At 70.7% G+C, this 186,814-nt stretch carries 160 protein-coding genes (2 of these 160 running past the window's edge); 102 read left to right on the top strand and 58 right to left on the bottom strand.

Going from position 1 to position 186,814, the window contains the following annotated elements:
* Together zwf and edd are read right to left on the bottom strand one after the other, a co-directional pair.
* Positions 1–386: the 5' end (the start) of a glucose-6-phosphate dehydrogenase gene (zwf, locus tag ABMY26_RS06120; RefSeq protein WP_372394596.1), read on the bottom strand. It extends 1,135 nt beyond the left edge of the window; 386 of the gene's 1,521 nt are visible here — the first part of the coding sequence; its start codon is at positions 384–386; its stop codon lies off the left edge, out of view.
* A gap of 230 nt (positions 387–616) precedes the next feature.
* Entirely contained in the window at positions 617–2,479 is a 1,863-nt protein-coding gene (gene edd, locus ABMY26_RS06115; RefSeq protein WP_372394595.1) for a phosphogluconate dehydratase, read from the bottom strand.
* A gap of 221 nt (positions 2,480–2,700) precedes the next feature.
* Here edd and ABMY26_RS06110 point away from each other — a divergent pair, with 221 nt between their 5' ends.
* The 8 genes from ABMY26_RS06110 (at position 2,701) to pqqE (ending at position 8,856) form a co-directional block, all read left to right on the top strand.
* Positions 2,701–3,630 (top strand): SIS domain-containing protein, encoded by a 930-nt coding sequence (locus ABMY26_RS06110; protein WP_372394594.1) that lies wholly within the window; start codon positions 2,701–2,703, stop codon positions 3,628–3,630.
* Positions 3,631–4,049: 419 nt separating this feature from the next.
* Positions 4,050–4,697 carry a response regulator gene (locus tag ABMY26_RS06105; RefSeq protein WP_372394593.1) on the top strand — a complete coding sequence of 216 codons (648 nt, stop codon included), beginning with the start codon at positions 4,050–4,052 and terminating at the stop codon, positions 4,695–4,697.
* A gap of 14 nt (positions 4,698–4,711) precedes the next feature.
* Positions 4,712–5,290 carry a rhodanese-like domain-containing protein gene (locus ABMY26_RS06100; protein ID WP_372394592.1) on the top strand — a complete coding sequence of 193 codons (579 nt, stop codon included), beginning with the start codon at positions 4,712–4,714 and terminating at the stop codon, positions 5,288–5,290.
* Between the two features lie 170 nt (positions 5,291–5,460).
* On the top strand, positions 5,461–5,541 hold the full coding sequence (gene pqqA, locus ABMY26_RS06095) for a pyrroloquinoline quinone precursor peptide PqqA (protein ID WP_014249839.1): 81 nt from the start codon (positions 5,461–5,463) through the stop codon (positions 5,539–5,541).
* 160 nt (positions 5,542–5,701) lie between these two features.
* Positions 5,702–6,634: a pyrroloquinoline quinone biosynthesis protein PqqB gene (pqqB, locus tag ABMY26_RS06090; RefSeq protein ID WP_372394591.1), complete on the top strand. Its 933-nt coding sequence runs from the start codon at positions 5,702–5,704 to the stop codon at positions 6,632–6,634.
* A 2-nt stretch (positions 6,635–6,636) separates the two neighbouring features.
* Positions 6,637–7,434 carry a pyrroloquinoline-quinone synthase PqqC gene (gene pqqC / locus ABMY26_RS06085; RefSeq protein ID WP_372395107.1) on the top strand — a complete coding sequence of 266 codons (798 nt, stop codon included), beginning with the start codon at positions 6,637–6,639 and terminating at the stop codon, positions 7,432–7,434.
* On the top strand, positions 7,431–7,727 hold the full coding sequence (gene pqqD, locus ABMY26_RS06080) for a pyrroloquinoline quinone biosynthesis peptide chaperone PqqD (RefSeq protein ID WP_372394590.1): 297 nt from the start codon (positions 7,431–7,433) through the stop codon (positions 7,725–7,727). The genes pqqC and pqqD overlap by 4 nt, the downstream gene beginning before the upstream one ends.
* A 10-nt stretch (positions 7,728–7,737) precedes the next feature.
* Positions 7,738–8,856: a pyrroloquinoline quinone biosynthesis protein PqqE gene (pqqE, locus tag ABMY26_RS06075; protein WP_372394589.1), complete on the top strand. Its 1,119-nt coding sequence runs from the start codon at positions 7,738–7,740 to the stop codon at positions 8,854–8,856.
* 15 nt (positions 8,857–8,871) lie between these two features.
* On the opposite strand, the gene ABMY26_RS06070 is transcribed toward pqqE, so the two are convergent.
* Positions 8,872–9,294 (bottom strand): Lrp/AsnC family transcriptional regulator, encoded by a 423-nt coding sequence (locus tag ABMY26_RS06070; protein ID WP_372395106.1) that lies wholly within the window; start codon positions 9,292–9,294, stop codon positions 8,872–8,874.
* Between the two features lie 124 nt (positions 9,295–9,418).
* On the opposite strand from ABMY26_RS06070, the gene ABMY26_RS06065 reads away from it, so the two are divergent.
* Positions 9,419–9,979, top strand: coding sequence for a cysteine hydrolase family protein (locus ABMY26_RS06065; RefSeq protein WP_372394588.1), 561 nt, complete (start codon positions 9,419–9,421; stop codon positions 9,977–9,979).
* Between the two features lie 30 nt (positions 9,980–10,009).
* Here the strand turns inward: ABMY26_RS06065 and ABMY26_RS06060 are convergent, their stop codons facing one another.
* Entirely contained in the window at positions 10,010–10,183 is a 174-nt protein-coding gene (locus tag ABMY26_RS06060; protein ID WP_372394587.1) for a hypothetical protein, read from the bottom strand.
* Between the two features lie 206 nt (positions 10,184–10,389).
* Between ABMY26_RS06060 and ABMY26_RS06055 the strand changes: the two genes are divergently transcribed.
* From ABMY26_RS06055 to ABMY26_RS05955, 21 genes are all read left to right on the top strand, one after another.
* Complete coding sequence (locus ABMY26_RS06055) at positions 10,390–11,346, top strand: ABC transporter substrate-binding protein (RefSeq protein WP_372394586.1); 957 nt, start codon at positions 10,390–10,392, stop codon at positions 11,344–11,346.
* 9 nt (positions 11,347–11,355) lie between these two features.
* A complete protein-coding gene (locus ABMY26_RS06050; RefSeq protein ID WP_372394585.1) occupies positions 11,356–12,546 on the top strand; it encodes an ABC transporter permease in 1,191 nt (396 codons plus the stop codon).
* Positions 12,543–13,493 (top strand): ABC transporter ATP-binding protein, encoded by a 951-nt coding sequence (locus tag ABMY26_RS06045; protein WP_372394584.1) that lies wholly within the window; start codon positions 12,543–12,545, stop codon positions 13,491–13,493. The genes ABMY26_RS06050 and ABMY26_RS06045 overlap by 4 nt, the downstream gene beginning before the upstream one ends.
* Positions 13,490–14,254: an ABC transporter permease gene (locus tag ABMY26_RS06040; protein ID WP_372394583.1), complete on the top strand. Its 765-nt coding sequence runs from the start codon at positions 13,490–13,492 to the stop codon at positions 14,252–14,254. The genes ABMY26_RS06045 and ABMY26_RS06040 overlap by 4 nt, the downstream gene beginning before the upstream one ends.
* A gap of 261 nt (positions 14,255–14,515) precedes the next feature.
* Positions 14,516–15,478, top strand: a complete 963-nt coding sequence (locus ABMY26_RS06035; RefSeq protein ID WP_372394582.1) for a thiamine pyrophosphate-dependent dehydrogenase E1 component subunit alpha — start codon at positions 14,516–14,518, stop codon at positions 15,476–15,478.
* A gap of 15 nt (positions 15,479–15,493) precedes the next feature.
* The gene (locus ABMY26_RS06030) at positions 15,494–16,456 is read left to right on the top strand and encodes an alpha-ketoacid dehydrogenase subunit beta (protein ID WP_372394581.1); all 963 of its coding nucleotides are present in this window, start codon (positions 15,494–15,496) and stop codon (positions 16,454–16,456) included.
* A gap of 36 nt (positions 16,457–16,492) precedes the next feature.
* Entirely contained in the window at positions 16,493–17,017 is a 525-nt protein-coding gene (locus tag ABMY26_RS06025; protein WP_372394580.1) for a cytochrome c, read from the top strand.
* Between the two features lie 140 nt (positions 17,018–17,157).
* Complete coding sequence (locus ABMY26_RS06020) at positions 17,158–17,388, top strand: hypothetical protein (protein ID WP_372394579.1); 231 nt, start codon at positions 17,158–17,160, stop codon at positions 17,386–17,388.
* A 98-nt stretch (positions 17,389–17,486) separates the two neighbouring features.
* The gene (locus tag ABMY26_RS06015) at positions 17,487–19,610 is read left to right on the top strand and encodes a 3-hydroxyacyl-CoA dehydrogenase NAD-binding domain-containing protein (RefSeq protein WP_372394578.1); all 2,124 of its coding nucleotides are present in this window, start codon (positions 17,487–17,489) and stop codon (positions 19,608–19,610) included.
* Between the two features lie 161 nt (positions 19,611–19,771).
* Positions 19,772–20,293 (top strand): hypothetical protein, encoded by a 522-nt coding sequence (locus tag ABMY26_RS06010; protein WP_372394577.1) that lies wholly within the window; start codon positions 19,772–19,774, stop codon positions 20,291–20,293.
* 253 nt (positions 20,294–20,546) lie between these two features.
* Entirely contained in the window at positions 20,547–21,233 is a 687-nt protein-coding gene (locus tag ABMY26_RS06005; RefSeq protein WP_372394576.1) for a flagellar hook assembly protein FlgD, read from the top strand.
* Positions 21,234–21,283: 50 nt separating this feature from the next.
* Positions 21,284–22,579, top strand: coding sequence for a flagellar hook protein FlgE (gene flgE, locus ABMY26_RS06000; RefSeq protein WP_372394575.1), 1,296 nt, complete (start codon positions 21,284–21,286; stop codon positions 22,577–22,579).
* Positions 22,580–22,583: 4 nt separating this feature from the next.
* Positions 22,584–22,892 (top strand): hypothetical protein, encoded by a 309-nt coding sequence (locus ABMY26_RS05995; RefSeq protein ID WP_372394574.1) that lies wholly within the window; start codon positions 22,584–22,586, stop codon positions 22,890–22,892.
* A gap of 108 nt (positions 22,893–23,000) precedes the next feature.
* A complete protein-coding gene (locus ABMY26_RS05990; protein WP_372394573.1) occupies positions 23,001–23,570 on the top strand; it encodes a hypothetical protein in 570 nt (189 codons plus the stop codon).
* Between the two features lie 43 nt (positions 23,571–23,613).
* Positions 23,614–25,371: a flagellar hook-associated protein FlgK gene (gene flgK / locus ABMY26_RS05985; RefSeq protein ID WP_372394572.1), complete on the top strand. Its 1,758-nt coding sequence runs from the start codon at positions 23,614–23,616 to the stop codon at positions 25,369–25,371.
* Positions 25,372–25,382: 11 nt separating this feature from the next.
* The gene (locus ABMY26_RS05980; protein WP_372394571.1) at positions 25,383–26,288 is read left to right on the top strand and encodes a flagellin; all 906 of its coding nucleotides are present in this window, start codon (positions 25,383–25,385) and stop codon (positions 26,286–26,288) included.
* 166 nt (positions 26,289–26,454) lie between these two features.
* Entirely contained in the window at positions 26,455–27,279 is an 825-nt protein-coding gene (locus ABMY26_RS05975; RefSeq protein WP_372394570.1) for a flagellin, read from the top strand.
* A gap of 158 nt (positions 27,280–27,437) precedes the next feature.
* Complete coding sequence (gene fliD, locus ABMY26_RS05970; protein ID WP_372394569.1) at positions 27,438–29,129, top strand: flagellar filament capping protein FliD; 1,692 nt, start codon at positions 27,438–27,440, stop codon at positions 29,127–29,129.
* A 91-nt stretch (positions 29,130–29,220) separates the two neighbouring features.
* On the top strand, positions 29,221–29,700 hold the full coding sequence (gene fliS / locus ABMY26_RS05965; RefSeq protein ID WP_372394568.1) for a flagellar export chaperone FliS: 480 nt from the start codon (positions 29,221–29,223) through the stop codon (positions 29,698–29,700).
* A 64-nt stretch (positions 29,701–29,764) separates the two neighbouring features.
* Positions 29,765–30,385: an RNA polymerase sigma factor gene (locus ABMY26_RS05960; RefSeq protein ID WP_372394567.1), complete on the top strand. Its 621-nt coding sequence runs from the start codon at positions 29,765–29,767 to the stop codon at positions 30,383–30,385.
* The gene (locus ABMY26_RS05955) at positions 30,375–30,668 is read left to right on the top strand and encodes a hypothetical protein (protein WP_372394566.1); all 294 of its coding nucleotides are present in this window, start codon (positions 30,375–30,377) and stop codon (positions 30,666–30,668) included. The genes ABMY26_RS05960 and ABMY26_RS05955 overlap by 11 nt, the downstream gene beginning before the upstream one ends.
* Positions 30,669–30,726: 58 nt before the next feature.
* Here the strand turns inward: ABMY26_RS05955 and ABMY26_RS05950 are convergent, their stop codons facing one another.
* From ABMY26_RS05950 to ptsP, 5 genes are all read right to left on the bottom strand, one after another.
* A complete protein-coding gene (locus tag ABMY26_RS05950; protein WP_372394565.1) occupies positions 30,727–33,039 on the bottom strand; it encodes a tetratricopeptide repeat protein in 2,313 nt (770 codons plus the stop codon).
* Between the two features lie 166 nt (positions 33,040–33,205).
* A complete protein-coding gene (locus tag ABMY26_RS05945) occupies positions 33,206–33,523 on the bottom strand; it encodes a hypothetical protein (protein WP_372394564.1) in 318 nt (105 codons plus the stop codon).
* Between the two features lie 148 nt (positions 33,524–33,671).
* Positions 33,672–35,465 carry a fructose-specific PTS transporter subunit EIIC gene (locus ABMY26_RS05940; protein WP_372394563.1) on the bottom strand — a complete coding sequence of 598 codons (1,794 nt, stop codon included), beginning with the start codon at positions 35,463–35,465 and terminating at the stop codon, positions 33,672–33,674.
* A 90-nt stretch (positions 35,466–35,555) separates the two neighbouring features.
* Complete coding sequence (pfkB, locus tag ABMY26_RS05935) at positions 35,556–36,551, bottom strand: 1-phosphofructokinase (RefSeq protein WP_372394562.1); 996 nt, start codon at positions 36,549–36,551, stop codon at positions 35,556–35,558.
* A complete protein-coding gene (ptsP, locus tag ABMY26_RS05930) occupies positions 36,548–39,079 on the bottom strand; it encodes a phosphoenolpyruvate--protein phosphotransferase (RefSeq protein WP_372394561.1) in 2,532 nt (843 codons plus the stop codon). Before ptsP ends, pfkB begins: the two co-directional genes overlap by 4 nt.
* 277 nt (positions 39,080–39,356) lie before the next feature.
* Between ptsP and ABMY26_RS05925 the strand changes: the two genes are divergently transcribed.
* The 11 genes from ABMY26_RS05925 to ABMY26_RS05875 all read left to right on the top strand — a co-directional run bounded on the left by ABMY26_RS05925 (position 39,357) and on the right by ABMY26_RS05875 (position 56,856).
* On the top strand, positions 39,357–40,385 hold the full coding sequence (locus ABMY26_RS05925; protein ID WP_372394560.1) for a LacI family DNA-binding transcriptional regulator: 1,029 nt from the start codon (positions 39,357–39,359) through the stop codon (positions 40,383–40,385).
* A 633-nt stretch (positions 40,386–41,018) separates the two neighbouring features.
* Positions 41,019–42,386, top strand: a complete 1,368-nt coding sequence (locus ABMY26_RS05920; protein WP_372394559.1) for an oligosaccharide flippase family protein — start codon at positions 41,019–41,021, stop codon at positions 42,384–42,386.
* Positions 42,387–42,479: 93 nt separating this feature from the next.
* A complete protein-coding gene (locus ABMY26_RS05915) occupies positions 42,480–44,354 on the top strand; it encodes a glycosyltransferase (protein ID WP_372394558.1) in 1,875 nt (624 codons plus the stop codon).
* Positions 44,351–46,567 carry a hypothetical protein gene (locus ABMY26_RS05910; protein WP_372394557.1) on the top strand — a complete coding sequence of 739 codons (2,217 nt, stop codon included), beginning with the start codon at positions 44,351–44,353 and terminating at the stop codon, positions 46,565–46,567. Before ABMY26_RS05915 ends, ABMY26_RS05910 begins: the two co-directional genes overlap by 4 nt.
* A 70-nt stretch (positions 46,568–46,637) precedes the next feature.
* Complete coding sequence (locus ABMY26_RS05905; RefSeq protein WP_372394556.1) at positions 46,638–48,995, top strand: GumC family protein; 2,358 nt, start codon at positions 46,638–46,640, stop codon at positions 48,993–48,995.
* A 48-nt stretch (positions 48,996–49,043) separates the two neighbouring features.
* Positions 49,044–50,216 carry a glycosyltransferase gene (locus tag ABMY26_RS05900; protein WP_372394555.1) on the top strand — a complete coding sequence of 391 codons (1,173 nt, stop codon included), beginning with the start codon at positions 49,044–49,046 and terminating at the stop codon, positions 50,214–50,216.
* Positions 50,213–51,190 (top strand): glycosyltransferase family 2 protein, encoded by a 978-nt coding sequence (locus ABMY26_RS05895; protein WP_372394554.1) that lies wholly within the window; start codon positions 50,213–50,215, stop codon positions 51,188–51,190. The genes ABMY26_RS05900 and ABMY26_RS05895 overlap by 4 nt, the downstream gene beginning before the upstream one ends.
* Complete coding sequence (locus ABMY26_RS05890) at positions 51,187–52,716, top strand: O-antigen ligase family protein (protein WP_372394553.1); 1,530 nt, start codon at positions 51,187–51,189, stop codon at positions 52,714–52,716. Before ABMY26_RS05895 ends, ABMY26_RS05890 begins: the two co-directional genes overlap by 4 nt.
* Positions 52,701–53,888, top strand: a complete 1,188-nt coding sequence (locus ABMY26_RS05885; RefSeq protein ID WP_372394552.1) for a glycosyltransferase family 4 protein — start codon at positions 52,701–52,703, stop codon at positions 53,886–53,888. The genes ABMY26_RS05890 and ABMY26_RS05885 overlap by 16 nt, the downstream gene beginning before the upstream one ends.
* A complete protein-coding gene (locus ABMY26_RS05880; protein WP_372394551.1) occupies positions 53,885–55,150 on the top strand; it encodes a glycosyltransferase family 4 protein in 1,266 nt (421 codons plus the stop codon). Before ABMY26_RS05885 ends, ABMY26_RS05880 begins: the two co-directional genes overlap by 4 nt.
* Positions 55,147–56,856 carry a hypothetical protein gene (locus ABMY26_RS05875; protein ID WP_372394550.1) on the top strand — a complete coding sequence of 570 codons (1,710 nt, stop codon included), beginning with the start codon at positions 55,147–55,149 and terminating at the stop codon, positions 56,854–56,856. Before ABMY26_RS05880 ends, ABMY26_RS05875 begins: the two co-directional genes overlap by 4 nt.
* A 37-nt stretch (positions 56,857–56,893) precedes the next feature.
* Here the strand turns inward: ABMY26_RS05875 and ABMY26_RS05870 are convergent, their stop codons facing one another.
* On the bottom strand, positions 56,894–58,102 hold the full coding sequence (locus tag ABMY26_RS05870) for a glycosyltransferase family 4 protein (protein ID WP_372394549.1): 1,209 nt from the start codon (positions 58,100–58,102) through the stop codon (positions 56,894–56,896).
* A 342-nt stretch (positions 58,103–58,444) separates the two neighbouring features.
* Here ABMY26_RS05870 and ABMY26_RS05865 point away from each other — a divergent pair, with 342 nt between their 5' ends.
* From ABMY26_RS05865 to ABMY26_RS05850, 4 genes are all read left to right on the top strand, one after another.
* Positions 58,445–61,195, top strand: a complete 2,751-nt coding sequence (locus tag ABMY26_RS05865) for a carbohydrate-binding domain-containing protein (protein ID WP_372394548.1) — start codon at positions 58,445–58,447, stop codon at positions 61,193–61,195.
* Between the two features lie 730 nt (positions 61,196–61,925).
* Complete coding sequence (locus ABMY26_RS05860) at positions 61,926–62,720, top strand: LuxR C-terminal-related transcriptional regulator (RefSeq protein ID WP_372394547.1); 795 nt, start codon at positions 61,926–61,928, stop codon at positions 62,718–62,720.
* Positions 62,721–62,866: 146 nt separating this feature from the next.
* Positions 62,867–63,829: a DMT family transporter gene (locus ABMY26_RS05855; protein WP_372394546.1), complete on the top strand. Its 963-nt coding sequence runs from the start codon at positions 62,867–62,869 to the stop codon at positions 63,827–63,829.
* A gap of 109 nt (positions 63,830–63,938) precedes the next feature.
* Positions 63,939–65,774, top strand: a complete 1,836-nt coding sequence (locus ABMY26_RS05850) for an ABC transporter ATP-binding protein/permease (protein WP_372394545.1) — start codon at positions 63,939–63,941, stop codon at positions 65,772–65,774.
* 1 nt (position 65,775) lies between these two features.
* Here ABMY26_RS05850 and gcvA read toward each other — a convergent pair whose 3' ends face one another.
* Positions 65,776–66,693: a transcriptional regulator GcvA gene (gene gcvA, locus ABMY26_RS05845; protein WP_372394544.1), complete on the bottom strand. Its 918-nt coding sequence runs from the start codon at positions 66,691–66,693 to the stop codon at positions 65,776–65,778.
* Positions 66,694–66,806: 113 nt separating this feature from the next.
* On the opposite strand from gcvA, the gene ABMY26_RS05840 reads away from it, so the two are divergent.
* The 11 genes from ABMY26_RS05840 (at position 66,807) to ABMY26_RS05790 (ending at position 77,200) form a co-directional block, all read left to right on the top strand.
* The gene (locus ABMY26_RS05840) at positions 66,807–68,477 is read left to right on the top strand and encodes a thiamine pyrophosphate-binding protein (RefSeq protein WP_372394543.1); all 1,671 of its coding nucleotides are present in this window, start codon (positions 66,807–66,809) and stop codon (positions 68,475–68,477) included.
* 205 nt (positions 68,478–68,682) lie between these two features.
* Positions 68,683–70,176 (top strand): aldehyde dehydrogenase family protein, encoded by a 1,494-nt coding sequence (locus tag ABMY26_RS05835; RefSeq protein WP_372394542.1) that lies wholly within the window; start codon positions 68,683–68,685, stop codon positions 70,174–70,176.
* Positions 70,177–70,561: 385 nt separating this feature from the next.
* Positions 70,562–72,064 (top strand): F0F1 ATP synthase subunit beta, encoded by a 1,503-nt coding sequence (gene atpD / locus ABMY26_RS05830; RefSeq protein ID WP_372394541.1) that lies wholly within the window; start codon positions 70,562–70,564, stop codon positions 72,062–72,064.
* Entirely contained in the window at positions 72,061–72,525 is a 465-nt protein-coding gene (locus ABMY26_RS05825; protein ID WP_372394540.1) for a F0F1 ATP synthase subunit epsilon, read from the top strand. Before atpD ends, ABMY26_RS05825 begins: the two co-directional genes overlap by 4 nt.
* Positions 72,522–72,812, top strand: a complete 291-nt coding sequence (locus ABMY26_RS05820; RefSeq protein ID WP_372394539.1) for an AtpZ/AtpI family protein — start codon at positions 72,522–72,524, stop codon at positions 72,810–72,812. The genes ABMY26_RS05825 and ABMY26_RS05820 overlap by 4 nt, the downstream gene beginning before the upstream one ends.
* Before the next feature lie 4 nt (positions 72,813–72,816).
* Positions 72,817–73,116 carry an ATP synthase subunit I gene (locus tag ABMY26_RS05815; protein WP_372394538.1) on the top strand — a complete coding sequence of 100 codons (300 nt, stop codon included), beginning with the start codon at positions 72,817–72,819 and terminating at the stop codon, positions 73,114–73,116.
* Positions 73,113–73,787 (top strand): F0F1 ATP synthase subunit A, encoded by a 675-nt coding sequence (locus tag ABMY26_RS05810; RefSeq protein ID WP_372394537.1) that lies wholly within the window; start codon positions 73,113–73,115, stop codon positions 73,785–73,787. Before ABMY26_RS05815 ends, ABMY26_RS05810 begins: the two co-directional genes overlap by 4 nt.
* Positions 73,788–73,792: 5 nt before the next feature.
* Positions 73,793–74,032 carry a F0F1 ATP synthase subunit C gene (locus ABMY26_RS05805; protein WP_012977203.1) on the top strand — a complete coding sequence of 80 codons (240 nt, stop codon included), beginning with the start codon at positions 73,793–73,795 and terminating at the stop codon, positions 74,030–74,032.
* 27 nt (positions 74,033–74,059) lie between these two features.
* Positions 74,060–74,833: a hypothetical protein gene (locus ABMY26_RS05800; protein WP_372394536.1), complete on the top strand. Its 774-nt coding sequence runs from the start codon at positions 74,060–74,062 to the stop codon at positions 74,831–74,833.
* Positions 74,796–76,355: a F0F1 ATP synthase subunit alpha gene (locus ABMY26_RS05795; protein WP_372394535.1), complete on the top strand. Its 1,560-nt coding sequence runs from the start codon at positions 74,796–74,798 to the stop codon at positions 76,353–76,355. Before ABMY26_RS05800 ends, ABMY26_RS05795 begins: the two co-directional genes overlap by 38 nt.
* A complete protein-coding gene (locus tag ABMY26_RS05790) occupies positions 76,352–77,200 on the top strand; it encodes a FoF1 ATP synthase subunit gamma (RefSeq protein ID WP_372394534.1) in 849 nt (282 codons plus the stop codon). Before ABMY26_RS05795 ends, ABMY26_RS05790 begins: the two co-directional genes overlap by 4 nt.
* On the opposite strand, the gene xdhC is transcribed toward ABMY26_RS05790, so the two are convergent.
* From xdhC to lptF, 6 genes are all read right to left on the bottom strand, one after another.
* On the bottom strand, positions 77,140–78,009 hold the full coding sequence (xdhC, locus tag ABMY26_RS05785) for a xanthine dehydrogenase accessory protein XdhC (RefSeq protein ID WP_372394533.1): 870 nt from the start codon (positions 78,007–78,009) through the stop codon (positions 77,140–77,142). The genes ABMY26_RS05790 and xdhC overlap by 61 nt on opposite strands.
* Positions 78,006–80,543, bottom strand: a complete 2,538-nt coding sequence (gene xdhB / locus ABMY26_RS05780; protein WP_372394532.1) for a xanthine dehydrogenase molybdopterin binding subunit — start codon at positions 80,541–80,543, stop codon at positions 78,006–78,008. The genes xdhC and xdhB overlap by 4 nt, the downstream gene beginning before the upstream one ends.
* Complete coding sequence (gene xdhA / locus ABMY26_RS05775; protein WP_372394531.1) at positions 80,536–82,008, bottom strand: xanthine dehydrogenase small subunit; 1,473 nt, start codon at positions 82,006–82,008, stop codon at positions 80,536–80,538. Before xdhA ends, xdhB begins: the two co-directional genes overlap by 8 nt.
* A gap of 227 nt (positions 82,009–82,235) precedes the next feature.
* Positions 82,236–82,754 (bottom strand): flagellar biosynthesis regulator FlaF, encoded by a 519-nt coding sequence (locus ABMY26_RS05770; protein ID WP_372394530.1) that lies wholly within the window; start codon positions 82,752–82,754, stop codon positions 82,236–82,238.
* A 119-nt stretch (positions 82,755–82,873) separates the two neighbouring features.
* Positions 82,874–83,851 (bottom strand): glycosyltransferase family 9 protein, encoded by a 978-nt coding sequence (locus ABMY26_RS05765; protein WP_372394529.1) that lies wholly within the window; start codon positions 83,849–83,851, stop codon positions 82,874–82,876.
* 8 nt (positions 83,852–83,859) lie between these two features.
* Positions 83,860–85,041 carry an LPS export ABC transporter permease LptF gene (gene lptF / locus ABMY26_RS05760; RefSeq protein ID WP_372394528.1) on the bottom strand — a complete coding sequence of 394 codons (1,182 nt, stop codon included), beginning with the start codon at positions 85,039–85,041 and terminating at the stop codon, positions 83,860–83,862.
* A gap of 174 nt (positions 85,042–85,215) precedes the next feature.
* On the opposite strand from lptF, the gene ABMY26_RS05755 reads away from it, so the two are divergent.
* The 4 genes from ABMY26_RS05755 to ABMY26_RS05740 all read left to right on the top strand — a co-directional run bounded on the left by ABMY26_RS05755 (position 85,216) and on the right by ABMY26_RS05740 (position 90,523).
* Complete coding sequence (locus ABMY26_RS05755) at positions 85,216–87,396, top strand: tetratricopeptide repeat protein (protein WP_372394527.1); 2,181 nt, start codon at positions 85,216–85,218, stop codon at positions 87,394–87,396.
* Positions 87,397–87,573: 177 nt separating this feature from the next.
* Complete coding sequence (locus tag ABMY26_RS05750; RefSeq protein ID WP_372394526.1) at positions 87,574–87,807, top strand: hypothetical protein; 234 nt, start codon at positions 87,574–87,576, stop codon at positions 87,805–87,807.
* Between the two features lie 100 nt (positions 87,808–87,907).
* The gene (locus ABMY26_RS05745; RefSeq protein WP_372394525.1) at positions 87,908–89,278 is read left to right on the top strand and encodes a sorbosone dehydrogenase family protein; all 1,371 of its coding nucleotides are present in this window, start codon (positions 87,908–87,910) and stop codon (positions 89,276–89,278) included.
* A gap of 81 nt (positions 89,279–89,359) precedes the next feature.
* On the top strand, positions 89,360–90,523 hold the full coding sequence (locus ABMY26_RS05740) for a cysteine desulfurase family protein (RefSeq protein ID WP_372394524.1): 1,164 nt from the start codon (positions 89,360–89,362) through the stop codon (positions 90,521–90,523).
* Between the two features lie 24 nt (positions 90,524–90,547).
* Here the strand turns inward: ABMY26_RS05740 and ABMY26_RS05735 are convergent, their stop codons facing one another.
* The 17 genes from ABMY26_RS05735 to ABMY26_RS05655 form a co-directional block, all read right to left on the bottom strand.
* On the bottom strand, positions 90,548–91,306 hold the full coding sequence (locus tag ABMY26_RS05735) for a porin (RefSeq protein WP_372394523.1): 759 nt from the start codon (positions 91,304–91,306) through the stop codon (positions 90,548–90,550).
* A 213-nt stretch (positions 91,307–91,519) separates the two neighbouring features.
* Positions 91,520–92,281, bottom strand: a complete 762-nt coding sequence (locus ABMY26_RS05730) for a LamB/YcsF family protein (RefSeq protein WP_372394522.1) — start codon at positions 92,279–92,281, stop codon at positions 91,520–91,522.
* Between the two features lie 49 nt (positions 92,282–92,330).
* The gene (locus ABMY26_RS05725) at positions 92,331–93,905 is read right to left on the bottom strand and encodes a methyl-accepting chemotaxis protein (protein WP_372394521.1); all 1,575 of its coding nucleotides are present in this window, start codon (positions 93,903–93,905) and stop codon (positions 92,331–92,333) included.
* Positions 93,906–93,973: 68 nt separating this feature from the next.
* Positions 93,974–94,996, bottom strand: coding sequence for a biotin-dependent carboxyltransferase family protein (locus ABMY26_RS05720; RefSeq protein WP_372394520.1), 1,023 nt, complete (start codon positions 94,994–94,996; stop codon positions 93,974–93,976).
* Positions 94,993–95,796, bottom strand: coding sequence for a 5-oxoprolinase subunit PxpB (gene pxpB / locus ABMY26_RS05715; protein WP_372394519.1), 804 nt, complete (start codon positions 95,794–95,796; stop codon positions 94,993–94,995). The genes ABMY26_RS05720 and pxpB overlap by 4 nt, the downstream gene beginning before the upstream one ends.
* Before the next feature lie 43 nt (positions 95,797–95,839).
* On the bottom strand, positions 95,840–96,625 hold the full coding sequence (locus ABMY26_RS05710; protein ID WP_372394518.1) for a substrate-binding periplasmic protein: 786 nt from the start codon (positions 96,623–96,625) through the stop codon (positions 95,840–95,842).
* Between the two features lie 85 nt (positions 96,626–96,710).
* Complete coding sequence (locus ABMY26_RS05705; protein ID WP_372394517.1) at positions 96,711–97,499, bottom strand: putative hydro-lyase; 789 nt, start codon at positions 97,497–97,499, stop codon at positions 96,711–96,713.
* A gap of 167 nt (positions 97,500–97,666) precedes the next feature.
* Positions 97,667–98,371 (bottom strand): ABC transporter ATP-binding protein, encoded by a 705-nt coding sequence (locus ABMY26_RS05700; RefSeq protein WP_372395105.1) that lies wholly within the window; start codon positions 98,369–98,371, stop codon positions 97,667–97,669.
* Between the two features lie 67 nt (positions 98,372–98,438).
* Positions 98,439–99,158 (bottom strand): ABC transporter ATP-binding protein, encoded by a 720-nt coding sequence (locus tag ABMY26_RS05695; protein WP_372394516.1) that lies wholly within the window; start codon positions 99,156–99,158, stop codon positions 98,439–98,441.
* Positions 99,155–100,213 carry a branched-chain amino acid ABC transporter permease gene (locus ABMY26_RS05690; RefSeq protein ID WP_372394515.1) on the bottom strand — a complete coding sequence of 353 codons (1,059 nt, stop codon included), beginning with the start codon at positions 100,211–100,213 and terminating at the stop codon, positions 99,155–99,157. Before ABMY26_RS05690 ends, ABMY26_RS05695 begins: the two co-directional genes overlap by 4 nt.
* On the bottom strand, positions 100,213–101,079 hold the full coding sequence (locus ABMY26_RS05685; protein WP_372394514.1) for a branched-chain amino acid ABC transporter permease: 867 nt from the start codon (positions 101,077–101,079) through the stop codon (positions 100,213–100,215). Before ABMY26_RS05685 ends, ABMY26_RS05690 begins: the two co-directional genes overlap by 1 nt.
* A gap of 106 nt (positions 101,080–101,185) precedes the next feature.
* Positions 101,186–102,484 carry an ABC transporter substrate-binding protein gene (locus ABMY26_RS05680; RefSeq protein WP_372394513.1) on the bottom strand — a complete coding sequence of 433 codons (1,299 nt, stop codon included), beginning with the start codon at positions 102,482–102,484 and terminating at the stop codon, positions 101,186–101,188.
* 211 nt (positions 102,485–102,695) lie between these two features.
* Positions 102,696–103,610: a LysR family transcriptional regulator gene (locus tag ABMY26_RS05675; RefSeq protein WP_372394512.1), complete on the bottom strand. Its 915-nt coding sequence runs from the start codon at positions 103,608–103,610 to the stop codon at positions 102,696–102,698.
* A 69-nt stretch (positions 103,611–103,679) separates the two neighbouring features.
* Positions 103,680–104,249 (bottom strand): hypothetical protein, encoded by a 570-nt coding sequence (locus tag ABMY26_RS05670; protein ID WP_372394511.1) that lies wholly within the window; start codon positions 104,247–104,249, stop codon positions 103,680–103,682.
* Complete coding sequence (locus tag ABMY26_RS05665) at positions 104,246–104,932, bottom strand: ParA family protein (RefSeq protein WP_372394510.1); 687 nt, start codon at positions 104,930–104,932, stop codon at positions 104,246–104,248. Before ABMY26_RS05665 ends, ABMY26_RS05670 begins: the two co-directional genes overlap by 4 nt.
* 148 nt (positions 104,933–105,080) lie before the next feature.
* On the bottom strand, positions 105,081–105,743 hold the full coding sequence (locus tag ABMY26_RS05660; protein WP_372394509.1) for a hypothetical protein: 663 nt from the start codon (positions 105,741–105,743) through the stop codon (positions 105,081–105,083).
* On the bottom strand, positions 105,740–106,579 hold the full coding sequence (locus ABMY26_RS05655; protein WP_372394508.1) for a helix-turn-helix domain-containing protein: 840 nt from the start codon (positions 106,577–106,579) through the stop codon (positions 105,740–105,742). Before ABMY26_RS05655 ends, ABMY26_RS05660 begins: the two co-directional genes overlap by 4 nt.
* Positions 106,580–107,227: 648 nt before the next feature.
* Here ABMY26_RS05655 and ABMY26_RS05650 point away from each other — a divergent pair.
* Positions 107,228–108,490, top strand: a complete 1,263-nt coding sequence (locus tag ABMY26_RS05650; protein ID WP_372394507.1) for a plasmid replication protein — start codon at positions 107,228–107,230, stop codon at positions 108,488–108,490.
* A gap of 4 nt (positions 108,491–108,494) precedes the next feature.
* On the opposite strand, the gene ABMY26_RS05645 is transcribed toward ABMY26_RS05650, so the two are convergent.
* The 4 genes from ABMY26_RS05645 to ABMY26_RS05630 all read right to left on the bottom strand — a co-directional run bounded on the left by ABMY26_RS05645 (position 108,495) and on the right by ABMY26_RS05630 (position 112,944).
* Positions 108,495–109,118 carry a phosphatase PAP2 family protein gene (locus ABMY26_RS05645; RefSeq protein ID WP_372394506.1) on the bottom strand — a complete coding sequence of 208 codons (624 nt, stop codon included), beginning with the start codon at positions 109,116–109,118 and terminating at the stop codon, positions 108,495–108,497.
* Between the two features lie 105 nt (positions 109,119–109,223).
* On the bottom strand, positions 109,224–110,030 hold the full coding sequence (gene hutG / locus ABMY26_RS05640) for an N-formylglutamate deformylase (RefSeq protein ID WP_372394505.1): 807 nt from the start codon (positions 110,028–110,030) through the stop codon (positions 109,224–109,226).
* Entirely contained in the window at positions 110,027–111,565 is a 1,539-nt protein-coding gene (gene hutH / locus ABMY26_RS05635) for a histidine ammonia-lyase (protein ID WP_372394504.1), read from the bottom strand. The genes hutG and hutH overlap by 4 nt, the downstream gene beginning before the upstream one ends.
* Positions 111,566–111,579: 14 nt before the next feature.
* The gene (locus tag ABMY26_RS05630; RefSeq protein WP_372394503.1) at positions 111,580–112,944 is read right to left on the bottom strand and encodes a formimidoylglutamate deiminase; all 1,365 of its coding nucleotides are present in this window, start codon (positions 112,942–112,944) and stop codon (positions 111,580–111,582) included.
* Between the two features lie 97 nt (positions 112,945–113,041).
* Here ABMY26_RS05630 and hutI point away from each other — a divergent pair, with 97 nt between their 5' ends.
* The 3 genes from hutI (at position 113,042) to hutU (ending at position 116,932) form a co-directional block, all read left to right on the top strand.
* On the top strand, positions 113,042–114,316 hold the full coding sequence (gene hutI / locus ABMY26_RS05625; protein WP_372394502.1) for an imidazolonepropionase: 1,275 nt from the start codon (positions 113,042–113,044) through the stop codon (positions 114,314–114,316).
* A complete protein-coding gene (gene hutC / locus ABMY26_RS05620) occupies positions 114,313–115,053 on the top strand; it encodes a histidine utilization repressor (protein ID WP_372394501.1) in 741 nt (246 codons plus the stop codon). The genes hutI and hutC overlap by 4 nt, the downstream gene beginning before the upstream one ends.
* A 196-nt stretch (positions 115,054–115,249) precedes the next feature.
* Positions 115,250–116,932 carry a urocanate hydratase gene (gene hutU / locus ABMY26_RS05615; protein ID WP_372394500.1) on the top strand — a complete coding sequence of 561 codons (1,683 nt, stop codon included), beginning with the start codon at positions 115,250–115,252 and terminating at the stop codon, positions 116,930–116,932.
* Between the two features lie 55 nt (positions 116,933–116,987).
* Here the strand turns inward: hutU and ABMY26_RS05610 are convergent, their stop codons facing one another.
* Together ABMY26_RS05610 and ABMY26_RS05605 are read right to left on the bottom strand one after the other, a co-directional pair.
* Complete coding sequence (locus tag ABMY26_RS05610) at positions 116,988–118,616, bottom strand: GMC family oxidoreductase (RefSeq protein WP_372395104.1); 1,629 nt, start codon at positions 118,614–118,616, stop codon at positions 116,988–116,990.
* Positions 118,617–118,745: 129 nt separating this feature from the next.
* Positions 118,746–119,660 carry a LysR family transcriptional regulator gene (locus tag ABMY26_RS05605; RefSeq protein ID WP_372394499.1) on the bottom strand — a complete coding sequence of 305 codons (915 nt, stop codon included), beginning with the start codon at positions 119,658–119,660 and terminating at the stop codon, positions 118,746–118,748.
* A 123-nt stretch (positions 119,661–119,783) separates the two neighbouring features.
* Between ABMY26_RS05605 and ABMY26_RS05600 the strand changes: the two genes are divergently transcribed.
* Positions 119,784–120,440, top strand: a complete 657-nt coding sequence (locus ABMY26_RS05600; protein ID WP_372394498.1) for a DsbA family protein — start codon at positions 119,784–119,786, stop codon at positions 120,438–120,440.
* 53 nt (positions 120,441–120,493) lie between these two features.
* Positions 120,494–121,402, top strand: a complete 909-nt coding sequence (locus tag ABMY26_RS05595) for an MBL fold metallo-hydrolase (protein WP_372394497.1) — start codon at positions 120,494–120,496, stop codon at positions 121,400–121,402.
* A gap of 46 nt (positions 121,403–121,448) precedes the next feature.
* Here ABMY26_RS05595 and ABMY26_RS05590 read toward each other — a convergent pair whose 3' ends face one another.
* Both ABMY26_RS05590 and ABMY26_RS05585 read right to left on the bottom strand, forming a co-directional pair.
* Positions 121,449–122,333: a DMT family transporter gene (locus tag ABMY26_RS05590; protein ID WP_372394496.1), complete on the bottom strand. Its 885-nt coding sequence runs from the start codon at positions 122,331–122,333 to the stop codon at positions 121,449–121,451.
* A gap of 135 nt (positions 122,334–122,468) precedes the next feature.
* The gene (locus ABMY26_RS05585) at positions 122,469–124,982 is read right to left on the bottom strand and encodes a cation:proton antiporter (protein ID WP_372394495.1); all 2,514 of its coding nucleotides are present in this window, start codon (positions 124,980–124,982) and stop codon (positions 122,469–122,471) included.
* A gap of 300 nt (positions 124,983–125,282) precedes the next feature.
* Between ABMY26_RS05585 and ABMY26_RS05580 the strand changes: the two genes are divergently transcribed.
* Positions 125,283–125,846, top strand: a complete 564-nt coding sequence (locus tag ABMY26_RS05580; protein WP_372394494.1) for an OmpA family protein — start codon at positions 125,283–125,285, stop codon at positions 125,844–125,846.
* A gap of 38 nt (positions 125,847–125,884) precedes the next feature.
* On the opposite strand, the gene ABMY26_RS05575 is transcribed toward ABMY26_RS05580, so the two are convergent.
* The 3 genes from ABMY26_RS05575 to ABMY26_RS05565 all read right to left on the bottom strand — a co-directional run bounded on the left by ABMY26_RS05575 (position 125,885) and on the right by ABMY26_RS05565 (position 127,974).
* On the bottom strand, positions 125,885–126,799 hold the full coding sequence (locus ABMY26_RS05575; protein ID WP_372394493.1) for a LysR substrate-binding domain-containing protein: 915 nt from the start codon (positions 126,797–126,799) through the stop codon (positions 125,885–125,887).
* 74 nt (positions 126,800–126,873) lie between these two features.
* Entirely contained in the window at positions 126,874–127,464 is a 591-nt protein-coding gene (locus tag ABMY26_RS05570) for a hypothetical protein (RefSeq protein ID WP_372394492.1), read from the bottom strand.
* Entirely contained in the window at positions 127,465–127,974 is a 510-nt protein-coding gene (locus tag ABMY26_RS05565) for a DUF4365 domain-containing protein (protein ID WP_372394491.1), read from the bottom strand. It abuts the gene before it with no gap.
* A 230-nt stretch (positions 127,975–128,204) separates the two neighbouring features.
* Between ABMY26_RS05565 and clpB the strand changes: the two genes are divergently transcribed.
* A complete protein-coding gene (gene clpB, locus ABMY26_RS05560) occupies positions 128,205–130,886 on the top strand; it encodes an ATP-dependent chaperone ClpB (protein WP_372394490.1) in 2,682 nt (893 codons plus the stop codon).
* A 111-nt stretch (positions 130,887–130,997) separates the two neighbouring features.
* Here clpB and ABMY26_RS05555 read toward each other — a convergent pair whose 3' ends face one another.
* Positions 130,998–131,687, bottom strand: a complete 690-nt coding sequence (locus ABMY26_RS05555) for a hypothetical protein (RefSeq protein WP_372394489.1) — start codon at positions 131,685–131,687, stop codon at positions 130,998–131,000.
* Between the two features lie 215 nt (positions 131,688–131,902).
* Here ABMY26_RS05555 and ABMY26_RS05550 point away from each other — a divergent pair, with 215 nt between their 5' ends.
* The 4 genes from ABMY26_RS05550 to ABMY26_RS05535 are packed head-to-tail and all read left to right on the top strand — an operon-like array spanning position 131,903 to position 135,413.
* Complete coding sequence (locus tag ABMY26_RS05550) at positions 131,903–132,712, top strand: SDR family oxidoreductase (RefSeq protein WP_372394488.1); 810 nt, start codon at positions 131,903–131,905, stop codon at positions 132,710–132,712.
* Between the two features lie 34 nt (positions 132,713–132,746).
* The gene (gene pabB, locus ABMY26_RS05545; RefSeq protein ID WP_372394487.1) at positions 132,747–134,138 is read left to right on the top strand and encodes an aminodeoxychorismate synthase component I; all 1,392 of its coding nucleotides are present in this window, start codon (positions 132,747–132,749) and stop codon (positions 134,136–134,138) included.
* The gene (locus ABMY26_RS05540; protein WP_372394486.1) at positions 134,135–134,956 is read left to right on the top strand and encodes an aminotransferase class IV; all 822 of its coding nucleotides are present in this window, start codon (positions 134,135–134,137) and stop codon (positions 134,954–134,956) included. Before pabB ends, ABMY26_RS05540 begins: the two co-directional genes overlap by 4 nt.
* A gap of 13 nt (positions 134,957–134,969) precedes the next feature.
* Positions 134,970–135,413: a hypothetical protein gene (locus ABMY26_RS05535; protein WP_372394485.1), complete on the top strand. Its 444-nt coding sequence runs from the start codon at positions 134,970–134,972 to the stop codon at positions 135,411–135,413.
* Positions 135,414–135,419: 6 nt separating this feature from the next.
* Here ABMY26_RS05535 and ABMY26_RS05530 read toward each other — a convergent pair whose 3' ends face one another.
* On the bottom strand, positions 135,420–137,027 hold the full coding sequence (locus ABMY26_RS05530; RefSeq protein ID WP_372394484.1) for a caspase family protein: 1,608 nt from the start codon (positions 137,025–137,027) through the stop codon (positions 135,420–135,422).
* 247 nt (positions 137,028–137,274) lie between these two features.
* Here ABMY26_RS05530 and ABMY26_RS05525 point away from each other — a divergent pair, with 247 nt between their 5' ends.
* The 11 genes from ABMY26_RS05525 (at position 137,275) to ABMY26_RS05475 (ending at position 156,140) form a co-directional block, all read left to right on the top strand.
* Entirely contained in the window at positions 137,275–138,084 is an 810-nt protein-coding gene (locus ABMY26_RS05525) for a YMGG-like glycine zipper-containing protein (protein WP_372394483.1), read from the top strand.
* 94 nt (positions 138,085–138,178) lie between these two features.
* Positions 138,179–141,505 carry a caspase family protein gene (locus ABMY26_RS05520; protein WP_372394482.1) on the top strand — a complete coding sequence of 1,109 codons (3,327 nt, stop codon included), beginning with the start codon at positions 138,179–138,181 and terminating at the stop codon, positions 141,503–141,505.
* Between the two features lie 197 nt (positions 141,506–141,702).
* Entirely contained in the window at positions 141,703–143,067 is a 1,365-nt protein-coding gene (gene tssL, locus ABMY26_RS05515; protein ID WP_372394481.1) for a type VI secretion system protein TssL, long form, read from the top strand.
* Between the two features lie 106 nt (positions 143,068–143,173).
* Positions 143,174–146,683: a type VI secretion system membrane subunit TssM gene (tssM, locus tag ABMY26_RS05510; RefSeq protein WP_372394480.1), complete on the top strand. Its 3,510-nt coding sequence runs from the start codon at positions 143,174–143,176 to the stop codon at positions 146,681–146,683.
* Positions 146,665–147,327, top strand: a complete 663-nt coding sequence (gene tagF / locus ABMY26_RS05505; RefSeq protein ID WP_372394479.1) for a type VI secretion system-associated protein TagF — start codon at positions 146,665–146,667, stop codon at positions 147,325–147,327. The genes tssM and tagF overlap by 19 nt, the downstream gene beginning before the upstream one ends.
* Entirely contained in the window at positions 147,327–149,390 is a 2,064-nt protein-coding gene (locus tag ABMY26_RS05500; protein ID WP_372394478.1) for a type VI secretion system Vgr family protein, read from the top strand. Before tagF ends, ABMY26_RS05500 begins: the two co-directional genes overlap by 1 nt.
* On the top strand, positions 149,387–149,974 hold the full coding sequence (locus ABMY26_RS05495) for a DUF4123 domain-containing protein (RefSeq protein ID WP_372394477.1): 588 nt from the start codon (positions 149,387–149,389) through the stop codon (positions 149,972–149,974). The genes ABMY26_RS05500 and ABMY26_RS05495 overlap by 4 nt, the downstream gene beginning before the upstream one ends.
* A gap of 21 nt (positions 149,975–149,995) precedes the next feature.
* The gene (locus ABMY26_RS05490) at positions 149,996–150,286 is read left to right on the top strand and encodes a PAAR domain-containing protein (RefSeq protein ID WP_372394476.1); all 291 of its coding nucleotides are present in this window, start codon (positions 149,996–149,998) and stop codon (positions 150,284–150,286) included.
* A gap of 55 nt (positions 150,287–150,341) precedes the next feature.
* On the top strand, positions 150,342–151,958 hold the full coding sequence (gene tagH, locus ABMY26_RS05485; protein ID WP_372394475.1) for a type VI secretion system-associated FHA domain protein TagH: 1,617 nt from the start codon (positions 150,342–150,344) through the stop codon (positions 151,956–151,958).
* 67 nt (positions 151,959–152,025) lie between these two features.
* Positions 152,026–154,377 (top strand): serine/threonine-protein kinase, encoded by a 2,352-nt coding sequence (locus ABMY26_RS05480; RefSeq protein WP_372394474.1) that lies wholly within the window; start codon positions 152,026–152,028, stop codon positions 154,375–154,377.
* A gap of 8 nt (positions 154,378–154,385) precedes the next feature.
* Positions 154,386–156,140, top strand: coding sequence for an alpha/beta fold hydrolase (locus ABMY26_RS05475; protein WP_372394473.1), 1,755 nt, complete (start codon positions 154,386–154,388; stop codon positions 156,138–156,140).
* 22 nt (positions 156,141–156,162) lie between these two features.
* On the opposite strand, the gene ABMY26_RS05470 is transcribed toward ABMY26_RS05475, so the two are convergent.
* Entirely contained in the window at positions 156,163–156,561 is a 399-nt protein-coding gene (locus tag ABMY26_RS05470; RefSeq protein WP_372394472.1) for an SH3 domain-containing protein, read from the bottom strand.
* 338 nt (positions 156,562–156,899) lie between these two features.
* Between ABMY26_RS05470 and ABMY26_RS05465 the strand changes: the two genes are divergently transcribed.
* From ABMY26_RS05465 to ABMY26_RS05450, 4 genes are all read left to right on the top strand, one after another.
* Positions 156,900–158,684 (top strand): nidogen-like domain-containing protein, encoded by a 1,785-nt coding sequence (locus tag ABMY26_RS05465; protein ID WP_372394471.1) that lies wholly within the window; start codon positions 156,900–156,902, stop codon positions 158,682–158,684.
* A 16-nt stretch (positions 158,685–158,700) separates the two neighbouring features.
* Positions 158,701–159,549 carry an alpha/beta hydrolase gene (locus ABMY26_RS05460; protein ID WP_372394470.1) on the top strand — a complete coding sequence of 283 codons (849 nt, stop codon included), beginning with the start codon at positions 158,701–158,703 and terminating at the stop codon, positions 159,547–159,549.
* 76 nt (positions 159,550–159,625) lie between these two features.
* On the top strand, positions 159,626–162,058 hold the full coding sequence (locus ABMY26_RS05455) for a caspase family protein (RefSeq protein ID WP_372394469.1): 2,433 nt from the start codon (positions 159,626–159,628) through the stop codon (positions 162,056–162,058).
* A 163-nt stretch (positions 162,059–162,221) separates the two neighbouring features.
* Positions 162,222–162,614 (top strand): hypothetical protein, encoded by a 393-nt coding sequence (locus tag ABMY26_RS05450; protein WP_045586120.1) that lies wholly within the window; start codon positions 162,222–162,224, stop codon positions 162,612–162,614.
* A gap of 21 nt (positions 162,615–162,635) precedes the next feature.
* On the opposite strand, the gene ABMY26_RS05445 is transcribed toward ABMY26_RS05450, so the two are convergent.
* Positions 162,636–163,574, bottom strand: a complete 939-nt coding sequence (locus tag ABMY26_RS05445) for a LysR family transcriptional regulator (RefSeq protein ID WP_372394468.1) — start codon at positions 163,572–163,574, stop codon at positions 162,636–162,638.
* A 148-nt stretch (positions 163,575–163,722) separates the two neighbouring features.
* On the opposite strand from ABMY26_RS05445, the gene wrbA reads away from it, so the two are divergent.
* Both wrbA and ABMY26_RS05435 read left to right on the top strand, forming a co-directional pair.
* Positions 163,723–164,325, top strand: a complete 603-nt coding sequence (wrbA, locus tag ABMY26_RS05440; RefSeq protein ID WP_372394467.1) for an NAD(P)H:quinone oxidoreductase — start codon at positions 163,723–163,725, stop codon at positions 164,323–164,325.
* Positions 164,326–164,358: 33 nt separating this feature from the next.
* Positions 164,359–165,324: a glutathione S-transferase family protein gene (locus ABMY26_RS05435; RefSeq protein ID WP_372394466.1), complete on the top strand. Its 966-nt coding sequence runs from the start codon at positions 164,359–164,361 to the stop codon at positions 165,322–165,324.
* A 28-nt stretch (positions 165,325–165,352) separates the two neighbouring features.
* On the opposite strand, the gene ABMY26_RS05430 is transcribed toward ABMY26_RS05435, so the two are convergent.
* Positions 165,353–165,727 carry a hypothetical protein gene (locus tag ABMY26_RS05430; protein WP_372394465.1) on the bottom strand — a complete coding sequence of 125 codons (375 nt, stop codon included), beginning with the start codon at positions 165,725–165,727 and terminating at the stop codon, positions 165,353–165,355.
* Between the two features lie 287 nt (positions 165,728–166,014).
* Here ABMY26_RS05430 and ABMY26_RS05425 point away from each other — a divergent pair, with 287 nt between their 5' ends.
* Both ABMY26_RS05425 and ABMY26_RS05420 read left to right on the top strand, forming a co-directional pair.
* Positions 166,015–168,021 (top strand): PP2C family protein-serine/threonine phosphatase, encoded by a 2,007-nt coding sequence (locus ABMY26_RS05425; RefSeq protein ID WP_372394464.1) that lies wholly within the window; start codon positions 166,015–166,017, stop codon positions 168,019–168,021.
* A 156-nt stretch (positions 168,022–168,177) separates the two neighbouring features.
* Positions 168,178–168,504 (top strand): hypothetical protein, encoded by a 327-nt coding sequence (locus tag ABMY26_RS05420; RefSeq protein WP_372394463.1) that lies wholly within the window; start codon positions 168,178–168,180, stop codon positions 168,502–168,504.
* A 7-nt stretch (positions 168,505–168,511) separates the two neighbouring features.
* On the opposite strand, the gene ABMY26_RS05415 is transcribed toward ABMY26_RS05420, so the two are convergent.
* Positions 168,512–169,444 (bottom strand): NmrA family NAD(P)-binding protein, encoded by a 933-nt coding sequence (locus ABMY26_RS05415; RefSeq protein WP_372394462.1) that lies wholly within the window; start codon positions 169,442–169,444, stop codon positions 168,512–168,514.
* Between the two features lie 130 nt (positions 169,445–169,574).
* Between ABMY26_RS05415 and ABMY26_RS05410 the strand changes: the two genes are divergently transcribed.
* A complete protein-coding gene (locus tag ABMY26_RS05410; protein ID WP_372394461.1) occupies positions 169,575–170,393 on the top strand; it encodes a helix-turn-helix transcriptional regulator in 819 nt (272 codons plus the stop codon).
* On the opposite strand, the gene ABMY26_RS05405 is transcribed toward ABMY26_RS05410, so the two are convergent.
* The 3 genes from ABMY26_RS05405 to ABMY26_RS05395 all read right to left on the bottom strand — a co-directional run bounded on the left by ABMY26_RS05405 (position 170,363) and on the right by ABMY26_RS05395 (position 171,546).
* Positions 170,363–170,572 (bottom strand): hypothetical protein, encoded by a 210-nt coding sequence (locus tag ABMY26_RS05405; RefSeq protein ID WP_372394459.1) that lies wholly within the window; start codon positions 170,570–170,572, stop codon positions 170,363–170,365. The two genes, ABMY26_RS05410 and ABMY26_RS05405, sit on opposite strands and share 31 nt — an antisense overlap.
* Before the next feature lie 117 nt (positions 170,573–170,689).
* The gene (locus ABMY26_RS05400; protein ID WP_372394458.1) at positions 170,690–171,148 is read right to left on the bottom strand and encodes an N-acetyltransferase family protein; all 459 of its coding nucleotides are present in this window, start codon (positions 171,146–171,148) and stop codon (positions 170,690–170,692) included.
* Entirely contained in the window at positions 171,145–171,546 is a 402-nt protein-coding gene (locus ABMY26_RS05395) for a rhodanese-like domain-containing protein (protein WP_372394457.1), read from the bottom strand. The genes ABMY26_RS05400 and ABMY26_RS05395 overlap by 4 nt, the downstream gene beginning before the upstream one ends.
* 81 nt (positions 171,547–171,627) lie before the next feature.
* Here ABMY26_RS05395 and ftrA point away from each other — a divergent pair, with 81 nt between their 5' ends.
* Positions 171,628–172,617, top strand: coding sequence for a transcriptional regulator FtrA (ftrA, locus tag ABMY26_RS05390; RefSeq protein WP_372394456.1), 990 nt, complete (start codon positions 171,628–171,630; stop codon positions 172,615–172,617).
* Positions 172,618–172,790: 173 nt separating this feature from the next.
* On the top strand, positions 172,791–173,129 hold the full coding sequence (locus ABMY26_RS05385; protein ID WP_372395103.1) for an aminotransferase class IV: 339 nt from the start codon (positions 172,791–172,793) through the stop codon (positions 173,127–173,129).
* 208 nt (positions 173,130–173,337) lie between these two features.
* Here ABMY26_RS05385 and hemF read toward each other — a convergent pair whose 3' ends face one another.
* Positions 173,338–174,246: an oxygen-dependent coproporphyrinogen oxidase gene (gene hemF, locus ABMY26_RS05380; RefSeq protein WP_372394455.1), complete on the bottom strand. Its 909-nt coding sequence runs from the start codon at positions 174,244–174,246 to the stop codon at positions 173,338–173,340.
* Entirely contained in the window at positions 174,243–174,740 is a 498-nt protein-coding gene (locus ABMY26_RS05375; protein WP_372394454.1) for a tRNA (cytidine(34)-2'-O)-methyltransferase, read from the bottom strand. Before ABMY26_RS05375 ends, hemF begins: the two co-directional genes overlap by 4 nt.
* Positions 174,741–175,012: 272 nt before the next feature.
* On the opposite strand from ABMY26_RS05375, the gene petA reads away from it, so the two are divergent.
* The 4 genes from petA to ABMY26_RS05355 all read left to right on the top strand — a co-directional run bounded on the left by petA (position 175,013) and on the right by ABMY26_RS05355 (position 178,362).
* Positions 175,013–175,582, top strand: coding sequence for a ubiquinol-cytochrome c reductase iron-sulfur subunit (gene petA / locus ABMY26_RS05370; RefSeq protein ID WP_045586128.1), 570 nt, complete (start codon positions 175,013–175,015; stop codon positions 175,580–175,582).
* Between the two features lie 28 nt (positions 175,583–175,610).
* Positions 175,611–176,879, top strand: a complete 1,269-nt coding sequence (locus ABMY26_RS05365; protein WP_045586129.1) for a cytochrome b N-terminal domain-containing protein — start codon at positions 175,611–175,613, stop codon at positions 176,877–176,879.
* Positions 176,879–177,640, top strand: coding sequence for a cytochrome c1 (locus ABMY26_RS05360; protein WP_372394453.1), 762 nt, complete (start codon positions 176,879–176,881; stop codon positions 177,638–177,640). Before ABMY26_RS05365 ends, ABMY26_RS05360 begins: the two co-directional genes overlap by 1 nt.
* Positions 177,641–177,810: 170 nt before the next feature.
* Entirely contained in the window at positions 177,811–178,362 is a 552-nt protein-coding gene (locus ABMY26_RS05355) for a DUF924 family protein (protein WP_372394452.1), read from the top strand.
* A gap of 33 nt (positions 178,363–178,395) precedes the next feature.
* Here the strand turns inward: ABMY26_RS05355 and ABMY26_RS05350 are convergent, their stop codons facing one another.
* Positions 178,396–179,265 (bottom strand): response regulator, encoded by an 870-nt coding sequence (locus tag ABMY26_RS05350; protein WP_372394451.1) that lies wholly within the window; start codon positions 179,263–179,265, stop codon positions 178,396–178,398.
* Positions 179,266–179,485: 220 nt separating this feature from the next.
* On the opposite strand from ABMY26_RS05350, the gene ABMY26_RS05345 reads away from it, so the two are divergent.
* Positions 179,486–180,931, top strand: coding sequence for a diguanylate cyclase (locus ABMY26_RS05345; protein WP_372394450.1), 1,446 nt, complete (start codon positions 179,486–179,488; stop codon positions 180,929–180,931).
* On the opposite strand, the gene ABMY26_RS05340 is transcribed toward ABMY26_RS05345, so the two are convergent.
* Entirely contained in the window at positions 180,903–182,363 is a 1,461-nt protein-coding gene (locus ABMY26_RS05340; protein ID WP_372394449.1) for a short-chain fatty acyl-CoA regulator family protein, read from the bottom strand. The two genes, ABMY26_RS05345 and ABMY26_RS05340, sit on opposite strands and share 29 nt — an antisense overlap.
* A gap of 231 nt (positions 182,364–182,594) precedes the next feature.
* Here ABMY26_RS05340 and ABMY26_RS05335 point away from each other — a divergent pair, with 231 nt between their 5' ends.
* The 3 genes from ABMY26_RS05335 to scpA all read left to right on the top strand — a co-directional run.
* A complete protein-coding gene (locus ABMY26_RS05335) occupies positions 182,595–184,127 on the top strand; it encodes an acyl-CoA carboxylase subunit beta (RefSeq protein ID WP_372394448.1) in 1,533 nt (510 codons plus the stop codon).
* A gap of 11 nt (positions 184,128–184,138) precedes the next feature.
* Positions 184,139–186,154: an acetyl-CoA carboxylase biotin carboxylase subunit gene (locus ABMY26_RS05330; RefSeq protein WP_372394447.1), complete on the top strand. Its 2,016-nt coding sequence runs from the start codon at positions 184,139–184,141 to the stop codon at positions 186,152–186,154.
* A 226-nt stretch (positions 186,155–186,380) separates the two neighbouring features.
* Positions 186,381–186,814, top strand: partial view of a methylmalonyl-CoA mutase gene (scpA, locus tag ABMY26_RS05325; protein WP_372394446.1) — the 5' end (the start) only. Its footprint extends 1,720 nt past the window's final position; only the first 434 of its 2,154 coding nucleotides appear in the window; the start codon lies at positions 186,381–186,383; the stop codon falls past the right edge of the window.

Genomic DNA, 186,814 nt, shown 5'->3' with positions numbered 1-186,814 from the left:
GCGAGGTAGAAGATCCGCACCGCCGGCTCGCGGCCGGCCGGGGGATGGTCGAGACGCCCGGCCAGCTCGTCCCAGCCTTCGTCGCTGGTGGCGTTGACCGGGACATAGTCGAGCCGCTCGAGGAAACGGGCGACCAGCGCCGGATCGCGTTCGTCGGCGGGAACATGCTCGGCGATCGCCTGCTCGGCCTTGGCGCGATAGTCGCCCGGCGACAGCGGGCTGCGCGAGACGCCGATGATGCGGCTGCCGTCGGCGACCTGCCCCGCCTTGTCGCGCAGATAGAGCGCCGGCAGCAGCTTGCGCAGGGCGAGGTCTCCGGTGCCGCCGAACACCGTGTAGTCGAAGGGAGGCAGGGCGGGTGCGACGGCGGAGCGGGAGTGCGACATCGGTCCTCTCAACGTCGGTGGCGCGGGGAGCGGGAGCCGCCCGCACATGATGGTGCCATAGGGGTGGGCCGGCCACAATGCAGGCCGGCCCGGCTGAACGGCCTGCCGTTCAGGCCTAAGCAGGCTTTCCGAACTCCGCCCACGAATGGGCGGGCTCGGAAAACCTGCAAAACCATAGAGTCCGCAGGTTTCTCCCGGCCGGGCCTGTGGCCCGATCTGGAGAAACCTGCTTAGTTGCCCGGTGCCAGCAGCCCGAGCACCGAGGCGCCGCTCTCCGCCGGGCCGGCGGCCCCGCGGAACAGGGCGAACAGCTCGCGGCCGCAGCCGTGCGAAGCGTCCTCGCTGGGCGGCGGGGGGGCGCCGCGGCCGTCCCACTCGGCGGCATCGACCAGGGCGTCGAGGGTGCCGGCCTCGGCATCCAGCCGCAGGACGTCGCCGTCGCGCACCCGGCCGAGCGGGCCGCCGGTCTTCACCTCCGGCGTGACGTGGATGGCGGCGGGCACCTTGCCGGACGCGCCGGACATGCGGCCGTCGGTCACCAGCGCGACCTTGAAGCCCTTGTCCTGCAGCACGCCCAGCGGCGGGGTCAGCTTGTGCAGCTCCGGCATGCCGTTGGCGCCGGGGCCCTGGTAGCGGACGACGACGATCACGTCGCGGTCGAGCTCGCCGGCGCGGAAGGCGGCCTGCACCCCCTCCTGAGTGTCGAAGACGCGGGCCGGAGCCTGGATGAGCCGGTGTTCCGGCTTCACCGCCGAGGTCTTGATGACGCCGCGTCCGAGATTGCCGGTCAGCACCCGCAGACCGCCCTCGGCCGCGAAGGGGGCCGCGGTGGTGGCGACCACCGCCGGGTCGCCGCTCCGGTCGGTGGCCGAGCGGGTCCAGGCCAGCGCCCCACCTTCGTCAAGGGCGGGCATGGCGCGGTAGGGCTCCAGCCCGCCCTCGCCCAACACGGTGGCGACGTCGGTGTGCAGCAGCCCGGCATCGATCAGCTGGCCGATGACGAAGGGCATCCCGCCTGCCTGGTGGAAGCGGTTCACGTCGGCGCTGCCGTTGGGGTAGACGCGGGCCAGCAGCGGCACCACCGCCGACAGCTCGGAGAAATCCTCCCAGTTCAGCTCGATGCCGGCGGCGGCGGCGATGGCCGGGATGTGCAGGGTGTGGTTGGTCGAGCCGCCGGTGGCCAGCAGCCCGACGATGCCGTTGACCAGGGCGCGCTCGTCGACGATGCGGCCGATCGGCGTCCCGGCGCCGGGACCGGTCATCGCCACCACCCGCCTGGCCGCGGCGTCGGTCAGCGCGTCGCGCAGCGGCGTGTTAGGGTTGACGAAGCTGGCGCCCGGCAGATGCAGGCCCATGATCTCCATCAGCATCTGGTTGGTGTTGGCGGTGCCGTAGAAGGTGCAGGTGCCGGGCGCATGGTAGGACTGGGACTCGGCGTCCAGCAGCTCCTCCCGCCCGACCTTGCCCTGGGCATAGAGCTGGCGCGCCTTGGCCTTGTCGGCGTTGGACAGGCCGGACGGCATCGGGCCGGCGGGAACGAAGACCGTCGGCAGATGGCCGAAGGCGAGCGAACCGATCACCAGGCCGGGCACGATCTTGTCGCAAATGCCCAGGCACAGCACGCCGTCGAAGGTGGCGTGGGACAGCGCCACGCCGGTGGCCAGCGCGATGACGTCGCGGCTGAACAGCGACAGCTCCATCCCCTCATAGCCCTGGGTGACGCCGTCGCACATCGCCGGCACGCCGCCCGCGACCTGGGCGACGCCGCCGGCTGCGCGCACGGACTCGCGGATCAGCGCGGGATAGCGCTCGTAGGGCTGGTGGGCCGACAGCATGTCGTTGTAGGCGGTGACGATGCCGATCGACGGCTCCTTCTCGCCACGCAGGGCCGCCTTGTCGTTCGCCCCGCAGGCGGCGAAGGCATGGGCGAGGTTGGCGCAGCCGAGGCGATGGCGGCGCGGCTTGCCCCCGGCGCTCTCCAGCCGGGCGAGATAGGCGGCGCGGCGGTCGCGGCTGCGCTCCGCGATTCGTTCGGTCACGCGGGCGACAACGGAATTCAGGGGAGCGGAATTCGACGTGGCTGGCTTGCTCATGATCGCATCTCGACCGTTTGTGGGAGGCGATGATTTCCGGAACGGACCATACGCCAGGGGGAGCGGGCTGTGAAGAAAAATTTCTTCTTATATGCGGCATATCCATCGGATGTCTCGCCTTTTCCGGCGATTTTCTTCATGATGGCGGGTGTATCGTCCGAACCCCGCCCTTCCCGGCCTCTCCAGCGGGCCGATGCCTCACAGGGAAGTAACCTTACGTCATGGCCGCCCCTGTCGACACCGCCATCAACGCTGCCGCGCCCCCGCCTCCCCCAATGGACATCGTGGACGGGATCCGCCGCCTGCGCGGCGAGTTGAAACGGTCGGAGGGGCAGATCGCCGATCTGGTGCTGGCCGACCCGCGCCGGGTGCTGGAGCTGAACGTCACGTCGCTGGCCCAGGCGGCGGAGGTGAGCGAGGCGACGGTGGTGCGGTTCTGCCGCAGCATCGGCTGCACCGGCTTTCCCGACTTCAAGCTGCGGCTGGCGGAATCCCGGGCCCGCGATGCGGTGCGCGGCGAGGTGCGCGGCGGCACCCCCTATGTCAGCCAGGACGTCGCGCCGGACGACGATGTCGGCACGCTGGCACGAAAAATTTTTTCATCGAGCGCAGCCGCGCTGACCGCCGCCGCCGCCGGCCTTGACGATGCGGCGCTGGATCGGGCGATCGCGCTGCTGGCGACCGCCCCGCGGGTGCTGTGCGTCGGCACCGGGGGATCGAGCGCGCTGGCGCAGGACGCGGCGCACAAGCTGCTGCGCTTCGGCGCCGATGCCCAGCCCTGCGCCGACCCGGTGCTGGCGCGCATGCTGCTGGCCAATCTGGGGGCCGGCGCCGTGCTGCTGGCCTTGTCCAACACCGGACGCAGCGGCACGATCAACGAGCTGGCCGCTGCGGCACGGGCGCAGGGCATCGCCGTGGTGGCGATCACCGCGCCGCATTCGCCGCTGGCCGCGATGGCGAGCGTGGTCGTCGCCAGCCAGCCGGTGGAGGATACCGAGATGTACACGCCGATGGCGTCGCGGCTGGTGCATCTGACGCTGATCGACGTGCTGTCCACCGGCGTGGCGCTGCGGCTGGGCGACCCGGCGGTGCGGCAGCTGGCGAAGGTGAAGGCGGCGATCAATGCCGGGCGGCTGCCGCCGCTGGCCTGAGCGGCAGCCAGGACCAACCATCGGGGCCGGCCGCCAGGACAGGTTGCCGCAAACGCCATCCGACCATCGACCAGCGGGAACGGAATGGCGGAGCCGCCGCAACGGGCGGTTCTTGTACCATCGTCGAATAATTAAGCGCACGAACGATTGCTATTCTCGACCGCAATCCGGCCCCACAATCTTCGACGCTCCGCCCCACCATGTTGCCCCACGCCCCCGCAGCGCCGCTCCACGCGAAGACCCGCCGATGCGGGCAAGCCGGGCCATACCCGATGGCGGTGCGACATGTTCGCGCACAAAACAATTTGTCAATACGCGTTGTTGCTCCCCGCCAAGCCCGTCTGACACAATGGCGGGGGACGCCTTCCACCATCCAGCCTCGTCCGCTCCACTGGGCGCTCCACAGGGAATCGCAGGCCATGACCCGGATCCTGATCGCCGATGACCATCCGATGGTGCGCGACGCCTTGCGCAGCGCGGTGCTTTATTCCTGCCAGGCCACCGACGTGATGGAGGCGGACCGGCTCGACACCGTCATGCAGGCGCTGGAGGAGCGCGGCGACCTCGACCTCGTGCTGCTGGACGTCAACATGCCCGGCATGAACGGGTTAGGCGGCCTGCGCGCCCTGCGCCAGCGCTTTCCCGCGACCCCCGTCGTCGTCGTCTCCGCCCATGAGGAACGGCGATGGGTCCGCGAGGCGATGGAAAGCGGCGCCGCCGGCTTCATCCCGAAATCGACCCCGCGCGACGCCATCGCCGCGGCGCTGCGCCAGGTTCTGAACGGCGAGCTGTATGTTCCGCCCCAGACCGGCGACGAGGGGGCCGGAGCCGTGGAGGATGCCGAGACCGCGGAGATCGCGCGCCGCATCGCCACCCTGACGGCCCAGCAGCTGCGGGTGCTGGAGTTGCTGGGCACCGGCAAGCTGAACAAGGAAATCGCCTTCGACCTCAGCATCACCGAAACGACGGTGAAGGCCCATGTGTCGGCCATCCTGCAGAAGCTGAAGGTCTACAGCCGCACCCAGGCGGTGGTGATCGCCAACCGCGTGCTGGCCGACCGGCGGTGAGCGTCCGGAGCCGGATGGCAGGCGCGGTTCTCCTCGGCCTCCTCCTCACCGCCGCTGCCCTGGCCGCCCCCGCCCATGCCGCCCCCGCCCATGCCGCCGGCGTGCCGCAGCCGGACGGCTACCGCATGTCCGACTACCGATCCCCCACGCCGGACGGCGTCGCAGGGGGCGAGACCGCCGACACCCCGGCCGTGCAGGCGCTGCTGGCGCAGGGCCGCGCCGTTCCGGTCTTCGTCCAGCGGCTGGAGCGCAGCACGCTGCCCGGCGGCCCCTGGCTGCAATCCAAGGCGTACAGGCAAATCCCCGGCAGCGTCTGGCTGCCCAATGTCGGGATGGGTGCGCCCGACCCGGCGACCCTGGCCTGGTTCGAATCGCAGCTGGAACGTCTGACCGGCGGCGACCGGAACCGCGATCTCCTGTTCTATTGTTTGTCGGATTGCTGGCTGTCGTGGAACGCCGCCAAGCGTGCGGTGTTGTTTGGGTATGCCCGGGTCCATTGGTACCCGACCGGCATCGACGGCTGGATGGAAGCCGGTCTGCCGACCGAGGAGGCGCATCCGCTGCCACCGCCTGCGGTTTCGCCTGCGCCCTGAGCATATCCCCTGGGCCTACCCCCTGGGCCGCCCCGAACCCTTGGGGGTAGCCGCGAAAAAGGGGAACGGATTGCACCATCGTAGCATGGCGGAAGTCCGCTCCGGATCTGTATCCTTCATCCCGCCAACCATCATGGTCAGCAACAGTCAGCAAGCAGGAGTATCACGCGATGAAGACCTGGCGCAAACCGAAGACCACCGAGATCGCCGTCGGCACCGAGATCAACGCCTACGCCTGCGCCGGCCTCTGAGCCGGACACCGGCCGGCGACGGCCGGTTCGGGAAGCCGGGGCGGGACGGCGCAAGCCCCCGTCCCCGGCGCCCCCGCTCCGATAGCGCGGCTTTCCGGACCGCGGCAGGACGATTTCCGGAGATGACGCCCGAACGATACGCCCGAGCGAAACGGTGGCCATGAAGATTCTCGTTCTCGGTTCGGCGGCCGGCGGGGGGTTCCCGCAATGGAACTGCGCCTGCGAGGGCTGCCGCCGCGCCCGCTCCGGCGATCCCGCGGCCCGGCCGCGCACCCAGTCGTCGCTGGCGGTGACGGCGGACGGGGAACGCTGGCTGCTGCTGAACGCCTCGCCCGATCTCGGCGCCCAGCTGCTCGCCAGCCCGCCGCTGCATCCCCAAGTCGGCCTGCGCGGCAACCCGATCGCCGCGGCGCTGCTGACCAATGCCGACATCGATCATGTCGCCGGCCTGCTGAGCTTGCGCGAATCCCACCCCTTCGCCGTCTATGCCACCCCGCGCGTCCATGGCGTGCTGGCCGCCAACAGCGTCTTCAACGTGCTGAACCCCGAGCTGGTCGCCCGCCGGCCGATGGCGCTCGGCGAGCCGTTCCAGCCCGCCGGGGCCGACGGCCGCCCGCTGGGGCTGGAGGTGGAGGCCTTCGCCGTGCCCGGCAAGGTGGCGCTCTATCTGGAGGACGTGTCGGCCGGCCCCGGCTTCGGCTCCGTCGCCGAGGACACGGTGGCGCTGCGCATCCGGCCGACGGACGGCTCCAGTGAGGGCTTCTTCTATGTCCCCGGCTGCGCCGGCATGCCCGGCTGGCTGGCCGACCGGCTGCACGGCGCCCCGCTGGTGCTGTTCGACGGCACCACCTGGACCGACGACGAGATGATCCGCAGCGGCACCGGCACCAAGACGGCGGCACGCATGGGCCATATGCCGATGTCGGGGCCGGCGGGCAGCATCGCCGCCTTCGCGCCGCTGCAGGTCGCCCGCAAGATCTACATCCACATCAACAACACCAACCCCGCCCTGCTGGAGGATTCGCCCGAGCGGGCGGAGGCCGAGGCGGCCGGCTGGCGCATCGCCCATGACGGGCTGGAGCTGACAGTATGACCATGTCCCCGACCGCCGCGCCCCTCCCCCGCGAGATGTCCCGCGACGACTTCCGCGACGCGCTCCATGCCATCGGCGAGCGGCAGTATCACGACCTCCATCCCTTCCACCAGCTGCTGCACGGCGGCAAGCTGAAGAAGGGGCAGATCCAGGCCTGGGCGCTCAACCGCTTCTATTACCAGGTGTCGATCCCGCGCAAGGATCTGACCATCATGTCCCGCATGGACGACCCGGCGCTGCGCCGGGCCTGGCTGCAGCGGGTGCTCGACCATGACGGGCTGACCCAGGCCGGCGAGCTGGACGAGACCAAGGTCGGCGGCATCGAGCGCTGGCTGCGGCTGACCGACGGGCTCGGGCTCGACCGCGACTATGTGAAGTCGCTGGAGGGCATCCTGCCCGCCACCCGTTTCGCGGTGGATGCCTATGTCCATTTCGTCCACGACCATTCGCTGCTGGAGGCGGTGGCCTCGTCGCTGACCGAGCTGTTCGCCCCGTCGATCCACCGCGAGCGCATCGCCGGCTTCGAGCGCAACTACGCCTTCGCCAACGACAGCACGCTCTCCTATTTCCGCAAGCGGCTGGACGAGGCGCCGCGCGACGTGGAATTCGGGCTCGACTATGTGCTGACCAACGCCCGCACCGCCGAGCAGCAGCAGCAGTGCCTGCGCGCCCTGCGCTTCAAGACCGAGCTGCTGTGGGCCCAGCTCGACGCGCTGCACCATGCCTATGTCACCCCCAACCTGATCCCGCCCGGCGCCTTCGTGCCGGAGGACATGGACCCGACGCGGTACAGCCGGTGAACGCGATCCCGCCCCGCATCGGCGAAAGCGACCGGCTGCGGCTGGCGCCCGGCGTCATGCTGCGCAACGACCGCCGCCGCAGCCAATGGATGCTGATGGCGCCGGAACGGCTGCTGGTGCTGGACGAGATGGCGCTGGCGGTGGTGCGGGCCTGCGTGGGGCCGGAGGGTGCCGAGGTCGCCGCCGGCATCGACCGGCTGACGGCGGAATACGACGCGCCGCGCGCCGAGGTCGCCGCCGACGTGCTGGAGCTGCTGACCGACCTGCGCAACAAGGGCTATGTCGTCACATGAGGTGCGTCCCATGAGCTGCGCCCTGCCTGCCTTCGCCGCCGCGACCGATGCCGAACCGGCACCGCCCTTCGCCGTGCTGATGGAGCTGACGCACCGCTGCCCGCTGCGCTGTCCCTACTGCTCGAACCCGGTGGCGCTCGACCCCGCCAGCGCCGAGCTGGACACCGCGACCTGGAAGCGCGTGCTGGAGGAGGCGGCCGACGCCGGCGCGCTCCAGGTCCATTTCTCCGGCGGCGAGCCCTGCGTCCGCAAGGATCTGGAGGAGCTGGTCGCCCATGCGACCGAGGCCGGGCTCTACAGCAACCTGATCACCTCGGCCGTGCTGCTCGATGCGGCACGGCTGGAGCGGTTGCAGCGCGCCGGGCTCCAGCATGTGCAGATCAGCCTGCAGGATGCCGAGGCGGCGGGCGCCGACCGGGTCGGCGGCTTCAAGGGCGGCCATGCGAAGAAGCTGGAGGTCGCGCGGGCGGTGGTGCGGCAGGGGCTGGCGCTGACCATCAATGCCGTGCTGCACCGCCACAACATCGACCGGGTGAACGACGTCATCGACCTGGCGATGGATCTCGGCGCCGGGCGGATCGAGATCGCCAACGTCCAGTATTACGGCTGGGCGCTGGCCAACCGCGCGGCGCTGATGCCGTCGCGCGAGCAGCTACTGGCGATGGATGCCGCGGTGCGCCGCCGCCTGCCGGAGCTGGCCGGGCGGATCGTGGTGGATTACGTGGTGCCCGACTATTACGCCCGCCGGCCGAAAAGCTGCATGGGCGGCTGGGCGCGGCGCTTCATGAACGTCACGCCGCGCGGCCGCGTCCTGCCCTGCCATGCGGCGGAGACGATCCCGGGCATGGAGTTCGAGACCGTCCACGACCGCAGCCTGTCGGAGATCTGGCGCGACGGCCCGGCCTTCGCCCGCTACCGCGGCACCGCCTGGATGCCGGATCCCTGCCGCTCCTGCGAGCACAAGGAGGAGGATTGGGGCGGCTGCCGCTGCCAGGCGCTGGCGCTGGCCGGCAGCGCCGACGCCACCGACCCGGTGTGCGAGCTGTCCCCCGCCCATGCCGAGGTCGCGAGCGTGCGCGACCGCGACGCCGCCGCACTCGGCACCGGCTGGACCTATCGGGGGCTGTGACCCCACCTCATCCGGTCAGCCGAGATGACGGTCCAGCACCATCAGCGTCGTGACCTCCGCCACCTCCGGCAGCGCGACGATGGCGGCGCGGACCGCCTCGATGGCGCGGACGTCGGCGCCCTCCGCCCGGATCACCATGTCGATGGCGCCGGCCACCGAATGGAGCGAGACGATCCCGGGAATGCGCCGCAGCTTGGGGACGAGCTGGACGCAGGTCCGGCCCGGCTGGTGGCGCAGCAGGAAATGGGCGCAGGCGCCCGCCGGCCGGTCCTCTCCCTCGACGACGGTGAAGCCGCGGACGATACCCGCCCTCACCAGCCGGTCGAGCCGTTCCTGGGTCGCGCTGCGCGACAGGCCGATGTCGCGGGCCAGCGCCACCAGCGTCCGGCGCGCGTCCTTGCGCAGGGCAGCCAGAAGCAACCGGTCCTTATCGTCCATCACGCCGTCCATTCCCCTCTCCCCGAGCCGCCGGCGGAATGCCGGCCGCTCCGGCATCATGCCGGGCTGCAACCGGCAGCCATTCGGGGGAAGAGGACCATGGACGATTTGAATGGAGCTTCCAATGCGCCTTTTTCCCCAGGCAACGCTTCTGCTTGCCGTCGACATGCAGCGCGCCTTCGACGAGCCGCGCTGGCCGCGCCGCTGGAACCGCAACGCCGACCGCAACGGGCTGAGGCTGCTGGATGCCTGGCGGCGGACGGCGCGGCCCATCTTCCATGTGCATCATGATTCGGCCGAGCCCGCCTCCACCCTGCGCCCCGGCCAGCCGGGCCACCGCTTCCGCGAGGGCTTCGAGCCGCAGGACGGCGAAGGGACGGTGGGCAAGATCGTCAATTCCGCCTTCATCGGCACCGACCTCGACATCCGCCTGCGCCGCCTCGGCATCGAGGAACTGGTGGTGTTCGGCATTTCGACCGACATGTGCGTCTCGACCACCATCCGGACCGGCGCCAACATGGGCTGGCGGATCACGCTGGCCGCCGACGCCTGCGACTGCTTCGACCTGCCGGACGGACAGGGCGGCACGATCCCGGCCGAACAGATCCATGCCGCCCATGTGGCGACGCTGGGCTTCGAGTTCTGCGAGGCCGCGACCACCGACGGCATCGTCGCCCGGCTGTGACGATGCCCGCACCTGATGCCCGCCGGCCGGTCAGTCGTGGCCGGAGCCGCCCTTCCTGCCGCCGCCGTCCTGCTTGTTGACGGTGGCCCAGGCCCGGCTTTCGGCCTCGTCCGCGGAGAGGCCGCGCTTTTCGTAGCTCTCCTCGATATGCTCGGCCTTGCGCTTCTGCTTGTCGGTGTATTTGGACTTGTCGCCCTGGGACATCGTGGCCTCCCCTGTTGCACTCGCCTTGAAACGGCGGCGGCCGGCGCGATGTTCCCTGCCGAACCGCCAGGGAAATAGCCGGAAAGTCCTATCCGGGACCGGAGAGACGAAAAGCGCGGCTTGCCGCGGGCCGGGCGGTGACCCATCCTTTCCCCCAAGCTGGGCCGCATCGTCGCGGCCAAACCGTGCATCGGGGGGATTCCGGGGTGTTCACACTGTTCGACAAGGGCCGCGCCATGCTGGGCGCGGCGGCTCTGGCGCTGGCGCTGATGGCGGGACCGATGGCGGGACCGATGGCCGGAACGGCGCAGGCCGCCGATGCGGTCCGCGTCGGCTCCAAGCTGGATGCGGAAAGCGGGCTGCTCGGCACCATGATCCTGCAGATGCTGCAGGCCAACGGCATCCCGACGGAAAACAAGATCCAGCTCGGCCCGACCAAGATCGTGCGCGGCGCACTGCTGTCGGGCGAGATCGACATCTATCCCGAATACACCGGGAACGGCGCCTTCTTCTTCAACATCGACAGCGATCCGGTGTGGAAGAATGCCGGCGCCGGCTATGAGAAGGTCCGGCAGCTCGACCAGGAGAAGAACGGCATCGTCTGGCTGAAGCCGGCGCCGGCCAACAACACCTGGGCGCTGGCGGTGCGCCGCGACGTGGCCGACGCCAACAAACTGAAGACCATGGAGGATTTCGCCAAGTGGGTTTCCGGCGGCGGCAAGGCCAAGGTCGCGGCCTCGGCCGAGTTCGTGGAAAGCCCGGCGGCCCTGCCCTCCTTCCAGCAGACCTACGGCTTCACCCTGCGGCCGGAACAGATGCTGGTGCTGGCCGGCGGCGACACCGCCGCGACCATCCGTGCGGCGGCCGAAGCCACCTCGGGCGTCAACACCGCCATGGTCTACGGCACCGACGGCGCCATCGCGGCGCTCGACCTCGTCGTGCTGGCCGACACCAAGGGCGCCCAGATGGTCTATGAGCCGGCGCCGACCGCCCGCGCCGCGGTGCTGACGGCCAACCCGAAGATCGCCGACCTGCTGGGTCCGGTCTTCGCCAGCCTCGACGCCGCGACCCTGCGGACGCTCAACGCCAAAATCTCGGTGGACGGGCAGGACCAGAAGCAGGTCGCCACCGACTATCTGAAGTCCAAGGGCTTCCTGAAGTAAGCGGAAGACGTGAGCGCCCCCCACCGTTTCGCCCTGCACAACCGCGTCGCCCTGCTGATGGTGCTCGTCGCAGCGGTGGCTGCCGCGGCGTTGCCCTTCCTTGGCTTCGCGCCCAACCGGCTGCTGTCCGGACGGCCGGTTGGGCTGTGGGCGGCCGTGCAGGGGATCGACGGAGCGGCGGTCCTGCTGTCCGGGCTGATCCTGCTGGCGACGCCAGTCCTGCGCCCGACCCGCGCCGGGCTCGGCCTGACCGTCACGGCGGGCGCCCTGCTCGCCGTTTCCCTGCTCTGGCTGGCGGGGGAGCATGCGGCGCGGCTGGCGGACGGCGCGTCGGCGTCGGCCCGGACCTCCTTCGCCTCGGGCTTCTGGGTGATGGCGGCCGCCGGGCTGCTGGTCGCGATGGACGCCGCCCGCCGGATCCGCATGGGCGCGGTCGGCCGGCTGGCGGTGGGCGGAGCGGTCGCCGGGCTGGTCGCGCTTCAACTGGCGTCCGGCCATCTCGACGCCCTGTCGATCCTGAAGGAATACGCCAACCGGCGCGACGTGTTCGCCGACGCCGTGCTGCGCCATGCCATGCTGGTGGCGGCGGCGCTGGTGCCGACCCTGCTGGTCGGCGTGCCGCTGGGCGTCGCCGCCCACCGCGTCGCCGCCGTCGGGCGCGCGGTGTTCCCGGTTCTCAACGTGGTGCAGACGGTGCCGTCCATCGCATTGTTCGGACTGCTGATGGCGCCGCTGGCCGCGCTCGGCGCCCTGCTGCCGGGCTGGGGGATCGGCGGGGTCGGGCCGCTGCCGGCGGTGATCGCGCTGACGCTCTATTCGCTGCTGCCGATCGTCCGCAACACCGCGGTCGGGCTGGACGGCGTGCCGGCCCCGGTGCGCGAGGCGGCGCGCGGCATGGGGCTGACCCCGCGCCAGATCTTCCTGCGCGTCGACCTGCCGCTGGCCCTGCCGGTCTTCCTGTCCGGCCTGCGCATCACGGTGGTGCAGGCGGTGGGGCTGGCGGCGGTCGCGGCGCTGATCGGCGCCGGCGGGCTGGGGGCGATCATGTTCCAGGGGCTGTTCGCCAACGCGCTGGACCTCGTGCTGCTGGGAGCCGTTCCCGTCATCCTGCTGGCGGTGGCCGCCGACGCCCTGCTGTCCATCGGCATCGCCGCCGCCACCAGCCATATCGGCCTGCTGCCGGGAAGGACTGCGTCATGATCGAATTCGAGCGCGTCACCAAGCGCTTCGGCTCCTGGACCGCCGTCGAGTCCGTCTCCTTCACCGTGGCGGAGGGGGAGTTCCGGGTGCTGATCGGCCCCTCCGGCTCCGGCAAGTCGACGGTGCTGCGCATGATCAACCGGCTGATCCCGGCCGACGAGGGCGCCATCCGCATCGACGGCGAGGACATCGCCGCGCTGCAGCCGGAGGAGCTGCGCCGCCGCATGGGCTACGTCATCCAGTCGGTCGGGCTGTTCCCGCACTGGACGGTGGAGCGCAACATCGCCACCGTGCCCGCCCTGCTGGGCTGGCCGAAGGCGCGCATCCGCGACCGGGTGACCGACCTGCTGGAGCTGCTGAACCTCGACCCGCGCCGCTACCGCGGGGCCTACCCGCACCAGCTGTCCGGCGGGCAGCAGCAGCGCGTCGGCGTCGCCCGCGCGCTGGCGGCGGAGCCGCGCATCCTGCTGATGGACGAGCCGTTCAGCGCGCTCGACCCCATCACCCGCGCCAGCCTGCAGACCGAGCTGTCGGCGATCCACCGCCGCACCGGCACCACCGTCGTGTTCGTCACCCACGACATGGACGAGGCCTTGCGGCTGGGCGACAGCATCGCGGTGATGGACCATGGCCGGCTGGTCCAGTGCGCCCCCCCGCTCGACATCCTGACCCATCCGGCCAGCCAGCTGGTGCGCGATCTCGTCGGGCGCGAGGAATGGGGGCTGAAGCGGCTGGCGGTGGAGACGGCCGGCGACCGCGCCCGCCCGCAGGAAACCCTGGGCGGCGAACCGCTGGCGAGCGCCACCCCGCTGCACCGCGCCCTGTCGGAGATGGTGGCCCGCGGCACCGAACGGCTGCCGGTGGTGGACGGAGACGGCCGGCCGGCCGGGGTGCTGCACCTGTCCGACCTCGTCCGTCCCGGGCCCGGCCCCGGCGGGTACCCATGAGCGCGTCCATCCCCGGGACCATGGCCCCGCGCCAGCTTCTGACCGACCGGCTGATGCTCGGGCTGGCGCTGCTGGTGGCGCTGGTGCTGGGCATGCCGTCGCTGAAGCCGCTGTTCGCGACGCTCTATCCCGGCCTCGACCGCCCGCTCTACGAGGCCGAGAGCTTCGTCCGGCTGACGCTGGACCATATGGCGCTGGTCGGGCTGTCCAGCCTTGCCGCCGTGCTGCTGGGCGGTGGGGCCGGCATCGCCGTGACGCGGCCCTGGGGGCGGGAGTTCCGCGGCCTGCTGGAGACGGTCGCCACCATGGGCCAGACCTTCCCGCCGGTGGCGGTGCTGGCGCTGGCGGTGCCGGTGATGGGGTTCGGCCCGGAACCGGCGCTGATCGCGCTGACGCTCTACGCCCTGCTGCCGGTGGTGGAGAACACGCTGGCCGGGCTGGACGGCGTCTCCCCCGCCGTGCTGGACTCAGCCCGCGGCCTGGGCATGGGACCGCTGGAGATGCTGTTCCGGGTCGAGCTGCCGCTGGCCGCGCCGGTGATCCTGGCGGGGGTGCGCACCGCCGTCATCATCAATGTCGGCACCGCGGCCATCGCCTCCACCGTCGGGGCCAAGACCCTCGGCCTGCCGATCATCGTCGGGCTGAACGGCTCGAACCAGGCCTATGTCATCCAGGGCGCGCTGATCGTCGCCGCGCTCGCGGTGGTGATCGATGCCGGCTTCGACCGGCTGGCGCGGTGGCTGGCGCGCTGGTCGCAATGATGAAAAGACACGAACTATCGGATAATTATCCGGCAAGAGACGGTTAGTATTCTTTTTGCATTCCGGCACGAAATAGTCAGTACCGGAACCATGATTAGTATGCTTATGGTCGATTCCGAACACGAGGCCGTTCGGAACCGAGCATCGCCGCATGCCCCCTCCCCAGCCCTCCCCACCTTCGGAGGGAGAGGGGGCAGCAGGATGCCGCAAAGACTGAACCCAGCATCCGAGCGGTCCCCATTTTTCAGGGAGACCATCGCCATGACCAGCCTGCCGCCACCCCTGGATCCCGTCCAGGCCCTGGAACGCATGATGCTGATCCGCGCCTATGAAGAGACGCTGATCGACCTGCACGGACGCGGGCGCGCCGCCGGCACCTGCACCGCCGTCGGGCAGGAGGCGCCGGCCGTCGGCGTGGTGTCCGCCCTGACCGCCGACGACCTGATCCTGACCAACCACCGCAGCGCCGGCCACCTGCTGGCCCGCGGCGCCGATCCCGGCCGCATGCTGGCCGAGGTGATGGGCAAGCGCGACGGCTATTGCGGCGGCAAGAGCGGGTCGCTGCACATCTCGGCCAGGGATCTCGGCGTGGTGCTGACCTCCACCATCGTCGGCGGCGAGCTGGCGCTGGCGACCGGCGTCGGGCTGTCCCGCAGCATGCTGGGCAAGCCGGGCATCGTCGCCTGCTTCTTCGGCGACGGCGCGGCCTGCCAGGGGCGCTTCCAGGAATCGCTTAACCTCGCCGCGGTGTGGGCGCTGCCGATCCTCTATGTCTGCGAGAACAACCAGTGGCAGGCCTTCGTCCACCGCAAGGAGACGATGATGGCCGACGGCATCGCCGGTCAGGCGGCGGCGCTGGGGGTGGAGAGCGCGGCGGTCGACGGCAACGACCCGCTGGCGGTGTTCGACGCCGCCCGTTCGGCCGTCGACGCCATCCGCCGGACCGGCAAGCCCTTCCTGCTGGAGGCGATGACCTACCGCCTGCGCGGCCATTTCGAGCCGGACGACCAGTCCTATGTCGACGGCGCGGAACTGGCGCACTGGCGCGAGCGCGACCCGATCCTCCGCCTGCGCAGCCGGCTGGAGCGCGACGGCGGCCTGACCGCCGAAGGGACCGCAGCCATCGAGGGCCGTGTCCGCGCCGCCATGGAGGCCGCGGCGGCCTTCGCCGACGCCAGCCCCTATCCCGGCCCCGATGCGCTGACCAGCGACGTCTACGCCTGACCGGAGAAAGCCATCATGAGCACCATGACCGTCAACGACGCGATCTCCGCCGCGCTGGCCGAGGAGATGCGCCGCGATCCGACCGTGATGATCTTCGGCGAAGGCGTGGCGACCAAGCGCCGCGACCTGCTGGAGGAATTCGGGGCTGCGCGCGTCCGCAACACCCCGCTGGCCGAAGGGATCATCGCCGGCACCGCCGCCGGGGCCGCCGCGACCGGCCTGCGCCCGGTGGTGGACCTGCTGTTCGCGCCCTTCCTCTGCTATGCGATGGACGAGATCGTCAACAGCGCCGGCAAGCTGCGCTTCATCTCCGGCGGGCAGTTCAGCTTCCCCATGGTGGTGCTGGCGATGACCGGCGCCGGCTGGGGCGTCGGCGCCCAGCACAACCACAATATCGAGAGCTGGTTCGTCCACAGCCCCGGCCTGAAGATCGTCATGCCCTCCACCCCCGCCGACTTCAAGGGGCTGATGAAGGCGGCGATCCGCGACGACAACCCGGTCCTGGTCTTCGCCGACATCGCGCTCGGCTACAGCGCCGGCGAGGTGGCGGAGGAGGTGGACGCCATCCCGCTGGGCAAGGCGGCGGTGCGGCGCGAGGGCCGCGACGTGACGCTGGTGTCCTACGCCAAGACGGTGGGCACCTGCATGGCCGCCGCCGACGATCTCGCCGCAACCGGGATCGATGCCGAGGTGATCGACCTGCGCAGCCTGAAGCCGCTCGACGAGGACGCCATCCTGCGCTCCGTCGCCAAGACCGGCCGGCTGGTCGTGGTCCATGAGGCGAGCCGCCTGTGCGGCGTCGGCGCGGAGGTCGCGGCGCTGGTCGCCGAAAAGGCCTTCCCGTCCCTGCGGGCGCCCGTCCTGCGGCTGACCGGCCCGGATGCGCCGGCCCCGGCGAGCTTCCCGCTGGAAAGCGCCTTCGTGCCGCAGGCCGACGCGGTCGCCACGGCGGCACGGTCGCTGATGGGCAACGCCTGACCCCGACAAACAGCCATTCGTTCGGAGCACTCTTCCATGATCCGCCAGACCATCGCCGCCCTGCTTCTCTCCGCCGCCGTCTCCATCCCGGCGGCCATCCCGTCCGCCATGCCCGCCAGTGCGGACGGCACCGCCAAGGACGCGGTCGCCCGCGGCAAATATCTCGTCACCGTCATCAGCTGCGGCGACTGCCACACCCCCGGCCATCTGCTGGGCAAGCCCGACATGGCGCGCATGCTGGGCGGGTCCGACGTCGGCTTCGAGATCCCCGGCCTCGGCGTCTTCCACGGCTCCAACCTGACGCCGGACATGGAAACCGGGATCGGCGGCTGGACCGAGGAGCAGATCGTCACCGCCATCCGCACCGGCAAGCGGCCGGACGGGCGGATGCTGGCGCCGTCCATGCCCTGGATGTCCTTCGCCGCGCTCAGCGACGAGGACGCCCACGCGATCGCCAGCTACCTGAAGACGCTGCCCCCGGTCGCCAACAAGGTCCCCGGCCCCTTCGGCGCCACCGACAAGCCGACCGGCCTCGTCATGCGGATCTCTGCACCGCAGTGACGCCGCAATGACGCCGGGAAGGCGCCACCGGCCTCGGGGGGCATTCGGGCCACCCCGGGCAGCGGGATGAACCCCGGGGGCCGCGGCGCCGTTGTCCGGTGTGGCGCCACCCCCGGCGCCACACCGCCCGAGGCCCGACGATGCTGCAACTGAATCCGCCGCTTCCCCTGGAAACCCCCAAAGGGCCGGCGCTCGCCCATTTCGTCATCGACTATGGGCCGGAGCATGATCTGTGCTGGGTCTGCTTCCAGGACGAAACCGGCGAGTGCTGGACGTGGCGCAACCCGGACGTCCGCGCGCCGAAGAACATCACCATGGGCCGCCGCACCGACACGGCACGCCGAAAGGCCGACCTGAGGGTGGCGGAATAGCCCTGCCGCCCGCCGGACCCCCCTTCCTCCGGATCGTCTGCTAGAGTGGCCGCCCGCGGGCCGGCCGGCCCGGATTGCAGGCTTTTCGGAGACCATCGATGCCGTCGCCGTCCCAGAGCGAGGCGGTTCCCGCCGCACCCGTCCACTATGCGCGCCGGGGTCGCGTCGGTGTCATCACCGTCGACAACCCGCCGGTGAACGCGCTTGGCCATGGCGTGCGCAGCGGGCTGGCGGCGGCGCTGGCGGCAGGGCTCGACGATGCGGACGCCGACATGCTGCTGCTGGTCTGCGCCGGCCGCGGCTTCATGGCCGGGGCCGACATCCGGGAGTTCGGCAAGCCGTCGGCCCCGCCGACCCTGCCGGAACTGGTCGCCCGCTTCGATGCCGCAACCAAGCCGGTGATCGCCGTCCTCCACGGTAGCGCGCTCGGCGGCGGGCTGGAGCTGGCGCTGGCCTGTCATGTCCGCGTCGCGCTGACGGGGGCGAGGCTCGGCCTGCCGGAGGTCAAGCTGGGCCTGCTGCCCGGGGCCGGCGGGACGCAGCGGTTGCCGCGGCTGGTCGGTGCCGCCAAGGCGCTCGACCTGATCCTGTCGGGCGAGCCGGTCGGCGCGGAGGAGGCGCTGGCGCTCGGCCTCGTCGATGCGGTGGAAGAGCGCGGCTCGCCGCTGGAGGCCGGCCTGCGCGCCGCCGGGCGGCTGGCGGCGGAGAACCGGAGCCCGCTGCCGGTCAGCGCCCGGACCGACCGCCTCGCCGAGACCGATGCGGCCCTGTTCATCGAACGCCGGGCGGAGCTGGCAAGGCGCCTGCCGCATCTGGTCTCGCCCCATCGGATCGTCGATGCCGTCGAGGCCGCCGTCACCCTGCCCTTCGCCAACGGCATCGCGCGCGAACGGGCGCTGTTCCAGGACTGCATGGACTCGCCCCAGCGCGCCGGCCTGATCCACGCCTTCTTCGCGGAACGCGAGGTGGCGAAGGTGCCCGGCCTGCCCGCCGGCACGCCGGCACGCGACATCCGCGAGGCCGGTGTGGTCGGGGCCGGCACCATGGGCGGCGGCATCGCCATGTGCTTCGCCAATGCCGGCATCCCGGTGACGCTGCTGGACCTGTCGCAGGAGGCGCTGGACCGCGGCATCGCCACCATCCGCACCGCCTACGAGGCCAGCGCCGGCAAGGGCCGGCTGACCCTCGCGCAGGTCGGGGAGCGGATGGCGCTCATCCGCCCGGCCCTGTCCCACGACAGCCTCGCCGATGCCGATCTGGTGGTGGAAGCCGTGTTCGAGAGCCTGGAGGTCAAGCAGGCCGTCTTCCGCAAGCTGGATAGCGTCTGCAAGCCGGGCGCTATCCTCGCCACCAACAGCTCGACGCTGGACGTGGACGCCATCGCCGCGGCGACCGGCCGGCCGCAGGACGTGCTGGGCCTGCATTTCTTCAGCCCGGCCACGATCATGCGCCTGCTCGAGGTGGTCCGCGGCGCCCAAACCTCCGACACCGTGCTGGCCACGGCGATGGCGCTGGCCCGCCGGATCGGCAAGGTCGGGGTGGCGGTCGGCGTCTGCGACGGCTTCGTCGGCAACCGCATCCTGCGCCAGCGCGGACGCGAGGCGATGGCGCTGGTCGAGGCCGGGGCCAGTCCCGAACAGGTCGACCGCGTGCTGACCGGGTTCGGCTTCCCGCTCGGCCATTTCGCGATGACCGACCTCGCCGGCATCGATGTCGGCTGGCGCATCCGCGAGGAGCGCCGCAAGGCCGGCGACCCGGAGGCCGAGGCGCCCGACTGGCTGGATGTGCTGGCCGAACGCGGCCGCTACGGCCAGAAGACCGGGGCCGGCGTCTATCGCTACGAGCCCGGCAGCCGCAAGCCGCTCCCCGACCCGGAGCTGGCGGCGCTGATCGCCGCGGATCGCAGCCGCCGCGGCATCGCGCCGCGCCCTGTCGGCGACGACGAGGTGCGGGACCGCTGCCTCTATGTTATGGTGAACGAAGCGGCGAAGATCCTGGAAGAAGGCATCGCCGCCCGCCCGGTCGACATCGACGCCATCTGGCTGCACGGCTACGGCTTCCCGTCCTGGCGCGGCGGGCTGCTGTTCTGGGCCGAGCGCGAGGGCCTGGGCCGGATCGCTGCAGCGGTCCAGCGTTACCAGCGCGACATCGGCGGCCCGCAATGGTGTCCGTCGGCTTTGCTGCTGAAATGTGCCGCGGCCGGACGGCCGATCGGATGCTGAAACCGGAATGCGGGTTACAGCCCCGAAACTCGTTTCCTATACGGATTGTTAGGAATCTAGCCTATATTCTTCCGACAGAGCCGCCCCGCCGGCCCTGACCGGCCCCGAAGCCGGACGGGGGCGACAGGGGACGGAGCCGGGTCAAGGACAAGGGGAAGACCATGAAGGACATCACCGTCGCAGCCACCGACTGGGGTCTCCACGCCGTTGCCTGCACCGGCCTTCGCCACGCCGCCCCCACCGCATGGCTCGGCACTCTGCGCAACGCGCTGTCCGGTGCCGGTGCCGGTGCCGGCCGCAGCCTGTTCCTCGATCTGCGGGAGGTCGGCGGCTCCCCCCTGCCCGCCTCCCATCTCGGGGCGCTGGCGTCGGTCCTGGCCCTGGCCGGGTCCAGCGCGGTGCTGGTGTCGGACCTGCAACTCGGCCACGCGCTGTGCGATGCGGTCCGCCGCAGCGGCGGCGCGGCCGGGGAAACGGCGGGACTGCGCATCCTGCCGTCGGAAGGCCGCGACCGCGTCGCCATCGCCGCCGCCTACCAGTGGCTGCTGAACCGGCGCGAGCCGGCCGATGCCCTGCGGACCGGCGACCGCCCCGCGGTTATCTCCTTCCCCGCTCCCACCGGCCAAAGCGTCGCCGTTCCGGTCTCCTCCCCCGTTCAGGCCGGTTTGCGCCGCGCTTCGTAACCGCTTTCCTCCGCTGTCATCGTCGTCTCCACTGCCTCGTCGCCCCGGCCGGATCCCCCTCCAGCCGGGGCTTTTTATGTCCGCGCTTCTTTTCCGAAAAATCTGCGCCAGCTTTCGCCCGCCGTTCCGTGGATAGCCACAGAACGATTGGGGCGGCGCCTGCCTGCCGCCCATCCCAGAACGACACCGGCCTGAACCGCCGCGGGATCCCGTCCGGATTCCGCGAACGGGCCGCGATTGGGTGGAGAAGGCGATGCTGGTGGATTCGGTCAGTTCCACGTCCTCGACGACCACGACGTCCTCCTCGTCATCGAGCAGTTCGTCGTCGAGTGTGAGCGACAGTTACGAAACATTCCTGACATTGCTGCTGAAGCAGCTGGAAGTCCAGGATCCCACCAATCCGGTGGACACCACCACCTTCACCACCCAGATCGTCCAGCTCTCTTCGCTGGAACAGCAGATGTCGACCAACGACAAGCTGGACGAGCTGAACAGCACGGTGTCGGAGCTCTCCAGCTCCACGCTCGGCTCCGGCAGCAGCGCCATCAGCTACTACGGCAAGACCGTCGAGGCCGAAGGGGCCACCACCCCGCTGCAGGACGGCGAGGCGACCTGGGAATACGACATGGATACGGCCGCCTCCTCGGTGAAGCTGACCATCACCGATTCCAGCGGCAAAACCGTCTACAGCGACACCAGCTCCTCCACCGCCGCCGGCACCCATGAAGTGACCTGGGACGGCGTCGGCACCGACGGGCAGAGCTACAGCAGCGGCACCTACACGCTGAGCGTGACCGCGCTCGACGCCAGCGGCAAGGCCATCGACACCACCACGCGCTTCAAGGGCACGGTGACCTCGGTCGACAGCTCGTCCGGCACCGCGGTCCTCAGCGTCGGCGGCGTCAGCGTGTCGGCCGACGACGTCCTGTCGGTGTCCTGACCCTTCCCTCCCCCGCCTTATCCCCGGAATTCCAGACGACAGGTGCAGCGATGAGCATCACCAGCGCCATGTACAGCGCCACCTCCGGGCTGACCGCCCAGAGCAAGGCGCTCGCCAGCATCTCCAGCAACATCGCCAACACCAGCACCACCGGCTTCAAGGGCACGGTCACCGAGTTCACCTCCTACATCAACAAGACGACCACGGTCGACGAGCAGGTCGGCGGCGTCATCGCGTCGAACACCCGCAACATCAACAGCCAGGGCGAGATCCAGACCTCCAGCGTCACCACCAACCTGGCGGTGAACGGCGAGGGTTTCTTCGTGGTGTCGAACGAGACGGCGGACGGCGGAACCTACTTCACCCGCAACGGCTCCTTCAGCGCCGATTCCGACGGGTATCTGGTGAATTCGGAGGATTACTACCTCTATGGCTGGAAGCTGGCCGACGACGGCACGGTCGGCGCCAGCAACAAGACCTCGGTCGACAGCCTGGAGGCGATCAACCTCTCCAACATCAAGGGCACGCCCAAGGCGACCACGACGGAGAGTCTCGAAGCCAACCTGCCGTCCGATGCCGAGACCGGCGACGACTTCACCACCGACATCGAGATGTTCGACGCGCTGGGCAACAGCCATTCGGTGACGCTGACCTGGACCAAGACCGGCGACAACAGCTGGTCGCTCGATGCCGCAGACCCGGTCAGTTCGTCGGACAGCACCGCTACCACCGGCACGATCTCCGGCTTCCCGATCGAAATCACCTTCAACAGCGACGGATCGCTGGCCGGCGCCACCCAGAACGGCACGACGGTCGATCCGTCGGCGATCTCCTACTCGGTCAGCGGCTGGACCACCGGCGCCAGCGACAGCACCGTCTCGCTCGACCTCGGCACCGCCGACGGCACCGACGGACTGACGCAATACGCATCCGGCGAAAGCGATCCCGACATCGGCGACTGGACCGCGAACCAGAACGGCTACGAGCCGGGCACCCTGACCGGAACCACCATCGACGGCAGCGGCGTGGTGCGCGCCACCTTCGACAATGGCGAGACGCGGGCGATCTACCAGATCCCGATCGCCACCTTCGCCAACGCCGACGGGCTGGACAGCGAGAGCGGCACCACCTTCACCCAGACCTACGAATCCGGCAATTACCAGCTGCGCACCGCCGGCGACGGCAAGGCCGGCGACATCGAGGCCGGGTCGCTGGAAAGCTCCACCGTCGAGCTGACCGACGAGTTCAGCCGGATGATCGTCGCCCAGCAGGCCTATTCCGCCGCGTCCAAGGTGATGACGACGGCACAGGACATGCTGGACACGCTGATCTCGATGAAGCGGTGACGCCATGCGGCGCCATGCATCCCCACCATCCCCGCCGGCCACCCCGCCATCCGCTCCATCGCCGGCGGAGAACCAGTCCCTCGCCGCCGCCGACGCCCTGTTGCTGGACCACCGGCGGCTGGTCGCACAGGCCCGGTCGCTGCTGGCCCGGCCCAGCACGCGAAACGAAAGGCTGGCGCTGGCCGACGACCTGATTGCGCTGATCGACCGGCTCGGCGCGGAAAAACGCGCGTTCGCCCTGCGCATCAACCGCGGCCGGACCGCCAATGCGGCGGTCAGCGCCTATGGCCGCGCCATGGCGACCAAGCGGTAGGCCCGAAAGCCGCCGCGCCGCAAAAATCCGCGCCAGCTTTCCCTCCACCCGCCGTGAAACCTGGCATCCAAATCCCGGGCAAATCCCGGCAACCCCCGGAGCAACGCCATGGCGCTCAAGCAGACCCTGCGCAAGCCGGCCCCCCCAAAGCCGGCGCCGAAACCGGCCCCGAAAAAGGTGGGAACGCTGGTGGCGGCCGTGGCGACCGCCGATCCGGCCCCCCAATCGATCTTCCTGCGCGTCGATGCGGTCGAGGTGCTGGAAGGCTTCGTCGCCGACCTCGACCGCGCCGCGGCACGGGCGGAAACGGCGGTGCGCGAAGGCCGGCCGCGCGACGCGCTGCTGGCGGCGGGCGACATGCAGACGCTGCTGATGGCCTGGAAGGACCGGCTTGCCGACGCCCTGTCCCAGGTCCGCAGCAAGCGCGTCGCCCCCGGCGTGCGCAGCGCCGCCAAGGCCGCCGCCGAGCAGGTGCTGCCGACGCTGGCTGCCCGCATGCGGGTGATCGAGGCGCAGATCAAGGTCCACCGCGCCCGGCAGAGCGCCATCGGCGCCGCGCTGCGCGCCGCCTCCACCGCGCCGGCCGGCGTCTATGGCGTCGCCTGCGGCCCGGGTGCGCGCTATGGCGCACGGGTGGCGATGCGCACCACCGGCCATGCCGTCGGCCTGACGGTCTGAACGAACCACGGCCCAGCGAACCGCAGGAGGAAGGGGACGCGCCATGTCGCTTCGCGTTGCAAGTTCCATCGCCACGTCGGCGCTGCGCACGTCCGAGGTCGGGATCGCCGTCGCCTCCTCCAACGTCGCCAATGCCGGCACCGACGGCTACACCCGCAAGACCGCCTCCAACGTCACCCGCGACACCGGAACCAACGTCTCCAGCGTCGACGTCACCTCGGTATCCAGCAACGTCGACCGCTATCTGATGAAGACGCTGGTCGGGGCGCAGTCGGATCTCGGCTATGCCGAGACGCGCAGCACCTACCTCGACCAAATGCAGTCGGCCTTCGGCAGCGTCAGCGGCGACGACAGCACCGGCACCGACATCGGGTCGATGATCGACGCGCTGGCCGACACGCTGGGCACGCTCGCCACCTCGCCGGAAAGCGGCAGCGCCAAGGCCGCCACCGTCCAGGATCTGTCCGACCTGGCCGAGACGCTGCGCACCACCTCCTCGACCATCCAGTCGCTGCGCAACCAGGCCGACGACGAGATCGCCACCACCGTCGACAGCATCAACGAGACGCTGAACGGCATCGACGACCTCAACGACCGGATCGTCAAGGGCAAGGCGCTGGGCCAGAACGTCACCGACCTGGAGGACCAGCGCAACACCGCGCTGAAGAGCCTCGCCGAAGACATCGACGTCACCTATCAGGTCGACGACAGCGGGCTGATGCGCATCTCCACCGCGTCGGGCAAGTCGCTGCTCGACAGCTCGGTGCATGAGCTCTCCTACACGCCGGCCGCCTCGGTCAGCGCCGACACGGTCTACAGCGCCACCGGCACCAGCGGCTTCAACGGCATCATGCTGAACGGGGTCGACGTCACCGGCTCCTCGCTGGGCGGTTCGCTGGGCGCCCTGGTGCAGCTGCGCGACACCGACCTGCCGGCCCAGCAGGCGGGGCTGGACGAGCTGGCGACCTCGCTGATCGACACGCTGAACGCCATCCAGAACCAGGGCACCTCCTATCCGGCGCCGCAGACCCTGACCGGAACCGAGACGGTCTCCGCCAGCGACGCGCTGTCGGTGACCAGCGGCACGCTGCGCGTCGCCGTCACCGACAGCAGCGGCACCGCGGCCGAGGTGCTGGACATCGACCTGTCGACCATGTCGACGCTGCAGGACGTGGTCGACGCCATCAACACGATGAGCACCGCGTCCGCCTCGATCTCCGCCGACGGCAAGCTGGTGATCTCGGCCGACAGCTCCAGCAACGGCATCGCGCTGGGCGGCGACGCCAATGACGGGACGACCGGCAGCTTCTCCGACGCCTATGGCCTGAACGACCTGCTGACCGGCACCGGCGCATCCGACATCGACGTCGCGTCCCGCATCTCGGCGGACAGCAGCCTGCTCGCCACCGGCGCCCTGTCCTCGGCCGGCGGGCTGACCGCCGGCGACACCGTGCTGACCAGCGGCGAGGGCTCGATCGCCAGCGCGCTGTCCGCGGCCTTCTCGACCAGCCGCAGCTTCGATGCCGCAGGCGGCCTCAGCGCGCGCAGCACCACCTTCGCCGGCTATGCCGGCGCCGTGATCCAGGGGGCCGCCACGCTCTCCGACACGGCGGCGAGCACGCTGGAAAGCCAGGAAACCTACACCAGCAGCCTGGAAACGACCTTCTCGTCCCAGAGCGGCGTCAACGTCGACGAGGAGACCGCTGCGATCTCCACCCTGCAATCCGCCTACGAGGCCGCAGCCGCGGTCATGAAGGCGTTGCAGGAGATGTTCGACACGGCGCTCGACATGGTTCAGTAAAGGAGACCGCGATGGAACGGGTCGCGACCTACAACCATCAGAACACGCTCGTCCAGTACATGATGAAGGCCGAAGCCCAGGTGGCGGCCGAACAGGTCCGGTCGGCATCCGGCCTGAACTCCACCGATTACAAGGGCATCGCCACCGACAGCAGCCGGCTGGTCAACCTGGAAAGCCACTACCGCCGGCTGGAGCAGTACATCGACGAGGGCGAGGTCGTGAACGGCCGCATCCAGTCGATGTACGACGCGGTCGGCAGCATGACCGACCTGACCTCCCGACTCAGTTCGCTGATCACCGGGCTTCAGGGCGACAACGCCGCCGGGGTGGAAGGGGTGGTTGCGGAGGCCGGCCAGCTGATGGAGGAGCTTGCCGGGCTGATGAACACCCAGCAGGACGGCCGCTACCTGTTCGGCGGCGGACGCACCGACCGGACGGCGGTCGATCTCGACAGCTACACCGCCGCAACCTACCCGTCGAGCGCCGACACCGGCTATTACCAGGGCGATTCCACGGTCGCACATTTCCAGGCGGCCGACGATTTCGTGCTGTCCTACGGTGTCACCGCCGACGACCCGGCCTTCGAGAAGGCCCTGCGCGCCTTCAGCCTGATCGCCAACATGTCGACCGACCCGGTCGACGACGACCTGCTCGCCGAAGCGACCGGGCTGGCGTCGGACGCGACCGACGGCCTGACCATCGTCCAGGCCAAGCTGGGCGCCGCCAGCTCCTCGCTGGAGAACACCATCGACCGCCATGTCGACGAGCAGCTGGTGCTGCAGACCCAGGTGGACGACATCCGCAGCGTCGACCTCGCGGAATCGACGACCAAGCTGTCGCAGCTCCAGGCGTCGCTCGAGGCGACCATGAGCCTGATGAAGATCCTCGAAGAGAACAACCTGTCCAAATACCTGTGAACAAGTACCTGTAAGGGCTCGGCTTTTCTCCTCATCCGGCCGCCGGGCCGGCCATGCGCAAAAAAGCGCCAAGCCAATCGAAAAAGCCCGCCAGTTTTCGCCGCGTCCCCCGTGAGTCCCAGTGAGGGTCGCCGAAACGGCCCCGGTTCGATCAGGAGACCAGATCATGCCCGCCATCACGACCAACACGGCATCCAATTCGGCCCTTCGCTATCTCAACATCAATTCCGAGAACCAGTCGGATTCGGTGTCCAAGATCGCCAGCGGCTCGCGCATCACCAAGGCTTCGGACGACGCGGCGGGTCTTGCCGTCGGCACCTCGCTGCAATCGGACATCACCGTTCTGAACCAGGCGGCGACCAACGCCTCGCACGGGTCGTCGATCCTGCAGACCGCCGACGGCGGCATGTCCAGCATCTCCGACATCGTGCAGCGCATGCGCTCGCTGGCGACCCAGTCGCTGTCCGGCTCGGTCACCGACACCGAGCGCGACTATCTGGACGCCGAGTTCCAGCAGCTGCAGGACGAAATCGACGGCATCGCCTCCGGCACCCGCTTCAACGACGAATCGCTGCTCGACGGCACCGAGCAATGGGCGTCCGGCGTCGGCTTCCGCGTCGGCACGACGGCGACCGACAGCATCACCGTCACCATCGACGACGTGACCACGACCGGGCTCGGCATCAACGCGCTCGACGTCGGCACCTCGGCCACCGCCGCGGCCGCGCTGACCGCGCTCGACGCCGCGGTCACCACCCTGTCCGACGCCCGCGCCGACGTCGGCGCGCTGATCTCGCGCTTCGAGTTCCGCAGCGACATGATCAGCACCACCATCGAGAACACCGAGGCGGCGCAATCCGCCATCATGGACGTCGACGTCGCGGCACAGCAGTCGCAGCTCGCGTCGGAAAAGGTGCTGACACAGGCGGCGATCGCCGTCCTCTCCCAGGCGAACTCGATGCCTGAGAATCTGCTCTCCCTTCTCCGCTGACGGTTCGCCCGCCGCCGGTCCGGAGCGTTCCGCACAGCATCGCACATGCGCGGGGCGCCACCGGCCGGCGGCCGTTTCTCCGGCCGCGCATCTCTTCCGCAGCCTGCCGCCGCACCGGCGGCCGGCAACGGGGGAGCCTTGGGGGGATCACAGCCGCCATGACCACCGTCAGTTCCACCACATCGACCACCACGACCACGACGGCAGCGAGCTCCGGCTATACGGCGCTGACCTCCAGCGGTTCCGGCACCGGCATCGATTACTCGACGCTGATCGAGGCGAAGGTCAACGCGCGCCTGACCAAGGCGGACCGGATCGACGCCAAGATCACCACGAACGAGGCCAAGATCACCGCCTACACCGATCTGCAGGATCTGCTGCAGACGGTGAACGACTCGCTGGACGGCCTGCGCAACCGCACCACCTCGACCGGCGCGTCGAGCAACCTGTTCGGCCAGCGCACCGCCTATATCGGCGACGACGACGTGTTCAGCGCCACGGTGGACGACGATACGGAACTGGGCACCTACTCGGTGGTGGTCCAGCAGGTGGCCACCAAGCACAAGATCGCATCCGACAGCACCGGCAGCAAGACCGATGCGCTGGGCTATTCCGGCAGCTTCACGCTCCAGGCGGCCGACGGCACCGCGGTGTCGATCGACATGGACAGCGACGACAGCCTGACCGACCTGCGCGATGCCATCAACGCGCAGAAATCGACCAGCGGCGTCACCGCCAGCATCGTGCAGGTCAGCGACAGCAGCTATCAGCTGATCCTGACCGCCAACAACACGGGCGAGGAAATCAGCCTGACCGACGGCGGCGACGGGGTGCTGTCCTCGCTCGGCCTCACCGACAGCGCCGGAGCGGTCAAGAACGAGCTGGTCGCGGCGCAGGACGCCATCGTCGAGATCGACGGCGTCACCATCACCCGCAGCTCCAACACCATCACCGACGCGCTCGACGGCGTGACGCTGAACCTCTACAGCGCCAGCCCCGACACCGCGATCGCCATGGAGGTCTCGACCGACCTGTCGTCGATCAAGACGGCGATCACCGATTTCGTCGACGCCTACAACGCCTATCGCGACTTCGTGGTCTCGCAGCAGTCCACCACCTCGAGCGGCACGGCGAGCGACGACGCCACCCTGTTCGCCGACACCCTGCTGCGCCAGATCACCCAGTCGGTGTCGAGCGCGCTGAACACCTCGATCACCGCCGACGACGGCACCGTGCTGTCGATGGCCTCGCTCGGCATCACCTTCGACAGCTCCAACAATCTGGAGCTGGACGAGGACACGCTGAACAGCATCCTCACCAGCGACATCGACGCGGTGAAGCAGCTGCTCGGCCTCAACATGACGTCGTCGTCGAGCCAGATGTCGCTGCTGCGCTACGAAAGCAGCCAGTCGTCGCTGTCCTTCACGCTCGACATCGAGAGGGGCGAGGACGGGACGCTCAGTTCCGCATCGGTCGGCGGCGACAGCAGCCTGTTCACGGTCAGCGGCAACCGCATCATCGGCGCCGAGGGCACCGCCTATGCCGGCATCGTCCTGGTCTATACCGGCAGCAGCGGCAGCGTCGACGTCGATTTCTCGCAAGGGCTGGCCGACAAGCTGTTCAGCGCCATCGATTCGGCCGCCGACGATTACGACAGCGACCTCGCGACCGCGATCGACGACCTGGAGGCCCAGGACACCACGCTGCAAAGCCGGTCCGACGACATCCGTACCAAGGCGGAAACCTACCGCTCCACGCTGACCGCCTATTACGCCCGGCTGGAGGCCGCCGCCGAAACCGCGGCCCTGCTGCTGCAACAGCTGACCTACAGCGAGGACGACGACGACTGACCGGTCTCCGGAGCCGCCGTCCGCTCCCAACCCCAAAGCCCCGATCAGGCCCACCCAAGCAGGGCTCATCCCATAACGAGGATATGGCGCCATGCGCAACTCAGCATATTCGAAAGCCCTGAACGCCTATGCCGTCGCCAACAGCGCGGTGCCACCGCTGGTCGCCGTGGTGCGGCTTTACGAGCGGGCGATGACCCATCTGCACGTCGCCCGCGACGCCGCCGCGGCGCGCCGGTTCGAAGAGCACCATGCGGCCATCCAGCGTGCCGTCATGGTGTTCGCCGGCCTTGATTCCATTCTGATTTTCGACAAATATGAAGATGTCGCCCAGACGCTCAGGCAGTTCTACCGCCGCCTGATCGCCGAGGCCGGCGCCGCCGCCAGCCGGAAGGATCCGGTGGCGGCCTGCGAGTCCCTCATCCGCCAGACGTCCTTCATGCTGAAGGCCTGGCAGGCCATCGCCGCAGAACGCAGCGGGCCGTCCACTGCCGTCGGTGTTCCGGCCAAAGGGCCGCATGCATCCGTCGTCGGGAGAACGATGGATCATGCTCATGGCGGACTCTCGGCTTGATAAGCGGGGGCGGCCGGAGGATTGCGGGCAGGCAGGCCTTGCACAGGCCGGCCACGGACACGGCATGTCCGGCGACCTGACCCGCAATCCGGCCGCCGGTGTCTTCATCCCCATGGACGAGGAACCGGACGAGGCGCTGATGGCGCAAATCCGCTCCGGCAGCCAGGCGGCCTACCGCCGGCTGGTGCATCGCCACCTGAAGCGCACCTATGCGCTCGCCCGCCGCCTGACCGGCAACGAGGCGGAGGCGGAGGATGTCGTCCAGGATGCCTTCCTCCAGGTGTGGCAGCGCCGCGCCCAATGGAGCGACGACGGCGGTGCCCGTTTCACCACCTGGCTCTACCGGGTGGTGCTGAACCGCTGCATCGACCACAAGCGCCGGCCGGTCGGCCAGGATCTGGAAACCGTGGCGGAGCCGTCGGACGGCGCGCCCGACGCGGTCAGCACCATCCACCGCCGGCAGGTCGCAGCCCGGCTGGCCGACGCCCAGAACCGGCTGACGCCGCAGCAGCGCGCCGCCGTGACGCTGTTTTATTACGAAAATTTAAGCAACGCCGACATCGCGGCCGTTATGCAAATCAGCATCGGTGCGGTAGAGTCCCTATTGAAGCGCGCCCGCCAACAGCTCAGATTGCTGCTGCGCGCCAGTGCGCAGGCCGCCAGGGATTCATTCGATGACGGATGAGGAGTTTCGCGACCAGCTCGATCGTTACGGAGGCGACCTCGCCCTCTGGCCCGCCCCGGCTGCCCGGGACGCGCGGCGCCTGCTCGTTCGTTCGCTCAAGGCCCAGGCGATGCTGGACGAGACGGTCACGATGGAACTGGCGCTGGGGGAACTCGCGCCCGGCCGCGCCGCGGATCGTCCGCCGCCCGGCCTCGCCGACCGCATCTTCGCCGCCGCCTTCCACCTGCCGCCGTCCGGGCAGGGCTTCGACGAGGATGGCGATCAGCCGCCCCGGCTGATGTAGGTTCCCTCTCCCCCGGAACGCGGGGGAGGGCTGGGGAGGCGGCACTCGCCGCCGTTCCTCAAACGGCCCCCGCAACCCGCCGCAGCTCCGCCGCGATACGCTCCAGCGCATGGCCCAGCCCCTGCCCGGCCAGCGGCTGGAATATCCGCATCGACGGATACCAGGGACGTCCGCCGGTGCCGAGCTGGGTCCAGTCGCGGGCGCCGAAGCGCCAGACCGGCACGCCCAGCGCGCCGGCCAGCTCCGCCACCGAATTCGCCGGCGCAATGACGAGATCGAGCGCGGAGACCAGCGCCGCCGTCTCGGCGAAATCGTCGCGCAGGTCCAGCCCGTTCCAGCCATAGATCGGCTGGCCGAAGCGGCGCTCCGCCGCCAGGATCTCGGCACGGCAGTCGTCATACTGCAGATTGACGAAGGCGACGCCGGGAACCGCGAAGACCGGACCCCACTCGTCGAGAGGCAGATAGGCACCGCGGCGCTCGGCGGTCATCAGCTGGCTGCGCCAGCTGATGCCGACGCGGAGGTCGTCGCCGGCACCGTCCAGCCGCTCGCGCCAATCCGCCACGCGGTTGCCGTCGGCGAACAGCCAGCTGGAGCGGGCCGGGAAGGCCGACAGCCGCTCGCGCAGCAGGCGCGGCACCGATCCCGCCGCAATGTGATAGTCGCAGCCGATCGTCTCCAGCTCGGTCAGGCCGCAGGGCGGCTGCTCGGCGCGCACCATGGCCTTGGGAAAGGAGCGGGCGAACAGCGGCACCAGCCGGCGTTCGCATTCGACCACCACCGTCCCCGCCATCCTGATCAGGTCGGGATAGCAGGAGGCGAACAGGAACTCATCCCCCACCCCCTGCTCGCGCCAGACGAACAGGCGCTTGCCGTCCAGCGGCTCGCCCGTCCATTCGGGAATGGTGAAGCGGCGCTCCGGCCGGACGCGCCCGGCCTTGAAGCGGAAGGCGTAGTCGGCCCAGCCGTCGCTCAGCGCGCCGCGCTCCAGCGACAGCAGGCCGCGGTTGAAGCGGGCCAAGGCATGGTTGGGGGCGGATGCCACCGCACGCTCGAACCAACGCCCGGCATCGGCGCTGCCCTGGCGCTGTTCGGCCAGCCCCAGGGTGCAGAGCGGGTCGGCCAGCGACGGCGCCAGCGTCAGCGCCCGGCGGCAGGCCGCCGTGGCGTCCGCCGGCCGCTGGGCTCCGTTCAGCGCATAGGCCAGCACGGCATGCAGCGGCGCATGGCCGGGCATCAGCCGGATGGCGCGGTTCAGCCGCACCGTCGCGTCGGCGAACGCCTCGCGGTCGGACAGCTCGGCGCCGAGATTGCCGAGCGCGTCGGCAAAGCCGGGATTGAGCGCCAACGCGCGATGCCAGCAGGCTTCCGCCTCGTCGCGGCGGCCCTGCGCCTTGCAGGCGTTGCCCAGATTGTTCCAGGCCTCCGCCTGCCGGCGGTCGCGGGCGATGGCCCGGCGCTGGCAGGCTTCCGCCCGGTCGAAGCGGCCGAGCGCCGCTTCCGCCAGCCCCAGATTGACCAGCGCCGGCACATGGCCGGGATCGAGCGCCAAGGCCGCGCGGAACCGCTCCCGCGCCTCGCCGTGGCGGCCCAGCGCATGCAGCAGCAGGCCCAGATTGTTGCGGGTCTCGGCATGGTCGGGCTGGCGGCGCAAGGCCTCGACGTAAGCCGCCTCCGCTTCGGCCGCCTTGCCCAGGCTCTGCAGCGTGGCGCCGAGATTGGCCCAGACCGAACCGTTGCCGGCGCCCAGCCGCACCGCCTCGCGATAGGCGGCGGCCGCTTCGGCCGGGCGGCCCCAGCGGCGCAGGGCGTTGGCCAGCGCGATGCGGACCGCGGCATCGTCCGGCCGCATCCGCGCGGCCAGCCGGTAGCAGCCCAGCGCGGCGTCGGCATGGCGCAGATCCTCCAGCGCCCGGCCCATGCCGAGCCGGGGTTCGGCGAAGCCCGGCACCAGCCGTGCCGCCGCCCGGTAGCAGCGCAGGGCGACGGCGGGCCGCGCCTGCCGCCCGGCGATTGCCCCCAGCAGGCAGAGCGCGTCGGCATCGTCGGGGTTCAGCGTCAGGGCGCGGCGGGCGGCGGCCAGGGCGGCGGGGACCCGCCCCTCCTCCATCAGCGCCTGTCCCAGCGCCAGATGGTAGGAGCCGACCAGCGCGTTGGCACGCGCCGCGGTGTCGAACAGCCGGGTGGCGTCGGTCCGCCGCCCATCCTGGAAGACGATGTGGCCGAGCAGATGGGCGGCGTCGCCGTGCGCCGGGTCGATCCGCAGGATTTCGCGGTAGAACCGTTCCGCCCGCTCGGTCTGCCCGGCATTGTGGTGCTGGACCGCAAGACGCAGCAAGCTGTCGGTACGCCTGGTCGCGTTCCCGTCCATGGTCGTCGCCGTCCCGTCTGTGAACTTGTCCGCGGTGTCTGGACCGCGTCTGTTCGTTGGTACGGTGCTGCCGGGCGACTCCTGCGCGCTTCTGCTACTTTTCTTGCGGAACTTCGGTCAGTTCAATGCGCGGCTTCGACCGGTCCGACCCTGTCGGCCATGCCCCTCAAGCATGATGGCGCAGATAGGCCGCCGGGTCGCACTCCTGCCCCAGCGCCATGGCGCGGGCGCGGTGGATGTGCTGCATCAGGACGTCCCGGAACTCCTGCGCGGTCAGGTCGCTCCATTCCGGCGTCTCGCCGGCGAAGGTCATCTGGGCGGCGGTCGCCTCGAACAGGCGCAGCCATTCGTCAGCCTTGCCGGCCGGGTCGTCGGCCTTGCGGAACATCTCCGCCATCATCTTGGTCATCAGCGTGCCAAGCGCCAGCAGGTTCACATGCAGCAGCATGTTGCCCAGCATCACATCGGGCTTCTCGTCGAGCATGGGTCGGTCACTCCTGGCGATGTCGTGACCACTCACACGGACGGGCCGGCAAAAGCTGGCGCGGAATCCTCAAAAAAATTCCCCCTCTCCGCCGGGGCGGAAAGGGGGAAGTTCGGGAGGAGACGAAAATCCGGTTCCGCAGGACGGATCAGGCGTGCGCGCCGGCCCCCTGGGGCGCGGGCTTGGCCACCGCCACCGCGGCGGCCGGCTTCTTCAACAGGCGCAACGCCAGCGCCGTCACGACGGTTCCCACCACCAGCGCCACGACATAGCCCAGCAGATGCGTCACCGCGTTGGGGATGGGCAGGACGAAGATGCCGCCGTGCGGCACCTTCAGCTCGGCCCCGATCGCCATGGAGATGGCGCCGGTCAGCGCGCCGCCGATCATCAGCGCCGGAATGACGCGCAGCGGATCGCGGGCGGCGAAGGGGATGGCGCCCTCGGTGATGAAGGCGATGCCCAGCACGGCGGCGGCATTGCCGGCCTCGCGCTCCTCGTTGGTGAAGCGGTCGGCGAACAGCTTGGTGGCGAGCGCCAGCCCCAGCGGCGGCACCATGCCGGCGGCCATGGCTGCGGCCATCGGGGTGTAGACCTGACTGGCGATCAGGCCGGTGGAGAAGGCGTAGGCCGCCTTGTTGACCGGGCCGCCCATGTCGAAGGCCATCATCGCGCCGATCAGCAGGCCGAGCAGGATGGCGCTGCTGCCCTGCATGCCCTTCAGCCAGGCGCTCATCCAGGCGAGCGCCTCGGCGACCGGCGTGCCGACGACGTAGATCATCATCAGGCCGGTCAGCAGCGAGCCCAGCAGCGGCAGGATCAGCACCGGCTTCAGCCCTTCGAGGTTGCGGTGCAGCCTGATGTGCCGGTTGAGGAAGGCGGTGCCGTAGCCGGCGATGAAGCCGGCGACGATGCCGCCCAGGAAGCCGGCGCCGATGCTGCCGGCCAGCATGCCGCCGACCATGCCGGGCGCGATGCCGGGCCGGTCGGCGATGGAATAGGCGATGTAGCCGCCCAGCGCCGGCACCATCAGGGCGAAGGCGCCCTTGGCGCCGATCTGGAACAGGGCGTAGCCCAGCGTCCCGGCGTTGGCTTCCTCATAGACGTAGATGCCGCCCAGCGCGAAGGCCAGCGCGATCAGCAGGCCGCCCGTCACCACGAAGGGCAGCATGAAGGACACGCCGGTCATCAAATGCTTGTAGGGGCCGGTGCGCTGGGCCGAGCGCTCCGCCTTGCCGGCGGCGACCGCATCGGCCAGCGGCACCGCGCCGCCGCCTGGCTGCCCGCCGGCCCGCCCGCCGGAAGCGTCCTGGACCGTCGCATCGGCCAGCGCGCGGGTCACCAGCGCCTTGCCGTCGTTGATGGCGGGCTTGGTGCCGCTCATGAACACCCGCTTGCCGGCGAAGCGCGACAGGTCGACCTGGGTGTCGGCGGCGATCAGGACGATGTCGGCCTCGCGGATCTCGTCGTCGGTCAGCGTGTCGCGCGCGCCGACCGACCCCTGGGTCTCCACCCTGGCCTTGTGGCCAAGCGCGGTCGCCGCCTGCTGGATGCCCTCGGCCGCCATGAAGGTGTGGGCGATGCCGGTCGGGCAGGAGGTGATGGCGACGATCCTGCGCGGGCCGGCCGCTGCCGGCGCGGTGGCACCGCCCAGCGCACCCTCCAGCACGGCGCGCGCATCGCCCAGCACGGCGTCGAGCGGGGCGGCGGTGCGCTTCAGCGCGCCGAAGCGGCCGTCGTCGAAGTCGCCGCTCCCGACGAGGATCACCCCGTCGGCCGCCGGCACCGCCGCGGCGTCGAGCGGGGATTGGATGCCAAGGCTGGAGCGGATCTCCACCTGGATGCGGTGGCCGAGCGACGCGGCCGCCTTGCGCAAGGCTTCGGCCGCCAGCACGGCCTGGGTGGTGAGATCGCCCGCCGCGATCACTGCCAACAGGTTCGCCATGGTTTCCTCCTGGCGGGTCTGCGCCCGCCCCTGTCACTGTGTTGCTTGTCTTCCGATGCCCCGGTCGGATGCCCCGGTCGGATGCCCTGGTCAGGCAAGCGTGCTGAGCGTCACCTGGGCGGCCAGCGCCCGCACCGTCGCCGCGTCGGGCAGGTTCGGGCCGAACCGGCCGAGCTTGGCTGCGGCGAAGGCGACCGACAGCCGCGCCACCGTCTCAAGTCCGCCCCCCGGTTGCCCGTCGCCCTGTAGGAAGCCGGCGATCAGGCCGGCCACCATCGCGTCGCCCGCCCCGACCGTGCTCAGCGCCGCGACCGGCGGCAGCCGGCCATGCACGGCACCCTCATCGTCCCCTTCGCCACCGACGAACAGCGCGCCATCCGCCCCCAGCGAGACCACCACCACCGCGACGCCGCGCCGGTGCAGCCCGCGCGCCGCGTCCAGCAGGTCGGCGTCGGTCGGCAGCGGCCGGCCGGCCCAATCCTCCAGCTCGTGGCGGTTGGGCTTGATGCAGTATGGCAGCGCGCCGGTCGAGGCCAGCGCCGCCGCCAGCGGCGCCCCGCTGCTGTCCAGCACGACGCGGCAGCCGGCCGCCGTCAGCTCGGCGGTCAGCGTGGCATAGGCGTCGGCCGGCACCCCGTCGGGCAGGCTGCCGGCCAGCAGGACCGGCACCCCCGGCTCCGCCAGCCCGAGCACCGTCTCGCGCACCCGGGGCACCGCATCGGCATCGGCGCTCAGGCCGGGCAGGTTGATGTCGGTGGTGTCGTTGGCGGCGAGGTCGGCGATCTTGATGTTGACGCGCGTCTCGCCCGGCAGCCGCAGGAAGGCGTCGGCGATGCCCTTGGCGGCGAACAGCGCCTCGAACGGGGCGGCGTTGCCGGTGCCAAGCAGGCCGGTGGCGACGACCGGCGTGCCCCAGTCGGCGAGGCAGCTGGCGACGTTCACCCCCTTGCCGCCGGCATTGTGCCGCACCGCCCTGGCCCGGTGGACGCTGCCCGGCTTCAGCGCGTCGACCGTGATGGTCTGGTCGATGGCCGGGTTCAGCGTGACGGTGACGACGGGCCTGGTCCCGACCGCCCCGCCGGTCATGACGCACCCCCGTCCAGCGCCCGCACCTCGTCGGAGGATTCGCAGTCGACGGCGCGGAGCGCCAGCGCCCGCAGGCCGGCAAGGTCGCTGTCGCGCAGGCGGTCCTTGACGCCGGGGATGTCGCGCGGGGTCATCGACAGCTCGCGCACGCCCAGGCCGGCGAGCAGAGCCGCACCGAACGGGTCGCCGGCGATCCCGCCGCAGACGCCGACCCAGCGGCCATGCCTGGCCGCCCCGTCCACCGTCATGCGGATCAGGCGCAGCACCGACGGGTGCAGGCTGTCGGCCTCCGCCGCCAGCTCGGGATGCTGGCGGTCGACCGCCAGCGCGTACTGCGTCAGGTCGTTGGTGCCGATGGAGAAGAAATCGACATGGCGGGCCAGGACGTCGGCCTGGATGGCGGCGGCCGGCACCTCGACCATGATGCCGAGCGGCACCGCCGGGGCGTCCAGTTCCGCCCGGATTCGGTCGCAGGCGGCGCGCAGCGCCTCGATCTCGCGCAGCGTGGTGATCATCGGGAACATGATCGACAGCGCCCCCTCGCGGGCGTGTTTCGCGGCGCGGTAGAGGGCGCGCAGCTGCGGCTCCAGCAGTTCGGGCCGGCGCAGCAGCAGCCGGGCGCCGCGCACGCCGAGGAAGGGGTTCTCCTCGTGCGGCAGATGCAGGTGCGGCACCTGCTTGTCGCCGCCGATGTCGAGCGCGCGGACGATCAGCGGACGGCCGTCCAGCGCCTCCAGCATGGCGCGGTAGGTCTCGTACTGCTCGTCCTCGCCGGGGGCGTCGCCGCGCTCCAGGAACAGGAACTCGGTGCGCATCAGCCCGACGCCCTCCGCCCCCTGCGACAGGGCGACCGGCACCTGGTCCGGCCGGTTGACGTTGGCGCCGATCTCGACCGTATGGCCGTCGCGGGTGCGGGCGGGCAGGCCGCGCCGCTCCTCCTGCTGGGCCTTCTTGACGCGCTGCTCCTCGATCCAGCCATGGGCGGCGGTGAGGTCGCCTTCGGCCGGGTCGAGGTAGAGGCGGCCGGACTGGCCGTCGAGGATGGCAAGCGTGCCGTTCGCCAGCCCGGTCAGCGCCGCACCGCCGGCCACCATCGCCGGCAGCCCGAGCGTGCGCGCCAGGATCGCGGTGTGGGAGGTCGGGCCGCCCTGTGCCGTCGCCAGCCCGATCACCCGGCCCATGTCGAGCGCGGCGGTGTCGGACGGCGACAGATCGTCGGCGGCCAGGATGCAGGGGCCGTCCGGCAGGTCGCGGATCGAGCCGCCGCGCAGGTCGGGGTCGATGCGGGTCAGCACCCGGCGGCCGACGTCGCGCAGGTCGGAGGCGCGGCCGGCCAGCACCGGGTTCGGGTTGGCGGCCAGCGTCGCAGCGCTGCGTTCCACCGCCTCGTTCCACGACCAGCCGGGGCCATGCCCCTCGACCATCAGCTGGCAGGTCAGCGTGACCAGATCGGTGTCGTTCAGCAGTTCGGCCTGGGCGGTGAAGATGCCGGCCTCCGCCGGGCCGAGGCGGCGGGCGGTGTCGTCGGCCAGCGCCTTCAGCTGCTGGCGGGTCAGGGTCAGCGCCTCGTGCAGGCGGTTGCCGCCCTCCAGCAGCGGGACCGGTCGGTCGGGAACCGTCAGGTCGGCCTTGGGAAGGACATGCACCGGACCGATGGCGAGGCCGGGGCTGGCGCCGAGGCCGGCGACCACGGGCATGGCGCGCCCATCCGCCGCGGCGGGCGGCGTCCAGCCCTGCACCGCCGCCTTCGCCTTGCGCGCCGCCGCGGCGGCGTCCGCCTTCTCCCGGGCGCTGAGGCCGGTGATGGTGGCGCGCAGCCGGTTCAGCGCCGCCAGCGCGTCGGGACCGTCGGTGGACACGGTGACGCGGTCGCCGGGGCGGAGGCCGAGCTGCAGCAGCGCCACCAGCGTCTTGCCGTCGGCAGCCTCGCCGCCATGGCGGATGCGCACGCGGCCGGCGGCGGTGCGCGCGGTTTCGACCCAGGCGGCAGCCGGACGGGCATGCAGGCCGGTCGGGTAATCGACCACCCACTCGAAGCTCTCGGCGAGGTCGCCGGCGTCCGACGCGGGACCGGCGGCGGGGGAATCGTCCGACAGGGCGGCGACCAGCTCGGCCGGATCGGCGGTGCTGAACAGGGCGTTCAGCCGCGCCTCGTCCTGCATCAGGCGGGTCAGGCGGCGCAGGATGGCGATGTGCGCATCGGACTGGGCGGCGATGGCAACGACCAGCCGGGCGGTCTGCCCCTCGTTCCACAGCACGCCATCCGGCACTTGCAGGATGGCGATGCCGTTGCGGCGGACCAGATCGCGGTCGTCGACCATGCCGTGCGGGATGGCGACGCCATGGCCGAGGAAGGTGTTCGCCACCGTCTCCCGCCTGATCATGCTGTCGGCATAGGCCGGGTCGATGCAGCCCGCGGCGATCAGCAGCTGCGCCGCCTCACGGATCGCCGCCTCCTTGCCGGCCGGGCGGGCGCCCAGGCGGATCAGATCCGGGGGCAGGCTAAGGGGGTGCGTGTCGGGTGCCATGGCGACCGTCTCCTCCGCGTGTTTTTGTGTGACCTGTTGTGGATCAGTGAAAACGATTACAGTCGACCTGTCAACGCTTGTTGCGTTGCAACATAAGGCGTTTTCAGGGAAGAACGGCTTGTCTATGGCCGCAAAATGGGGGATGTTTCGGACAAGGCAATGGAAACGTTTTCATATTTCGCCACCCCTGGCCGGACCGGGGCGGGCATCGGTAAGATCGCCTCCCTCCATCGGGCTACCCCACCCAAACGCCCCCACCCAAACGAACGGTCTGCACATGAGCGTTTCCGGAAAGGCCGCCAGCATCAAGGACGTGGCCCAGGCTGCCGGCGTGTCGGTCGCCACCGTGTCGCGCGTGCTGAGCAGCGGCCCGGTCAGCGAGACGCTGCGCAAGCGGGTCGAGGATGCGGTGCGGGCCACCGGCTACCGCCCCAACCTGTCGGCACGGCGGCTGCGCTCGCAGCATTCGCAGACCATCGGGCTGGTGGTGTCGGACATCCGCAACCCCTTCTTCACCGCCGTCAGCCGCGCGGTGGAGGATGCGGCCTACCGCGCCGGCATGCGCGTCATCCTGTGCAACAGCGACGAGAATCCGGAGCGCGAGGAGTTGTACCTGCGCCTGATGCAGGAGGAGCGGATCACCGGCCTGATCTTCGCTCCGACCCGCGCAACGCTGGAGCGGCTGGACGGGCTGGACCTGGATTTCCCCGTGGTGCTGATCGACCGCAACGCACCGACCGGCCGCCACGACGCCGTGGTGCTCGACAACCCGCAGGCCGCCGCGATGCTGGTGGAGCATCTGCACGCCCAGGGCTACCGCCGCATCGCCGGGCTGTTCGGCAACACCAGCACCACCGGCCTGGAACGGCACGAGGGCTATCGCGCCGCCATGTCGGCCCGGGGGCTGGCGCCCGCCGCGCGCTTCCTCGCCCCTTACGCCGATGCAGCGGAGGAGGCGGTGGTGCGCTGGATGGCCGAACCCGACCGGCCGGAAGCCTTCGTCGTCTCCAACAGCCTGTTCCTGATGGGGGTGGTGAAGGCGGCGCGCCGGCTGGGGCTGCCGATCCCCGACGGGCTGGCAGTCGCCGGATTCGACAACGAGCCCTGGACCGAGCTGGTCGGCCCCGGCCTGACCGTGATCGAGCAGCCGGTGCAGGACATCGGCCATTCCGCCATGGCATTGCTGTTCGAACGGCTGGAGGCGCCGGACCGCCCCAGCCGCCGCCTGGTGCTGGGCGGCACCTGCATCGTACGCGGCTCCACCGCCGTCCGGACGGCCGGAGCCCGCATGGCCGGCACGCACTGACGCAACTTCGCCCGGTGGCATTTCGCCGGGTGGGTTTTCCAATGGGCATCGAAGGGGCACCCTGCCCGCCGCCACACCCCTGGGGGCGGAGTGCTGCGGCGCGCTTGCCACTCCAGCCGTGCGCCGCCCGCCGGACGGTGGGGTACTCCATCCGCTGTGAAATTGGTGTCCGGCACAATCGACACTCGAAAGATGCGCTAGAACTCCGGTAAAGCGCTATCGAGGGGTCGGAGAAAAATACCCTTGCAGTGTGTGGGAAGAACAGTTCCGAAAGCGGCGTTGACCGTTGCCGCGGTTCCCCACTACCGTTCGGTGTGCAAATGCGAAAGAACAAATCCAGCAAGACTGAATAACGGTATTCCCGGATGTTTGTTTCGTCGACGTAGATTTTGCACCGTCTCTGATTTTTGTTAGCCACACCCACAATCTTGCAAGGAGGTTTCCAGGGAGGTTCTGACTTGACCGACCTCCTTACTCGGCATGCGGGCAACGGATGAGATCAACCGCAAGTCGCCAAGCCCATCGCCGCAGCCTCGGGGGAGGGGCCGGCGCCCAATCCCGGACAAGAGCCTGACGCCGGCGGGATGACGCAGGACCGACGCATCTCGGGACACCAACGGGGGTGAAAGCGCAATGCACAAAGGTTCCACCGGCAGGCCCGCGGCGGCAGGCCCGGCCCGGCGCAGCTTCGCCCGGGACGGTGCCGCGACCATCCTCGTCACCGCCGCCACCATGGGGCTGGGGCTGCTCACCGGCATCCTGGTCGCCCGCAACCTGGGGCCGGACGGGCGGGGGGCGCTCGCGGCGATCCTCACCACCACCCAGCTGCTGGGCTGGCTGTTCGGCATGGGCTGCGGCAAGGCCGTGACCTATGCCCTGTCACGCGATCCGTCGGTGGGCGGGCGGCTGCTGACCAGCTGGGCGCTGATGCTGATGCCGGTCGCCGCCGCGGCGATCGGGGCCGGACTGCTGCTGCTGCCGACGCTGCTGGCCGCCCAGCCGGCGGAGACGCTGGAGCTGGCCCGGCTCTATCTGCCGATGATCGCGCTGGCGCTTCTGTCGGAACTGATGCTGGGGCTGCTGCTGGGCGACCAGGATTTCCGCGCCTTCAACGCGCTGAACTTCCTGCAGCCGGCCGGGGTCGCCGCCGCCTACGTGGCGCTTTGGGCCGCCGGCCATTTCACGGTGGAGACCGCGGTCGCCGCCCAGGCGGCGATGAGCACGCTGGTGCTGGTCGCCGCGACGGCGCTGCTGATCCGCCGCCATGGCATCGGCCGGCCCGACCTGGCGCTCGGCCGCCGCACCGCCTGGTACGCGCTGCGCACCCATGGCGACGTGGTGGGCGGCGTCGTCACCCAGCGGCTCGACCTGCTGATCATCCCGGCCTACCTGCCGGCGGCGCAGGTCGGGCTGTACGCGCTGGCCACCAGCCTGTCCTGGCTGATCGTCAGCCTGTCGGGGGCGCTCGCCACCGTCGTCATGCCCGCCGCCGCCCGCCGCGGCCGGTCGGGGCGCGTCCTGGTGCTGAACAGCCTGCAGGCGACCTTCGCCGTCGGCGGGCTGCTGGCCGGCGGGCTGTTCGTCTTCGCCGACGTCGCCATCCGGCTGGTCTACGGCCCGGCCTTCGCCGACAGCGTGCTGCCGCTGCGGCTGCTGCTGCCGGGCGCGGTGCTCTATGCCGCGGCATCGATCCTGCTGAACGGGCTCTATGCCGAGAACCGGCCCTTCACCGCCACCGTCGCCCATCTGCTGGGCATGGCGGTCACGCTGGCCGGCCTGCTGCTGTTCCTGCGCGACGGCGGGCTGGTCGCCGCGGCCCTGGTGTCCAGCGTCGCCTATGCGCTGGTCTTCGTCACCGCGGCGGCGCTCTACCGCCGTGCGACGGGCCTGCCCTGGCGGGTCTTCCTGCCCGATCCGGCGGTCGTCGCGGCAATGCCGCGGCGCCTGCTCAACAAGCCGCTCCCGGCCGCCGCCACCCCGGCCGGGCCATCGGGCGAATAGCCCGTTCAGACAGCCGGGCGAATAGCCCGTTCAGACAGCCGGGCGAATAGCCCGGAAAGCGACCCGAACCCACCGGCCCAGAGGAAACCCACGATGCGACTGTCGCTCTTGACGCCCGAATACCCACCCGGCGAAAAGCTCGGCGGTATCGCCACCCACACCCACACCATGGCACGCGCGCTGACGCGGCTGGGCCATGCGGTCCAGGTGGTGACCCCCTGGAAGGGGGGCGGGGCTGCCGCCGGCATCTCCGTCGAGGACGGCGTGACGGTGCAGCGCGTCGATCCCGGCCCGAGCATGCAGGCGGTGCTCGACCGCTTCCGCACCAACCGCCGGCTGGCCGAGGCCGTCCGCTCCTTCCGCCCCGACGTGGTCCACGCGGCCGAATTCGATGCCGACGCCTGGTGGCTGACCCGCTTCAGCACCATTCCGGTGGTGACGCGGCTGGCGACCCCGACCGGCATGGTGGCGGACACCAACGCGCAGCCCTGGGGGCCGCACACCCATCTGCTGAACGCGCTGGAGCGCGACCAGACCCGGCGCAGCGCCGCGATCTACGCCTCAACCCGCGCCATCGCCCAGCGGGTCGCCGATTACTGGCGCATCGCACCGGAACTGATCCAGGTGATCCCCAACAGCATCGACCTCGCCGCGGTCCGGGCCGCCGGCAGCGGCACGCCGCCGGTTCCCTTGCCGGACCGCTTCATCGTCTTCTTCGGCCGGCTGGAAGGGCGCAAGGGCATCGCCGCGCTCGGCCGCGCCATCCCCGACGTGCTGGCGGCAAACCCCGGCCTGCATCTGGTGATGGTCGGCGGCGAGGATCCGGCGAGCGCCGCCGTCATCGGCCAATTCCGCCGCGACGTGGCGCCGGTGGCCGGCCGTGTCCATTTCCTGGGCGCCCTGCCGCGCAACGACGCGCTGGCCGTCGTGGCCCGCGCCGAACTCGCCGTCGTCCCGTCGCTGTGGGAAAGCTTCGGCTTCGTCGTGGTGGAAGCGATGGCGCTGGGCGTCCCGGTGGTCGCCAGCGACTGCGGCGGCTTCCCCGAGATCGTCGAGCAGGGGCGGAGCGGCTGGCTGGTCCCGCCGGGGGAGGCGGCGCCGCTGCGCGACATGCTGATCGCCCGGCTGGCCGACCGCGCCGGGCTGGAGGCGGCATCCGCCGCCGGGCTGGAGCGTGCCCGGGACTTCGACGTCGACGGCGTCGCCGCCCGGGTGGCATCCCTGCTGGAGCAGGCCGGGGCCGAACGCAACCAGGCCGCCAGTTCCGGCATCTACAACAACGGCTACCGCCGCCATTTCCGCCCCGACCACCCGACCACGCCCTTCTACCGCATCTATGACGAGAAGCGGCGCGCGGTGGCGGCGGAGCTGGACCGGTCGCCGCGGCTGCGCATCCTCGACGTCGGCGGCGGCTACGGTCGCATCACCGGCCCCTTCGCCGACCGCCACGACGTGACGCTGGTCGACATCTCGCACGAGATGCTGCGCGAGGCGAAGGAGCGCTTTCCCGCGCTCACCGTGCAGCAGGCCGACGCCCGCAGGCTTCCCTTCCCCGACGACAGCTTCGACCTCGTCATCGCCATGGATCTGCTCTGCCACCTGCCCGACCTGGAGGCCGGCGTGCGCGAGCTGCGGCGGGTGGTCAGGCCCGGCGGCCGGATCGCCTGCGACACCACCAACGCCAACCCGCTCTGGGTGGTGGCATATCCCAGCTACTACCGCTGGCGGCCCGACCGGCTGCTGGCGACCATGCGCTGCCATGGCGTGCTGCCGGAATGGAAGGCGCTGGTCCGCCACCATTGGGCGCCGGAGATGCGCAAGGCCATCGCCGCCACCGGCCTGACCCTGCAGAAGACCGACCGCTTCGGTCCGCCGGGGGTGGCGAAATGGCACCTGTGGTGGTGCAGGCGCGGCGGCCCGGACGGACAGGCGCCGACAGGGCTGTCTCCGGAGGGATTCACGTCGTGACGAAGCCCCCCCTTCTCCTCTATCTCGCCCATGGCGGCGACCCGCACCGTGTCGCGGTCGCCCCGGTGCTGGCCGCCGCGGCGGAGCGTGCCGGCTGGACCTTCGACCTCTATTACGACGGGCGCCGCAGCGGCCGCCATTTCGGCGGCTGGGAAGAGGGCAACCGCACCGAGTCGACCGGCTCCGGCAGCCTGATGGCCGGCGGCCGGCACCTGGATCATGCGCTGTGGCTGACCACCTGCTACCGCGTCGTCGCGCTGGGCGACCCGGCCTCGCCGCTGTGGCCGGTGGTGGAATCCTCCGGCGAGTGCGCGCTGCGCAGCAACGACCCGGCAGCCCTTTACGAAACCGCCTTCCGCCTGCTCGCCCAGCCGGTCCCGGACGAGGTGGCGGTGCTGGACATGGCGCCGCAGACCCCGCTCGGCATCGTCGCCGCCCCCTTCCTCTACCCGCGCCTGATGGCGGAACCCTGCCTCGGCATCGAGGCCGGGGCAGATGCGGCCCTGCGGGAGCGGCTGGAGGCGCTGGGGGCCAAACGCTTCGTCGGGCTCTGCGTCGACCCGGTGCGCGCCCGCCGGTTTCCCGGCGGCCTCGACGCGGTCGAGGGCAAGGTGGCGGGAGAGAGCTATGCCAGCTTCAGCGCCGGCCTCGCCCGCCGTCATGCCGCCTGGGGACGCGGCACCCTGCTGGGCGACCCCGACCTGATCGCGGCGCAGCTGCCGCTGGCGGCGGCCAAGCGCCTGCTGCCGCTCTATGGCCGGCCGCAGACCGACGCGATCGAGCGTGCCGCCGACCTGATCCGCGCCGGGGCCGACCCGGTCTATGGCCGGCAGTTCGACGACCACGACTTCTTCGCGCTGGGCCGGCTGGGCCGCGGGTTGCAGATCGTCGATCCCGACCCGCCCTTCGCCAGCACCGCCGCGCTGCCGCTGCGCATTCCCGAGCCGCCGCGGCCCGTCGCCGACTTCGAGCCCGACGACGCCACGCTGCGCCGCTGGGCGGCGGAGGGGCGGGTGCTGACCACGCTGGTGCTGTGGTCGGGCATGATCCGCGAGCTGCACTGCATCCCGCGCATCCTCGATCTGGTGGCGGCGACCGGCCTGCGCTGCGGGCTGGTGGTCACCGTCGACAGCCTGACCCAGTCCAGCCCGGCCGACCTCGCCCTGCTGGCGGTGCCGGAGGAGCGCGGCGGCGTGCTGGGCCGGGTGGAGCTCCTGCTCGGCAGCACCGGCCGCGGCGTCTGCGCCGAAGGCGAGATGGATGACGGAGAGCTGGGGCGCCTGCTGACGGACGCACGGGCCGAGGTGGCGTCCATGCTGCCGCCCGGCCTGATGCCGCGCGGCTGGTGGCCGCTGGTGGACGCGCCGCTGGTCCCCGGCCGGACGCCGCGCCTGCATTGGGAGGAGGGCCGCCCGGTCCTGCGCATCTCCCCCCGTCCCCGCCCGGCGGAGACGCCCGCCGCCGGCGCCGCCGCGTCCGAAGACGCGCCATCGCACACTGCTTCTGCCCACACTGCTTCTGCCCACACTGCCCCGGCCCACGCTGCGCCGCCCGCTTCCCCCCCGGCGATGGACGCCCGGCGCCTGATCGGCAACGCGCTGCGCCGCTACCGGCTCGACCGCTTCTACGAGGCATGGCGCCCCTACGACAGCGCCCGTCCCGGCCCGATCCGGCCGGAGATCGCCGCCGCCGTGCGCGCGGCCGGTTTCGACTACATGTGGACCAAGACCGGCTTCGGCACCGCCGGACCGGCGCTGGTCGACGGCGGCTTCGTGGCCCTGCCCTTCACCGCCGGCGACTGGGACGGCTGGTCGCCCTTCTACACGCTGCGCAACACGGCCCAGGTCCGGGCGGCCGAACGCCGGCTGGCGCGCAGCGGCAAGCCCGGATGGCTGGCCTCCAACATCGACTCGATCCTGTGGATGCTGCCGGGCGAGGTCCTGGAAAAGGGCCGCGCGCTGTTCCAGGTCGCCCAGCTCGTCGCCGGCGGCGGCGGGACCGGGACGCTGGTCAACGTCACGCCGCACACCGTCGCCCGCTACGCCCGCATCCTGGCAGACGCGACGTCGGAGCGGAGCGCCGAGCCCGGGGCTGGTGCCGGAGCGCCGGACAACCCGCCACCGCCGGACAAGCCACCCGCCGGCCACGCCTCTTCAACCACCCCCACGGCCGCCCGCAACACGGCCGCCCGCAACACGGCCGAAGTCGGCTGAGCTCCGGCCGGACCCGCCTTTGCAGCACCGCCCCTTGCGCACCGCCTGTCGAGATGAAGGAGTTCAGCCCATGGAAGCACCGGAACACCGCCTGCCCCCCGGCGCGGCCGGCTTCGCCTCCGGTTCGGTGGCACCGCCGGTCGGATCGGGCGCCGACAAGGTCGACGTGAAGCGGCTGGCGCAGACGCTGTGGCGGCAGAAATGGCCGATCCTCGGCATCACCGCGCTGTTGTGGCTGCCGGCGGTGCTGCTGATCAACGCCATGACGCCGCTCTACAGCTCCTCGTCGGTCGTGGTGATCGACCCGCACCCAAACCGCGTCATCAACATCCCCTCGGTGTCCGAGCCGATGGGCATCTATCTCGACACCGTCAACACCGAGGTCGAGATCCTGCGCTCCCGCGATCTCGCCCGCCGTGTGGTGGAGACGCTGAACCTGGGACAGGAACCGGAATACATGGCGACCGACGCCAAGCCCGGCCTGCTGGCCCCGCTGATGGAGGAGGGCCGCGCCCTGCTGGCCGGGCTGGGATCCGCGTTGCCCGAACCGCTGGCCGGCCTGCTGACGCCGCCGCCCCGCCCGGCTTCGACCCTGGCCCCGCCCGGCGGCAGCGCCGGGGAGGTCGAGAGCGCCCGGCTGGTCGACGCCTTCCAGAAAAACCTGCGCATCAGCCCCGGCGTGCAGTCGCGGGCGATCCGCATCTCGGTCGAGGCCAGGGATCCGCAGCTGGCCGCCCGCGCCGCCAACACGGTCGCCCAGACCTACATCGCCATGCAGGTGGAGGCCAAGCGCAACGCCACCCTGCAGGCCAGCGACTGGCTGCAGAGCCGGCTGGACGAGCTGCGCCAGGACATGACCGCCACCGGCCGCGCCGCGGTCGAGGCGATGCGTTCGGAAACCGGCATGGTCAAGGGCCGCGACGCCCCCCTGGTGAACGAGGAGATGTCGGCGCTCAACGCCCAGCTGGCCGAGGCGCGCTCCGCCCACGCCAACGCCCAGGCCCGGCTGCGGCAATTGCAGACGGTGAGGCCCGGCAACCCGGAATCGCTGTCCGGCGCCGACATCGGCGGCGACCCGATCATCACCGGGCTGCGCCAGCGCCAGGCGGCGCTGAGCGCCCTGCTGGCCGAGCTGAACGCCCAGTACGGCGACCGCCACCCGGCGCTGACCCGCCCGTCGGCGGAGCTGCGCGAGCTGAACGCCACGCTGTCCACCGAGATCGACCGCGTGGTCCGCGGCCTGCGCGGCGAGGTGGAACAGCAGGTCGCCCGGATCCAGGACCTGACCCGGCGGCTGGAGGGGCTGCGCACCGACTCCTTCGACACGCTCCAGGGCGAGGTCCGGCTGCGCGAGCTGCAGCGGCAGGCCGACGCGTCGGACGACAACTACCGCCGCGCCGTCACCCGCCTGAAGGAGACCCAGGTGCTCCAGGCGCTGGAGATGACGCCGGACGTGCGCATCGTCTCGGCCGCCGCGGTGTCGGCCGGCCCGGTCGGGCCGGGCAAGACGGTGATGGCGGGGCTGGCCGCAATCGTCTGCGGCGCCATCGCCACCGGCATCGCCCTGGTGCGGACGATGAGCCAGCGCGGCGTCTACAGCTCCCACCAGGTGGAGGCGCTGCTGGGACTGCCGGCGGTCGGCATCGTTCCGCTGCTGGGCCGCGCCCGCCGCTCGGGAGGGGGAGCGGGCGGCCCGGACAAGAGCCGCAATCCCGCCCGCGACCCCTATGCCGGCACCGGCAGCGACTTCGCCGAGGCGGTCTGGCGGCTCTGCGCCCGGCTGCATCTGGTCCGCACCGGCGCCGAGCCGACGGCCGGCAAGGGCGGCGAGGTGATCATGCTGACCTCCTCCGTCGCCGGCGAGGGCAAGACGACGCTGGTGGTGGCGCTGGCCGCCTTCCTGGCCGATGCCGGCCGGCGGGTGGTGGTGATCGACTGCGACACCCGCCGCCCCACCGTCCACCGCCTGCTGGGCGACGGCCGCCCGCCAAAGGGGCTGACCGAACTGCTGGCCGGCGACGCCACGCTGGATCAGGTGCTGCATCTCGACGACCGGCGGCGGGTGGCGGTGATCGCCGCCGGCAGCCCGGTCGACCGGCCGCAGACCCTGCTCGGCTCCAAGGCGATGCTATCGCTGCTGGTCGAGCTGTCGGAACGCTACGACGTGGTGATCCTCGACACCCCGCCGGTGCTGTCGGTGTCGGACGCACTGATCCTGGCGCCGCTGGCCGACCGCGTCCTCTATGTCGTGCGCTGGGCGCGCACCGCCTCCAGCCTCGCCACCGCCGGCATCAAGCAGGTGCGGCAGGTCGGCGGCCGGATCGGCGGGGCGATCCTGTCGATGGTCAGCGCCCGCGAGCATGCCAGCCTGGAATATGGCGCCCGCCCGCCGGGCGGCCGCTCCTACCGCCTGCGCCGCATCGCCTGAGCGGCCCCCTGAACCATGCGAAGGCTGTCCCTTCCCGGAGGACCCACCATGAAAGTCGCGATCGTCCATTACTGGCTCGTCGGGATGCGCGGGGGAGAAAAGGTTCTGGAAGCCCTGTGCGAGCTGTATCCGGAGGCCGACGTCTTCACCCATGTCTACCGGCCGGAGCGCATCTCCCCGGTCATCCGCCGCCACCGGGTCACCACGACCTTCATCGACCGGCTGCCGATGGCGCACCGCATGTACCAGAAATACCTGCCGCTGATGCCGCTGGCGCTGGAGCAGCTCGACCTCAGCGCCTACGACCTCGTGATCAGCAGCGAATCCGGCCCGGCCAAGGGCGTGCTGACCCGGCCCGACGCGCTGCATGTCTGCTACTGCCACACGCCGATGCGCTATGTGTGGAGCGGCTATCACGACTACCTGTCCTCGGCCGGGCCGCTGGTGCGCCCGCTGATGCCCTACGCCATCCACCGGCTGCGGCAATGGGATCTGGCGACGGCGGCGCGGGTCGACCGCTTCATCGCCAATTCGGCGACGGTGGCGCAACGCATCTGGCGGGTCTACCGCCGCGACGCCACCGTCATCCACCCGCCGGTGGAGACGCTGCGCTTCGCCGCCGCCGAGCCGCCGCCGACGGCGGACGGGGACGGCCATTACCTGTTCGTCAGCCAGCTGGTCGCCTACAAGCGCGCCGACGTGGCGATCGAGGCCTTCAACCGCATGGGCCGCAGGCTGGTGGTGGTCGGCGAAGGCGAGGAGTACCGCCGGCTGAAGCAGATGGCCGGCCCGACGGTCGAGCTGCTCGGCCATTGCTCCGCCGACGAGCTGGACCGGCAGTATGCCGCCTGCCGCGCCCTGGTCTTCACCGCCAACGAGGATTTCGGCATCGTGCCGGTCGAGGCGATGGCCGCCGGCCGGCCGGTGCTGGCGCTGAACCGCGGCGGCGCCACCGAGACGGTGAAGGACGGGCTTTCCGGCCTGTTCTTCGACCAGCAGACACCCGAGGCGCTGATCGGGGCGGTCGAACGCTTCGAGGCGCAGGAACACCGCTTCGATCCCGCGGCGATCCAGGCCCACGCCGCCCGCTTCGACCGGACGGTGTTCAAGACACGGCTGCGCGAAACCATCGACAGCTGGATGCATGGCGAGGAGCCGTCGCTGGCGCCGGCCAGGGCCACCGTCACCGACGCCCGCGGGCGGGAGCTGGCCCCGGCATGAGCGAGCGCACGGCCATGGCACAGCCCGCCAACTCCCCGCTCCTGAGCGTCACCGTGATCGTGCCGACCTACCGCCGGCCGGACCGGCTGGCCGGCTGCCTCGACGGCCTGGTCCGGCAGACGCTGGCGCCGGTCCAGGTGATCGTCACGGTGCGCGACAGCGACCCGGCCTCGGCGGATGTGGCCCGGCGCTATGCCGGGGCACTGCCGATGCAGGTCGTCGGCATCGCGGTGCCCGGACAGGTCGCCGCCATCAACCGCGGCATGGACCATGCCCGCGGCGACATCGTCGCCATCACCGACGACGACGCCGTACCCCATCCCGACTGGGTGGAGCGGATCGAGGCGTGGTATCGCAGCGACCCGCGGATCGGCGGCGTCGGCGGCCGCGACCATGTCTACCACGACGGCGTGCCCGAGACGGGGACCGCGACGGTGGTCGGCCGGCTGCAATGGTTCGGCCGGGTCGTCGGCAACCACCATCTGGACATCGGCGCCGCACAGGACGTCGACGTTCTGAAGGGCGCCAACTGGAGCTTCCGCCGGACCGCCATCGACGGCCAGCGGCTGAACACGCGGCTGCGCGGCAGTGGCGCCCAGGTCCGCAACGAGGTGGATTTCTGCCTGCGGCTGTCGCGCCGGGGCTGGCGGCTGGTCTACGACCCGCTGGTCGCGGTCGACCATTTCCCGGCGGTCCGCTTCGACATCGACCAGCGCGGCGCCGGCCATTTCCACCCGCTCGCCCAGGAGAACGCCACCTTCAACGACACGCTGGCGCTGATGGCCCATTTCGGCCCGGCCAACCGCGTGGTCTTCGCTGCCTGGGCGCTGTCGGTCGGCACCTGCGAGTTCCCGGGCGCGGCACAATGGGCGCGGCTGGCCCTGCGCGGCGACCGCCATGCCGGGGCGAAGCTGCGCGCCACCCTGCGCGGCCGGCTGGCCGGGATGCGCGACTGGCGGGGGGCGCCGGCATGAGCCTCGCCACCGCGACACCCGAGCTCGGCGGCGCCGGGTATGGAGCAGCCGGCCATGCCACTTCCGGGCTGCCGTCCATCGCCAGGCTGGCGCCGACGCTGTTCTGGGTCCTGGTGGCGCTGCCGGTGCTGATGGGCAAGGCGGGGCTGCTGGAGATCGTCTTCCCGGTCGGCGCGCTCGCCACCGGCGCGCTGCTGGTGACGCGCGATCCCGCCCGCTTCGCCGCCTTCACCTGGTGGCTGTGGTTCCTGACGCCGGAGGTGCGGCGGCTGGTCGATTACCAGGCCGGTTGGAGCGTCATCAGCCCGGTCATGGTGACGCCCTTCGCCGTCGGCGCCATGACGTGGCTCGTGGTTGCCCAGTACCTGCCGATGCTGCGTTACCGCGCCTATTTCGGCTTCGTCCCGGTGATGGCCGGGCTGTTCTACGCCTATGTCAACGGCATCTCCCAGGCCGGCATGGCGGCGGCGACCTTCGCGCTGCTGAACTGGCTGGTCCCCGTCACGCTCGGCCTCTATGTCGCCCTGCACTGGCCGATCTACCCGCAGATCCGCGACGCCGTGCTGCGCGCCTTCGTGCTGGGGCTGACGCTGGTCGGCGGCTATGGGCTGATCCAGTATTTCGTCATGCCGCCGTGGGACGCACGCTGGCTGATCAATGTCGGCATGACCAACCAGGGCATGCCGCTGCCGATGCAGGTCCGCGTGTTCAGCACCCTGAACTCGTCCGGCCCGCTGGCCTTCCTGCTGGTGACCGGGCTGGCGGTGCTGCCGGCCGCGCGTGGCATCCTGGTGCCGGTCGCCGGGGCGCTGGCGCTCGGCTCGCTGATGCTCAGCCTGGTGCGCGCGGCCTGGCTCGCCGGGCTGTTCGTCTTCGTCTGGCTGCTGCTGACCATGCCGGGACGCCACCGGGTCCGGCTGGTCGCGGTGGGCATCGGTCTGGTGCTGTGCTCCCTGCCGCTGCTCAGCGTGCCGCTGGTCAACCAGGCCATCGTCTCGCGCTTCGACACGCTGAACTCGATGGAGAACGACCGCAGCTACCAGGAGCGGCAGGAGTTCTACGGCCGTTTCCTGATCCAGGCGCTGACCGAGGTGCGCGGCGCCGGGCTCGGCACCGTCGACACCGCGACCAAGCTGACCAACGAGGACGGCCAGCTGGGCGTCATGGCCTATTTCGACAGCGGCATCCTGCGCGTGCCCTACGAGCTGGGCTGGCCCGGCACGCTGGGCTACGTCGTCGGGATCGTCGCGCTGATGGTCGGGCTGCTGCGCCGCGGCGGCGCCCCGCCCGACCCCTTCGCCCGCTGTGCCGAGGCGGCGGCGCTGACGATCCTCGCCTGCATGGTGTTCGAGCACACGCTGGTCAAGGTCACGGGCGTCGGCTTCTGGTTCTTCCTGGGCATGGGCATGGCGGCGAAGAACCACGGCCTCGCCAGCCGGCTGGCGGCGCAGGCGCCGGCCCTGCTCGCCAACGATCTGGGCCCCAACGATCCGCGCCGGAAGGACGAGCAATGGACGGAAGCCTGATTTTCCCCGGATTCCTGCCGGAAGAGATGCGGGAGGCCAGCGTGCTCCAGCTCGGGCTGGGCTGGTTTCCCGAAACCCATGGCGGGGCCGAGAACGTCTTCTACCACCTCGCCCGCCATCTGCCGCGGCAGGGAATCGCGGTCGACGGGCTGGTGCTGGGCAGCATCCGGGCGACGCTGGACGGAGGCGCGCGCATCGACAGCTTCGCCCCGCCGACCGCCTCGCTGCCGCGGCGGCTGGCGGCGGCGCGGACGGCCGTCGCCGGGGCGCTGCGCCGTCAGGCGCCCGACCTCGTCGCCTCGCATTTCGCGCTGACCGCGGTGGCCGCGCTGCCCGCCCTGCGCAACCGGCCGCTGGTCGTCCATTTCCACGGGCCCTGGGCGCTGGAAAGCGCGGCGGAAGGGGCCGGCGCCCTGTCGGTCAGGCTGAAATTCCTGATCGAGCGGCTGGTCTACGACCGGGGATCCCGTTTCATCGTGCTCTCACGCTCCTTCGCCACCCTGCTGGCCGACCGCTACGGCGTGCCGCCGGAGCGCATCGACCGGGTGCCCGGCGGGGTCGAGGCCGACCGCTACGACCTGCCCGACAGCCGGCGCGACGCCCGCGCCCGGCTGGGCTGGCCGCAGGGACGGCCCGTCGTCCTGACCGTGCGCCGGCTGGTGAAGCGGATGGGGCTGGCCGCGCTGGTGGACTCCATGGCGGAGCTGCGCCGCCGGGTGCCCGACGCGCTGCTGGTGGTCGCCGGCCGCGGGCCGGAGGCCGCGGCGCTCCAGGACCGCATCGGCGCGCTGGGGTTGGAGGACCATGTGCGGCTGCTGGGATTCGTGCCCGACGCCAACCTGCCGCTGGCCTACCGCGCCGCCGACCTGTGCGTGATGCCGTCGCAGGCGCTGGAAGGCTTCGGCCTGACCGCGCTGGAATCGCTGGCGGCCGGCACGCCGGTCCTCGTCACGCCCATCGGCGGCCTGCCCGAGGTGGTGGAGGGGCTGGACGGCGACCTCGTGCTTGCCGGGACCGACGCCCGCGCCATCGGCATCGGCGTGGCGGAGGCGCTGACCGGTATCCGCCGCCTGCCCTCCGCCGACGCCTGCCGGTCGCTGGTGCGGACCCGCTTCGACTGGCCGGTCATCGCCGCCCGCACCGCCGCCGTCTATCGCGGCGCGCTTTCATGAGCACCATCGTCATCCTCTGCGACCACGCCCATCCCGGCGGCGGACTGGCCAAGGTCGCCATCGCCGGGGCGGTCGGGCTGGCGCGGCGCGGCCACCGGGTGCAGTTCTTCACCGCGGTGCCGCCCATCGATCCGGCCCTGCCGGCCGCTGGCATCGCCGTCCATTGCCTGGGGCAGCCCGACCTGAAGGGCAACGCCGACCGCGTCCAGGCGGCATTGCGCGGCCTGTGGAACCGCGAGGCGGCCCGCGCGCTGGAAACGCTGCTGGCGTCCTGCCCGGCCAACGACACGGCGATCCACATCCATGGCTGGGCCAAGGCGCTGTCGCCCAGCGTCTTCCCGGTATGCCGGCGGTCCGGCCTGCCGGTGCTGCTGACCCTGCACGACTATTTCCCGCTCTGCCCGAACGGCGCCTTCTTCGTCTTTCCCGAAGGCACCAACTGCCCGCACCGGGCGCTGTCGGCCGGCTGCCTCGCCACCGACTGCGACGCCCGCGCCCAGCATCACAAATGGTGGCGGGCGGCCCGCCATGCCGCGGGCGCGCTGTCGGGCGGCTTCACCGGCGGCATGGCGCTGCTGACGCTCAGCGGCCGCCAGCGCGCGGTCATCGCCCCCCATCTGGCGCCCGGCACCGTCACCCTGCCGGTTCCCAACCCGGTGGAGGTGGAGGATCGCGGCCCCGCCCCGGTCGCCGCCAACAGCCGCATCCTGTTCGTCGGCCGGCTGTCGCGCGAGAAGGGAGCCGCCCTGCTGGCGGAGGCGGCGGCGCTGGCCGGCTGCCCGGTCCGCTTCGTCGGCGACGGCGAGGAGGCCGAGACGGTCCGCCGCCTCAACCCGGACGCCGAGCTGGCCGGCTGGCTGCCGCCCGACGCGGTGCAGGAGGAAATCCGGCGGGCGCGGGCGCTGGCGGTGCCGTCGCTGTGGTACGAGACCTTCGGCCTCGCCGCCTACGAGGCGCTGGCCAACGGCGTCCCCGTGGTCGTCAGCGACAATTGCGCGGCGGCCGAAGCCGTGCGGCCGGGCGGGAACGGCTTCCTGTTCCGCAGCGGCGACGCCGCCGACCTCGCGCGCTGCCTGCGCCTGCTGGCCCATGGCAGGGAGGCGGCGCGGATCGGCCGCCAGGCCCATGACGGCTATTGGCGCCACCCCTTCACGCTGGACCGCCATCTCGACCGGCTGGAGGAGATCTACCGCGCGGCGCTCTGCGGCGGCCTGCGCGCGCTCGCCCATCTCGACGGCCCGGCGCGGGCCTGCGTTCCATGAGCGTCCCCATCGGCCGCCCCCTCAGCCGCCGGCTTCTTCTCCTGGCCGCCGCGCTGGCGCTGCCGGCGGCGACCGGCGCCACGCCGCGCCGCGGCCCGCCGGACACTCCCATCCCCGCACCGCCGCCCAGAACCGGCCCCGCCCTGTCGATCCGCGACCGCGGCGCCATCGGCGACGGGCGCAGCCATCCGCTGTCGGAACGCTACAAGAGCCTGGAGGCGGCACGCCGCGTCCATCCGCACGTCCGCTCGCTGGACCAGGAATGCGACTGGGCAGCCCTGCAGGGCGCGATCCTGGAACTGTCGCGCTCCGGCCAAGGCGGCACGGTGCTGGTGCCGCCGGGCCATTACCGGCTGGACAGCGAGATCGTCCTGCCCAACCTCGACCGCTACGACGACGCCTTCAACGAGGTGGAGATCGTCGGCGCCGGCATGCGCGCCTCGCTGCTGTCCTGGCCGGACGATCTCGGGCCGGGCCGTTTCGCCATCCGGGCCGGCAGCCGGCAGGGGAAGGGTACGGGCGACCGCGACGGCTACCAGCGCAGCCGCATCGCCCATCTCGCCCTGCGCGGCCCGAAGCCCGGCAACCGGCCGGGCGATGCGCCGCCGGGCATCGGCGGGGTGGCGCTGACCTCGCGCGTCCTGCTGGAGCGGGTCGGGGTGTTCGGCTTCCGCGCCGGGGTCGACGTCTGGCGCGACCATTCCTCGCTGATCTCCTGCCAGCTCACCAAGAACCACATCGGCGCCTACTGGTCGGCGGGAACCGAGAGCTTCGGCGACCATCTGTTCCTCGACACCGACCTTGCCGGCAACACGCTGGCCTCCATCGCGGTGGCGCCGGGGAACGGCATCGACCATTCCAGCTTCATCTCCTGCCATTTCGGCTTCTCCCCCTACGGGATCCTGGCCGAGTACGGGGCCGAGTACGGGGCCGAGCACGGGGCGGAAGACGGGCCGGCGCAGCGCACCTTCCTATCCAACAACAAGTTCCTCGACTGCGCCTTCGAGGCCTGCGGCAACGGCTGGATCCAGGGGCCGATGGCGGAGATGTTCGGCAACAGCCTGATCGGCTGCAGCGGCTCGCTGCTGCCGGACTACCGGCTGGCGAAACGGCCGGCCGCCGGGCTGATCGTGGTGCGGACGCTGGAGCGCAACCAATTCACCGGCGGCACCGCCAGCTTCGGCGACGGCACCAACGACCGCGCCGCCGACATCGAAACCGCGGCCATCGTCGCCGGCAACGCCGTCGGCAACCGGTTCGAGGATGCCGAGCGGCTGATCCGCCTCGGCCGCGACGGCCTGGCTCCCGCCCTGGCGGTCGCCGGCACCTGCCGCGCCAACCGCTTCGAGGCGGTGGACTGTTCGGGGGAATTCCGCAAGGTCGGCACCGGCGGCGTCGATGCCGGCAATCTGGTGCAGCGCGACTACGACCGGGTCCGCCGGCTGGAGCCCGAGCGCCCGGCCGACGGCGTCGCCCTGACCTCAGCCCCGGCCGGCGGCATCGTCCCGGTCGCCACCGCCGGCATCGCCCCGGTCGGCAAGACCCGCGGCGCCATCCGCATGGGCGCGGTGCTGCGTCCCGGCGGGGCCGCGTCGATGCGGGTCGACCCCGCCCCCGGATCGGGGCCCCCGGTCGGGATCGCCACCGTCGACGCACCCGCCGGCAGCGACAGCGTGACGGTGGAGTTGCGGCTGGAATTGCGGTGAGGACGGGGCCAGGGGTAGAGCCGGAGTTGCCCCCACCCTAACCCTCCTCCGCTGGGCGGGGAAGGGGACTGCCGGCGCCTCCCGCAGATGCGCCAAGCGCCCCCACTGCTGCCCCCGCCTCCTCCACCAGATCGGCATACAGCCCCGCCGTCACCGACCAGTCGTGGCGTTCGGCGACGCGGCGGCCGGCCTCCCCCATCCGGCGACGGAGCGACGGATCCGAGGCCAGCCGGTCCAGCGCCTGCACCAGCGCCGCATGCGCGTCCGGCTCGTCCAGGATCACCGCCGCCCCGTCCTCCAGCAGCCAGCCGGCGCCGGCGAGCCGCGTGGTGACCACTGGCAGGCCGCTCGCCGCCGCTTCCAGCAGGACGAGGCCGAAGGGCTCGTAGCGGGTCGGGAAGACGAACAGGTCGGCCGCCCGCATCAATGCCGCCACGTCGCGCCGGTGGCCGAGGAAGCGCACCCGCCCCTCCACCCCGAGCGACCGCGCCAGCGCCGGGAAGGGGCCGCCGCGCTCGTCCCCCACCACCGCCAGCGCCAGGCCGGGCACCTCGGCCAGGGCGCGCAGGACGCCGTCCAGGTTCTTGCGGTCGCTGCGGGCGTCGCCGACGAACAGCGCCACCGGTCGCCCGTCGGGCAGGCCGAACAGCGACGGATCCGGGGATCCGGGCCGGAACTCCGCCACATCGACGCCATTGTCGATCACCCGCAGCCGGGCCGGGTCGACGCCGTCCCGGCGCAGCTCGTCAGCCACCGTGCGCGACACCGCCACCAGCCGGCCGCTGCGGCGGAAGCTCCAGCGCTCGAAGCCGGTGTTCAGCAGGGTGTAGAGCGCCCGGTAGAGCGACAGCGGCGAGACCGCCTTGCGGATCGGATGGGCGGGCGAGCGCAGCCAGGCGGAATGGACGAAATGCACCGCGTTCACGTCCGAGCGCGCCCAGCTGACGAAGCCGTTGACCAGCACCCGGTCGAGGCCCCGCCGCCTTTCGCGCGCCAGCGCCCGCCCGGCCCGCCAGGCGAACAGCTGGTCCTTGGCCAGTTGCGTCGGCACCCCTCCGCCGTCGACCGGCACCCAGCGCAGGCGGGGATGACCCGCCAGCTCCTCCGCCACCTCGCCGGCGATGGCGACGACCTCATGGCCGCGGCGCAGCAGTTCCTCCACGACGACGGCGTTCACGCGGCCCTGCCCGTCATGGCGGACGATCTTCTGCGTCACCACGGCAATGCGCATGGGGGCGATCCGCATCGGAGTAGCTCCTGCTCGGCAGTATCGGCGGTATCGGCGGCGGTTCACGCCGAAGTCGACCACAAAGCCGCGCCGCACACCAAACAAACGAAAGACACCGAAGCCGCTCAACAGGATTAAGACTGCCGCTGTCGATCCAAGTCTTTCAGTGACTAAAGCATTCGCAGAATCAAGATCGATTTTTACGGAAGAGTCAAAGATGAGTCAAAGTGATGTCTCATCATTATCCCTCTCAATATCGGCGACAACATGTCAAGACTCCCGAACGAACAGGGTAATCCGATCGATACGGTTAACCCGTCATAGTCCTTGATTAATCTTTGGTTAATAGGAGTCGCACCGATGGCGAGCACCGAGTCCAATCTCATCGATGTCACCTTTGCGATCGACGCCTGGGGACAGGCTGCGGGCGGCATCTGGCCGCATCTGGCGCTGAAGCTGGACGGCACGACCATCGGGCAGGCGACGGTGAGCAGCGGCAGCGTCGGGCGCTACACCATCAGCGCCAAGGTCGCCGCCGGCAGCGCGCACAAGCTCCAGATCGTCTACGACAACGACGGCACCGCGAGCGGGGCCGACCGCAACCTGTTCGTCCGCGCCGTGTCGGTGAACGGCACGCCGATTGCCGCGACCGATCCGTCGGTGACCTACGACAAGGGCGCCGTCGACGGAAAGGACGTGGTGAAGGGCCAGGAGGCAATGTACTGGGGCGGCGCGCTGAACGTTGCCCTGCCGGCCTCGCTGTTCCCGGCCGCCGATGCCGTCGCCGGCACCCCGGCCGCGACCAAGGCCTACAGCGTCGTGGTCAACGCCTGGGGCAAGAGCGCAGGCGGCGTGCCGCCGCATTTCAAGCTGCTGGTCGACGGCAAGGCGGTCGGCGACGCCAAGGTGGCCGCCTCCTCCCAGACCGCCTACAAGTTCACGGTCGACCTCGACCCGAGCGTGGCGCACAAGATCCAGGTCCAGTACGACAACGATGCCGTCGTCAACGGCCAGGACCGCAGCCTTTACGTCGGCTCGGTCGTCGTCAACGGGCACAGCATCGCCTCGACCGCGGCCGGGGTCAGCTATGACCGCGGCGCGCTGGACGGCAAGGACGTGATCGCCGGCCAGCAGGGGATGTGGTGGAACGGCACGCTGAGCGTCCCGGTCACCAAGGACATGCTCGCCGGCGGCACGACCACCACCCCGACGACGCCGACCACGCCCACAACCCCGACGCCTCCCGCCACCACCCTGCCGAAGAACGACCACAACGCCAGCGCCGGCGTCAGCAGCGACCGGCCGCCGCTGAAGTCGGACGTGTCGACCATCTCCTGGGGGGCCGACCGCGGGCTGGCGCCGCAGCATCTGTTCTGGGACTCGGTGCCCGACTATGCCAGCGCCTCCCACCTGAAGGAGACGCGCGACGTCGCCGCCGACCATCTGGCCGACGGGGTGATGCCGCTGATCGGCCTGCAGCTGTGGGAGGACACCTTCGAATATTCGCAGACCGGCGGCGAGTTCGCCAATCTCGGCGGGCACAAGGCCTGGGTCGCCTGGGTGAAGGCGCATCAGCAGTATCTGGGGCGCGACGCCGACGGCAACATCCTCAATGCCGACAGCGGCAACCCCTCCGGCTGGGGCTATGTCAGCCCGCTGATGCCGCTGGACGCCAAGGACGCGCCGGCCGGCTGGACCGGCGGCACCGCCCATTACGCCGACTGGATGGCCGACAAGCTGGGCCGGCTGTCCGCCCTGACCGGCACCCGCGGCTACGAACTGGCGGACTTCTTCGACGGCAGCCCGCATTCCGGCGTGATGGACTTCTTCAATTCGCGCATGATCGCCGAGTTCAGCAGCAAGACCGGCATCAAGGTCGCAGGAACCACCCTGGCGCAGCAGGCCTCCGACATCGTCGACAACCACCCGACCGAATGGCTCGATTATTTCGTCGACGGCTGGGCCTACAGCTGGAAGGCGCTGGACGAGGCGATCGTCAAGAACACCGGGAAGGCGGCCTGGCTGACCACCCAGGTCTCCTTCACCCCGGCGGCGATGCGGGAATTCGCCGGCGTCGATGCCCGGGTGATCGCCGAGACGATGAACGAGGATGACATCCTGTTCAATGTGCAGACCCTCGAGCGCTTCGAGATGCAGCACAAGCAGGCGCCGGCCTCCTACGAGCAGGCGATGCTGGGCATCCATGCCGCCCGCGCGCCCGACGCCCATTTCGGCCACATGATGTCGTCGTCGGAGGACGATTATTGGGGCGCGGTCGACAGCCTCTATACCGGCGTCAGCGGCACGGTGCGCGAGGAACTGGGCTGGGGCCGGCTGGAACAGACCTGGATGCAGAGCGGCTGGACCATGATCGCCGACGACCAGGGCGGCGTGCGCCGCGCGGCCGAGCAGTGGTCGCGCAGCTATCACGACTGGGGCGAGGTGAAGCAGCCCTGGCTCGACATGCTGCGCGACATCGTGCCGACCCGCCCCTTCGGCCCTGCGCTCTATTACAGCGCCAATGCCGAGAAGGCGATGAACGCGCTGGAGCCGGCCGGCAACTCGATCGGCAACGCCTATCTGGGCGAGCTGCTGGAGCCGATCACCAAGCTGCACGATGCCGGCGTCACCTTCGGCTATTACGTCAGCGACGCCGCCCTGCCGTCGATGACCAAGGCCAGCGCGCCCAGCGCCTGGATCATCCCGCAGGCGACCTACGAGGGACACAACCTGTTCAGCGACGCCGAGATCGCCGCGCTGAAGGCCAAGGCGCCGGTGCTGATCGGCGACGAGGCGCTGAACTACCATCACCCGCTGACCTTCACCGACAAGGATCCGGATGCCCAGATCACCGGCTACGGCTTCTACGACCAGAAGGACCGGCTGATCGTCGTCGCCTCCGACCGGGTGGACTTCAACGACACCGCGTCGCGCAAGGCCGTCGCCACCCATGTGGAACTCCAGCTCGCCAACGGCCACTACACGGTCCAGGACCTGATCCACAACACCACCCAGGGCTTCGACGTGGTCGATGGCGTCGGCGGCTTCGACACCTCCATCGCCCGCTGGGACACCGGCGTCTACGCCATCACCCACGACATGGCGGCGTAACACCGGTTCCGGAAGGCCGGCGCCTTCCAAAGGCGGCATCCGGGATGGGGCCCCGCTTCGGCGGGGCTCCGTTTTCGTTTGCATGTTCAACGAAAATTCTGCTGGCGCTCTCTGTTTAAGAGTCTATATTATCACTGAAGCTGGAGCAGGCAGCCGACAGCATCCAAGTCTATATTTCTAATATAAATTGTTTGTAAGGAATTTTTTTCTTCTTTATGTTCCGATATCCTTTGGCTTATTTCTTCTCGAACCCTCTCCTTAAGGCTTCGCCCAGCAGGGAAGACCCCATTTCTTCGGGGTATCTCTTCCAATTTCTTCCCGCAAGAACGCCTTATTACAGTCGTCCTTCTGACGAAGGGCACTGCCCGAGCGGCATGGAATTGCCTCCCTCTGACCCTGGAAGCATTCCAAAAGTGCAGCAGACAACGCCGTGAGTGCCGGATCATAGTTTGATCTAAATTCGATTGGACGGTCATCGGCCGACAGATACGGCGTGCATCGTCCGTCGATTTCGCTCATCGCGCCGGCTCAGCGCGGCGGCAAGGCAAAGGTGCAGTCACGACGGCTCGAACGGGGAGCCGAAGGTTGTCCGCCGGACGGCAGAATCCGGCAGGCCTTGATCGTCACGCACCGTTACCGCCAACGCCGGGCGCAGCGTCCTGGGGAGGAGGCCTTGCGGTCTGGCCACGCGATGTCGCCCGCCGAACGTCTATTCTTGGGGGAGACGGACATGCCCAATCGCATTCGTGTGATTGTACACAATCAAAGCCGATTGCTGCGCGAATCCATCCTGAACATTCTGGACGATTGCTTCGAAGTCATCGATCCGCAAAGCCGCCTGGCAGGGCTTGCACCGCATCCGATGTGGAACGGGCGGGTGAACGGCGCGGGCGAGCGCCGTTCACCGGGCATTCCTGTCGGCGGCACCGGCGGCGGCGTGGCCACGCTGGAACCGGACTCCGGCGCCGGACGGGCGGCGGACATCGTGCTGTTCGACCTCGCCTCCCTGAAGACCGACGCCTGGAACTTCCGCAACTGGTACGGCGAGCAGGCCAAGCTGGCGATGATCGCCGACGAGTTCTCCGCCCATCACATGCGCATGGCCCTGCGCTTCGGCGTGCGCGGCTATCTGCTGAACCGCATGGCGCCGTCCGCCTTCGTGCTGTCGCTGCGCCTGATCCATGCCGGCGAGCCGGTGGTGCCGGAGGAATGCTTCGAGTATTTCTCTCCCACCGCGATGCGCCGCGGCGGCGAGGATGGCTCCCTGCCCCAGCACGAAACCGAGCTGCTGGGCTATCCCGGCCTCTATCCGCGCCACGCGCGCATCCTGAAGCTGATCATGGACGGGTGCAGCAACAAGGAGATCGCGCGCGAGATGCTGATGACCGAGGATCTGGTCAAGCTGCATGTCCGCCACATCATGCAGACCATCAACGTCCGCAACCGCACGCAGGCCGCCCTGTGGGCCGCCCAGAGCGGCATCATCCAGGAGATGGAGTATTTCCTGGAGCGGACCGTGCCGTAGGTAGCGCCGGGCAGGCCCCCCACAAAGCCTCAGACGGGGCCTCCGATGGGGCCTCCGACCGGGACCGCCGGCAGGGCCGGGCGGCAGGGCAGTCCGCAGCGCGACACCCATTGCGGACGCTCCCGCCGTCGGGCTATGCAACCCGCATGAGCGCCGCCGCCCTTCCCGATCCCGCCCTTCCCCGTCCGCCCGCCGCCCCGTCCGCCGCCGCCCCGCCTTCCGCGGCGGAGGTCCGGCATGCGACCGGGGTCGGCTCCATCGCCATCCTGCTGTGGTCGACGGCGGCGCTGCTGACCTCGCTGTCCAGCGCCATGCCGCCGCTGCAACTGGTCGCGGTCACCTTCGGGCTGGCCTTCCTGACCGGCATCACCGTCGCCGCACTGCGCGGGCGCGGCGTGGTGAGCGCGCTGCGGCAACCCCTGCCGGTGTGGCTGGTCGGGGTCGGCGGGCTGTTCGGCTACCATGCCTGCCTGTTCCTGGCCTTCCATCTGGCGCCGGCCGCCGCGGTGGAGGTCAACCTGCTGAACTATCTCTGGCCGCTCTGCATCGTGCTGTTCTCCGCCCTGCTGCCGGGCGAACGGCTGAAGGCGTCGCATGTCGCCGGGGCGCTGTGCGGGCTGGCCGGAACCGCGCTGATCGTGTCGGGCCGCGGCGGGGGGTTGCATCTGGACGGCGCCAACCTGCCCGCCTATGGCGCGGCGCTGGCCGCCGCCCTGATCTGGGGGGCCTATTCGGTGCTGTCGCGACGCTTCGGCAGTGTCCCGACCGAAGCGGTGAGCGGCTTCTGCCTCGTCACCGCCCTGCTGGGACTGGCCGGCCATTTGCTGTTCGAGGATTCGACGGTGTGGCCGCAACACCCGATGGGCTGGCTGGCGCTGCTGGCGCTCGGCCTCGGGCCGGATGGGCTGGCCTTCTTCGTCTGGGACCATGGGATGAAGCGCGGCGACATCCGGGCGCTGGGCGTGCTGTCCTACGCGGTGCCGCCGGCCTCCACCCTGCTGTTGATCCTGTCCGGACAGGCCAGCGGCGGCTGGACTGTGTGGGCGGCCTGCGCGCTGATCGCCGGCGGGGCCGTGATGGCCAGCTGGGACATGATCCGGGGCCGGTGAACGGGAAAAGGCTGGCCGGGAAAAAGGGTGACAGCGATTTCATGCCGCGGGCGCTGCGAATGGTGGTAATCGGCAAGGATCGTCCCGACGGCCTGCGAGTGCCTGCCAAATGCCAGAGCGTTCGTCCGATTTGCGTTCGTCCGATTTCCCCCCCTCCTCTTCCGCGCCCCTTTCCGGACACCTGTCCGCCACCCGCCGATTCCTTGCCGATGTCTGGCGCCTGACCCGCCCCTACTGGTTCTCGGAAGAGAAATGGGCGGCGCGCGGCCTGCTGGCGGCGATCGTCGTGCTGAATCTGGCCGCGGTGTTCATGGAGGTCTGGTTCACCCAGATCAACGCCGAGCTGTTCGACGCGCTCCAGGACAAGAACCAGGACGGCTTCGTCCACGCCCTGCTGATGTTCGGCGGGCTGGCGCTGGTCTTCATCGCGGTTGCGGTCTACCGGCTCTACCTGAACCAGATGCTGCAGATCCGCTGGCGCCGCTGGCTGACGGGGCGCTATCTGGGCGACTGGCTGGAGGACCAGACCTATTACCGGCTGGCCTTCGCCGGGACGGGCACCGACAACCCCGACCAGCGCATCGCCGAGGATCTGCGCGGCTTCGTGCAGATGACGCTCAGCCTGTCGCTGGGGTTCCTGACCAACCTCGTCTCGCTGGTCTCCTTCCTGGTCATCCTGTGGAGCCTGTCGGGCGCGGTCGCCCTGCCCTGGCTCGGCATCGAGCTGCCCGGCTACATGGTTTGGGTGGCGCTGGCCTATGCCGTCGCCGGCACCTGGATCACCCACCGCATCGGCAAGCCGCTGGCCCGGCTCAGCTTCGACCAGGAGCGGTACGAGGCCGACTTCCGCTTCGCCCTGGTGCGCCTGCGCGAGAATGCCGAGAGCATCGCCCTTCAGCGGGGCGAGGCGCAGGAGGCGCGCGGCTTCGACGGCCGCTTCGCCAGCGTCGTCGCCAACTGGTGGGATCTGATGCGCACGCAGAAGCGGCTGGTCTGGTTCACCTCCGCCTATGGCCAGATCGCCGTCATCTTCCCCTTCCTGGTCGCCGCCCCCCGCTATTTCAGCGGCGCCCTGCCGCTGGGGTCGCTGATGCAGACCTCCCAGGCCTTCGGGCAGGTCCAGGGCTCGCTGTCCTGGTTCATCGACGCCTATGTCAGCCTGGCCGACTGGCACGCCACCACCAGCCGCCTGACCGGCTTCCGCCATGCGGTCGAGACGGTGCGGGCCGCCGGGCGCGACAATGCCGGCATCGAGCGGACGGCCGCGACAGACGGCGTCCTGAGGCTGGAGGGGCTGGCCCTGACCCTGCCGGCGGGCGGCGCCCCGCTGGTCCGCGCCGACCTGACGGTGCGGCCGGGCGAGCGGCTGCTGATCGCCGGCCCGTCGGGATCGGGCAAGAGCACCATCCTGCGCGCCATCGCCGGCATCTGGCCGTTCGGCCGGGGCCGCATCGCCCTGCCGGCTGCCCTGCCAGCCGCCGGGCCGGATGCAGGACCGGATGCCCCGGCCGGCACCATGGTCCTGCCGCAGAAGCCCTATCTCCCCATCGGCCCGCTGCGCGCCGCGGTGACCTATCCGTCCGCCCCCGGTGCCTTCGACGACGAGGCGGTGCGCGAGGTGCTCGACGCCGTCGGCATGGCGGGACTGTCCGACCGGCTGGCAGAGGAGGATCATTGGACGCAGCGCCTGTCCGGCGGCGAGCAGCAGCGCATCGCCATCGCCCGCGTCCTGCTGCACAGGCCCGGCTGGCTCTATCTGGACGAGGCGACGTCGGCCTGCGACCCGGAGACGGAGGAGCGGCTCTACGGCCTGCTGCGCGACCGCCTGCCCGGCACCGCGATCGTCAGCATCGGCCACCGCCCCGGCCTCGCCGCGTTCCACGACCGCCGGCTGACGGTCCGGCGCGACGGCGACGGCATCGGCGACCTGGTGGGGGCGGCCTGAGCTATCCCGGCGGCGACTCCCCCTGCACCTCCCCCCGGGCCTCGGCCAGCAGCCATTGGCGGAAGGCGGCGAAGGGCGGATGGTTGGCCTTGCCGCGGGGGTGGACGAGGTAATAGGCCCGCGCGCTGCGGTGCGGGCGGTCGATGGCCGGAACCAGCGTGCCGTCGGCCAGTTCGCCGCGCACCAGGAGGGTCGGCAGCAGCGCGACGCCCAGCCCGGCCTCCGCCGCCTGGGCGGTGGTGGCGAACTGCTCGAACACCATGCCGGCGCCGGGGCGCGGGGCCAGCCCCTGGGCGGCCAGCCAATCGTTCCAGGCGTCGGCGCGCGTGCTGGTGTGCAGCAGCGGCAATGCAGGCAGGTCCGCCGGCCCGCTCAGCGGATGCGCCGCCAGGAAGGCGGGGGAACAGACCGGCAGCACTTCCTCGTCGAGCAGATGGTCGCAGACGGCGTCGGGCCAGTCGCCGGTCCCGTAATGGATGGCGGCGTCCAGGTCATGGACGCGGAAGTCGAAGGGCGCCAGCCTGGTGGTGAAATGGATGGTCACATGGGGGTGGGCGGCCTGGAAGGCCGGCAGCCGCGGCACCAGCCAGCGCGTGCCGAAGGTCGGCAGGATGGCGAGATTGAGCACGCCGCCCTTGGGCGCCGCGATGGTCCTCACCGTCGCCGCCGCGATCTGGCGCAGCGCGTCGCGCACCGGGTCGGCATAGAGCGCGCCGGTGGGGGTCAGCGTCACCCGCTGGCCCTTGCGGACGAACAGGGCGGTGCCGATCTGCTCCTCCAGCGCCTTGACCTGCCGGCTGACCGCCCCTTGCGTCAGCGACAGCTCCGCCGCCGCCGCGGTGAAGCTGCCAGTGCGGGCCGCCGCCTCGAAGGCGGTGAGCATGCTCATGGACGGGAGGAGGCGGCGCTGCAGATCCATGCCACTTCATTACCAAAGCTCATGACCTGTGGAAAGAAAGTCGTTTGCGCTCTGGTGCGGGGCGCGGCACCGTCGGTATCCTGGAGATCCGGAACAGGTGGGGCGGAGTTGCGATGAAGACCGGTGGTCAGTTGATCGTCGAGGCGCTGGAGGCGCAGGGCGTGCGGCGGGTGTTCGGCGTGCCGGGCGAGAGCTATCTCGCCGTGCTGGACGCGCTGCATGACAGCCCCATCGACATGGTCGTCTGCCGCCATGAAGGCGGCGCGGCGATGATGGCGGAGGCGCAGGCCAAGCTGACCGGCCGTCCCGGCGTCTGCCTCGTCACCCGCGGCCCCGGCGCCACCAATGCCGCGTCGGGCATCCATGTCGCCCAGCAGGACGAGACGCCGCTGGTCGTGCTGGTCGGCCAGATCGAGCGCGGCATGCGCGGCCGCGACGCCTTCCAGGAGGTCGATTACGGCAAGCTGTTCGGCGGCATGTGCAAGTGGGTCGCCGAGATCGACAGCGCCGACCGCGTGCCGGAGATGATCTCCCGCGCCTTCCACACCGCGATGGCCGGCCGTCCCGGCCCGGTGGTGCTGGCCCTGCCGGAAGACACGCTGACCGAAACCGCCGATGCCGCCGCCGCCCCGCGGGCCGAGCCGGTCGACAGCGCGCCCACGCCCGCCCAGATGGCCTCCTTCGCCGATCTGCTGGCCAAGGCGGAAAAGCCGCTGCTGGTCGTCGGCGGCTCCCGCTGGACGGAAACGTCGGTCGCCGCGCTGAAGGACTTCGCCGAGCGGCTGTCGCTGCCGGTTGCCGTCACCTTCCGCCGGCAGATGCTGTTCGACCACGCCCATCCGCTCTATGCCGGCGACATCGGGCTGGGCATCAACCCGAAGCTGACCGCGCTGGTCAAGGACAGCGACCTGCTGATCCTGCTGGGCGACCGTTTCTCCGAGGTGCCGTCGCAGGGCTACGGCCTGCTGGGCATCCCCGATCCGCAGAAGGCGGTGGTCCATATCCATCCGGGTGCCGAGGAGATCGGCCGCGTCTTCCGCCCGGCGCTGGGCATGGTCGCCACGCCGGGCGCCTTCCTGGAGGCGGCCCTGGAGAAGGTGGCCGCGCAGTCCGTGACAGCGAACCCGGCCTGGACCGCCCGCGCCGAGGCCGCGCATGCCGCCTACGAGGCGTGGAGCACCCCGCCCGACGCCATCCCCGGCGAGGTGCAGATGGGCCGCATCATGGCCTGGCTGGACGAGCGGCTGGCCGACGACGCGATCTTCACCAACGGCGCCGGCAACTACGCCACCTGGATCCACCGCTTCCACCGGTTCCGCCGGTTCGGCACGCAGGTGGCGCCGGTCTGCGGCTCGATGGGCTACGGCCTGCCCGCCGCCGTCGCCGCCAAGCTGCAGCACCGCACCCGCGACGTGCTGTGCTTCGCCGGCGACGGCTGCTTCCAGATGACCGGGCTGGAGTTCGGCACCGCCGTCCAGGAAGGTGCCGCGGTGATCGTGCTGGTCGTCGACAACGGCATGTACGGCACCATCCGCATGCACCAGGAGCGCGAGTATCCCGGCCGCGTCTCCGGCACGGCGCTGAAGAACCCGGATTTCGCCGCCTTCGCCCGCGCCTATGGCGGCCATGGCGAGACGGTGGAGACGACCGACCAGTTCGCCCCGGCCTTCGAGCGCGCCCGCGCGTCCGGCCTGCCGGCGATCCTCCACATCAAGCTCGACCCCGAGGCCCTGACCCCCAACCGGACCCTGTCGGAGATCCGCGCGGCGGGAAAGGGCAAGTAAGCCAGAGAAACATTCCCTCTCCCGCCCCGGGAGAGGGAGGGGCCCCACGCAGTGGGGAGGGTGAGGGGTGATCCGGACATGGATTTCCAAAATGGATTTCCAATCCTTGCCGGTCCCCTCACCCTTCCCGCCGCTCCGCGGCGGGCCCCTTCCCTCTCCCGGGGCGGGAGAGGGAGAGTCAGCATCACACCCAAGGAGCCACCCGGTGCAGCACAGCGACATCCTCTCCCGTTTCGGCCTGACCTCCAGCGGGTCCGGGCTGACCGCCCGGTCGCCGGTCGACGGCGCCACCCTCGCCACGGTGGCGGAGACCGCGCCGTCGCAGGTTTCGGACATCGCCGCCAACGCCGCCCGCGCCTTCGAGGCGTGGCGCTCGGTGCCGGCGCCGCGCCGGGGCGAGCTGGTCCGCCTGCTGGGCGAGGAACTGCGCGCCGCCAAGGAGGATCTGGGCCGCCTGGTTTCGCTCGAGGCCGGCAAGATCTACCAGGAAGGCCTGGGCGAAGTTCAGGAGATGATCGACATCTGCGACTTCGCCGTCGGCCTGTCGCGCCAGCTCTACGGCCTGACCATCGCGTCGGAGCGGCCGGGCCACGCCATGCGCGAGACCTGGCACCCGGCCGGCCCCTGCCTCGTCATCTCCGCCTTCAACTTCCCGGTGGCGGTCTGGTCGTGGAACGCGGCGCTGGCGCTCGTCTGCGGCGACCCGGTGGTGTGGAAGCCGTCGGAGAAGACCCCGCTGACCGCCGCCGCCTGCCAGGTGATCTTCGAGCGCGCCGCCGCCCGCTTCGGCGATGCCCCGGCCAACCTGTCCCAGCTGGTCCAGGGCGGCCGTGAGATCGGCGAGGCGCTGGTCGCCCATCCGGGCTTCCCCATCGTCTCGGCCACCGGCTCGACCCGCATGGGCCGCGAGGTGTCCAAGGTGGTTGCCGAGCGCTTCGGCCGCTCGATCCTGGAGCTGGGCGGCAACAACGCCATGATCGTGGCGCCGTCGGCCGACCTCGACATGGCGTTGCGCGCCATCCTGTTCTCCGCCGTCGGCACCTGTGGCCAGCGCTGCACCACGCTGCGCCGGCTGATCGTCCACCGCTCGGTCAAGGACCAGCTGCTGCCGCGCCTGAAGGCGGCCTACGCCTCGGTGCCGATCGGCAGCCCGCTGGAGTCCGGCGTGCTGATGGGGCCGCTGGTCGACGCCGACGCCTTCAAGGCGATGCAGCGCGCGCTGGAGTCCGCGAAGGCCGAGGGCGGCACGGTGACCGGCGGCGAGCGCACGCTGGCCGACCGCTTCCCCGACGCCTACTACGTCACGCCGGCCATCGTCGAGATGCCGGGCCAGACCGAGGTGGTCCGGCACGAGACCTTCGCGCCGATCCTCTATGTCCTGACCTACGACACGCTGGACGAGGCCATCGCGCTTCAGAACGCGGTGCCGCAGGGCCTGTCCTCCTGCATCTTCTCCACCGACCTGCGCGAAACCGAGCGGTTCCTGTCGGCCGGCGGCTCCGACTGCGGCATCGCCAACGTCAACATCGGGCCGAGCGGTGCGGAGATCGGCGGCGCCTTCGGCGGCGAGAAGGAAACCGGCGGCGGCCGCGAATCCGGCTCCGACGCCTGGAAGGCCTACATGCGCCGCCAGACCGCGACGGTGAACTATTCCTCGGCGCTGCCGCTGGCCCAGGGCATCAAGTTCGAGATCGGCTGAGCATCGTCCCGCCGCGGCGTCACCGTCCCCCGCATCGGGGGACTGGTGACGCCGCGGCGGGCCTCCTGAAGCCTCCAATCGGATCGCGGGCTGTCGCTCCATACCGCCCGCGGCGACCGGCCCCCCGCCCCGGAAGGAAAGCGCGAGCCGAGCCGGGCGAATCCGTGGGGGCTGGGTTTGATTTGACGCAATGCCGCAAAACGGATTGCGGGTCTATGCTTGGGCCTGGTGGTCGATCTGGTTGACGCTTTGCCCTCCGCCCCGACGGCGCCGCCCCCAGGAAACACCCCTCCTTGGGAGCACACAGGCGCCCCTTCCCCCGCCCGCCGGGGGAAGGCCGGGTGGCCGGGCGGGTAGCCGGGCGCCCCGGAGGAGCGGCATCGCCATGTCCGCAGTCCAATCCACGCCTGCCCAGCCTGCCGACGCAAGCTCTCCAGCGACGTCCCCCGCCACGGGACAGGTCGTCGCCGTCCGCGGCTCCGTCATCGACATCGTCTTTCCCGCCTCCGCCCTGCCGCCGCTGCTCGACGCGGTGGAGATCCTGTGGGACGGCCCCGAACGGCTGGTGGCGGAGGTGCAGAGCCACCTCGACTCCGGCATCGCCCAGGGCACCGCTCACGATATCGCCCAGGGCACCGTCCGCGCCATCGCGCTCCAGGGCACCTCCGGCCTGCGGCGCGGCGTGGCGGTGCGGGCCCTCGGCACGCCGCTGACCGCCCCGGTGGGCGACGCGGTGCTGGGGCGGCTGCTGGACGTCATGGGGCTCCCGCGCGACGACGGGCCGGAACTGCCGCCCGGCACCCCGCGCGCGCCGATCCACCGGCCGCCGCCGCCGCTCGCCCGCCGCAGCCCGCGCCGCGACCCGATGGAAACCGGCATCAAGGTGATCGACCTGCTGGCCCCGCTGGCCCGCGGCGGCAAGGCCGCGATGTTCGGCGGGGCCGGCGTCGGCAAGACCGTGCTGGTGATGGAGCTGATCCGCAAGATGGTGGAGCGCCACACCGGCATCTCCGTCTTCGCCGGGATCGGCGAACGCTCCCGCGAGGGGCAGGAGCTGTGGGAGGAGATGCGCCGCTCCGGCGTGCTCGACCGCACCGCCCTGGTGTTCGGCCAGATGAACGAGCCGCCGGGCGCACGCTGGCGCGTCGGCCTGACCGCCTTGACCATCGCCGAGCATTTCCGCGACGAGCAGCGGCGCGACGTGCTGCTGCTGATGGACAATGTCTTCCGCTTCGTCCAGGCCGGGGCCGAGGTGTCGGGCCTGCTGGGGCGCCTGCCCTCGCGCGTCGGCTATCAGCCGACGCTGGCCAGCGAGATCGCCGAGCTTGAGGAGCGGGTCGCGTCCATCCCCGGCGCGGTGGTGACGGCGATCCAGGCGGTCTATGTCCCGGCCGACGACTTCACCGATCCGGCGGTGGCGGAGCTGTTCAGCCATCTCGACAGCTCCATCGTGCTGTCGCGCGCCATGGCGGCGGAGGGGCTCTACCCGGCGGTCGATCCGCTGGCCTCGACCTCCAGCCTGCTCGACCCGCTGGTCGTGGGGGAGGCGCATTACCGGCTGGCCGAGCAGGTCCGCCGGACCATCGCGCAGTATCGCGACCTGCAGGACGTCATCGCCCTGCTGGGCATGGAGGAGCTGAGCGCCGCCGACCGGCTGGCCGTGCGCCGCGCCCGCCGCCTGCAACGCTTCCTGACCCAGCCCTTCCTGGTGACGGAATCCTTCACCGGCCATGGTGGCATCAGCGTGCCGCTGGAAGAGACGCTGAAAGGCTGCCGGGCGATCCTGGACGGCGACTGCGACGACTGGTCGGAAGGCGCCTTCTTCATGACCGGCACGCTGGATCAGGTGCGCGGCCGCGCCGCCGAGCCAACCGGGAGGACTGCATGACCGCATCGGACCTGTCCCTCATCGTCACCACCCCGACCTCCGTCGCCGTCCGGGTCGCCGGCCTCGCCCATCTGCGCGCAGAGGATGCCAGCGGTGCCTTCGGCATCTGGCCCGGCCATGCCGACCTGCTGACGGCGCTGGCGGTCTCGGTCATCAGCTGGCGCGGCGTCGACGGGTCGGAGGGGCATTGCGCGGTGCGCGGCGGGGTGCTGACCATGCATGACGGCACCGGAATCGCGGTGGCGACCCGCGAGGCGGTGGTGGGCGACGACCTGCACGCACTGGAACGCGACGTGCTTGCCCGCTTCCGCCGCAGCGCGGAGGAGGAGGGGGAGGCGCGTTCCGGCGCCCGCCGCATGCATCTGGCCGCCATCCGCCACATCCTGGGCTATCTGCGGCCGGAGCGCCGCGGCGGCGGTCCCATCGCTCCCGTCTCAGGCGGCGGGGAGGAACTGCCATGACCGACCCGGACGATCCACGGAAGGACCAGCTTTCCGGCAGCGTCCGCCGCCGCCGCGAACGGCGCGAGCGCTGGCTGCGCGAGGGGGAGCGGCCGATGGGCCGCAACCTCGCCCTGATCGGGGCGCTGGGCTGGCTGGTGGTGGTGCCGGCGCTGGCCGGGCTGTTCGCCGGGCGCTGGCTCGACGACCGCGCCGGCGGCGGCATCTTCTGGACGGCGGCGCTGCTGTTCGCCGGCGTGGTGCTCGGCGGCTGGCTCGCCTGGCACCGTATCGGGCAGGAGCGTTGACGTCATGACCGCGCCGATCCTTCTTCCCCTGATCGCCCCGCTCCTTGCCGGGGCGCTGGCCGGCCTGGCGCTGGGAACCCTTTTCTTCCGCGGGCTGGCTGCCACCGCGCGGCTCTATGTGGCCGGCGGCATCCGCCGGGCGGTGCCGCTCTACCTGCTGCGGCTGGCGGGCGCCACCGCGGCCTTCACCCTCGCGGCGCTGTGGGGCGGGGCGGAGGTGCTGTTGGCCATGCTGGCCGGCTTCCAGATCGCCCGCATGCTGGTGGTCCGCCGCGAACGCCGGGCGGAGGCGGAAGCGCCATGACCGCCTCGCCCCTGACGACGCCGGTCGCCTTCCTGCTGGGTCCGGTCCCGGTCACGCTGCCGGTCGTCGTCACCTGGGGGCTGATGGCGGCGATGACGCTCGGCTCGGCGCTGGCGACGCGACGGCTGCGGGTGGAGCGGCCGGGCCGGGTCCAGACCGTGCTGGAGTTGGTGGTTGAGGCCCTGCGCCGCCAGATCGGCGAGACGATGCAGGCCGACGCCACGCCCTTCCTGCCGCTGCTCGGCACGCTGTTCCTCTATCTGGCGGTCGCCAACCTGTCGGGCCTCGTGCCGGGGCTGAAGGCGCCGACCGCCTTCCTGGAAACCGCGGCGGCGCTGGCGCTGGTCGTGCTGCTGGCCTCGCAGGCGCTGGGCATCCGCAGCCGCGGCCTGTGGCCCTACCTGAAGGGCTTCGCCCACCCCTCCCCGCTGCTGCTGCCGCTGAACCTGCTGTCGGAGCTGACGCGCGCCTTCTCGCTGTCGATCCGCCTGTTCGGCAACGTGATGAGCGGGGAATTCGTCATCGGCATCGTGCTGTCGCTGGCCGGCCTGTTCGTGCCGGTGCCGCTGATGGCGCTGGAGCTGCTGCTGGGCCTCGTGCAGGCGTACATCTTCACCATCCTCGCCGCCGTCTTCATCGGCGGCGCGGTCGGCAGCATCGAAAAGGGGTAGCAACCATGGACGTCCATGCCATCAGCATCCTTGGCGCCGCGCTGGCCGTGTCGGTCGGGGCCATCGGCCCGGCGCTGGCCGAGGGCCGGGCGGTCGCCGCCGCGATGGAGGCCATCGCCCGCCAGCCGGAGGCCGCCAACACCCTGTCGCGCACCCTGTTCGTCGGGCTGGCGATGATCGAGACCATGGCGATCTACTGCCTGGTGGTGGCGCTGCTGCTGCTGTTCGCCAACCCCTTCGCCTGACATCCGCACCGCAACCCGGAGGCCGTCATGCAGATCGACGGTTGGACGCTGCTGCTCCAGGCGGTCAATTTCCTGATCCTGGTCTGGCTGCTGCGCCGTTTCCTCTACCGCCCGGTGCTGGCGGTGATCGCCGAACGGCAGGCCGCCACCGACCGCGTCCGCAGCGAGGCGGAGGCGGCGCGCCGGTCCGCCGAGGCGCTGCGCCTGGGGCTGGAGCGGCAGCGCGCCGAGCTGCCGGCCGAGCATGACCGCCTGATCGCCGCCGCCCGCACCGCGGCGGAGACCGAGCGGGCCGCCCTGCTCGACAAGGCCCGGACGGAGGCCGACCGAACGCGGGAGGACGCCCGCGCCCGGCTGGCCGACGAACGCGCCAGGGCGCTGGAGGGGTTGCGGCGCCATGCCGCCACGCTCGGCACCGAACTGGCGGCCCGGCTGTTGCGCGAGGTGCCGCCATCCGCCCTGACCCGCCCCTTCCTCGACGACGCCTGCGCCGCGGTCGAGGCGCTGGCCGAACCGCAGCGCCGGGCGCTGGGCGACGGTGTCGATCCGGTTCCGGTGCGCCTCGTCGCCGCGACGCCGCCGAGCGACGCCGAAACCGCCGATGCCGGCGACCGGCTGGCGCGGGCGCTGGGACGGCCGGCGGCGCTGACGGTGGAGACCGATCCCGGCCTGATCGCCGGGGTGGAACTGCATTTTCCGCACAGCGTCGTCCGCCGCAGCTGGAAACAGGCGCTCGCCGACGCCAAGGAGGAGGTGATGCGCGATGACTCCGCGAGAACCGATGCCGCCGCCCTCACCTGAGGGGGCACCCGAAGGGTCGCTCGAAGAGGCGCTCGACGCCTGGATGCCCGGCGCGCTGCGGCGGCTGGACGGCGTCGCCACCGGGGCGCGGCTGGACTCGGTGGGGCGGGTGGAGTCGGCCGGCGACGGCATCGCCCATGTCTCCGGCCTGCCCGAGGCGCGGGTGGACGAGCTGCTGCGCTTCCCCGGCGGCGTCGCCGGCCTTGCCATGGATCTCGACCGGCTGATCGGCTGCGTCCTGCTGGGCGATGCCTCCAGGGTGGGGGCCGGCGGCGCCGTCCACGGCACCGGCACGGTGCTGCGGGTTCCGGTCGGCGATAGGCTGATGGGCCGGGTGCTCGACCCGCTCGGCAATCCGCTGGACGACGGCCCGCCGGTCGAGGCGGAACGCTGGGAGCCGGTGGAGCGCCCCGCCCCGACCATCGCCGACCGCGCCGCGGTGTCCGAGCCGCTGCTGACCGGCACCGCGGTGATCGACGCCATGATCCCGCTCGGCCGCGGCCAGCGCGAGCTGCTGATCGGCGACCGCGCCACCGGCAAGACCGCCATCGCGGTGGACGCCATCCTCAACCAGACCGACGGCGACGTGTTCTGCGTCTATGTCGCGGTGGGCCAGAAGGCGTCGGGGGTGCGCGCAGCAATCGAGGCGGTGCGCCAGGGCGGGGCGGCGGCACGCACCCTGTTCGTCGTCGCCGCCGCCGATTCAGCCCCCGGCCTGCAATGGCTGGCGCCCTATGCCGGCTTCACCATGGCCGAACATTTCCGCGACAGCGGCCGCCACGCCCTGGTGATCGTCGACGACCTGACCAAGCATGCGGCGGTGCACCGGCAGCTCTCGCTGCTGCTGCGCCGCCCGCCGGGACGGGAAGCCTATCCGGGCGACGTCTTCTACCTGCACAGCCGCCTGCTGGAGCGGGCCGCCAAGCTGTCGCCGGCCCGGGGCGGCGGCTCGCTGACCGCGCTGCCCATCGCCGAGACGCAGGGCGGCAACCTGTCGGCCTACATCCCGACCAACCTGATCTCGATCACCGACGGGCAGGTCTGCCTCGACGCCAAGCTGTTCTACGAGGGGCAGAAGCCGGCGGTCGACATCGGCCGCAGCGTGTCGCGCGTCGGCGGCAAGGCCCAGCCGACGGCCCTGCGCGCGCTGGCCGAACCGCTGCGGCTCGACTACGCCCAGTTCCTGGAACTGGAGGTCTTCACCCGCTTCGGCGGGCTGGTGGACGAGCGGACGCGCAAGGCGGTGGCGCATGGCCAGCGCATGCGGGCGCTGCTGGCCCAGCGCCACCTGTCGCCCCGGCCGCTCGCATTCCAGGCGGCGCAGCTGCTGGCGCTGGCCGACGGCACGCTGGACGGGCTGGCGCTGGAGGCGGTGCCGCGGTTCCAGGCGGAGCTGGCCCGCCTGACGGCAGCCCATCCCATCGGCGGCACGCTGGACGATGCCGCCAAGGCGGCACTGCGCGCGCTGATCGGACAGGCCGCCGCCGGCCTGGCACCAATTCCGGCGGAGACGCCGCCATGACCGACCGTCTGCCGGAGGTCGAGGCCCGCCGCGCCAGCGTGCAGGAGCTGGGGTCGGTGACCGACGTCATGCGCTCGCTCGCCGCCATGCGGCTGCAGCAGGCGCTGGCGGCACTGGCCGGCACCCGCGCCTATGCCGGGGTCGTCGCCGGGGCGCTGGCCCAGGCCGTCTCGCTGCAGGACGACGCGCCGGCACGCTGGCCCCAGAATGGGCATGGCGGCGGTCAGGCCGATGTCCTGCTGCTGTTCGCCCCCGAGCACGGTTTCGTCGGCGCCTTCGCCGAGCGGCTGGTGGACGCGGCGCTGGCCGCCCCGCCCGGCTGCCTCCTGTGGGTCGCCGGCCAGCGCGGCGCCGCCCTGCTGGAGGAGCGCGGGCGGCCACCGGTCTGGACCACCGCGATGGCGACCCACACCGACGCCGTCACCGCGACCGCCCTGCGCATCGCCGAGGCGCTCTACGGCGCGGCGGCGCAGGGCCGGCTGGGCCGGGTCGAGCTGCTCTATGGCCGCACCGGCGCCGGTGCCCCGCCGGAGCCGGTCCGCCGGCCGCTGCTGCCGCTGGACCTGCCGCGCGCCCGGCCGCATCCGTTGCCGCCTTTGACCAACATGCCGCCGCGCGACCTGATCGCCCGGCTGGTCGACGAATATGTCTTCGCCCTGCTGGCCGACGCCGCGATGGAGAGCTTCGCCGCGGAGAATGCCGCGCGGCTGTCCACCATGATGACGGCCCGCCACAACATCGAAGCCACCCTGGACGAGCTGACCGCCACCGCCCGCCATCTGCGTCAGGAGCAGGTCACGACGGAGCTGATCGAGCTGGTGTCGGGGGCCGAGGCGATGGGGTGAGGGCACCGGAAGAACGCCACCAGCAGTTCCGCCGCGACCAGGGCCGCGATCACCTCCGGCCGCTTGTCGCCGGTCAGCGCGGCGCCGATCGGGCAGGTCAGCCCGCCCAGCGCCGCGGCGTCGCGGCCACGCGCCCGGAACCGGCGCTCGAACTTCGCGCGCTTGGTCGCCGAGCCGATCATGCCGACATAGGCGGCGTCGCCCCGGCGCAAGGCCGCTTCGGCGATCTCGAAATCCAGGGCGTGGCTGTGGGTCAGCACCAGATAGCCGGCCCCGGCCGGGGCGCCGGCCAGCGGGTCGAGCGGGCTGTCGGTCAGGATGCGCTCCACCCCCGGCGGGATCGCTTCGGGGAACTCCTGCGCCCGGCCGTCGATCCACAGCAGGCGCAGCGGCAGCGGCGCGAAGGCCGTCGCCATCGCCCGTCCGACATGGCCGGCGCCGAACAGCAGCAGCAGCGGACGGGCGTCGGCAGCGCGGCGCTCGCATTCCTCCAGAGCCGCGGCGGTCTCCCGCCCGGCACGCTCCAGCCGCAGCACGACATGGCCGCCGCAGCATTGGCCGGTGGCGGGGCCGAGCGGCAGATCGAGCGTCTCCAGCGCGCCGCCCTCCTCCAGCATCCGGCGCGCGGCGGCGATGGCCGTCCATTCCAGCCGGCCGCCGCCAACCGTGCCGGTAGAGGCCTGCCGGCCGACCAGCATGCCGGCGCCCGCCTCCCGCGGGGTCGAGCCGCGCGCCTCGGCCACCGTCACCAGCACCGCCGGCTCGCCGCGCGACAGCCAGTCGGCGAGGGTTGCGGACAGCAGGGTCATGCCGGTCCGGGGGCCGGTTCGGAGGGCGCGTCGGGCCCCCTCCCCGACCCTCCCCCGCTTTCAGCGGGAGAGGGAGCACGTGCCGGATCGGCGGCAGTTCCCTCCACCGCCGAAGGCGGGGGAGGGTTAGGGAGGGGGCCGGCGCCACCCGCCGCCGCCCGCTCCCGCAGGCGCCCGATGCAGGCCAGCACCCGCTCCGGCGTGGCCGGCGCGTCCAGCCGCGGACAGAGCCGGTGGTCGGCCACGCTCGCCACCGCGTCGGACAGCGCATGCAGGACCGCCATGCCCAGCATCAGCGGCGGCTCGCCCACCGCCTTGGAGCGGAAGATGCTGTCCTCGCGGTTCGGCGCATTCTCCAGCAGGGCCACGTTGAAGATACGCGGACGGTCGGAACAGGCCGGTATCTTGTAGGTGCTGGGGGCGTGGGTGCGCAGGCGCCCCTGCCCGTCCCACCACAGCTCCTCCATGGTCAGCCAGCCCATGCCCTGGACGAAGCCGCCCTCGATCTGCCCCTTGTCGATGGCCGGGTTCAGCGACCGGCCGCAATCATGCAGGATGTCCACCCGATCCACGACATATTCGCCGGTCAGCGTGTCGACCGTCACCTCGGCGCAGGCGGCGCCATAGGCGAAGTAATAGAAGGGCGTGCCGCGCCCGGCCGCGCGGTCCCAATGGATCTTCGGCGTCCTGTAGAAGCCGGTGGCCGACAGCTGGACCCGGGCGATGTAGGCGGCGCTCGCCAGCTCGGCGAAGCTCATGTCGCGCTCGCCCACCCGCACCCGGTTGCGCTCGAAGCGCACCGCGTCCTGCGCCACGCCCCATTTCTCCGCGGCGAAGGCGACCAGCCGGTCGCGGATGGTGCGCGCCGCCGCCTGCGCCGCCTTGCCGTTCAGGTCGGAGCCGGACGACGCCGCGGTCGCCGAGGTGTTGGGAACCTTGCCGGTGTTGGTCGCGGTCGGCCGGATGGTGGAGATGTCGACCTGGAACTCCTCCGCCACCACCTGGGCGACCTTGGTGTAGAGCCCCTGCCCCATCTCGATCCCGCCATGGTTCAGCTGGATGCTGCCGTCGGTGTAGACATGGACCAGGGCGCCCGCCTGGTTGTAATGGCTGGCGGTGAAGGAGATGCCGAACTTCACCGGCGTCAGCGCCAGCCCCTTGCGCAGGATGCGGCTGGTCCGGTTGAAGGCGCGGATCTCCTCGCGGCGCTTCCAATAGCCGGACGTCTCCTCCAATCGCTCCACCAGCTCCGGCAGGATGTTGTCGGTGACGGTCTGGTGGTAGGGGGTGAGGGAGCGGCCGTCCCGCTCGGGATCGGTGCCGTAGAAATTGCGCTTGCGGATCTCCAGCGGATCCTTGCCGAGCGCGAAGGCGATCTCGTCGATCGCCCGCTCCGCCGCGACCATGCCCTGCGGGCCGCCGAAGCCGCGGAAGGCGGTGTTGGACACCGTGTTGGTCTTCAGCGGCAGCGATTCCAGCCGGGCCGCCGGGTAGAAATAGCCGTTGTCGGCATGGAACAGCGCGCGGTCGGTCACCGGGCCGGACAGGTCGGCGGCATAGCCGGCCCTGGCCGCGAACAGCATCTCCACACCCCGGATCAGCCCGTCGCCATCGAACCCGACCCTGTAGTCGACCTCGAAATCATGGCGCTTCCCGGTGATCTGGAAATCGTCGTCGCGGTCGGGCCGCAGCTTGGCGGCACGGCCGGTGCGGGACGCGACCAGCGCGGTGCAGGCGGCGAACAGGTTCGACTGAGTCTCCTTGCCGCCGAAGCCGCCGCCCATCCGCCGCACCTCCACCGTCACCGCGGCGCTCGGCACCGCCAGCACATGGGCGACGATGTGCTGGACCTCCGTCGGATGCTGGGTCGAGACGTGGATCAGCACCTCGCCATCCTCGCCCGGCACCGCCATGGCGATCTGGCTCTCCAGGTAGAAATGCTCCTGCCCGCCGATGGCGAGCCGGCCGGCCACGCTGTGCGGAGCCGCGGCCAGCGCCGCGCCGGCATCGCCGACCGTCAGCGTCATCGGCGGCGTGACCAGGGTCCGCTCCCCGTCGCGGGCGGCGGCGATGGTCAGGATTGCCGGCAGATCCTCGTACTCGATCGCCGCCAGCTTCGCCGCCCGGCGCGCCTGGTCGCGGGTCGCGGCGGCGACGGCGAAGATCGGCTGGCCGACATGCTCGACCAGGGTGGAGGCGAACATCGGCTCGTCATGCTTGCCCATGCAGCCGATGTCGTTCACCCCCGGCACGTCGGCGGCGGCGAAGACCGCAACCACGCCGGGCGCGTGGCGGACCGGCGACAGGTCGATGGCGCGGATGCGGGCGTGGGCGCGGGTGCTGAGGCCGAGATAGACATGCAGCAGCCCGGCCGGTTCGGCGATGTCGTCGACATAGACCGCCTCGCCGCTGACATGCTTGTGCGCGCTTTCGTGCCGGCGCGGGTCATGGACCGCGCCCTCGATGCGGCCGGAAACGGCGCCGGGCGCGGGCGCGGCGGGGCCATGCACGTCGGGGGCCACGACATCAGGCATGGGCAAGCCTCCGGTCGCCGGCCAGACGGGTTTCCGCCGCCGGATCGCTGGTCTCGATATGGAACTTCATCAGCAGATTGGCGGCCACCATGGAGCGATAGCCCGCGCTGGCCCGCCAGTCGCTCAGCGGCGTGAAATCGCCGGACAGCGCCGCCATGCCCTCGCGCACCGTCTCCTCGCTCCAGTCCCGGCCGCGCAGTGCCGCCTCGGCCCCGGCGGCCCGCCTGGGCGTTCCGGCCATGCCGCCGAAGGCGATGCGGATGTCGGCGACCCGGCCGTCGGCGTCCAGCCTCAGGCGGAAGGCGCCGCAGACGGCCGAGATGTCCTGGTCGAAGCGCTTGGCGATCTTGTAGGCGCGGAAGCGCTCGCCCGGTGCCGGCTTCGGCAGGATCACCGCCTCGACAAACTCGCCCTCGCGGCGATCCTGCCTGCCGTATTCGATGAAGAATTCCTCCAGCGGCAGCTCGCGCGTCTCGTCGCCGCGCCGCAGCCGCAGGGTGGCGGCGCAGGCGATCAGGGCCGGCGGGGTGTCGCCGATGGGGGAGCCGTTGGCGATGTTGCCGCCGATGGTGCCCATGTTGCGCACCTGCTCCGCCCCGATGCGGCGGATCAGCTCGCCGAAATCGGGATAGAGCGCGGCGATGGCCGGGGCCGCCTCGCTGTAGGTGACGCCGGCCCCGATCGCCAGCGCGTCGCCGCGGTCCTCGACCCGCCGCAGGGCGCCGACCCGGCCGGTATGGATCACCGTCGCCAGCACCCGCTGGAACTTGGTCACCCACAGCCCGACGTCGGTGGCGCCCGCCACGATGGTGGCGCCGGGGGTGTCGAGCAGGAGCTGCGCCAGCTGCGACACCGTCGCCGGGGCGAGGAACCGCCGCCCGCCGGTCCCGACATCAAGGATCTCCTCGTCGCGCAGGGCCTTCAGCCTGTCCGCCCAGGCGTCGCGGTCGGCGAAGCGGTCGGTCCCGGGATCGCCGAACCCGTACATCGCATGCGCCGCCCGGACGATGGGGGCATAGCCGGTGCAGCGGCACAGGTTGCCGGCCAGCGCGTCGTCGATCCGCCGGTCGTCCGGCCGCTCCTCGTTCAGGTAGAGCGCCAGCAGCGACATGACGAAGCCCGGCGTGCAGAAGCCGCATTGCGAGCCGTGGAAATCGACCATCGCCTGCTGCACAGGATGCAGGGCGCCGTCCGGGCCCTTCAGATGCTCCACCGTCAGCAGCCGGCAACCGTCCAGCGTGGCGAGGAAGCGGATGCAGGCGTTCACCGCCTCGTAGCGCACCGCATCGCCGTCCAGCCGGCCGACCACCACGGTGCAGGCGCCGCAATCGCCCTCGGCACAGCCTTCCTTGGTGCCGACCCGCCGTTCCGACAGCCGCAGCCAGTCGAGCACCGTCAGGGTCGGATCGACGTCGCCGATCTCCCGAAGCTCGTCGCCGAGATAGAAGCGGAGGCGCTGGCGCATGGCTGCTCCCGATGAACTGGTGACGATGCGGTGCAGTATTTCACCTGCATCGACTCTGTCACCAGATCGGCAGCGGGGGAAAGAGTTTCAAACGGATCGGATAGATCGGATCGCGCAAAATCCGAATCGATTTGGAGCGTGAATCCGTTGCCCGACCCGAAAGCAGGACGGCCGGCGCTCTGCGGAGCGCCGGCCGTCCTGAAGTCACGATGGTGGGCGGGATGGCCTCAGATCGAGATGCGCAGGGATTCGCGGTTGACCGGCGGCGTATCGGGCTGGCCCATCGGACGCGGCGGCACCGCCGGGCGCATGCCGGCGGGCTGGCCCGGGGCCGGCGGCGTCGCCTGGGCCGCACCCTGCGGCGGCTGGGTCGCCTGCTGGGCGGCGATGAACTCGCCCTGGGCGGTCAGTCCGCTGGCGACGTTGCGGTTGATGTTGACCAGCGTGTCGATCTTGGAGAAATCGAGATCGACCAGACGGCTGGTCGTCTCGCGGTCGACCAGCAGCGACAGGGCCGCGATGTTCGTCCGCACCTCCGGCGGGTGCCCGCAATCCTCTTCGGTGATCGCCGCCTGGAAGATGGTCCACAGGCGCTGATTCAGCTGGAGAGCCTCGCGGTAGGCCTTCTCGTCCTTGGCATGGCTGGCGGCGATGATGCGTCGCGCCGCCTCCGCCAGGGCCCATGCCTCGACGTCGCGCGGATTGTCCGAGGTCGGCTTGTTGGCGTAGGTGGGAGTCGGCTTCATTCCAAACCCTCGGGGGAGAACCCATACGGTCGGGGCGTAGCTGCCCGTTACGTTGCTTGCGAAGTGTCGGTTATCCGGCCGGCTTTGTCAACGCGACGGGAACCCGCCGACCCTTGCGGTCAGCCCTGACGCAAACTGGTCACACGTCCTATGCGATTCGACAGAAGGGAGAGGGCGGCCTCCGCCACGCGGTCTTCGCCGATGCCGTCCATCAGGCCGCGTGCGTCGGGATCGGTGGCGACGCGGGCCAGCAGTTCCGCCTGGGGGACGCTGCCGGTCACCGCCCGGCCATGTGGCCCCCAGGGGCCGTAGATGGTGGGATAGCCGGGGCCGAACAGCCCGACGGTCGGCACCCCGGCCGCCGCCGCGATGTGCATCAGCCCGCTGTCGTTGCCGACATAGAGCGCCGCGCGCTCCAGGCAGGCGGCGGCGGCCATGGGATCGGTGCGGCCGGTCAAATCGATGGCCCGCGGTCCCAGCGCGTCGAGCAGCGGTCGCGCCCGCTCCCGCTCCGGCCCGGCGGCCAGCACCGCCACCCGCGCGCCCGCCAGCGGGCCGTCCGGCCCGGTCAGCCGTGAGGCCAGCCGGGCGAAGCGGTCGGCCGGCCATTCCTTGCCCAGCCAGTTGGCGGTCGGGCCGATGGCCAGGAACGGGCCGGTGCCGGCGGGGATCAGGGCGTCGGCCTCCGCCCGCGCCGCGGCGTCGATCCACAGGCGCGGGGCCGGCGGCGGCGACAGGCCCAGCACCGCGGCATTCTCCTCCACCTTGTGCACCGGGCGGGCCGCCTTGGCGTGGAAGACCCGGCGATGCGCAGGAACCAGCCGCCCGACCGCCGAGTTGCGCAGATCGACCACTAGATCCCAGCGCGTCGTCACGCAGTCCAGCCACAGCCGCAGCCAGTGCCGGGCATAGGAGCGCTTCGGCATCGGGATCAGCCGCTCCAGCCCGGGCACCGAGCGGAACAGCGGCGCCGGCAGCGGCCCGCAGGCGATGGTCAGCCTCGCCCCCGGACAGGTTTCGGTCAAATGGCCGAGCAGCCCGGTCGACAGCACCGCATCGCCCAGCCGGTTGGAGGTGATGAAGAGGATGCGGGTCATGTTGCGGGTCATCGCGTCCCGGCCGTAGCGGCGCCGCTCCCGGCCCCAGTCCCGTCACCGTTGCCGGGGGTATCCTGCCCGGATTGGTCCTGCCCGCGTCCGGGCCGCAGCCTCACCCCGCGCGACATCACCCACAGGGCCGGCAGCAGCACCGCCAGCGGCATGGCGTACATCAGCGGCACGAAGACGGTCGCCTTGCCGGCGAGGCTGGTCAGCCCGAGCGCCCCGGCCTGCAACCCCATCACCAGCAGCACGGCGATGGTAACGCGCGAGGATTGGCCGCGCCGGTTGAACTCGCCCGACAGCAGCGCCGCCAGCGCCACCATTGCATAGGACAGCGCCAGCAGCGGCGAGGAGAAGCGGTGGTGCAGCTCGGCGATCAGGCCGCGGCGCATGCGGTCGTCCTGGGCCGGGACGTTGCCGTCCATCAGCTCCGCGGTGGTGCGCTCGCGGGCATCCGGCCAGCGTTCGGCCGCCTGCGGCGCCACCGCCTTCAGGTCGACGGCATAGCGGTCGAAGAACAGCTGCGACAGCCGGTTGGTCTTGCGGTCCAGCTCCTGCCGGTTGCCGTCATAGACGACGAAGCGCGTGCCCTCCGGCCCGGTCTGCATCACCGCGCGGTCGCCCATGATCGTCACCGGCTTGTCCGGCAGGCGGCCGTCATGGATCAGCACCTTGTGCAGGTTGCCGTCCGAATCGCGGTCGCGCAGGAACACGCTGAACTGGTCGCCGACCTCGTTGAACACGCCCTCGCGCAGGAACAGCTGCGAATAGTCGCTGCGCACCGTGTATTCCATGCGCACCAGTTCGCGATGGGCCGACGGGGTGATCCAGACGTTCAGCACATAGACGACGACCATCACCCCCACCGCCAGCACCAGCGCCGGCTGCGACAGCGACAGCGGCCCGACGCCGGCCGCGCGCATCACCACCAGTTCGCTGTCGGTCGCCATCTTGTTGTAGGTGAACAGGATGGCGCCGACCAGGGCCAGCGGCAGCACGATGCCGAGGAAGGTCGGCACCGTCAGCAGCAGCAGCCACAGGAACATCCCCATCGGCGCGCCGGCGCTGACCACGATCTCGATCAGGCGCAGCGACTGGCTGAGCCAGATGGTCAGCGTCAGGCCGGCCGTCGAATAGAGGGTGGCGATCAGCAGGTTGCGGAACAGGTACCGTTGCAGTCGGTTCATGGACTTCGGCCGGATCTCCAATACGGGCGGCAAGCTGACCGCCCCGGCCCGCCGGGTCAAGTGCTGAAAACCGGCCGGCCTCCCGCGGGTGCGGCGCAGGCCCGGCGGCACCCACCCGGCGCGAGCCCGGGAAAGCGCTGGCGCGGGCCGCTGCCAACCGCTATGACGGTCGCCATGGCGACGATCCAGGAAGCGCTGAGCGCCGCGCTGGCGCATCATCAGGCCGGCCGGCTGGCCGAGGCGGCGGCGCTCTACCATGCCGTGCTCGACGCCGTGCCCGGCCATGCCGACGCCTCGCACCTGCTGGGGGTGGTCCATCTGCAGTCGGGCCAGCCCGACCGCGCCGCCGCCCTGATCCGCAGCGCCATCCAGGCCAGCCACCGGGTCGCCGACTATCACGACAATCTCGGCAGCGCGCTGAAGGCGCTCGGCCGCCACGAGGAGGCGGTCGTCGCCCACCGGCAGGCGATCCGGCTGCGGCCGGAATTCGCCCAGGCGCTCTACAATCTCGGCAACGCGCTGGAGGCGCTCGGCCGGCTGGAGGAGGCGGCGACCGCCTTCCGGCAGGCGGCGGCCCGGCGGCCGGGCTACTCCAAGGCCCGCTTCAACCTGGGCAACGTGCTGGCGGCGCTCGACCGCCGGGCCGATGCCGACGACGCCTACCGCGCCGCCATCGCCGACGATCCCGGCTTCGTCGAGGCGCATGCCAACCGCGGCTCGCTGCTGCTGGCGCTGGAACGGCCGGCGGACGCGGCGGCGGCGCTGGCCCGCGCGCTCGCGCTGCGTCCCGACCATGCCCCGGCGCTGGCCAACCGGGCGGCGGCCCTGCTGGCCCTGGGGAGGCCCGACGCGGCGGAGCGCGCCGCCTGCCATGCCGTGGCATCCCGGCCGGATCTCGCCGACGCGCTGCTGCGGCTGGGCGAGATGCGCCAGCGCGCCGGCCGGCTGGACGCCGCCGCCGGCACCTATGCCGCGGCGCTGGCCTGGACCCCGGCGCTGGCGCAGGCGCATGCCAACCTGGCCCTGGTGCGCCAGACCCAGGGGCTGCTCGACGCGGCGGAGGCCGGGAACCGGCGGGCGCTGGCGCTCGACCCCGGTCTGGCCGACGTGCGCTCCAACCTCGCCTATCTCCGGCTGTTCCGGCCGGGGGTGACGCTCGCGGCGGTGCTGGAGGCCCATCGCGCCTGGGACGCCGCGCATGGGGCGCCGCACCGCGGGCGCTGGGCCAAGCCCGGCCGCACCGCCGCCACCGCGAAAGGACCGCTCACCGTCGCCATCCTGTCCGGCGACTTCCGCCGCCATCCCGCCGGCCTGTTCGCTTTGCGCACGGTGGAGGCGCTGCCCGGCCAGGACATCCGCCTGCTGCTCTACGCCAACCAGACCGAGGCCGACGACGTGACCGCGCGCTTCCGCAAGGCGGCGGCGCGCTGGATCCCGGTCGCCGGCCTGCCTGACGCCGAGGTGGCGGCGCGGATCCGCCATGACCGGCCCGACATCCTGATCGATCTGGCCGGCCACAACGCCCGCGGCCGGCCCGGCGTGTTCGCGCGCAAGCCGGCGCCGCTGCAGGTCGCCTGGGCGGGCTACATGGCGACCACCGGCCTTGCCGCCATGGATGCGCTGGTCGCCGACCGCCACCATGTGCCGGACGGCATGGAGGCGTTCTATGCGGAACGGGTGCTGCGCATGCCCGACGCCTTCATCGCCTTCGAGCCGCCTGGCGACGGGGACGCGCTGCCGCTGACCCCGCCGCCAAGCCTGTCCGGCGGCCCCGTCACCTTCGGATCGTTCAACATCCTGACCAAGCTGAACGATGCGGTGCTGGCCACCTGGGCGGCGATCCTCGGCCGGCTGCCGGGGTCGCGCCTGCTGATGAAGACCAAGGCGCTGTCCTGCCCGGTCACCGCCGCCCTGTGGCGCGGCCGGCTGGCCGCCGCCGGCATCGAGCCGGAGCGGGTGACGATGGCCGGCGGCAGCAGCAGCCTGGACCATATGCGCCATTGCGGCTCGGTCGACGTGGCGCTCGACCCCTTCCCTTTCTCCGGCAGCACGACGACGCTGGAAACCCTGTGGATGGGGGTGCCGGTCGTCACCCTGCCGGGAGAAACCTTCTCCAGCCGGCATTCGCTGGCCTTCCTGACCGTGGCGGGGGTGGAGGGCTGCATCGCCGCCGATCCGGCCGACTATGTGGAGCGCGCCGTCGCCTGGGCATCGGCGCCGCAACGGCTGGCGGATCTGCGCCGCACCCTGCGCGCCCGGATGGCCGCCGGACCGCTGTGCGACGGAAGCCGGCTGGCCGCCGCGTTGGCGGCGGACCTGCGGGCATTGCAGTCTTCGATTGCGAAAAAACCCTGATACGCGCCCTTCGGTCGTTGTGAGTGAAAATATTGTAACGCACCACAGATTGTAAAAGACCCGGATCATCGGTATGATCCCGCCGTCCGGCCGGAAAGCCTGCGGGCCTATCGCCCCTTTCCGCCTTGCGACATCGCCTTACCCTCTGTCCGCCCCCCCCCAGGTCGTGGAGCGACGATGATCGATCCAGCGGCGATACGCCGAGCGATTGCCGAAGTCGAACAGGCGGTGAGCGCCGCCCATTCGCGTGGCGAGATGGCGGCACAGGACGGCGCCACCGCCCTGGCGCGGCTCTACACGGTCTATGCCCAGAGCGTGCTGCGCCGCCACGGGGTGGGGGTCGATCTCGAGGAGCTCTGCCACCGCGGCGGCCGGCACCACCGCTTCGACGCGGCATCCCCCACCCGCTGAGACACGGCGTTCCTGAAGGCCAGGCGATGGGAACCAACCGGTACCGCCCGGGTTGGCGTGGGGAGGCCCCTTCGGCCACACAAAAGCGGGAATCCGGCGCATGCGTACCACCACACGGCTCGCCCTCATGCTGTCCGCGGCGGTCGTCGCGCTTCCACTCGCCGGTTGCAGCGAGCAGGCGACGCTGCCGGTCGCGGCCGGCACCGGCCCCAAACCGACCCTTCCCGAACCGAAATCCACCCTGATCCCGACGGTCAACATCGCCGATGCCATCGGCTGGCCGCAGGGGGCGCAGCCGACGGCTGCCCAGGGGCTGACCCTGACCGCCTTCGCCACCGGCCTGGATCATCCGCGCTGGCTGCTGAGCCTGCCGAACGGCGACGTGCTGGTGGCGGAAACCAACGCCCCGCCCAAGCCGGAGGACGGCAAGGGCATCAAGGGGTGGGTCATGGGGCTGGTGATGGGCAAGGCCGGGGCCACCACCCCCAGCGCCAACCGCATCACCCTGCTGCGCGACAGCGACGGCGACGGCAAGGCAGATGTCCGCGAGACCTTCCTGGAAGGGTTGAACTCGCCCTTCGGCATGGCGCTGGTCGGCAGCGACCTCTACATCGCCGACACCGACGCGGTGGTGAAAGTCCCCTACCGCGAGGGCGACACCAAGGCCACCGCCCGGCCGGAGAGGGTGGTCGACCTGCCCGGCGGGCCGCTGAACCACCATTGGACCAAGAACATCGTCGCCAGCCGCGACGGCTCCAAGCTCTACGCCACCGTCGGTTCCAACAGCAACGTCGCCGAGAACGGCATCGAGGCCGAGCAGGGCCGCGCCGCCATCTGGGAAATCGACCTGAAGACCCGGTCGCACCGCATCTTCGCCTCCGGCCTGCGCAATCCCAACGGCATGGATTGGGAGCCGACCGGCGGGGCGCTGTGGACCGCCGTCAACGAACGGGACGAGATCGGCAGCGACCTTGTGCCCGACTACATGACCTCGGTGAAGGACGGCGGCTTCTACGGCTGGCCCTACAGCTATTACGGCCAGCATGTCGACAGCCGGGTCGAGCCGCAGCGGCCCGATCTGGTGGCCAAGGCGATCCCGCCCGACTATGCGCTGGGGCCGCACACCGCCTCGCTCGGGCTGGCCTTCTCCCGGCCGGGCGCGCTGCCGCCGAACCTGGCCGAGGGCGTGTTCATCGGCCAGCACGGCTCATGGAACCGCAATCCGCCCAGCGGCTACAAGGTGATCTTCGTTCCCTTCCGCGACGGCCGGCCGTCCGGCGAGCCGGTCGACGTGCTGACCGGCTTCCTCGACAAGGACGGCAATGCCCAGGGCCGTCCGGTCGGCGTGACGCTGGATGCAAAGGGCGCCCTGCTGGTCGCCGACGACGTCGGCAATGCCGTCTGGCGCGTCGGCGGCGCCGGCACCGCGCAATCCGCCGAGCGGCCGGTCCCGCAGCAGCCGGCGCAATAGACCGGCACCACGAGCGGGACCGGCGCGAGGCGCGACGAGGAAGGGCCTCCCCTTCCCCGTCCGACGGCGCGATACTGCGTCATGATCTATCTCGACCATCTGGCCTCGACGCCGCTCGATCCGCTGGTGCTGGAGGCGATGCTGCCCTGGATGCGGCCGGAGGCGGTCGGCAACCCGCATGCCGCCCACCCGGCCGGCTGGCGTGCCGCCGACGCCATCGAACAGGCGCGGGCGGAGGTCGCGGCCCTGGTCGGGGCGCGGCCGGGCGAGGTCGTCTTCACTTCCGGCGCGACGGAGGCGAATGCGCTGGCCCTGCTGGGCGGCGTGCCGCCGGACGGCGCCTGCATCGTCTCGGCGGTGGAACATGCCAGCGTGCTGGGCTGCCTGCCGGAGTTGCGGCGGCGCGGCCATCCGGTCGCGGTCATGCCGGTGGACGGGACGGGACGGGTCGATCCCGCCGGGCTGGAGCGTCATCTGTCCAGCCTCGGCAAACCGGCTCTGGTGTCGGCGATGGCCGCCAACAACGAGGTCGGAACGATCCAGCCGCTGGCAGAGCTGGCGGCGGTCGCCGCACGCCATGGCGCGACGATCCACAGCGACGCTGTGCAGGCGCTGGGCACGCTGGCGCTCGACATGCCGGCTCTCGGCCTCCAGGGGCTCAGCCTGTCGGGACACAAGCTGTATGGGCCGATGGGCATCGGCGCCCTGGTCGTCCGCCCGCCCTTCCGGCCGGTGCCGGCCTCTCCCGGCGGGGCTGCCGGCGGATCGGCCGGCGGCGGGCAGCAGCGCGGGCTGCGCGGCGGAACGCTGCCGACGCCGCTCTGCGTCGGGCTGGGCGTCGCCTGCCGGCTGGCGCTGGAGCGGCGGGAGGAGGATGCGCGGCGCATCGCCGGCTTGCACGACCGGCTGTGGCGCCGGCTGCATGAGTTGCTGGGCGACCGCCTGCCCGGCCTCCGCCGCAATGGCGCCGCCGATGGGCTGGCCGGCTGCCTGAACGTGACGTTTCCCGGCATCGACGCCGCCGACCGGCTGCTGGATCTGCCGGAGCTTGCCGCCTCGACCGGCTCCGCCTGTCACAGCGCCGCGGGCGAGCCGTCGCATGTCCTGCTGGCGCTGGGCCTGTCGGCGGCGGATGCCCATGCCAGCCTGCGCTTCGGCCTCGGCCGCGGCACCACGGCGGAGGAGGTGGACGCGGCGGCAGCCCTGCTGGCTGCGGCGCTGCCGGCGGCGTTGCCGGGACACTGACCGGGCGCTGACCGTCCGGGCCGCTCAGAACTGCAGCCGCGCACCGACCTTCACCACCGCCGCCCTGGCGTCGGCGCCGCCCCCGGAGCCGGTATCGAAGCCGGTGTCGGCACTCACCTGCCAGCGCGGCGTGATGGCATAGGACAGGTCGGCAAGGTAGCGGTCGCTGGCCGCCGCATCGTCGGGCGCCGTCCGCCGCACCTGCAGCGACAGCGACATGTCGCCACGGCCATAGGCCAGCGCCGCGTTCAGGCTGCGGACGGAGGCGCCGTCGGCCTCCTGCTGCTGGCGCAGGTCGCCGTCAAGAGTCACGCTCTGCCATGCGAAGCGGGTGCCGAGGATCCAGGATTGGCGCGGCAGGCGCCGGCTGTCGCTGCGCACCCGCGCCCGGCTGGTCCCCGCGGTCAGCCGGGCATTGACGCCGCCGACCGTGACGGTCTTGCGAATCGCCGCCTCGACCAGATGCAGGGCCTCGCGCGGGTCGGGCAGGTCGGCGTCGCCGCGCGGCAACGGCGTGTAGCTCGCCCCCACCTCGAAGCCACGCAGCGGCGGCGTGTAGTAGGTCAGCTTCGCCGTGCTGTTCCCGGCCCCGGCCGCCAGCGGCTTGGCACCCGCCGCCACCAGCCGGTTGCGCGCGCCGTCGGTCTGCCCGATCTCCAGCTCGCCCCAGGACACGTCGACCTGCAAGAAATGCCGCCGGTCCGAAACGCTACTTTTCGTGTAGAGAATATCAGCAGACGCCTTGCCGGCCGAAACAATCGCCACTGCCGCCAGAATAGGCATGGAAATTCGTCGCTGCATGGCAAGACCTATGCTGGTTGGTCGGGGGTCGACTGTCCATTCCGTCGATACCGCCCCTGTGTATCCTTTCGTGTTTGAGGGATGTTCGTCTAAAAATCTGACAAAACTGTGACCTGGACTTTGCGTGTTGCGACGCAAAAGCACCCAAACATTCGCCCGCTGCGCGAAGCCGGGCGGCGCTCCGACCCTCTCCCGTCAGGCGGGCGCCCGCACCGCCACGCCGGCCCGTTCCAGCGCATGGCGGACGGCGGCGGCCATGGCGACGGCGGTCGGGGTGTCGCCATGGACGCAGATGGTGTCGGCGACGATGGGCAGGCGGGTGCCGTGGCGGCTTTCGACCGCGCCGTCCAGCACCATCCGCACCACCCGCGCCGCCGCCAGATCCGGGTCGTGGATCACCGATCCGGCGACGGTACGCGGGGTCAGGGTGCCGTCATCCTCATAGGTCCGGTCGGCGAAAGCCTCGCGGGCGATGCGCAGGCCGGCGGCCTCGCCGGCGCGCTCCATGGCGCTCAGCGGCGGCACGACCAGCAGCAGGGCGGGGTCCACCGCCTTCACCGCGCGGGCGATGGCCCCGGCCGGATCCGGCTCGACCGCCGCCATGTTGTAGAGGGCGCCGTGCGGCTTCACATGGGTCACGCGCTGCCCGGACAGGGCGGCGCAGGCCTGGAGCGCCCCCACCTGATAGGCCACCAGCCGCTCGATCTCGGCGGTGCTCAGCCCGCGGATGACACGGCGGCCGAAGCCGGCACGGTCCTCGAAGCCCGGATGGGCGCCGATCCGCACCCCCTTCTCCCCCGCCAGCCTCGCGGTGTCGGCCATGATGGTCGGGTCGCCGGCATGGAAGCCGCAGGCGATGTTGGCGGAGGTGACGATGTCCAGCATCGCCCGGTCGTCGCCCATGCTCCAGGCGCCGTACCCCTCGCCCATGTCGCAGTTCAGATCGATGGTCGGCATGCTCTCTCTCAAGGGTTGGTCTGGTCTGTTCGGGCCGGCGGCTTCCCGCTCACGCCGCATCGGACTGTCGCAGAGAGCGGATGAAGCCGGCAACCTCGCTGCGCAGCCTGTCCATCTGGCCGGCAAGGTCGCCCGCCGCCCCCTCCAGCCGGTGCGAGGCCTCGCCGGTCCGCCCCGCGGTGTCCGACGTCGCGTTGACGTCGCCCAGCAGCGCCCGCACGCCCTGCGCCGCCTCGGTCACACCGCGGCCGATCTCGCCGGTTGCGGCATTCTGCTCCTCCACCGCCGCGGCGATGGAGGCGCTGATCTCGCTGAGGTCGTGGACGACGCGGGCGATCTCGACGATCTCGCCGGCAGCCGACCCGGTGGAGTCCTGGATGGCCCGGATCTGCGTCTCGATCTCCTCGGTCGCCTTGGCGGTCTGGGTCGCCAGCGCCTTCACCTCGCCCGCCACCACGGCGAAGCCCTTGCCCGCCTCGCCGGCCCGCGCGGCCTCGATGGTTGCGTTCAAGGCCAGCAGGTTGGTCTGCTTGGCGATGGCATTGATCAGCGTCACCACCGCAGACACCCGGTCGGAGGCCTGGACCAGTCCCGACACCCGGTCGGTCGCCCGGGCGGCGCGGCGCGACGCCTCGTCGGCGATGGACTGGGACTGCTGGGCCTGGACCGAAATCTCGCGGATCGAGGCCACCAGCTCATCCACCGCGGCGGCCATGCCGTCGACCGAGGCATCGACCGCCGCGGCGTTGCCGGCGGCCTGCCGGCTCACCTGCCCGTTCCGCTCCGCCATGCCGGCCAGACCGCGGGTCGCGTCGCCCATGCCGCCGGTGGTGCGCAGCGCCTCGGTCAGGGTGGAGCCGACGCGCCGCTCGAAATCGTCGGCGACGGCGGCGATGGCGGCATGGCGCTCGGCGGCGGAGCGGCGGCGCAGCTCCACCTGTTCGGCCTCCAGCCGCTGCTTGGCGGCCCCCTGCTCCTTGAAGACCTGGACGGCGGCGGCCATCCGGCCGATCTCGTCGCGTCGCTCCAGGGACGGCACCTCGACGGCGCCGTCACCGTCGGCCAGCCGCGTCATCACCGTGGTCAGCCGGACGATGGGGCGGGTGGCGCCGCGCACCATCAGGAACAGCACGCCGCACAGCGCCACCAGCGCCGCCAGCCCACCGCCGGCCAGCAGCCACGCACGGTCCGTCGCCTGCCGTTCGGCCCGGCGCGGCGACAGGTGGAGTTCCACCGCGCCCAGCCGGTCGACGCGCGCCCCGGACTTGCGCAGGATGTCGGCGCGACGGACCAGCACCGACGGATCGGCGGCCGACACGTCGCCGCTGCTGGCGAAGACCTCCCCCTTCGGGTCGAGCACGCGGCTGCCGACGAAATCCGGGTCGTTGGCAAGCGCCGCCAGCTGCGCCGCGGCGGACTCCCGGTCGACGTTCCACAGCGGCTCCGCCAGCCCGCCGGCGATCACGAGGACGGTGACGGCGGCTCTGTCCTCCAGGGCGGTGCGGGCATCCTCGCGGTTCATGGTGACGACGGCGGCGATGCCGATCCAGCTGATGACGCTCACCATCAGCGCGATCGGAACGACGACACGCATGGCAAGGGTACGGCCCACACGCTGCGGCATCGGGTCCACTCCATGGCAGGAAAAGGGGCAGGGTAGGAGAGCAGGTCGGAAGAATGGCCGGACCGGCGTCAGTCCCAGCCGGTGACGGCGCCGCCGATCAGGTTGAAGCCGAGCAGCCGCGCGCTGTCGTACAGCGCGAAGCCGCCGGCCGATTGCAGCAGGCCGGGCAGCGCCTCCACCGTCTGTCGGTGGCTGGCCTGGATGCGGGCGGCCTCCGCCGCATCGACGGCGGCGAAGCGCAGCCGGTCGCCGGGCCGCATCTGCGCCAGCGCCGCGACGTCCGGCCCGACGACGCAGGCGATCTTGGGATAGCCGCCGGTGGTCTGGCGGTCGGCCAGCAGCACGATGGGCCGTCCGGTCCCCGGCACCTGGACGGCGCCGAGCGGAATGCCGTCCGAGGTGATGTTGAACCCCCGGGCATGTTCGATGGCCGGGCCGTCGAGCCGGCAGCCCATGCGGTCGGCCTCGTGGCTGACGGCATAGTCCTCTTCCAGGAAGGCCTCGATCCCGGCGGCGGTGAAGTAATCCTGCTGCGGCCCCAACATGACCCGCAGCGTCCCGCCGCGCACCGGCAGCAGCGACGGGTCGAGGCAGCGTTCCCCCCGCTCGCCCGCCTGGTCGAGCCGCAGCGGCAGCCGGTCCCCCGCCTTCAGGGCGGTGCCGTCCAGCCCGCCCATACGGCTGCGTACGTGGGTGGCGACGCTGCCCAGCACCGGCTGCAGGGCGAAGCCGCCCTCAACCGCCCAATAGCCGCGCATGCCGCTGCGCAGGGGCCCGATGCGCAGGGTCTGTCCGTCGGTCAGCCGCAGGCTGGTCCAGGCCGGGGCCGGCTCGCCGTCCACCGTCAGGGCGGCATCGGCGGCGACCGCGATGCGCACCGGCCCGCCCTCCACCGCGATGCTGTCGCCGGCCAGGGTGAACTCAACCGCCCCATGCCCCGGCGCATTGCCGGCCAGCGTGTTGGCGGCGGCATGGAGCAGCGGGTCGGCCGCCCCGGCGACCGAGACGCCATAGCGCTGGTAGCCGGCCCGCCCGCGGTCCTGCACGGTGGAGCTGGGGCCGGGAGCCAGGATGCGCAGATGGCTGGTCATGCCGCCGCTCCCTGCATCACGGCGTCGGCGGTGGATGCCGCCGCCCCAAGGGAAGCCACCGTCTCGCACTCCGGCAGATAGCCGCCGATCCCTTCCAGCCGGTCAAATTCCGCCGCCGTGATGGCGATGAAGCGGATGCGGTCGCCCGGCGCCAGCAGGAAGGGCGGTTCGCGCCGCAGGTCGAAGGTGCGGGCCGGCGTCCTCCCCAGCAGATGCCAGCCGCTCGGCATGGCAATGGGGGAGATCGCCGCCTGTGCGCCGCCCTGCATCACGCTGCCGGCCGGAGTGTGCATGCGCGGATTCTCCCGCCGTGGCTGGTGCAGCGCCTCCGGCAGGCCGCCGAGATAGGCGAAGCCGGGAGAGAAGCCCAGCATGTAGACCCGGTAGTCGGCGCTGCAATGCAGCCGCACCACCTCGTCGCTGGACAGGCCGCAGCGGCGTGCCACCTCGTCCAGATCCTCGCCATGGGCGCCGCCGAAGCAGACCGGGACGATCCAGCGCAGCTGCGGCCCGGTTGCGGCCTCGTCCGGCCCGGCGGCCAGTTCCAGCAGCGCGGCGCCCAGCGCGTCGGCCGTCGTCACCGACGGGTCGAACTGCACCAGGATCGAGCGGTAGGTCGGGACCGTCTCGACGATCCCGGCGATGCCGGTCCCCGAGATGCGGCGGTCGAGCCGGTGGACGGCGGCGTTCAGGTCGGGGGCGATGCCGTCGCCCAGCTCCACGATCAGGGCGCTGTCGCCGGCCGCCCGCAGGGTGGGGGTCGGCGGTACGGGTGCCGGATACGGGGTGGTCACGCTCATGGGGGCTCTCGGGAGGCAGTCGGGGAGAGGATGCGCCGGCCGGTCAGCGCGCGTATTTGTCCAGCACCTGCCGATAGGCGCCGCTGGCCTTCATCGCAGAGACCCCGGCGTCGAAGTCGTCGCGCAGCTTCGTGGTGTCCCGCGCCTTGGTGAAGGCGATGTAGCTGGGAATCTCCTGCACCGCCGGGGTCAGCTCCTTCACCTTGTCCAGCGCGCCGGCCTGCTTCAGGAAATACTGCGCCACGTAGCGGTTGCTCGGCATCACCTCGAACCGGCCGGACAGCAGCTTCTTCACGTTGCTGTCGCTGTCGTTCGACTTCTCCACCGCCGGCAGCACGCCGTTCTTGATCGCGTCGTCGACGATGGAGCCGTAGCTGATCTGGTTGACGACGCCGAACCTGTGGCCGGCCAGCTTGGACAGGTCGCCGTCGAAGCCGACCGGGCTGTCCTTGGCCACGAACAGCGACACCACCTGCGGCACCAGCACCTGCGTGGAGTAGTTCAGGAACTGCTCGCGCTCCGGCGTCTTGTAGGCGGTGAAGACGGCGTCCGCCCCGCCGTCGCGCACGGTGTCGAGCGCTCGGGCCCACGGCATGATCTCCACGGTGACGCTGTGGCCGGCGGCCTTCATCGCCTCGGTCACGATGTCGTAGGCGATGCCGGCGGGCTTGCCGCCATCGTCATAGATCAGCGGCGGGAAGCTGAGCGCCACCATGCGCAGCTGGTCGGCGGCGGCCGGCGCCGCGAGGACGGCCAGCAGACCGGGGGCCAGCAGACCGGCGGCCAGAATGGAACACGACGGCAGGCGGGAGGAAAACGGGCGCGGCATCGGGCAAGCCTCCACTGTCTCCGCGCGGAGGCGAATGCCCGCGCGACGGCCGGTTATTGCGGAAAAGTCTGAAAGGAGCGGGCGGTCAGAGCACCGACAGGTGGGTGTTCAGCAGGTCGGTGATCAGCATGGCGCCGGGGCTGTGGGTGATGGCGACCGGCGGGCGGGCGTTGCGGATCGCGACCTGTGGCGTCACCCCGCAGGCCCAGAACACCGGCACCTCGCCGGGCTCGATGGGAACCGCCTCGCCATGCTCGGGATCGGCGATGTCACGGATGCCGATGGCCGCCGGGTCGCCGAAATGCACCGGCGCACCATGCACCGACGGAAAGCGCGAGGTGATCTGGATGGCGCGGATCGCGTCCTTCGGCACCATCGGGCGCATCGACACGACCATGCTGCCACCGAACCGGCCGGCGGAGACGCAGGGGATGCTGGTTTCGTACATCGGGACGTTGCGGTTCATCGCGATGTGGCGCACCGGCAGGCCGTCGGCCAGCAGCGCCTCCTCGAACGAGAAGGAGCAACCGATCAGGAAGGCGACGAAATCGTCCCGCCACAGGTCGAGGATGTCGGTCGGCCCCTCCATCAGCACGCCGTCGCGGTAGACGCGGTAGCGCGGCACGTCGGTGCGGATGTCGATGTCGTGGCCCAGTGTCGGCAGCCGCGGATCGCCGACCTCCGACACCGCCAGCAGCGGACAGGGCCGCGGGTTGGCCTGGCAGAAGCGCAGGAAGTCGCCGGCCCAGTCCGCCGGCAGGATGGCGAGGTTGGCCTGGACATGGCCGGGCGCCAGCCCGGCGGTCTGGCCGCTGTGCGCGCCGCTGCGGATGCGCAGGCGTTCGGCGGCAGCAGTGAGGGGGGCGGTCATCATGGGATTTGGTCCGGGGTTTGGTGTTCGTGTGGAGGCCTTGGCGTCGCGTTGCCCCCACCCCAACCCTCCCCCTCTTCGAGGGAGAGGGTGCCTTACGGAAAGGCGGCGGTAGTCCCCTCTCCCGCGTGAGCGGGGGAGGGTTAGGGAGGGGGTCTGACTCCTCCCCCTCACATGCCCAAATACGCCTGCCGCACCTCGTCGTTGCCGAGCAGATCCTGGCCGCTGCCCTCCATCACGACGCGGCCGGTCTGGATGACATAGCCGCGGTCGGCGATCTCCAGCGCGCGATGGACGTTCTGCTCGACCAGCAGCACGGTGATGCCGCGTTGGCGGATCGACTGGATGGTCTCGAAGATGCGGGTCACCAGCTTGGGCGCGACGCCCCAGGAGGGTTCGTCCAGCATCAGCAGGTCGGGCTGGCTCATCAGGCCGCGGCACATCGCCAGCATCTGCTGTTCGCCGCCCGACAGGGTGCCGGCCTGCTGGCGGCGGCGCTCGCCCAGCACTGTGAAGGTGTCGTAGGCGAATTGGAGCGTTTGCTCGCGTTTGGCCGCATCGCTGGTGGTGAAGCCGCCGAGCATCAGGTTCTGTTCGACCGTCAGGCGCGGGAACAGGCGGCGGCCTTCCGGCACCAGCACCAGCCCGCGCTTCACCCGCTCATGGGCGGGAACGGCGGAGATGTCCTGCCCCTTCAGCATGATGGTTCCGCCGTCGAGCGCGTTCAGCCCGGCGACAGCCCGCAGCGTGGTCGACTTGCCGTTGCCGTTGCCGCCGACGATGGCGACGATCTCGCCCCGGTTCAGGCTGAGGCTGACGTCGCGGATGGCGGGGACGCGGCGGTAGCTGGACTGGATGTTCCGGACATGGAGCATCGGCTCGCCATGGGCTGCGGCCGGCACGGGGCGGGCGGGTTCGGACAGCATCGGTTGAAGCATCGTCTCACTCCCCCAGATAGGCGGCGATGACCGCCGGGTTCTCGGCGATCTCCGCCGGGGTACCGTCGGCGATCTTGGCCCCGTAATCCAGCACCAGCATCCGGTGGGCGATCGGCATGATGCCCTCCATCACATGCTCGACGATGATGCTGGCGATGCCGCGCCGGTGGATGCGGTGGACCAGCGCCGACGCCTCGCGCACCTCGGTCGGGTTCAGCCCGGCCATCACCTCGTCCAGCAGGATCAGCTTCGGTTCGGTGGCGAGCGCGCGGGCCACCTCCAGCCGTTTCTGTTCCGAGACGGTCAGGTCCGACGCCGGGGTGTCGGCCCGGTGCAGCAGCCCGACGAAGGACAGTTCCTCCTCGGCCCGGTCGCGCGCCTCGGCCACCCGCTTGTTGCGCAGCATGGCGCCGACCATGACATTCTCCAGCGCGGTCATCGAGTGGAAGACGCGGACGATCTGGAAGGTGCGGGCGATGCCCAGCGCCGCCGCCGCCTCCGGCGTGGAGCCGGTGATGTCATGGCCTTCGAAGGCGATGCGCCCGGTCGTGGGGGTGTGGAAGCCGGCGAGGCAGTTGAACAAAGTGGTCTTGCCGGCGCCGTTGGGGCCGATCAGCCCGATGATCTCGCCGTGATGGACGATGAAGCTGATGTCGCGGTTGGCGACCAGGCCGTCGAAGGCCTTGCCCAGGCCGTCCACGGCCAGCAGGGGAGCGGTGTTCACGGGCGGATCTCCTTCGCATTCGCCTTCACCTCGGCCGCCTTCACCTCGGCCTGCTTGGCACCGGGCAGGTGGCGGCGCAGATGACGGCCCAGGTCGCCCAGCAGCCCCAGCACGCCCGACGGGCTGAACACGGCGACCAGGATGATCATGGCGGCATAGATGATCATGTCGGTGCCGGATCCGGTGCTGCCGAACAGGGTGCGGCTGTACTCCTCGATGGCGATCAGGATCACCGCGCCCAGCACCGGGCCGAGCAGCCGGCCAACCCCGCCCAGGATGGCGATCAGCGCGATCTTGATCGAGATCGTCGTGGCAAGCACCGAGCCCGGATCGATGAACATCTCCTTCTGGGCATAGAAGCTGCCGCCGAGCGCGGTCAGGAAGGCCGACACCGACAGCGCGATCAGCTTGTAGCGGGTCAGGCTGACGCCGAGAGCGCGGGCGGCCTCGGGCTCATCCTTGATGGCGCGGAAATAATAGCCGATGTGGCTGCGCTCGATCGCCCAGGACACCAGCACCGTCAGCACCAGCAGGCCGAGGATGACGTAATAGTAGGGCAGCTTCGACAGGAAGATCAGCACGCCCCAGCCGCTGCGGTCCATCGGCATGTAGAGGCCGACGGCGCCCTCCAGGAAGTCGCTGTTGGTCACCAGGATCTGCACGATCTCGGCCACCGCGATGGTCGCCATCGCGAAATAATGCCCCTTCAGCCGGAAGCAGGGCCAGCCCATGGCGAGCGCGAACAGCGCCGCCACCAGCCCGCCGGCCAGCGCCCCCACCCAGGGCGTCAGCCCCAGGGTCAGCAGCAGCATGGTCGAGGTGTAGGCGCCGATGCCGTAGAACACCGCATGGCCCAGCGAAACCTGCCCGGCATAGCCGCCGACGATGTTCCAGGCGACGCCCATCTGGGCGCCCATCAGGATCAGGATCAGGAAATTCTGCTGCGACGGCTCGGTCACGGCCAGCGGCAGCAGCGCGGCCAGGGCGAGAAGGGCGGCAGCGCCAGCGGCCTTCAGCGTTCCGGGCTGCGATTGGAGCTTGGTTCCGGTCGTCATCAGGCTTTCCCCAGCAGGCCGCGCGGACGCACCAGCAGCACGATCAGCAGCAGCGACAGCACGATGGCGGTCTTGTATTCCGGTCCGATCAGGAAGCCGCCCAGCACCTCGATCAGTCCGACGACGATGCCGGCCAGGAAGGCGCCGGTGACGCTGCCGAAGCCGCCCAGCACGACCACCACGAAGGCGATCAGGATGAAGTTCGACCCCACCTCGGGGAAGATCGGGAAGAAGGTGGCGATCAGCCCGCCGGCAAGCCCGGCGCAGGCCGCCCCGATGCCCCAGGCGAGCGCGAACATCTTCTGCCCGTCGATGCCCATCAGGGTGGCGGCCTCGCGGTCGATGGCGGTGGCCTCCAGCGCGGTGCCCAGCCGGGTGCGGTGCAGGAAGAGCCACAGCGCACCGGTGACGCCGACCGCCCCCAGCGCCGCGACGAGCTGCGGCAGCCCGAACTGGACGGGGCCGAGCGCGATGTTGCCGCTGACCAGGCTGTGCGGGATCAGCCGGTGGTCCGGCTTCCAGAAGAACTGGGCCAGCCCGCGCAGCAGGATCATCAGGCCGAAGGTCGCGAAGATCTGCGACAGCATCGGCGCCTTCAGGATGCGGCGGATCACCGTCTGGTAGACGATGACGCCGACCGCGAACAGCAGCAGTGCCGTCAGCGGCAGCGCCACGATGGGATCGACGGCGAACAGCGCGAAGGCCCAGAAGCTGGCATACATCCCCAGCATCAGGAACTCGCCATGGGCGAAATTGACGATGTCCATGACGCCGAAGATCAGCGTCAGGCCGACCGCGACCAGGGCGTAGATCAGCCCGATCAGCAGGCCCGAGACGAGCACTTGGAAAAGAATGTCTGCGGTCATTGCCGCGCCCCTTTTTCGGTCAGGGTGGGCCGGAGGAGCGATGACGCCCTCTCCCGGGACGGGAGAGGGGAGCCGGTCCGTCAAAGCCCCAGCGAAAGGCGCCGGCTCAGCGGCCGTCCCAGGCCGGCATCGGGTAGACGACCGGCTTGGTCGCCACGTCGAACGGCCACACCGTCACATACTGGCCGCCCTGGACCTGGACGATGATGCCCGTGCCCAGCTCGTTCTGGCCGTTGGCGTCGAACTTGACGCCTTTCCACGGCATGATCAGGCCGCTGGCCGGGATGTCGGTCTTCTGCAGCGCCTCGCGGATCGCGTCGGGCTTGGTCGAGGCGGCGCGGTCCAGCGCGTCGGCAAGCACCGCGATGCCGGTGAAGGCGCGGGCCGAGTTGCCGTTGAAGTTCACGCCCGCGCGCTGGTGCATCAGGTCGTTGACCTGTTTGATCAGCGGGTTGCGCTCCGCCTGGTCTAGCGCCCAGACCTCGCGGCTGATGACGAATTCGCCATCCTTGCCCATGGTCTTCAGGAACTCGCTGTCGTTGAAGCCGGCATCGTTGGCCAGCAGCATCTTCGGCAGGAAGCCCAGCTCCTTGTAGGTCTTCATCGACAGGATGGCGTCGCCGAGATAGCTCGACTGCATGATCACCGCCGGGGCCGCGGCCTTGATCCGCTGGACCTCGGACGTCATCTGCGTCGTCTTGGCCGGGTAGAGGATCTTCTCGGCGACGGTGAATTTCTGCTCGTCCGACAGCTTCACCTGGAGCTTGGTCGTCTCGTTGCCCCACAGCGTGTTCTCGTTGAACAGCGCGATGCTGCGCAGCGTATCGCCGGTCTTCTTCTCCATGTCGCCGAGGAAGGTGAAGAAGTTGCCGACGAACAGGTCGTCATGCGGCGTGGTGCGGAAGAACCACTTGAACTTGCGCTGGGTCAGCGAGGCCGAGGAGGATTCGCCGTTGAGGAACGGCACGCCGTAGCGCTCTGCCACCTGGCTGGCGGTGGCGGTGACGTTGGAGAAATAGGCGCCGGTCAGCGCGACGACCTTCTCGCTGGTGATCAGCCGTTCCGCTTCGGTGGCGCCGACCTGCGGGTTGCCCTGGTGGTCGCCGAAGACCAGCTTGATCTTCGCGCCGTTCAAATGCGGCAGCCCGATGCCGGCGACCAGGCCCGGCGGCGCCGGGATTTCCTTGTTGACGATGGCGGCGGCCAGTTCGGCCGCGGCCTTCAGCTCGACGCCGGTGGAGGCGGCGGCACCGGTCAGCGGATAGATCACGCCGATGCGGATTTCCTCTTCGGCGCGGGCGCTGCCGGCACCGAGGCCAGTCAAGGCGGTCGTGGCCAGCAGGGCCGCCGCGGCAAGCATGCGCTTGAGCGTCTGGCGACGGGTGGCGGCCTTAGGGGTGGGCATGCGGGTGGGTTCGGATTTCGCTGCCGCGAACCGCATCGTGAAATCTCCTCTGTTCAGTGCCTTGGTGGCTTAGGACGCCTGCCTTTGCGGCTGGTTGAATGCGTCTCTGACAGGATGATGACACGAACAGTCTTAGGGTCGTCCAATCGTATGTTTTGATCTGGATTGATAACCGGCCGCTATCAATCGCGCACCAATGCGCCAGCGTCGGTCATCGCGCCGGGGCCTCGTTCCCGGTCGTCGCCTCGTACTCGGCGGCGACGGCGACGGCCAGATCCGCGACCACCGACGCCATGTGGTTCTCGGCACTGGCGGAATAGGCGGCGCAGAAGGTCATGCCGGGCAAGGGCGCCTGCGAGCGGACCAGCCGCAACCGGCCTTCCGCCAACTCGCGCTGGACGATGACGGTCGGGATGACGCTGACCCCCACCGCATCGACCGCCATGCGCACGACGCTGGCGAGCGAGCTGTTGCCGAACATCCGCACCGTCAGCCCGAGGGAGGAGAACATCTCGCGGATCACCCCATAGGGCTGGGTGGTGCGGGAAAAGGTGATGATCGGCCAGGCGGCCAGGTCGGCCAGCGACACCGGCTCTTCCGGCAGCGCCAGGGCTGGGCTCACCACCCAGCCCAGCGGATAGGTGCCGACCGGCACCGCCTTGAAACGGACGTCGGTGTAGGAGGCCAGCATCACCGCGACGTCGAGTTCATGCCGGGCCAGCGCATCGCGCAGGCTGGGCGAGGTTTCGACCTCGATCTCCAGCGACACGGCGGGGTAGAGCGCGTTCAGCCGCTCGATCAGCCGGCTGAGCCAGGTATGGACCACCGTTTCGGCCACGCCCAGCCGGATCACCCCGCGGATGGCGCTGCGGTCGGCCACCGCGGTCAGCAGCTCCGACCGCAGCGCCATCATCTTCTCGGCATAGGTCAGCAGGACCATCGCCTGCGGCGTCGGCGCGACCCGCCGGCCGACCCGCTCGAACAGCACGACGCCCAGCTCGTCCTGCAATTGGGCGATGCGGGCGGAAATGGCGGGCTGGGTGGTGTTCAGCCGCTCGGCCGCCCGGCGGAAACCGCCCAGCCGCATGGTCCAGATGAAGGTTTCCAGCGACTTCAGGTCCAGCATGCCTCACCCATTCCCGCCTTGGATCGTCGCACGCGGCACTGTCCCCGCCGGCCCGTCATCCCTCGCCCATTATCCCTCGCCGTCAAGCGCCGCCAGCTCGGCTTCGATCACGGCCAAACGCTCGCGCAGCCGGTCGCGTTCCGCCTCCAGCGTTTCCCGGCGACTGACATGGTCGATCGCCTTGTTCCGCAGGTCGCGCTTGAAGCGGACGATCTCCGGCCGCGTGACGTCGGGGCGGATCAGGTTGCTCTGGTCGGCCAGCCGCAGCTGTTCGGTGGTCAGGGTGGCGAGCTGATAGACGGTGGCATAGCTCGGCGGCAGCTTCGCGCCCGGCAGCCGGCCGCTGTCGACCGCCTCCGCCACCATGCGCAGCTGGTAGGCGACCTGATAGCCGAAGGGCAGCTCGTTCTCGACCATCGCCTGGAACTCGCCATGCGGCAGCCGCACCCGCGCCTGGACCAGATAGCGGCCGATCAGCAGGAACTTCTCCTGCGCGCTGCGCCACAGGGTGGAGATCTCCTGCACGAACTCCTCGCGCCGCAGCAGGTCGATGGGAGCCTCGGCCATGCGCTCGATGCGTTCGTCCACCGCCATATGGCGGCGGGCCTGCGCCTTGGAAACCTGCTTGAACCCGCTCATTGCGCCAGCTCCAGTTCGTGACGGACGAAGGCCCAGACTCCGGCCACATGCTCGGACCCCTTGCCGCCCTTCAGCTCCAGCAGGCCGAGCCCGCGCCCGGCGGTGAACTGGATGTCCTCGTAATCCGGCACCTCGACCGGGCAGATCCGGCCGTCGCCCAGCAGCTTGCGCTGCGCTTCGGTGAATCCCCGGGTGCGCGGCTTGACGCGGTTCATGACGAAGGCCGCGTTCTTGCCGTAGCGGCGGACGAAGCGCATCCAGGGCCGGACCGAATCCAGGTCGTCGTCGCTCTGGCCGGTCGGGACGACGATCAGGTCCGACGACAGCGCCAGCAGCTTGAATTCCTCCGGATGGTCCTCGATCGACGGCGGGGTGTCGATGACCAGCAGGTCGAAACCGTCGATGCCGTTCAGCGCGTCGCGGATGTCGGACGAACTCATGCCCGCCTCGAAATGGGTGATCGACACCATGCCGTCGGGACGCTTGGCGAACCATTTGGTCAGGCTGCGCTGCGGATCGAGATCGAGCGTCGCCACCGTGCAGCCGTCGAGTGCCGCCGCCACCGCGATGTTGCGGCTGAGCGTGGTCTTGCCGACCCCGCCCTTCGGGCCGTTGACCAGCAGGCGCTTCACCGGTCCGGTCCGCAGCCTGCTTTCGGGCCCCTGTCCCGTCTCGTCGGTCATCGTCCTGTCCCTTTCCGCCATAGGCTGTCGGCGTCTTTTAGCAAAGCGCGGCGGTGGCGCAAACCTAAGACATGTCTTAGGTTCATATCCCCGGCGCAGGGTGTCGCATCCGCCACGGATGGGCGGAAGCAAGACAGAACAGGCCACATCATCGCATGCGGCGCACCGCCGACGCCAGCACCGGACGCACCGCAGCCGCTCCTGCTCCACCATCGCCGGTCCGCTCCCCTGCGGTTGCAATGGCGCGCAGCCGGTCGGCCAAGCCACGTTCCATTGCGCAGGCGTCCTCGCACAGCGCGCGGATCTCGGCGATGCTCGGCCGCCACTTGCGGGTGCGGCGCCAGACGCGGGCCGCATGATCGATGGCCCAGGCCGGAAACTCCCCCAGATCGTCGGCCCAGTCCATCGCGAGCAATTGCTCCACCTCCGGCGTCGTCGCCTTGGCCGGGAAATGGCTCAGCAGGGCCAGAACCCTGCCAAGCAGATGGTTGGCCGGCGCCGGTGCCAGGATACCGTCGTCGATCTCGGCCAATGCCCGGCGTGCAAGCGCAGCGTGTCGCGGCGTGACCTCGTCCGGCGGTGTCCACTCCTCCACCACCCCGGCAAAGCCGTCATCGGTGAAGCGGCTGTGTCGTCCCACCTGCCCACGGTCGAGCAGCCGTTGCAACGCTTCCGGCAACGCCTCGCGCAGCATCCGGCCGCGCAACGCCGGCGGCAGCGCCGGGTCGAAGGGCAGCGGCAGGCTCGGCGCCGGCGTTCCGGCCGCGGATCCGGGGAACGGCGATCCGGGGAACGGGTGCAGGTTGCTCATGCCACCCCCCACGGGTTGGCGGCTGCACCACCTGCGGATGGCTGCCCGTTCAGCCTTGCCGCCACGCTGGCCCAGGCCGACAGCCGTTGTTCGGCATCCACCGCCGGCCGGGATTGGTTGCGTTGCGCATGGCGTGGAGCATGGCTGGGCACAGGACCGGCCGCGCGGCGGTCCGTGCCATTTCCGGTCTGCTGGCCGGCCCGTTCCATATCCTGCAGCAGCCACGACCGCCAGGCCGCCGCCGCATCACGGTAGCGGTAGCCGTGGGCACGGCATTGCTGGACGAAGCGCTCGGCATGCCGGTCGATGTCGACGGCCGGAAAGCGATCCTGGGCCCATTGCCGATCCTCGGCGGACGGTACCCAGTTTTCGGCGACCGGCTGGCTTTCGCCGGATCGGGCCTTGCCCGTCCGCAGGTCGAGCGAGTCCGGAATCTGTTCTGAATCAGGCTGTTTCTGACTCGCTGCCGGACAGGGGGAGTCCGCCCTTGAGTCAGCGGGGATGTCCAGCCCTGCACCCCCCGTCGCAGCCCCTTGCGGCGCGGTCAGGACGAGCCGGTAGCGGCAGCTCAGCCGGCCGCCGTTGGTGGCGCGGCGATGCTCGATCGTCACCAGCCCCAGCGAGTCCAGACGTCCCAGGATCCGGTTGACGGTCGGGCGGCTGCGTTTCAGCTTGTCGGCCAGCGTCGCCTGCGACGGCCAGCAGATCCCGGCCTCGTCGGCATAGGTGCTGAGGGCGGCCAGCACGGCGAGGCCGTCGGCGTCGAGATCGGGGTGGTCGAGCCACCAGGCCGGGATCCGGCCCCAGCGGTTCGGGTTTGCGGTATGGTCGGTCATCTGTGGCGATACTCCTCCGCTCCATCGGCGGTCGCGATTGGAGCGCAGGATTCGAAGCGGTCCGCGGCAGAGTCGAATCGCGGGCTCCGGCTCCATGGAGCATCGGCCCGCGCACCGTCAGCGATAGCCCGCGACTGTAAAGCCCCGGCCCGCGACCATGGAGCGACAGCCCGCGATGCTGTCCCGAATCGGGATCCTGGCGTCTTTGGCCGCGGTCATGGAGCGGTAGCCCGCGTTTGGGCTGCGGCCGCCGCCAGCCATTCATCCCGCCATTCCTGGAGTTTTAGCCCGCGTTTCCCCCGGCGCATTGCCCCGGCCGGCCGCCATCCGGCCGCAAAGACGGTATGGCGGCGGTAGCGAGCCGGCCGGGCGTCCCCATGGAGCGATGGCCCGCGGTTCCCCGGCCGGCTGCCGGTGCCGATTCTCCCCGATTCTTCAGGGAGTCGCGGTGCCCGCCCCCCGCGCGGAGCCCCGCTCCGGCCAATCGCGGGCTATGGCTCCATGATCGCGGGTTGCGGCTCCATCACCGCGGGCTGTTGCGTCATGGGCGCGGGCTGTTGCTCCACGCTTAAGGCGGTAATTCCCTTCGGTCCTGTTGCGCCGGTGGGCGCGGCGCGCCATGGTGACTCCCGACTTCCGGAGACGTTCATGTCCAAGATGGCCCCGACCAGCGCCGCACAGCTCATCCTGTTCGAGCTGGAAGACCGTTCGCAATCGCATCTGATCGCGCTCTACGATCTGGCGCCGCGCTTCGTGTTCGTCTCCCGCGACAACGACAAGGAGAAGGTGGCGAAGGACAAGGGCGAACTGGTCACCAAGGACAGCTTCATCAAGTCGGTGCGGCGCGAGTTCGCCTTCCGTGGCCGCAACTACCGCCTGACCGTGCAGCCCGCCCGCATCGACCGGCTGGGGCCGGCGAAGAAGGACGACCGCGCTCCCGGCGCCGGCCCGGATCTGGTCGAAGTGGAAATCTTCCCGTCTGAGCGCGAGCAGGTGGTGGAGCAGGTGGTCCGCCGTCTCGCCATGGACCGCTCGCGCCTGTCGCTCACCGGGGAGAATCGCGACAAGGTGCAGATGCGCTTCAGCCTCTACGAGATCCAGCGCGAACTGCGGGCGGTCAGCCACACCCTGTCGATCCAGGACATCCGCGAATCGCTGACCATCCTGGCCCGCTCGCGCATCATCATCTCCACCGGCGGCAGTGCAGAGGCCGGGAAGAAGAACCGCGGGCAGAATTTGCTGGAATCGACCGCCTTCCCGGTGCTGGCGATCCGCTCGCGCCCCGATCTGGTCGACGAGGATGGCGGGGTCGAGGAGACCTATCTGGAATTCAACCCGCTGGTCTCCGCCGCGATCCGCGACCTGGAGTTCAAGCCGGTGTCCTATGCCTGGCTGATGAAGCTGAAGTCGCCGGTGTCGCGCTGGCTCTACAACCGCCTGTCGATCGAATACGACACCGCCGATGACGACGCCAGGCCGGTGTCGATCAGCGCCGACGAGATCATCAAGAACAGCGGCATGAACGAGTGGTCGCGCCGCCGCGACACCCTGCGCGTGGTGACCTCAGCCGTCGATGCGCTGGTGGAGGAGGGGATCCTCGACGTCGCCGACAAGGAATACACCAAGGTCGGCAAGCGCATCGACGCCATCGACTATGTGCTGACGCCGTCGGCGAAATTCCTCGATCAGGTCCGCCGCGGCCGGCGGGTGCAGACCACCAACATCGACCTGCTCAAGCAGATCGTCGGCAACGCCATGCGCCCCGATGGCTTCGTGCCGCTGAAGGCGGGCGAGGCGGCCGACATGCGCAACAAGCGGACCAGGCGTCTGGCCGGCTCCTCTTCCGATCCGGCGACCGGCGCGGCCGACAAGCCCCCGGCGCAGGCCGCCCTGCCGCTGCCGAAGAAATAGCGGCTCAGCGCGGCAGCAGGCGCCGCGCCAGCAGGGTGATTGCCGTTCCAAGCACGGCGCCGGCCAGCACGTCGGACGCCCAATGGCGGTGCTTGGTCACCCGGCCGCCGGCCAGCGCTGCCGCGGTGCCGTAGATCATCAGGCTCTGTGCCGGCGACCGGCTGACCGTGGCAAGCGCGGTCGCGGCGGCGAAGGCGCTCGCCGCATGGCCCGACGGCAGGGACCGCGCGCTGATGCGCCATCCCGGCTTGCGGCGTGGAGCGCATTCGTCCGGGCGGCGGCGCTTCACATAGCGCTTGATCGAGCGGCTGGCGGCGGCGGTCGCCACCAGACCGGCCACGCCGACGCTGCCGGCGCGGCGCAGATCCGCACTCCCGGACAGCAGCCCGACGAGGCCGGCCACGGCGAAGCCCGGGATCAGGACATGCCGTTTTATGGCGTAATGGCCCGCGGTCGCCAGCGCGCGGCTGACCGGGCCGGGATCGCAGGTGACGATGTCGTGGACCTGGGCGTCCAGCGCATCGACGGCGGTCAGGGCGGGCCGGAGGAGTGCGGGCGCCGGATTGCCGCCATAGCCGAAGCCGCCGCCCGGATTCTCGATGCCGTTCTGTTCGATCGGGTCGCTCAACGCCGGTCCCCTGCATTTCGCGCCCCAGCATGGGCGCCGCAGGGGAACGCGCCGGCAGCGGTGACGGTTCCTTGTCTCCGCTGCATGGCTCCCTGGCGTGCGGCTTTACGGACGCCAGCCGGCGAAGGCCTCCAGCACCGCCGTCAGCACCCGTTGCAGCCGCTCGGCCCGGTCGGGACGGTAGGCGAAGGGCGGCGCCTCCTCGTCCATGTAGCGGTCTTGCGCAAGCTCCATCTGCAGGGCGTGGATGTTCTCCGCCGGCCGGCCGTAATGGCGGGTGATGTGGCCGCCGACGAAGCGGCCGTCGGCGACGCAGGTCAGCCCCTCCGCCGCCGATGAGCGTTCCATCGCCGCGACGACGCCCGCGATCAGGCCGGGGTCGGCGCTGGTCCGGCGGGCGGTGCCGAGATTGAGGTCGGGCAGCCGTCCCTCGAACAGCCGCGGCACATGGCTGCGGATCGAATGGGCGTCATAGAGCAGGGCGAAGCCGTGCCGCTCCTTGACCCGAGCCAGCTCCGCCGCCAGCGCCTCGTGATAGGGGCGCCAATAGCCCTCGACCCGCTGTGCGATCTCCGTCGCGTCGGGCGCCTGCCCCTCGCGGTAGAGCGGCGTGCCGTCGAACAGGGTGTCGGGGCACAGGCCGGTGGTCGCCTGTCCGGGATAGAGGCTCTCGCCGCTCGACGGCCGGTTGAGGTCGACCACATAGCGCGAATGGCGGGCGCTCAGCAGCGTCGCCCCCATCCCGGCGGCGAAGCCGTACAGGCGGGGCATGTGCCAGTCGGTGTCGCGCAGGGTCAGCGCCTCGTCCGTCAGCCGTTCGGCCAGGCCGGGGGAGAGCGCGGTGCCGCAATGGGGCATGCTGACCACCAGCGGCCCGTCGCCCCGCACCAGATCGAAGATACCGTCCGTCATCGTGCCGTCTCCAAATCGACCGGCATCAGATGGTCGAGCGCGCCGTTGCGGACAAGCCCGCCGATGGCGGCCAGATCCGGGGCGAAGTAACGGTCGACCTCGTAGCGCGGCACCTCGGCGCGGACCGTTGCAATGGCCTGCTCCAGCCGGGCCGAGCTGGTCAGCGGCCGGTGGAACTCCAGCCCCTGAATCGCGGCCAAAAGCTCTATGCCGACGATGTCGGCGACATTGCCGGCGATGTCGCCCAGCCGGCGGGCCGCGAAGGTCGCCATGCTGACATGGTCCTCCTGGTTGGCGGAGGTCGGCAGGCTGTCGACGCTGGCGGGGTGGGCGAGGCTCTTGTTCTCCGACGCCAGCGCCGCCGCGGTGACATGGGCGATCATGAAGCCGGAATTCAGCCCCGGTTCCGCCACCAGGAAGGGCGGCAGGCCGCTGATGGTGGTGTCGATCAGCATGGCGATTCGCCGTTCCGACAGCGCCCCGATCTCCGACGCGGCGATGGCGAGCTGGTCGGCGGCCATCGCCACCGGCTCCGCATGGAAATTGCCGCCGGACAGCACCTCGTCGGTGTCGACCAGGACCAGCGGGTTGTCGGTGACGCCGTTCGCCTCGATCGTCAGGGTGCGCGCCGCCTGCCGCATCTGGTCGAGCACCGCGCCCATCACCTGCGGCTGGCAGCGCAGGCTGTAGGGATCCTGCACCCGGTGGCAGTCGGGGCCCTGGTGGCTGGCATTCAGGGCGCTGCCCGCCAGCGCTTCGCGGAAGGCGGCGGCGACGGCGATCTGGCCGGGCTGGCCGCGCAGCGCGCTGATGCGGGCGTCGAAGGGGCGATGGCTGCCCATCACGGCTTCCACCGACAGGGATCCGGCGACCAGCGCCGCCTTGAAGGTGCGCTCGATCTCGAACAGCCCGGCCAGCGCCAGGCCGGTCGAGACCTGGGTGCCGTTGATCAGCGCCAGCCCTTCCTTGGCCTTCAGCTCGAAGACCGGAAGGCCGGCGATGCGCAGCCCCTCTGCCGCCGGAAGGGTTTCGCCGTTGACGCGGACATGGCCGATGCCGAGCAGCACGCCGCACAGATGGGCCAGCGGCGCCAGATCGCCCGACGCGCCGACGGAGCCCTTGCCCGGCACCACCGGCAGCACATCGGCCTCGTAGAGCTTCAGCAGCGCATCGACCAGCGCCGGCCGGACGCCCGACGCGCCGACGGCGAGGCTGACCGCCTTGATCACCAGGATCAACCGCACCACCCCGTCGGCCAGCGGCGTGCCGACGCCGGTGGCGTGCGACAGGATCAGGTTTCGCTGCAGCGTCTCCAGGTCGGCCGCGGCGATGTGGGTGTGGGCCAGCTTGCCGAAGCCGGTGTTGACGCCATAGACCGCCTCGTCGCCGCCGGCGATCCGGTCGATCAGCGCGCGGGAGCGCTCCATCCGCGGATAGGCCGCCGGGTCGAGCGTCAGGGCCGGCCGGTCGCGGTAGATGCTGCGCAGCGTGTCGAGCGACAATGCGCCCGGAACCAGGGTAATGGTCTCGCTCATCCCAGAAGTCTCGCTCATGTCAGGAGTTTCCCAAGGGTTTTCTTGAAGCGCTCGGCGATCTCCTCCTCGCGCGGGTGGCGGCGGTCGCGGACGACGGCGCGTCCGGCGATCACCACGTCGCGCACGAGGGCGGCATTGCCGGCGAAGATCCAGCTGTCCAGCAGCGCATCGCCCTTGCGGGCCGCCAGCAGCGGATGGTCGGTGTCGAGGACCGCGATGTCGGCACGCAAGCCCGGCGCGATGCGGCCCGTCTCGAAGCCGGTGGCCTGCGCCCCGCCGGCCTGGGCATCCTCCACCAGCCGGCGGGCGGTGGAGCGGCGCGGGCCGCCGGCCAGCACGGTGCGCCGGCCGCTGGTCAGGCGCATGCCATATTCCAGCCAGCGCAGTTCCTCCACCGGGCTGACCGAGATATGGCTGTCCGACCCGATGCCCCAGCGCCCGCCCTGCTCCATGTAGGGCTCCGCGGCGAAGAAGCCGTCGCCGAGATTGCCTTCGGTCGTCAGGCACAGGCCGGCGACCGCGCCGCTGGCGGCGACGCCCGCCACCTCGGCATCCGTCATGTGGGTGGCGTGGATCAGGCACCAGCGCCCGTCGATGGCTTGCGTCTCCAGCAGATGCTCGACCGGGCGGCGGCCGTGGTGGGCGAGGCAGTCCTCCACCTCCTTGCGCTGCTCGGCGATGTGGATATGGATCGGGCCTTGCGGATGGGCGGCGACGGTTTCGGCGAGCAGCCCGTCCGGCACGGCGCGCAGCGAGTGGGGGGCGATGCCCAGCCGCACGTCGGAGGATTCGCCATAGGAGGCGCGCAAGGCGCCGGTCAGCCGGTCGAACCCTGCCCCGTCATGGATGAAGCGCCGCTGCCCGGCATTGGGCGGCGTGCCGCCGAAGCCCGACGCGTTGTAGAGCACCGGCAACAGCGTGATCGGCAGCCCGGCGGCCCGCGCCGCGGCGACGGCGCGATGGCTCATCTCCGCCGGGTCGGCATAGGCGCCGCCGTCGCGGTCGTGGTGCAGGTAATGGAACTCGGCGACGGCGGTGAAACCGGCCTTCAGCGTCTCCACATAGAGCTGTGCAGCCACCGCCTCGAAATCCTCGGGCTCCATGCGGTCGAGCGCGCGGTACATCGCCTCGCGCCAGCTCCAGAAGCTGTCGGCCCCGTCACCTGACGATTCGCCCATGCCGGCGATGGCGCGCTGGTGGGCGTGGGAGTGCAGGTTGGCGATGCCGGCGACCGCCGCCCCGGCAAAGCGGTCGGCCTCCGCCGGGCAGGCGGCACCGGCCGTCACCGACAGGATCCGGTCGACGCCGTCCGTGGCGACCAGCACATCCTCCGCCCAGCCGTCCGGCAGCAGCGCCGCGGCAAAAAACAGGTTGCTCATGGGGGCGCCCTCGCTATTATAGACAACACTATACAAGTATAGGCAACCTGCTGCCAAGAGGGTTTGCTGCACGACCTTGTGGGAAGGAGCCGAACCGATGCCGACCAGTGCGCCTTGGGATAGCCTGTGGATCGACCTGTCCGTTGCCACCATGGATGGCGCGACGACGGGTGACGGCTACGGCTCCATCGCCGACGCGGCGGTCGGCATCAAGGACGGCTGCATCGCCTTCGTCGGCCGCCGCGCCGAGCTGCCGGGAGCACCGGAGTCCCTGGCTGCCGAAGTCCGCTCCGGCGGCGGCGGCTGGATGACCCCCGGCCTGATCGACTGCCACACCCACATCGTTTATGGCGGCAACCGCGCCCGCGAGTTCGAGGCGCGGCTGAACGGCGCCAGCTACGAGGAGATCGCGCGGGCCGGCGGCGGCATCCTGTCCACCGTCACCGCCACCCGTGCGGCAAGCGAGGACGAACTGCTGGCCGCCACCCTGCCGCGGCTCGACAGCCTGCTGGCCGAAGGGGTGACGACGCTGGAGGTGAAGTCCGGCTACGGCCTCGACACCGAGACGGAAACCCGCATGCTCTGCGTCGCCCGCCGGCTGGGGCAGGTGCGGCCGGTGGAGGTGCGGACGACCTTCCTCGGCGCCCACGCCCTGCCGCCGGAATTCAGGAACGACGCCGACGGCTACATCGACCGCCTGTGCGCCGAGACGCTGCCGGCGGTGGCCGAAGCCGGGCTGGCCGATGCGGTGGACGCCTTCTGCGAAGGGATCGGCTTCTCGGTCGCCCAGACCCGCCGGGTGTTCGAGACGGCTCGGCGGCTCGGCCTGCCGGTCAAGCTGCATGCCGAGCAGCTCAGCAACCTCGGCGGCGCCCGGCTGGTGGCCGAGTTCGGCGGCCTGTCCGCCGACCATGTCGAGCATCTGGACGAGGAGGGCGTCGTCGCCATGGCCGGGGCCGGCACCGTCGCGGTGCTGCTGCCCGGCGCCTTCTACGCCCTGCGCGAGACGAAGCGGCCGCCCATCGAGCTGCTGCGCCGCCATGGCGTGCCGATGGCGCTGTCCACCGACAACAACCCCGGCACCTCGCCGGTGACGTCGCTGCTGCTGATGCTGTCGATGGGCTGCACCTTCTTCCGCCTGACCCCGGCGGAGGCGCTGGCCGGCGTCACCCGCCACGCGGCGAAGGCGCTGGGGCTCGACGACCGCGGCGTGATCGCGCCGGGCAAGCGCGCCGATCTGGCGCTGTGGCGCATCGCGCATCCGGCGGAGCTGGCCTACGCCATCGGCCTCAACCCCTGCATGGCGGTGGTCAATGGCGGCGTCGTCCGCAAGCCGCGCATCGCGGCGGATATCGCGGGGGAGGCCCCATGACCGACGCCGTCTCGACCGCCCAGCCGCGCTACGCCCAGATCAAGGAAACCATCCGCCGCCGCATCAGCTCCGGCGACTGGGCGGAGGGCTTCCAGATCCCGTCCGAGCATCGGCTGCTGGAGGAATTCTCGGTCAGCCGCATGACGGTCCACCGCGCGCTGCGCGACCTGACGGAGGAAGGGTTGCTGACCCGCGTCCAGGGGCTGGGCACCTTCGTCGCCGAACGGCCACCCAGCGCCGACGTGGTGGAGCTGCGCAGCATCGCCGACGAGATCGCCGAGCGCGGCAACCGCCATGGCTGCCGGATAGAGCGTTTGCTCGCGGTTACCGCCGATGCCGGCCTGGCCCGCCGCTTCAACCTGCCGGCCGGCGCCCGGCTGTTCCATTCCGTCGTCGTCCACAGCGAAAGCGACGTGCCGGTGCAGCTTGAGGAGCGCTGGGTCAACCCGGCGGCGGCGCCCGACTATCTGGAGCAGGATTTCACCCGCCAGACGCCGGGCGAATACCTGATCCGGCTGGAGGCGGCGCCGCGGGTCGAGCATGTCATCGAAGCGGTGTCGCCGACGCCGGAGATCGCCCGCCTGCTCGACATCCCCGTCACCGAGCCCTGCCTGCGCGTCACCCGCCGCACCTGGGCCGGCGGGGGGGCCGGAAGTCGTGTCGTCACCGTCGCGATGCTGGTCCATCCCGGCAGCCGCTACCGGTTGGGCGCGCGCTTCCAGCTGCCGCCGCCTTAGAAGTTTTCGTCCACGGCCCCCACCCTAACCCTCCCCCGCTCTCGGCCGGCCAAAGGCCGGTCCGATCGCGGGAGAGGGGACTGCCGCCGCCTTCCCGAACAAGCGCCTGCTCCCTCTCCCGCGAAGCGGGGGAGGGTTGGGGAGGGGGCAAAAGACCTTGCATATCAAGCCACCCCTCCCACCAGGAGCCCGTCGCATGTCATCCCGTCTCGACAACCAGCGCGTCATCCGTGCCCCGCACGGCCCCGAACTGAGCTGCAAGAGCTGGCTCGCCGAGGCGCCGCTGCGCATGCTGATGAACAACCTCGACCCCGACGTGGCGGAACGGCCACAGGAGCTGGTCGTCTATGGCGGCATCGGCCGCGCCGCCCGCGACTGGGACAGCTTCGACCGCATCGTCTCGGCGCTGCGGTCGCTGAACGACGACGAAACCCTGCTGGTCCAGTCGGGCAAGCCGGTCGGCGTCTTCCGCACCCATGCCGACGCGCCGCGCGTGCTGATCGCCAACTCCAACCTGGTGCCGCGCTGGGCGACCTGGGAGCATTTCAACGAGCTCGACCGCAAGGGTCTGGCGATGTACGGCCAGATGACCGCCGGGTCGTGGATCTACATCGGCAGCCAGGGCATCGTCCAGGGCACCTACGAGACCTTCGTCGAGGCCGGGCGCCAGCACTACGACGGCGACCTCAAGGGCAAATGGATCCTGACCGGCGGTCTCGGCGGCATGGGCGGGGCGCAGCCGCTGGCCGCGACCATGGCCGGCGCCTGCATGCTCGCCGTCGAATGCCGGCCCAGCAGCATCGAGATGCGCATCCGCACCGGCTATCTCGACCGCCACACCGCCGACCTGGACGAGGCGCTGGACTGGATCGCCGAGGCCTGCGCCAAGGGCGAGGCGATCTCGGTGGGGCTGCTCGGCAACGCCGCCGACGTCTTCCCCGAACTGGCCCGCCGTGCCGGCACCGAGCTGAAGGCCCGGCCGCACATCGTCACCGACCAGACCTCCGCCCATGATCCGGTCAACGGCTACCTGCCGCAGGGCTGGACGCTGGAGGAGTGGGAGAGCGCCCGCGAAAGCCAGCCGGCCGCCGTCGCCGCAGCCGCCCGCAAGTCGATGCGGGTGCAGGTCGAGGCGATGCTGGCTTTCCACGCCATGGGCATCCCGACCGTCGACTACGGCAACAACATCCGCCAGATGGCGAAGGAGGAGGGGCTGGAGAACGCCTTCGACTTCCCCGGCTTCGTCCCTGCCTACATCCGTCCGCTGTTCTGCCGCGGCGTCGGTCCCTTCCGCTGGGCGGCGCTGTCCGGCGACCCGGAGGACATCCGCAAGACCGATGCCAAGGTCAAGGAGCTGATCCCCGACGATCCGCACCTGCACAACTGGCTCGACATGGCCGCCAGGCGCATCCAGTTCCAGGGCCTGCCGGCGCGCATCTGCTGGGTCGGGCTGGGGCAGCGCCACCGGCTCGGCCTCGCCTTCAACGAGATGGTGAAGTCGGGCGAGCTGAAGGCGCCGATCGTCATCGGCCGCGACCATCTCGACAGCGGCTCGGTCGCCAGCCCGAACCGCGAGACCGAGGCGATGCGGGACGGCTCCGACGCGGTGTCCGACTGGCCGCTGCTGAACGCGCTGCTCAACACCGCCAGCGGGGCGACCTGGGTCAGCCTGCACCATGGCGGCGGCGTCGGCATGGGCTTCTCGCAGCATTCGGGCATGGTCATCGTCTGCGACGGCAGCGACGACGCGGCGCGGCGCATCGGCCGCGTGCTGTGGAACGACCCGGCGACCGGCGTGATGCGCCACGCCGACGCCGGCTACGACATCGCCATCGACTGCGCCAAGGAGCAGGGGCTGAACCTGCCCTTCCTGAAATAGCAGGCGGTCGTCTTAAGCCCTCTCCCGCCCCGGGAGAGGGAATCGAAGGCAAGCCTTACCCCTTTGCCGCCGCGCGCCGCTCCGCCCGCATCAGGGCGGCGCCGCGCTCGGCGATCATCACGGTCGGGGTGTTGGTGTTGCCGGAGGTCAGGGTCGGCATCACCGACGCGTCGATCACCCGGAGGCCGCGGACGCCGCGCACCCGCATCTCGGCATCGGTGACGGATGTCGCGTCGTCCCTGCCGCCCATCCGGCAGGTGCCGACCGGGTGGAAGATGGTGGTGCCGATGTCGCCCGCCGCACGCGCCAGCTCCTCCTCCGTCCGGAAGCTCGGGCCGGGCTTGTATTCCTGCGGGTGGTAGGGGGCGAGCGCCGGCTGCGCCACGATGCGGCGGGTCAGCGCCAGCGCCTTGGCCGCCTTCGCCCGGTCGGCCGGATCGGACAGGTAGCAGGGGGCGATCGCCGGATTCTCGCGATGGTCGGCCGAGGCGATGCGGGTCCAGCCGCGGGACGCCGGGCGCAGGTCGCAGACGCTGGCGGTGAAGGCCGGGAAGGCATGCAGCGGGTCGCCGAACTTCTCCAGCGACAGCGGCTGCACATGATATTCCAGGTCGGCCGTCGCGACCTCGGGCGAGGATTTGGCGAAGACGCCCAACTGGCTCGGCGCCATGGTCAGCGGCCCCTTGCGGAACAGGGCGTATTCCAGCCCCATCATCGCCTTGCCGAACAGGCTGCCGGCCCGCTTGTTCAGCGTCACGATGCCGTCGACCTTGTAGATCATGCGCAGCTGCAGATGGTCCTGCAGGTTGGTGCCGACGTCCGGCGCGTCCAGCACCACCGGAATCCCCAGCTTCTGCAGATGCGCCGCCGGACCGATGCCGGAGCGCTGGAGGATGGCGGGGCTGCCGATGGAGCCGGCGGCCAGCACCGTCTCGATCCGCGCCGCCGCCCGTGCCGGCTCCCCCTTCACGGTGAAGCGGATGCCGGTGGCGCGGCCGTCCGCCATCTCCACCCGGTCGATGGCGGCGTCGATCACCAGCTTCAGGTTCGGGCGGTCGAGCGCCGGCCGCAGGAAGGCCTTGGCGGCGCTCCAGCGCACGCCACCCTTCTGGTTGACCTCGAAGCTGCCGACGCCGAGATTGTCGCCGCGGTTGAAGTCGTCGTTGCGCGGAATGCCCGCCTGCTGCGCCGCCTCGGCGAAGCGGTCGAGCAGGTCCCAGCGCAACCGCTGCCGCTCCACCCGCCATTCGCCGCCGGCCCCATGCATCTCGTCGGCGCCGCGCCAGTAATCCTCGCTGCCCTTGAAGACCGGCAGCACCTCGTTCCAGCTCCAGCGCTTGTCCCCGGTGATCGCGGCCCATTCGTCGTAATCGCGCGCCTGGCCGCGCATGGCGATCATGCCGTTGATCGACGAGCAGCCGCCCAGCACCTTGCCGCGGGCGTAATGGATGCTGCGCCCGTTCAGCCCCGGCTCGGCCTCCGTCTTGAAGCACCAGTCGGTGCGCGGGTTGCCGATGCAGAACAGATAGCCGGCGGGGACATGCAGCCACACCCAATTGTCTTTGCCGCCGGCCTCCAGCAGCAGGACCGAGACATCGGGGTCGGCCGACAGCCGGTTGGCCAGCACGCAGCCCGCCGTGCCGCCTCCGGCGACGATGTAGTCGAAGCTGCCGAAATCGAGCATGTCCACTATCGCTTCCCTCCCGGGGGATTTATCGATTTGTCTGACATATTAAATTGCTGATCGAACGGACGATCCAGCGAAATTTCGCCGCAGCCGGGCCGCCCGCCGCAGAAATACCGCTTCCGGCACTCATCCGGCCGGGCTGTGCCTGCTCCGCTCGCGCTCGGTCAACAGCTCGACGAAGGCCCGGACCTTGGTCGGGCGGAAACGGGCGGCCGGGAAGACGGCGTGGATCCCGCCGGATGGCAGGGTCCAGCGCGGCAGGACCTGCACGAGGCGTCCGGATGCCAGGTCGTCGGCCACGCAATAGTCTGGCAGCACCGACAGCCCGGCGCCCTCGCGCACCGCCTCGCGGACGGCGAAGGTGGCGTCCAGCGTGATGGCCGCCCGCGTCGTCACGCTGTGCTGCGCGCCGTCGTCGGACGAAAAGCGCCAGGTCAGCGGATCGCGCAACGCCGCGTTGGCGACGAAGGGCAGGGCGGCGATGTCCGCGGGACCGGCCTCCCCACCGAGCCGGCCGGCCAGTGCCGGCGCGGCGACCAGCATCTGGCGGAAACTGCCGAGCTGGCGGGCCTGCAGGCTGGTGTCGGCCAGCCAGCCGACGCGGATGGCGAGATCGAAGCCGCGGGCGACGATGTCGAGCGACTGGTCGGCAAGCACCATGTCGGCCTTGCAGGCCGGATGGGCGTTCACGAAAGCGGCGACGGCCGGCACCACGACCGAGACGCCGTAGTCGAAGGGCGCGGTGAGCCGCAGCATTCCGGACGGCTCCGCCGCCGTCTCCGCCAGCTCGGCGAACGCATCCTCGGCCTCCTGGAGGATCACGACGCAGCGCCGGTGGAACGCCCATCCCGCCTCGGTCGGCCGGACCTTGCGCGTGGTGCGCACCAGCAGGGTGGAGCCGACCTCCTCCTCCAGCCGTGCGACCTGCTGGCTGACCACCGCCTTGGTGATCCCCAGCCGCGCCGCCGCCGCGGTGAAGGAGCCGGTTTCCACCACCGCGGCGAAATGGGCGATGCGGTTCAGGTTCCTCGGTTCGCTCATGGGCCGGCGGGCTCCGATTGTTTGCCGATGCCATACGATATGTCCGTTTGATGCCGGCTACACAGCACAATCGCCTCCGGATAAGGTCCGCCCATTCCTTCACCGGCATCCCGGCGGGCGACCATGAGCCAGACCAAGACCGTCACCTACCTGTTCGATCCGCTCTGCGGCTGGTGCTATGGCGCCTCGCCGGCGCTCGCGTCGCTGGCCGGCATCGGCGGCCTCGCGCTCGACCTGCTGCCGACCGGCCTGTTCTCGGGCACCGGGGCACGCCCGATGGACGAAGGCTTCGCCGCCTATGCCTGGGCGAACGACCAGCGCATCCAGGCCCTGACCGGCCAGCCCTTCAGCGGGCTCTACCGGACCGGCATCCTCGCCGACCGACGGCGGCCGTTCGACAGCGGTCCCGCGACGCTGGCCCTGACCGCGGTGTCGATGACCGCGCCCGACCGGGAGTTCCAGGCGCTCGCCGCCATCCAGGCGGCGCGCTATGTCGACGGGCGGGACGTCACCGCGGTGGAAACGCTGTCGGACATCCTCGCCGGGCTTGGGCTCGCCGCCGCTGCCGCGCTTGTCGCCGGGCGGGAGGGCGGACAGGACGGCGCGCTGGCCGCCGCCACCGCCGCACGGGTGGAGCGGGGCCGGCAACTGATGGCGGAGCATCGCGCCAGCGGTGTGCCGACCCTGCTGTTCGACGACGGCTCGCACCGGCGCAAGCTGGACTCCGAAATCCTCTTCAACAAACCCGGCAGGCTGGCGGCGCTCCTGCGCGCCCTGTGACCGCCGGTTCCGATTGCCAGTTCCAATTGCCCGATCCAACAGGAGACAACAGCATGTTGACCCGCAGGGACATCCTCGCGGCCGCCGGCCTTGCCGGCGTGGCCGGCCTCGCCACCGCTCTCGTCCCGGCCGGCGGTTTCGCCGCCAGCGGCGCCCCGCTGTCCTGGACGCATTTCCCCGCCGGTGAGGCCGGCTTCCTCCGCGCCCCGGTCCTGCTGTCCGGTGAGCGCGAGGCGATCCTGATCGACGGCGGCTTCACCCTGTCCGACGGCAGGGCGCTGGCTGATGCGATCAAGGCAACCGGCAGGACGCTGACGACGATCTATGTCAGCCAGAGCGACCCCGACTATTATTTCGGCCTGGGACCGGTCAAGGCCGCCTTCCCGGCCGCCCGCGTCGTCGCCGCGTCCGCCACCGTCGCGGCGATCCAGGGCAATGTCGAAAAGAAGCTGGCCGTCTGGGGCCCCAAGCTGAAGGAGAATGGTCCGCAGACGCTGGCCGACATCGTCATGCCGGAGCCGTTCGACGGGCCGGCCCTGACGCTCGAGGGCCGGGCCGTCGAGATCGTCGATGCCCAGGGGCTGGCCAACCGCCGCTATCTCTGGGTTCCGTCGCTGCGCGCCGTCTTCGGCGGCGTGCTGGTCTTCTCCGGCGTCCATGTCTGGACCGCCGACACCCCCACCGCCGAGGCGCGGGCGGCCTGGGTCAGGACCCTCGACGCGATGGCTGCGCGCGACCCGGCCGTCGTGGTCGCCGGCCATGCCGCACCGGGTGCCGTGCCCGATGCCGCGGCCATTGCCCACACCAGGGCGTATCTGCTGGCGTTCGAGGAGGAGCTGGCCAGGGCGAAGACCGGCGCCGACCTGATCGCCGCCATGAAGCGGCGCTATCCCGATGCCGGGATGGGCATCGCGCTCGACATCGGCGCCAAGGTGGCGACCGGCGAGATGAAATGGGGCTGAGCGGGACCGGGGAGGGGAGGGCGCACCGCCCTCCTCCTGCCGCCCGTCATTTCCTGTTCACCAGCGCCACGCCGCAGACCGCCACCGCCATGCCGGCCAGCGCCACGATGCCGAGCTTCTCGCCGAACAGCACCCAGGCGACCAGCGCCGTCACCGGCGGGGTCAGGTAGAACAGGCTGGCGACCTTGGCCGCCGCACCGCGGCGGATCAGCGCGAACAGCAGGAAGATCGCCCCCACCGACAGCACGAAGCAGAGCCACAGCAGGGCGAAGACGAATTCCCCCGTCCACTCCACATGCATCGTCTCGACCATCGGCGCGGCGATGGCCAGCGCCAGCGCGGTGGCGGCATACTGGATGGCCGTGCCGCTGCGCAGATCCATGCCGCCGCCATGGCGCTTCTGGTACAGCGTGCCCAGCGTGATGCCGACCAGCGACACCAGGGCGTAGCCCAGCGGGACCAGATGCGCTGCGTCGATCGCCAGCTTCTCGCGCACCACCAGCCCGACCCCGGCCAGTCCCAGCAGCAGGCCGGCCCATTGCCGGCCGCTCACCCGCTCGCCCAGAAGCGGGCCGGACAGGGCGGCGGTCAGCAGCGGCTGGATGCCGACGACCAGCGCCGTGACCCCCGCCGGCAGCCCGTGCGCGATGGCGATGAAGATGCCGCTGAGATAGACGCCATGGACCAGCAGCCCGGCCAGCGCGATGCGCCCGGCCGTCGCCCAGTCCTTCGGCCAGGGCGCGCGGCTCACCAGCGCCACCAGCGCCAGCACGACGGCGACCAGCCCCAGCCGGATCAGCAGGAAGGTCAGCGGCTCCGCATAGGGCAGGCCGTATTTCGCCCCGATGAAGCCGGTGCTCCACAGCAGCACGAAAAGACCCGGCATCAGGCGCAGCCAGGGCTGGCCGCCGCCCGTCGCGGTCTCGTTCATCGAAGATCCTTCCCTAAGCAGGTTTTCCGAACTCCGCCCATGAATGGGCGGGCTCGGAAAACCTGCAAAACCATGGAGTTCCCAGGTTTCTCCAGGCCGGGCCTGCGGCGCGATCCGGAGAAACCTGCCTGACGGTCAGCTCACCGCCGGGATTGCCGGCGCCGACTGGGTCGGCTGCCGGCGTGCCTCGGCGACCGCCTGGATATGGACGCGCAGATCCGCATCCTTCTGCACCAGCCGGCGGAAATCCTTCTCATCCAGCACCAGCAATTGGCAATAGCCCAGCGCCCGCACGTCTGCATTGCGCCGCTGGCGGGTCAGCAGCGCCATCTCGCCGAAGAAGTCGCCGGTGCCGAGCTTCACCGGCTCGGCCAGGTTGGGCACCAGCACCTCGACCGCGCCGGACGCGATGAAGAACATCGACTCGCCGCGGTCGCCGCGGCGCAGGATGGTCTCGCCCGGCAGCGCCAACTGGGCGCGCAGCAGCGTGGCGATGGTCGCCACCCGCTCCGCCGGCAGGCCGGCGAACAGCGGCACCCGGCGCACCAGCTCCGCCACGTCGAACCGGACGTCCAGCCTGGGCAGCCGTTCCAGCACGCGGCGCCGCTGCTCCAGGTCGCGCTCCAGGTCGGTCAGCACCTCCTGGCTGATGATCGATTCGGCATGCATGGTGCGGTAGTCGGCATGCTCCAGCCGCAGGGCGGCGCGGCCGACATAGCGGCTCTGCAGCACCACCGCATAGTCCGGATATTGCAGCTTCAGCGCCGCAAGCGCCTGTTCGACGATGCCCAGCCGGCCGACCAGCATGCCTTCCAGCTCGAACGCCACGTCCTGCCCCAGCACGCGGGCCAGCCGGTCGCGGGTGAAGGCCAGCAGCTCGCGCAGCACGGTGCGCACGGCGACCAGCACCTCGAACCGCATCGACAGGCGCTTTGCCAGCGGCCGGTGGATGCCGAAGCGGCGCTGGAGCCAGCTCGCCGTCCGCATCCAGGGGGAAAAGGCGATGAAGGGCTCCTCGAACGCCCGGTAGCCGTTGCGGCCCTGGCTCTTGACCGCGTCGAGCAGCCGGCCGCTGCGCCCCGCCAGCATCTCCATCACCGAGCGCGACACCACCCCCTCGGAGAAGTGGGCGTAATAGAGCTCTTCCTCGCGATTCACCAGGATGACGAGGCCGATGGTGACGCGGTCCTCGTCGCTCAGCTCGGCTTCGCCATGGCGCTCCCGGTCGATCTTCTTCAGCCGCTCCTCGTACCGCGCGATCATCACGTCCTTGACCGCGGCGTCGACCTCGTAGGTCTGGGCGACGGCGGCGACGCGGTCGCGGATGCTGTCGGTGGACAGCGCCAGCGCCCGGTTGCGCATGGCGCGCTCCACCGTCGTCAACTCGTCCAGCTTCAGCACGCGGATCAGCCAGCGCAGCGTCGTGCCGTTGACGAACAGCGTGACGAAGACGAAGCCGGTGACCATCACCGCGACGAAGCTCTGGACCCGGTCGGGCACCCGGAAATTCTCGGTCACCGCCAGGGCCAGCGTCAGCGACACCGCGCCGCGCAGGCCGCCCCACAGCATCACGGTCTTGTAGGAGTTGCTGACCTTCTGCGACAGTCCGGCCCAGGACAGCACCGGCAGCAGGCCGAACAGCACGACCGCGCGGGCGGCGAAGGCGGCGGCCACCACGACCAGCACCAGCCCGACCTCCGCCCAGCCGGCGTCGGCCATCAGCCGCGGCACCAGGATGGCGGTCAGCAGGAAGATCATCGAGTTGGCCCAGAAGCCCAGCTGCTGCCAGACATGCTCCATCGCGCCCCAGGTGGCGGGCGAGATGCGGGTTTTGCCGACCGAGCCGATGACCAGCGCCGCCGTCACCACCGCCACCACGCCCGATGCGCCGACATAATGCTCGGCCAGCACATAGGACAGGTAGGCCAGCGCCACCGTCAGCGTGATCTCGGCCATCGGCTGGTTGCGCACCGGCTCCACCAGCATGCAGACGACCCGGCCGCAGACATAGCCGGTGACGACGCCGCCGGAGAAGTCGCGCAGGAAGTCCAGCGCCGCCGCCCACACGCCGCCGTGCGAGGTGCGGGTCAGCATCTCCAGCAGCAGGGTGAACAGCGCGATGGCGGCGGCGTCGTTCAGCAGGCTCTCGCCCTCGACCAGCGTCGTCAGCCGTCTCGGCGCGCCGAGGTCGCGGAAGATGCCGATGACCGCCGCCGGGTCGGTCGAGGCGACGATGGCGCCCAGCAGCAGGCAGGCGACCAGCCCCAGCGAGGTGAACAGGCTGACCGCATAGCCGACGGCGAAGGTGCAGACGAACACCGCGACCACCGCCATCAGCAGGATCGGTCCCAGGTCGTCGAACAGCCGCCGCACGTCGACCGCCAGCGCCGTCTCGAACAGCAGGATCGGCAGGAAGATGTGCATCAGCACGTCGGACGAGACGTCCAGCTCGGCCAGCGAGTTCAGGAAGTCGTGGAACGGATCCTTGCCCGGCCCGGCGAAGGTCTGGATGACTGCGCCCAGCGCCACGCCGACACCGGCGAGCAGCACCGTGTAGGGCATCCGGAAACGGGCGGCCAGCGGCGGAAGGAAGCTGACGAGGGCGAGAAGCCCGGCAACGCCGAGGACTTGGATGACGATGTCGTGCATGTTCCGATGGGGCGGCTGCGGCGTGGGCTGCACGGTATCGCCGCACTGTGGCGGGAGCAAGACCGTGCACCGTCCGGCGCTGCGGCAAAAAATGGCTTTTCCCGCGGTAGCGCCGTGTCCCGTGCGCTATATGAGGCTGAATTGGCTGGGGAGACCACAACCCGGGCGGTCGCCTCTGGCCGGCCGGCACGCTGTCGTTTAGGATATGCCTAAATTTGTCCGCATCGCAGTCGGGGGGCGCAGAGGATGAGAAGCGGGACTGTCAGGGTATTGCGGCCGGCATTGGCCGGATTGTGCCTGATGCTGGCGCTGGGGGGCGCCGGCCGGGCGGCCGACCCGGCCGCCGCGCCGACCACGTCGGAGGATTTCATCAAGGCGCTGAAGCCGGCCGCTGCTGTCGATGCACCGTCCGACGCGCCGCTGATCGGCCAGAAGCCGAAGACCCGCGGGCTGGCGCTCGGCACCGCCGACACGGCGGCGCCGGCTGCTCCCGCCCCGGCGCCAACCCGGCCCCAGGCGGCGCCGAGGATCAGCTTCCAGGTGGAGTTCGCCTTCAACTCGGCGGATCTGACGCCGAAGGCGAGCGGCATCCTGAACGAGCTCGGCCGCGCCCTGACCTCGCCGGAGCTCAGCGCCTACAGCTTCCAGCTGACCGGCCACACCGACGGCGTCGGCGGCGCCGACTACAATCTCGCCCTGTCGAAGCGGCGGGCCGCCGCGGTCCGCGACTATCTGACCAGGACCTTCGCCGTGGCGCCCGACCGCCTGAAGTCGCGCGGCCTGGGATCGCAGCAGCTGCTCGATCCGGCCAACCCGGCCAGCGACGTCAACCGGCGGGTGGAGATCGTCAATCTCGGTTCGTGAGCGGGGCGGAGGCGAGGAGGAGGAAGGCGCCGGCCCCTTCACCGCCATCCGCCATCCTCGGTCAGCCCGGCCAGGATGTCGCGCAGGATGCCCCGTGCCGCGCGGGCGGCGGCCGGCATCGGCCGGCCGGACGCGTGGGCAAGCAGGATGCTGCGGTCGATCTGCGGGTCGGCGATGGGCAGGCCGGCCAGCCGCTCGGCCACGGCGCCATAGCGCGCCACCCGCTCCGACAGCACGGTGTAGCCGCAGCCCTCCGCCACCAGCGCCTTGATCTGTTCCAGCGCGTCGATCTCCATGGCGACGGTGACGCCGCTGCGGGCGAGCATCGCCGCATGCTCCACCTCCTCGCGCACGCCGTGGGGGCGGCCGGGCAGGATCAGCGGCAGGGCCAGCGCCTCGGCGAAGGGGATCGCGCTGCGGCCGCGCAGCAGCGGGTCGTCCGCCGGTCCGACCAGATGCAGCTTTTCCCGCGCCACCGGCTCGGTCTCCAGCCCGCCCATGTCCTTGGCGCCGAACACCAGCGCGAGGTCGAGCTGTCCCGACAGCACCCATTCCCGCATGTGGCCGGACAGCCCCTCGACCACCCGCAGGCGGATCTGCGGATAAGCCCGGCGCACCGCCAGCGCCAGCGGCACCGTCAGGACCGGGCCGAGCGAGGTCGGGATGCCGACCGTCGCCGGCCCGGCCGGCACCGCCTCCACCGCCCGGACCTCGTCGCGCAGCCCGTCCATCGCCTCGATCAGCGTCGCCGCCCGCTGCGCCAGCCGCCGGCCGCTTTCCGTCGGCACCACGCCGCGGGCCGTGCGCAGGACGAGCTGGCAGCCGAAATCCTCCTCCATCCGCTTCAGATGCAGGCTGAGCGCCGGCTGCGCCACCCGCAGCACCTCTGCCGCGCGGGAGATCGAGCCATGCTCGACGATGCCCAGGAAGTAGCGCAGCTGCCGCAGATCCATGATGCCGGAGCCTTCCCCCTCGATACCGCGACGCTATGAAGGGGGAGGCGGGGATCGCGTGTCAATATGGCTGGTCAATGCTTTCGGGAATTCGAAGATCGACGCAGGATTTCCTGAAGTTCATTATTCCGCGAAGCAACGTCGGGGTTTGCCGGGGCCTGATCTTCCGCTGCCAAAGCGGCTAGGCCAATAAATCTAGCCAAGTCGTCCATATCGCAGCGGGCGGCATCGACCACTAGGGATTCTAGGCGAGATTTTATAGACAGAGCAACATCTGCTTTATCTTCGGCACTGTTCTGCCGATCGTTTTCAGCTTCCGGAAAGCTGTATATAACGGTTGCATCCGTTACGACGTGCGGTGTCGGGATTTTAGTTTCTTTATGTGCAGAAATTTCTTGGCAAATTTCCGGCCATTCCTTGCCGTTGGCTTTGATGAGAGAGTGGAGCAGATCAATCACACGCCACTTGAAATCCCCCACATGCTTGGTGATGGGGATAACAGCTTCATAAATTCGGCCATCGGCCTGAAGACTGTACAGCCTGGCGAGTGGTCCGTATGGACCTGCGTCCATCCAGCCATTCATCGTCAGGTAAGCGATGATATCGTCGGGGCCCAGCGCCTCCGCCGCATCGAGCATCTTCGCAGTCACCGTATCGGCAGACATTCAAGACCCTCCCCGACTGACCAAGTCGGTCCGCTCCAGCAAATTTAGAATAGCATGATGGTCGAACAGGCTGTCCGGAGAAATACGCAGGGCGACGCTCTTTGTTCCCACTTCCGGAGCGCCCCGCAGATCGATCCAGTAGGCGGCCCGCCGCAGCGTCGTGGCGTCGGCGCTCACCGTGAACCACTCGTCCGGATCGTCCGGCAAGTCGAGGACGACCAGCAGGGCCGGGCAGGTCGCCGGCCTGCGCAGCAGATCATAGGTGCGGCGATCCAAGGCAAAGGACAAGGTGCGTCCGCCGTCTATTCTCGCAAGCCGGATCGTCGCCTTCGCCTGGACCATGATCCTGGCCGTCAAAGACCCTTCGATAGGCGAAATCCACAGATCGATGCCGTTCCGGTCCACCGGCAGGCTCATCACCTGACAGCCGGCGCGCGCCGCGACCATGGCGATGTAGGCGCAGGACAGCCGTTCCTTGATGTCGCTGGGCTTGGTTGTGACAACCGGCATGGATGGAGAATCGGGAGAAGATGTCCGGGGCGGTTCGCGCTGTCATACCATTCCCATGCGGCTTCCGACATCTTTTCCGCGGCGGGGCGTTCCCCACTCCCCCTCTTGATCGCCGCTTTCGCGTTAACCATTTACCCATCAGGCGCCGGACGGTCGCGCATTTTGCGGACCGCTGGGGCGCCGTCCCGCGCCGGATGGCTGGGCGGGAGACCATGGAAACGGAGTGCCGGATGGACTTCGGTCAATTCACCGATCGTGCGCGCGGCGTGATCCAGGCGGCGCAGATCGCCGCCCTTGCCGGGCGGCACCAACAGCTTCTCCCCGAACATCTGCTGAAGGCGTTGATCGACGACGGCAGCGGCGTGGCGGCGCGTCTGGTGCGCGACACCGGCGGCGACCCCGACCTGCTGAAATCCGCGACCGAGGAGCAGCTGTCCCATGCTCCGGTCCAGCCGGGGCAGGGCGAGGGACCGCAGCCGCTCTACATGTCGCCGGCGCTGGCCGCCGTGCTGCAGGGCGCCGTCGCGTCGGCGCGCAGCGGCGGCGACCGCTTCGTCACCGCCGAACGGCTGCTGGAGAGCCTCGCCCGCCAGAGCGGCCCGCTGCGCGCGCTGTTCCGCCGGGCCGGCATCGATGCCGACGCGCTGGCCGCCGCCGCCGATGCGCAGCGCAAGGACCATCCCGCCGAGGAGGAGACCGAGACGACCTCCGGCGAGGCGCTGGCCCGCTACACCCGCGACCTGACCGAAGAGGCGCGGCAGGGCCGGCTCGACCCGGTCATCGGCCGCGACGACGAGATCCGCCGGACCATCCAGGTGCTGGCACGCCGCACCAAGAACAATCCGGTGCTGATCGGCGACCCCGGCGTCGGCAAGACCGCCGTCGTGGAGGGGCTGGCCCAGCGTCTGGCCGCCGGCGACGTGCCGGAAGGGCTGAAGGACCGGCGCGTCCTGGCGCTCGACCTCACCGCGCTGCTGGCCGGCGCCAAGTTCCGCGGCGAGTTCGAGGAGCGGCTGAAATCCGTCCTGTCGGAGGTTGCCGAGGCCAACGGCCGCATCATCCTGTTCATCGACGAGCTGCACACCCTGATCGGCGCCGGCCGCACCGACGGGGCGATGGACGCCGCCAACATGCTGAAGCCCGCGCTGGCGCGCGGCGAGCTGCGCTGCGTCGGCGCCACCACGCCGGACGAGTACCGCAAATACATCGAGAAGGACGCGGCGCTCGCCCGCCGTTTCCAGCCGGTGACGGTGGACGAGCCGTCGGCCGACGACGCGGTGTCGATCCTGCGCGGCATCAAGAGCAAGTACGAGGTCCATCACGGCGTGCGCATCGCCGACGCGGCGGTTGTCGCGGCGGTGAGCCTGTCGGCGCGCTACATCGGCGACCGCCGGCTGCCCGACAAGGCGATCGATCTGGTCGACGAGGCGGCGAGCCGCCTGCGCATGGCCATTGACAGCAAGCCCGAGGCGCTCGATGCCGTCGACCGCCGCGTCGCCCAGCTGAAGATCGAGCGCGAGGCGCTGAAGGCCGAGCCGGACGCCGCCTCGCAGGAGCGGCTGCACGTCCTCGAAGGCGAGCTGGCCGAGGCGGAGGCCCGCCAATCCTCGATGGAGGAGGAGTGGCGTGCCTCGCAGTCCCGCCGCACCGAGGGCCGCCGCCTGAAGGAGGAGCTCGACCAGGCCCGCACCCGTCTGGAGCGCGCCCAGCGCGACGGCGACTGGGCCAAGGCCGGCGAGCTGGCCTATGGCGTGGTGCCCGACCTGGAGAAGCGGCTGGCCGATGCCGAATCGCGGGCCAGCGCCGAGCGCGACGAGGTGACGGCCAAGGACATCGGCGCCGTCGTCACCCGCTGGACCGGCATCCCGGTCGAGCGGATGCTGGAGGGCGAGCGCCATCGCCTGAAGGGCATGGAGGACAAGCTGGGCGAGCGGGTGGTCGGCCAGCGGGAGGCGGTGCGCGCGGTGTCCAAGGCGGTGCGGCGGGCCCGCGCCGGGCTGAAGGATCCCAGCCGGCCGACCGGCTCCTTCCTGTTCCTGGGGCCGACCGGCGTCGGCAAGACCGAACTGGCCAAGGCGCTGGCCGCCTTCCTGTTCGACGACGAGACGGCGATCACCCGCCTCGACATGTCGGAATACATGGAGAAGCACGCGGTCAGCCGCATGATCGGCTCGCCTCCGGGCTATGTCGGCTATGACGACGGCGGCTCGCTGGCCGAGCGCATCCGGCGTCGGCCCTATCAGGTCGTGCTGCTGGACGAGGTGGAGAAGGCGCATCCCGACGTGCTGAACGTCCTGTTGCAGGCGCTCGACGACGGGCGGCTGACCGACGGGCAGGGCCGGACCGCCGATTTCCGCCACGCCATCCTGATCATGACCTCCAACCTGGGGGCCGAGGCGCTGAGCGCGCTCGGCGACGGCGAGGACATGGCCGGGGCGACGGTCGAGGTGATGGACGCGGTGCGCAAGGCCTTCCGGCCGGAGTTCCTCAACCGGCTGGACGACGTGCTGATCTTCCGCCGGCTGGGACGCGACCAGATGGCGCGGATCGTCGACATCCAGCTTGCCCGCGTCAACCAGCGGCTGGCCGAGCGCGGCGTCACCCTGGCGGCCGATGCGGCGGCCAAGCGGCGGCTGGGCGACCTGGGCTGGGATCCCGCCTTCGGCGCCCGTCCGCTGAAGCGGGCGATCCAGGGGCTGGTCGAGGATCCGATTGCCGAGCGCCTGCTCGACGAGGAGGTCGAGGGCAAGACCGCCATGACCCTGTCGCTGGTCGACGGCCGGCTGGCGCTGGATGGCGTTGTGGTCGAGGAGGACCGGCCGCACGGCTTCAAGGCGCCGGAGCGTCCGCCGCTCGGCTTCGCCCTGCCGGCGGTGCCGGCCGCGGCCGGCCGCGAGGCGTCGGTCCACTGACCGGCCGGATCCCGGCCATGGCGTGGTGACCTGGGCGCGATGACATGGGAAAGGCTTCGGATGCCCGGCATCCCAAGCCTTTTTCCTATCCGGCCGTCGGGCCGGGAGGCGTCACCATTTGGATTTCAGCTTCTTGGCGCCGTCGCTCGACCAGATGATGGCGACGGCATCGACCACCAGTTCGGCATTCGCCTTTTCGTTCTGCTTCCACTCGCCGCACAGCATCATGATCGAGGCGATGGCGCACACGCAGCCGCCGCGCGCTCCCTCGATCAGGCTGGTGCAGACATTCTCCTTCGGGCTGTCCTTGCGGAAGGATTTGCGGATCGACCAGATCCGGTCGGCGATGAAGGGCAGGCCGGCGGTGAAGACGCTGACCGCCTTGATCGCCGTGTTGTTCTCCTTGCGGTCGATCACATAGGTCAGGTTGGCCTTGCATTTGCCGCAGCTGCACGGATAGCCGTTGCTGCGCGTGGCGGCGGTGCGCAGGTCGTGCAGGGCGAAGATGCCGTTCGCGGTGATGCCGATGGCCAGCGCCACCAGCCACGGCCCCAGCGCCGCCCCCAGCGGGAATAGCGAGATGGAGCCGATCCCGACATTGACGCTTGTGGTCGCCACCCCGCTGAGCGCGGTGACGCCGGTCTGCAGGCCGCTCTGGACGCCGCCGATCAGCGCCATCTTGGAGTATTTCGCCAGCTTGGTCCGTGTTTCGCTGAAAGGCTCGAAACTGTCGGCGGCCGGCGCGTTGGTCGCGAACATCGTCGCAAGCTCGCGGAGCTTGTCGGGTGGCGGAAGCGGCATGGTCGGAACCTTCCCGGTGGGGCGGCCAATGGAACCTGTCTGTCCGATGGCCCATCTGTTCGATGGCCCATCTGTTCGATGGTGGTAGACGGGCAACAATCGGCCGGCAAGCGGATGCCGCATCGAGGCTGCCAATGCGCCCGAGGGTCTGCTAAATCTCGGCGCAGGGCGCAGGACGTGCCGCAACGGCCCGGCTCAGACACGGGAGAGCAGACATGGAAACGGACAAGGAGACGGGCATGGCCGCGACGATCCCGCCCTATCTGTCGGCCTTCTCGCTCGCCGGGCAGGTGGCGCTCGTCACCGGGTCGGGGCGCGGGCTGGGGCTGGAGATCGCCAGGGCGCTGGCCGGTTCGGGGGCGCATGTGCTGCTGAACGGCCGCGACGCCGCGGTGCTGGACGCCCGCGTGGCGGAGATCGCCGCGGCGGGCGGAACGGCGTCGGCGCTGGCCTTCGACGTGTCCGACCGGGCGGCGGTGCGCGAGGCCTTCGCCCGAATCGCGCAGGAGCATGGCCGGCTCGACGTGCTGGTCCAGAATGTCGGGCAGCGCAACCGCAAGCCGCTGGCCGACCTGACGGACGACGAGATCGCCACCCTTCTCGACGTCGATCTGGCCTCCTCCCTGATCCTGGCGCGGGAGGCGGCGCGGCTGATGCTGCCGCAGGGGCGGGGGCGGCTGATCGCCGTCACCTCGGTCGCCGGCCAGATCGCGCGGGCCAACGACAGCGTCTATGCCGCGGCGAAGTCCGGGCTGAACGGCATGGTGCGGGCGCTCGCCGCCGAATACGGACCGCTCGGCCTGACCAGCAACGCCATCGCGCCAGGTTTTTTCGCTACCGAAACGAATGCGGCGATCACCGGCGATCCGGAGCGCGCCGCCTATTTCGCCAAGCGCACGCCGATGAACCGCTGGGGCCGGCCCGACGAGATCGCCGGGGCGGCGGTGTTCCTGGCCTCCGCCGCGGCGTCCTACGTCAACGGCCATGTCCTGGTCGTCGACGGCGGCGCCACCATCCTGATGTAGGCTGTCCCATGCCCGCCGGCCCTTTGGCACCGCCATGCTGACCATACCCGTCTCCTGCGGCGGTCCCGCCGCCGCCTTCCGTCCCTGGAGCGCCGAGCCCTGGGCGATGCTGCTCGACAGCGCGGCGGCCCATCCGCAGAACGGGCGCTATTCCTATATCGTTGCTGAACCGTTCCAAACCATCGAGGCCATCGGCGGCCGAACGCTGGTCGACGGCGCTGCGGTGGCGGGGAGCCCCTTCGACGCGCTGGAACGGGCGCTGGCCGCCCATCCACTGCCCCGTTCATTGCCATCTGCCGGACCGGTCCCCTTCACGGGAGGCGCGGTCGGCTTCATCGGTTACGAAGCCGGAATGTCTTTGGAGGGGCTACGCTCCCGCCACCCCAATCCGGGCGGCCAGCCGGACATGGCCTTCGGCCTCTATGACGTCGTCGCCGCCTTCGACCGGCAGGAACGGCGGGCCTGGGTCGTCGCCGCCCGGCCGGAGGCGGAGGAGCGCGCCCGCCGGATGGCTGCGCGGCTGTCCGTTCCGCCTCCGGAACAATCGGCCGGGCCGGCGCCGCTGTCCTGGCGGTCGGAGCTGTCGCGTCCCGGCTATCTCGACCGGGTCGGGCGGGTGCTGGACTATATCCGTGCCGGCGACATCTATCAGGCCAACTTCACCCAGCGTTTCCTGGCCGACGTGGACGGGACCGTCGACGCCTATGCGCTGTACGAGCGGCTGCGCGTCCTGAGCCCGGCGCCCTTCGCCGCCTTCCTGAACTGCGGCCCGCGGCTGCGGCTGGCGGGGGCCTCGCCGGAGCGCTTCATCCGGCTCGGCGCCGACCGGACCATCGAGACGCGGCCGATCAAGGGCACCCGCCCGCGCCCGCCCAATCCGGGGGCCGATCCGGCGGCCGACGCGGCGGCGGCGGCGGAGCTCAGCGCCAGCGTCAAGGACCGGGCCGAGAACCTGATGATCACCGACCTGCTGCGCAACGACCTCGGCCGGGTGTCGGAGATCGGCAGCGTCAGGGTGCCGGTGCTCTATGGGCTGGAGAGCTTCGCCAGCGTCCATCATCTGGTGTCGGTGGTGACATCCCGGCTGCGGCCGGGGCTGGGACCGGTCGACCTGCTGCGCGCCGCCTGTCCCGGCGGGTCGATCACCGGCGCGCCCAAGATCCGCGCCATGCAGATCATCGACGAGCTGGAGGTGTCGCGCCGCGGCGCCTATTGCGGGACGGTGGCCTGGATCGGCTTCGACCGCGCGATGGACAGCAACATCGTCATCCGCACCCTGTCGGTGACGCCGGACGCGGTGATCGCCCAGGCCGGCGGCGGCATCGTCGCCGATTCCGACCCGGCGGCGGAGCATGAGGAGATGCTGGTCAAGGCCCGCGCCCAGCTGCGCGCGGTCGGCGAATTGGCAGGGGAGGGGACGGCATGACGGTCTGGCTGAACGGGCGGCTGGTCGAGGACGCCGCGGCGCGGATCGACCCGGCGGACCGCGGCTTCACCCTGGGGGACGGGCTGTTCGAGACGATCCGGGTCAAGGACGGGGCGCCGCGTCACCTGTCCCGCCATCTCGACCGGTTGGCCGCCGGTGCGGCCCTGCTGCGCCTGCCGCTGCCCTACGACCTTGCGGCGCTGTCGGATGCGATGGCGGCGCTGGTCGCGGCCGGCGGCATCGCCGACGGCGTGCTGCGGCTGACCCTGTCGCGCGGCACCGGCGCCCGCGGCGTCCTGCCGCCGGCCGACGCCAGCCCGACCGTCCTGATCACGCTGGCTCCCGCCGCCCACATGACCGCGCCGGTCGCCGCCGTCATCGCCCGCTCGACCCGGCGCAACGAGCATTCGCCGCTGTCGCGGCTGAAGTCGCTGAACTACCTCGATTCCATCCTGGCCCGGCAGGAGGCGGCGGAACGCGGCGCCGACGAGGCGCTGCTGCTGAACGGCGCCGGCCGGCTGGCCGAATCCAGCGTCGCCACCCTGTTCCTGTCGGTCGGCGGCCGGCTGCTGACCCCGCCGGTCGCCGACGGCGCGCTGCCCGGCATCCGCCGCGCCCTGGTCCTGGAGCGCCATGGCGCGGAGGAGGCGCCGCTGACCCCCGCCGATCTCGCCCGCGCCGACGAGGCCGTCCTGACCAACAGCCTCGGCCTGCGTCCGCTGCTGTCGGTCGATGGCCGGCCTATCGGGGGCCGGCCCGTCGGCACCGGCTCCGCCGGACCGGTCCTCGCGCGCCTGCTCGACGATCCGGAGCTTTGAGGGGAAACACGTCATGATCGAAACGGTGAGCTATCCCGAACTGACCGTCATCGGCTGCATGGTCGAAGCCGGCCCGGACGATCCGCCGGCGGCCATCGCCGCCGCATGGGAGCATGTCTTTGCCGCCGACACCGGCGCGACCTCCTTCGCTGCGGTGTCGCTGCCGGAGGAGAACGGCTTGCGGCGCGACCTCGTCGGGTTCCTGGCGGCCAGGGCGACGGAGATTCCCGCCGGCATGGTCCGCGTCGACCTTGCCGCCGGGCGTTACCTGCGGACCGTCCATGACGGCCCGGTGTCGGGGATCGCCGAGGGCTTCGCCCGGCTGCGGGCCCATGCCGCGGCGAACGGCCTGGCGCTCGGCGGCGTCGGGCTCGACTTCGGCCACCGTCCGGGGCTGCCGGACGGCCGGCACGAGCTGCATCTCGCGCTTGCCGTCCAGCTGCCGGCGCTGGCCTGATCCCGTTCACCGCGCGGTGCTGTAGACGCCGTGGATGCCGAACTCCACCGGCTGTCCGGTCAGGTGCCGGGTCAGCAGGGTGGCGACCTCGCCGGCCGCCGGCTTGCCGTCCAGTGCCGCGAGGTCCCGTTGCAGGGCGGCCATCGGCCTGGGCGAGGCGATGGCGAGGAAATGGTCGGCGCCGAAGGGCGGCTCGACCGTCAGCGCCAGCCGGTAGGGACCGCCGCGCGGGATCTGCGCCGGGTCGTTGCGCTCGGCCAGCGGGTAGAGGTAGTTGAGCGTCCCGTCGGCGGCGAGGTTGATCAGGGTGAAATAGGTCCCGGCATTGCCGCGGATGTCGAGCGACACCGTCTCCCCCTTGCGGTAGGCACGGTCGCCGGGCTCCACCGCCAGGGCCAGCGAGCGGCTTTCCGCCGCGGCCTTCACCCGCACCACCAGCGACCATTTGTCGATCACCCCCTGGACCCGCCGCCGGGTTTCCGCCGCCATCGGGTCGCCGGGAATGCTGGCCAGCACGTCGCCCATCGAGCTGACCACCTCGCCGCCGGCGCTGTCCCAGACCAGTGCCGCATCCTCCTTGCCGACCGTCTCGACCCCGCTCATCCCGGCCGCCAGAATCTTCACCGCCGCCGGCTTGCCCAGGATGCGCAGCGGGATCGGGCCGGCGGCGGGCAGCAGGGAAGGCGGCTTCGGCTTGCTGGCCACCGGATCGATCAGCGGCACCTCGCCCCGGCCGCGCGGCTGGACCTGCGGATGCTGGCGTCCCTCCAGCGCCATGCGCACGGCGCCGCGGATGTGCGTCTCCAGCTCGCCCTTGGTGACGATTCCGTCGCCGTCGCGGTCGGCCTGCCCGCGCAGCGCGTTGGCGAAGGCCCAGCTGAGGGCGCCGCGCGGCTTGCGGTTGATCATCACCTCCGGTGCCAGCTCATGGTCGGCGACCGCGGCGAAGAAGGTGACGTTGGGCTGTTCCTCGGCCTCGGCCTGCAAAGCGGCGCGGGTGGGCGGCGGCAGGGCGTCCTCCTCGATGCCGTCGACCGGCTTGCCGTCGATCTTCGCCGCCCGGGTGCCCAGCATGCCGGCGCGGTCGTCGAAGCCGCGGGTCATCGTGCCGGAATGGCACGAATCGGAAATGAAGATCACCCGGCGGGGCGCCGCCTCCTTCAGCAGCACGGCGATCTCGTCGTCGGTCAGGCGCTGGGCGGTGCCCGGTCCGCGCGGGGCGAAATCCGCCAGCACCAGGAACTCGTCCTTCCCGTCCGCCTCGCTGCCGGGAACACGCTCCGGTTGCCGTGCCCCATGTCCGGCAAAGGTCAGGACCAGCGTCGAGTCGGGGGCGGTTTCGGCCACCAGCTCCCGCCAGGCCCGGATGATGCGGCTGCGCTCGGCATCGCCGTCGACGAACAGACGTAGTTTCTTGACGCCCAGCCCCTTCAGGGCGTCGGCGATGTCGCGCGCGTCGTTCACCGCGCCCTGGAGCGGGTTGATGTAGGTGTAGCGGTCGATCCCGATCACCAGGGCCGCGATTTCCGCCCGCGCCGGGGCGGCGGCCATCGTCAGGGCCGCTCCCGCCACCGCGGCGGCGAAGGCGATTGCCAGCCCAGCCGGGCGCCGCATTCCTCCAGACATTGCATTCCCCCAACGATACGTCGCCGTACAGGCTACACGCGGATGCCGATGCATAAAAGGCCGCACGAATTGGTGGTAATGACCCCTTCCGTCGAGGTTGTTGCTGTGGCAGCGTTGCATCCGGGATTCGGTCGGCCGGGGACCGGCGTCGCTGTGGGGGTGGCGCGGTCCGGCCATGTTTCGGGACCGGAACGAACGACGCCCGAACCAGAGAAGCAAAACGGGAATCCAGGTCATGCGAAGCAACCGTGTCAGGGCCAGCCTCGTCTCCGTCACCATCGTCGCCATGGCGCTCACCGGCTGTGTGACCACGCAGCAGGACCGCATCGGTGCCAATGACGGCTCCGATGCCTGCTATCAATACCGCGTCGCGCTCGATTCGACCGGCAATTATTATGCCGAGGACATGCTGAAGGGCGCGGCCATCGGCGCCGGCGTCGGCGCGCTGACCGGGGCGCTGGCCGGCGGCAACATGAAGAGCGCGCTGATCGGCGCCGCTGCGGGTGCGGCGCTGGGCACGCTCGGCGGCTACTGGAACTCGAAGATGCAGCAGGGCCGCGACCAGGCGATCCTGGGCGTGATGAGCGACCTCGACACCGAGAACCAGAACCTGAACCGCACCCAGGTCGCGCTGGACCAGCTGGTCAACTGCCGCCGCGCCGAGATCGCGCGCGTCAAGGCCGACTACAAGGCCAAGCGCATCGCCAAGCCGGAGGCCGAACAGCGCCTGGCCGCGATCCGGGCGCAGCTGGACAAGGACTACGCCATGGCCAGCGGCATCAACCAGAACATCGTCAAGCGCCGCGACGAGTATCTGGTCGCCGCCGACAACATCCAGCCGGGTTCGGCCGAGAAGATCCGCACCAAGACCGCGGTCAAGGCGTCGGCCAAGAAGAAGCCGGCGAAGCAGAGCACCGGCGGCAGCACCACGACCCAGGTGGTCGAGCGCACCAACACCGCCTTCGAGACGTCGGAGCGCATCAACGCCACCACCAACAGCATCCAGCAGATCGCCCAGAAGGAAGCCACCCTCGACGCGGCCTGATCTGGACACGGGGTCTGATCGGACCTGTCCGGAACCGGCCTCCTGGTGCATCCTGGGGGCCGGAACCGGATAAACAGCGCAAGCGGAACGGATGATGGCCGGCAGTCTCCCTCGCCCGAACGCGCGCCTCGGGCGCGTCGCTCTCCCCGGCATGCTGCTGGGCCTCCTGCTGGGGCTTGTGCTCGGCCTGCCCGTGCCCGGGACGGCGCTGGCCGGCGACGCCTCGACCGGGGCGTTCCTGCGCATCGAGACCGGCGGCCACACCGCCCGCGTCAACCGGCTGGCCAGCGATGCCCAGGGCCGGCTGATCGCCACCGTCTCCCACGACAAGACCCTGCGCCTGTGGGCGCGCGACGGCGGCGAGCCGCTGGGCGTGCTGCGGGTGCCGATGGAGGCGGGGGAGGAAGGGGCGCTCTACGCCGTGGCGCTGTCGGCCGACGGGTCGCTGGCGGTGGCGGCGGGCAACACCGGGTCGAGCTGGGGCGACGGCGTCACGCTCTACCTGTTCGACGTCAAGGCGCAGCGGCTGAAGGCCCGCCTGCCGGGGCAGCCGCAGGTGCTGAACGACCTCGCCTTTTCGCCCGACGGCCGTTTCGTCGCCGGTGCCTTCGGCGGCACCGCCGGGATCCGCGTCTGGGACAGCGCCAGCTTCCGCCTCGTCGCCGAGGATACCGCCTACGAGGCGCGGGTGTCGGCGCTGGCCTTCGCACCCGACGGGCGGCTCGCCACCGCCTCCTACGACGGCAACGTCCGCCTCTATGATTCCGCCTTCAAGCCGAAGGCCAGGCGCAAGCCGGGCAATGGCGTGCCCTATTCGGTCGCCTTCTCGCCGGACGGCTCGGCCCTGGCGGTCGGCTATGCCGACCAGCCGCGGGTCGACGTGCTGGGCGCCGCCGACCTGAAGACGCGGCTGACCCCCAAGAGCACCGGCATCGCCGGCGGCAGCTTCGCCGCGGTCGCCTGGGACGGGACCGCGCTGGTCGCCGCCGGCACCGCCACCGCCGATGGCCGGCGCAACGTCGTGCGGCGCTGGGCCGACGGCGGCAAGGGCGGCTTCGTCGACACGCCGGCGGCGAGCGATTCCGTCACCCATCTGCTGGCGCTGCAGGGCGGCGGGGTCGCCTTCGCCGCCGCCGATCCCGGCTGGGGGGTGATCGACCCGGCGGGCCGGCTGCTGTTCGCCCGGATGGGCGACGTTGCCGATTACCGGGACCTGTCGCTCGGCCGCTTCGGCCTGTCCGAGGATGGGCTGGTGGTGGAGTTCGGGCTGGACCAGGGCGGCCGGCGCCCGATGCGGTTCGACGTGCTGGCCCGCAGCCTGACCCCGGCGCCCGAGCCGTTGCCCGGCCTCGGCCATCCCACGGCCGAGGGGCCTGGGATCGGCGTCACCGACTGGCGCAACAGCCGCACGCCCAAGGTCAACGGCCAGCCGGTGAAGCTGGACAGCGGCGAATGGGCGCGCAGCGTCACCGTGCTGGGCGGGCAGCGCCGCGTGCTGCTGGGCGGCGAGTTCAGCCTGCGCCTGCTCGATTCCGCGGGCGCCGAGCTGGCGCGGGCCGAGGTGCCGGCCGCGGTGTGGGGCGTCGTCGCCTCCGCCGACGGGCGCGTCGCCGTGGCGGCGCTGGGCGACGGGACGCTGCGCTGGTACGCGCTGTCCGGGGGATCCCGGCCGCTGGAGGAACTGGGGGCGCTGTTCCCCCACCGCGACGGCCGCCGCTGGGTGCTGTGGACGCCCGAGGCCTTCTTCGACCATTCCGAAAGCGGCGGCGAGACGCTGGTCGGCTTCCACCTGAACGACCCGAAGAAGAAGGGCAGCCAGTGGGTCGAGTTCAAGCAGGTCTACCGCGTGTTCGACGCACCCGAGCTGGTGCGCGCCCGGCTGCGCCAGACCGGGCAGGCCGAGATCGCGGCCCGCCTGTCCGACATCGGCGACATCCGCCTGCTGACCCAGCGCCGCCCCCAGGTGACGCTGATGGATTATTGCACCGTGCCGGCCGCCAGCCGCGGCCTTGCGCTGGGCACCGGGGCGGATGCCGGCCCGGCCGTTCCCGCCGGCACCGAGACCTGCCACCCGCTCGACATGTCGCCGGTCAGCCGGGCCTTCGCCCGCGCCAAGGAACCGGCGCCTGCACCGTCCCCGCCCCAGAAGGCGGCGCCCAAGCCGGCCGAGCTGGAGGCCGCGGCGGAGGAGCCCCGCCTGTCGGTCGCGTTGCCGGAGGGGATCGGCGCCGTGCGGCTGCGCTACCGTCTGGCGGACACCGGCGGCGGCATCGGCTCGGTCGACCTGTTCCGCAACGGCCGCAACGTCAGCGGCCAGGACACCTCGCGCGCCTTCGCCCGCGCCAAGGAGCCGGCGCCTGTCTCGCCGCCGGTATCCCAGGCCTCCCCGCAACCTGTCGTGCAACAGCCGGCGCCTGCGGCCCCCGGCAAGGATCCGGCCCCGGCGCCTGAGGAGCGGGTCAGCACCGTCCGCCTCGATCCCGGCAGCAACCGGGTCCAGATCCGCGCCTACAACGGCTCCGACGCGATCTACGAACGCTCGGCGCTGGTGGATTTCGTGCTGCCTGCACCGGCCCCGGTCCCGGCCGCGGTGGACACGGCGGACGTGGCGGACGGCAAGACCGGGCGCGCGGCGCCCGCCAGGCCGCGGCTGATCACCTTCGTCGTCGGCATCGACAAGTACCGGCCCGAAGGCACGCAGCTGGGCTTCGCCCGCGCCGACGCCTCCTCCTTCGCCGAGGCGCTGCGCGGCCGCATCCCCGCCAGCTACGACGGCGAGCAGTCGCTGGCATTGTCGACGACGCTCTACGACGAGCAGGCGAGCCGTCCCGCGATCGTCGCCGGGCTGGAGGCGCTGGCCGCCAACGCGCGGGAGGAGGACACGGTCGTCCTCTATCTCGCCGGCCATGGGGTGATCGTGCCGTCGCCCAAGGATCCGTCGGTCAAGCTCTACCATTTCGTCACCCAGGACGTGACCGCGGCCACCGCCCAGGCGATCGGCGAGCAGGGCCTGTCGGAGAAGGAGCTGAACCGGCTGGTGAGCGCGATTTCCGCCCGCAACGTGCTGGTGATGCTCGACACCTGCCATTCCGGCGCGGTGTCGGCGGGCACGGTCGACAAGCTCTACCAGGACATGGGGCAGCGCTACCTGCTGGCCGCCTCGTCGGAGCAGGAGGAGGCGCTGGACAGCTATGACGGCCGCAACGGCATCTTCGCCCATGCGGTGCTGGAGGGGCTGAAGGGCAAGGCGCTGCTGCCGGGGGACGAGGCGATCTACAACCTGACGCTCGGCCAGTATGTCAACCGTGCGGTGCCGCGTCTGGCGCGCGAGAAGCAATGGAGCCAGTCGGCCATCTTCAAGACCGGCGGCAACGAGCTCAACCCCTTTCCCCTGGCGGCACCCCAGCCGGCGCAGCCCTGAGACGGGACGGAAGACGGGACCGCAGGCCGGGTGGAACGCTACGACTCTTCGTCGCATATCCTCCGGATTCGCATGCCAAAAATGGCTAGATAAAGGTCGGTTAGTTCGTTCACACTGTCCGGAAAGACGGTTTGGCCCATTTCCGGGCCGGCGCGCGCATTGGGGTGGACATGCAAGGCGGCGATCAGTTTGGCGGCATGCCCGGACCGGAAACCGAACGCACGGTGATGATGCCGACGCCGGGCGGGCGGCGCCAGGCGTCATCCGCCGGCGATCCGGCGGGCATGGATCCGGCCTCCGCACCACGGGTCGAGTCCGTCGCCGTCGCCGGGCCGGCGCTCGCCGGCATCTTCGCCGCCCGGTCGCCGCTCGCCGCCGCGGCGTCGCCGGTGCTCCTGCTGGCGGCCCGGCTGAACGACGTCACCGGGGTTCCCGATCTGGAATCGCTGCGCCAGCGCGTGATCGCCGCCCTGCGCGACTTCCAGCAATGGGTCACCGGCTCCGGCCTCGATGCCGCGACGCAGGCCACGGCGCATTACGCGCTCTGCGCGCTGATCGACGACATCGTGCTGAACTCCGCCTGGGGCAACCAGAGTTCCTGGACCCGCCAGAACGTCACCAGCATGTTCCACAAGAACGTGGTCGGCGGCGACCAGTTCTTCGAGAGGCTGGGCTCGGCCCGCCAGGATCCGGGCAAGTACGGCGACCTGCTGGAGCTGATGTATCTCTGCCTGTCGCTCGGTTTCCGCGGCCGCTACCGGGTCGCCGGGCGCCAGGACGGCGAACATGCCCGCATCCGCGAGGACGTCTACAATATCCTGGTCAAGCACCGCGGCTACGCCGAGCGCATCCTGTGCCCGAACGCCGCGGCGATGGCGATGGAGTACCGGCCGCCGCGCAGCTCGCTGCCGGTCTGGGTGACGGGGGCCGGCACCGCGCTGTTCCTGCTGCTGCTGTTCCTGGGCCTCAGCTTCCTGCTGAACGGGGCGTCGGACCGGCTGTTCGCCGGCATCCGCGGCCTGCCGCCCAATGGCGGCGCGGTGATCGAGGCACCGGCCCCGTTCAAGCCGGCGGAAGCCGCCCCGCCGCCGGAAATTCCGCCGCCGCCGCCGCCCGATACCACCCAGGTCCAGCGCGTGCGCAAGTTCCTGGAGCCGGAGATCGCCGAGGGGCTGGTCGAGGTGACGGAGGATGCGCTGGCCATCACCGTGCGCATGCGCGGCAGCAACCTGTTCGCCAGCGGCAGCGCCACCCTGAACGACAAGGTGCGGGCATCGGTCCTGCGCGTCGGCCGCGCCGTGGCCGAGGAGCCGGGGGCGGTGCTGATCACCGGCCACACCGACAATGTGCCGATGACCGGCGGCGGGCGCCTGCGCTTCCCGTCGAACTGGCACCTGTCCAAGGCCCGCGCCGAATCGGTGATGGCGGAATTCGCCCCGCTCTTCGCCGACAAGTCCCGGCTGAAGGCGGAGGGCAAGTCCGACACCGAACCGGTGGCGACCAACGACACCGCCGACGGCCGGGCGGTGAACCGCCGGATCGACATCATCCTGAAGAAGTGATGCGGGCTGAAGACGTGAGCGGCGCCATGCGGCCGCCCCTCGGGGGGAGGGGCGCCGGAGGCGGAAGCGGCCGGATCGGGCCGGAGCCAAGGACAGGGGTGTTGGAATGAGTCGGCTGACCGCGATCTTGCTTTCCCGGGCGGTGCTGGGAGTCATCGGTGCGGCGATCGCGGCGGCGCTGATCGCGCTGCTGGCGCCGCTGGCCGGGCTGGAGATGCCTTGGCTGGCGCTGGCCGCCGCGGTGCCCTTCCCGATCCTCGTCATCGTGCTGGTCCTGCTGAAGCGCCGCGACGCCAAGGCCGAGGAGCGGATGACCGCCGAGCTGACCGGCGGCGCCGATGCGGCACGCATGGCTGCACTGGATACGGCCGAGGAGGTCTCCGGCCTGCGCAGGACCTTCGCCGACTCGCTGGCCCTGCTGAAGGCCGGGCGCAAGCAGCGCGGCCTGGGCGACGGCTATCTCTACAGCACGCCCTGGTACGTCATCATCGGCCCGCCGGGCGCCGGCAAGACCACGGCGCTGCTGAAGAGCGGCCTGAACTTCCCGCTGGCCGACCAGACCGGCGGCAAGCCGCTGAAGGGCGTCGGCGGCACCCGGCAATGCGACTGGTGGTTCGCCGACGAGGCGATCTTCCTCGACACCGCCGGGCGCTACACCACCCAGGACAGCCAGGAGGCGGTCGACCAGACCGGCTGGGGCGCCTTCCTGAAGCTGCTGAAGGACGCGCGCTCGCGCCAGCCGATCAACGGCGTGCTGGTCGCCATGGCGGTGCCCGACCTCGCCGCCGCCGGGGCGGAGGAGCGGGCGCAGCATGCCGCCGCCATCCGCCGCCGCCTGCGCGAGCTCTACGAGACGCTGAAGGTCAAGGCCCCGGTCTATCTGCTGCTGACCAAGGCCGACCTGATCGCCGGCTTCAACGAGTTCTTCCACGACCTGAACCGCGACGAGCGGCGGCAGATCGTCGGCATCACCCTGCCGGCCGGCGAAAGCGAGCTGGGCGACGCCGGCATGGCGACGCTGGGCAGCGAGCTGGACGGCATCGCCGGCCGGCTGTCCGCCCGCGCGGTCGACCGCATCCAGCAGGAGCAGGCGCAGGAGCGCCGCGGCGCGATCTTCGCCTTCCCCTCGCAGCTCGCCTCGCTGAAGGAACCGCTGCTCGATTTCGTCGCGGCGGCCTTCAAGGCCAACCGCTACGAGCCGGCGCTGCGGCTGCGCGGCGTCTATTTCACCAGCGGCACCCAGGAAGGCACCCAGATCGACCGGCTGATCGGCGGGCTGGCCGAGAGTTTCGGCCTGCCGGCGGCGCCCTTCCGCGGCGGCGCCGTCGCCGCCGGCCAGCAGCGCAGCTATTTCCTCGGCAGCCTGCTGAGCGACCTGGTGTTCCGCGAGGCCAACATGGTCGGCTTCGATCCGGCGGCGGAGCGGCGGCGCATCTGGGTGCCGCGCATCGCCTACGGGCTGTTCGGGCTGGTCACGGTGGCGGCGACGGCCGCCTGGGTCGCCAGCTATCTCGGCAATGCCGGGCTGATCGACCGCGAGCAGCAGGCGGTCGATTCCTACCGCCCCAAGGCGGAGGCGCTGGCCGCCGGCACCGTTGCCGACGACGACATCCGCCGCGTGTGGCCGGTGCTGAACGAGCTGCGCGCCCTGCCGGCCGGCCATGACACGCTGGCGCTGAAACAGAAGCTGACGCTCGATTTCGGGCTCTACCAGGGCGACAAGCTGGAGGAGGCCGGCGACGCGCTGTACCGCCGCGCGGTGAACGGGCTGCTGATGCCGCGGCTGCTGGTGCGGGTGCAGCGCGACCTGCGCGACCGCCTGACGGCCGACGACGCCCCCGCGGTCGAGGCGCTGCTGCGCCTGTACCTCACGCTGGGCGGCGCCGGGCCGGTCGACGGCGAGGCGGTGAAGGGCTGGACCGCCGGCTGGCTGCGCCGCGTCTCGCCGCCGCCGACCGAGGAGGAGACCAGGGCGGTGCTCGGCCACATCGATGCCGGCCTTGCCGCCCCCGCCGGCCTGCCCAAGGTCAATCTGGATGCCGAGCTGATCCGGCAGGCGCGCGAGGTCCTGGCCCGCACGCCGCTGGCCGGCCGCGTCTATGCCGCCATCCGCGACGGCGAGGCGGCGCGCAAGCTGCCGGAATGGCGGCCGTCGGACCAGGCCGGGCCGGAAGGCGACCGGGTGTTCCGCCGCTCGTCGGGCGCGCGGTTCAGCGACGGGGTTCCGGGATTCTACACCCGGCAGGGCTTCGCCACCGTGATGATGCCGGCCCTGCCGGCGGCGGCGCGGTCGGTGCGCGATCTCAGCTGGCTGCTCGGTCCGCCGCGCGGCGGGGAGGCCGGGCCGGAGCTGGAGACGGCGGCGCTGACGCTGTACCTGCGCGACTATGCCGGCCGCTGGGACACGCTGCTGAACGACATCACCCTGGTTCCGGCGGCCAACCCGCAGGCGCTGGGCGAGGAGGTCAACATCCTGTCCGGCCGCAGCTCGCCGCTCCAGAAGCTGCTGGCCGCGGTGGCGGACGAGACGACGCTGCACCGCCTGCCGGAGGCGCCGGCCGGGGCCGCTCCCGCCGTCGCTGCCGTGGCGGCCGCCGCGGCCGACAGCGCCGTCGCCAAGCTGGTCGCCCAGATGGTCGACGACCGCTTCCGCCCGGTGAACGACTTCACCCGCAACAGCGGCAACGCCCGGCTGGAGGAGCTGCTGCGCCAGCTGGAGGGCGTGCATGCCGTGCTGGCCCGGCTGTCGCTGGGGCAGGGGGCCGGGCAGAAGCTGTTCGATCTGGCGGCGAACGGCGGCGGCGAGGTGTTCCAGAAGCTTGCCACCGACATGGCCTATTACCCGCAGCCGGTGCGCCGCTGGACCGAGGAGCTGGTCGAGCAGGGCACGGCGCGGACGCTCAGCGGCGCCCGCTCCCAGATCGCCGCCGAATGGCAGAGCACGGTGCTGCCCTGGTGCCGCCGGGCGCTCGACAACCGCTACCCGTTCGTGCGCGGCGCCTCGTCCGATGTCGGCATGGATGATTTCGCCCGGCTGTTCGCGCCGGGCGGGCTGATCGACGCCTTCTTCGCCAACCGCCTGCGCCCCTTCGTCGACACCACGCGCGAGCCCTGGCGCTGGCAGCCGTCGGCGGCCGATCTCGGCATTCCGGCGTCGGTGCTGCCGGCCTTCCAGCATGCGGCGATGATCCGCGACGCCTTCTTCCCCGATGGCGGCCGGGTGCCGTCGCTGCGGTTCGAGCTGCGGCCGACCTATCTCGGCCCCGGCGTCGAACAGGTGGATCTGGACGTCGACGGCCAGCGCCTGACCTTCGCCCGCACCGCCACGCTGGCGCAGGGGCTGCAATGGCCGAAGCCGGGCGGAGCGGGCGACCTGCGCGTCACCTTCACCGGCCTGCCGACCGATCCGCCGGAGATGACCCAGCGGACCGGAAGCTGGGCCTGGTTCCGCACGCTCGACGGCAACCGCGGCCGCAAGGGGGCGGTGCCCGACCGCATCCCGCTGTCCTTCGCCGCCGGCGGCCGGTCGGCCGGGTTCGACGTGCGGATGACCAGCGCGGTCAATCCCTTCTCGATCCGCGACCTGAAGGACTTCCGATGCCCCGACAGTCTCTGATGAGGCAGCCTGCGGCGGGGCAGGCGGCGGCGGGCATTGCCGGCTGTTTCGGCAAGGTGCCGGCGCGCGGCGATTTCCTGCTGCGCGGGCTGCCGCGCGCCTTCGCCGATCCCTGGCACGACTGGCTGCTCGACGGGTTGCAGGCCAGCCGCGCGGCGCTGGCGGACGGCTGGCTCGACCGCTACCTGAACGCCCCGATCTGGCGTTTCGCGCTGGAGGCCGGCGTCTGCGGGCCGCAGGCCGCGGCCGGGGTGATGATGCCCAGCGTCGACAAGGCGGGCCGCCATTTCCCGCTGACCCTGGTCGCCCTGCTGGCTCCCGGCCTGTCCGTCGACGGGTCCGCGGCCGGGGCCGCAACCGATAGCGCGTGGTTCGACGCGGCGGAGGAGCTGGCCCTGTCCGCCCTGACCCACACGCTCGATGTCGAGGCCTTCGTCGGCTCGGTCGCCTCCCTGTCGGCGCCGCAGGCGGTCGCCAGGGAGACGGTCGATGCGCAGGCGGTCGACAGGGCGGCGGCGGGTGGCAGCCGCTGGTGGACGCTGGGCGGGGAGGGGGTGGCGGAGCAGGGCTTCACGGCCGCCGGCCTGCCTGCCGCGGCATCCTTCGCCGGTTTCCTGACCGGCCGTACGGCCGAGGAGGCGTGATGCAGTTCGTCCAGGACGACCGGCTGCTGTCGCTGGAAACCCCGGCCGGCCCCGACGTGATGCTGGTGGAACGGGTGCAGGGGCGCGAGGCGCTGTCCAGCCCCTTCCTCTACCGCATCGACGCGCTCGGCCCGCTCGAGCCGCTGGCGCCGGAAACCATCGTCGGCAACAGCGTCACCATCGGCTTCCGCCAGCCGGACGGCCAGCGGCATTACGTCAACGGCATCGCCCGCTCGCTCGGAGTCGGCGTGCCGGTGGCGCGCGACCAGCGCTACTACACGATCGAGGTGGTGCCCTGGCTGTCGCTGCTGTCCTACACCAGCGACTGCCGCATCTTCCACAGCCTGGGCGGCGGCGGGCCGATGGCGGTGCCGAAGATCGTCGAGACGATCTTCCAGGAATTCGGCTTCTCCAACTTCGAATTCCGCAGCCTGACCGGCACCTACCAGCCGCGCGAATATTGCGTGCAGTACAACGAAACCTATCTCGACTTCATCGGCCGCCTGCTGGAAGAAGAAGGGATCTACTACTACTTCACCCACGAGCGCGACCGGCACAAGCTGATCCTGTCCGACAGCGCCGCCGGCTATGGCAAGCTGTCGCCGGCCAGCCTGCGCTTCAACCCCAGCGGCCAGTATGCCGACCAGATCGAGCGGTGGGAGCGGGTCTACGCCATCGCCCCCGGCCGCTGGGCGACCAAGGACTATGATTTCCAGGCGCCGCGCACCGCGCTGGACAGCGACGAGGCGTCGGTCGCCAAGGTTCCGGTCTCTACCAAATACGAGCTGTTCGAATATCCCGGCCGCTACGCCACGCGGGATGCCGGCTCGGCGCTCGCCCGCCGCCGGATGGAGGCGGAGGAGCGCGGGCTGGAAGGGGTGCGCGGCATCGGCGCCTGCCGCAGCCTGCATCCCGGCCTGATCTTCGCCCTGACCGACCATCCGACCGCGGCGGAGAACAACCGGCCCGTCGTGGTGGCCGAGCTGGAGTTCGACGCCTGCAACGAGGGCTTCCTGCCCGGCGACAAGCGCAAGGCCTCCTATACCAACAGCTTCCGCGCCCTGCCGGCCAAATCGGTGGTGCGACCGGCGCGCCTCACGCCCAAGCCGTCGGTGCGCGGCATCCAGACCGCCTTCGTCGTCGGCCCGGCGGGGGAGGAGATCTACACCGACAAGTTCGGCCGCATCATGGTGCAGTTCCATTGGGACCGCCGCGGCCGGTCGGACGAGAAGAGCAGCTGCTGGATCCGCGTGGCGCAGAGCTGGGCCGGGCACCAGTGGGGCATGCAGACGGTGCCGCGCATCGGCATGGAGGTGCTGGTCGATTTCGTCGACGGCGATCCCGACCGGCCGCTGGTGATCGGCGTGGTCAACAATGCGGACACGCTGCCGACCTACGCCCTGCCCGAACACAAGACGCGCTCCGGCATCAAGACGCGCAGCTCGCCCGGCGGGCGCGGCTTCAACGAAATCCGCTTCGAGGACAAGGCCGGCAAGGAGCAGGTCTTCGTCCATGCCCAGCGCGACTATGACCTGCGCATCGGCCATGACAGCCGGACCTCCGTCGCGTCGGGGCGGCACCTGAACGTCGGCGGCGGGCTGTGGGAATGGGTCGGCAAGAACCATCACGCCACCGTCGACGGCGACCATGTGGAGTCCATCGGCGGCGGCGTGTCGCGCAGCGTCGGCGTCGACCTGCACGACAAGATCGGCACCAACTATGCCGTCCATGCCGGGGCCAACCTGTGCCTGGAGGCCGGCGCCTCGCTGACGCTGAAGGTCGGCGGCAACTTCATCACGCTCAGCCCCGCCGGCATCGCCATGAACGGCACGCTGGTGCTGATCAACAGCGGCGGCGCCGCCAACGGGCTCAGCGCCTCGCCGGCCAAGCCGGACAAGCCGTCGCCCGCCGACAAGGACAAGGGCGGGACGATCCCGGCGGCGCCCAAGGCTAAACTTCCGCGCCCGGCGCAAGGTCACAAGCCCAAGGCGGCGGTGCAGGCCATGGTGATGCGCAACGCCGCCGCATCCAACACGCCGTTCTGCGAGATCTGCCAGACATGAGCCCGCTCCCCCGATCCCCACGCCGGACGCCGCAGGAGGTGGTGTCGCGCCTCGCCCACCATCTGTGGCCGGACGGCGATGCGCGCGCGCTCTACATGATCGTCGACGCCGCCCGCGATCCCGGCCTCTATCCCGGCCTGCTGGCGCGCGAGGAGGAGGCGGAGATGCGCTCCCTCTACCAGGGCGACACGGCGAGCGACCTGGCCGAGGTGGCGCCCTATCTGGTCCAACTGGAGCGCGGCGGCGCCGTCGCCGACTGGCTGGTCGGCGAGGGCTGGGGGCGCGGCTGGGGCATCCTGGCGCTGGCCGATGCCGACATCGACGCGGCGCGCCGGCATTTCCGCAAATTCACCATCGTCAACGGCGAGACAGGGGCGACCTACCTGTTCCGCTTCTACGACCCGACCGTGCTGGCCAGCTTCCTGCCGATCTGCGACGGGGCCCAGCGCGCCGCGCTCTTCGGCCCGGGCATCCGGTTCCTGGTGGAGGATGCCGGGGCGGATGCGCTCATCCTGTTCGAAACCGTGAACGGCGACCTGCGCCGTGCCGAAATCCCGCTGGGCACCGCCGCGCGGACCCGCTGACCGACAGCCGGAGGAGACGTCATGCCGCCCGCCGCCCGCCTGACCGACATGCACACCTGCCCGATGAGCACCGGCCCGGTTCCCCATGTCGGCGGACCGATCGTCAGCCCGGGCGTGCCGACGGTGCTGATCGAATATCTGCCGGCCGCGGTGGTGACCGACATGTGCGTCTGCGTCGGCCCGCCCGACGTGATCGTGAAGGGGTCGATGTCGGTGGTGGTCGGCGGCCGGCTGGCGGCCCGGCTCGGCGACAAGACCGCCCATGGCGGGGTGATCGTGACCGGCGCGCCGACGGTCATCATCGGCGATTGACGGGCGATCGATGGGCGATTGCCGCTAGAATGGCGGCGTGAGCGGGGAGCGTGGAATGCTGAGGCTGAGGATCGTATCGGACCATCGGGCGTCGCTGGGCGGCAATGCCGGGAAGACGTTGCATGGCGGCGATCTCACCGTCGGGCGCGGGGTGGAGAATGGCTGGATCCTGCCCGACCCCGACCTGCTGCTGTCGCGCCAGCATTGCGTCTTCCAGAAGTCCGGCGCCGGCTACCGCGTGATCGACACCAGCACCAACGGCGTCTTCCTCAACGGGTCCGACCGGCCGCTCGGCCGCAATGTGCAGGCCGACCTGTCGTCGGGCGACCGCATCCGCATCGGCCGCTTCGTCATCGAGGCGACGGTGGAGTCGCGGGATGCCCCCAGCTTCACCGAGATTGCCGGGGCCTTCGCCTTCGGCGGCAAGGCCGGTGCCCCCGATCCCTTCGCCCCGCCGCCCGACCGCGCCGCCGCGGCTTCCGATCCGTTCGACGACCTGTTCGCCGATCCGGCGGCCCGCCCCTTCGAGAGCCAGCCGCTGCGGTCGGACGAGGCGCAGTTCGATGCCTGGACCGCATCCAGCAGCGGCGCCGCGGCCCGCGAACGGACGGACGACTGGCGGTTCGGCACCGTCGACGACCATGCCGACCCGCTGAACCAGGCGCTGTCGATCGGCGCCGCCTTCCCCGATCCGGCCGCCGCGCCGCGCGCCGCCGCCGGTGGAATACCGGACGACTGGGAGGACGAGCCGTTCGGCACGCCGCAGCCTGCCGCCGCGGCCTTCCCCGATCCCGCCTTTCCGGCCGCCTCGGCGAAGGTCCAGCCGCTGCCGGCGGACTGGAACATCGACGAGACGCTGCCCGACGCCGCGGCGCAGGAGGCGCGGCCATCGGTTCCGCTGCCGGCCATGGCGCCGCTGCCGCCCCTGCCCGATGATTCGGTGATCGCACCGCGCCCGGCGCCCGCCCCGGTTCCGGAGTCCCGGCCGCCGCCCCGGCCGGAGCCGGCGCCTGCCCCGGCAGCCGCTCCGCAGCCGCAGCCGCCGTCCCCGCCCGGACCTGACGCCGCTGCCGCCATCGCCGCCTTCTACGAGGGGTTCGGCGCGCCGCTGCCGCCGGACGGGCTGCCCGACCCGCTGGCGACGATGCGCAGCATGGGCGAGGCGCTGCGCGCCGGCCTGGGCGCGCTGCACGGGTCGCTGAAGGCGCGCTCGCGCTTCAAGGACGAGTTCCATCTGGAGCAGACCAGCTTCCGCCCGGCGGGGGAAAATCCGCTGAAGCGCTGCGAGACGCTGGACGAGGCGGTATCGGTGCTGGGCCAACCGCGGCTGCGCGGCTTCCTGCCGATGACCGAGGCGGTGCGCGAGGCGGCGAGCGACGTGCAGGTCCATCATCTCGCCTATGCCGCGGCGCTGCAGACCGCGCTGAAGCAGGTGGTCGCCAAGTTCGATCCCGGCGCGCTCAGCCAGCGGCTGGAGACGCGCCTGCTCGACAGCATCGTGCCCGCCGCGCGCAAGGCCCGCTACTGGGACCAGTACGAGACGCTCTACAAGGACTTGGTGATCGAACTGGAAGAGGATTTCGACCGCGTCGTCGGCGATGCCATCGCCCGTGAATATGACCGCTTCGTGCGCGGCGATTCCGGAAGCGGTCCCGGCGGCAAGCCGGACTGACCCGCCGCCAGGGTTCAACCGCCGGCACCGCAGCCACACCAACCCCGAACCGGACCTTATCCGCGCCATGGCTCCATCCTCCGACGACAGCCCCGCACCCACCGCCATGCCGCCCGGAACCGCCGTCGGCGCGTCCACCGACATGGAGGCGACCCGCCTGCCGGATGCACGGTTGGACGCCATCCCGGCCGCCATCCCCCCGGTCACCGGCGCATCCGTCACGCCTTCCACCGCGTCCTCCATTCCGGGGGCGCCGGTCGCGGGCGGCGAGGCGGCGGGCGGGCGGGCCGCCCCGGCGCCGATCGGGACCGGCACGCTGCTGAGCCATACCTATCTGGTGGAGGGGCTGATCGCCCGCGGCGGCATGGGCGAGGTGCACCGCGCCCGCCATGTCGACATGAACACCTGGCATGCGGTGAAGGTGATCCGGCCGGAACTGGCCGAGGACGCCAAGATGGTGGAGCTGCTGCGGCGCGAGGCGGCGGTGCTGCGCGAGATCCGGCATGAGGCGGTGGTGTCCTATGACGGCGTCTTCCGCGACGAATATGGCCGGATCCTGCTGTCGATGGAGTATCTGGACGGTCCGTCGCTGCTGGAGATGCTGCAGGAGGGGCCGCTCGATGCCGGGTCGGTCGCCATCCTGCTCGACCGCATCGCCTCGGGTCTGGCGGCGGCGCACCAGCGCGGCATCGTCCACCGCGACATGTCGACCGACAACATCATCCTGCCCGGCCGCAGCATCGCCAATGCCAAGATCATCGATTTCGGCATCGCCAAGCAGACCGCGGCGGGGGCGGGCACCGTCATCGGCGACGGCTTCGCCGGCAAATACCGCTTCGCCTCGCCCGAGCAGTTCGGCCTGTTCGGCGGGCAGGTCGGGCCGCAATCCGACATCTACAGCGCCGGGCTGGTGCTGGCCGCCGCGGCGCTGGGCAAGCCCCTCGACATGGACCGGATCGAGCGGCGCATGTCGGTGCCGGACCTGTCGGCGCTGGACGAACCGCTGCGCGGCGTTCTCTGCTCCATGCTGGAGCCCGACCCGCAGGACCGGGTCAAGACGATGGCGGAGCTGGTCGGGGCGCTGACCCGGGCTCCGGCGGAGATTACGCCGTTCGACGTCACCTCCTTCCCGGTAGCCACCCCTCCGGCCGCGCAACCCGCTGCCCCATCCGCTTCCCCGTCGCCTGCCGGCAAGCCGGCGCCGGCGGCCGCCGCGACCGGACAGCCCGCCGCCGCACAGCCGAAGAAGACGCCCGTCGGCCTGATCGCGGGCGGGGTCGGCGGTCTGGTCGCGGCCGGTGTCGCCGGCTTCCTGCTGTTCGGCCAATCGCCGTCGCCCACCTCCACGACGGCGCCCCCCTCTTCCTCTGCGCCGGCTCCGGCGAAGGAGGCGTCTGCGCCGTCCCCGGCCGCCCCGCCGCTTCCCGCGCCGGGCATGACGACGGCACCGCTGCCGCCGCCCGTGGTGCCCAGGCCGGTGGAGACGGCGCAAGCCGAAACCCCCAAGCCGGTCGCGCCGGCAGCCGCATCGTCATCCCCGACCCCGACCCAGGCGGTGGCTGTCGAACCGGCTCCGTCGCCCGCCGTCTCCCCGCCGCCGGTCGCTCCGGTGCAGACGGCCGTCCAAACGGCGGCTCCCTCCGCATCGGCCCCGGTTGCCGCCCCGTCCCCGGCACCGGTGGTGCAGGCCGCCCTTCCCGCCGCTCCGCCGGCGCCCAGCCCCTCGGTGCCCCGCCCGTCGACGGCGGACGCCCGCAAGGCGGTGGAGGCCGCGGCCGGCGGCTTCGCCTGTGCCGGCTTGCGGACGGTGGAGGCGGCGGACGGCCTGAGGATCAGCGGCTATGTCGGCACCGACGACGATGCCCGCACCCTGAAGGCGGCGATCGGCACGCTGCCGAAGGGGATCGATGTCGACGCCCGCGTCGCCGTGCGCCCCTGGCCGCTGTGCGAGGCGCTGGGTGTCGCCGGATTGCCGGCGCGTGTCGAGGGGCAGGGCGCCGGGGCGTTGGGGCTGGGCTTCAACCGGCCGTCGATGGTCTACCGGAAGGGCGAGAAGCTCGAGGTCACCGTCACCGCCGGGACGTCGGGCTACCTGACCGTCGACTACATCGACATGGAAGGCAACGCGATCCACATGGTGCCGATGCGCCTGCGCCGCGACGACCGGCTGGAGGCCGGGCGTCCGGTCACGCTGGGCGTCGCCCGGTCGCCCAGCGACCGCGTCTACACCATCACGCCGCCCTATGGCGCGGCGATGATCCTGGCGCTGGTGACGCGCGAACCGCTGTTCCCCGCCGACCGCGAGGAGGTGGAGCCGGCCGGCGCCTATCTGGCGGGCCTGCGCGGCGCGCTGGCCAAGGCCGAGGCGACGGGCGGCGTCCTCGCCCAGTCCGCCTTCTTCACCACCGTCGCCGAGTAGGCCGGGCGATGGCATCCGGAGGGGCGTCCAAGGGGGCGTCCGGGCGGGCGTCCGGGAGGCGCCGCATCGCCGTCGCCGGAGGCGTGCTGGCGCTCTGCGCGCTGGCCGGCGGGCTGCTGGGCTACGGCATCGACCGGTTCGCCGGCCCATCCGCGCCCCCGTCGTCCGCACCGGCCCCGCCCGCCGTGCAGGCGCCGGTCACCGTGGCGGTTGCACCGCCCGCGCCCGTTCCGGCACCGCAGCCTGTCCCGCAACCCCTCCCGCAACCGGCTTCCGGCCCGGCCGCACCTGCCCCCGCCCCGGCGGCCGCGCGGGCCGCTCTCGCCGCCGTACCCTGTCCCGACGGGCCGCTGCCGGCCGGGCCGGCGCCGCGCTGCCATGGCCTGCGCGTGCCGTCGGACTGGCTGCGGCCCGACAGCCTGCCGCTCGACCTGTTCGTGATGGTGCTGCCGGCGCTCGGCGGCGCCCCGGCGGCCGATCCGGTCGTCCTGCTCAGCGGCGGGCCGGGGCAGGGCGCCAGCGACGACCTGCGCGGCAGCGCGGCGATCCTGGCGCCGATGCGCGACGCCCGCGACCTGATCCTGGTCGACCAGCGCGGCACCGGCCGGTCGCGCCCGTCGCTGCGCTGCCCGGCGCTCGACCCGCTGCGATACTGGTTCGGCGGCGTGACCGCCGGGGATGCCGCCGCCTGCCTGGAGCCGCTGCGCCGCGCCGGCTACCGGCTGGAGGATTTCGACAGCGGCCAAAGCGCCGCCGACCTGCGGGCGCTGCGCGGCGCGCTGGGGGTGGAGCGCTGGAACGTCGTCGCCACCTCCTATGGCGGGGTGCTGGCGCAGGCGCTGCTGCGGGTCGACGGGGCTGCGGTGCGCAGCCTCGTGCTGAATTCGCCGGCCGCGGCGGATGCGACCTGGCTCGACCTCGACCGCCTGACCGCCATCCGGCAGGCCCACCGCCGCATGGTGGAGGATTGCGCCGCCCAGCCCGATTGCGCCCGCGCCTTCCCGCGGCTGGGGCAGGCGGTGGAGCGGCTGTCCGCCGCGCTGGAGCGCCGGCCGTTCGGCCTGCGGCTGCGCCACCCGGTCACCGGACGGGAAACCGACCTGAGCCTCACCTGGCCGATGGTCGCCACGGTCCTGGCCCTGCGGCTGGGCAGCGCCGACGGGATGGTGGCGCTGCCGGCCCTGCTCGACCATCTCGACCGCGCGGTCGCCGCCCGGCGGATGCCTGCCGGCGGGGGTGAGCCGCCGGCCGACATCGTGGACGATCCGGCCATCGTGTCGCTGGTGATGCCGCCGTCCTTCTGGCGTGCGCTCGACAGCCTCGCCTATGGGCTGAACCTGACGGTCGGCTGCCGCGAGAACCGCCCGCACATCGACGCCGCCGCCGCCCGGCTCGCCGCCGCCGGCCTGCGCCCGTACGTCGTCGCCGAAGCGGTGGAAACCGATTACGATGCCGCCTGTCCGGCATTGCAGCTGACGCCGGTCGACCCGGCCTTCTACCGGCCGGTCCCGTCCGACGTGCCGGCGCTGATCCTGACCGGCGCCTACGATACGCTGACCGCACCGGCCCGGGCGGAGGCGATGGGGCGCAGCCTGGGCCGGGCGACGCTGATGTCGTTCCGCGGGATCGGCCATGACGTGCTGGGCGTCAGCGCCTGCGGCCGGGCCGTGGCGGCCGGCTTCGTCGAGACGCTGTCCACCGGCGACGCCGGCAACTGCCTGGACCGTCTCCTGCCGCCGTCCTTCGCCACCCGGCTGCCATAGCGCCGTCGCGGGCGCCGCCGGTTCAGCGGTTCCGGGCCAGCAGCGAGGTGACGACGAACCCCGCGCGCCCCTGATGCTCGACCGGGGTCCAGGCGCCCTCGGCCGGTCCGGTCACGGTCAGCAGCGTTCCCTGGGGCAGCACGCCGAGCACCGGCGCCGCCTGGGCCGGCTCGGCCCGCAGGTTGACCGCACGGGCGGCGACCGTCGCCGTGCCGCCGGTTGCCTGCCCGACCCCCTGGCGCGCCCCCTGCTGCACCCCCTGGCGTGCCTGCGACCCGACGGCCTGATCGACGATCCGGCTCTGGTTGCGCAGCAGGCTGTCGGAACCGCCTTGCGCATGAGCGGCCGGCATGGTGGCCAGAGATATGCCGGCCAGAAGCATGGCGGCGAGCGTGGCGGCTGCGGGAAGACCCTTCTTCATCGTCTGCATTCCTCAAATCGCGGCCGGCCTTGGCTGCGGTCGATTTCAAGTGTGACCTGGAACCATATCCTGCCAATGCTTTTCCGCATGGGAGGAATGTTGCCGGCGCGCAACAGCCGCGGATGGAAGTTCAGGCGGGAAGCGGTGCGGCGAAATTTCTCTCAATTGTACGGCGAATCCGTGCGACCGTTTCTCCGAAAATCATACCGCATTCGATAGGGTTGTGGGGGCTTCCCGTGTCGAAGGCGTGCCGTCGTGCGCATCTCTGCGTGCCGTGGCCGCGTTCACGCGCATCCGCTCTCTCCGATCCCGATTGCCACCTTCGGAGAATCCGGACGATGTCGACCTGGACCAGGGCAATTCATTCTTCCAGCCCGCGCACCGCGGCCATCGCGCTGGCGGTCGGGCTCGCATGGGGGCTGGCAGCCGGACTTCCGGCGGCGCTCGTCGCGGCGTCCGGCGCCGAGGCCGGCACCATGCTCGAGAGCGGCGTGACCTATGCCGGCTCCCTGGCCGCGAACGACGACGGTTCGACCTCGCCGGTGTCGCTTGGCTTCGCCGCCAACATCTGGGGCACCTCGCGCAGCACCGCCTATGTCAACAACAACGGCAACATCACCTTCGGGCAAAGCAACGCCACCTTCACGCCGTCGGCGCTGAACCGGGTCGGCCGCGACATCATCGCCCCCTTCTGGGCCGACGTGGACACCCGCAACGGCGGCACCGTGCAGTATGGCCAGTCCGTCGTGGACGGCCGCACCGCCTTCGTCACCACCTGGAACAACGTCGGCTATTACGGCGGCAGCGACAAGCGCAACAGCTTCCAGGTCGTGCTGGTCGACCGTTCCGACCGCCGGACCGGCGATTTCGACATCCAGATGAACTACAACCAGATCCAGTGGGAAACCGGCAGCGCGTCCGGCGGCAGCGGCGGCCTGGGCGGCTCGTCGGCCCGCGCCGGCTATTCCAATGCGGACGGCACCCAGTATTACGAGATCAACGGCTCGGCCGTGCCCGGCGCCTTCCTGGACAACAGCGCGGTGACGGCGCTGATCCGCCAGTCGAACGTCAGCATTCCCGGCCGCTACCTGTTCGAGGTGCGCAACGGCGCCATCGTGCTGACCAGCGTCGACGTCGACACCCGCGCCGCGTCCGGCGTGACGCAGGAGGCCTCGCTGGCCCAGGTCGCGCAGCAGAGCGAGCGCGCCGTGGTCACCCAGACCGTCCGCGCCATCGCCAGCCGCGTCAGCGACGCGCTGCGCGGCCAGATGGGCGCCCGCCAGCGCAGCGCCGAAGGCGGCCCGTCCGGCTTCGGCCTGTCGGCCGGCGATGCCGCCGGGGGCACCGGGCAATTGTCCGGCTGGGCCGACGGCAGCGTCTCCTTCCTGCGCAGCTTCGAGCCGGCGGCGGAATTCAACGGCCGCACCCAGACCGCCATGGTCGGCGCCGACTACAAGCTGACCGGATCGCTGGTGGTCGGCGCTGCGGTCGGGATGGAGCACAATCATTTCGACCTGACCACCCTGAACGGCCGGCGCACCGGCAACGGGCTGTCGGTCACGCCCTATCTCGGCTACGCCATCAACGATTACCTCACGGTCGATGTCAGCCTGTCCTACGGCCACGGCTACAACCGCACCCGCCAGAACCTGCTGGGCGGGATGAGCACCGGGCGCTACGGCTCGGACCGGCTGATCGCCAGCACCAACCTGTCCGGCTATCTGGTGGAGGGCGCCTGGACCTTCCGCGGCGTCACCGGCCTGTCCATCGCCCGCACCCGCAGCGACAGCTACACCGACAGCGCCGGCGCGGTGGTGTCGCCGGGCGTCAACGATCTGCGCCAGTGGCGCCTCGGGGGCGAGGCGGAGTATGAAGCGACGCCGAGCGTCCGGCCCTTCGCCGGCGCCACGCTGGAGTACGACATGCTGAACCGCAACACCGGCAGCACGGGCGGCGCCCTGGTGACGTCCGGGGGCGGCAACCGCGCCGGCATGGTCGCCGCGGCCGGCGTCCGGGTGAGCGCGAACGACGCGCTGAACCTGACTGCCCAGGTGACGACCCAGGCCTTCCGCGCCAACCAGCGCGACACGACGGTCGGCCTGTCGGCCCGCATGGCCTTCTGAGCGGGGGCGGCACCGGTTGTCCTCCCGTCCGGTCGGAGCGGCCCGGCGGCTCGCGCCGCTGCTGCTGGCGGCGCTGCCGCTCGCCACCGGCTGCGCCGGCCTGACCCCGGCGGAGCGGCAGGCGGCGGTGGATGCCGCCGCCCGGCCGGCCGGCCTGCTGCCGCACAGCTTCAAGGCGCCGCCCTTCACCCTTGCCGGCTGGCTGCGTGCCGGCGCTTCCGGGCCGCTGGTCGTCTACATCGAGGGCGACGGCCATGCCTGGAGCACGATGACGCAGCCGTCGCGCGACCCGACGCCGCGCAACCCGGTGGCGCTGGCCCTGGCGCTGGAGGATCCGGCGCCGCGGGTGCTCTATCTCGGCCGGCCCTGCCAGTATGGCGGGGTGGCGGCCGATGCCGCCTGCACCGCCCGGTTCTGGACCTCCCACCGCTTCGCCCCGGAGGTGGTCGACGCGCTCGGCCATGCGCTGGACGAGGCGGAGCGGGCGAGCGGGGCCGACCGGCTGGTGCTGGTCGGCTATTCCGGCGGCGGGGTGGCGGCGGCGCTGCTGGCGGCGCGGCGCAGCGACGTCGCCGCGCTGGTGACGCTGGTGGCTCCGCTCGACCTTGCGGGCTGGGCGGCGGCCAAGGGGCTGAGCCCGCTCGCCGGATCGCTCGACCCGGCGGCGGAGGCGGGGCGGCTGGCCGGGCTGCCGCAATGGCACATCGCCGGGGGCAGGGACCGGGTGGTCCCGCCGGACATCGTGCGTGGCTATGCCGGCCGTGCCGGCGTGCCGGTGCGGGTGGTGCCGGGGATGGAACATGACGGCGACTGGCCGGCGCTGTGGCCGGGCCTGCGCGCGGCCTTCCCGGAACCCCGCGGTTGACCGGTCCCGGTTGCCCGGCTTCAACTTCAAGACGCGGCGGGCCGCTTGGGCCGCCGATCCATCGAGGGGTCGCGAGATGTTCAACCGCCGCCGGCTTTCCGCCTGCCTGACCGGTTCCGCCCTGCTGGCCGGCCTCCTGCTGGCCGGGCTCCTTGTCACGGGATGGAGCCAGCCGGCCGCGGCGCAGGGGGCGATCATGCGCAACCAGACGCGCATCATCAACCAGGCCGTCACCAACCAGGTGCGCCAGGCCCTGCGGCCGCGCCTGCTGGTCCGCGACGGCGCCGGTGCGGTGTCGGCGATGGAGACGGGGGCCGCCGGCCGCCATCTGGCCCTGGCCTCTGCCGACGGCGGTGTCCGCGTGTGGGATCTGGAGAGCGGCCGGCAGGTCCAGCGGCTCCAGGCCGGGCCGGTGCGCGCCCTGGCGGTGGCCGACGCCAGCCGCACGCTGGCGACGGTCGGCCCCGACGGATCGGTCACGCTGTGGGACATCCTGCAAGGCCAGCCCCTGCGCCGGATCGCCGCGGGCGGCGTCCAGGCGGTGCGGCTGTCGCCCGACGGCGCCCTGCTCGCCACCGCCGCCGCCGATGGCACGGTGCGGCTGTGGAGCGCCGGCAGCGGCCAGCCGGCGGCAACCCTGCCGGGGGCCGGCGGAGCGGTGGCGGCGCTGGCCTTCTCGCCCGATGGGCGCCGGCTGGCGGCCGGCGGCGCCGACCGCGCCGTCCGGCTCTGGTCGATCCCGGACGGCCAGCCGCTGGCCACCATGACCGGTGCCGACGCCGCGGTGACCGCGCTGGCCTTCGCCGCCGACGGCACCCTCCATGCCGGCGATGCCGGCGGCGCGGTGCAGGTCTGGCGGGCCGGGTCCACCACCCCGGCCCGCAGCATCCGCGCCGCCGGCAGCGCCGTCACCGCGCTGGCGGTGCGCCCCGACGGGCTGGTCGCCGTGGCGAACGGCAGCCGCAGCCTGGGCGTCTGGACCGGCGAGGGCCGGCAGCTCGTCTCGGTCGAGAACCCGGAGGGGACCGTCGCCGCCGCCGCCTTCGCGCCGGGGGCGGAGCGGGTGATCGGCGCCGGGTCGGACGGCCGGGCGCGGGTGTGGGATCTCGGCAGCGGGGCGCTGGCCGCGCAGCTGATCATGACGCGGGGCGGCTGGAGCGTGCTCGACGGCGCCGGTCGCTTCGACGGCTCCGACGGCGGGCTGGGCGACGTCGCCTGGCAGGCGGAGCAGGAGGTGTTCGAGATGACGAACTTCTCCCAGCCCTATTACGAACCCGGCCTGCTGGCCAAGACGCTGCGGGCGCCGGCCGCCCTGCTGACCCCCGGCGCGCCCACCGTCACCGCCGGCATCGCGCCGCCGCCGACGGTGCAGATCGCCGCGCCCGCCGGTGCGGCCGCCCCCGGCCCGGCCTCCGTCGCCGTCACCGCGGCCGACCGCGGCGCCGGCATCGCCGAGATCGTGCTCTATGCCAACGGCAAGGCGCTCGATCCCGCCGCCGTCACCGCGACGGAGGATGTCGACGTCAACGGCCAGCCCGGCCGCCGCGTCACCTTCACCGTCGATCTGGTGGCCGGAACCAACCGGCTGCGCGCCGTGGCGCTGGGCGACAACCGCATCGAGAGCGTGCCGGCGCAAGCGCTGGTGACGGTGGTCGCCCCGGTGGAGAAGCCGGTGCTGCATGTGGTGGTGGTCGGCATCAACCAGTATGCAAACCCGGTGCTGGAGCTGAACTACGCCGTGGCCGACGCCCGCGGCGTGACCGCCTGGGCCCGCAAGCAGACCGGCGGCGGCGTCTTCGCCGAGGTGAAGCTGCACGAGCTGTATGACCGGCAGGCGACCCGCGCCAACATCGGCTCCCTGTTCGCGCAGCTGAAGGCGACGCGGCCGCAGGATGTGGTGGTGATCTATGTCGCCGGCCATGGCGAGAATGCCGAGCAGAGCTGGTATTTCCTGCCGACCGAATTCGGCCGCAACCTGCCCTTCGAGACGGCGGCCGGCGATGCCCGCGGCGGACAGGCCTTCCGTCAGGCGGTGCTGCAGGCGGTGGCGGCGGACGGCATCAGCGCCCGCAGCTTTTACAGGAACGTGCTGCAGATCGGCGCGCAGCACGTCGTTCTGCTGATCGATTCCTGCAAGTCGGGCGGCGTCAGGCGGGCGTTCGAGGCCGATGCCGACCGCCGTGCCCTGGCCCTGGTCGGTCAGCAGGCCGGCGTCCATATCCTGGCGGCGACCGACAAGAACCAATTGGCGGTGGAGCTGGAGGCGCTCGGCCACGGGGCCTTCACCTATGCGGTGCTGAACGGGCTGGGCGGTGCCGCCGACGGCAATCCGGCCGACGGCATGGTTTCGGCGCGCGAGGTGCTGGGCTATGCCGTGGCGCAGGTTCCGGCGATGGCGCTGCGCCATAGCCAGAGCGAGCAGAACCCGACCGCCTTCTCCCGCGGCGCGGATTTCACCCTGGGGCCGGCCGGCGAGCGGCAGGCGAAGGCCAGGAAGAAGAAGTCGTAGCGCGGACGGGGGGTGCCGTTCCGCCGGCCATCTTAACGATTTCGCCGCCGCCCCGCGGCGTCCATTGCCAGACGCGGGCGCAAACACTATGATTTCGGTCGTGCTATCCGGATTTGGGCTGCATGTCCGGTCCGGGGCCGCTTGAGACGATCGGAAGACCCGCATGGACGCTGACGACCTTTCCCTGGACGACAACCGCACCATCCAGGCCATCGGCATCCTCGCCGACGTGCTGGACGGGGTGGAGGGGCCGGGCGGTCTCGACACGGTGCTGGTGTCCAAGGCGCTGCGGCAGGTGATCGCCACCAAGTCGCAGCCGGCCTTCGAGTTCGCCTCCCGCGCCTTCAACACCCTCGACCCGGCGGTCCGCCGCCAGGTGGCCGACCATGCCGACGAGGCGGCGCATCATTCGGTAGAACTGCGCGGCCGTGTCGGCGGCTTCCTGTCGACCGCCCCGAAGAAGCCGGTGCCGCAGGGCCCGGTGGTCGGCCAGCAGCCGAACTTCATCACCGCGCTGAACCTGCGCTCCCGCCGCCGCCCCAACTCGCCGTCGTAACGCCTTGCGAGGTGGCGGGGGCTATCGGCCCGCCTGCTGCGGCAGCGTGTCGAGCAGCGTGCAGTCCCAATAGGGATGCGGGCCGAAACGCTGCACCAGGAAATCGACGAAGACCCGCACCTTGGGCGACAGGTGGCGGTTCTGCGGATAGACGGCGTTGACCGCCAGTTCCGACGGTACATTGCGGTGGAGCACGGCGACCAGTTCGCCGCGGGTCAGCGCCTGGCCGCACAGGAAGGTCGGCGACATCGCGAAGCCGAGCCCGGAGATCGCCGCCTCGCGCAGCAGGTCGCCGTTGTTGCTGCGGATCGGCCCCGACACCCGGATGCTGCGCGCCTCGCCGTCGACCGTGAACTGCCACAGGTCGGGGGAGGGGACGTTGGTGTAGATCAGGCAGCTGTGCCGGGCCAGATCCTCCGGCGTTTCCGGCACGCCATGCTGCTTCAGGTAGGCCGGGCTTGCGCACAGCGCCATGCGGGCCGGGGCCAGCCGCCGGGCGATCAGCGAGCTGTCGCGCAGCCGGCCGATGCGGATCGCCAGGTCGTACCCCTCGTCGATCAGATCGACGGTGCGGTCGTTCAGATCCATGTCGATCTCGACGGACGGGTAACGCTCCAGGAACTCCGCCACCGCCGGGGCGAGATGGAGGATGCCGAAGCTGACCGGCGCGTTCAGCCGCAGCCGGCCGCGCGGGGCGGCATGCAGGTCGGCGACCGCCTGCTCCGCCTCCTCCAAATCGGCGAGGATGCGGGTGCAGCGCTCGTAATAGGCCTGCCCGACCTCGGTCAGGCTGAGCTTGCGGGTGGTGCGGTTCAGCAGCCGCGCGCCCAGCCGGTTCTCCAACTCGCCGATGCGGCGGGAGACCACCGATTTCGACAGGTTGAGCCGGTCCGCGGCGGCGGTGAAGCTCTTGGTGTCCACCACCTTGATGAAGGCGAGCATGTCGTCGAGGCGATCCATGGCATTGTTGTACACCGGGAAACAATGAGGTGCCAAGATCCGGTATTACCGGAAAGCCCTCCGCACCCTATTTCTGGATGACCGCAAAGCCGGTCCCGCCGATTGCGGCGACCGCATCCGTGACAACCGGGAATGGGGAGTGGCGACGATGGCGAAGGTTCTGGTGCTCTACTACAGCAGCTGGGGTCATGTGTCGGAGATGGCGCAGGCGGTGGCCGACGGTGCCCGCTCGGTCGCCGGGACCGAGGTGGCGGTCAAGCGCGTGCCCGAACTGGTGCCGGAGGCCGTCCGCCAGTCCGCCCACTACAAGGACGAGAGCGGCGTTCCGGTCGCCACCGTCGACGAGCTGGCGCAGTATGACGCGATCGTCATCGGCACGCCGACCCGCTACGGCAACATGGCCTCGCAGATGAAGAACTTCCTCGACCAGACCGGTGGCCTGTGGGCCAAGGGCGCGCTGGTCGGCAAGGTCGGCAGCGTCTTCACCTCCACCGCCACCCAGCATGGCGGGCAGGAGAGCACGATCCTCAGTACCCACACCGTCCTGCTGCATCTCGGCCTGGTGATCGTCGGCCTGCCCTATTCCTTCCAGGGCCAGATGGGCGTCTCGGAAGTGATGGGCAACTCGCCCTACGGCGCCAGCACCATCGCCGACGGCGACGGGTCGCGCCGGCCGAGCGCGGTCGAGCTGGACGGCGCCCGCTACCAGGGCCGCCACGTTGCCGAAATCGCGACGAAGCTGAGCGCCTGACGGCGGACCGATGCTGAGAAAGGGGAGGGAGCCATGGGCCTGCTGATCGATGGACAATGGCATGACCAGTGGTACGACACCGGGAAGACGGGCGGCGCCTTCGTCCGGACCGAGGCGCAGTTCCGCGACCGGGTGTCGGCCGACGGCTCCACCCCCTACCCGGCGGAGGCCGGTCGCTATCACCTGATGGTGTCGCTCGCCTGCCCCTGGGCGCACCGCACCCTGATCCTGCGCAAGCTGAAGCGGCTTGAGGGGGCGATCGGCGTCAGCATCGTCGAGCCGCTGATGCTGGCCGACGGCTGGACCTTCGCCGGGCCGGAGCCGGTCACCGGCGCCACCCGCCTGCACGAGGTCTACACCCGCGCCAACCCCGGCTACAGCGGCCGGGTGACGGTGCCGGTGCTGTGGGACCGCCAGACCTCCAGCATCGTCAACAACGAGTCGGCGGAGATCATCCGCATGCTCAACCGCGCATTCGACGCCTTCACCGATGTCCGCACCGATTTCTGTCCGCCCGACCTGCTGGACGAGATCGACCGCATCAACGCCTTCGTCTACGACCGCATCAACAACGGCGTCTACAAGGCGGGATTCGCCACCGCGCAGGACAAGTACGAGGCCGCCTTCGACGCGCTGTTCGACGCGCTGGACGAGGTGGACGCCCTGCTGGCGACCCGGCGCTGGCTGGTCGGCAACCGGCTGACCGAGGCCGATTGGCGCCTGTTCACCACGCTGGTGCGCTTCGACGCCGTCTATGTCGGGCATTTCAAGTGCAACAAGCGGCGGATCGCCGACTATCCCCACCTGTCGGGCTATCTGCGCGACCTGTATCAGGTGCCGGGCGTGGCGGAAACGGTGAGTTTCGACCACATCAAGCGGCATTACTACGGCAGCCACGCCACCATCAACCCGACCGGCATCGTGCCGAAGGGGCCGGCGCTGGATCTCGACGCGCCGCATGGCCGCGACGCGCTGGGACCGGATCCGCTCGCGGCGTGACGGGGCGGCCTGCCGGCGGAGCCGACGGTCAGGGCTTGTAGCAGCGGGCCATGTCTTCCGGGCTGCCCATGGCCTCGCACTGGAAGCCGTTGGAGAAGCGGAAGCGCAGCGGCCCGGTCTTGCGCACGCTGACCACCGGCTTCTGCCCCGCGTCCTGGAAGGCGACCCAGGCGGAGCTGTCGAAGCGTGTCTGCAGCCCGTTGCTCAGGCTCACCCGGCCCTGGTTGTCCTTGCGCACCACGACGCCGGTGCTGAACAGCAGGTTCGGCCCGTCCGCCTTCGCGGTCAGGCCGTTGGTGCAGTTCACGCCCTCCGGCTTGACGGCGACGCATTCGAAGGAATTCGGGTGGCTGGCGGTGAGGACCATCGCGTAGACGGCGATTTCCAGGACGTTCATCGGCATGGGCGGGCACCGGCGGGGTGGAGGCGGCGGAGTGGAGGCGCTGGGCGTCGCAGCGCTGCGGTCCCTCATGGGGACCGGTCCATCCTGCGGCAAATCCGGTTACGAAATGGATAATGTCGCGCCTACGGTCGAATCTTGCGCAGCCTCCTCCGGCGCTTCCGTCCTCCCGGACCATACGGTCGTGATCATGAGAGGGTTCGCGGCGGGTGCGGCCCCCCGTTCCTGGACTTGCGCGTCCCGGACCGGTAGAAGCGGTGGCAATTGCCACAATGGGCGGGCGCATTCCCATGACGTTCCAACAGCGTTTGATCCTGCTGGTCACCGGCCTGGTGCTGCTGGCGGTGGCGGCTGTCACCGTGGCGATGGCCTGGACAACGCACGCCGCCCTCACCGAGCGGATCGAGGCCGAGGCGCGGCAGGCGGCCGGCATGCTCGCCCGCGGCGCCGCCCAGGCCCGCGACATCCCGCAGGAGGTCGACGCGCTGCTCTCCGAGCGTCTGCTGTCGGAAGCGACGCTGACCGCCCATCTGGTGGCATTGGCCGAGGCGGCGAAGCTGCCGCCGCGCACCATCAACGACCGGCTGAAGCAGATCGCCGAGTCCGGCGGCCCGGACGAGATGTGGATCACCGACAACCGCGGCCGGGCCTATCTGCACAACCAGCCCGGTCCCGACCCGACCTTCGGCCAGGATGCCAAGGGCGGGCCGCGCCACGGCGCCTATGCCGGCCTGCTGAACCGCTCGCCGGCCTCGCTGGCGTCGGAGCCGGCGATGGAGGGCGGGCGGCTGATGAAGTTCGCCGGGGTCGCCGGGGTGGACAGGCCGCGGATCGTCCAGGTCGGCGCCGAGGTGCGGCGGCTGGGCGACATCGTGCGCAAGTCGGGGACCGACGGGCTGATCGACGGGCTGCTCGCCGACCGGTCGGTGGAGGCCGCATGGCTGCTCGACCGTGACGGCCGGGTGCTGGCGCGCGGCGCGGTGGTCGGCGATGCCGGCGGCGGCCCGCTGTCCGACGCCGACACCGCCGCGGCCAAGGCGGCGGCAGTGGGCGGCGAGGCGGCGTTGCGGGTGGCGGGCGACGGGCTGCTGGCCTTCGCTCCGGTCAGCTATGCCGCCAATTCGGCCGCCGCCGCTTCCCAGGCGGGCGTCCCGGCGGTCGCGGTGGTGCGCCTGCCCTATGGCGAGCCGGGGGCGATGCTGGGCCGCCAGCTCAAGATCGGCGGTCTGGTCGGCGTCTTCGTGCTGGCGCTGGGCATCTATGCCTGCATCCGCTTCGCCCGCGACCAGATGGCGCCGGTGGAGCGGCTGGGCGAGGCGGTCAAGGCGGTGGAGGCCGGGCGCTTCAACCCCTTCACCCTCAACGAGGCCGCCGACCGCGACGACGAGTTCGGGCGGCTGTCGCGCGTCTTCCGCCGCATGGCGATGGAGGCCACCGCGCGCGAGGAGACGCTGGACGCCCAGCTGGTCATGCGCGGGGCGGAGCTGGAGACCAAGAGCGAGAAGCTGGCCGCCGCCGAACAGCTGATCGAGGAGGAGCAGCGCGCCGCCCGCGACGTGCAGTCCAACCTGCTGCCGCGCCAGCTGCCGGTCGGCCGCGACAGCCAGTTCTACGGCGTGCTGCTGCCCGGCGACACGGTCAGCGGCGACTTCTACGACGTGATCGAGCTGGACGAGCGCCGCAGCCTGCTGGTGACGGCCGGCGTGTCGGGCGGCGGCGTGCCGGCGGCCTTCCTGATGCTGATGGTGCGCGGCGCCATCCGCGAAACCGCCCGCGCCGGGGTCGGTGCCGGACTCGGCCCGGCCGCCATCCTGACCGGCGCGAACGAGCGGCTGTGCGGCGAAAGCCCGTTCAACGGCTTCGCCACCGCCTTCGTCGCCATCTACGACCGCGTTTCCGGCACCCTGGTCCATGCGGCGGCCGGCCATCGCGGCGCCTGCCGCGTCACCGCCGAGGGCGGGGTGGAGTTCCTGTCGGCGGCCGGCGGCCCGGCGCTGGGCGTGCGCCGCGGCGCCCCCTATGGCGAGGCGACGGTGGTCCTCAACCAAGACGAATCGCTGTTCCTGTGCACCGACGGCGTCCTGCGCTCCATCGACGGCCAGCGCGACGCCTTCGGCGAGGAGCGCCTCGCCGCGACCCTGGCGGCCAGCCGCGGCATGTCCGCCCGCGACCGTGCCGAGCTGGTCCTGCGCACGGTCCATGCCCATACCCAGTCCGGCGGGGTCATCGCCGGCGATCTGGTGTGCCTGGTTCTCCGCCGCCTGCTGCCGGTGTCCGAGACGGCGGAGGCGGTGTGAGCGGGTAGGCGTCGCCAGCCCCCCCCTGGACAGCGACGCCTCCTCTTCTCCCACGCCCCCTCCCGCGCCGGTTGCCGTCTCTCCTTCGGAGAGGGTTACTTCGCGGTTGCAAAAACCCTATCCTTGCAGCGCAACATCCTGAACGGAGCCGCGAGCATGGACCGCAAGCCGGACGAGACGATCGTGACCGCCCATCTGCCGAACCTGGAAATCCGGATCCGGCACCGCGAGGCGGGGGAGGACGGTGCGGAGGTGATCGCCATCCAGTTCCGCGCGACCCCGTCCTTCGACGCGGTCGCCCGCCTGCTGGCGCCGGCCCTGACGACCCCGCTGCTGCCGGGCGGTTCCTTCGGCACCCCCGGCGGTTTGCCCGGAGCCGGCCCGATGGTCGAGATGTGGCTGGCGCCGATGCGGCTGTGGGGCGAGATGGTGCGGCAGGCCTGGGCGCCCTGGCTCCAGGGCGGTTCGGCGCCGCGGCGCTGATGTCCGGTCAGTCCCGGGAGCACCAGGTGTGGAAGGTTTCCGTTGCCTGGGGCCCGGCGACCGACTGCAGGTAGCGCGGCTTCCAGACGTCTCTGACGAAGCTTTCCATCGTGGTGGGCAGCGGGCTGCGGCTGCCGTGGAACCGCACGCGCCGGTCGTTCAGCGCGTCGAGGGTCTGGCTGTCGTCGAGCCATGTTTCCGGCGTCCCGAACCTCTCGAGATACGTGGCCTCGACATCCTTCCGTGCCCTGTCGACGAGCCGGTATTCCACCGGCCGGCCGATCTCCCTGCCGATGATCGCGGCCACCTCGGGCATCGTGAGATCCTCCGATCCGACTTCGCGGATGACGCGGTGTCCGCCCGTCGGATCGGTCAGCTCCCTGGCCGCCAGATCGGCGATGTCCCGCGTCGCCACCCACGGCAGCGTCACGCCGGGGTCGAGCGACCAGCCGATCCGGCCATGCCGTGCGACCGCATCGGTGAAGAACAGCATGTTCTCCATGAACCAGCCGGCGCGCAGATGCACCAAGTCGATGGCGTCGAGTTGGTTCAGCGTCCGGTCCAGCTTGTAGAAGCTCTCGAAATGGCCGGTGCTTCCGCTGACCTCCGACCCCATGGCCGTCAAGCTCACGGCCAGCCTGACCGGAGACTTGCGGAGCGCATCGACGAAGCGCTGTGCGACCGCCGGATAATGCCCGTGGATGTTGCTCCAGTCGGTCTTCACCATCAGGAACGCGGCATCGGCATCCTGGAAGAAGCCGTCGAGGTCTCCGGCTCCTGTGTCGAAGCTTCCCAGGAAGGGCTCCGCTCCGGCCTCGACCAGCGCGTCGAGGCCCGGACCGCCCCTCGACAGGGCCCTTACCCGATGCCCGGCGGCCAGGAGGGTTCGGGTGAGCGTGGCGCCGATCCTGCCGGTTGCGCCGACGACGGAAATTCGCATGACAATCTCCAACGGATGTCTGGTGATACGGGTCGCATGTGGCCGGCCGGGGCACCCGTGGCCGGCGACCGGGTTGCCGTTCACCATCGATAGCGGATTGCCGCACGCATGAATTTGGAGATAATGCCATATGATCTCCAAATCAGGCCAATCCGCGAAGACGCGGCGCCCGTGCAGCGCCGACTTCGATCCCGACCGGTCGGACCGCCCGGCGGTCGCCCTGCATGTCGACTTCAGCCACTACGAGGCCGAGGTGCCGCAGCACCGGCACCCGCAGGGCCAGCTCATCCTGGCCTTGCACGGGGCAGTCACCTGCACGGCCGCGAACGGCCTCTGGATCGCCCCGCCGGACTGCGGGGTCTGGATCCCGGGCGGCGTGCCGCACAGCAACCGGGTCACGCCCAACGCCCGCCTGTCCTACCTGTTCGTCGAGCCCGGCGCGGCCGGGTTGCCGCTGGAATGCTGCACGCTGTCGGTGTCGCCGATGCTCCGGGAGATGATCCTCCGTCTGGCGGACGTACCGGGCGGCCATGCTACGGACGACCATACCGGCCGCCTCGTGCGGGTCCTGCTGGACGAGCTGGCGCTGATGCCGAAGGAGGGGCTGAGGCTGCCCGTGTCCAGCCATCCCAAGATCGCCGCGATCGCCGCGGCGCTGACGGCGGAACCGGGCGACCGCCGCACCCTCGGGGACTGGGCCGCCCATGTCGCCATGAGCGAGCGCTCCCTGAAGCGGCTGATGGTTCAGGAAACCGGGCTGACCTTCGGGCGGTGGCGGCGCCAGCTGCATTTGGTCATCGCGCTGCGCGACCTTGCCGGCGGCGCGACGGTCCAGAGGGTGTCGGGCGACCTGGGCTACGAGTCCGTCACCGCCTTCATCGTGATGTTCAAGAAGGCGCTCGGGACGACGCCGATGCGCTACCTCCGCACCCCGGGCGGCAGCGGATGACGCAGCATGACCGGCACGGGCGCGCCGGACGCGATGTGATCCTCGACGAGGCAATCGGGAGGGCAATCGGGAAGGCAGGCGACGCCGAGCCCGGCCACCGCGGCGGCGGCGAGGGCGGTGCGGTTGTCCGCCTTGAAGCGCCCCTGCGGATGAACCGTGACGATCTTGTCGTCGTCCATCGATTGCCGGATTTCGGTATCCTGCATTAGAAACTTATGAACATGGCCGATGTTCAGGAAATTTAAGTTTATTATGTTGCAAGATCTGAATTTTATTTCCTGCGGAACGCGGGATTTCTACGATGCCTTCATATATAAATTCTTGTTGAATCTCATTTTTATCGTTCCGGTTCCGCCTTCGCGTTCATAGAAGCGGATCGCATCGGCGTTCCAAGCAGGGGTTTGCCATTCGATCCTTTGTGCGCCTGCCCCATCTGCTATGCGGCAGGCATGGTCAAAGAGCAGCTTTCCCACGCCTCGACCGCGCGCATCGGCACGGACGAACAAGCAATCGAGGTAGGCAAAGCGGCTGGCGCTCCAAAGCGCATAGTCGAATGTGAGGGCGGCATAGCCGGTCAGTTCGCCGCGTTCTTCGGCCACTATCAGGTGGGTAGGAGGCTCCCGCGCATCCAGAACGAGAGCCATGTCGTCCTCGCGTACACGCGCGGTCGCCTGCTCGAACGCTGCGTGCTGCTGGATCAAATCCAGCAACGGCGCAACGTCAGCCGGCAGAGCCGTCCGGACGAGGTTCGTCACGTGGCTTCATCCGAAACGAGAGTGAAGCCTTCGTCCAGCCAGCCGGTCACACCTCCGGCCATAAGCTTGACCGGCCGCCCCAACCTGGCAAGTCGCAACGCACCACGCGCCGCACCATTGCAATGAGGACCGGCGCAGTAGGTCACGAAGATCGTATCTTCCGGCCAATCAGCCATCTTGGACCTCACGATCTTGCCATGGGGAAGATTGATGGCTCCAGGAATGTGGCCCTTGGCGAACAGGGCGGGGCTGCGCACGTCCAGCAGGACGAAATCGGCTCCCTTTTCGAGGGCTTCGTGCGTGTCCCAGCAGTCGGTTTCAAATGTGAATTCGGCCGCGAAGTGCTCACAGGCCTCCGCGCTTGGAGCCGGCGGAACAGCGGTGACGGACGTTGCCATGTTCGATCTCCTTTCGCCGTCACTCTGTCCGAAACGCCACCAGGCTTGCAATTGGCGGAAATGACAATATACGTGAATATCATGCCAAACCTCACCGGCCCCCTCGTCGTCGCCCTGCTTTACGATGGTCTTTGCACCTTCGAGTTCGGGATCGCGGCCGAAATCTTCGGCCTCTCCCGCCCGGAGATGGGGCCGGGGTGGTATCGCTTCGCAAGCTGCGCGGTGGATGAAGGGCCGATGCGCGCGCATGGCGGCTTCGTCATTCTGGCCGACCATGGCCCGGAGCTGTTGCAACAGGCCGACATCGTGGTCGTTCCCGGCTGGAAGGGGGCTGACAGTCCCGTTGCCGATGCGCTTTGCCGGCAGCTTCGAGCCGCCCACGAAAGGGGAGCGCGGCTCGTGTCCATCTGTTCCGGGGCTTTTGTCCTGGCGGCGACGGGGCTGCTTTCGGGCGGAACTGTGACGACACACTGGCGATATGCGGACAAACTCCGTGCGCGCCATCCCGAGATCGCGGTCGACGACACCTCGCTCTATCGCGAACACAATCGAATCTACACCTCAGCCGGAAGTGCTGCCGGCATCGACCTCATGATAGAGATCATCCGGCAGGACTTCGGTCCGATGGCTGCAAATTCCGTGGCCAGGCGGCTGGTGATACCCGCACATCGCACGGGAGGCCAAGCCCAGTTCCTCGAGCGCCCGGTCGCGCATCGGGAAGGGCTGGAGATCACCCCGCTTCTGGAAAGTGTCCGCGCCGATCTGACGATGAACTGGAGTGTCGAACGTATGGCCGGGGAGTGTCGTATGAGCGTCCGCACGTTCCTGCGCCGGTTCTCCGAGGCCACGGGACAGACACCGGGGGATTGGCTCGTGGCCGAACGCGTCGGTGAAGCGCAACGGCTGTTGTGTCAGGGAAAGGCGAACATGGAGGCCGTGGCGCTGGCGTCGGGATTCGGCAGTCCCCACACGTTGCGGCACCATTTTCGGAAAAGGCTCGGCATCAGCCCGAGCGAATATCGAACGCGCTTCATCAGCGAGCAACCTAGCGGCCGTAGGGTATCCGCCTGACAGTTCGGCCGCGCGGCGTTGTTACAGATTTCCAGTTTTGTAGCGCTGCAAAAGTCGAGCAACATATCGAGCAAAATTCGGGAGTTTCGTGACACAGCCGAGGATCTCTCCTCGCTTGCCTTCGCAGGCTTTGCGCACTTTGCTGCCATGCAGGTTCGAGACGGTGCCCATTCATCGACCCCCATGGACGTATAAGCGAAGCCACCATCTGGAACCTCGCCTTCTGGGACGGTGAAGCCGTGGTTTGGCCACAGGCAGCGCTCCTGCCCGGTGTTACGATGCAGATCATTCGCCGTCGACTCGGAGCGCTTGGCATTGCCCAGCGGGAGGAACCGATCGCTCCCGCCCGTGCGATCGATATGAAGGGCGCGGCGGTTATGAACTCGTGGACGCCAGGCGTTCCCGTCAGCGCCCTCGACTCCATGTCCGTACCCCCCATCACCGACATTCATCGAAATCCTTCGGGCGGCCTATGGGCGGCCTGTGGGCGCGAACCGCCGGTCGACATCTGAGCGAAAGGGTCCGCTTTCCTCTCGATAGCGCAGAGCGGCTTGCAGGCCGGTGCCGGGGTCCGCTCGCTCGCCGAGCCATGGGCCGACATCGCCTCGCCCTCAGGCCGCATGTTCGAGCGTGCCTTGCGAGCGTTGGGACATGCTGCAGGGCGAGGTGCCGGTCACGGCGGCGGCCGGCACTGTCCCGATGTTCGATCCGCCGGCCGGCTCACGGCCACTTCACTTCCGGCGGCAGGCTCATCAGGATCGCCTCGGTGTTGCCGCCGGTCTTCAGGCCGAAGGTGGTGCCGCGGTCGTAGAGCAGGTTGAACTCGACGTAGCGGCCGCGGCGCACCAGCTGGTGCTCGCGCTGCTCCGCCGTCCAGGGGCGGTTCATGTGCCGGCGCACCAGCGCCGCGTAGCTGTCGAGAAAGGCGGTGCCGACGTCGCGGGTGAAGGCGAAGTCGGCCTCCCAGTCGCCCGACTCGAGGTTGTCGTAGAAGATGCCGCCGACCCCCCGCGCCTCGCCCCGGTGCGGCAGGAAGAAGTAGCGGTCGCACCACTCCTTGTAGCGCGTGTAATAGTCGGGGCCGTGGCGGTCGCAGGCCGCCTGCAGCCCGGCGTGGAAGTCGGCGGTGTCGCGGTCGTCGGGGATCATCGGCGTCAGGTCGGCGCCGCCGCCGAACCAGCCCTTCGTCGTCACGATGTGGCGCGTGTTCATGTGGGTCGCCGGCACCAGCGGCGAGCGCATGTGCGCGACAAGACTGATTCCGGCCGCCCAGAATTCGCCGGTTTCGCCGGCGCCCGGGATGTTGCCGCGGAATTCCGGGCTGAAGGTGCCGTGGACGGTCGAGATGTTGACGCCGACCTTCTCGAACACCCGGCCCTTCATCACCGACATGGTGCCGCCGCCGCCCTCGCCGCCGCCCCCCTCGCGACCATAATCGGGGCGGGTCCAGTCCTTGCGCTCGAACCGGCCGGGCGGCAGATCGGCATGGGTGCCGGTCAGCTCGTCCTCCAGCGCCTCGAAGCCGGCGCAGATGCGGTCGCGCAGCTCGCGGAACCAGGAGGCTGCGCGGGCCTTGCGCTCTTCGACGAGGTTGGCGGGGATGGGGTCGGCGGTGGGGCGGTCGGTCATGGCCTGTCGGTGTCCGGCGGTGCGGGGGCGGCGATGCCCGCTGCGGCGGTCTGCCGCAAGGCCTCACCCAACACCATCGCCGCGCTGACCGCAACGTTCAAGGAGCGGGCGGGCGGCACCATCGGAATCACCAGCCGGGCGTCGGCGGCGTCATGCACCGCGTCGGTTACGCCGGCGCTTTCGCGCCCGACCAGGATGCGGTCGCCGGGGGCGAAGCGGAAGGCGGTGTAGGGAATGGCCGCCCGCGTCGTCAGAACCACCAGCCGGCCCGCCCGGGGTGCCGCCGCATAGGCCGCTGCATAGGCCGCCCATGAGCTGTGCCGGGTCCAGTCGAGATGGTCGAGATAATCCATCCCGGCGCGGCGCAGCCGGCGGTCGTCCAGCACGAAGCCGCAAGGTTCGATCAGGTCGAGCGCGACGCCGAGGCCGGCTGCGAGTCGCATCAGCGTCCCCGCATTCTGCGGAATGTCCGGTTCGAACAGCACGAGGCGCAAGACGGGGCTTGTCTGAAAGTGTTTGTTTTGCATACAAATATTCTTGCTCTTCGCACACGCGACAAATTGTCTCCGGGCCAAGGACTTTTCAAGATGTCGACGCGACGGTATACCGCACCCGAGACTCCGGAGATACCCGCTCCGGATCGATGCGGCATGCCCGAGGGTTTTCCTTCCGGCGGGCGGGCTTGTCGTGTCATGCATAAAAACGGTCCATCGGTCGTCCGGCGCGGGCAAAGGGCGTCGGGCATGCCTTGAGGAGAAACAGGCTTATGGCTCAGACCACGCATCCGTCCGGGACGGGTGGCCACGCGGCCTCCGGCGGCGAGGGGGGTTCCCGCCGCGATTTTCTGTATCTTGCCACCGGTGCGGTCGGCGTCGTCGGGGCCGCTTCCGCGGCCTGGCCGTTCATCGACAGCCTGAACCCGGCGGCCGACACGCTTGCACTCGCCTCCATCGACGTCGACCTGGCTCCGGTCGCCGTGGGGCAGGCGATCACGGTCACCTGGCGCGGAAAGCCTGTCTTTGTCCGCCACCGCACCGCCGAGGAGATCGAGTCCGCCAAGACGGTCAATCTGGGCGACCTGCGCGATCCGGCCGCCGACGATGCCCGTGTGAAGAAGCCGGAATGGCTGATCGTCATCGGCATCTGCACGCATCTGGGCTGCGTGCCGCTGGGGCAGAAGGTCACCGATCCGCGCGGCGAATACGGCGGGTGGTTCTGCCCCTGCCACGGCTCGCACTACGACACCGCTGGGCGCATCCGCAAGGGCCCGGCTCCGGCCAATCTGGTTCTTCCGACCTACGCCTTCACCGGCGACACGAAGATCCGGCTCGGTTAAGCGGCCCTAAGGTTCTGGAGACCCCGAGATGGCTCAGGCTCAAGCCTCGAAATTCAAGAATCCGCTCGTGAACTGGATCGACAGCCGGCTGCCGATCTTCACGATGCTGGATCACGAGTACAATCACTACCCGATGCCCCGCAACGTCAACTATCTGTGGGCGTTCGGTGCGATTGCCGGCATCATGCTGGTGATCATGATCGCCAGCGGCCTGTTCCTGGCGATGCAGTATTCGTCCCACACCTCGCTGGCCTTCGATTCGGTCGAGCGCATCATGCGCGACGTGAATTACGGCTGGCTGCTGCGCTACGTCCATGCGAACGGCGCGTCGATGTTCTTCATCGCCGTCTACATCCACATGTTCCGCGGCATGTATTACGGCTCCTACAAGGCGCCGCGCGAGATCCTGTGGATCCTGGGCGTCATCATCTTCCTCGTGATGATGGGCACCGCCTTCATGGGCTATGTGCTGCCCTGGGGCCAGATGAGCTTCTGGGGCGCCACCGTCATCACCAACCTGTTCTCGGCCTTCCCCATCGTCGGCGACCCGATCGTCACCCTGCTGTGGGGCGGCTTCTCGGTCGACAACCCGACGCTGAACCGCTTCTTCGCGCTGCATTTCCTGCTGCCCTTCGTGCTGCTGGGCCTGGTGATCCTGCACACGGCGGCGCTGCATGTCTGCGGCTCGAACAACCCGCTCGGCATCGATCCCAAGGGTCCGCAGGACACCGTCCCGTTCAACCCGTACGTCACGGTCAAGGACGGCTTCGCCGTGGTGGTCTTCCTGATCATCTATGCGGCGTTCGTGTTCTTCATGCCGAACTACATGGGCCATCCGGACAACTACATCCCGGCCAACCCGCTGGTGACGCCGGCGCACATCGTGCCGGAATGGTACTTCCTGCCCTTCTACGCCATGCTGCGCGCGATCCCGGACAAGCTGGGCGGCGTGCTGGCGATGTTCGGATCCATCGCGCTGCTGGCCTTCCTGCCGTGGCTCGACCGTTCGAAGGTGCGGAGCTGCAAGTTCCGTCCGATCTACCGCCAGTTCTTCTGGATCCTGGCGATCGACGCCCTGATCCTGGGCTATGCCGGCGCCATGCCGGCCGAGGGCGCCTGGCTGATCATCGCCCGCGTCGGCACCTTCTACTACTTCTTCCATTTCCTGGTCCTGCTGCCGGTGCTGGGCAAGCTTGAACGTCCGCGTCCGCTTCCCAACAGCATCTCCGAGTCCGTTCTGAAGGGCGGAGGCGGTATTGCCGCCGGCGCCCATGCCAAGCCGATGGAGAAGGCCTGATGCGCGCGTTGAAGACTGCAATCCTCTCGGCGGCGCTGGCTCTCGGCATCGCCGGGGCCGCGCAGGCCTCCGAAGCCGTGCACATCCCCAAGCAGAGCTGGCCGCACAGCGGCATCTTCGGCACCATCGACAAGGCGTCGGCCCAGCGCGGCTTCCAGGTCTACAAGGAAGTCTGCTCGGCCTGCCATTCCATGCGTCTGGTGCCGATCCGCACGCTTGCGGGCATCGGCTTCAACGAGGATGAGCTGAAGGGCATCGCCGCCGGCTACGAGGTGCAGGCCGGCCCGAACGACGCCGGCGAGATGTTCATGCGTCCGGGCGTTCCGGCCGACCGCTTCCCGTCGCCGTTTGCCAACGACCAGGCGGCGCGCGCGTCGAACAACGGCGCCCTGCCGCCGGACCTGTCGCTGATGGCCAAGGCCCGGGTCGGCGGCGAGGATTACCTCTACGCCTTCCTGACCGGCTTCGAGGAGCCGCCGGCCGGGGTCCATCTGATGGACGGCATGAACTACAACAAGGTGTTCCCCGGCCATCAGGTCGGCATGCCGAACATCCTGCAGCCCGACGGCGTCACCTTCGCCGACGGCACCAAGGCGACGGTGGAGCAGCAGGCCCACGACGTGGCCGCCTTCCTGACCTTCGCCGCCGAGCCGCACCTGGACGCCCGCAAGCAGATGGGCGTCAAGGTGATCCTGTTCCTGCTGGTGCTTGCCGGCCTGATGTACGCCACCAAGCGCAAGCTGTGGAGCACGCTGCACTGAGCCTCCGGCTCACGCCCTGCACCGGGCCATTGGTTCGGTGGGGATTTTCGGCCTGGAGTTTTCGATCTGGACAGGGCGCCCGTTTGGGCGCCCTGTTTCTTTTGGGGAACGGGTCGTCCGGGCGGCACACGGCATCTCCCCCGGCAGGGAAGGGGGAGCGGAGAAGACGGATGGTTGACAAGCTGATCGACGAGATCGTGGATTTCTGGTTCGACGAGGCGATGAAGCCCTACTGGTTCCGCCGGTCGGCCAGCTTCGACCGGGCGGTCGCCGACACGCTGGGGCCGCATCGCGAGGCCGCCGCCCGCGGCGACTACGATCACTGGATGGAGGATGTCGACGGCTGCATCGCGCTCTGCGTCCTGCTGGACCAGGTGCCGCGCAACATGTTCCGCGACGACCCGCGGGCCTACGCCACCGATGCCAGGGCGCTCGCGGTCAGCCGGCACGCCGTCGCCAACGAATTCGACCTCGAATGCACGGCCGACGAGCGGACCTTCCTCTATCTGCCCTTCGAGCATGACGAGGACATGGCGAGCCAGGACCGGTCGGTCGCCCTCTTCACCGAGCGGGTGGGCGACGAGACCCCGGTTCGCTATGCGCTGCGCCACCGCGAGATCATCCAGCGCTTCGGCCGCTTCCCCCACCGCAACGCCGTCCTCGGCCGCGCCAGCACGCCGGAGGAGGAGGCCTACCTGCAGGAGTCGGGCTCGTCCTTCTGACCGCCTCCGACCGGCATGCGGCCTGTCGGCCGGTCACGGCGTCAGCCAGCGCTCCAGGGCGCCCAGCAGGTCGGCGCGGCGGACCGGCTTGGTCAGGTAATCGTTCATGCCGGCGGCCAGGCAGCGGATGCGGTCCTCCGGCTGGGCGTTGGCGGTGACGGCGATGATCGGGATGCGGGCGCGGTCGTCGCCCAGCGACCGGATGGTCGCGGTGGCGGCCACCCCGTCCATGTCGGGCATGGCGATGTCCATCAGCACCGCCTCCGGCGGAACCGGCGCCTGGGCGACGGCGACCACCGCCTCCGCCCCGCCGGTGGCGGTCTCCACCGAGAAGCCGGCCTTGGCCAGCAGCCCGGCGACCACCATCCGGTTGGTGGCGCTGTCGTCGACGACCAGCAGCCGGCCGCCGCGGGCGCGGGCCCAGTCCATCAGCCGTTCGGGGTCGGCGCTGCGCGACGGCAGCGCCGCCGGCATGTCGAGCGTCAGCCGGCGCGACCCGTCGGCCTGCCGCTCCAGCACCATCGCGGCGCCCAGCGCCGCCATCACCCGCCGGGCCAGCTCCAGGCCGAAGCCGCCCCCTTCGCCGGTATCGAAGCAGCCGGTCAGTTCGGCCCGCAGGGTCACCCGGTCGTCTCCCACCGGCATCGCCGACAGGCGCAGGTCGAGCGGCCCGGTCCGGGCGCCGGCGATGGCGGTGGCCGCGACGGCATTGCACAGCATGCCGAGCATCTCGCCATCGCCGATCAGCCGGGGCGGCGTTCCGGGCAGGACGGCGACATCCAGCATGACCCCGCGGCTCTGGGCCAATGCCGTGGTCGAGACCGACAGCATGCGGGCGAGGGCCAGCGGGGCGAAGGGAACACCCCGCCGGGTTGTGGCATGATGCAGATTGTCACCGTTCATGGCCCGCCATTGGCAAAATGCAAAGCAGCTTGCAGTTACCGGGGGAAGGACTCGGGTGAAGAGGCCGCCACCCCGGACTTGCGAGTTGTTCTCAGCAAACGGCGGGCCAACCGGGGACATTCGACCGATGGCACGCTTATTGAGTACTGCGCTACTCAAGTATCGCGCTATCCTGCCGGGGTTGGATGGATGCCAGACCGCCGCCGGAGAGATGGCAGATATGGACAGTTCGGGAGTCGGGCGGCCGGTGCGACCGAAATTGCGTGATTGGCGGTGCTGGCGGGGCGGGGCCGCCGTCGCGCTGCTCGCGTTCCTGCCGGCAGGGGCGGCCCGCGGCGCCGAGGCGGTGCCCTATTGCGCCGACCCCGACTGGCCGCCCTACGAATCGATTTCAGCCGACGGACGGCACCAGGGCATCGCCGCCGACCTGCTGGCCCTGGTGTCGGAACGGTCCGGCGTCGCGCTGCGTCCGCTGCCGACCCGCGATTGGGAGGACAGCCTGTCGGCGGTCCGTGACGGCCGGTGCCGCTTCCTCAGCTTCCTCAACCGTACGCCCAGGCGGGAGGAGTGGCTGGACTTCACCGAGCCGCTGTTCGTCGACCCCAACGTCCTGGTGACGCGCGAGGACCATGACTATGTCGCCGACCCAGCCGCGCTCGGCGGCGAAACCATGGTGTTGCCGAAGGGGACCTCGGTCGAGGAGCGGGTGCGCCGCGATTTTCCCAACCTGCGCCTGATCCTGGTCGACAGCGAGGCCGAAGCCTTCGCCATGGTCGCGCGCCGCCAGGCCGACATGACCCTGCGGTCGCTGACCGTCGCCGTCTACACCATCAAGAAGGACGGCTGGTTCAACCTGAAGGTCGCCGGCCATCTGCCCGGCTACGAGAATCTGCTGAGCATCGGCGTGCGCAAGGGCGAGCCGGCCCTGCGCGAGGCGCTCGACCGCGGGGTGCGGACCGTCACCGCGGCCGAACGCGCCGCGATCGCCAACCGGCATGTCGCCATCCAGGTCCAGTCGCCGCTCGACCGCTGGACCCTGCTGAAGCTGCTGGCCCTGCCGGCGGCGGTGCTGCTGACCAGCCTGTTCTGGATTTTCAGGCTGATGCGGGTGAACGAGCGGTTGCGCGTGCTGTCGCGCACCGATGTGCTGACCGGGCTGGCCAACCGCAGCCACCTGAACGACATTTTCGACCGGGAGATCGAGCGGGCCGGGCGTTACCGCCGGCCGCTGTCGATCGTCCTGGTCGATCTCGACCATTTCAAGCAGGTGAACGACCGCTTCGGCCATGTCTTCGGCGACCGGGTGCTGGTCGAATTCGCCGGGCTGGCGCGCAAGGCGCTGCGCGGCACCGACACCGTCGGCCGCTGGGGCGGCGAGGAATTCCTGATCCTGTGCCCGGAAACCACGGAAGAGGCGGCCTTCGCCCTGGCGGAGCGGCTGCGGCTGACGCTGCGGGTCTATGGCTTTCCGGCCGGCCATCGCCAGACCGCTAGCTTCGGCGTCGCCGGCTTCCGCGCGGGCGACACGGTCGACGCCCTGCTGGTCCGCGCCGACCATGCCCTGTACCGGGCCAAGGACGACGGGCGCGACCGTGTCGTCCTTGCCGAAGAGGGGACGTCCTTGCCGGATGCGATCCTCAGGCGGACCGCGTGTCCGGCGGATTGAACAGGTAGGGGACGAAGCTGCGGTGATGCTCGTCCACCCGCAGCTCGCTGCCGATGGGCGGGAAGGCGCGCTGCTGGCAGTCGGTACGCTCGCACAGGCGGCAATTGACGCCGATCGGCACCGCCGCCTTCAGGTCGGCGATGTCGATGCCGGCGGCATAGACCAGCTCCGGCGCATGGCTCGCCTCGCAGCCCAGCCCGACGGCGAACTGGCGCGACGGCTTCAGATAGGCGCCGCCGCGCTTGGTCACGGTGCGGGCGATGCTGATATAGGCGGTGCGGTCGGGCATCTGGGCGAACTGCACCAGGATCTTGCCGGGCTGGGCGAAGGCCTCGTGGACGTTCCACAGCGGGCAGGCGCCGCCGAAGCGGGCGAAGTGGAAGCGGGTGGCCGAATGGCGCTTGGTGATGTTGCCGGCCATGTCGACCCGGACGAAATAGAAGGGCAGGCCGCGGGCGCCCGGCCGCTGCAGGGTGGACAGCCGGTGGCAGACCTGCTCGAAGCTGGCGGAGAAGCGGCTTTGCAGCTGCTCGACATCGTGGCGCAGCGCGCGGGCCTGGGCGGCGAAGCTGCGGTAGGGCATCACCAGCGCGCCGGCGAAATAATTCGCCAGCCCGACCCGGCAGACCGACCGCGCATCCTCGCTTGAGAATTTCGCCTGTTCGACCAGCTTGTCGATGACATCGCCGAAGCCCAGCAGCGCGATCTGGTTGGCCATGTGGAAGGCCCGGCTCGGCCCGTTCAGCAGGGCCGAGAGGCGCAGCGTGCCGGTCGAGGCGTCGTAGCTGCGCATCGCCGTCTCGCCCGCCTCGTCGGCGACGATCTTCACCCGCACGTCGTGGCGGCGCTTCAGATAGGCCGCCAGCTCGTTCAGCAGCGGGCCGGAATGGATCTGCTCGGTGTCCCACAGCCGCTCGGCCGCCTCGTCCAGCGGGCCGATGTAGTTGTTGCAGTAATGGAAATAATCCCGCACCTCCTCGTAGGGAAATTGCGGGCCGGCGAAGCTGTCGCCCTCTTGACTGCTGGGTTCGCTGTTGGACAGGCTGTCGGCCAGCGACTGCACCCGCTCGTGCAGCTTCTGGTAGGCTTGGTGCAGGCTGAGCACCCGGCGGGCCAGCTCCGGGCTCGACCCCACCACGCTGCGCAGTTCCGCCGCCGTCAGCGGCGCCCCGGCGAACAGCGGGTCGGCCAGCGCCTCGCGCAGGTCGGAGACCAGCCGGCTGTCCTCGTCCTCCAGGAAGGCGGACAGCTCCAGCTCGAAGATGGCGGCGATGCGCATCAGCACCGGCAGGGTGAGCGGGCGCTGGTTGTTCTCCAACTGGTTGAGATAGCTGGGGGAAAGCTCCAGCGTCTTGGCGAGCGACGCCTGGGTCAGCCCGCGCTGTTCGCGCAGGCGGCGCAGCTTGTAGCCGAGGAACAGTTTCTTTTGCATACGCATGATGCCCCGCCGCGAACCGGCTCTCGGAAATCCGCCGTTCTTCGCAATCTTAGCAAGCCATAAACGGCGTTTGCAAAGGGCTTCGCAACTTCGCACCTTTTTGCGAAGTGTCTGTTTGAACGAATGCGAAGTTTGTGAATAATCCGCGGCAATCCGGTGAATGATTGCGTCGCTCGCAGCCGGAGCGGGGATGGACATGGCGACGTCAAGGAGTGGGAACGCCCGATGCAGGACATTCTGGCCAAGTTGGAGTCGAAGCGCGCCGCGGCGCGGCTGGGCGGTGGCGAGAAGCGCATCGCCGGCCAGCACGCCAAGGGCAAGCTGACCGCGCGCGAGCGGATCGACCTCTTCCTCGACGAGGGGTCGTTCGAGGAGTTCGACATGTTCGTCGAACACCGCTGCATCGATTTCGGCATGGAAGGCCAGAAAATCCCCGGCGACGGCGTCGTCACCGGCCACGGCACCGTCAACGGCCGCCTCGTCTTCGTCTTCAGCCAGGATTTCACCGTCTTCGGCGGCGCGCTGTCGGAGGCGCATGCCGAGAAGATCTGCAAGATCATGGACCAGGCGCTGAAGGTCGGCGCTCCGGTGATCGGCCTCAACGACAGCGGCGGCGCCCGCATCCAGGAGGGCGTCGCCTCGCTCGGCGGCTATGCCGAGGTGTTCCAGCGCAACGTCGACGCCTCGGGCGTCATCCCGCAGATCTCGATGATCATGGGGCCGTGCGCCGGCGGCGCCGTCTATTCGCCGGCGATGACCGACTTCATCTTCATGGTGAAGGACAGCTCCTACATGTTCGTCACCGGGCCGGACGTGGTGAAGACCGTCACCCACGAGGTCGTGACCGCGGAGGAGCTGGGCGGCGCCGTCACCCATTCCACCAAGTCGGGCGTCGCCGACCTCGCCTTCGAGAACGATGTGGAGGCGCTGCTGCAGCTGCGCCGCTTTGTCGATTTCCTGCCCTCCTCCAACCGCGAGAAGGCGCCGCTCCGTCCCTGCGTCGACCCGCTCGACCGCGAGGACTTCTCGCTCGACACGCTGGTGCCGGAGAACCCGAACAAGCCCTACGACATGAAGGAGCTGATCCTCAAGATCGTGGACGAGGGCGACTTCTTCGAACTCCAGCCGGATTTCGCCAAGAACATCCTCATCGGCTTCGCCCGCATGAACGGCTCCACGGTCGGCATCGTCGCCAACCAGCCGATGGTGCTCGCCGGCTGCCTGGACATCGACAGCTCCAAGAAGGCGGCGCGCTTCGTGCGCTTCTGCGACGCCTTCGAAATCCCGATCCTGACCCTGGTCGACGTCCCCGGCTTCATGCCCGGCACCTCCCAGGAATATGGCGGCATCATCAAGCACGGGGCCAAGCTGCTCTACGCCTATGCCGAGGCCACCGTGCCCAAGGTGACGATCATCACCCGCAAGGCCTATGGCGGCGCCTACGACGTGATGTCGTCCAAGCACCTGCGCGGCGACGTCAACTATGCCTGGCCGTCGGCCGAGATCGCGGTGATGGGCGCCAAGGGCGCCGTCGAGATCATCTTCCGCGCCGACATCGGCGACACCGCGAAGATCGAGGCGCGGACCGAGGAATACAAGCAGAAGTTCGCCAATCCCTTCGTCGCCGCATCCAGGGGCTACATCGACGACGTCATCATGCCGCACGGCACCCGCCGCCGCGTCACCAAGGCGCTGTCCATGCTGAAGAACAAGCAGCTCCAGACCCCCTGGCGCAAGCACGACAACATTCCGCTGTGAGGGCCGGCAGCATGTTCGAGAAGATCCTGATCGCCAATCGTGGCGAGATCGCCTGCCGCGTCATCCGCACGGCACGCCGCATGGGCATCAAGACCGTCGCGGTCTATTCCGACGCCGACAAGAACGCCCTGCATGTCGAGATGGCCGACGAGGCCGTCCACATCGGCCCGCCGGCCTCGGCGCAGAGCTATCTGCTGATCGACAAGATCGTCGACGCCTGCAAGCGCACCGGCGCCCAGGCCGTGCATCCCGGCTACGGCTTCCTGTCGGAGAAGCCGGAGTTCCAGCAGGCGCTGGCGGCGGCCGGCATCGCCTTCATCGGTCCCGACGCCCACGCCATGCGGGCGATGGGCGACAAGATCGAATCCAAGAAGCTGGCGAAGGCGGCCGGCGTGTCGACCGTCCCCGGCTATCTCGGCGTCATCGCCGACGATGAAGAGGCGGTGACGATCGCCCGCGACATCGGCTATCCGGTGATGATCAAGGCGTCGGCCGGCGGTGGCGGCAAGGGCATGCGCGTGGCCTGGAACGACGACGAGGCCCGCGAGGGCTTCCGGTCGGCCACCAACGAGGCGCGCTCCAGCTTCGCCGACGACCGAGTCTTCGTCGAGAAGTACATCCAGCAGCCGCGCCACATCGAAATCCAGCTGCTGGCCGACGGGCAGGGCACCTGCCTGTACCTGCACGAGCGCGAATGCTCGATCCAGCGCCGTCACCAGAAGGTGATCGAGGAGGCGCCGAGCCCCTTCCTCGACGCCGCCACCCGTAAGGCGATGGGCGAGCAGGCGGTGGCTCTGGCCAACGCGGTGCAGTACAAGTCGGCCGGCACGGTCGAGTTCATCGTCGACGCCGAGCGCAACTTCTACTTCCTGGAGATGAACACCCGTCTCCAGGTCGAACACCCGGTCACCGAGCTGATCACCGGCCTCGATCTGGTCGAGCTGATGATCCGCGTCGCCGCCGGCGAGAAGCTCGACATCCGGCAGCAAGACGTGCAACTGAACGGCTGGGCCATCGAGGCGCGCGTCTATGCCGAGGATCCCTTCCGCAACTTCCTGCCCTCCACCGGCCGGCTGACCAACTACCGGCCGCCGGCCGCCGACAGCCATGTCCGCGTCGACACCGGCGTGTTCGAGGGCGGCGAGATCTCGATGTATTACGACCCGATGATCGCCAAGCTCTGCAGCTGGGGGCAGACGCGCGACGAGGCCATCGCCGAAATGCGCGAGGCGCTGGACCAGTATTACATCCGCGGCGTCAGCCACAACATCCCGTTCCTGGCCTCGCTGATGGCGAACCAGCGCTTCGTCGACGGCCGGCTGACCACCAACTTCATCGCCGAGGAATACCCGAACGGCTTCCACGCCTCGGACCTGCCGCCGGAGGATCCGGCGGTTCTGGTGGCGGTCGCCGCGGTCATCCACCGCAGCCTGAACGACCGCGACATCCAGATCTCCGGCAAGATGGCGGGGAGCAAGGCCGCGGTGCGCGACGACTGGGTGGTGGTGCTCGACGGCACGGCGCACCCGGTGCATCTGCATCCTGCCCCTTTGGACTCGACTGAAGGCAGCCCGCAGCGCGTCGGCTACACGGTGGACATCGCCGGCAGGCATTGCACGGTGCTGAGCGACTGGCAGATCGGCGAGCCGCTGTTCCGCGGCACGGTCGACGGCGGCCATGTCTGCGTCCAGATCGACCGGGTCGGCATCGGCTACCGCCTGCATCACAGCGGGTCGCAGGCCATCGTCAAGGTGCTGACCCCGAAGGCGGCGGCGCTCGACGCGCTGATGCCGGTCAAGGCACCGCCGGACATGTCGAAGTTCCTGCTGTCGCCGATGCCGGGCCTGCTGGTCTCGCTGGCGGTGTCGGAAGGGCAGGAGATCAAGGCCGGCGAGGTGCTGGCCGTGGTCGAGGCGATGAAGATGGAGAACATCCTGCGCGCGTCGCAGGACGGAACGGTCGCGAAAATCCACGCAGCCCCGGGCAGCAGCCTGGCGGTCGATCAGAAGATCGTGGAATTCGCGTAACCGCAAGAAGAAGAAAGTACCGAGAGGAAGCGTACTCCATTGCCCCCACCCTAACCCTCCCCCGCTGTCGCAGGGGAGGGGATCTCTCCCTCCCCCGCCCAGCTCACGCACAAAGCTCCGCTTTGTGCTGACGCGGCAGGCGGACCGTAGGTCCGCCGAGAGCGGGGGAGGGTCGGGGTGGGGGCAATGCTCCACCACGCCCATAGGAAGCCATCAGGAGGCGTCGATGACCGAGTTCCCGCAGAAGACCCTTGCCGACTGGGACAAGCTGGCCGCCAAGGATCTCGGCGCCGACGGCGATCTCTCCAAGCTGATCTGGAAGACCCCGGAGGGGCTGGACGTCAAGGCGCTGTACACCGCCGCCGACCTGGAGGGGCTGCAGCTCGACACGCTGCCCGGCTTCCCGCCCTACACCCGCGGGCCGCGCGCCACGATGTATGCGGTGAAGCCCTGGACCATCCGCCAATATGCCGGCTTCTCCACCGCGGAAGAGTCGAACGCCTTCTACAAGGCGAACCTCAAGGCGGGCCAGATGGGCCTGTCGGTCGCCTTCGACCTCGCCACCCACCGCGGCTACGACAGCGACCACCCCCGTGTCGTCGGCGACGTCGGCAAGGCCGGCGTGGCCATCGACAGCGTCGAGGACATGAAGCTCCTGTT

The sequence above is a fragment of the Azospirillum sp. HJ39 genome, from assembly GCF_041507355.1.
Classification (GTDB): domain Bacteria; phylum Pseudomonadota; class Alphaproteobacteria; order Azospirillales; family Azospirillaceae; genus Azospirillum; species Azospirillum thiophilum.
Note: the sequence above shows the minus strand (reverse complement) of the source record. Positions and strands in the feature narration are given on the sequence as shown.

Excerpts from the sequence above, each read along its gene's own strand:
- ABMY26_RS05865 (WP_372394548.1), top strand. The coding sequence starts at position 58,445 with ATGGCGAGCACCGAGTCCAATCTCATCGATGTCACCTTTGCGATCGAC.
- ABMY26_RS05465 (WP_372394471.1), top strand. The coding sequence starts at position 156,900 with ATGTCGACCTGGACCAGGGCAATTCATTCTTCCAGCCCGCGCACCGCG.
- ABMY26_RS05665 (WP_372394510.1), bottom strand. The coding sequence starts at position 104,932 with ATGACCGACGAGACGGGACAGGGGCCCGAAAGCAGGCTGCGGACCGGA.
- ABMY26_RS05755 (WP_372394527.1), top strand. The coding sequence starts at position 85,216 with ATGGCGACGATCCAGGAAGCGCTGAGCGCCGCGCTGGCGCATCATCAG.
- ABMY26_RS05850 (WP_372394545.1), top strand. The coding sequence starts at position 63,939 with ATGCCAGAGCGTTCGTCCGATTTGCGTTCGTCCGATTTCCCCCCCTCC.
- ABMY26_RS06110 (WP_372394594.1), top strand. The coding sequence starts at position 2,701 with ATGGCCGCCCCTGTCGACACCGCCATCAACGCTGCCGCGCCCCCGCCT.
- ABMY26_RS05500 (WP_372394478.1), top strand. The coding sequence starts at position 147,327 with ATGCAGTTCGTCCAGGACGACCGGCTGCTGTCGCTGGAAACCCCGGCC.
- ABMY26_RS05495 (WP_372394477.1), top strand. The coding sequence starts at position 149,387 with ATGAGCCCGCTCCCCCGATCCCCACGCCGGACGCCGCAGGAGGTGGTG.
- ABMY26_RS05365 (WP_045586129.1), top strand. The coding sequence starts at position 175,611 with ATGGCTCAGGCTCAAGCCTCGAAATTCAAGAATCCGCTCGTGAACTGG.
- ABMY26_RS05735 (WP_372394523.1), bottom strand. The coding sequence starts at position 91,306 with ATGCCTATTCTGGCGGCAGTGGCGATTGTTTCGGCCGGCAAGGCGTCT.
- ABMY26_RS05455 (WP_372394469.1), top strand. The coding sequence starts at position 159,626 with ATGTTCAACCGCCGCCGGCTTTCCGCCTGCCTGACCGGTTCCGCCCTG.
- tagH (WP_372394475.1), top strand. The coding sequence starts at position 150,342 with ATGCTGAGGCTGAGGATCGTATCGGACCATCGGGCGTCGCTGGGCGGC.
- xdhB (WP_372394532.1), bottom strand. The coding sequence starts at position 80,543 with ATGCCTGATGTCGTGGCCCCCGACGTGCATGGCCCCGCCGCGCCCGCG.
- tssL (WP_372394481.1), top strand. The coding sequence starts at position 141,703 with ATGCCCGGACCGGAAACCGAACGCACGGTGATGATGCCGACGCCGGGC.
- ABMY26_RS05690 (WP_372394515.1), bottom strand. The coding sequence starts at position 100,213 with ATGACGACCGGAACCAAGCTCCAATCGCAGCCCGGAACGCTGAAGGCC.
- hutH (WP_372394504.1), bottom strand. The coding sequence starts at position 111,565 with ATGAGCGAGACCATTACCCTGGTTCCGGGCGCATTGTCGCTCGACACG.
- ABMY26_RS05945 (WP_372394564.1), bottom strand. The coding sequence starts at position 33,523 with ATGCTCGACGAGAAGCCCGATGTGATGCTGGGCAACATGCTGCTGCAT.
- pqqA (WP_014249839.1), top strand. The coding sequence starts at position 5,461 with ATGAAGACCTGGCGCAAACCGAAGACCACCGAGATCGCCGTCGGCACC.
- ABMY26_RS05890 (WP_372394553.1), top strand. The coding sequence starts at position 51,187 with ATGAGCCTCGCCACCGCGACACCCGAGCTCGGCGGCGCCGGGTATGGA.
- xdhA (WP_372394531.1), bottom strand. The coding sequence starts at position 82,008 with ATGCGCCAGCGCCTCCGCTTCTATCTCGGCGACGAGCTTCGGGAGATC.
- ABMY26_RS05950 (WP_372394565.1), bottom strand. The coding sequence starts at position 33,039 with ATGGACGGGAACGCGACCAGGCGTACCGACAGCTTGCTGCGTCTTGCG.
- lptF (WP_372394528.1), bottom strand. The coding sequence starts at position 85,041 with ATGAACCGACTGCAACGGTACCTGTTCCGCAACCTGCTGATCGCCACC.
- ABMY26_RS05840 (WP_372394543.1), top strand. The coding sequence starts at position 66,807 with ATGAAGACCGGTGGTCAGTTGATCGTCGAGGCGCTGGAGGCGCAGGGC.
- ABMY26_RS05470 (WP_372394472.1), bottom strand. The coding sequence starts at position 156,561 with ATGAAGAAGGGTCTTCCCGCAGCCGCCACGCTCGCCGCCATGCTTCTG.
- ABMY26_RS05670 (WP_372394511.1), bottom strand. The coding sequence starts at position 104,249 with ATGAGCGGGTTCAAGCAGGTTTCCAAGGCGCAGGCCCGCCGCCATATG.
- ABMY26_RS05570 (WP_372394492.1), bottom strand. The coding sequence starts at position 127,464 with ATGTCTGCCGATACGGTGACTGCGAAGATGCTCGATGCGGCGGAGGCG.
- wrbA (WP_372394467.1), top strand. The coding sequence starts at position 163,723 with ATGGCGAAGGTTCTGGTGCTCTACTACAGCAGCTGGGGTCATGTGTCG.
- ABMY26_RS05630 (WP_372394503.1), bottom strand. The coding sequence starts at position 112,944 with ATGAGCAACCTGTTTTTTGCCGCGGCGCTGCTGCCGGACGGCTGGGCG.
- pabB (WP_372394487.1), top strand. The coding sequence starts at position 132,747 with ATGCTGACCATACCCGTCTCCTGCGGCGGTCCCGCCGCCGCCTTCCGT.
- hutG (WP_372394505.1), bottom strand. The coding sequence starts at position 110,030 with ATGACGGACGGTATCTTCGATCTGGTGCGGGGCGACGGGCCGCTGGTG.
- clpB (WP_372394490.1), top strand. The coding sequence starts at position 128,205 with ATGGACTTCGGTCAATTCACCGATCGTGCGCGCGGCGTGATCCAGGCG.
- ABMY26_RS05880 (WP_372394551.1), top strand. The coding sequence starts at position 53,885 with ATGAGCACCATCGTCATCCTCTGCGACCACGCCCATCCCGGCGGCGGA.
- flgE (WP_372394575.1), top strand. The coding sequence starts at position 21,284 with ATGAGCATCACCAGCGCCATGTACAGCGCCACCTCCGGGCTGACCGCC.
- ABMY26_RS05580 (WP_372394494.1), top strand. The coding sequence starts at position 125,283 with ATGCTGGCGCTGGGGGGCGCCGGCCGGGCGGCCGACCCGGCCGCCGCG.
- ABMY26_RS05900 (WP_372394555.1), top strand. The coding sequence starts at position 49,044 with ATGAAAGTCGCGATCGTCCATTACTGGCTCGTCGGGATGCGCGGGGGA.
- ABMY26_RS05525 (WP_372394483.1), top strand. The coding sequence starts at position 137,275 with ATGCGAAGCAACCGTGTCAGGGCCAGCCTCGTCTCCGTCACCATCGTC.
- petA (WP_045586128.1), top strand. The coding sequence starts at position 175,013 with ATGGCTCAGACCACGCATCCGTCCGGGACGGGTGGCCACGCGGCCTCC.
- ptsP (WP_372394561.1), bottom strand. The coding sequence starts at position 39,079 with ATGGCACCCGACACGCACCCCCTTAGCCTGCCCCCGGATCTGATCCGC.
- ABMY26_RS05425 (WP_372394464.1), top strand. The coding sequence starts at position 166,015 with ATGACGTTCCAACAGCGTTTGATCCTGCTGGTCACCGGCCTGGTGCTG.
- ABMY26_RS05980 (WP_372394571.1), top strand. The coding sequence starts at position 25,383 with ATGGAACGGGTCGCGACCTACAACCATCAGAACACGCTCGTCCAGTAC.
- ABMY26_RS05920 (WP_372394559.1), top strand. The coding sequence starts at position 41,019 with ATGCACAAAGGTTCCACCGGCAGGCCCGCGGCGGCAGGCCCGGCCCGG.
- ABMY26_RS06030 (WP_372394581.1), top strand. The coding sequence starts at position 15,494 with ATGAGCACCATGACCGTCAACGACGCGATCTCCGCCGCGCTGGCCGAG.
- ABMY26_RS05855 (WP_372394546.1), top strand. The coding sequence starts at position 62,867 with ATGAGCGCCGCCGCCCTTCCCGATCCCGCCCTTCCCCGTCCGCCCGCC.
- ABMY26_RS05700 (WP_372395105.1), bottom strand. The coding sequence starts at position 98,371 with ATGCTCCATGTCCGGAACATCCAGTCCAGCTACCGCCGCGTCCCCGCC.
- fliD (WP_372394569.1), top strand. The coding sequence starts at position 27,438 with ATGACCACCGTCAGTTCCACCACATCGACCACCACGACCACGACGGCA.
- ftrA (WP_372394456.1), top strand. The coding sequence starts at position 171,628 with ATGCCAAACCTCACCGGCCCCCTCGTCGTCGCCCTGCTTTACGATGGT.
- ABMY26_RS05745 (WP_372394525.1), top strand. The coding sequence starts at position 87,908 with ATGCGTACCACCACACGGCTCGCCCTCATGCTGTCCGCGGCGGTCGTC.
- hemF (WP_372394455.1), bottom strand. The coding sequence starts at position 174,246 with ATGACCGACCGCCCCACCGCCGACCCCATCCCCGCCAACCTCGTCGAA.
- ABMY26_RS05350 (WP_372394451.1), bottom strand. The coding sequence starts at position 179,265 with ATGAACGGTGACAATCTGCATCATGCCACAACCCGGCGGGGTGTTCCC.
- ABMY26_RS05405 (WP_372394459.1), bottom strand. The coding sequence starts at position 170,572 with ATGGACGACGACAAGATCGTCACGGTTCATCCGCAGGGGCGCTTCAAG.
- ABMY26_RS06040 (WP_372394583.1), top strand. The coding sequence starts at position 13,490 with ATGAGCGCGTCCATCCCCGGGACCATGGCCCCGCGCCAGCTTCTGACC.
- tssM (WP_372394480.1), top strand. The coding sequence starts at position 143,174 with ATGAGTCGGCTGACCGCGATCTTGCTTTCCCGGGCGGTGCTGGGAGTC.
- ABMY26_RS06015 (WP_372394578.1), top strand. The coding sequence starts at position 17,487 with ATGCCGTCGCCGTCCCAGAGCGAGGCGGTTCCCGCCGCACCCGTCCAC.
- ABMY26_RS05770 (WP_372394530.1), bottom strand. The coding sequence starts at position 82,754 with ATGAAGCCGACTCCCACCTACGCCAACAAGCCGACCTCGGACAATCCG.
- gcvA (WP_372394544.1), bottom strand. The coding sequence starts at position 66,693 with ATGGATCTGCAGCGCCGCCTCCTCCCGTCCATGAGCATGCTCACCGCC.
- ABMY26_RS05575 (WP_372394493.1), bottom strand. The coding sequence starts at position 126,799 with ATGGATCTGCGGCAGCTGCGCTACTTCCTGGGCATCGTCGAGCATGGC.
- pfkB (WP_372394562.1), bottom strand. The coding sequence starts at position 36,551 with ATGACCGGCGGGGCGGTCGGGACCAGGCCCGTCGTCACCGTCACGCTG.
- ABMY26_RS05520 (WP_372394482.1), top strand. The coding sequence starts at position 138,179 with ATGGCCGGCAGTCTCCCTCGCCCGAACGCGCGCCTCGGGCGCGTCGCT.
- hutI (WP_372394502.1), top strand. The coding sequence starts at position 113,042 with ATGCCGACCAGTGCGCCTTGGGATAGCCTGTGGATCGACCTGTCCGTT.
- ABMY26_RS05345 (WP_372394450.1), top strand. The coding sequence starts at position 179,486 with ATGGACAGTTCGGGAGTCGGGCGGCCGGTGCGACCGAAATTGCGTGAT.
- ABMY26_RS06045 (WP_372394584.1), top strand. The coding sequence starts at position 12,543 with ATGATCGAATTCGAGCGCGTCACCAAGCGCTTCGGCTCCTGGACCGCC.
- ABMY26_RS05740 (WP_372394524.1), top strand. The coding sequence starts at position 89,360 with ATGATCTATCTCGACCATCTGGCCTCGACGCCGCTCGATCCGCTGGTG.
- ABMY26_RS05555 (WP_372394489.1), bottom strand. The coding sequence starts at position 131,687 with ATGCCGCTTCCGCCACCCGACAAGCTCCGCGAGCTTGCGACGATGTTC.
- ABMY26_RS05565 (WP_372394491.1), bottom strand. The coding sequence starts at position 127,974 with ATGCCGGTTGTCACAACCAAGCCCAGCGACATCAAGGAACGGCTGTCC.
- ABMY26_RS05360 (WP_372394453.1), top strand. The coding sequence starts at position 176,879 with ATGCGCGCGTTGAAGACTGCAATCCTCTCGGCGGCGCTGGCTCTCGGC.
- ABMY26_RS05725 (WP_372394521.1), bottom strand. The coding sequence starts at position 93,905 with ATGCCGCAGCGTGTGGGCCGTACCCTTGCCATGCGTGTCGTCGTTCCG.
- ABMY26_RS05435 (WP_372394466.1), top strand. The coding sequence starts at position 164,359 with ATGGGCCTGCTGATCGATGGACAATGGCATGACCAGTGGTACGACACC.
- ABMY26_RS05730 (WP_372394522.1), bottom strand. The coding sequence starts at position 92,281 with ATGCCGACCATCGATCTGAACTGCGACATGGGCGAGGGGTACGGCGCC.
- ABMY26_RS05875 (WP_372394550.1), top strand. The coding sequence starts at position 55,147 with ATGAGCGTCCCCATCGGCCGCCCCCTCAGCCGCCGGCTTCTTCTCCTG.
- ABMY26_RS05655 (WP_372394508.1), bottom strand. The coding sequence starts at position 106,579 with ATGACCGACCATACCGCAAACCCGAACCGCTGGGGCCGGATCCCGGCC.
- ABMY26_RS05815 (WP_372394538.1), top strand. The coding sequence starts at position 72,817 with ATGACCGCGCCGATCCTTCTTCCCCTGATCGCCCCGCTCCTTGCCGGG.
- ABMY26_RS05650 (WP_372394507.1), top strand. The coding sequence starts at position 107,228 with ATGTCCAAGATGGCCCCGACCAGCGCCGCACAGCTCATCCTGTTCGAG.
- ABMY26_RS05540 (WP_372394486.1), top strand. The coding sequence starts at position 134,135 with ATGACGGTCTGGCTGAACGGGCGGCTGGTCGAGGACGCCGCGGCGCGG.
- pqqB (WP_372394591.1), top strand. The coding sequence starts at position 5,702 with ATGAAGATTCTCGTTCTCGGTTCGGCGGCCGGCGGGGGGTTCCCGCAA.
- ABMY26_RS05705 (WP_372394517.1), bottom strand. The coding sequence starts at position 97,499 with ATGATGACCGCCCCCCTCACTGCTGCCGCCGAACGCCTGCGCATCCGC.
- ABMY26_RS05535 (WP_372394485.1), top strand. The coding sequence starts at position 134,970 with ATGATCGAAACGGTGAGCTATCCCGAACTGACCGTCATCGGCTGCATG.
- ABMY26_RS05720 (WP_372394520.1), bottom strand. The coding sequence starts at position 94,996 with ATGACCAGCCATCTGCGCATCCTGGCTCCCGGCCCCAGCTCCACCGTG.
- ABMY26_RS06065 (WP_372394588.1), top strand. The coding sequence starts at position 9,419 with ATGCGCCTTTTTCCCCAGGCAACGCTTCTGCTTGCCGTCGACATGCAG.
- ABMY26_RS05810 (WP_372394537.1), top strand. The coding sequence starts at position 73,113 with ATGACCGCCTCGCCCCTGACGACGCCGGTCGCCTTCCTGCTGGGTCCG.
- ABMY26_RS05790 (WP_372394534.1), top strand. The coding sequence starts at position 76,352 with ATGACCGACCGTCTGCCGGAGGTCGAGGCCCGCCGCGCCAGCGTGCAG.
- ABMY26_RS05420 (WP_372394463.1), top strand. The coding sequence starts at position 168,178 with ATGGACCGCAAGCCGGACGAGACGATCGTGACCGCCCATCTGCCGAAC.
- hutU (WP_372394500.1), top strand. The coding sequence starts at position 115,250 with ATGTCATCCCGTCTCGACAACCAGCGCGTCATCCGTGCCCCGCACGGC.
- flgK (WP_372394572.1), top strand. The coding sequence starts at position 23,614 with ATGTCGCTTCGCGTTGCAAGTTCCATCGCCACGTCGGCGCTGCGCACG.
- ABMY26_RS05895 (WP_372394554.1), top strand. The coding sequence starts at position 50,213 with ATGAGCGAGCGCACGGCCATGGCACAGCCCGCCAACTCCCCGCTCCTG.
- ABMY26_RS05805 (WP_012977203.1), top strand. The coding sequence starts at position 73,793 with ATGGACGTCCATGCCATCAGCATCCTTGGCGCCGCGCTGGCCGTGTCG.
- ABMY26_RS05960 (WP_372394567.1), top strand. The coding sequence starts at position 29,765 with ATGTCCGGCGACCTGACCCGCAATCCGGCCGCCGGTGTCTTCATCCCC.
- ABMY26_RS05860 (WP_372394547.1), top strand. The coding sequence starts at position 61,926 with ATGCCCAATCGCATTCGTGTGATTGTACACAATCAAAGCCGATTGCTG.
- ABMY26_RS05450 (WP_045586120.1), top strand. The coding sequence starts at position 162,222 with ATGGACGCTGACGACCTTTCCCTGGACGACAACCGCACCATCCAGGCC.
- ABMY26_RS05410 (WP_372394461.1), top strand. The coding sequence starts at position 169,575 with ATGATCTCCAAATCAGGCCAATCCGCGAAGACGCGGCGCCCGTGCAGC.
- ABMY26_RS05915 (WP_372394558.1), top strand. The coding sequence starts at position 42,480 with ATGCGACTGTCGCTCTTGACGCCCGAATACCCACCCGGCGAAAAGCTC.
- tagF (WP_372394479.1), top strand. The coding sequence starts at position 146,665 with ATGCCCCGACAGTCTCTGATGAGGCAGCCTGCGGCGGGGCAGGCGGCG.
- edd (WP_372394595.1), bottom strand. The coding sequence starts at position 2,479 with ATGAGCAAGCCAGCCACGTCGAATTCCGCTCCCCTGAATTCCGTTGTC.
- ABMY26_RS05415 (WP_372394462.1), bottom strand. The coding sequence starts at position 169,444 with ATGCGAATTTCCGTCGTCGGCGCAACCGGCAGGATCGGCGCCACGCTC.
- fliS (WP_372394568.1), top strand. The coding sequence starts at position 29,221 with ATGCGCAACTCAGCATATTCGAAAGCCCTGAACGCCTATGCCGTCGCC.
- ABMY26_RS05335 (WP_372394448.1), top strand. The coding sequence starts at position 182,595 with ATGCAGGACATTCTGGCCAAGTTGGAGTCGAAGCGCGCCGCGGCGCGG.
- ABMY26_RS05600 (WP_372394498.1), top strand. The coding sequence starts at position 119,784 with ATGAGCCAGACCAAGACCGTCACCTACCTGTTCGATCCGCTCTGCGGC.
- xdhC (WP_372394533.1), bottom strand. The coding sequence starts at position 78,009 with ATGACCCTGCTGTCCGCAACCCTCGCCGACTGGCTGTCGCGCGGCGAG.
- ABMY26_RS05955 (WP_372394566.1), top strand. The coding sequence starts at position 30,375 with ATGACGGATGAGGAGTTTCGCGACCAGCTCGATCGTTACGGAGGCGAC.
- ABMY26_RS06060 (WP_372394587.1), bottom strand. The coding sequence starts at position 10,183 with ATGTCCCAGGGCGACAAGTCCAAATACACCGACAAGCAGAAGCGCAAG.
- ABMY26_RS05590 (WP_372394496.1), bottom strand. The coding sequence starts at position 122,333 with ATGAACGAGACCGCGACGGGCGGCGGCCAGCCCTGGCTGCGCCTGATG.
- ABMY26_RS05490 (WP_372394476.1), top strand. The coding sequence starts at position 149,996 with ATGCCGCCCGCCGCCCGCCTGACCGACATGCACACCTGCCCGATGAGC.
- ABMY26_RS05940 (WP_372394563.1), bottom strand. The coding sequence starts at position 35,465 with ATGGCGAACCTGTTGGCAGTGATCGCGGCGGGCGATCTCACCACCCAG.
- ABMY26_RS05595 (WP_372394497.1), top strand. The coding sequence starts at position 120,494 with ATGTTGACCCGCAGGGACATCCTCGCGGCCGCCGGCCTTGCCGGCGTG.
- pqqE (WP_372394589.1), top strand. The coding sequence starts at position 7,738 with ATGAGCTGCGCCCTGCCTGCCTTCGCCGCCGCGACCGATGCCGAACCG.
- ABMY26_RS05480 (WP_372394474.1), top strand. The coding sequence starts at position 152,026 with ATGGCTCCATCCTCCGACGACAGCCCCGCACCCACCGCCATGCCGCCC.
- pqqC (WP_372395107.1), top strand. The coding sequence starts at position 6,637 with ATGTCCCCGACCGCCGCGCCCCTCCCCCGCGAGATGTCCCGCGACGAC.
- ABMY26_RS05550 (WP_372394488.1), top strand. The coding sequence starts at position 131,903 with ATGGAAACGGACAAGGAGACGGGCATGGCCGCGACGATCCCGCCCTAT.
- ABMY26_RS05825 (WP_372394540.1), top strand. The coding sequence starts at position 72,061 with ATGACCGCATCGGACCTGTCCCTCATCGTCACCACCCCGACCTCCGTC.
- ABMY26_RS06010 (WP_372394577.1), top strand. The coding sequence starts at position 19,772 with ATGAAGGACATCACCGTCGCAGCCACCGACTGGGGTCTCCACGCCGTT.
- ABMY26_RS05990 (WP_372394573.1), top strand. The coding sequence starts at position 23,001 with ATGGCGCTCAAGCAGACCCTGCGCAAGCCGGCCCCCCCAAAGCCGGCG.
- ABMY26_RS05870 (WP_372394549.1), bottom strand. The coding sequence starts at position 58,102 with ATGCGGATCGCCCCCATGCGCATTGCCGTGGTGACGCAGAAGATCGTC.
- ABMY26_RS05395 (WP_372394457.1), bottom strand. The coding sequence starts at position 171,546 with ATGGCAACGTCCGTCACCGCTGTTCCGCCGGCTCCAAGCGCGGAGGCC.
- ABMY26_RS05995 (WP_372394574.1), top strand. The coding sequence starts at position 22,584 with ATGCGGCGCCATGCATCCCCACCATCCCCGCCGGCCACCCCGCCATCC.
- ABMY26_RS06070 (WP_372395106.1), bottom strand. The coding sequence starts at position 9,294 with ATGGACGATAAGGACCGGTTGCTTCTGGCTGCCCTGCGCAAGGACGCG.
- ABMY26_RS05605 (WP_372394499.1), bottom strand. The coding sequence starts at position 119,660 with ATGAGCGAACCGAGGAACCTGAACCGCATCGCCCATTTCGCCGCGGTG.
- ABMY26_RS05765 (WP_372394529.1), bottom strand. The coding sequence starts at position 83,851 with ATGACCCGCATCCTCTTCATCACCTCCAACCGGCTGGGCGATGCGGTG.
- ABMY26_RS06100 (WP_372394592.1), top strand. The coding sequence starts at position 4,712 with ATGGCAGGCGCGGTTCTCCTCGGCCTCCTCCTCACCGCCGCTGCCCTG.
- ABMY26_RS06020 (WP_372394579.1), top strand. The coding sequence starts at position 17,158 with ATGCTGCAACTGAATCCGCCGCTTCCCCTGGAAACCCCCAAAGGGCCG.
- ABMY26_RS06005 (WP_372394576.1), top strand. The coding sequence starts at position 20,547 with ATGCTGGTGGATTCGGTCAGTTCCACGTCCTCGACGACCACGACGTCC.
- ABMY26_RS05925 (WP_372394560.1), top strand. The coding sequence starts at position 39,357 with ATGAGCGTTTCCGGAAAGGCCGCCAGCATCAAGGACGTGGCCCAGGCT.
- ABMY26_RS05585 (WP_372394495.1), bottom strand. The coding sequence starts at position 124,982 with ATGCACGACATCGTCATCCAAGTCCTCGGCGTTGCCGGGCTTCTCGCC.
- ABMY26_RS05610 (WP_372395104.1), bottom strand. The coding sequence starts at position 118,616 with ATGCTCGATTTCGGCAGCTTCGACTACATCGTCGCCGGAGGCGGCACG.
- ABMY26_RS05660 (WP_372394509.1), bottom strand. The coding sequence starts at position 105,743 with ATGAGCAACCTGCACCCGTTCCCCGGATCGCCGTTCCCCGGATCCGCG.
- ABMY26_RS05340 (WP_372394449.1), bottom strand. The coding sequence starts at position 182,363 with ATGCAAAAGAAACTGTTCCTCGGCTACAAGCTGCGCCGCCTGCGCGAA.
- ABMY26_RS06035 (WP_372394582.1), top strand. The coding sequence starts at position 14,516 with ATGACCAGCCTGCCGCCACCCCTGGATCCCGTCCAGGCCCTGGAACGC.
- ABMY26_RS05905 (WP_372394556.1), top strand. The coding sequence starts at position 46,638 with ATGGAAGCACCGGAACACCGCCTGCCCCCCGGCGCGGCCGGCTTCGCC.
- ABMY26_RS05885 (WP_372394552.1), top strand. The coding sequence starts at position 52,701 with ATGGACGGAAGCCTGATTTTCCCCGGATTCCTGCCGGAAGAGATGCGG.
- ABMY26_RS05445 (WP_372394468.1), bottom strand. The coding sequence starts at position 163,574 with ATGGATCGCCTCGACGACATGCTCGCCTTCATCAAGGTGGTGGACACC.
- hutC (WP_372394501.1), top strand. The coding sequence starts at position 114,313 with ATGACCGACGCCGTCTCGACCGCCCAGCCGCGCTACGCCCAGATCAAG.
- ABMY26_RS06025 (WP_372394580.1), top strand. The coding sequence starts at position 16,493 with ATGATCCGCCAGACCATCGCCGCCCTGCTTCTCTCCGCCGCCGTCTCC.
- ABMY26_RS05680 (WP_372394513.1), bottom strand. The coding sequence starts at position 102,484 with ATGCCCACCCCTAAGGCCGCCACCCGTCGCCAGACGCTCAAGCGCATG.
- ABMY26_RS05710 (WP_372394518.1), bottom strand. The coding sequence starts at position 96,625 with ATGCCGCGCCCGTTTTCCTCCCGCCTGCCGTCGTGTTCCATTCTGGCC.
- ABMY26_RS05820 (WP_372394539.1), top strand. The coding sequence starts at position 72,522 with ATGACCGACCCGGACGATCCACGGAAGGACCAGCTTTCCGGCAGCGTC.
- ABMY26_RS05330 (WP_372394447.1), top strand. The coding sequence starts at position 184,139 with ATGTTCGAGAAGATCCTGATCGCCAATCGTGGCGAGATCGCCTGCCGC.
- atpD (WP_372394541.1), top strand. The coding sequence starts at position 70,562 with ATGTCCGCAGTCCAATCCACGCCTGCCCAGCCTGCCGACGCAAGCTCT.
- ABMY26_RS05675 (WP_372394512.1), bottom strand. The coding sequence starts at position 103,610 with ATGCTGGACCTGAAGTCGCTGGAAACCTTCATCTGGACCATGCGGCTG.
- ABMY26_RS05530 (WP_372394484.1), bottom strand. The coding sequence starts at position 137,027 with ATGCGGCGCCCGGCTGGGCTGGCAATCGCCTTCGCCGCCGCGGTGGCG.
- ABMY26_RS05475 (WP_372394473.1), top strand. The coding sequence starts at position 154,386 with ATGGCATCCGGAGGGGCGTCCAAGGGGGCGTCCGGGCGGGCGTCCGGG.
- ABMY26_RS06105 (WP_372394593.1), top strand. The coding sequence starts at position 4,050 with ATGACCCGGATCCTGATCGCCGATGACCATCCGATGGTGCGCGACGCC.
- ABMY26_RS05750 (WP_372394526.1), top strand. The coding sequence starts at position 87,574 with ATGATCGATCCAGCGGCGATACGCCGAGCGATTGCCGAAGTCGAACAG.
- pxpB (WP_372394519.1), bottom strand. The coding sequence starts at position 95,796 with ATGAGCGTGACCACCCCGTATCCGGCACCCGTACCGCCGACCCCCACC.
- ABMY26_RS05800 (WP_372394536.1), top strand. The coding sequence starts at position 74,060 with ATGCAGATCGACGGTTGGACGCTGCTGCTCCAGGCGGTCAATTTCCTG.
- ABMY26_RS05795 (WP_372394535.1), top strand. The coding sequence starts at position 74,796 with ATGACTCCGCGAGAACCGATGCCGCCGCCCTCACCTGAGGGGGCACCC.
- ABMY26_RS05430 (WP_372394465.1), bottom strand. The coding sequence starts at position 165,727 with ATGCCGATGAACGTCCTGGAAATCGCCGTCTACGCGATGGTCCTCACC.
- ABMY26_RS05975 (WP_372394570.1), top strand. The coding sequence starts at position 26,455 with ATGCCCGCCATCACGACCAACACGGCATCCAATTCGGCCCTTCGCTAT.
- ABMY26_RS05685 (WP_372394514.1), bottom strand. The coding sequence starts at position 101,079 with ATGACCGCAGACATTCTTTTCCAAGTGCTCGTCTCGGGCCTGCTGATC.
- ABMY26_RS05355 (WP_372394452.1), top strand. The coding sequence starts at position 177,811 with ATGGTTGACAAGCTGATCGACGAGATCGTGGATTTCTGGTTCGACGAG.